This is a genomic window from Armatimonadota bacterium (genome assembly GCA_023511795.1).
Lineage (GTDB): Bacteria > Armatimonadota > UBA5829 > DTJY01 > DTJY01 > JAIMAU01.
Genome location: JAIMAU010000001.1, coordinates 57672 through 288357 on the forward strand (window position 1 = coordinate 57672; position 230686 = coordinate 288357).

Genomic DNA, 230686 nt, shown 5'->3' on the forward strand with positions numbered 1-230686 from the left:
GTAAGAATAGCGGGCGTGTTTAAACAGAAAACCAAGCGTTTGCTATCTGATGGCGACGCAGAAATCATTTTGGCACTTGAGTCGCTGAGAATGGAGATGATGGGCAAAACCTGTGAGCTGCCTTTCAAGCAAATTCCCCCAATATCCATGGTTGTCTCAAAAACCGGCATGGTCAAGGGTTTGGCATCAAATGAATTGCTTGGTAGCTTTATACCTGGCGGGAAACTGATGTGCCCGAGCGGCATGGGCACAAATATGGTACTCCTCCCGCAAGAGGAACTTCGTATTGGTGATACTTGGGCGAGGGATTTCCCGAAAATAGAGGGCTTGAATAACGTTAAGCTAACTGGAAAGCTACTTAGCATCGACTTCAAAGTTGGCAAATACACTACTGCTGTGTTCAAGCAATACTTCGGCAGCGACTTTGATATGACATCACCAATGGCAATGAATGCCCATGGAGGTTCTGTTTTGCCTGTTGGTGGCAATATGAAAGGTTCATTCCTTGGAGATACGACAGTTTGTTTTTCAGCCGAGAAAGGACAACTAATTCGAACTGATGGCCAGTTAAGCATGAATATGACTGCCAGCATGCCAGATACAAATGGGAATCACGCAAATGTGAGCCTCAATGTGGAGATTGCATACCAGATGTTCCTTTTGTCAGCCAGCACACAGAAATAGGTACTTTGGCTATGCTATGGGTGCAATAGTTTAAGGAGGCAATTATTCCACTGCTTGCGTCAAAGCACAAGAGAATTAGATTTTATGCGGCTTTTTGCTCACAGCTTTGAAGTTCGCGCATATATGACCGTGCGAAAGCCTCTACAGTTCGCTCGTCAACTGTGCCTTCAGCATCGTGCTTGAGAATTTCCAGCGCATCGTTTTCATTCAACGGTCTCCGATATCTTTGCGGTGAAGTCAGACGGTCGAATGTATCGGAAATCGCAATGATGCTAGCACCCTCATCGGCTCTGTCAGTAAGTGTTAATAGTCTGACGTGGGGGTTGGCTTTTCTTCTGTTGAAGCTGGTTAGATAAGCTGCTACTTTGCGCGAGATAGCAGACTGAGGCACTAGCGAGCGGTTCATGTGGTGAAGCAAGGCTGCCAATTTGAGGTCTGAAATTTCCTCAGAATTCCAATTCATCTCGGCAGCAGTCATTGCACACAACTTTTCAACACGACGGCAATGCTGACGCTCTTCTGAATCTCTTTCTGCCATGCCAGCAATCAAGTACTCAATTGCTATATCTATAATAGGACTTTTTTCCATTTCATCCCCCATTAGGTTAATTGGCAACAACCAAACTAGATTATCGGTTGCAGTTGGCTTATTCATAAGCCTCTCGTATGCGGGTGAACATAAGTCCTCACAAAGTCGTCTAACACCCGGAACCGTGACCGCATGTACAGGTTTTGCTGCGTAAACCTTGACTTAGCTATATTTCTCTTGTATACTGAACTAACACATTAAAAATGCACAATTGAGGTGACACGCTTGAAACTAAAGATAGGGCTGCCAAAGGGGAGCTTACAAGAGTCAACGTTAAGTTTATTTAGAAAGGCGGGCTGGGAATTCCACATCAATAGCAGGTCTTATATGCCGTCTTGCGATGATAATGAGCTGGATGCTCTTCTTGTGCGGCCGCAAGAAATTCCCAGATATGTGCAGGATGGCATCCTCGATGTGGGGCTTACTGGCTATGATTGGGTTGTTGACAACGGTGCAGATGTCGTGGAGGTAGAAGATCTTTCGTATAACAAAGCAACTTTCCGTCCCCTACGCGTGGTTGTGGCAGTGCAGGAGGAATCAAATTTTCATAGCCCCAAAGATTTGAATGGAAAGCGAATCTCCACCGAATATGTCAACCTCACCAAGCGGTGGCTTGAAACTCATGGAATTTCCGCGCACGTCGAGTTTTCGTGGGGTGCATGCGAGGTTAAAGTTCCTGACCTAGCCGATGCAATAGTTGTAAATACCGAAACTGGCAGTTCTTTGCGTGCACACAATCTGCGCATAATGGAAACAATCCTTGAGTCAACTGCACGGCTAATTGCCAATAAGATTTCTTGGGAAGATCCTTGGAAGCGCACGAAAATTGAAAATCTTGCCATGCTTTTGAAAGGTGCAATCAGTGCGGAACAGCTAGTAGGCTTGAAAATGAACGTGCCTAAGGAAAGATTAGGGGACGTGATTGAAGTTCTTCCGGCGCTTAGACGGCCGACGCTTTCGCCGCTCAGCGACGAGAATTGGTATGCAGTAGAAACGATAATTGATGTGAAAACAGTGCGCGAACTCATACCAACCCTACGGCGTGCAGGTGCTGAGGGATTAGTAGAGTACCCTCTAAACAAAGTAATTCCTTGAGCTAAGATAAACCGAAATTCAAAATAAAATTGTGTTAAAATCTTATACTTCCCGTGGAGAAATATATGATCTGTAAAAATTGCGGGAAAAACAACGAGGATGATAGCAAGTATTGCCGGGAGTGTGGCACCAGGCTGTTTTCGGGAAAACAGCTAACGCCAGATGATCACCTCAAAATTGGCGAGCTAATTTACAGCGCATATAAGCACAGCGAGGCCGGACGGTTGGATGACGCCATACTCGCGTGCCAGGGTGCACTTGCTATAGACGACGACAATGCGTCTGCGCATTCGCTTCTTGGTTCATTATACGAGAAACGTGGCGATATTAGTCTTGCCATTGCAGAGTACGAGCGCGTGGTAGCTCTAAATCCTAACAGTATAGCAGACCAACAGAAGCTTTTAGACCTAAGGAGCGGGAAGGTTAGTAAAGTAGTCCAAGCGAAAAAGAGAGAAGAGTATTTTGAAAAGCTTCGACCATATTTCCCCTCTATTGCAGCAGCTACTGTAACCCTATTCATACTAATCATTGGGTTATGCATGCTTAGAGGTTCGTCCGGAAGCAGTAAAGAAACAAAGCGGCATTACGCACAAAGCCGTCCACCTCAGCAATCTACAGCCTATCCTGGTCAGCCTAGTCAACCATTCATGGGAAGCCCCCAGCCTGGAACCCAGGTGCAGGGCCAGCAGATGAATCCGATGCAAGGCATCCAGCAGGCCACGGGCCAGCAAACAGCCAGTCAATCAACAGCAGAAAGGAAGCCTGAAACTGAACGTCAGCAGGCCGAGGCGCCAAGGATTGCTAAGCAAGGTATTCCTTCAGTGCCGCTTCCTGGTACGGAAAATAAGCAGCAGACTCAGGTGAAGAGCGGAGAATCTGTGCGACAGCCTTCTAATAAAACTACGGCTACTACTTCAAAGGAGCAGCCTGTGATAGTACCTCTAACGGATGGCGTCGAGGCTCAGGCTCAACCATCGCCGCCTGCAGCACCCCCAAAGCCAGCGCCCACTATAATCGTCCATGAGCCAGCGCCGGAACCGCCGATTGACGTTGAAGATAAGGCGGTCCAACTTCAGAGAGCTGGGAAATATAGAGAAGCAATCTCTGCGTATCGGGAATCGCTTAACCAGACAACCGATCCAGGGCGAGTATATCAGCAAATTGCGTTATGTTATCAGAGGCTTGGGGAGTACAGCCAGGCGATAGACAACTATAATAGAGCAATTCGGTCTTTCCGCGAACAGCAAGCTGCAGGTCGAGATGCGGCCGAAGTGCAAAAAAATATTCGTTCCTGTGGAGCCGGCATAGAGGTGTGTCGAAATCACGCTCGATAATAAGATAACTAAAAATGAAGTCTAATGTAATAGCTATTACTTTGGCATTGATTTTAATCATATCAAGTTCCTGTTTTGCTGCTAAAGAACCCAATGCTCCAAATCGCCCTTTGGTATTGATTGTCCCAATCACGCTCACAGTGGATGGGAAAGATTCCCCGAGCGACCCTGACGTTATAGCTGCGGTATCGAAGCTAATGGCGGAAAGTGGTAAAGTTGACACGCTTATATTTGACCCCGATTTGCCAACTGTCACTAGAGCGGTATTCGAGGGAAAGTTGAAATCGGAGGTAATCAGGAAAGTTTCGGATGCATCGAGGGCAATGGAGATTGGGCGTGCGCTTAACGTCGGTTATACTCTTATATGCCGGGGAACAGTTGTAGGAAATCAAGTAGATGTGGCTCTCGAACTGCTTAAAATTCCGTCTGGTGGCAGATGGGTTGCTACCTCTGGTAGTCTTATTGCCGAGGGGATGGGCTCCATAGCTGATATTAATAGAAAGAACGCAATTTTGACGGCGGCAAGCTCTGCTGTATCCCAGATTGCCATTATGGCTTTTGGAGGGGCTGTAGCTCAACCTACCGATAAACCAGCTGAATATGTGCCAGTGGTGGCGGTGCCGAAGATTTCCGAGCCGAAGCCACGCAACATTCAGGTTGAATATGAACAACACGTAAAACAGGCGAATGAATATATTCAGAAGAACGATTTAATTAATGGCATTCATGAATTGCGAGAGGCAATTAACCTTAATCCATCGAATTCGGAGAGTCGCGTCAAGCTTGCGGAACTCTATTGGAAATTTGGAATGGTGGATGAAGCGATTGACGAGTGCCGCCGGGGGTTGCTTTTTAAGAAGGACGATGCATCGCTTATAACTGCGTTAGTTCAGTATTATATGACAACAGGTAATCTTGAGGAAGCCGCCGAGGAATGCCAAAAAATTTTGCAGCTCGAGCCGCAAAATGTTAAAGTCCGCCTTAGTCTTGGGGATATTTATTGGAACCAGGGCAAGATTGACGAGGCGGTAAAGACTTACGAGGAAGCAGCGGAGCTCAATCAAAAAGATGCCGCGCCACATGAAAAGTTGTACAAACTATATGCTGCAAAGCGTATGTATGCGGAGGCGCTGAAACATTTAGTCAAGGCTAAAGAAGTGGCGCTTGGTGATAATCCAACTGCTGCCGAACGCCATGGGGTTCTCGCTCAAATTTTGGAAGAGCGATTCAATGCAGTATTAGAGAAACTAAAAGTTGCATCCGAAGACTATAGCCGGCAGAAGCTCAGCAGGGAAGACTATTACCAAGAATGCAAAGATGCTGATGCAGAGGCAGAGGGGCTTGCGACGTTTATTTCAAGCCAAAATAGCTCTGACAATCTAAAAGAGGTGCTTCCCAGAGCTGTGCTTGCGACAAGTCTTCTAGCTCAAGCAACTGGCAGCCTAGTCTTATATCTTGAAACCGAAAAAAAACAGTATATGGAGCAGGCGTCGATTTTACAGGATGAAGCAAAAGCAGAGTTAGCAGCCTTTCTCAGCGCAATAAGGCAAAGATAACATAAAAGTTTAGTCAAATGTCTTTTATGGAGAGAGGTTTTGTAATGAATGGAGTTGCATCCGCCGGCAAGACAATTATTGCCATAGGGGTGTTGTTGATAGTAATCGGCGGGATTATTCTCCTGCTGTCGAAGGTTTCGGGCGGGCGAGGACATCCGTTGCCCGGTGATATAGCCATTCGGTGGGGAAATGTAAGGATTTATTTCCCAATTGTTACCAGCATAGTGATTAGCATTGTGCTGACACTGCTTTTCATGGTTTTCTCATGGTTGAGCAGAAAATAAATGTAGCAGGACCATGCGGCTAAGCGAGTTTGATTATGATTTGCCGCCTGAGCTTATCGCTCAGGAGCCGCTGCCGGAAAGGGATAAATCAAGGCTGCTCGTATTGTTTCGCAAAACGGGCCGCATCGAACACCGATATTTTTATAATCTTCCTGAGTACCTGAATCCTGGCGACCTTCTGGTGATGAACAACACGAGAGTAACTGCTAAGCGGCTCAGGGGAGTTAAGCCAACAGGCGGCAAAGTCGAGGCTCTTTTGCTACACGAGGTCGGCCCAAATAAGTGGGAGGCATTAGTCAAACCTGGTAGACGAGTTGAGCCTGGCACGGTTATAAACTTTGGCGATAATTTGAGTGCCGAAGTGATTGCCCGGACAAAAGAAGGTGGTCGCATCCTTGATTTTGGCGATGTTCCAGAGGTGAGAGAGGCAATCGAGCGGATCGGAGAAGTACCTCTGCCGCCATATATAAAAAAGGAACTTAGGTTAGCAGAAAGATACCAGACAGTTTACGCGCAGGTTCCAGGTTCAGCAGCAGCGCCAACTGCAGGTCTCCATTTTACGCCGAGGCTTATTTCGAAGATACGCGAAAAGGGGGTCGAAATAGCGTTCGTAACCCTCAACGTTGGCGTTGCAACGTTTCGGCCAGTAAAGACTGAGCTGATTGCCGAACATCCGATGCATCGCGAGATGATTTCTGTCTCTCCAAAAGCTGCAGAGATGGTAAATTCGGCCAAAGGGCGCATAATTGCAGTTGGAACGACTACCGCAAGGGCGCTTGAAAGTGCGGCTGTGGGCAAACGAAAAATCCAACCCATGGAGGGCGAGACAGGGCTTTATATTATTCCTGGTTATGAGTTTAAGGTTATTGATGGGTTGATAACAAACTTTCACATGCCTAGGTCTACACTTTTAATACTTGTCTCAGCTTTTGCAGGGCGAGACAATATAATGCGAGCATATGAGGAAGCAAAAAGGCTGAAGTATAGATTTCTCAGCTTTGGCGACGCAATGCTTATAGTATGACCGGGGGGTTGAGATTATATGCGTAGCCTTGAGGAATGGACAAGGTATCTTGAACGCCAAGAGCAGGCGCTGAAGGAAGCAAAAAGCGAGGGGCTAGAGAATGATAAAAACCATACTGCTCCTACCGCGGAGGGCGTTAAAGCTAAAGTTACTAAGGAGGAATCTACAGAGACAAATGCCTCTGCGCCCATACTGCCCAGAACTAAGATTGCAGCGAAATCAAGACTAAATGCAATGGCAAATCTTACCCTGACTGGCGAAGAAGTGGCACAGCGTTCATACAAGCCTTTCAAAGAAACGCGAGAACAGCTTCTCGAACGTCTGCTAGATCCTGAACTTACGCTTGAGGAAACAGCTCGTTTGCTGAACTGCTGTCCAACGACCGTTCGACGCTATACAAACAAAGGGATCTTAAAGCATATTCGCACAGGAGGCAACCAGCGGCGCTTTAAGCTGTCCGACGTACTAGAGTTTTTGGAGTCGCGCAAGGTCTCTGGAAATGAAGATTAGCGGTGGCAAAGTTTAGGAAATTTGAGCTCTGTTGGTGAACATTTATATGGAATCTCGGCTTGCATAAAATTAAGATTGAAACACTCTGGTCGCTTTATGAAAATTACAAACACACATGGCACCGTAATCGCTGAGAGAGTTGAATCAGCAAAAGACTTTCTTCCACGTTTAATCGGATTGATGGGTCGTAAGTCTCTGGCAAAAAATTCGGGATTGCTAATACATGGATGTTGTCAAGTCCACACTTTTTTCATGCGATTCCCAATCGATGTAATTTACGCTGACCGCGAGCTTCGCGTGTTGAGAGTGGACGTTAACGTACCTCCTTGGCACATCCTACCAAGATGTAACGGCGCTTTCTATGTGATTGAACTTCCTGCATGTGCAGGTAGTGTTTCCATTGGAGACAAGCTCAGGCTGGAGGATGCCTGCGGATGAGGGTTTTCATCTTCAGTGAAAGCTATGAGCCTTTGTTAAATGGAGTCGCCGTCTCTGTTGGAACGCTAGCAAAGGAGCTAAGAGCACGTGGGCATGAGATATATGTTGTGACCTCTTCCTATCGCGGCTATAAGGATTCAGACCCGCATGTTTTTCGTGTTCCTGCAATACGGACCTGGATAGACCCAACCTACCCAGTGCCAATCCCATGGTTTAATCGAATTCCAGAAAAGATTCGTGAGCTTAAGCCAGATATTATTCATACACATACACCCTGGATGCTCGGCCAAGTGGGTCTTAAATTGGCAAAACAGATGGGGATTCCTTGCGTATCAACTTGCCATACGCAATATACGGAATATATACATTATTTTCCGCTTGCTCCTCAGAAGGCAAAGCGATTGTTCATAATAAACTTGATGCGAAGATACTACAATCAGTGCAATGTGGTGATTGTTCCCTCCAAACTAACGATGGAGATGCTTCGAAGCTTTGGTGTGCAGGCCCCGATATATATTATTCCAACAGGCAATGCCCTTGATACAACGATGGATTTCAAAGCAAGGGTGCAAATCCGTCAAAAACTGGGGATTCCTGAGGATGCCCGTGTGCTTATTTATGTTGGAAGACTTGCTAAGGAGAAAAACCTACAGTTGATTTTTGAATCTTTCAATAAGCTTGCTCAGAGGCATAGTAATCTTTACTTGCTGATTGTTGGCGGCGGGCCATATGAGTCCCAAGCCAAGCAAATTGCTGCATCCCTGAAATCATCTGATCGTATTGTATTTGCTGGTGCAATGCCAAGGTGTGAAGTGGCGAAATATTATTCGGCAGGCGATATTTTTGTATTTCCTTCGACGACAGAAACCCAGGGGCTAGTACTATGTGAGGCTCTTGCTGCAGGGCTTCCTTGTGTGGCTGTTCGAGCTGGTGGAATTCCGGAAATGATAAATGACGGAGAAGAGGGCTTGCTTACTGAAGACGATGTGGAAGACTTTGCAGAGAAAATAGAGCTATTACTTATTGATGAGGAGTTGTATAAACATTTTTCTGCCTCGGCAGTCCGGAATTCTGCCCGTTTTACTCCAGCTGAAATGGCAACAAAAGTGTTGGCAGTCTACGAGTCCCTGCTTGCATGAGCTTTTATAAGAGTGGGAAATCGTGGCGTGAGATTGTTTTGTTTGCATTTCGCTGCTTTGTTTGTGTGGAATGTTACAGTAAAATAGGAGCGACTACCTTACTCCGACGAGGTAGAGCCATCCGTCCCCACAGTAGATGAGGATTTGGCGACAGTCATTAGAAGGGATGCAAGTTCGAATAACACCACCAAGGGTAAGCTTTGAGCGAATCTTTCCATCGCTTTGTATATTGTAAAGGCTGGACTTTCCGTCAGATGCAATGACCGATGAGCCTGTTGGCGAAATGGCTACAAGCCTCGGGCTGAAAAATAGGCCGCCCTTTTCCCAGAGAAGGTTTCCCTTTGCACTGTATACCTTAATTTTTCGTTCTAGCATGTGCGAACGTGAGCGGCTCAAATATTTTGCAAAGCTTATTGCAACGTATTGGCTTCGTGGAGACACGCGGGCGAATGGCTCAAAACCCTCAACTTTCTGCCGCCAAAGCAGGCGGCCTTGTGTATTCCATAGGCATACCTCTGTCACAGGTCTATGCTGTGAGCCAGGTTGAACCCCTAAGATAGTGTTTCCATCGGCACTCACTTGAAGGTCGTACTGGCGGTCATTATAATGTCCATATCGCCATAGTAGCTTACTTTTGAGGTCATAGCATGCGATTGCAGATTTTTGCCAAGTTCCCGCAACTATTCGCTGACTATCAGGAGTGAATGTTAGCGAATGAACGATGCCTTCCAGCCGCCATCGCCGCCATCGCGGACGAATTGGGTAGGGTGGGTAAAGGTAAAGGTAACATTTGCCTGTTCCAACAGCCACATAGTCTCCATTAGGAGAGACAGCAGCCGACCATATGCTGCCGGAAACATCATGCCTCCAGTATAAATTGTTATTAAGTCGGAAATAGTGAACGGTTGTACGAGTCGGATCAAGTTTTGTATATACTAATAGGCTACTGCCATTTTGAGCTATAAGGGCATCAGTTGCGCCTTCAATTTTCTTTTGCCATATCAGCCTTGCATTTTTATTGTAGAAGCGAACATTTCCTTCGGTATCCACCGTGCCGAAGTAGTTGCCGCCGGGCGCAATTGTAAGAGAAACTGGCGGCTTTATTGGGCGTTTCCAAATGAGATGTAAATCGTCACCAACTGCTCCATTTATTCCTGCAAAGAGTAAAAGGATAATGGCAGCGATAGCGACGCAGGGGATTCGTTTGGGCAAAGGTATTACTGCTGTGATTCTTGCACCATGCGTATGAAATATTCGTGAATCCTGGTATCGGTGGTCAGCTCGGGATGGAAGGCTGCCCCCAGCAGATTTTTTTGCTTTACAAAAACAATCTTTTCGTTGCATCGCGCAAGTACCTCCACGCCGGGATTTGCTTTCTCGACATATGGGGCGCGAATGAAGATTGCACGGAATGGCGGTTTGCCGAGCGCTTCAATATCCAAATCTACTTCGAAGCTGTCCACCTGTCGCCCAAATGCATTGCGAAGAACTGTTACATCGAGCAGTCCTAACCTGTGTTGATCACTACCGACGATTTCTTTCGCAAGCAGTATCAGACCAGCGCAAGTTCCAAAAATTGGCATACCCCGCCCGGCAGCCTCGATAATCTTCTTGTCGAGATCGTACCGGGCGAGGAGTTTGCCTATGGTGGTGCTTTCGCCGCCGGGGATTATTAGCCCCTGAACGGAGTCGAGCTCTTCATGCGTTCGCACAGGTGTTGCCTGCTTGCCGCATAGTTTAATGGTATCAATATGTTTTTGAAAAGCCCCCTGGAGTGCGAGGACTCCGATTTTTAGCGTTTTACCCAACTCCTACCAACCTCGAACTGAAAGGAGTTCGTTTTCTGGAATCTGCCGAATGTCAAGACCAGGCATTGCGCTGCCTAGGCCCATGGAAAGTTCGGCAAGGATCTCGGGTTTGTCATAATAAGTCGTTGCGTCTACAATTGCCTTTGCACGCTTCACGGGATCCTCCGACTTAAAAATGCCCGAGCCGACAAAAATGGCTTCTGCACCGAGTTGCATCATGAGCGCTGCATCTGCAGGGGTAGCTATACCTCCAGCCGAGAAGTTTGGCACAGGGAGCTTGCCTGTTTCCGCAACCTCAAGCACCAATTCGTATGGTGCATTCATGTTCTTTGAGTATGCCATAATCTCATCACGACGCATGGATTGTAGTCGGCGGATTTCAGACATTACTGACCGCATGTGCCTGACTGCCTCTACAATGTTTCCAGAGCCGGCTTCACCCTTCGTGCGAATCATTGCCGCACCTTCACCAATGCGCCTTAGGGCTTCTGCAAGATCACGGCACCCACAGACAAAAGGCACTTTAAACTGGTGCTTGTCAATATGGTGCATTTCGTCAGCCGGCGTGAGCACTTCGCTCTCGTCAATGTAATCAACACCAAGCGCCTCCAGAATCTGTGCTTCAACGAAGTGGCCAATCCTCACTTTTGCCATTACTGGGATGGTAACAGCATCCATGATTTCTTTAATTTTAACAGGGTCAGCCATTCGCGCCACGCCGCCCTCACGGCGGATGTCGGCTGGGACTCTCTCAAGCGCCATAACTGCAACTGCGCCGGCTTCTTCGGCAATTTTAGCTTGTTCGGCGTTCGTTACATCCATAATAACGCCGCCTTTTAGCATCTCTGCCAGGCCAACTTTTGTCCGCCATGTGGATTTTTGAACATCCGTCATAACCTATCACCCCCTTGATTTTGGCTCACTCGCTTTCAGCCATCTTGAGCAGCCTTTCCCATTGGGTATCAACCTCTTTCTGGATTTCTTCAATAATCCATTGGTTCTCCGGCTTCATAAGATGACGGTATTTTGTCTGCTCTTTTAAGAACTCTGTGATTGGCAGCTTTTCCTTTGGCTTGTAGGTGAGCCTGTATTTTCCATTCTCAACCTCATATAAAGGCCAGTAGCATGAATTTACCGCGTCGCGTGCAATCTGTATTGCCTTTTCTGGCGGGAAAGCCCATCCAAGACGGCATGGAGACAAGACATTAATAAATGTTGGACCATCCGTATTGAGGGCTTTCTGAACTTTAGTGACAAAGTCGTTCCAATGGCTTGGCGAAGCCTGCGCACAGTATGGAATGTTGTGTGCAACCATTATCGCAGTCAAGTCTTTGCTTCTTTGTTTCTTTCCATAGGATGCTTTGCCAACGGGTGATGTGGTTGTTTCTGCACCCAATGGCGTAGCGCTAGATCGCTGAATACCTGTGTTCATGTAAGCCTCGTTGTTGTAGCAGATGTAAAGCATCCTATGTCCGCGTTCCATCGCTCCTGATAGCGATTGTAGCCCAATGTCGTACGTTCCACCGTCGCCGCCGAATGCAATGAAGCGAATTTCTTTGTCAAGCTTCCCTTGTTTCTTTAGTGATCTGTAGGCCGCTTCCACGCCGCTTATTGTTGCCGCCACATTTTCGAAGGCACTGTGAATGAAGGGTACTCTCCAGGCGCTAAATGGGAAAATGGTTGTTGCTACTGACATACATCCCGTTGCCGCGCCAACTACCACTGGGGTATCCGTCGCAGCCAAAGCCTGACGTATTATTGTAGGGAATGTGCATCCGGCGCACGCTCGATGTCCACCAGAGAGCAATTCACCTTTTTTTGCTAGTTCTTTTAGATTTGCCATTTTTTTCTCCTTTACTCACGTACTCCAAGGTAGTTAATTGCCTTGTAGGGGCGCTTGCCATTCTTGGAGATTGCTTCAAGTTCCTCGTAGACAGAGGCTATGTGGCTGAGGTTAATGTCTCGACCACCTAGACCGTAAACGTAGTTCACGGCCGTAGGACGTTTTTCGCAATCATAAAGTGCAGAGCGAATCTCGGCATAAAGTGGGCCGCCGGTTCCAGCCACGGCGTCTGAACGATCGAGGACTGCAACCGCTTTCATTCTGCACAATATTTCGGCTATTTGCTTCTCAGGGAATGGCCGGAACACGCGAAGCTTAAGCATTCCTGCTTTCATGCCTTTCTTGCGCAATTCGTTAATAACGACCTTCGCTGTGCCAGCAGTGGAGCCGAGGACAACAATTGCGAGTTCTGCATCATCTAGGTAATACTCTTCAAATAAGCCATACTTTCTGCCAAACTTCTCTCCAAATTCTGCGCCGATTTTTTCAATGATTGGAAGAGCATGGAACATTGGCTCAATTTGGGAGCGTTTGTGCTCGAAGTAATAGTCAGTGAAGTCTAGCGAGCCTATGGTAATTGGATGCTCCACATCGAGCAATGCATACTTCGGTTTGTATTCGCCGATAAAATCTCTGATGTCTTTGTCGTCGTAAACTTCGACCGGTTCCATGCCGTGGCTGATGATGAAACCATCATAATTGACCATTACTGGAAGTTGGATATCGTCATGCTCGGCAATTCTGACCGCCTGAAATAGGTTGTCATAGACCTCTTGTGCATTTTCTGAGAATATCTGTATCCAACCAGAGTCGCGCGCTCCCATAGAATCGCTATGGTCGCAGTGAATGTTAATAGGAGCGCTTAATGCTCTATTAACCATTGGCATTACAATTGGCAGTCTCAAGCCTGATGCTATATACAGCATCTCCCACATTAATGCTAAGCCTTGCGATGAAGTAGCAGTCATTGTGCGAGTGCCTGCGGCTGCCGCACCAATTGTTGCGCTCATGGCGCTATGTTCGCTCTCCACGGTAATTAGCTCGGTGTTAACCAGTCCATCAGCAACATAGCTGGCGAATATCTGCATGACTTCGGTTTGCGGAGTAATGGGATAAGCAGCAACCACATCGGGGTTAATCTGCTTCATTGCCATTGCCGCTGCTTCGTTGCCCGTAAGGGCGATTCTTTCTTTGGTAGTCGTAGCCAATTTTGTCCTCCTAACCTTCCGTCACTTCGTCATATGCTCGCTGGATTGCTTTGATATTTCCCTCAATAATTTCAGGCCTTGAGCGGAATTTCTTCTCCAGTTTTTTGCGTGTGTCTTTGAGCATTTCTTCAAAGTCTAGTAGGCCTGTAACTTTTACAAGTGCGCCCATCATCGGTGTGTTGGGGATATCCCTACCAATCGTTTCGCGAGCAATTTTTGAAGCATCAACTGTGTAAACTTTTTGTCCATTAAGCTTCAGCATCTCACGAAATTTGGAAGCCGGTAGGCTGCTGTTAATCAGTATTATTCCGTTTTCTGGCAGACCCTGCGTCACATCGATGTTGCCGATAAGAGTTGGGTCGAGCACAACTACGATATCGGGCGACGTAACGTGGCAGTGCAAGGTGATAGGCTGGTCGCTGATTCGGTTGAACGATTGGACGGGCGCCCCCATCCTTTCAGGGCCATACTCGGGGAATGCTTGCATGTATTTTCCTTGTCCGAGCACGGCTTCTCCAAACAGTAGCGCAGCCGTTTTGGCACCTTGCCCACCTCGGCCGTGCCACCGTATCTCGGTTAGCTTTGACATTTTTAGATGCCTCCCTTTTATTTGTAACAAGCGACGGGTGACGGGTAAGGAAGTATTTTCCTCGAATTGTGTGAGGCACTAGCCGATTACTCGTCACTCGTTACTCGTTATCTTACATTTCCCGTCTCCACTCGAGGGCGCGAATAAGCGTTGCTTGGTCTGCATAATCCAAATCACCTCCAACCGGCATGCCGTGGGCGATTCTGGTAACTTTTACACCCATGGGTTTTAGGATGCCAGCCAAGTACATTGCTGTAGTATCACCCTCGATGGTCGGGTTTGTCGCCAAGATAATTTCTTTAACGTTGTTTTCTATGACCCGTTGCTGAAGCTCGCGGATTCGAAGCGTCTCAGGGCCAATGCCGTCCATCGGTGAAATAAGACCTTGAAGGACGTGATAGGTCCCCCGAAATTCGTTCGTCTTCTCCATGGCAATGACGTCGCGCGGTTCAGCAACCACACAAATAGTTGTTTTATCTCTCTTGTCGCTTCGGCATATATCGCAGATATCTTCATCTGCGAAGTTACAGCATATTTTGCACTGGGTAATGCGTTCCTTGACTTCTTTGATAGCTTCTGCTAGGGTGGCGACCTCATCAGGCGGAGCCTGTAGAATGTAAAATGCAAGCCTTTGCGCTGACTTCGGTCCTATGCCCGGCAGTTTTTCAAGAGCACCTACCAGTTTAGCTAGCGGTTTTGCGTAGTACATTATTTACTCAACCAACAAAATTAGAAAACTGAGTATTGCAAACCTAGACTATGGTCTCTTTGTTTTACATAATGCCTGGAATGGGCAAGCCCCCCGTGGCCGCCTCCATCTTTTTCGCTTTTATTTCATTTGCTTTTCTTATCGCCTCTCTGACGGCACTTGTGACGAGATCTTCTAGCATCTCAACGTCGTTGGGGTCTACAACTTTAGGGTCGATCTTTACTTCTACAATTTCGCCCTTTCCAGTTGCAACCACTTTTATCATGCCGCCGCCTGAGGTAGCTTCTACTCTCTCTTCGTTGAGTTCCTCAGCAGCTCTTTCGATATCTTCATATAGTTTTTTTATTTGCTTCATCATGCCGCCTAGGTTTCCAAGTCCCCCTAGGTTGGCGAATGGATTGCTCATCGTATCCTCCTAAAAATTCCAAGAAGCCTGTTAGTCGTCCACAAGCTCTCCTTCGAACATATCGAGCACGCTGCGAAGTGTTTCGTTGTCATCAGTAGCTGCAGCTGGCTCTTGGAATGGGTCCGGCAAGTCTTCCTCTTCCTCTGGCTTTGGGATCGTCCGCCTAGGAGCTGCTTGTTCGGACGCTGTCTCGCAAATTATCGGAATGTTCGGTGTCCCAAAAACTCGTTCAAAAGCCATTTGGAACGCACGCCGTTTTGATGGAGTGTCAGGCTTCTCCTTCTCGTTCATTATTAATACACAGTGCCCTTCGTGTTTGAAGTGCAAGACAAGTGCATTTCCACGTATAGCCGCCGGTTTGCTCTCACTGAAGAGTACGTGCGCCGGCAGACTTATGCTCCGAACGTGTTGGAGAACCTGGTTCCATTTTTCCAATATTGTATCAAATTCTGGTATTTTTTTCTCGTCGGTTGCTTGTTTTGCCGAAGATGCAGGTCTTGCTTGTCGGATTTCAGGCTGAGTCGATGTTGGCTTCTCACGCCTGTCGGGCTGTGAAGTCGTTTGGGATGGTTCGCTCGGCGCAGAGGCAGGAACAGCTATCTTAGCTTGCTGAGGATTGGCGATTCTGATTGCTTTTAGAAATGCCATCTCGGTGATGAGACGGTGTTGGTCGCTTAAGCGGGCCTCACGCTCAGCTTCCAAGAATGTCTCTACAAGGTTTATTAATTCGGCCTTTTTGAATTTTGCTGCTTGCTGAGCCAACCTTTCTGATGCTTCCTTGCTTGTGCCGAGCACATACTGGTCCTTGGTTACTGAAGCGAATAGAAGGTTTCGAAAGTGCTCAGCAAGAGAACGGAGAAGTTGGCGCAGGTCTTTTCCAGATGCCACCGCCTCTGCTGCCATCTCGAATGCCCCGGGCTCGTCTCCTTCGGCGATGACATCGGCCATTCGGAATAGAAAATCCTGGGTAACTGTGCCAAGAACTTTGTAGACGTCATCTACTCGGAGCTCGCCATCCGTATAGGCAAGCACTTGTTCCATTAGGCTTAATCCATCTCGCCACGAACCGTCTGCATTTAGGGCAATGAGGTCAAGTGCTGCATCTTCGGCTTTGATGCCTTCGCTATTTGCCACATAAGCAAGCCTAGCTCGGATATCTGCAATCGACCCACGTCGAAAGTCAAATTGCTGACATCTAGACCTGATGGTAATTGGTATTTTATGGGGCTCGGTAGTTGCAAGGACAAAAATGACATAGGATGGAGGCTCTTCCAACGTTTTAAGGAATGCATCTTTTGCGTCACCTGAAAGCTGGTGTGCCTCATCGATGATAAAAACCTTGTAGCGAAGAGCCATCGGGGGAAATTTTACGTTCTCGCGAATCTTTGCAACATCGTCAACTCCACGGTTGGATGCAGCATCCATCTCGATAATATCGATTGCCGTTCCCTCATTTATGCTTTTGCATGCGGCACATTCGTTGCAGGGATTTGGAGTTGGTCCCTTCTCACAATTGAGAGCCTTGGCAAGCAAGCGAGCTGTTGTGGTTTTCCCAGTGCCCCTTGTCCCGCAAAATAAATATGCGTGTCCAATTTTCCCGAGTTTGATGGCGTTCTGAAGGGTCCTGGTGATGTGCTCCTGCCCCATTACCTCTTCGAAAGTTTGCGACCTGTATTTTCTGTAGAGTGAGACGTATGCCATTTTTCTTAGTTGACACGAAAATAGCAGTATCCTTGTTGGGATACTGCAAAGCAAATTACCGAATAAGTTTGATCGTGCACCTGCTTTCGATAAGGCACCCCAAGTGATACCGCACGTAGCCAACTCCGGCCAGGAAACCCTGCGGCACACGGGCGAACTTACTTACCGCTGCTTCCTTCCGGACCTGACGGGGTTCATAAGCCGGCCGTTGCGCAGGACCCGGCCATCAGCGCCGCTTGCGGCGGCCGAACCTCAAAGTGCCAGACCTCGAGCAGGAATTCGACCCCGCTATAGCGGATTGCGGGTACAGGGCACCGCTAGCTCCCCGTCTAGCACGATCAAACACTTTAATAATTATACCAGGTCGTTCTTAATATTACCAGTCCGCTAGATTATATCTTCGCGCTTTAGGATAATGACTTTCTTTATCTTTCGGAGGCCCTTGACCGAGTTGTCGGGGTAGTTCTTTACAATAATTCCTTCGCCGCTCCAGCCTACTATGTCTTGTATATCGCGTGCGGCGTTGCGTGGATTGAAGAAAATGCTAAGTTTATATTTGCTGGCTCTAAGCGGATATTGCTTTGGGTCTTTGCTTAGGTCATATTCGCGCGAGAATCTTCCGCCACGCACGACTATGCCGTGGATTCCGGTGTCGTAAACAAGGGTTTGGTTTGGATCAACTTGCCAGCTTGCCTCTTCTAGGGTCGGCTCTTTGTAGCCGAAATCGGTTAAAGTAACTTCCACTCGTGCGCCATCCGGGAGGTTCGTGTGCCCGCTTATGAGAAACTGTTTGGGGCCAAGCCGCCGGAATGTCGCCTCAAAGTTTACAGCTAATGGATGGTTGGCTAGCTTGCTGCGCTCCATTTGTTGGATTACTATTCGATCGTAATTCCTCTTTGAGATAGCAAGATCATACGATGCGTCAGGATCGTTTGGATTTTGCTTGAGCCTGCGCTTGGCGTCGGCTATGCAGTGCTTCCATTGAGCAATGCTTTCGTCTATCCTCCCAGCCCTTTCAAGTGCGTGCGCCACACACCTTTGGACGCGCCCGGGTGCCCCGCGTTCCTGCGCCTGCTTGAGCCAATATGCCGCTTCGTCATAGTTGAGAACCTTCAAGAAGTACATCGTAAAGCCCATTTCGAAATAAAGATCCCAGAGCTCGGAATTGTTTTGTATCCCTTCAAGCAAGAACTTCATGCCGGGATAGAGATATCTTCTATCTGCACGCTCTTCAAAATCTACAAAGTTATAAGCCAAGTGCCATGCCCCAACCGAATATACAACAAGCTGGTGAGGATCAAGCCAGGTAATCATTCGGCTAAGTGGAACAATTGCGTCATAATTGCCGGTATGAAAGAAGTCATTCGCACGAACCCAAAGGAGTCCTGCTACGACTTCGCGAAAGCCAATAACCGTTCCAAACACAAATTGGCTTGGAAGAACAACGGGGTTCGACCCAAATTCGGTAACTACGGAAGCAACACCCCGACCAGGTTGGAATTGTGCACGTTGGGGGTCTATGACCATTTGCAGCTTAATGATTACAGGCAGAAGTATGATGACAATGCATATGAGGATGATTTTAGTGCTTGGCTTCACTTGGTCATCACACCTCCCGCCTCTCAAAAAGTAGTATGGCGATTATTAATACAACCGAGGCATATACGATTGCATATAGGATATTTTCAACGTAATATGTCAGTTCGTTTTTAATTACTACCTCTGGGTGGATTAAAGGATTTTGGGTGAAGAAGTTTGCAAAGTTCGGCACTACGTAATGCAGAAAGGCAAAGAACCATCTCACGATTAACGCTTTCTCAGGTAGTCTGCTTAAGGAAAGTGTTACTGAGGAAAGACTGCCAATTATATACATTGCCGATGTTAGGAAAAAGTTTACAACAGGGGTTGTGAAAACGGAAAACAGAATCGCCAACGATGTTAGGAGAAATACCTGGAAGAATATCATTAGAATGCCTTTGAGTAATGCCCATTCTACGTGCCATCCCATCTTCCAGGCGACCATCGCCATAAAGACGATGGTCATCAATGACAAGTTTACCAAAAGCGTCAAAACACCTCCGACGAATTTTCCCAACAAGAACTCATGTCGCTTAACAGGCTTTGACAAAATCGTGTAAATTGTGCGTTTATCTATCTCCGACGGAATCAGATTGATGCCCATGACGACGGCGATGAACATGCCGGCGATGGCGATAACGCCTAGTCCCATGCTCTTTATGATTATCATCTCTTCGCGCTCGGAGAAAAACGCGAATGATACCGAGAAAGCGATTAGGGCAATGGCTACCAGTAAGAATATGTTTAGGATCTTTTTTCTCCACGCCTCTCCAAATGTGGCTTTTGCAATAACCATTATGCTCATTTGCGTTCCTCCCTGATTGTTTCAACGAAAAGATCCTCAAGTGTCCTACGCTGCGGAATCACGGAAACTATCCGACCATTCATTTGCCGAATCATGTCTATGGCATCGTCAACTTTCGGCCCTGCCTCTTCATGCACAACTATCGAACCATTGTTAGCTTGCAAAGTTGGATACGCTTCGCGTAGCTTTGCGAGTGCTTGCTCGCCTAATCCTTGAGCAGTGATTTCTACTTTACCATGGGCTAGAAGGTCTTTAAGATAGCCGATTTTGAGCAACCTGCCTCTGTTGAGTATTGAGATGCGATCACAGACCATCTCAACGTCTGAAAGCTGGTGCGAGCTTAGGAAGACCGTCTTTCCTTGTTCTTTAAGCTTCAAAATCAAGTCTCGAATATCCATATGTGCAATTGGGTCAAGACCTGATGTGGGTTCGTCAAAGAAGAGTAGCTTGGGGTCATTTACAAGTGCTTGGGCTATACCAATTCTTTGTAGCATGCCTTTTGAATATTGGCTTAAGGGTTTGAACCTATCTGCGTAAAGCCCTACTGTTTTGAGGAGTTCTTCAACTCGGCGTTTGCGCGTGTCAGCGTCGAGGCCGAATAACCTGCCATAGAAGTCGAGAACCTCTTGTCCAGTCATGTATTCGTAGAAATAGGGGCTTTCCGGCAGGTAGCTTATTTCTTTTTTTGTCTCAATATCTCCTGCAGGCTTTCCTAGTACGAATGCTTGCCCGGCTGTAGGGTACGTGAGACCGAGAAGCATTTTGATTGTGGTTGTCTTTCCTGCGCCGTTGGGGCCTAGAAAGCCAAATATTTCACCTTCGTAAACCTCTAGGTTTAAGTTTTCAACTGCGTTGACAAGGCGTTTTGGCATATACAGGCGGTAGGTTTTGGTGTAGCCCTCAATCTTGATCGCAACTCCCATGCATTACCTCCGAGTGGTTCCATAAAAACGGCAGCGAATGCTGCCGTGGCTCAGTATACAGAAGAGCTGATATAGTGTCAAGGTAAATGGCGCCCTTGAATATAGCAGCTACCCCTTGGTTTTTCAGTAACGTTAGTTTAAGCTCTAGTATTACTACGGAATTTAATCCCATTAGGTTCCTAAGTGGCGTTTTGGTGCTGTTGATAGACGATGGTTGAAGCTGTTGGATTATTGATGACGCATGGTACCGGAACAAACTTGGCTAGTTAGGGGGTGGCCATGGTTTTTAAAATATATTTCATCGTTTAAAAACGCATCTAAATATTTTAAAACATTCTTGCGCAATCTTACCGTTTATGCTTCCTGCAATTATAGTTGACAAATGAAGCAAAGGTAGGTATAATTTAAACTAGAAAGTCACAAAGGAGCTTTTCGCGTGCAGTTTGGAGTTTACAACCAGACCAATTGCTGTTTAGTAAGAGAAGGTGTGGTTTGCACCAGCGCAATCAGCGGCATTCGAAGCCGCCGATTGAAGCTTCTCGAGGACAATTTGTCGAAATACCGTAAATCAGTCCTTGAGTATGTCTGCACGTGAACCCGCTTGTGCTATGCATTAAGCGGGTTTTTTCGTTTGAAAGTTCACGTTGGCTTTTCAAGCAATTGGATGGAATAGCAGCTATGAGTCACGAGGTATTAGTTCTAAATAATGATTATGAGCCGCTGAATGTTTGTAACCTAAGGCGGGCGATTGTCCTTGTTTACCTTGGGAAAGCTGAGGTTCTTCACACGAACTCGAAGGTTATAACAACTCTCAACGGGTCGTTTGACTCGCCGACCGTGGTCAAGCTGCGCTATCATGTGAAGCGTCCTATCCCTGAGCTCAAATTATCGCGAAGAAGCATTTTCGCTCGTGACAACTATACCTGTCAGTATTGCGGCCAACAGTCCCATGACCTTACGCTCGACCATGTGATTCCAAAACGACTTGGCGGCAAGTCTACGTGGGAGAACCTCGTCTGCTGTTGTCGGAAGTGCAATAGCAAGAAGGGCGACAAAACTCTTAAAGAAGCTAATATGACACTTATCCGACAGCCACGTCGACCAAGATATGTGCCATTTATAAGCATGACAAAATATCTTGAGGGTGCGCGGAACGAGCATTGGCGTATGTATCTGCCAATCTTTGGCGATCTGCCCGAAGCGGCCTCTTAGCAAAAAGTGTGAAATTTCAATATGGCAACGTTGACTGTCCCCTCAATAAATGTTAAAATTCTAATGTGAGGCGGAGTACCTCAGTTGGTTAGAGGAACCGGCTCATACCCGGTGCGTCGGCGGTTCGAGTCCGCCCTCCGCTACCAGATTCGAAAGCCCGCAAAAGCGGGCTTTCTTGCTTTATAGGTTGTCGATGTAAACCTTTTGCGCGGTGGATAGTACCTAGGGTGGCTGGAGTTTCAACGCCAATTTATCCTCAATGTGAAGCTTTAAGGTGCAAGGGATTCTATTTTCCAGGTTGTAGTCAGCGTATGAGTGCCCGCAAGAATATTGCTACCGGGCGCCGCAAGCGTCCAAATAATGGCCACACTGCCGGATGTAGCGTCTGCGTTTCCCTGAAATACTGGGGTGAATGACGATGAGCTTAGAGTGCCAGAAAAACCTGTCCCGTTAACCGCCGAGCTGGTTGTCCAGCTTATTTTTGATGCAGGTATGTATTCACCGCCTTCTGCTGGACGAGCGAAATTCACAGAATTTGCTTGTATACTTATGCGAATTCCACAGCCTGGTGTAAGGATTGCATCACTAAATTCTGCAACAGTTGGATTTGGAGTACCAATTGTAGGAAATTCAGCATTTGTAACCAGAAAACTTATGGAAGTTGGTAGAGTCATGTTGACACTGTCGCCGTTGGCGTTCCCTAGCATGATTATGTTCAGCGCAAGGCTTAGCATAACGGAAATTTGTATTATGGTCAGTTTTTGACAAGAACAAATGCTAATCATTGCAATTTTGTGTGCCATTCTACTGGCATGATGTGCACCAGCTTCCCCCTTTCGTCAAGGGTGAATTCAATATCGGTTATGCATTTATCAGGTTTGAGTTCGATTTCGATGCTATCGTTGCCACGCACGATATATCGTTTTGGCAGAGCTTCTACTGCAATTCGAATGCGATAGCGGCCAGGTTCTAGATTGCAAAAAGTAAATACCCCATCCCGACCCGTAGCGGTTGCCCGGTCGGCAATGCATACTGGTATATCTGGCAAACCTTCATCAAGGTCAAATCTGCCGTTGCCATTTTTATCTAGATACACTCGGCCTGATACACATCCAAGGGGTATAAGATGAAAATCCAATTCTTGCTTTGATTCCCGTGTGACTGCAATATCACGTATGGCGCTAGTGAGTTTATAATCTGCTGGGACGCTTTCTTCAGCAACAGTTGCTTGGTAGGCTCCTGTTGGGACGCATTTGAAAAGATAACGCCCATGTTTGTCAGTTATGGCGGAATATGGACCCAAGCGAACCGTGATGTTCTCGAGCGGTTGTCCTAATTGATCGGTGACTGTTCCCGCAACTTCCCCGCCGCGTGCTGGGACCCACGTAGGCCAAGTCTTTTTGAGCATCACGAGGAAACCTCGCTTACCACGCAGGTTATCTGCAGATTGGTAAGGGCTTAAACGGCCGTAGTCAAGTATTAGAGATAATCCGTTTGAAAGCTGATGGTCTAGACGAACTCTTAGAAGATCAGAATCCGCTAAATTAGGAAATCCGCTTATGGTTTGCAAGGTGGTTTGCTTGGAAAGCCTGAAGCTTGCGATGAGCTGTTGTTGATTAGCTGCACAGCCGCCTATGGATTGCCTAGTTAGTTGATAGTCAATATGGACTCTTTGGTTTAGCAGCATCGAGAGCGAGCTTATTAAGCTACTGCCGGAATTGTGAATTTCCAGATTTCGACCCGTAAGGCTGTCTACCTTGGAGGAGTTTTCTTGGTAGCGCACGAAGAGGTTTGCTTTGTTTGAAAGTGGTATTGTAACTCCGACGCCGTGCCCTGTTGAAGACTGGTTTAAAACTTTATGTTCTGTGCGGTCAAGTGTTAGAGCCCAGCGCTTCAACAAAGGAAACCTTAATCCGAGGGTTCGGAATAAAGACTCTTGGTCGTTGGCATCTGTAGAGGAGCTGTAACCATAAAAAATAGATGTGGTTGGCGTGATTTGAACAGATGCAAATATACCTGATGAATGACCAAATCCAGAAGGCAGGTGGCGTAGGAATGCGTAAACTTCAAATGGATCCCTATCGCATCGAACTGATAAGTATCTCGATTCGTCTGTCGCTATTTCCCCATTAAGCTGCACATATTCGTTTAAACGCACGGCGTCTCTGTATGTTACTATTGCTTCGGGATTCGTTGTCTTTTCTGTTTTCATATAAGCACCAAGGTAGGGCCACCTTCCGCCGGCATCCCAAGTGTAGCGGATTCCTTTCACTAGACCCCATATCTCGCTGTACAAATCGCCTCCCTCAAAGCCACGGCCTCCTTCTTTGTCAAGCCATCTGAAATGGCTATTATGCAACCGCGTACCTTGGTTTCCTTTGGTAACTAGCGCCCATAAGTCTGTCTCACCACCCCAAACCTTGCCATTTGCCGTCAGTTCAAATCCCCAGTCAAAGCCTTGCACGTGCCCAATGCCAACGCCAATATTGAGCTTCTCCTTTGTCGGAGGTAGATTGATGCTGGAGAGTTTATTCTTGGTAAGTTGGGGCATGTTTTTTTGTTGAGCCCTGGGCTTTGGGATAATAAGTGCTCGCCATCCATCGCCGATATCGTTTTGTTCGTTTAGTCCAGGTATAGGCAATATAGGGCGACTGAAGGTGACGCGCTTGTTGGAGGAATCTACTGTAACAGCGAGACCGCTTAGTTTTGCGATGGCATGGGGATCCAAAAATAAGCAAAAACCCTGTCTCATCGCAGGAAGGGCTAGTGGTGTTACTTCATCACGACAGCTCAGTACCCCGGCGCCGTCAGTCCACTGCCACAGTCTGCCATCTACACTTCTAAGTAGCAGACTTTGCCCTTCAACTGAGGTATGAATACCGAGTGGTGGGCCAATGCCTGTGGAGTTTAGAAGTACGCTCCCTGCTACTGGTATGGGAGAGGCTGCTTGAGTTAGGTCAGTTTCTTCGTAAAACACTGCCCATGATGAGCGTTCAGCATGGCTGTCCGCACACGAAAAAAAACATATGATGCCAGTGATGGCGGTAATGCAAAGAAAAGCTCGAATCGTCGGCATTACCTCCCATCGGTGCCTGCCGGTCTGTTGATTTGTAGTTCTTTCTCGGCTCCCATCAGGTAGTCAAGACCAACGTCAACGATTACTCTGACCTTATATGTGCCAGACGGTAGTATGCTAGGATTGGGTAGGGGAGCGCTGAATTCGCATGTATTCAGCGGCTCCGGTAGCAGTGGCTCACCGCCAATTTGCACCGTAGTAACCGGATTCTGTTCGCCAGGTTTGTAAAACTCAAACGTGCCATTTACTTTGAGGGGAATATTGCCATCGTTTTTCAACGTTACGGCAACTTTTTCAGCCGTGATGCGAACACCGGTGATCTTGGCAGAGCGGGTTGCATTAGGTATCTCAATGAAAATACCAACGGATACCGAACCCCTGAAAATCACTGAAACGCCTGATGGTTTAGGTGCAAGCGGATCAGGAATCTCTTCAACTGTCAAAGCAGCCCAGTAGCCGCCAGGTTCAACCTTGTCAGGTACCCGAATGGTCAGCTTTACAGTCATTGTTTCTCCCGGATTGCAGGTAGCCTCGACCGGGTTTACGGTGCACCAAGGGCCGCAAGATCTTTTAACCGTGCCTGGTGTTGCGAAAAATGTATGATTGTTGTCAGCACTGCGCCACCAATCTTCTAGGCGTACGCGAAAATGTGTGACAGGAGAATCTTTGGCAAGCGTCAAAGTGAAGATATGGTTAAGCACTTGTCCGGGTCTAGCCTTGGTGCTTATATTTGCGGGCGAAAAGTGGAATCCAATGGCGTGCACAGGCGCCTGGGCTGCAAGGACCACAGATATTCCAAAAATGCCCAGAGCGACTGCGCTTCCAATATTGCGCGGCCGCATTACGATTCCTCCCCATCTTTTAAGTATTCAACAGCAAATTGTCCCGACGCTTACCTCTAGCGTAACCCACAGGTTGGTGATATTGAAATTAAACCTAAAGGATTACCCCTTCTTAGGGCGTGAAGCTAGAGAACCTCCATGTTGCTTGGAGTGTATGGTCGCCCGCACGGTCTACGGTCGACTTCGCCGCAAGCGTGAAGACCAATGCATTTGTGGATACTTCACTCGCATTAGCTGTGGACATATCTGCTACTTTGGTGTATGTTCCTACAGCGTCGCTCATACTTGCAGCGTTTCCAGTTCCGCCTGTCCACGATGGGGCGTTCCACGATATGTCTGAACTTGCCCATGTTACCGAACCACCAGACGGTGGAGTAAAGTTAGCGGCGTTTGGGGCAATTTCAATTCTTAGCTTTTTCCCATCGCTGAGAACTATAGAGGTGGCGCTTACGGTTTGGTTGGCGGAGTTTGTGCTCGTCGAAACATCGTTCACACTGAAGGTTACAGATGCGGGTACAGTTACATTTGCTTGCTCAGCAACCGTTGCTGTGAAGGTTGTTGTTTGGGATGTGTCCGGTAGTGTTACAACGGCGGCCCACAACCCGCTGTTTGCGAGCATCATGCTCAAGATTACAGCCACTTTCCTCATATTTATCACCCTTCCCTCCTTGGTAGGATTGATTTATGGACCAAGTTTTTGGTCCCTCGGGCTTTCAGGTCGGTTGCATGTTTTCCCTTTGTCTGGTTATTGAACAAAAAAGTGTCCGCAATCCCGACTTGCTTTTGTCGGCTTCGGACACCCCCTAATTCGCCCTAGTACTTCCCCATCCTTGGGTCCGAGCTGACCAATCTTTTGTTCCATTTTTGTGTATCGGCATACTTTGAAGGTTTCTTTAGGGTTTTTATTAAAAACTCTTTGAACGCAGCAATATTGAAGCTCAAATTATAACCAACAAGTCACCTGCCTTTAGGTTAACGCTTTTGGTGAAAGTGAACGATGTTCCATCTTCTGTAGTGTGGCATTCGATTGGTTGGCAGTTAAGTCTTTTTTTGCCCTTTTATTCCTATCTTGTTGACAGCTTTCTTCACTCCTGCTATGTTTTCACTTGGATGAACAAATGAGCTACGAGATTGGATGGAAAGCGATTAATCTTGAGATGCCAGAGCGGGTGGGGCATACGGAGTACTGTTCACATCCCTTGCTTGTGAAGGCAATTACTGGGGTGGATCCCAGAGAAGATGGAGAAGGCTGGCGGAAGTTCTACGACGCCGTGGGTTATGATTTTATCTGGAGTGCGAACGATGGCCCAGAATGGAAAGGCCGCCGAACAAGCATGGGGCACGCGGTTTTTCAGCAAGACGGCACTGATTATGACCCAAATGTTTACTGTTCGTTTGAGACGCCAGAGGATGTTCTTAGCTTTGACCCAGTCAAGGAGTACGGCATTCCCGACATCGATGAGCGCACGGCTTTTTTTGAAAACGCTTGGCAGAGTGCTCAAGCAGCTTATCCCAACCAGGTAGTCCCCGGAGGCTATTACAAGACGCTTTTCTCCGCGTGTATTCATGCCTTTGGCTGGGAGATGTTTCTATCCTCCGCTCCTCTTGATTATGACCGCTTTGATAGGGTGCTCGAGGGCTTCTACGAAATTTCTTTGGCAAATTTCATAGCGTGGTCGAGAACATCCGCGCCAGTGTTTCTCTGTCATGACGATATGGTCTGGACACAAGGTGCGGTTTTTCACCCGGATTGGTATCGAAAATACATTTTCCCTCGATATAAAAAGTTGTGGTCGGTTATAAAAGATGCCGGAAAAATTGTTCTTTTCTGCTCGGACGGTAATTTTACCGAGTTTATAGACGACATTGCCGAAGCAGGAGCTGATGGATTTATATTCGAGCCATTGACCGACCTTGAGGTTGTGGTTCATAAATATGGTCAGACCAAGGTTATCATTGGGAATGTGGATACTAGGATTCTCACGTTTGGCGACAGGGAAGCAATCCGAAGCGAAGTAGAAAGATGTATGAACCTAGGGAAGCCATGCCCAGGGTTTTTCATTGCAGTAGGTAACCACATTCCTCATAACGTCCCTATTGAAAATGCGCTATATTACTTTGAACTTGTTGATAAGCTTGGCAGGCGGTAATATTGCCGCTTGGTTTTACTAGTACACAAACTGCTTGCCTATTTAAAAATTTTAAACGAGTTATTAAAAAGCTTGACATTCTGGCCTGTTGCGTGTTATCATCCTAGTTGAAAGTAGAAAACCGCTAGGGGTGCTGCCGAGCAGCTGAGACTCCGACGTAAGCGGAGGTCCCTTTGAACCTGATCCGGGTAATGCCGGCGTAGGGAAGCGGAGAGATCTCTTCAACCGAAGGCCTCAAAAGCGAGTTTCTCGTTGTCCGCTTAGCATCCCCCTGGCATAAATTTCAATCAAACACCAAGGAGGAAGCAAATGATTGGTAAGGTTTCAGATTTAGATGTTTCACGCCTTATTATTCAAGACTATTACGAGGTGCTGAGAAACTCTCTTGAGTCGGATGTTATAATTGTGGGCGGGGGTCCAAGCGGACTGGTCGCAGGTTATACACTTGCGGAGCAGAACAAAAAGGTGGTAATTATGGAGAAAAGGCTGTCACCTGGCGGCGGCATTTGGGGTGGAGGCAAAGGTTTCAACAAGGTTGTTTTGGAATCTTCGGTTGGGGACATTCTCCGCGAGTTGGACATATCATTTGAAGAAAATGACGGTTATATTGTAGTTTCATCAGTTCTCCTAGCAGCATCCCTTATCAAGAAAACTGTCGAGAGTGGGGCAATTTTGCTCAATCTTTTTTCAATTGAGGATGTTTACTTTAACGAAAACCACGAAATCGCAGGTGTGGTTGTCAATGATACAGCATACAAGATGACGAACCTTCATGTAGATCCTCTCACATTTTGTAGCAAAATTGTTATGGATAGCACCGGCCATGATGCAGTTGTGTGCAATTGTCTTGCACGGCGTGGATTAATTCAATTAAAGGGCGAGCAGCCGATGAATGCACAACTAGGCGAAGAGGGTGTAGTAGAAGGCACAAGGGAGATTTATCCAGGGCTGATAGTGACGGGCATGGCGTCTGCACAGTTCCATGGGACTTGTCGAATGGGACCAATCTTCGGAGGCATGCTTCTATCAGGCAAAAAAGCAGCAAAAATCGCAATTGAGAAACTGGCTAAGGGCTGCTAGGGCATAAGCAGTTGCTGGAATAAAGCCGATGGAATTAAAGTATTAAATAAAGATGGGAGAGCTTAGAAATGCCAGATGAACCAGGAATAGAAACTTTATCGCTACACGCGGGCCATAAGCCAGATTCAGAGACAAATTCGCGCGCAGTCCCAATTTATCAGACTACATCCTATGTCTTTAATTCGGCAGAACATGCCGCGAAGCTTTTTAGCCTGGAGGAGTTCGGCAACATCTACACGCGAATAATGAACCCCACAACCGATGTTCTTGAAAAGCGCCTAGCTGCAATGGATGGTGGGACAGGTGCACTGGCTGTAGCGTCTGGGCAGTCAGCGATTGCACTTGCAGTTCTAAACATCACTCGCTCAGGGCAAAATATAGTCTCTTCGAAATACCTTTATGGCGGTACATATACATTATTCAACTATACATTACGCAAGTTGGGCATTGAGGTCCGCTTTGTGGATTCATCGGATCCAGCCAATGTTGAGGCTGCGATTGATGAGAACACGCGGCTTGTCTACGCTGAGTCAATCGCCAATCCGAAGAACAATATTGACGACTTCCCAGCGGTCGCCGAGATTGCTCACAAGCACGGAATTCCATATATTGTTGATAACACCGTTTCGCCGCCACCTCTTCTGCGCCCGTTTGATTTTGGCGCGGATATAGTTGTTTACTCGCTTACGAAGTTCATAGGAGGTCATGGCACGAGTATCGGCGGTGCGATAGTCGAGTCAGGCAAATTCAATTGGGATAATGGAAAATTTCCAGAGATAACTGAGCCCGACCCGTCCTATCATGGCGTTAACTACTGGGAGTCATTTGGTCAACATAGCAGGGCAAAAGTTCCTGGTATTGCTTATGTTTTTAAAGCACGAGTGCAATTACTCCGAGATCTTGGGCCTGCGTTGTCACCCTTTAACTCGTTCTTGTTCCTGCAGGGATTGGAAACTTTGCCGCTGCGCATCCGCCAGCAATCGGCAAATGCATTGGCTGTTGCAAAGTGGTTGGAGTCGCACCCGGCGGTCAGCTGGGTAAACTATCCTGGGTTGCCAAGCCATCCAAATCATGAGAGAGCAAAGCGATTCCTTAAAGAGGGTTGTGGTGCAATTATTGGCTTTGGAATTAAAGGTGGTATGGAAGCTGGTATAAAGCTGATAGATTCGGTGAAGCTGATTTCTCATCTTGCCAATATTGGCGATTCCAAAAGCCTAATAATCCATCCTGCTTCCACGACTCACCAACAACTTACCCCTGAGGAAAGAATATCGTCAGGCGTGACGGATGATTTTGTTAGGTTTTCGGTGGGTTTGGAGAGCTTGAGCGATATTTTAGCGGATTTGGATCAGGCGCTGAGGAAGTCACAGGAGTAATTGAGGACTGAGTGTTTATCTCAAGCTTGCATGACATTATGAAATTTGCTATCCTTTACCTTCGTTAGTGCAACGGCAGAGTTGGAGCTTGAGAGGTAGCGATTTTTGAATCCTTTTTGGTGGTTATTAGCCTGCTAATAGGTGGATAAATGTCAGAGAATGGTTCAGTAGGCTATGTTGAAACAAAATATTTCACATTCGCTGAGCCGCCGAATGAGATGCAGCTCGAATGTGGGCGGAAGCTGGGTCCTATTACTCTTGCCTATGAAACATACGGCGAGCTAAACAAAGCAAAGGATAACGCAATCCTTGTACTTCATGCACTTTCGGGAAGTGCTCACGTAGCGGGACCAAATCAGGGCGACCAGGATCCCCCTTGGTGGGATACCATGGTAGGCCCCGGCAAGGCATTAGACACAAACAAGTATTTTATAATTTGTTCAAATGTTATCGGTGGTTGCAAGGGTTCTACAGGTCCAAGCTCGATAAATCCCGCAACTGGTAGACCCTATGCACTCTCATTCCCTGTAGTCACAATAAGTGACATGGTAAATGCACAAAAACATTTGATTGACTACCTCGGCATAGAGCGCTTGCTGTGTGTTATAGGCGGTTCAATGGGTGGTATGCAAGCCCTCCAATGGTGTGTAAGCTATCCTGACATGGTAAAGCTCGCTGTGCCAATTGCTACCACAAGCTGTCTATCGGCCCAAGCTATTGGTTTCAATGAAGTAGGCAGGCAAGCAATCATGTCCGACCCAGATTGGATGAATGGCGAATACTACGGCAAAACAGTGCCCCGAAGAGGATTGGCTATCGCAAGGATGATAGGACACATAACCTACTTGTCGGAAGAAGCTATGCACCGAAAATTTGGACGTCAGCTACAAGACAAGGCAGAGTATGGGTACGACTTCGTAACCGATTTCCAGGTTGAAAGCTATTTACGCTATAAGGGCGACCACTTCGTTAAGCGGTTTGATGCGAATTCTTACCTATATATTACGAAGGCTATGGATTACTTTGACCTTACTATGCCGAGTGGCTCGCTCAAAGAGACATTCAAAGTAGTAAAAGCGAAATTTCTCATCATTTCATTTTCATCCGACTGGCTCTTTCCTACACATCAGTCTAAAGAAATTGTGAGTGCATGTAGGTACAATAACCTGGATGTCATTTTTACGGAGATTCAGACAGATTACGGTCATGATGCTTTTCTGCTTGAGTCAAAACAACTTACACACTTGATCTCTAATTTCCTAGAATATGGTTGGAAAAGGACGCAATAGCTATGGCATGCGTTGAGGAAGTTCATACGAAAGACGGCCACATTCTTCATTTGGCGCCCGAGCACAAATTAATTATTGATTTAGTTGAGGAAGGCAGCCGAGTGCTTGACCTTGGATGTGGTGGGGGTGATTTACTGAAAGCATTGAAGGACAAGAAGGGCGTCAGAGCAGAGGGCATTGACTTATCCGAAGAATGCATCCAGGCGTGTGTGGCAAAGGGTCTCTTTAACGTTCATCATGGTGATCTAGACGAGGGTCTTGCTGATTATGCAGACCAATCAGTTGATTACGTTATCCTGACAAACACCATCCAAGTGCTCCACCGACCGCTGTTTCTTATTAAAGAAATGGCAAGAGTCGGTAAAAAGTGCATCATAAGCTTCCCGAATTTCGGCCATTGGTCAATTCGGTTTCAGTTGTTATTCAAAGGCAGGATGCCCAAAAATGCCAGGTTACCATACGAATGGTATGACACGCCAAATATTCACCTCACAACAATCGCGGACTTCTACGATTTTTGCAAGGTTGCTGACCTGCGTGTCCTCAAAGTCATTCCCCTCCGAACTGTGGGGGAAGGTGAGTGTAAAATTGTGCGCCTTCTGCCAAATTTCTTTGCCGATGCGGCAATTTTCGTCGTAGAGCCAGAAAGATAGACACTTTTAGATAAGTTAATTGTCGTTTGCAGAGTCTGCACCTCGAATTTTTGCCTCTTTATGGCAGATAGTGCGATTTCAAGATTACTAGAACTTTTCTTGGCGGCATGTTTCTTGTTCATTGATATCGTGTGTAGAGCTTATGGCGGGGCGAGCGGAAGGGATAGTATTTCTTTGCCGCTTTCGAGCTCAAGAACGCTAACTTTCTCTTTTAAGATCATCCCTACAGTTGGTACAAGAATTCCCGCACGCTGAAGTTTTGGATGGGTTGGACTTCCGGGGTTGATATGAATTGTATTGTCAATTTTTTCGATTACTGGCAAATGCGTGTGTCCTGTAACTAAAATATGTGCGCGGTATTTGGCGGCGACTTTTGACATTTTCTCTTCATCAAGCGTGTGCCCGTGTGTAGCGACGATTCTTGATCTATCAAACTGCACGACTGCATATGGTGAAAGTACGGGTACCTCAAGGAGTTCTTCATATACTTCTGCGTCGCAGTTGCCGCGAGCAATTACTATGGGCACATTTGATGAGTTGATTAGCTGAACAAGAGCTGGAATGTCGTATTCTTGGTTTGGCAACAGACGCGGTGGATGATACAAGACGTCTCCTGCGTGAAGTATCAGGTCAACTTCACCAAAAACATTCATGGCTTTCTGCCATGCAGAAACACTGCCATGAGTATCACTAATGACCCCAATTCTCATTTTTTTTCCTCATTTTGTAATCGCAATTAACAGTAATATTTTGCCAAAAAACCATGATATTATACGACAAAAAGGGCCGGAGCTCCTTCTTTGCCCCGGCCCGTCAATTGCGCGGTATCGTGCTAGCTATTGTATAGTAAGTGTTAGATTGCTGGTGTAGGTATTTATCCAGTAACCATACCAGGGTACCAGATATTCCGAAGCTGGCCAATCCTCAGGTAGCCCAAGAGTTTGCAGTGCCTGTGCTGAATTGTCCCACCACCAGCCAACGGAGTCCAGCCATCCATTTGTTTTAGCGGCTGTGGCGAGACTTACCGTATTGCCATCCTTAGTTACGTTTGTATCTGCCCAGTACTTACCATTTGGGAAAGGACAGCCAATGATTGCCCACCCTGCTGCCGATATTTGGACGTCGCGGGTAGGCGGAAAGCTCGCCCATGCCTGGTAACTAATCGTTTTTGGCCCATCAGCGAATAGCCAATAACCCTCGCCAACTCTGCAGTTGCCGAAAACCGAAGGTGTCCAGGGGTCGTAAGTTATAAAAGACGCTGTAGGATTGTCGTAGCGATATAGTTTGCTATCTATGTCTATGCCATTGAACACAACTGCTGGGTCAGGATTGACCGGGTCAAGCGGCAAACTAATTAAGTTCCAACCTGCACGCACAATACCATTATAGGACGTCTTTTGTGTGTATCCGAGTGCAAAGTTCTCACGCAGATACTGTCCTGCTGCCAACGTTTGATTGTAGTAGGTGTACGGCGGAAGGCCGGTTTTCGAACAGGTGATTGTGTATGTTCCAGGTGGAAGATCTAAGAAGGCGTAGAAGCCTGTTGCGTCGGTCTCAGTGGAACGTGTGACTGGGCCTGTTACGGTTACAGTAGCTTTATACACCCAATTATAGTATATGGGATCGTTCGGGTTTGATGCATTGGTGACCACGCCAAATATGCAGCCCGTTGTCGGATTGCTTTTCCATGGCATGTTTGGGGTGGGCACAGGAAGTGTGTACAGGTTTGACTTGACAGCAGACCAGAAGCTTTCGTTTGGCTGGTAATCTTTGTTCGTCACGGCGTAACTGTAGTTGCATATACCAGCAAGCCCGGCATCTCTGGCAACTTGCATTTGTATGATGCTGTCAGAAATCGAGTTTAAGTAACACGCTTGGCCGTCGACGCTGTGTCTGCCGGTGGTTGCTTGCATAGTAGCAAGCCAGTTAGTCCAGAGTCGGTAGTCTTGCTTCTGGGCGCTATCGTATTCTCGCTTGTAGTTCATTAGGATATTAATATCCACTATATGCTGTTCCATCCAGCCTTTTCCATCTTGGAAGACTTCTTTGTATTGGCGGGTCTGTGTGAAGTCGACATTTGGATCAACGCCCATCCAGCCTACCGTGTCTACAGAGGTTTTTACGTTTGGTTTCTTAGCCCAGATTTGAACATGGCATTTTTTGAGAAGATCTGTTACCTGCCTTCGCCGGAAGTCGCTCCATGTGTTCCAATGAGGATCCGAAGTGGAGGTAGGTGGCCAGTAGCCATATTCGTTGTAGAATCTTTGTTGTGTAATTGAATTGTAGCCCCAGTTGTAGCCAGGATATCTGATGTAATCCCAGTTGAAACCATCGATATCATATTGATTAACGATATCCATAACAACCTTGTAGATGTAATCCTGCACGCCGGGGACTCCTGGGTCAAGATTATAGTACTGGCCGTCAAGGTTGTTCCCTGAACTGTCGGTCATAGCCCATTCTGGGTGAAGCGTCCAAATATGATTGGCTGGCGCTGCTCCCCATCCGCTGTTCCATATTCTGTACGTTACAATCCACGGGTGAACCTCGATGCCCTGAGCATGTGCCTTTTGTATGAGGTCACCAAGCGGATCGAATGGCGGGGCGTCTATTATATTTGAGGCTCTTGGTTCAAATGTTGAGTTATAATACGCATCACCGCACTTTCTGACCTCAGGGATTATAACGTTATAGTTGTAAAGTTTGTGGACATTCACGAGGTTTGTGATTTGCTCAGCGCTAAGAATGCCGTCATGCCACGTATCCACCCAATTTGCCCGATATTCAGGTGTGGGAGCATTTGTAGTAAATGTGTAGTCGCTTGAAACAGCTTCGTTATTGCTCGCGTCTGCAGACTTTACTCTATAATGGTATAGAGTAGTGGGCGAGAGACCCGAAATCAGCACGCTGTGGTTGGTTACGAGATTGGTGTCTTTTGGCGTCTGGTTTCCATAGCTTGTGGTAAGCCCATATTCAACTTGCGATGTCGAGGGCTCATTGGTCGTCCAGGTTATGGTAGCTGTTGTCACCCCAGGCGAGGCCGAAACATTAGAGATTGTGGGGGGCGTCGTGTCTGTGGCTGTGGCAGAGTAGAACCGCATGCCGTCTGCTACGACGTATCTCGTGGTGCTCGACCCTTGGTTTGAAATTCTCGCATAGTTGCCTGAGCCGGCATTCATTGTATACGTGCCGACTAGGAACCATGTTCCTCGATTTGTGGTCTGGTTTACATAAATAACATCATCGCCGGAAGCATGGTGGATGGTGTACTGGGCTGCGGTGGTTTCCGACACTTCTGTGTTGCAGTACCATGTGTACACTTGCCAGTCCGGGGCAGTTTGGGGTATAAAGGGTGTATAAGTTGCCGTACTGCCACCGGCAGTTGCAATCTTACAATACCTGTAATCGCTGCCATACTTATCGGTAGCACTCGTGCCAGTAGTCCACGAGTTCGATCCGTTTACAAAAACGGCACCTGGATTGTCTATTATAATTTCGACTGCTCCATGTAGACAGGTCGAAATTATTAGCAAGACCAGAAAAGTGATTGATAGCCAAAGCCTCCTTTTCATGTCAAACCTCCTTTTTGAAATTTTCTCCAATGCTTATCTATACCTATCTTAGAGTAAGTGTCAAATTGTTATGGTTGGTAGAAATCCAATAGCCGTGCCAAGGTTGAATGTATTCGCTATCAGGCCAGTCTTCTGGGAGACCAAGTGATCTAAGGCTCTGGCTGTTATTGTCCCACCACCAACCCGTTGCATCTAGCCATCCGCGATCTTTTGCTGCAGTGGGCAGAGTAATTGTTTCTCCTGCCTTTGTCACCAGAGTGTCTGCCCATCGTTTCTCGCTTAGGAATGGACAACCAATGAGGTTCCACCCGGCGTTTGGCAAGCTTATGTCTCGAGTTGTAGGTGTACCTCCATATGCTTGGTAGCTTATCGTTGGATTACCGCTCGAATATAGCCAGTAGCCTTCTTCTACTCTGCAGTTACCGAATGTTCCAGGACTCCACTGGTCGTAAGCTATGAAAGACCTTGTCCCAGCGTCGTATCTGAATAGATTGCTATCTATGGCTATCCCACTGAATACCGATGCGGGATCGGGATTTGCAGGGTCTAGTGGCAGGCTGATGAGATTCCAACCGTTCTTAATTGTTCCCGCGGGCGAAGTGCAGGTTGTGTATCCCAAATCGAAGTTTTCTCTGAGAACTTGCCCAGCGGCTATCGTCTGGTTGGTATAAGTCCGGGTTTTTGTGCCTTTAGTTGCCGTTATTGTGTAAGTTCCTGGCGGTAGATCAATGAAGCCATATGTACCAGTGGCGTCTGTCTCGGTGGTCCGAGTCACAGGACCTGTAACGGTTACTGTAGCTTTGTATATCCAATTCCAGTAGATGGGATCGTTCGGTTTTGAAGCGTCGGTAACCGTTCCGAAGATGATGCCTGTTGTAGGATTGCTCTTCCACGGCATATCCGGAACAGGCACTTTCTGCTGGTAAATATTTGTCCTCACTGCGTCTAGGAATGCAGAACGAGGTTGCCCATCCTTGTTGGTTGTGTTGTAATCATAGTTGCATATACCAGCAAGCCCGGCATCTCTGGCAACTTGCATTTGTATGATGCTGTCAGAAATCGAGTTTAAGTAACACGCTTGGCCGTCGACGCTGTGTCTGCCGGTGGTTGCTTGCATAGTAGCAAGCCAGTTAGTCCAGAGTCGGTAGTCTTGCTTCTGGGCGCTATCGTATTCTCGCTTGTAGTTCATTAGAATATTGGTATCTATGATGTGCTGTTCCATCCAGCTCTTTGCATTTTGGAATACATCTTTATATTGGGAAGTACCTTCATAGTTAATGTTGGGGTCCACGCCCATCCATCCAACTGTGTCCACATTGTGGTTCACGTGCGGTTTTATTGCCATTATTTCAAGATAGACTTTCTTAATAAGATCTGTGACTTGCCTTCTTCGAAAGTCACACCACGTACCCCAGTTTGGGCTGGATGATGAGGTAGGCGGCCAGTAGCCATATTCGTTGTAAAATCTTTGCTGTGTAATTGAATTGTAACCCCAGTTGTTGCCAGGATACCTGATGTAGTCCCAGTTTAACCCATCGACGTCATAGCGGCTGACTATGTCAAGAGCAACTTTACATATATAATCCTGGACGGAGGGAATGCCAGGGTCGAGGTTATAGTTGCTTCCGTCATCATATGTGCCGTCGGATTTTTTCATTGCCCAGTCTGCTCCAGGGCCGCCTGGCCTATGAACATACCATATATGGTTCTCTGGGGGCGTGCTAGTGCCCCAGATTCGATAGGTAACTAGCCAAGCGTGAACCTGCATGCCCAAAGCATGGGCTTTATTTATGCAGTCTTGGAGAGGATCGAAGGGCGGTGGGTCTATGATGTTGCTTGCTCTAGGTTCCTGATAATATGCGTTGTCAATTGGAACGTAGATCGGTGAACTATTGTAGTAAGCATCTCCGCGTTTGCGTACTTCTGGAATCAAGACATTGTAATTGGCGCCGTAAGCTTCATTCACCAAGTTCGTTATCTGTGAAGCGCTTAGAAAACCATTATTCCATGTGTTTATCCAAAAAGCGCGGAACTCGCCGTTTTGGCTGGCAGGAGCAGTTGTAAAAGTATAATCCGACGATACTGCCAGGTTGCCTGACCCATCTTTTGACTTCACCCTATAATGGTAAAGGGTTGCTGGCTGTAGTCCAGAAATTATTACACTATGACTTATGACTAATGAAGTATCTTCGGGTGTTTGGTTTCCATAACTTTGAGTAGTGCCATATTCAACCTGCGAGGTTGCCGGTTCGTCAGTGGTCCATGTAATGGTTGCTGACGTTTGACCTGCCGCTGAGGATACATTAGAGATAACTGGCGGTGTGGTATCGTTTCCGCCTGCACTAATTGAGTAGAAGCGCACAGCATCCGCCATTACTACCTTTGTGGTCTCAGTGCCGGCATTTGTGATGCGTACATAATTGCCCGTTCCTGCATTCATTGTATATGTAGCAATATAAACCCATTGCCCGCCGTTCGTTTGTTGGTTGACATATCTGTAGTCATCGCCTGCTGACGTATGTATGATATACTGAGCGGCGGTTGGCCTGTTTGTTCCAGATGGGTACCAGGTATAGACCTGCCAATCGGAGGCAGTTTGTGGAATAGTGGGCGTATATGTCGCCGTATTGCCATTTGAAGTTGATATAAAGCAATAGCAATAATCGCTCCCATACTTGGTTGTTGTCATTGTGCCTGTTATCCATTCGCCAGTAAAATAGGCGTTTGGATTGTCAATGATGATTTCGACTTCTGCAATTGCTACTGATAGCGACAACAGAAGTGTTGTAAGGGTAAGAGCAATTAACACTAATTTAACTTTCATTACAAGCCACCTAAATAAGATTTCCTGGCTTTGAGTTGCGCTAGGCTCAAAGCCAGGTTAGCTAATTAAATACAAAACGAAAGGTTAGCGCAGCGTTAGAGTCACATCGTTTGTGTAAGTCTTTATCCAGTAGCCGTACCAGGGTTGTAGATACTCGGTAGCTGGCCAATCCTCTTCTAATCCTACCGTTCTTAGACTCTGACTGCTGTTGTCCCACCACCAACCTATTGAATCAAGCCAGTTATTTTCTTTGGCGGCGATTCTTAGCGGCACTGTTGTTTCTCCATGCTTTACTTCCGCGTCTTCCCAATGCTTGTCGGTGGTGAATGGGCAACCGATAATATTCCAGCAGTTGTTGCCCAATGTAGTGGTCCTTTGAGTGGGTCCTCCTGCATACGCTTGATAGCTTATCGTTTTCGGGCTATCCGCAAATAGCCAGTAGCCTTCGTCAGTTTTGCATGGACCGAAAATGTCTGGTGTCCAGGAGTCGTATCCTATAAGTGACCAAGTCGTTCTACAGAATCGGAAGAGCTTGCCATCTATATCTATACCATTAAACACCGTGGCGGGATTGGTATTTACGGGGTCGAGTGGCAGACTAATCAAGTTCCAGCCAGCAGTTACTGTACCAGCAGGAGAAGTGCAGGTGGTGTAAGACAATTGGAAGTCTTCTCTCAAAGCCTCACCCGCTTTTAGTGTCTGATTTGTATAAGTTCGTGATACCATTCCTGCTTTCTCGGCAGTGATTGTATAGCCGCTCCTTGGTGGAACATCCATGAAAACGTAGTAACCTGTTTGATCTGTAAATGTCGACATGTAAACTTCGTCGGGTGGCCCGGGGTGGTATAGTGTAACGGTGGCTCGGTATACCCAATCGTGAGTATATGGATCATTTAAACCAGGCTTGGTTACTCTTCCATGAATGATTCCAGTGGTTGGGTTAGATTTCCACGGGAGGTCAGGCACTGTATTATCAATGTTGTAGTATGGTCGGCCGCTTGCTGCCACATATTGGAACCAACCTGGGCTTGTAACTGTTCCATGATAGTAGCTGTACGTTTGACAACCCCACGGGATTCCTGCTCCCTGATTGTAGGTTCGACAATATCCAATTTGAGTACAAGCATTGGCTTGTGTTTGACCGCTTTCGCCTACGCTCATGCCAGAGTATACATAACGCCCATATCGTCTATTTAGATAATCTTGGAGACGAGTGGTAAATGTTGTATTGTTGGATGTATAATTCATTGGGACATTAATGTCTAGCCAGTGGTTAAACATCCACGCGTTCCAGTCTTGAAGGTATGTGCTGTTACCAATGCTGTATTCCGGCCAAGTGTTTGCACCTACAACGATGTGTGGTTTTATCTCCATTATCTGTGCATAAACCCTGGCGACAAAGGCGTTGAGATTATTTTTTCTCCAATTTATGAAAGTTGAATCAGAATAGCTTGGATAGTAGCCTTTTTCTGCCTGGAATCGCGCAATTGCAGTTGGATTGTATCCAGAGTTTAGCTGTGGATATCGTATTCTGTCCCACTGAATGCCGTCTATGTCGTAATTCTTGACTATATCCAAGATTACATTTACCGTATATTCTTCGCCATCAGGATGGCCAGGGTCTAGCCAATAACCCTCGACATACAGCGGCGAGGTGCCCCCCTGTGACCTGGTAAGCCAGTCGGGATGTGAGATGTAGAACCAGTCAGTTGTAGTAGTGGGGCATCTGTGAGTGCAGACCCAGGGGTGAACCTCAATGCCCCTTTCGTGGGCCTTTTGAATCATGTAGGCGAGCGGGTCAAAGTCAGGCGGTTGTACTTGCTCAGGCTTGGGCTCGCCTGTGCCGTTTGGCCCTCCATATGTGGAGTTGTAGAGCGCATCGGCTTTCTTTCGTATTTGTGGAACGATGACGTTATAATGGCCTTGAGTGCAGACATATGATAGCATGGTGTCTATTTCAGATGCCGTCCACATTCCGCTGTGCCATCCGTCAATCCACACAGCTCGATATTCGGTGGCGTTTGCAATAGTTAAACAGCTTGAAAAAAGTATGCAAAGAAAGATAAGCACCACCAATTTTTTCATTTTTAAAACCTCCTCTTTTCAATATGTGCCCAAGTCTTCTAGACAGAGCTAAGGCAAATACTTTTTTGTTTTATAGCCGTCCATTCGGCAGCACTATAACCGTTTGGGGAGCGTAATACCCCACTATTAATCCTGCTGCACAATTAATGCCAGTTTGTCAACATTGCTTCTGAGCCAATATCCATACCATGGATCTATGCTTTCAGATGCCGGAAAATTTTCTGGAAAGCTGACCGTTTTGAGACTTTGGCTGGAGTTCTCCCACCACCAGCCAACGCCATCCACCCATCCTTTGTCTTCAGCGCCAACTTTAATGGGAACAGTTTCTATTCCATTTGTAATAAGCATCTCTGCCCATGGGTGGCTGGTTTGAAAAGGACAGCCTATGATTGTCCAGCCAGCTTTCGGTAAACCGATATAAAAATCTGCGCCAAAGTTCTCGAATCCCTCAAACTCTGGGCGCCCGGGAATAGAAGCATTCAACCAATAGCCTTCACCTCTTAGGATGCTTCCGAAATCCTGTGGCGTCCATGAGTCGTAAGTTCGGAATGATTGTATTTGGGTGTCCCACTTCCATAAACAACCATCGAGAGGTATTGCGCCGAAAACAGCAGGCGGCGATGGATTTCTTGGCGTGCAAGGAATGCTTATAAGATTCCATCCTGGGGTGATAAGGTCTTGTGGAGCAGTAGTAATTGGGCATACTTCATAGACCCAATCCGCTTGATCTCGCAGACGAATCGCTCTATAGATGTTTCCGGATAATTTTACGGTTGAGCTCAAACCCGTTGCCCGAACATAGGAATTTTGCTGTGGCGGAACAATTGTGTTACCATCTGCAAGACAATCGTAAAGCACGCGTACACCCATTGAGCTAAAGCCGTCTTCTATTCCGCTCCCGTCATCTATGTAAAAACAGCTATTTGCAGGGTCAATTGCGGTTATTCTGCCGACGGTTTGCACAAGCAAGCCGATGTTGTTTGTGCCTCTGCCCTCAACAACCCCAGGTGTATATGCGCCTAGTGACTGTCCACCTAAATCACGTTGTGCAATTGCTATTGGTTCAGGCGCACTATTCCCAGTTGATTCGATTATTACCAGTGGATTAGTAATTTGTCGCTCTCCACTCTCGGAAGTGCCCATTTGACCGCAAACCCTTACGATGTCACCAGGATGAACCTTCACGTCACTGTTGGTAGCAAGCTGGACTAATATCCCAGATATTTGTTCAGTATCCTCAATGTAAAACTTCTCTTTTAACTGGTTTGTGCCAGCAGTTACTACCATTGGAGGAAGCACCACGCCAATTCCATCATTTATAAGTTTTGCCGCTGAAATTCCGCTGACTTCATTTCCAGCCAGGGTAAAGTCAATTGTTTGAATTTCGCCTGCTGAGATTGGCACCGTTTTAACTTGTGCTGCATATCCTGATTTTGTTACGCTTATTGTGTATGTGCCAGGTGCAAGATTCAAGTGCGCATAAAAGCCTGTGCCATCTGTGTAGGTTCCAAACCCCACTGGCTCGACCATTACCCAAGCAGCATCTACTCCTTTACCTTGATTTGCATCTAGGATTCTACCTTTCACGTGTCCTACTGTTGGCGAAGTTTTCCAGCTCATTGGCGGCAAAGCCGTCGGTGCTGTATATACTTGGCTTGTTAGCGCGGAGTAGAAACTGGGTTCGTCATCCGCATTAAAATCTGTATCCCCACTATGTGTATAGCAATATCTGTATATCCCCTGGCCTTGCGAACCGCGCGACCGGGCAGAGAGCAATTGTGTCATCGAGTTTGCGACTGTATTCTTATAAGCCCCCTGAAGTATGTATACATGGCGGCCGCCAGAATTCGCCACAGCATCGTCCACTCGGCTGTTGAAAATGCTGTTGCTCGTCGTGTAGACCATAGGGCAATTGGCGTCTAGATATCCACTCATCATCCAAGTTCGCCAATCCTGAAAGCGATAGTTGTACGCATCATTTCGGTCCGAGAACGTTGAAGCGCTAAGGACCATGTTTGGCTTTACGCTTAGCATGTTAGCGTAAAGCTTGCGGACGAAGAACGTCACCTGTTCTCGCCGCCATGCGCTGAAGAGGCTATCATTTGGCGCCGGAATATAGGTAGGCGCTAGTCCATACCGATCTCGGAACCTCTGCAAAGCAATGGGATTATAGCCAGAGTTTTGCTGTGGATATCGAATAAAATCAAGGAACAAGCCATCCAAATCGTAATGCATTATCAAATCCATGCAGACATTGTGGTTCCATTCCATTGCGCCCGGTACACCCGGGTCCACAAAATAGCCTTCGTCAAATAACGTCTGCCCAGCATTCGACATGCAAAGCCACTCAGGATGGCGATTGTAGATGTGGCTCGGGTCGCTAGGCGGAATTGTAGCAATCCTGTTCACGACCACCCATGCATAAACCTTAAGACCTACACTGTGCGCTTGGTCTAGAAGCTCCTGAAGTGGATCATAACCTTCGGGAATATCGACTGCGCGCACATCACAGTTCGGTCTTGTCGGTGTATAGTATGCATCACCAACCTTACGCACCTGCGCCGCAATAACGTTGCAATTGGCGCTTAAGGCTCGAGAAACCAAAGCGCTGACCTCCGCAGGACTCTTTATTCCAGGTCCCCATGCATAAGCCCAAAGCGCTTTGTGTTCGGGATTTTGAGCCCAGGCGGTCCGGCTTACCGCCATCATTATCAGCGAGACGGCCAGCGCGGATACAGCCCTTCTTTGCAATTTCATGCGTGACCTCTCGCGAATTTTTCTTTTTCTGTGCAATCGAATGAGGCCACAGCCTCAATATCGACTAGCTTTGCGTAAGGAAATTAAACCGCCGACTTCGTTCGCTTTTCGGCAAGGTGTTGCGCACCCAGACTACTCGGCCGCACTGCCAGTCGGGAGGTAAACTGGAGTGTACGCTAATCCGCTAGTTTGTTCTTAAAAAGAACTTACTCGATTTGGATTTTAGGGGTGTGCACTACTTCGTAGAGAACTTTGCCTTCCTCACACCTAATTTCACCATTTCCGCAGGGGATTGGCCGACCTTAATCCGTCTGCATGAATGGTCATTTTCTGATATTTTCTTTGACAAAAGTATACTCTACAAAGGCCTTTTTGTCAATAAAACATGGAAAAACCTGGTAATTATACTTGTTTTGGACCACCAGTCATGCTATCTCTTAAACCTTATTGTATCTTAAGCGATAAAAGTGTTGCCGCCATCCAAATTGAAACCCCTAGTAAAATTGCTGGTTTTTCTGACAACCAAAGTTAAAACCCCCCAATGTGTTGTATAATTTAATTAGTTCAACCGTTTTTGTGCTAGACGTTTAAAACTTGGCGATAAGTAAATAATGTTAATAGCTACTGCCCAGCCTTAAAGTTTGAGTTTATTAGCTTGCCGATTATCTGTTCTATTCGGCGGAAAGGAACGGGCTATGAGGTTCCAAAGGGGCACCTTTTTGATTTTTGCGGTACCTCTATTATTTGCGCTGGCTTTAGGTGCTGGCTTTGCAAAAGTTGCTATTTATGAGCCCACAGGTTGGGCGCAAAGTAGCCTTGCGAAAATAAGCTATAGGCTGAACACTACCGTTTTCTACCTCGAGTGCACAATCTATCATGCCGATGCGAATGGCAACCCAATTGGCGATCCAGTGCAGTGCGAGTCCTACTATTCGGAGTCAAAGGGTTATCACGAGCATTTCTTCTATGGATTAGAGCCAGGATCTTATGTGGCTGTGCTTGAAGCTGTCGGGCCGAATGAGCCCCAGTGGCGACCTCTAGTTGGGATTTTTAAATATAATGACCCAACTGTGGAATACTCACCTCCTAATCCGCCAGTTCCTGATATGGAAGGTTGGTATGGCATTGCCATCAATACTAGGCCAAACAGTCCATACTTTGGTTGGACCTATGTGCCCCACAAGAGCTACCAAGATATTTACATTTACCGGGGAGATGGGTCTTGCGTTGGCACAATGAACGATTCAGGCATATATTGGGGTGGAAGTGCTCCATGGGATGCCAGTGTTGCCGATGACGATTATGTCTACGTTGGTGACCGAAGCAATAGATATGTTTATTGCTTCAAGCCCGACGGCTCAGGATGGGTCTCGTGTTCGCCGCCAATTACATACTCTAGAGGAATTTTTGCACGCACCGATAGCTCCGGTGTCACCCATGTTTTTGTGACCGGTGGATTCGGTCAGGTTTACGAGGTTACTGTACAGTCTGATCATGCAACTTGGGGCACACCAGCTGTAATAGCTAACCTTGGCAGTCTCAGCGAGGATAATTTCAAAATTGGTGGCGTATGGGTGAGCGCTGACCTCCAGACAATGTTCGTTTGCTATGATGGCAAGATTTACAAGTTTATAAAAAATGGTTCTGTCTATGAGCAAGCTTCATCTCCGTGGCCGGTAGATATTCCTGGCGTCTGGGATATTGATGCTAGCCCAGATGGCTCAATATTGTGGGCTTCGTGTACTGCCGCATATAATCCGCCAGCCACCTATGCAATTTATAAGGTTAATCCCGTCACTGGCTCGGCAACCCCTGTAGATGGTAACAACATTGTAACGTGGGGCCACATGATAAAGATTGATGCAGTTGGGAATCCCGGAGTAACGTATGGTAAGTTTACAAACACTTGGGGCCAATATTATTGGGCGCTCTTCACCGAACCCGGGACTTCATCGCATACGGTAAAAACAAATGTGTTTCACACCACAAGTGACCATCTTCCAGTTATGACTTTCTACTCAATAATCCCAACCAGCGTACCTGGGGATAATACAACCACCGCAACCCTCACAGCTTGGATTTATGATGGAGCAGGTTGGCAAGACGTCAGCGAAGTGCGGGTAGACCTAGACCCCGTTGGTATTCAGGAAGATGCGGTTAGCACAAGCCTAGTTAGGGATACATCCGACCCAACAGGTAGGACAGTAGTTGCTACCGTTCCGGGCCTAAAGGCAGCCATCGGTGCCAAAGTCGCCACCCACGAGTTGGCAGTTACCATGATCGACAGCACGTCATCGAGCGAAGATACGGTGGCGCTTAAGGTAACAGGTGTTCCAGTTACATTTACAATAAAGCACAGTATTACAAATCACCCAATTGCGGGAGCTTTTGCCCATGCTACAGGTGGCATGAGCGGTTTGCCTGGCTATCCGTTTACTTACAATTCAACCACCACTAATTCTAACGGACAGACGACGGTTCAACTTAGCCAGGGGACGTACCAGGTCAAAGCGGTGAAAACAGGGTACGGGAGTATGGACCCAATAGAGGTCGTAGTTGGTCCTAATCCAATTTCTGTGGATATATATTTGCGTCCTTGTACCGTTGCAGAAGCTAGACAGCTTCCTGACTCAACCCTATGTAATGTTAAAGGCGTTGTTTATGCGCAGACCTGCGGTCCATATACACCTCCCAGCCCGCCTGAGGTATTAGGGCTAGCCGAACGTAAGGATTCTGGAGATTATAACTATCAGTGGTATGTTTGCGATCCAAACGACCCCGGAAACGGCATTCTTATGATGTTTCCTGTCCCCCAGGATGAATACTTTTATCAGATGGACGACCCGGAGGGAACGGACCCCGATGGTAATTCTACATATATAGGGCCTAGGCCGAGGGTTGGAGATACCGTGATGATAACGGGTATGCTTGGCACGCCAAGTGGTCATGAGCGGCGAATTAAGGCAGATATATCACTGCAATATAAGGATGATATCTACTTGAATCTTGGCAATCAAGGTGGCTTGCCAGTTAGTCCCATTGGCCTAAGTATTCCAGAGTTTATGCATGGCAATATTTCTGTTCATCCTTGCTGGGGGAAGTATGCGATTACAACTGGAGCAATTGTGGTAAAAAACGTCCCAAGTGGAGCGCCTTATGATCTTGGCGACCCAATTCCTTACATTGTAATCGCCGATGTTTCAGGAAATATTGCTGAGGTTGCAATAGAAAAACCTTTGACGCTGGGCATTAACACTTGGCCAATACCAGGAGCCACGTACAACTTCCGTGGTCCCATTGGTCGCAGAAATAGATATGGCAATGGTTGCATTCGCCCAAGAGGCCCGTCTGATATAATTTACACGGCACCCGCCCCGCCACCAGGTAATCCTATAGGTTCGGTCCGCGAGCTGCCCAATGGCGAATTTGTAAATGTGCAAGGCATTGTTACCGCTGTCTTTGCAACTTGTTTCTATATCGAATCGGCTGACCGAGCGTCTGGAATTCGAGTAAATGCTTCTGTTGGCTCATATGTAAGTCGGGGGGATGTAGCCCAGGTTATAGGTACTTTGGGAATTACAGATGGAGAGCGCTCGATTAGTCCAAGCCAGGCAGTCATTGTCCATGGCACTACGACCGTGCCAGCGCCAATTGGGGTGAGGAACCGTGACCTTGGTGGAGCAGGAGCGGGAGCGGACAACCCAGGAGTGACTGGTGGCAGAGGCGCACTAAACGTTGGCCTTTTGGTGAAGGTAACTGGTACCGTAACGCATGTAGGTTCTGGCTTCTTCTATATTTGGGATGGCTCAAATAGAACGACTAGTCCGCTTGATGACGGTTCAGGTTTCAACGGAATAAGGATTACTACAAACCGCTCTGCATCTATCGGCGACCGAATGGAGATAGTAGGTATATCAAGCACAGACACTTATAATGTGCCGCCCAACAACATACCAACTATTATGCCTCGAGACAATAATGATTTTGTAATCAACCCGCCTCTTAGCAATATTCAATCCCCGGAGGGCACAGTAGGTGCTGGTTGGAATTTACTAGGTATTCCGGCAATTCCTGGGAATTGGGACCCTCAAGCTGTTTTCGGTTCGATTCCTATTAATGATAATCTTTGCAGATGGGAAGCGGAGGACTCAAGCTTTATCTTTTATGACGAGTGGTCTCCAAGTACGTATGGCGGAATGCTTCTGGGCGACGGCTTCTGGTTATCTGTGGGTTCGCCTACGAACATATCATATCAAGGGCGATATCAGCCCGAGGACCAATGGGTTACACTCCCAAAGAGTGGGTGGACTCTAATAGGCCATACCTTCGACTACGATACATACTGGTCAGATGTGAAGGTACACAACGGGTGTGAATGCATAAGCATGGAGGAAGCATCTCGTGAGCGGGGATGGCTAAACTCCATGGGCTGGTGGTGGGAGAATTCAAGCCAGTCGCTTATGACACTTGGTTTACCCGACGATTGGCCAGAGTCTGAAAAACTCGAAAGGTGGCATGGCTACTGGATCTATAGCAACACAGATAGCCTTTCATTGATAATCCCAGCAAGTCCGAGCGCACCGTAAAGGTTTTTCAGAAACCAGGTACAAACGCACCCTCGATGGATATGCTTATAATGCGCCATTTAGGTATGTGAAAGAAGAAGTAGCGGGTCTGCTGCTCAAGCCTTAACTTTAAGGTTACAGGTGAGCTAAAAACATTTTGTCGCTCTCCAGCTCTGATTGCCGCCACCGAAACGTCGAGGTTCACGACCGCAGAGTTTCCGCTGATATGTATTTTCGGATGCCCTAGAATGACGTCAAAAGCATCTGCACTTCTGAATGCTTGCATTACTTCAATGCGCAGTGTTGGATAAGTAAAACCCACTGAGTCTTTATAATCAGCGGAGACTAGAGACATTGCCTGCCGCACATTTCGGCTTTCGATTGCAGTTTCACCTTTTGCAAGCAAGGCTTGAATTTGCTCCTCATTGCTCAAATGCGGCTCACTACTTAGTTTTAGGTAAAGAGTAGCAATTGCTAGCACAAAAATCATAGAAAATATTATCCACAAGGATTTTCTCATATCAGCACCTTCCAAAAATGTTGTTGAAGCCGAGATTTTCTAGAACCACGGTTCGGTTGCCTGTTTACTCTACATATACCCAAATCCCCTGCTTTGGAAGGAAATGGCATGGATAGCGTTTAACCGATTTTTAGCTGACAGCATGGAGGGTCTCTACGATGCCTCTGCACGTGCCTGAGGAATGGTTGCCCCATATAGAGGAAGTGCTCCAATTGCCAGGCGTTACCATGGTTATTGGTGGCGTTGATGTTGGGAAAACAACTTTCACCACTTTGATTGCCAACCGAGCATTTGAAGCAGGCATCCCAGTCGCCGTGATTGATGGAGATATGGGGCAATCCGAGATTGGTCCTCCCACTACAGTGGGTCTTGGAATGGTCGAATTTCCAATCCAGTCGCTTGGGGAGCTCCATCCGCATGCACTCTTTTTTGTTGGGTCAACTTCCCCAGTTGGACACCTACTAGCCACCGCAACAGGCGTAAAAACTCTTGTCGAACGGGCATTAACCGTTGGAAAGACGCTTATTGTTGTTGATACAACCGGTCTTGTGCGAGGCTCCGTTGCGCGCAAACTAAAAACCCATAAAATAGAGCTTATTCGCCCCAAACATTTGGTGGCGATTCAAAAAGCCACAGAACTTGAACATATCCTTCAGTTTTTTGACTGCTGGGTTGACTGTAAGGTTCATCGCCTCGTTGCTTCTCCTGCTGTGAAGCCGAAAAGCGTGACGTTGCGGGTGCAGAGAAGAGCTGCAAAGTTCAATCAGTATTTCCGCGACGGCCAAACATACGAGCTAAACCTTGAAAACGTAGGCACATTCGGCACATGGTTAAGCGCCGGCCAGGTGCTTGAGCCCAAATACCTAAAATTTGCTTCCGGGGCCCTTGGAGTTAATGTCCTTCATGGGGAAATGGTTGGACGAACAGTTTACCTTGTCACGGAGCGGGATTATAATAAGAAGGGCATTGAAGAAATTCAAGAGGTATTTGCAACAAATAGTGTTGTTATAACTACGGCATCGAAATTTGCTAATCTTATTGTTGGGCTTTCTGATAAACATCTTGAGCTTCTTGGACTTGGCATAGTAACGAGCATTGACTTTAAAAGAGCTATGATGCAAATTTTCACTCCTATACGGTCAGTCTCCCCAATATGCACGGTTCGGTTTGGCGTTATAAAACTGCGTACTGACGGCACAGAAATCGGCCGAATCCGCCCAGGAGAAATATAGGTGAGAATAATCCTTGTTAGACATGGAGAGACGATTTATAACTTGGAACGACGGTACCAAGGACACACCGACGCCGAGCTGACCGAATTAGGGAAAAAGCAGGCTTTGCGTACTGCCGAGCGGCTGAGTAGAGAAGATATCGCAGCCATATACTCAAGCGATTTAATTAGGGCTAGCGAGACAGCAAGTACAATCGCTAAATGTCATAATCTTCCTGTGCAAACCGATATGCGGCTTCGAGAGTGTGCGTTCGGCGATTGGGAAGGCTTGACGGTTGATGAAATAAAAGAGCGATATCCCGAACTTTATGCGAACTACCAGCGAGATTCTGTGCAACACAGAGCTCCAAATGGTGAGCGGCTTGAATCTTTGCTTGAAAGGGTTTCTAGCGTTGTCAACCGAATCGTGAAAAAGCATCCTAATGAAACAGTGGTATTGGTTGGGCACGGCGGCACAATCCATGCATTCATATGCTATGCGCTTGATGCTCCCCTATATGCATTCCGGAAGATAAGGCTTGATAATTGCGGAATAACAATTTTTTCCAGACTGCCAAATGGCAAATGGTTTCTTGAAGTCTTGAACGAGACTTGTCACCTTGAGGGTTTGGTTAAAATTTGACCTATGAAGCCTTATGCGGTAGATTATCGGTCGGCAAGTTTTGCAAGCTAATAATCAAAAATTTTCGGAGATGAACGATGAAATCTTTTCACCCGCCATATCTTGGCGCAGCGTACTATCCGGAAGACTGGCCCATCGAGCAAATTGATGCCGATATTGCTTTGATGAAAGAAGCCGGCATGAATGTCATGCGAATTGGTGAGTTTGCGTGGAGCCGCATGGAGCCCAAAGAAGGGGTTTTCGACTTTGACTGGCTACATCTAGTTGTCGAGAAGCTTGGTGAAGCTGGGATTGCAGTAATCATGGGGACACCTACATGCACACCACCTGCCTGGCTTACGGAACGCTATCCAGAAATACTCTTTGTTCGTGACGACATTGGCGTTGCCATGCATGGTTCGCGAAGGCATGCATGTCCAAATAGTCCCGTTTATCGCGAGCATTGCAGCCGTATTGTTACTCGATTGGCTGAAGAGTTCGGAAAGGATGAGCGGATTATAGGTTGGCAAATTGATAACGAGGTGCATCCATATGGAGGCCGCTCGTGTGTATGTTCGGTTTGTGTAAAAAAGTTTCGAGATACTATGCGCAAAAAGTTCGGCACAATCGAAGCATTGAATGCTGCCTGGGGCACGAACCTTTGGAGCATGACATACCAATCGTTCGACCAGCTTCCGATTCCTCATCGGCATACTTGGCACCATCCGTCATTGCTAACAGCATGGGCTGAGTTTACAAGCGACTCTTATGTAGAGTTTGTAAAGCACCAGGCGGATATTCTTCATGAACTAACCATACACCCAATAGGAACAGATATGATGCCTGTTCCGGGAATTGACTATGGGGATATACATCGCGCGCTTGATGTGGTGCAGTTCAACCACTACCACGGAATGTCGAACCTCTGGCAGGCGGCGTTCTGGTTTGATTTCTGCCGGCCAATTAAGGAGAGGCCTTTTTGGAATACAGAAACTGCTACCTGCTGGAATGGCTCAACCACGGCAAATGGTTATAAGGAGCCCGGATTCTGCCGAGCGAATAGTTGGCTTCCTGTTCTTATGGGCGGTGAGGCAAACCTTTATTGGCTTTGGAGGCAGCACTGGAGTGGTCAGGAATTAATGCATGGCGCAGTCGTTACAAGCTGTGGGAGACCCATGCATATCTTCGACGAGGTAAAGGAAATTTCAGCAGGCTTCCGAGCGGCGGCCGACTTCTTGAATAATACTAAGCCTGTGAACACTGGCCTAGCTCTCCATTTTTCACATAGGGCTGCGTGGATGTTTGAATATCAGCCGATGGTGAATGGTTTTAATTACCAAGTGTTCCTGCTTGAAAAGGTCTATCGTCCTATGATGCAGGCGCAATTTCGGCCTGATGTAATTCTTCCGATGAGTGACCTATCCAAATACAAAATGGTGTTCTCGTCTTTCTTGCCCGCGCTTGATGAGTTTGGTCTTCGTGAGCGGCTGAAAGCATGGATAGAAGCAGGTGGGACATGGATAGTTGGTCCTCTCTCCGATGTTCGGACTATCCATGCAACGAAATTTACACATGCGCCTTATGGGAGCCTGGAGGAATGGATGGGCATTCGATGCCGATATGAGATTCCAGCAGACCCTCATGAATTTGGGCTTCGCTGGTGGGATGGCAGATCATCTGCTGGCTCAGTTTGGTACGATGGTCTGGAGCTTCGAGGAGCGCAGGCTCTTGCTACGTATACCGAATATCCTTTGCAGGGATTGGCGGCCGTTGCTAGGCAAAAAATTGGTAGGGGCCAAATTATCATGCTTGGTACTCTACCGCAACCTGAAGATCTTCAGAAGCTTCTTATTACAATTGGCAATGATGTCGGCGTTCGACCTGTTGCGGAGGCATCTCCTAACCTTGTTGTTGTTCCACATGAAGGCCAGGGCGGCAGCGGATTGGCTGTAGCAGAAGTAGAAAACCAGCCGGCAAAGTTGGCGATTGGCAGTTTAATGATAGACGTGCTGACAGGTAAAAAATATGAGGGCACTGTAGAGATTCCGCCATACGGTGTAATGGTACTGAAATACATATAACCCTACTTGTTTTGTGCTGAGCCCAGAAATGGCCGATTTTAATTAAGTGGATGTGTAAGATAAGCTTCTTGTATGGCAAAAATAAGAGGACAGGCGGTAGACTGATGTGACATCGGGCTATACTTGATTCCGACAACCGGAATCTTCTTAATTCAGCCTGAGGGAGGCTAAAGTCTACCTCCTGCCCCTTGCGCGGTACTTTAATTCTATCACCCACAATCAAGTTATGGAATCCGTATTTGTACCTGTTTTTTGTCTTATTCAGAAAAAAGCAAAGAGGCCTTCGGGCGAAGGCCTCTTGTTGAAAAACTTGGTGAGTTTTGTTGCTAGACTTTTGCAATCACCCCTACGTTGGCGTTATCTTTGGTTTCTTCAATATCGAATTCCCTACATAAGTTTGCCAGCTTACATAGGGCGCTTCTTGCTACTTCCTCATCAACCTTTGCGTAAGTCAGCAACGACATGTCAAGTAAAGCCGCCACCTCCGCATGGGTGAGCGATATGCTTTTCTCCACTCGGCGTCCTCCTCTTTGGCGCTTGCGACAGTAAAACCTGTCTGAAATTTTACTTCCAAGTGGAGTATCGGTTTATTGGATGATAATCCTACCTGTAACAATTCCCTGATTATGCGCCGACTGCATCCATTACTTCGGGGGGCAGACAGTGTTCATCCAGCATCAAGGTTAACTTGCGAAGACACTCTCGGGCGTTGGCTGCGGCATATATCCTCATCCAACCTTCCTCGACTGCGCATGAGAAAGCTTCTTCGTTTAGAATTGCATATTCCCAGTTTGAGTATACCTCGACCGCTAGTACAAGGTCATCGCCTTTCCAAACGCCGTTGTCGTTTCTTAAAGGAGATTGGATTGAGATATGATAATGGCCAGTTGGGTTCTTTGCGCTGTCAAGGAAGGCGGTGACGCTATACCAATCCTCAATGAAGTCAAATCGAAGGGCAGTTGCGTCTTTGTCCAGTATGGCTAAACCGTTGGATACAGTGGATTGAGTAATTAAAAGTCCGGGTAGCTGGGCAACCAAATCGTTTTCAAACTTTTGAACGCCGTTTTTGTATCGCCGGATTTCGAATTTGACTTTTGAAGCGTCAGGACAGGTCAATTATAAACTCCATGCTAAAGAGCTATTTTCATAGAAAGTGCGCCTTGAACAAATCATGAGTCAATTGGCAGGCGGAGGGCTTTTTTGACCTTTACTACTAGTTTCTCCGGGTCAAAAGGTTTGACAACATAATCGGAGACCCAAAGCTGTCTGGCTTGGTCAACTGTGATACTGGTAGTTTTTGCTGTAAGCATAATCACAGGAATTTTTGACGTTAGTCGCCTCGACCTAATCTGCCTTAGCACTTCCATTCCATCCATTAAAGGCATCATGATATCGAGGATTACAAGGTCGGGTTTTTCCTCTTCAGCCATTTTTAGCGCGGTTTGGCCATCACCGCAGGATATTACTTCGAAGCCTTCTTTTTCTAGTCGAAATTGTATCAGGCGAACAACGTCTGCCTCATCATCAACTATGAGAATCTTTGCCATGTGCCATCCCTCCATTTCGGAATCCTAACTGACGGTTTTGAGGCGACTGAGAGCATCGAAGCCAACCCAGCATCACCTAAGCGCTTTCTGCCGGAAGAGCGGATATCGTGAAGCTGAATGTGCTACCCTGACCTTTTTCGCTCTCAACCCAAATTTTTCCTCCATGCATCTCGACTAAATAGCGAGTAATAGCAAGTCCTAGACCTGTGCCGTGTGTGGACTGAACTGCCTGGTCGCTACTCCGATAGAATCGCTGAAAGAGCTTCGCACGCTCTTCTGGAGCTATGCCGATTCCTGAGTCTATGACCTTTACTAGTACATTTTTTCCCAATTGGTTGGCAGTAATCTTTACTTTGGAACGCGGCGGGCTGTATTTGATTGCATTGCTTAGTAGGTTGCTGATTATCTGGCCTAGCCGGTGTGAGTCAGCCTTAACCTTGGTAAGTCCTTCCTCAAAATCGACAATTATTTGGATTTCTTTCTCATCAGCCAGGGCTTTGAGCGTTTCTATCTCATTCTGTACTACTTCGCTCAAGTCCAAAGGCTCCATGACGAGCTCAAGACGGCCTGATTCAATGCGCGAGATGTCTAGTAAGTCATTTACCAGAGCTATTAGCTTCTCGGTATTCCGGCTGACAGTGGTCAAAAATTCACCTTGAAGGGCGTTAAGTTTTCCAGTATGACCTTCGAGGAGGAGTTTCACATAGCCTTGTATTGAAGTAAGCGGTGTGCGAAGCTCATGCGAAACTAAAGAGACGAATTCCGTTTTTAAATGGCTTACCTCTTCCAAAGCTCGTCTAGTGACTTCTTCTCTTAGGAGACGTTCGTCGAGTATCGCTCTTTGAAGCGCAATTGCTGAAGTGCGAGCAGCAGTCTGGAGTAGTTTTTGCTCACCTGGCCGAAAGCGTCGTATTTTTTTGAAATATAGGCTGAGTACCCCGATTGGTTCGTCTGCGGGAATCAAAGGAACGCACACCAATGACTTGTAACCTTCCATGCGAGCGAAATCACGCCAGGCGGCAAATCTGCGATTGCGCGAAATATCTGCTACCGCGCATATTCGCTTTTCTCGAATTGCCACCGCCGCCGGACTCTGGCCGCTAGGTGTAGCTGGGTCAAGGGTCATTTGGACATTTTCATTTGCGACTTTGGTGTATTCGTCTGTGGTTCCATAAATGGCACCAGTAAGCAAAGTAGCTCCTTCCTCATCAAGCAGTCGCAGTGAGCCAAACTTTGCACCGAAGGATTGCGCAAGGTGATTGACGATAAACTGAAGCAATGTTGAGACGTCGGCTGTAGATGCTAGATATTCGGCCATGCGATAGAGAATTCTCAATTCTGAGAGCTGCTTATTTACCTGTTCATATAATCTGGCATTTTCAGTAACGACGGCGGCTTGACTTGCCAAAAGCATAAGCAGACTTTTATCTTCCTCTGTGAAGATTTTCGGCTTACTGCTACCCGTCATCAATACGCCGATGGTTTTGTTTTCAAGGATCATGGGCACGCAGAGAAGGGAAGCCACTCTGCCAATTTCTGCGGCATGTTTTCGTGCCTCCGGGTAGGATGCTACGTCGTTTATAATTATCGGCTTGCCTTCCTTGGCGACCCTCCCCAGTATTCCTTCGCCGACCTTCAGCTTGATGTTTCGCATTGTAGAACGGCTGATGCCCAATGTAGTGCCCACCGTGAGCTCGCGGGTTACTGGGTCAACCAATCGTATAATGCTTCTGTCGGTTCCTAGAAGGCGGTTGGCTTGATTAATGATGGCATCGAGAACTGGTTTAATCCTTGGCGAACGACCTATTGTTTGTATAACATTGAACATTGCATCGAGGGCAATCGACCTTCGCCTCGCTTCGCGAAGAAGGATGGCATTTTCTATTGCAGCGCCAGCTTGGTTTGCTAAAAGGAATATTGGCTCGATACATTCTGAGAGGAATTGCCTTGAGCGATCCCAAAAAACGGTTAGAACTCCAACGAGTGCTTCCTTGTAAGTTATCTTGACAATGGCTGCGGCATCAAGCAAATGACGTTCGGCGGCAATTTTGAGGACTGGGTTGGATTTCAAATCAGTGAAGATAATGGGCTCTAATTCTTTGCCGGTTGCTAAAGGAATCCACTCCTCGGCCCTATCAGCCAAAGTGCTCACTATGTCCTGGTCGAGGTTTTGGCTTGCCGCATACGAGAGATTTCCGGAAGTTCGGTCATGTAAGGCAAACCAGCTAGCTTTTGCATTGCCCAGCGTTATCGCCGAATTCACGATTGTCCTTATTAAGTCATCAAGTTCCGGCGATGCAGAGAGCACGCGGCCTATTTCGTAAAGTGTTGCCAGCTCCCATTGAATGTTTTCCATCGTAAACACCGCTTGGGGGGACGATGATTATGAGAAAATAGATAGGCATTTAGTTACTTGCCACAGATTAAATTATATCACTACTTCCATGCCGTCATAGGCTACTATTATTCCATGAGGTTTGAGAAGTTCTTCGATTTCATCGTGCATCATGCCAATATTATGAGAGAAATGTGTAACAATAAAGGGCCCAGTGGTGTAAGAACTAAATTTCTCCAAACGCTCTTTTAGAGTGAGAACAGTCTCAAAGTTCATATGCCCACCTCCACCTGGAAGTGGGCCGCAAGTGCATTCGGAAATCACACAATCAATCTTTGTGCTTTCTAGGTAATCCCAAGTATCGTCTTCGTATTGGCCTGTATCGCAATTATAGAGTATGGTTTTACTCCCGTCGCTAGCTATGTAGTTTAAGGGTATTTCGCCGCCTTGCATATGGATTGCTCTGAGTGGAGTAAATATCATGTTGCCCGCTTGGATGGGCACAAATGGTTCAATTTTGTGCAGAATAATAGTTTCTCCTTCCAACCGCCCCCAGTGTTCCTTTAGAGTTGAGATTACTTTCTCGTTGCCGTACACGTGGAGAGCCCCTGTTCGGCCATGTCCGAACGGAGGAATCAGATAATGAAGTTGGTGATGATAGAAGTGATCCTCGTGTGAATGGGTGATAAATAAGTGTTCAAGTTTTGATATGTCAACGTTGAGGATTGCTTCATGGTACCAGGCGTCGGGTCCAAAATCAATACGATGCTTTTCGCCAAATTGGATGGCAGCACGACTTCTGATATTCTTGCCGCCGAGTTGTCTAGCTTTTCGGCAAGTCTCGCAACTGCAGAAGAGTGCTGGCCACCCTTCTGCGGCAGCAGTGCCAAGTATTTTAATGCGCAAGTCAACCTCCAGGTGTTATTTTTTATTGAACGCCGAAAGTGGGGTACTAACCTTTTCGGCTTCTATTTTTCTAAATTAAACTCGAGGGTAGCTATTTTCCTCCCGGGAACATCGATAATAACTGAGCCATCGGATTCCATAGTAAGCTCTGTTCCTGGTTCTTCGTTCAGGTTGACAGTTCGAGCTGATATAGCTTTGTCAACCCTAATTTTTACATTGTGGGCATTTTGCTCGCTTATATTGAAGAATCGCACAATCAATGAATCTCGGTCTTCTGCTTTCTTAATTGCTGTTATAACCAACGAGGGTGCGTCAACTTCAATAAAGCTGTGCTCTGCTGGAAGTTTTCCTTTGTGAACGCCTGTTTGAATGGCGAGCATTTTCACATTGAATTGGTATGCTTGGCGCCACACCATAGCATCTTCCCATGTTCCCTTGTGCGGCAGGATTGCATATTCAAACCTATGCTTACCCAAACATTGTGCGCCAGGCGTGGGTATTGCAGTTGGTGTTTCCCCGCTTCCGCTTAGCCGCCCTACGCATCTGAGTAATGTAAGCGCGATGGTTCGCGCCTCATCGTCGTATACTTCATACTCGGGCAACCCCTTATTTATAATTGTCAATCCCTTTTTGCCATCGTTAACATCCACCCACCAGCGTTGAGGATAAAATGGCGCAGCATCATGCCATTCCTTCGGCGGACGAATTGGCCTAGTGATAACGTCGAATTGTCCTTCTGCATGCGAGACGTTGGTTTCAATGCCGCTTGGGAAAAGCACTCGAAGGCGGTGGTCTTTAGCTTGGTTTTCAAACTCAGTAACTACATCTACCCTGGGAGACTTGGCTGACACCGTAATCCAAGTAGTTACTGGGCAATCTACTACCTCTTCAGAGCGCTCCCTTTCATTGGATTGTGCAGATTTTGGCAACTTGAGAGTCATATCCAATCGAAATGTTGCAGATATGGGACTGTTGTCTTCTATTGAAACCTTTGGTGCGGATTGGAGAGTGGTAATTTTGCAATCCTTTGTTGGTTGTCGATAATGGTATTCATCACCTACATCGCCGCCATCCTCAAGAATTCCAAGACCGCTATATGCCAGGCCGCCTTCTGCCTCGCCAACCTCAGCCTGCTTGTCCAAAAGCGTGATGGTTCCTTCGAATATATTCACCGCTATTGTTTCGTTGGATAGAGCACCTTCCCAGTAAAGTTGATTAGTAAGGCAATTTTCGAATTTAGGAATCCTTGGCATAGGATTAATGGAGTAGGTTTTGTAACCACATGCCGGCACGTTTTCTGCGATAAACTCAACTAGAAAACGCCTGACCATGACCGAGCGCGGAAGTTCAATAGGAGATAGCACTTGTTTGGCAGCAATGCTTCGGTCAAGAAGTTTATACGGAATGCGCTTGCCATGAGAATCGAGTATCTCAATTGCCTTGACGTCTTTTGAATAGTCAATAGTTGGCTCCCCCCTAACGGGCTCGCCAAGTGGGAACTCGATGGTTGCTGTTACCCTATCCGTACGTGGCCAACTGAGCGGATTAAAGACAACCAGGCTTTCGTGAAGCGTGTTTATTGCAGAGGCTAGGTATTCTAGACTTCGATTGGTAAGTTCCTGGGCAATTTGTTGGACTTGAGCAAACCTCGTCATCATTTCATCGTGAACTTGGTCGATGCTGCAGCCGCAGATACTGTCGTGAGGATGATTTTGCATTAGCAACTTCCAGGTGTAGAGCAGAAAGTCGGAGGGGTATTCATTGCCAATCATCCAGGCGAATGAAGAGAGGGGCTCTGCATATTTTTCCAACCATATCTCACACTCATTATTTGCCTGTTTTAAATACATGCGGCTGGAGAGAGTGCCAGCGAGTACTGATTCACCTCTGTCCTCACGGAGCTCACCTCTGATTACTTCAAGCTCCAACTTATTTTTCTTAATATCCTTTTGAACAGCTTCGATATATGCGGGCAGCGTACTATGGACGAGTTTATCTTCCTTTAATTGTTCGTTGACCCGCTGAATGATTTTAGAGAGATTCTCTTGCGGCTCAAGATGGTCAACGCCGTTCATTAAAAGAAGTTGCGACGTTGCTGCGTGAGGCGCCATCATATCCCGGATGCGTTTTGTGTATTCGACTGCTTCCTCTGTATCTGAAGGGAATCTTTGCGCGTTGTTGTACCAGAAAGCCATTAGGGAAGCGAGAACCTGTGAACCATCGGGCGATTCCCAGATGAATTCCATTTTTCTGCCGTCAGTGAGTTGAAGCCCTCGTCCGAATATGCAGCTTTTTATCCCAAACTCTTGCAGAATCTGAGGCATCTGAGATATGTTGCCGAACTGGTCTGGGAGATAGCCGACCTTCATTATGTTGCCAAACTTCGATGCAATGCGGTGGCCTATCAGTAGGTTTCGTATCGTGGATTCACCGCTTACCAGGAACTCGTCATTTAGCTGATACCATGGGCCGATTAGTATTCGTCCTTCCTGAATGTATCTTCGGAGCTTTTCCTCGTCCTGTGGTCGAATCTGAAGATAGTCCTCTAAAATTATCGTTTGCCCATCGAGGTTGAAGTGTTTAAAATCTGGGTCGGTGTCGAGGATATGAAGCAAGTGGATGATGAGATCCACGAGCCTAATGCGGAATTTTTGGAACGTTAGATACCACTCGCGGTCCCAATGAGTATGGGAGACCACATGCATGGTATAACTCATCAAATCCCTCCATTTCAAATTCTTTGGGAAAAGGCATGCTTTTGAAGCACGCTTCTCACGTTTATTCGAATTATGCTCTTTTGTGCGTCCACCTTACAGCTAGTATTTTGCTTTATCTATGACCTCAATCTCGCGTCCGAGTAACCGATACACCGTTACTGTGTTCGTCCGAGGATTGGCAACCGCGAACATTGGAGTGTCCGGATACGCAGTGAGCTGGGTAATAGCAGGAGTAATAATTTTTGCCGATGGCAGCAGCCAAGCGCCTAGTACGGCTCCGACGAGCAACGCGATTAGTGAGATAAGCAAGTATCTAGCCCACATAGTTTACCCTCCTGCCAACCGTACCATTCTTGTATACAGCTGGCTTTTCCTTCTTACCCAACATGCTGCTGTTACAATCAAGTTAGCCAACTATTTTTGGTTTGTAAGCGAATTCGCGTGTTTTATGGAAGAATGGGAAATGTAAATAATTATTATGAGGAATGTATGTTCCTTGTTTTTGGCTAAATGGCATGCTAAACTATCGTTGGATAGTAAAGTTACTCAGTGCTCTATAACTGGGGGTGAAACATCCTGCCAATGCTGGGCGTCAGAATTTATGAACACAGTAGGCAAGGGTGGAGCATCTGCACTATGTTGTATCAACGTGCTTTGGTATATGCACTTTCCATAGCGTTATTAATCGGATTTCTTTGCCCTGTCGCCTTTGGACAGGAGCTAGCAGGGCGAACGGCAAATATTAGTTCCTCGGCGAACTACTATGCGGCGAGCTCTGTTAGCGGATTACAGTCTCTCACAGGCGTAGTTGATGTCTTCCTTGGCAAAAACACAAAGGGACCTTACTATTTATCCTGGCGGCCGATTGAGGAAGGTACTGAGAACGTTCAGCTTAATGGTAGACGACTTCAGCGAGGGAAAGATTACACTATTGACTCAGCATCTGGAACGATTGCCTTCTCCGAACCTGCTGACGAAAAAAGCATCGTTCGCGTTGAGTATTCTCGTGACCCGAAAAAAGCCGTGCAGAATACTGCGCCAACAGTACTTCCGATGACATACGATCTTCTCAAAAAGGAGAATTCAAGTCTCCAGTTGCTTGGCTTATATAAGCAAGGTGATCCTAATAAGCAGAATTCAGCAGACCTAACGGTTTTCGGTTTCACCGGCGAGCGAAAATCTAAGGAATCTACCATTTCCTCAATGTTTCTTTACGGGAGCGATGACGGCTCCAGTGGACCCAGTTCAAACAAGTCTTTTCTTGACCAGGCGGCGCTTAAGTTGGGCGGTTCTACTGCCACGGATAATTTCCAGCTAAGAACCTCTTATATGAGAATTGGAGAGCATTTTGCTGGCGCAAAGGAATACAAGCTCCAGCAAGGTTCTGAAGCAATGGACTTGCTTGCAACTTACAGGCCAACGGATATTCTTACCCTAAGTAGTTCATTCACGCGTAGCGAGAACCTCAAGGAGGAAAAGAAGGGCGAGGTTCTTTCTACCAGCGAGCATAAAATAATTGTTGACCCCAAAGATTCGTCCAAGCTGACCCTGTCGCATAAGGAAGTAAACAAAGAAAAACCCGATGTAGCCGAACAAAAGACTATCACCGACAGGTTTCAGCTTGAAGGCAAGCTAGGTGAGAGTACCTCAGCTACAGCAATCCATGAGACGACGAATACTCTGGTAGGAGATGTTGGCAGCAAGGTCACAACAAATGAGCTAATGCTTAATACTGCTGCCGCACCAAATATGGCGGTTAAGAGCAAAATCATGCAGAAAGACTCCAGCGAGACTGGCGAAGAAGTAAGATTAAATTTCGACGTAGACGCAACACCATCAAAATTGGTGGGAATCAATCTCGGTATCAGCCACATAGATGCGGATGCGGCTGGGCGGGACGATTCTCAAACCCTTAAGCTTACGGCAAACCCAAGCTCGCGATTAAGCTTCGAGATGGGTTTTGCACGCAGAGATTCTTCCCAGAAGGGCGACGAAGAAGGTCAAACCTTGAAGCTTACATCTAATTTGACGCAGAAACTTAAGCTGGAAATGGATTACGCAAACCTTGACTCGAACATCGGAGAGTCAAAGGAAGTTGGAAACCTACGTCTCCAAACTTCGCCTATGGAATATATGACAATATTTGCAGCCCTCGGCCAACAAGAGATTGGCGATGTTCGCAGTTTAAGCAGGGAGGCTCGGATGGAGTTGCGTCCATTCAAGCATACTGCCTTGAGCGGCGGCTATAAAGAGGTTGAAAGTAATGGTTCTACAGTTGCCCGGGTTACGGAAATCAGCGCTTCTACAAAACCAGCGGATTTTGTAGAATTCTCGGGTGCGTACAAGCAACGCGAGGCAGACAATCAAGAAGACATTGATTCTCTGAACCTAACTTTGAAACTTGATGCAGGTGGGCCATTCAAATTCTTTGGCACATACGTGTCGAATCCGGAGGAGAAGGGCATCGTCCAGCGAACTCTTAGACAGACGCTTGGACTCACATCTGACCTTGGCAGGCTAAAGTTGCGTGGTGGTTTAACTCTAAAGGACGATTACATGGCTAGCAAACGTAGCGAAATAACCGAAGTCGGCATGGATTACCGTCTGTCTCCAAGGTCTACGATTTCAACCGGATACAAGCTTGATGAATATGTTGGGCAAGGTGTGCTTGACACAACGAGTTACTTCTTGGGCTATACTCGCCGTGTTGGTTCGGATTTCAATCTATATTTGGGCGGAAAGTTGACAACATACGATGGCGACATAGCTTTGATGGAAAACCGCACCGAGTATGAAGCCGAGGCAAGACTAGGAATAAAATTCTAACAACGCCCTATGTTTTGGGAATTCTCGATAAAAAGGAGGATTAAGTGCCACAAACCGAATTAAGACCAATTGCTGGAGCTTGCAGGCATCTCAGAGGCCGATATAAGGTTGAGCAGAGAGGACGCTCGCCAGTTCCCGAGCTTGAACTAATAAGATATGAGTGCGAGCGTAAATATCCTGTTGAGAGCGATGAAGAAGTAGAGAAATGCATGGCAGCAAGACTTGAGTGCTGGCGTGAAGCGGGTGTGTCGAAAAAAAGAGAATCGTCCGCTGAAGAAACTTCTTGATTTGTGATCCGTTAATAATTTATGGACTTACATAAGCAGATAGGGCTTGGTATCAGTTGGCTTTAAATCTATCCAATACCAAGCCCTATCTGCGTTGTTTCAAGGCGAGGAGAAGGAGGCTGCTCTTTGCCGACGTTTGGGCTGTCGTTTTTTCTTCTTCTACGCCGCTAGTGTTTGCATTGAGATTGATTGTTTTGCTACAAGTCTTTTGATATCAAGGCCGGACCAAGTCAAGGCGATTTCCTCCGTTAATCGTGGACTTAGAAGTTCGGAGTTTATTTCTGCCCTCAAAACTGCATCGGACTCATCGTGTACTGCGATTTCGTCGTCCATATGCCGACCTTCTGGCAAATTGAATCCTGGTCCAAGTACCGACCCGAAGACTTTTGCGTTTCTACCAACAGTAGTTTTAGGGCTCAAAATGCTGTGGGTTATATGGGCTCTTTCATCTACCAGGCTAAGATCGCCGATAACTGCAAATCTCCCAAGTGAGGCATTGCGGCGGACAATTGTGCCGTTGCCGACATAGCAAGGTCCCGAAAGCTTTACCGATGGATGAATGTCTGATTTAGCCCCCAACCATATTCCATTGGCAACCTGGTTCGCTGGTAGGTTGAGCTTAACCTTCCCAACCAGCGCATCAAAATGTACGTTTCGGTACTGTGCTAAGTTGCCAACATCACACCAATAGCCCTGCGTTCTGACAGCATAGAATGGTTCTTGATTCTGAAGCAACCTGGGGAATAAGTCTTTGCTAAAATCATAGAAAGCGTCATATGGTATTGAGCTCAATACCTCCGGCTCGAGTACGTATATGCCGGTATTGACGGTATTTGTAAACACTTCTGAGGGACTAGGTTTTTCGATAAAGCGCTTAATCTTACCATCTTTGGCGGTCTCAACTATCCCAAATTGTGTGGGGTTTGTGACCTCATAGAGTAGCATTGTAGCAATGGCTGACTTTTTACGATGAAACTCAATTGCAGCTGTCAGGTCAAGGTCGGTTACTGCGTCGCCCGAGATAACGAGAAAAGTTCCATTAAGTACAGGCTGGATTCTCCTCAATCCGCCGGCTGTTCCTTTCGGCGTATCTTCAAGTGAGTACTGGATGTTTACGCCCCATCTAGAGCCCCCTCCGAAATAATCAATGATTTGTTCTGCCTTGTACGCTAGTGTGATTACTATGTCGCGGATGTCATGTCGTTTTAAAAGCTCAATTGTGTGTTCTAAAACCGGTTTATTAAAGAGGTTGACCATTGGCTTGGGAGTGGTAGAGGTAAGGGGGTGAAGGCGTGTTCCCTTGCCGCCGGCAAGAATCACAGCTTGCATACGGTATACCTCCTTGGGGTGGTGTTAGTTAGTTTGCCCGGCAAAATTACCAGCATCTTTGCGCGCGGCTCGTAAAAAAATTATCGGCTGAAATTGTGCAAAAACTTAGGATATCTGGAGGTTCTTTGCGAACAATATTTTCGAAGGCCTAATCTTAGCCTCTATAAAGTTTAATAAAACCCTAGCTTCTGGGTGTTAAGAAATGCATTTGGACAATAGCTACAAATCCATCAGGAGGTAAAACATGTCTATCGTTACTGGAGTAATAGGCTGTGGAAGCTTTGCTCGCGGTATTCACCTTCCGAATCTAGCCAAACTTCCTCAATTTGAACTTAGAGCCGTTGCGGACCTAAATATCGAGCTTGCGGAAAAGGCGGCAGAAGATTTCGGAGCAAGTTACAGTACTTCCGAGTATGAGCGCCTTCTAAAAGATAGTGATATCGAGCTTATTGTAATTTGCACGCCTCACAACAGCCATGCTTCCCTAGCATTAGAAGCCCTAAAAGCAGGGAAGCATGTTCTTGTAGAAAAGCCCATGGCATTAAAGTTGGAAGAAATTCCTCCGCTCGCACAGGCAGTTAAAGAATCCGGCCTTGTGTTTTCTGTTGGGTTAAACCGAAGATACTCTCCGCTAGTTCAGGAGGCAAAGGATCTTATGCGAGAACGCTCCGGGCCTGCTATGCTTAGCTATCGAATAGTTGACCAGCTTTGGAAGCATCCGTGGGCGCTCGACCCTGAAATTGGCGGCGGGCGAATTCTTTCTGAAACAGTTCATGTTTTTGATGTTTGCTCTTACCTATTGGATTCAGAACCCGTTCGCGTGTTTGCTGAGGGTGGAGCGCTCACTCATCCAGATATGCCCGAAACTCAAGACAATGCGGTCATGGTTCTGCGATTTGACGATGGCTCAATAGCTTCAATTGTTCATGGGGATTTGGGAAACGCTGCCTATCCAAAAGAGCGCATTGAAATGTTCATCGGGGAGCGGACTATTGTAATTGACAATTTTGAGTGTTTTGAAGCCGTTGGATTTGGCGAGCCAATCCAGATAACATTACCCGAGGTTGACAAGGGGTTTTTGCAGGAACTTCAAACACTTGCATGCGCAATCAAAGGAAATGTTTCAAGTGATTTGGTGACAGTCGTTGATGGCGCTCGAACAGTTTTATGTGCGGTTAAGGCAATAGAATCAATCAAGACTGGGTTGCCACAAAAAGTTGACTTGAAATCCATCATCTAAGAGTGGAGGTTTTTTGAATAATGCGCAAAGTTCGCGTAGGCACGGTTTCTTTTCTTGTTGACGAACGACCGCACACGATAGAGCAAAATATTGAGAGGGGTAAGGCATACGTTGATGAAGCAGCTGCACAAGGCTGTGATATTGTGTGCCTGCCAGAACATTTTAGCACAGTAAATGTTCGCTTTGACAGCGATGATGTGCTCAGAGGTGCAGAAAGCATACCTGGTCCTTTATCCGATTGCCTTTCAGCCAAAGCTTCTCAGTACAAGATGTATATTGTGGCGAATTTCCCAGTTATTGACGAAGGAAGGCGATTTAACCAAACAACATTCTATGGGAGAGATGGAAGCATCATAGGCAGATACCGCAAAGTCCAGCCGACGGCGAGCGAATACATGGTGCATAATGTTATCCCAGGGGACGACCTCCCCGTCTTTGAGCTTGATTTTGGAAAGGTTGCATGTATAATCTGCATGGATATTTATTTTCCTGAGATTATGCGGATTTATTCTCTAAAGGGGGCAGAAATTGTATTTTGGCCTACCGTTGCGCACGGACCCAGTGAGTTCAACTTGGAAACACAACTTTGCGCACGAGCAATGGATTATTCTGTCTACATGGTGGAATCGAACCTGTCTATGAAGCCGCCATATGCACCATATTCAGGAAGATTTTATCCTGGCCGAGCAAGGATTGTAGACCATGACGGGCGCATTATTGCCGATACAGGCCATCGCCCTGGTATTGCGGTCGCTGATATTGACCTTGATGAGCCACGGCTTGGGTCACAGATTGTGGGAATACGCGAGCCGGATGTAATGAAAGAAGACCTCGCCCGATTGGTTAGACTTGATCTCTACGCTAGAGAGTTTACTGTTTTAGATAAAGTAAGGAATAGGGTGTATTAGCAGAGAAAGCCGCCCCATGGTGCTTGTCCTCTTACTTTGCCGGGGCGACCCCTCCAGTTTGCTGGTCTAAGCCTTCGAGAGCTTGTCTAGCCAACGAATATGTTGGATCCAATCCTAGTGCTCGCAAGTATTCTTCCTTAGCTCCAGTTAGGTTATTTGCTTTGTGGTACGCTACGCCTAGGTTGTAATGCACTTTTGGCGAAGTTGGTGCAACGTCAACCGCTTTTTCCAGTACTTCGATGGACTTGTCGAGTTGGTCTAGCTTTGCATAGGCATAGCCTAAGTAGAGGTGAATTTCCGGGTCCTTTGGATTTTCCCTCAGGGCTTCTTCAAGGAACTCAATGCTTTCATTATATAGGCCTTCGCGCAGCAGTTGAGTGGCTTTTTCACGAGCTGATGGTTCGGTGGGAGTCATTTTTAAGCGCCTCCTTTGGGGAGTTTGGGTTGCAAAAGCAAATATTGTTTTGCACCTATAATCAATTCGGCGCTTAATACATATTTCCTTCTGTCAAGTCAAAATCTTAAGAAATCAATCGGTGCTTTTCGAAAATAAGGCCGCTTCAAATAGTTTTGATTATATGGGCTTTAATTTGGGTAGACAGTTACAGGTTGTTTGAATTTAGGTGATGCTGATGATAATGAAAATACTTTTGCCGACCGATGGGTCGCCATTTGCGATAAAAGCCGCTGAGTTCGCGGCTGACTTGGCGAAGCGATATGAGGCCGCCGTTACCGTAATTACGGTAGTTGAGATGCCGCTTCGAATTGGGATGTCTATGGATTCACACGAAGATGAGGGCCTGCGAAAACATTTGGAAATGCATGCGAAGGGAATACTCGAGGACACAAGGCGTGTTTTTGAGCAGGCGGGGGTTGAACCGAAAGAAGAGATTGTTTTTGGGTCTGCCGTGTCGTCGATCCTGCGTTATGCTCGTGAAGGCTCATACGACCTGATTGTAATAGGTCGCAGGGGCGCTGGCACGAGCGCAATTGAACAGATTCTCCTTGGAAGTGTTGCTGAGGGTATTCTACACGAAGCTACATGTTCAGTGTTGCTAGTACCTGCAAAGTAAACCGCTTTACTAGAACCGCCATGCGGCTTGCAGGAGATAAGTTACTTCGTTTTCATCTTCAATAAGGATGGTAAAATCTGTCCTTCGCGAAAGAGTATAGCTTATCCCAAGACTAGAGAATAGGCGGTTTGAGACCAACGATCTGCTATAAGTAAGTGATAGCTTCGGGGTCAACGACGTGCTTACATTTAAAATTAATGGTATATCAAACCCCGGTTCAATTGCTATAACAAATGGCCCCGTTTCAAACTCTTCAAAAAGAGTTGGTAGTGCTGCTCCAAGAAGAATTTGTGGAAGCTGCCTTTGCAAAACCTGCCCGAAAGGCTCACCTCTTAGAAACGCCTCAATTTGTGTTGGTTGAAAGACTAAGCCAAGTGCTTGTTCTCTAGTCAAGCCAGGTGGCGAGCTTGTTACATCTATGTCGAGATTGCCGATTAGTCCTGAAATGTCAAAGTTTACAGTATATCGGGTGATTCGACCTGTTGTAGGCGAAACAGTTGTAATTCGTGTATTTGCTACCACGTCGACGCTAATTCTAGACTCTGGCGGTTGGAAGACAAGAGTGGCGGTTCCTCCGGGCGCCAAGTTGAAGGTTCGCCCAGGATAACTCAGAGTACCCTTTTTAATTGCGAAAGTTCCAACAATTGTTGGTTGGCTAAGGTTTCCGCTTACATTGAGTGGCCCCACTATACTGGCAGTAAGTTGCCCGCGGCGAACTTCTACGTTTTCTGCCAGGGTCAAAGAAATGTCAAACCCCGGATTAAACATTTTGTGGGCTGTTGGCGTAAACGATGGCGGCATTTCTGGAGGAGCTTCCATAAGAGCATTGTTTACAACAATCTGCCCTTGGATGAGCGGGGAAGGCAATTCACCCGTCACAATTAGTTGCCCGGTAGCGCTGAGCCGCATATGTTCGTCATATGCACCAGTAATGTTGGAGGTACGAAGGGTCAGGTCATTAAGCACCACGAAGTTTGTGAATACAGCTGAGGATAAATTGGGGAACACTATATTTCCTCCAATGTAGAATGTTCCACCTGACGATGATGTGCCGGTAAAATGTTCGATTAGCAACACCGAGTTTTCAAAGGTTGCGCTCACTCTCAGGTTGGTGAAGTCATTTTCGAATCGGTCTAATCTTACGGCACCATCTTTAACTTCAAGGTTGCCCTTCAATTGTGGGTCTTCAAACGTTCCGGTTACCAAGAGGTTCATATCCAGACTTCCGCTTGCTGCTTTGATTAAGGGAGTCAGGTTTGCAAGTATTGAAAGATCATGCTTTGGAATTTCAACTTTGATTTCAATAGGTTGGTCAGTAGGAATTCCCAATGGTTTGAAGTTAAACGGAATTGAACCTGAAATAACGAGAGGGTTCGAATTGGTTGTGGCTGTAGCGCTTTCCAAAGACAATCGGTTGTTGGCAATTATGAGCCGGTCAGCCGTGACATTGTCAAAAAATAAATTGCGAATAGTGACATTTTTCGCTTCTGTGGACATTTCCACAATTGGGGCGTTTGTAGAGCCTGTTGCATTTAGGGTAAATGTGAGTTTTCCGTCAAGGTCGGGTTGATGGAGAAGCTGCCCTAATATTTTGAGAGGGACATCTTCGCCACTGCCTGTAATGTTAATTGTTTTGTTGGGGCCAATTGAGCCTTGAATGCTAGCCGTGTGGCTGTCCGAATTTAGCTGAAGTTGGTCTATAAGCCAAATGCCTTCTGAAAGGCGAGCGCTGGCATTTATTATTCCAACTTCTTGCCCCCCGATAATAACGTCTAACCCAGTGGCACTTATATTTCCCAAAGGGTGTCCAAAAAGGTTGGTAAACAAAGCGTTGGCTGTTATTAAACCTGATGTTGGTTTGGGAATTGATTGGAGAAACGACCGAAGCTCTTTGCCTTGGTCAGTGTCTATTATTGGTGCATTCTGAAGCACGGCAAGTAGGCGTTCTATGCTAAGCGATGTTGTTGAAGTTAGTAAGTCAAGTGATTTAGGTGTCTTAGTATAGTTTGCTTGAGAAATTTCCACAACGCCTGTTTGAGAGGAGAGAATTGCTTTTGACAGAAGAAGCCGGTTGCGGTTCCATGAGAGATTCGCGGATAATTGCTCAAAAGGTTGGCTATTGATTATGGGGGCGCTTGACTCAATCATGGCGGAAATAGTTGGATTAGTGAGCGTTCCAGTGATCGTTCCGCCAAATGAAACAGGACCGTCAAGCATTAAATATGGTTTGAGGATTGGGTTCAGTAAACTAAGCATTAGGTTTTCACCTTGAAGATTTGCCTCGATTCTGCCAGACGTTCCAATCATTCCGCTTCCAGTTATGAGCATCTCGCCCTTCTTGGCGAAAAACCTGGTAACGGCAGTCTCGCGTCCAACAGTATTTAGCGTCAACCGTGCCTCGTCTATACGGACGTTGGAGACTGTGGTATTGAGAAGTGCGACTTCACCTTCGGCCATCAAATTGGGATAACTTCCTGTAATTGTTAAATCCGCAGAGGCAGTTCCACTGGCTTGCAAAGGTATGTCAAACAAGGTGATCAATTGCGGTAGAGGTAGTTGACGTCCTTTCAGACTTAATTCTGCTCTTGGAGGATATTGTTTTGCAATAATAATCTGTCCGACGGTTGTTATCTCTGCTTCCTTGGCTCTAAGTTTTGGGTTTTCCAGCGTTAGTTCTTGTGGTGTGGCGGCAAGTTTGCCAGTAACAGAATCATATTCGAACCCAAGCAGGGTTCCTTTGTAGAGGTTTATCTGCCCAGCAATTTTTGGATTAGATATCGTGCCAGATAGTGTGCCTCTGAAATCAGCAATGCCAGCAAGCTGTTCATAACCGAATGGTTGTAGGAGAGTTGGCAAGCTGATGTTGCTAGCAGAAACTTGCAGATTAAGGATGCCGTCATTAGTTAAGCTTCCAGTTGCTTTGACTAATCCTCTTAATGTGTTAATCGCTGCATTCCTTATAAATATTGTGCGATTCCGCAGTGAAATGCTCCCTGTTCCTTTTTCGATTAAGATGCCGGGAGCTATGATTTGGCTTATGGTTACTTCAGCCTGTGCTAGTTTTGATCCGGTGAAGACAATATCTGCTCGGCCTTGGCTTGCCAATAAGTTGCCAAGTTTACCATCCCGTACATTAACCGTCACGTTTGCCTTGCGGAGTCTTCTTTGGAAGTCAATTGAAAATTCCGCATCGACAAACCCCGAGATGGGTTTGCGAAATTGAGGCTGAAAGCCAGCAAGACTTATGCCTAATACTTTACCCGACGCCGTAATGCGGTTACTTCGGATAAAAATACGCGAACTCAGTAGAATGTTTCCTTTGTATGCTCTTCCAACTAGTCGGTTAATGGTTATAATGCCGTCACGGTATAATCCTTGCGCAGATAGATTGGTTATATTTCTGTCCAGTATGACTGCGTGAGGAACTGTTATCGCGGCTTTTATCACGGGGCGCTGAGTCGTTCCTGTGATTAAGGCGCTCAGCTTAGCGGGAGATGGCCAGCGTAAATTACGCAATCTTGGAAGCGGCTTTACGGTTTTTTGGATTGTTTCGAGATTGAGCCTTTCCGATGCTATAAGCAAGCGGAGCTGGCTAGGTGTGAAGCCATGTATATCCCCCTGTATTGTCAGTGGCGAATGGTTTAGATGTCCATGACCAGTTATGGTTAAGTTAGTGCCAGCAAATGCAATATCTGCCGTAAATGCACGAATAGGCAATGCTAGATATGGACTGGTAATGCTTGAGTTACGAAGATTAACTTTTCCACGCGTAGTAATCACTTTACCTTTTGGTTGGAATAACACCACCCTAGCATCAAATCTACCTTTGCTAATGCTCCAAGAGCGTATATCTGTGAAGTAGTCAAGCCAATAAGTGGCATTTGCGTTTGAGATTCTCAGGGTTAGATTGGTTGTTGGTGTATTTATTCCCCACTTACCGAAGGCTCTAATGGCTTGGAGTTTTTGGGTCGAACCTTGTCCGGCAAGGTCTATAAGAAACCATCTGGCCGGGCTGAAATCTAAGCTTCCTGATATGCTTTTTAGCGTGTTAGTTTCAGGCAGTTTGGAGAGGCGAGCGGCGTGGTCTACAATGCTGAGCTGGGCGGATTGGATGAAAACCTTCCCTCTAAAGCGCCTTTCTGGCGGGGCTAGCGGAAGGCGAAGAAGATCTTCGAAGTTCCAAACACCATGCTTATTTCTTGCTAATCTTAGGCGGGGATTTATCAAAGTTACAGATTTAGTGTTGCGAGCAAGATTTCCACTGAGGACAAAGCGGATGAAATTTATGCGAATTACCACGCGTTCGGCGGTAAAAAAGGTTCCTTGCTCAAATGATTTGCCGTTGGCAATGCGAAGTCCAGTTATAATTAGGGTCCCGAGATTGCTGATTCTTGTGGACTTTACGCTGACTTGCCTATGGACATTTCTTTCTAACTCAGCTTCGACAGCCCGTGGAAGCAAGTTAAGAAGCCGGTTAATCTGATTTGACATGACAACCAATAGTATGGCCGTAAGAACAACGAGAGCTATGACAGTTATAAAAATAGGCATTTTTGGCCGCATAAGGAACGCTCCCGCGTGAATAGTTATATCTGAAATACCCAGCAGTTGCTTATTCTTATTACTAATCCGCAGAACAGATATGAGCCTCCTTCGAATTTCAAGATACATTCCAACAAATCGGCGCTAACCAAGTTCTATGCCGAGGGATTCAGTTTCGCACTTATTTGTGATGGGTAACTGGTATATGAATAGTATTGGCCAAGGTAATGCTGAGTTTGAGGCAAACTATAGGAAGCGTGAGAAATGGGAGGAGTACCAATGGCTACTGGATACACTGAAGTTTCTGCAGATGAGTTAAGACGCTTTTGTGACCCAAATACCTTAAGATTCGAGACGACCGATGACATACCTGTGCTTGAGGGAACAGTCGGTCAGGACCGGGGTGTTAATGCTCTTAATTTTGGGTTTGATATTAAAACACGCGGTTTCAATCTCTATGTCTCAGGTCCCACAGGCACTGGTCGGAATTCGACAGTTCAGGCATTTCTTGCGGAGCAGGCGAAAACCGAACCTGTGCCAAATGATATTTGCTACGTGAACAACTTTAAGGAACCAGACAAGCCAAACGCCATCTTTCTGCCGCCTGGGATGGGAACTCAGCTTGTTAGAGACATGAACGAACTTGTGGAGGCAGCAAAAAGGGAAATTCCACGAGCATTTGAGGACGAAAATTACGAAAAGCGGAAAAATGAAATCTTAAATGAGGTTCAGCAGCAACGTGGAAAAATGCTTGCCGATTTGCAGAAACAAGCTGAACAGATGGGCTTGGCAATGGAGATAACGCAAATTGGTATAATCACTGTTCCTCTAATGCATGGAAAGCCAATTTCCCGCGAGGAATTCGAGCACTTGCCGGATGAGGTAAAGGAGGAAATTCAGAGACGTAGTGAAAAGCTCCAGGAAATGATTAGGCAGAGTCTAGCCAAGGCAAGAAAATTGGAGAAAGAAGCTAGTGAACGAATTGACCGTCTTGACCGTGAGGTTGCATTGTTCGCAATAGGTCATCTTCTGGATGAGTTGTTCGAAAAGTATAAGGAGCATGAGGAAGTCGTTGAATACCTCGGGCAAGTACGGGATGATATGATGGACCATTTGGAAGATTTCAAGGCACCTGAGAAAGCAAAGGTTTCAATTCCAGGCCTTGAAGAGCTTCAAGCAGGGCCATCTTTCGAGCGATATAGTGTGAATCTTATTGTTGATAACTCGGAACAAAAGGGCGCGCCGATTGTAGTTGAAAACAATCCCACTTATTACAACTTGATTGGTCGCGTAGACTTCAAGGCGCGGTTGGGGGCTTTGGTGACAGATTTTACGCAAATCAAAGCTGGCGCGCTGCACAAGGCAAATGGTGGCTATTTGGTAATGCAGGCCCTTGATGTACTTCTTAGCCCAATGTCGTGGGATGCATTGAAACGCACACTTCGGAGCGGCGAAGTGCGTATAGAAAACATTGCAGAATATTATGGCTTGATTCCTACATCAACTTTAAAACCAGAACCAATCCCGGTAGATGTTAAAGTTATTCTAATCGGCAGTCCGTTGGTTTACCATATACTCTATGCAGTGGATGAGGATTTTCGCAAGCTTTTCAAGGTAAAAGCCGACTTCGATATCGAGATGAAGCGTACAGATGAAAACATTGAAAAATATGCTCAGTTTATCGCAGCCCGAGTGAAAGAATGCAATCTCCGGCCATTCCACAAGAGTGCAGTGGCAAAAGTAGTGGAATATGGTTCGCGCTTAATTTCAGACAAGGAGAAGCTTTCTACTAGGTTTATTGAGATTGCAGACCTTGTTAGCGAGGCGAGCTTCTGGGCTAGCAAAAATGGCAATGCCGTTGTCATGGCAGAAGATGTCCAAAAAGCAATTGAAGAGAAGGTCTACCGTTCGAATTTGATTGAGCAAAAGATTCAAGAGCTAATAGAACAGGGTGTAATAATGATAGATACCGATGGCGCTGTCGTCGGCCAGGTGAATGGTCTTTCCGTTTACCAAATTGGCGACTATACATTCGGTCGGCCTTCAAGAATCACAGCGCGGACATTTATTGGCAAAGCCGGTGTAGTAAACATTGAGCGCGAAGTCAAACTCAGCGGCCCTATTCACAACAAAGGAGTCTTGATTCTTTCAAGTTATCTGGGATCAAAATTTGCGCATAATAAGCCTCTCACTCTTAGCGCAAGTCTCACCTTTGAACAGTTATATGAAGGCGTCGAGGGAGATAGCGCATCAAGCGCAGAGCTTTACGCTTTGCTGTCAAGTCTTTCCGATATCCCAATTAAGCAAGGGATTGCTGTTACCGGTTCCGTCAATCAAAAAGGTGAGATTCAGCCAATTGGTGGAGCGACGGAAAAGATTGAGGGATTCTACGCCGTTTGTAAAGCAAAAGGTCTAACAGGCGAACAAGGAGTAATCATCCCTCATCAAAATGTTCGCCATTTAATGCTGAAGGAAGAAATAGTTGATGCTGTACGGGAAGGTAAGTTTCATATTTGGCCCATTAAAACGATAGAAGAAGGGATAGAGATTCTTACAGGTGTTCCAGCGGGAGAGAGGGATTTAAAGGGAAATTACCCTCCAGATACAGTTCTGGGCCGTGCAGACGCAAAGCTTCTGCAGTTTGCAGAGGTTGTCAAAGAATACGGTCAAGCCCCTGAAGAGGAAAGGCCAGAGGAGGAGGAAGAGGAAGAGCGCATTTCAGCTAGTGGCCCTGAAGAGAGGATATCAAAATAGTAAGATGTGCATGTTACAATGGGGATTGAGGATGAATGATGGCCCAATCCCCATTGTGTTACGCTGCGACTAGGTTTATCTTTTTTCCTTCTAAGAAGCTCATGATATTTTCTTCTGTTGTTTGCATTATGCGAAGAAGAGCTTCTTCGGAATAAAATCCAATGTGAGGTGTGATAACGACGTTGTCACGGTGGAGAAGGGCATAACTTAAAAGTATTTCTCGAAGTTTCTCGCGTGGCAGCTTTTGAACCAGCAAGGCAGTTTCTTCTTTCACTGATTCCTCACCTTCAAAGACGTCGAGTCCTGCACCACTTAGAATGCCTTGGTCGAGTGCCGTTAGTAGAGCTTCTGTCTCGACTATTGCTCCCCTAGCGGTATTTATCAAAATTGCTCCATGCTTGATGAGATTTATATTGCTACTATTTATCATGTGATACGTTGCATTATTGAGAGGAACATGCAAAGTTATAATGTCCGAGCGCTGAAGAAGATCCTCGAATGGGACATAAGTGAATCCCAGAACCTCTGCTAGCAATGGTTCTTGGCGAACGTCGTAAACAAGAACCTCCATTCCAAATCCTTTAGCAATGCGTACCACATGCAGACCAATTCTTCCGGCCCCGACGACGCCAATGGTCTTGCCTTTTAGGTCGAAACCACGCAAGTTCTCAAGCGAAAAGTCAAGCCGCGAAGTGCGCATTGTTGCCTTGTGAATTTTGCGAGAAAGAGAAAGAATCAGTCCGAAGGCATGTTCGGCAACTGTGTTTTCGCCGTAAAACGGAACATTCGCTACGGCAATTCCCCTCCGCTCGCATTCTCGAAGGTCAATGTGGTCGTAACCTGTCGAACGGGTAGCGATCATTCGTAACTTTGGTAACTTGTCAAGCGTTGGTTTCTTGAGATCAGAATATATGAAGACTGATACGATTTCTGCGTCTTCAGCCAGGACTGCTGTATCTTCGGTTAGTCGCTCGCGGTAAAGCCGAGGATTGTATTCTTTTAGGCGGCTTGTTCGAATAAATTCATCTTCCCAATCTTCGGCTTCAAAAAAAACAATGAGGTTATTTTGCTTTGCTTGACCGCCCTCAAGAACTATCAGCTTCTTTTCCATCTGACGCTTAAATCCTCCTTAACACCGCGTATGCCTGGCGTTCCTAACGCCGCTAACTCGGCTTCTTTTTTCTGGTAGAAAAAGTCAACTGTTCCGCTTAGCGTAGCGATTCCATCTTTGACTGTTACACTTATTCCCCGCGGGTCAAGTCTTGGAACCCGTGTGAGCTCGGCTTTAATTAGTTCCTCTAATAGATGATCTGACACTGATTCCGATGGCAATACAGCTATTTTATCTACAACGCTAACTACGCCATATGTGTATTTTGCTATGTCAAGCGCCGCCCACTTCTCCATCGGAGTTACTACTTCGCCGGCTAAGGTCGCAACGCCGTTCTCAACCTTAACACATATATCGTCTAATCGGACGCGAACATCCCTCTTGAGGGCTCGCCGAATATTGTCGGCAATCTCTTCATCGCTGACCGGCTTTTGTGGACGCACAACTATGTTGCTAATCACTTCAGTCACACCTGCAAGGCGGCTTGCATCTTCTTCGGCGGCGCTTTTTTCTGCAAAGCTCTCAACGGTGCCTGAAAGATACACGACGCCGCCCTCCACAGTAACGCGCACCTCGGGATAGTGGACGCGGCTGTCCCAGGCAATTGCCTCCATCACCTGACGGGCAATTTCCTCGTCAGTCAGTTCCTCGTTTGTTACTGCTTCACGAGGCATAGGTTTACCTCCTTTATGTTCTCAACTAAACCAACTATGTCCGAGCCACTAGGACGGGGCAAGGTGCGCTACCAAGCACACGCTCAGCTACACTGCCAATCCCAAGGAATACACGCCTCAGTGTGCCGCTTGTCCCGCGACTTCCCATTGCTATTAGGTCGTAATGCCCAGATTTAGCTTCATCAAGGATAACATCAGCAGCAAACCCTTCAATAATTTTTGAGCGGACCGCGATATCGGCTTCGAGAAATGGCTTTTTCGCTCGTTCGATAATTAGCATTCCTGTCTCATGGATATCTTTGCTTAGTGGTTCACTTAGTGGAAATGCCATCCTAACAAATTCAGTTACACTAGTGGCTTCAGCAGCGTAAATTAGGGTAACCTCAGCTTTATTACATTTTGCAATTTCTGCGGCATATTGGGCTGCTTTCAAAGACGGTTCGGAACCGTCGGTGGCAACCAGTATCTTTTGAATTAGGCGCGAACCAATCATTTTATTTTCTCCACTCTAATCAGAGGAAGTAGTTCTTGAACTTGATCTGGCGTTCCTAATTCGGTCCTTTCGTTCATCACTGTTGCGGTAGCGGCAGCCGTTCCAAGTGCGACGCTGTCGGGCAAGCTCATGTATTCGGCAATGCCAATGACAAGACCGGCCATCATGGAGTCACCAGCACCAATTGTGCTACCCACCTTCACATTTGGAGGTATTGCCTTCCACACACCTTTTTCATCCACAGCTATTGCGCCTCTTTTGCCCATCGAAATTACTACAACTGAGATGCCACGGGAACGTAATTCTTCCGCGGCGGCGATTACATCTTCGTCGGTTGTCAACGTTCGGCCAAGGAGGTCTTGTGCCTCGCGGAGGTTTGGTTTAATAAGATATGGCTGAGCTTTTATTCCCTCTTTTAATGCCTCTCCGCTTGAGTCAAGCGCAGTCCTAATGCCTGATTCGTTCATCCATCGTATAAGTCTCGCATAGGTATCAGGAAGTGCTCCGGGTGGTAAACTGCCACCCATTGCCATTACGTTCATTTCTTGAAGCCATCCTGCTATTTTCGCTTCCACGGCGAGAAGGTCTGTAGGGTCAATTTCAGCTCCCTCCTGATTGAAGTTTGTTTGAATGCCGGAGGACTCATCCAGGATGCTGATGTTGATGCGTGTTGTGCCTCGAATCTCAACAAGGTCGGTTTCGACACCTTCGTGTTCCAATCGGTGGCGGATATAGTGACCAGTTGGTCCGCCTACAAGCGCAATTGTTACTGCAGGTCTGCCGAGACGCTTGACCATTCGTGCAACATTTAGTCCTTTCCCGCCTGGGTCAATATCGGTTGCACGAACTCGATTAGTTTCGCCTAGCCTTACCTCTGGTACTAGTAGTGTCTGGTCAACAGCTGGATTTAACGTAAGTGTGATTATCAAAGCTGTACTCCAGTGAAATTCTGTTGAGTTAATACCCCGTATTACCGCACCAAAAACCTAGAATTGGTTACTTCCAACTCAATCGCTTGACACGTTCCCGCCTTTTGAGTAAGCTGGAGTTGTCCTAGAAGGGATTGCTTTACTCTTTCTTTCTCGTTTTGCTAATGGGCGGAGGACGCTATGAACATAATATTTTTAGCGGCAGCTTTCCTTTTGACAATTGTGGTTTCAGTACAGTCTATTGCAAGCCCCAGCATAAGTCTCAATTATCCTGAAGATGGCGCAAGCATTTCTTCTAAGCGCATTCGAATTGCCGGCAAAGCAACACCTAACTCGAAGGTCATGGTGAATGGTAAGGAGATGTATGTTCACTCATCGGGCACCTTTGCTGGGATTGTGGACCTTGTCCCTGGCGAAAATACTCTAAGGGCGACAGCAACCCTCGATGGACAGACCGCGGAGGTTGTATTGAGGATTACTTGCACGGTTCCATCTCCGCCTGACCCAGCGGGCGTGGAAATCCTAAAGGAATCAATCGAACCTAGTGGCGACTTGGAGTTTCGGCCTGGAGATGAGGTTGTTGTTTCCTTCCGCGGAACACCTGGTCGCACCGCTAGCTTTTCCATTGAAGGACTGAGTGATAATGTGGCTATGGTAGAGGCCGAAGGTTCAAATGGATGGTCGCTTTATAAGGGATCCTATAGAATCACGAATCTCGACAATGCTAAGGGCGCGCAGATAAAGGTTGCGCTCACCGATGGCAAATTGACGGAAACGGCGTTTGCTTCAGGCAAGCTTACTGTTCGCTCCAGCCGTATTCCCGAAATAGCCGAAGTTACTGGACGGCGTGCAATTGTCAGAAGTTCTCCAGACGGCGCATGGGATATGATTTGGCCTTCTGGAATAGTTGCCGAAGTAACAGGCAGGGTAGGGCATATGCTGAGACTATCAATGCCTGGTGGTAAAGAGGGTTGGGTCTATGATGAGGCGGTGAGGATTCTTCCAGCTGGAACTCCAGTTCCACGAGCTGCGATTGGCACTGTTACTGTAATTCCATCGGACTATGGCGTGAAAATAAACCTGGGAGTATCCCAAAAACTCCCTTTTGAAATTACTGAAACCGTAGCTCCTCCAACAATCGAACTTACTATTTACGGTGGGTATTCAGATACTGATTGGATTAGCCGCCAGCTTGATGGGATGATAAAAGAACTTCAGTGGCTTCAACTGGCAAAGGATGTTTACCGGTTGAGGGTTGTCTTAAATCAGAAGCATCTTTGGGGCTACGACGCACATTACGAGGATGGGGCGTTAGTGCTTGAAATCAAGAAGGCACCGAAACTTGCAGCGCCACCGTATTCTCCTTTACGCGACCTTGTGGTTGTTCTTGATGCTGGCCATGGAGGCAGAGATAGCGGCGCAATTGGGCCTGGCGGTCTCATGGAGAAAGAGGTCAACCTTGATATTACCCGTCGTTTGGCAAGAGAGCTGAGGAAGAAGGGCGCACGGGTTGTTCTTACTCGGACCAAAGATGTGACCGTTTCGCTTGACGAACGTCCTCTTATAGCAGCTGCTGCCAGAGCAGATATATTAATCTCCATTCACAATAATTCGGTGCCTAGCTCGGCTGACCCAATCAAAGCGCGAGGTGTAAGTACATACTGGTACCATCCACAGGCAATGGAGCTATCGGAATACATATACAGAAGGGCACTAGAGGTTGGTGTGCCTGGGTTTGGGAATATCTATTCGAACCTTGCAATTATTCGGCCACATCGCATGATAGCTGTACTTATTGAAGGTGCATTTATGTCCAATCCCGATGAGGAAGCTCTTCTTGCAACGCAGGAATTCCGCCAGAAGCTTGCCGACTCGATTCTTAAAGGTCTTGAGGATTGGCTGGAAAAGATAAGAATCGAAGCCACGGAGTGATTAAATAGTGGAACGATGGAGTAATATGGAGTTTAATATTTCCAAATTCCACATCCTTTCAATAAACGCAAACCCGTAAAAATTCTTCTTTCACTCACAGCGCATGGAAAGGGCAGTGGCGCGGCACCGCCATATTCTCCCCATGAACCCTATGTCATAATCCAAACAGTTGCTTGACCAAGAATAGCCAGCCGTTTATACTGACAGAAGAATACACACGGAGAGTCTGCAGATTGTTTGAAGTATTCCCTGAAAATCGGCCGAAAGCATCACAAGGGATGAGCATTCTCACCGTCACAGACCTAACCCGTTGTATCCGAGCGGTAATTGAGGCTGAAGACTTATTTGCGGATGTTTGGGTCCGCGGTGAAGTTAGCAACCTTAAAGAACATACCTCTGGCCATATATATTTCTCTCTTAAGGATGAGAATGCACTGATTAGATGTGTAATCTGGCGGAACTCTACTAGTGATGTTCAGTTCAACCTGACCGATGGCATGAGTGTCATACTCCATGGCAGAGTGACGGTTTATGAGAAGCAGGGACAGTACCAGCTTGTGGTCAGCGAGGTTACTCCTGACGGCATAGGGGCGTTATTTACGGCATACGAGCAGTTAAAAGCGAGGCTTCAGGCAGAGGGTCTTTTCGATAAGAGCAGAAAGAAGCAACTACCCGAATTCCCGCGGCGTATTGCGCTAATTACGTCACCTACAGGTGCCGCCCTGCAAGATATGCTCACTATTGCTGTCAGGCGACTGCCGTGTATCAACATTATCCTTATCCCAACGCTTATGCAGGGAGAAGACTCGCAAGCTAGCGTTGTAGATTCGCTAAAGCTTGCAGAAAGCATACCAGATGTGGACGTCATTATTATTGGTCGCGGAGGTGGCTCGATAGAAGACTTATGGGCATTCAATTCGGAGAGTGTAGTCCGTGCAATATGCGCTTGTCAAAAGCCCGTCGTATCCGCAATCGGACATGAGACAGATTTTACACTTGCCGATTTCGCCGCTGATTTGCGTGCGCCAACTCCCTCGGCTGCTGCTGAACTTGTTGTGCCTGATAGGGACGAAATATTGTCGAGAATCTTGACGCTTAGTGATGCAATGAAATCTGCTATTACCGCTCAAATAATAAATAAAAAAGCTTGCTTGAACATAATAATGAAATCACGGGTTTTCGCACATCCCGAGGTATTAGTTCAGGAGCGCTGGCAAGCTTTGGATACGCTAACAATGCGGCTCGCAAATAGCCTCGACCGGCAAATCAGCAATTGTAGTGCTCGCCTAAGTGAGGTGACGGCAAAACTTCATGCGCTTAGCCCACTTCAGGTGTTATCGAGAGGATATGCGATAGTCAGACATGATGGGCAACTGGTTAAGAAAATATCAGACGTAGAGGTTGGGGATAGCACGGAAACTCTTATTTCGGATGGGCGGTTGGTTTCAGAGATTAAAGAAATTAAGGAAGGATGGGGCGAGGATGGCTGAAGGCAACGAGATAAGCTTCGAGGCCGCTATTAAGCGGCTTGAAGAGATAGTTAAGCAGCTGGAGCAAGGAGAACTTCCACTAAGCGAATCGCTTAAGCTGTTTGAAGAGGGAATCAAGCTTGCTCGCGAATGCTCAAGACAGCTTACGGAAGCCCAGGGACGCATTGAAGCACTGGTGAAGAAATCCGAGGGCACAATGGTTGAAGAGCCCTTCAATGTCTAGAGACAGGAATTTTATTCTTGCCTGATTATTTAAAGGTTTGGTATATTTTAATTGCCTTACGCCACTTTGGTAAGTAGCTAGTCAAAGCTCCTTGTAGTTTTGGAATGGTATATTCATGACAAGCATGCGTTGGTTCTATATAGTCCTAATCTCGGCTGCCGGTGCAGTTACAATACTAAGCCTCCAGAGGTTGTTCAATTGGCCTAGAACAATCTACTTTGAGGCCATTGTAGCTGTTGCCATTGCTACTACTATCATCTCCTTGTTTGGATTTATCTCAAAGCTTCGTGAATAGGGGAGGTTTTGGGCTCTTCTCCCCTTTGGAACTTCAATCTCTCTTCTAAAAAACTGCAAAACGCTTGCAAATCGCTTTGGCGGCAGTTATCATGTATACGATTACAGCTCTTTAGGAGGTTCCCAAATGGCCACACCAAGCGTCTGTATAGAGAAGTTACTAACCGAATTCCCTTTTTTGGAAAGAATAAACCAGGCTGCAAAGCTCGGATATCCCGCAGTAGAGTTTTGGTTTGCTGGGCAGAACAACGATAACAAAGCGGCTGAGGAGAAGGCATTTGGGGATATTGCTAATGCATGTGCAAAGGTTGGCGTTTCGGTTGCAGCTTTCGTAATCAATTCCCCGGATGGAAGCATCGGAGGAAGCCTGATAAACCCTGAAGAACGCGGTGTGTATCTTAAGCGTTTGGAGCGAGTGGTCGAACTTGCAAACATTGTAAATTGCCGAATGATAATCACATGCGCCGGCAATTGCCAGCCAGGAAAATCAAAAGAGGAGCAAGTACAAAGTATTATTGATGCGCTCAAAGAGGCGGCGCCCATTGCTGAGAATGGAGGCATTACTCTTTTACTTGAACCTCTGAACTCATTAGTAAACCATCCCGGATATTTCTTGGACTCGAGCGCCATTGGAGCAGAGATTGTCAAAGCGGTTGGCAGTCCAAATGTGAAGCTCCTCTACGATATCTACCACATGCAAATCATGGAAGGAAACATAATTTCTACAATTCGCAAGTATATTGATATCATTGGTCACTTTCACTCAGCAGGCGTTCCTGGCAGGCACGAGCTTACCTCTGGTGAGCTGAACTATCATGACATAATCGCTGAAATTGATTCGTTGGGATACACAGGCTACTTCGGCCTCGAATATTCGCCTTTGCTAGAATCGGTGCAATCTCTTGGATTACTGCGAGAAAGCCTGATGTTGTGGTAGGAACTTGTTCTACAAAGAGGTGACTGGCATTGAGTGTTAAATGAAAGTATATAGTCGACCATAACTTCCTGGAGGAAAGTTAAAAAGTTTTCAATTCCTTTCAGTAGAGCTATCGCAGAAGGATTATCCATGAGACAAATAGCGGTCTTTTTACTCCTAGTCTTCCTATTTGCCGAAGGCATTCCATCACGTGGAGCAGTAAGTAAAGAAGTTGTTGTTCCACGCATGAAATCTCAAATAAAAATTGATGGACGACTTAGCGAGCCAGCTTGGACACGGGCGGGGCAGATTTCTTCATTTAAGCATTACTTAGGGGAGGGAGATATTAAGAATCAAACCGAGGCCCGACTCCTTTTTGACGATAAAGCGCTTTATATTGCCTTCACGTGCAACGAAACAAGTATGAAAGCATTGAAAGCATTGGTGAAAGAGCACGATGGAGACTTATGGAACGACGATTGCGTTGAGGTGTTCCTTGATATAAAAGGCGACCGGCTGAGTTATTTCCATTTCATTCTCAATGTATGCGGTACCAAATATGATGCGATTGGAAACGATCCGCATATTTGGAATCCCCGTTGGGAGGCCGAGGTTTGTTTATTCGACAAGCAATGGAAAGCTGAGATAAAGATTCCTTTCAGTGAACTAGGATTAAGCATGCCGCCCAAGCCGGGTGCTTTTTGGTATGGAAACTTTTGTCGTGAGGAGCAACCGTCCAAAGAGCTTTCATGTTGGTTGCCCACAATGGGAGCGTTCGATGCTCCAGGGTATTTCGGCAAAATTTTGTTTGGCTCTGTTGTGGCAGATGGCATCGAGTTGGCAAAACAAGAGAAAAGAATCCAATCTAGTAAAACTTGCGAATATCTAGTGTGGGAGACCACCCCGTGGAGGCATTTTTCAGCTAATGAAGACACCTCTAGCGTAGTGAGAGACACTGCTTCAATTGATGTCTTTGTGCTTGCTGGGCAGACTGAGTCAAAGGCTTTGATGGTAAGCAATATTACCGATGAAACATTGGCGGCACGCCTTGTCCTTGAAGGCTTCGAAGGCGTGATGGTGGAGATTCTAATTCCTACCTTTGTTAGAACCGCAGATGGCCGTCCTTTTCCCGATGCCCTTGTACCTCCCGACCCCATTGGACAGATTATCATTCCGCCAGGTGAGACCCGCCAGGTATGGTTGAATATCAAGGGCGTAAAAGATGGGGAATTTGAAGGCAAGCTTATCATTAGTCCATTGACAGCTTCAAAGGCGGATAAACAGGTAAAATTCAACATCTGCGTTGTCTCCCCCCAAATTGAGGTGCCGCATCCACTAGCTTTCACCTGGGATTTTTTGGGCGATGCTGTCCGCCTTGGCCTTGAAAAGGAGTATATCGAGACAATGGTGGACCACGGCATCCGTGTTTTCATGATTTCTGGCCTCCATTATATGCCGAGACCAAAGGCGAGTGATAGCGGAGAATTCCTTGAACCAGTGGATTGGGGGAAGTTCCGGCGACAGGTGGAGCTCGTCTGGAAGCCTGGTAGGAAACTTTATATTAATTTGGATATCTGGGAAAAAGATTCAGAGCGGCTAATGTTCAACGGGCGATTTGGCTCGCCTGGCTGGTGTGTCGCTTTCAAAAAGATAATTAGCGAGATGATTGCGGAGCTTGCAAAACTAGGGCTCTCGTATGATGACTATGTTGTCAATCCATTGGATGAGTCTATTGACAATCGTTTCGTGACAATTGCTCGCTTGGTTAAGGAAGTTGATCCCAAAGTTCAAATTGTCGAAGACACAGCTGGTTCAAATCTGGCAGAGGTTAAAGTGGCAGATAAGTACGTAGATTGGTGGATTCCTCACTTTAAGTCGTTAAACTCGGCCTCAGCCAAAGAACAGATAGGCTATATAAAAGCGACCGGCGAGCCGGTAGGGTTCTATTTTTATAGTGAGGGAGCTAACGAAAAAGCCCAGGATTCATACAGCCATTACCTTTGGAAATTCTGGTGGGCTTACTCGCAGGGGCTAAATGGGATATTCGGCTACTGGACTGCAACTCAGCACTACGGCGATCCGTGGAACCGGCACCAAACTGAAGCTGCCTATGACCCATCGCTCTTCTATTATGGAAATGGTTGCGTAATAACCGGGCGGCGCTGGGAAGCCTGGCGGCGAGGCATCGAAGACTATGCGCTTCTTGAGTTATGTCAAAAAGCTGGGGTGGATAAGACAGTAATCTCTAGCATGGTGAAATCCGTCCTCAATGCTCCAGACGACTCAACTGTTGCTGATCGTGCGAGGCAGAGTTTAGTTAGATTGCTTGCTTCTAAATACTGACCGGACGCGGATGCATTTTTGCTATTAATAATTGCAGGTTCTTAGCTCCATATTCCTTGCCAAAGCAGATTTTGAAAGGCTAAAACTGAGCATTTTTCAATACCAGCGCGTTAAAAAATCATTGACCAATGTAGTAGTGCTCACTTAGAGGCAGCTTAGGTTATGGATTAATAATTACCTTTATCGCCCCAGATTCTTCTTTTTTATCGGCAATCTTGAATGCCTCGTCTGCCCGCCCGATTGGAAAACGATGTGTAATGAGCGGTTTTGTTTGAATGCGTCCACTATAGAGAAGCTCAAGGGCTATTGGCCACTCTTCATATTTGAAGTTTGCAGAAGTCATAATCATCCTTTGGCCCGCGGTGAATAGACGGTTGAAATTCTCATCTCGGTCATGAACGGCCAGCTCTATCATTCGCCCACCACGTGCAAGAATTGGAAGCATCTCATCCAGAGGACGCCCTACTGTATCTATAATTATGCGCACTCCAATCCCTTCGGTGTTGTGCATGACTACATCATGTAAGCCTTGGGTTCGCACATTAATGGCTTCGTCGGCACCGAGCATTTTGCCAAGTTCAAGATGCCGGGCGTCGATATCGGCGCATATGATTTCTGTCGCGCCATAAGCCCTTAGCACCTGAATTGCTAGAAGGCCGATTACTCCTGTGCCCATTACAAGGCAAGTTTCTGCGGCAATTGGTTTTGCAAGTTCAACTGCATGAACGGCAACCCCTAGGGCGTCTGATAAAGTTGCCTCGCTGTTGGAGATGCGGTTTGGTAGGGGGAAGACATGGGTCGCCCAGACAGGAACATATTCCGCCATACCACCGTAGTAGTAGTTCATATCGCCCCAACCAGCGCCATGACCAAGATGCTTTGTGTTGGGGCAAAGCTCACGCTCCCCTCTGCGACACCACCAGCAAGTTTCGCACGCCTTAAAGCACAAAACAGCAACGTTTTTGCCAATTAGGGACCTGTCGGCGTTTTCTCCAACTTCTTCGACAACGCCAGAAACCTCGTGGCCAGGGACGATGTTGGGCGGGTTGGCCCTAATTTCGCCAAGAGTGTGCTGCGACCATGGATTCTCACCGTGGAAGTAGCGGATATCGCTTCCGCATATTCCACAGTCAGTTACTCGCACCAATACCTCATCTCTGCCAGGCACTGGTTTAGGAACGTCCTCAACCACAAGGCGTTCCTTCTCTTTTAGCACAACTGCCTTCATCCAATTATTCCTCCTTAAAATTGCTTGGTGCAGTCTGTGTACCCTACAACCATTTCGCCGGAGATACTTTTATAACCTTTTGTTTTGGAGGAAAGGGAAAATTTGAAGCTTTTTAGGCGAAATAATGGTTTCTGTGATTAAATATTTCCTGAAGTTGACACTTTGAACCATTGCTGAGTATACTTTTAAGGGCGGCAGACCTAGAAACCGTGTGGTGAAGGTGTTGCCGCTCAAACTTATCCATTTTTCCAACGAACCAAGATTGCTTTAGGAGGAACTCTTTATGCCCATTCAAGACTCAGGGTTGGTAGGTAAGAAAGGTGGAACTTGTTGTTCATGTTGTGGAGGCGGCTCACTCGATGAAGCATCGCAGGTGATAGTCGACCTGATTCTCGAGCGAGACCCGCGGGTTAAGCCAATGATGCCAGGTTGGGCGGTAGAAGTCGCTCGCCAAAAACTCCTTTTCTTCACAAAACCATGTGACTTCCCATCTCGACTTGCCTCCATTGCGCTGGCATTGGATGAGGCATTTCCTTGTGGAAACCTTGAAACTCGGGCAAACTCAATTGCTTTTCTTCTTGGAGTTGCTGATTCCCTTAATTCAATTGTTGAGCTACACCACAATCTGCAGAACCCCAACCTGCATGGCACAGAAATACTCCCTGAGTCTACTGTTGCAACTTGTTACAGTGCGTCGGCAAGACTGCTTGAGGATTGGGAACAGGCAGATAGTAACGCAGCAAAAGCGGTGCTTGATTACTTTAAAACCGAGGACTTGGCTGTCAATAAAGGGGACAATCTATTCATAGCGTGGGCCAAGGATTGGGAAAAGCGAACGGGCATAGATCCGTATTCGTCGACAGGAGAGTTTCTCAAATGCTTTAAAGAGTTGTACCAACCTTCGACCTATTATGTCAAACTTTTCTTAGCATGGGAGAACGGCGAAACAAAGACTCAGTTCTTCAACGATTATGGGCTGCATGCCGCACGATGCAGAAAAATCGGAAGCCTTGGTGGAACAACTAACCCGGCGATTGCTGTAATGGGCGAAGATGATCTTGACGGCAAAGGGAACATATGGGGTGAGGAAGCGACAAAGTTTATAACGCGCACCCCAAATAAATGGCGGGAAGTTCGGAAAGTCATAGCCCGCGAGCAAATTGCGAAAAAAGAGGCTGATGACTGGGGCGCAACTGCTTTCACCGAGTGGGTTGTTGTTGATGCAATGCTTGGGCTTAGGTCAATCTTCCTATTGAAGAACCTAGGCCGTGTTGCATTTCAGCTTAGGCCTGATTGGCATTGTGAAGAAAAGAAGCTTGCTTATGCCGGTGGCGAGATATACGCCAGGCTTGGAGAGCGGATGAAAGTATTCGATGATATCCTTTTGGCAGGTGCAGGAGAACCATATGAAAGCATTGTTGCGCCAAGAGTAGGCAAGCCTAACAACCATTTCAAGATATCTTGTACATCGCAAGTGGCGCTAAATATCGTTCGCGCTTTCAATGCCGGATTCCACCCAGAGTATCCAGACGCCATCAAAGAGCGAATGTTTACCAATATGACCCTATCTTATGATGTATCACAGATGGTTGCCTCCAGCTTGGCGGTGGAGGAGGGACTAGCAGAATACGAGCGGAGAACTGGCGAGAAGGTTGATGATGGGCAAGGTGGGTCGGTTGTCACAAGCATGATTGGCCGATTCAACGATGCTATTAGATGTTATCGAGTCGAAAAGTTGCTCGCAGCTCTTCCGAATGATTCGAAGTTTAAAGTGGAGATAAAACCTACAGCTGTTAAAGCCTTGACCGACGCTCCATTGAACACAGAAGAGTTTAAAGCCGAGCTTGCCAAAGCTGGCATTGAGTTTGAGCCCGAGGCCGAAGAGGATGCAATTGATCATGCAGGGACGCTTGCGACAAAGCGTGCAGTCATCCACTTGGAGAACAAGTACGGCTTGAAGCGCACGCGATTATTGACAGCCTCGAAGCGGAAATTTCACCAAAATACTGACCTCTTGGATGTTCCGTTCTCGACCGATTTTGGTAATATCCAGCGGATGTGGCTTGATATTCAGAAGTCAGGAGGCTTAGAGATAACCTCTTGGAAGACGCTTTACGAAGGAATGAATCCAGATGGAACGCCAGCTGCCGGCTCGATTTGGGAGAAGCGGTCGCACGTGCTTGCGAGAATCTGGCCTGACTGGGTTAAGGCGTTTGACCCAGAGGGGGTTGCGCCAGAGGATTACATTAATACTTGCTATGTTCCGCCAACCCTCGAGCAGTTCACAAATTTTTGGTTTGAGAATATAGCCCGAGCAAAAGCTGCGCGAGAGGAAGTTGAGAAGTAATCCAAGAGTGAGCGTCAGGACTCTGAAACCTTTATTTTCAGTGTCTTCAGATGTCTTTCTATATGTTCGGCTACTTCTGAGTAGTGTTTTTCTTCATGCGTAAAAAGCGTTTTGTATATTTCTTCTCGCTTTTGGTCTAATAATGCTCCATAGGAGATATGAAAAAGCTGACGGACGTCTGGCTGCTGCAAAAACGTTCGGATATCATTAGGTAATTCTTTGGGAAAATACTTCAGCTCAACAGAAACTTGATATGCTTTCTTGCTTTCCTCTAGGTTTTCTAAACACAACATATAAAGCTCCCGGAAGAGCGGCAAATTTACCTCAGAGATTACCTTCACCGCTTGTAGCCAGCTGGTTCCAGATGTCTTTATGTGGAAAGCCCCATCTGTGGTTTCGCTGAGGAGTGGATAAACACTAAACTTATCGCTTCCAGAGTGTAGGCTTAGACGGTACCCCCCGAGGGAGCGGCAGAGGGTTGCGTGTATGTGTAGTGAGGTAGCGAGCTCTGCTAGGTCTCCCCCGAAATCCACACCTTTCTGAAAACGCCCTGGAAATTTGGGCGCGAGACTAGTGAACTCGACGCCGCTTAGATGTAAAAATTCAGCCACGAAGTAGTGGTCCTCTGGCGTAGTGTCTCTTGGGCATTCATCAATTGAAATTTCAAGGTCGAAATTTGCGATGTTTTTCTTGATGATTCTATGAAAATGTTTTACAAGGTTAAGAGCATGCTCGTAAATTAAAGCAGAATCTATAAGGCGTTCATTATCAATTTTGTATGCCGTGCAGATGGGCGGTAGATTAAAGGAGTTTGCAACAATCTTTCGACTCAAAGGTGAAAGTTCGGCGGGTGTTCGTCTAGGTGGATAATCTAGCCAATCGCTGATATCCAGTGTATACATGCTGTAACCTGCATCTATTGCTTCTAAAAGCTGTTGTTCGTCTTTTATATGGTCTGCATCTGCTCCCCATTTGCCTGTGTAACCCGATTCCAGCACGCCGAGGACTGCTTTGAGTAAAACATCCTTAAAGTTGCGGCTAGTTTTGGCAAGTTCCCGTGGTGATTGCTGAGCAATAACGGGGAAAACATCATATTTAGAAAGTACGCTCAAGTGGGTGGCTGAAACCATGCCGAGTCGGTCGCCTGTTCCGAAGGATGTTTTCTTTTCACACGGTGTTGGGGCGAGCGGCAACATTGATCTCAATTTCTTGTAATTTTCCCATGAAAGTGGAAGTATTTGAAAGTCATTTCCTTTGGTGATGCCAACTAATTTTTCGTTTTCTCGGCGTGCTACGAAAATTTCATTGCCACTGTCAAGACGTCTGATTGACTTCGGGTAGATAAACAGGCCTTTTGCCCTCAAAAAATCTGCCACTTTTTAGCCTCCTAACTACTTAAGTATAGCACGCTGGTAGCATCGCATGAAAGGATACCATCCGCTAATGTATAATCTACAATTGGAGGTTTGCCAATGCGAGCAACGCTATTATTAACGTTAATCTTTACCATAACTGCATATGCCCAGGAGGCGAAAATGGACTCAGCATTCAAGCCCACGTGCATCGAAGCTAACATAATTCCTAGAGAGGTGCAGCCTGGCGGGCAGGTATCTGTTACACTCAAGTTCCGAAACACAGGTACCGCATCAGCTAGTGCTAATTACCAGGTCTTTTTGCACCTGGAATCGCAAAAGTCTTGTGACGCAATCATATCGCAGTCTGATCATTTCCCGTCAACTTCCACAACCGCATGGAAGCCTGACCGCACGATAACTGATGGCCCTTGTATTTTGAACGTTCCTTCGAATGCCAAGGAAGGTACATACTATGTTCATGCTGGAGTGTATGATTCGGAAGCTTCAAATGGTCAAAGGTTTTGTGATCAGTATGTCGGCGAGATAATTGTTTCAAAGAATGCTTCTGCCAAGAATTACAAGCCTCCTATTATGAGCACCGAAGAGATGCTCCGAAGGCAGAATGCACTTGCGGGCCACGTTGAATATCCATTGACTTTAGAAAATGATAAGCTAGCATTCACAATATCCATGCGGAACGGGGCATGGTTTATTAAGGACAAGGCTACAAAGGAGTCTTGGTATTCGAATCCAGAGAAAGCTTGTTTGGGTGAAGTTGAGTTTAAGAAAGGTAATAATTCGGTTGTTTTTCTTATCGATTCGCTAACTGCAATTGGTGGGAGCGACAGTAAATGTATCCGTCTCCAATATATACCAGACCTCGAAGGCGATCCGCCGGTATTAAATTTTGAATTCCGGTTGACGAAAAGAGGAGGTGTGGAGTTCCGCTATTTCGCCCAAGAGACAAGTTGGAAGGTTGAAAGTGTGAGGTTGCTTGACCGAGGCTTATGGGCAACTGATGCTGAGAAGGGGTATTTAGCAATTTCCCATCGTCTAGGCATCATGTTTCCAGCCGGCGAGGGACTGCCTTCTAGAAATGTCTACACGGCTTACAGCAACTATAAATCTTATTCCATGGCGATGTTTGGTGTCGTCAAGAACGACTCAGCAATCCTCGTTCACTGGGATGATCCTTATGTAATTCTGGAAACAGAACGCACTTGGCCAGATATACCAACGGTGCCTGCGCACGGCATGGTATCGGCATCGCTAACGCTTCGCAAGACAGCAAACTCCTTTACAATTGAAGTCTTAGGCCGTGGCGGCTATGCCGAGATTGCGAAAGCATATAGAAGGGTTGCCAGAGATAGGGGGCTCCTCCGAACGTGGAAAGAAAAAATCACAGCAAATTCTCAGGTTGAGGCAATGTTGGGTGCTGCAGACTTTAAGCCCTTTGTGCTTTCTAGAGTCATGCCAAAAACCAGATGGAATCACACAGATAAGGAAGTGGTCAATGTTCAATATACTTTTGATGAGGCAGCACAGATTGCTGAGCACCTTAAAAATGACCTCGGGATAGACAGGGCGATGTTTGTTCTCGCCGGATGGATTCGGAGGGGTTATGATAACCAGCACCCGGATATATTGCCGGCGGCTCCAGAATGCGGCGGGAACAAAGGTCTGTCTGAGTGTGCGAGAAAAGTTAGAAATCTTGGGTTTCTATTTGGCCTTCACGACAACTATCAGGACATGTACCTAGACTCCCCCTCGTGGGATGAAAGCTATTTGCTTCGCAATCCCGATGGGTCAGTGCGAAAAGGTGGAGTTTGGGCTGGCGGTCAGGCATATATAACATGTTCAAAAAAGGCAATTGAGTTGGCTAAACGCGATCAGAATCTCCCGGCCGTAAAGAAGTTATTTGAGCCAACCATTTATTTCATTGATACGACGTTTGCCGCACCACTGTTGGAATGTTCGGACCCCAGACATCCCTTGACGCTGATAGACGATATGTACTGGAAACGCAAGCTTTCTGAGTATGCACGTGAGATGTTTGGCTTATTTGGAAGCGAAGAGGGCCAGGAGTGGGCGGTTCCATGTGCGGACTATTTCGAAGGTCTTATGAGCCATAAGACGCATAGTAATGAGAGTGAGATTGTAATTCCCTTATTTGAAATGGTTTATGGAGATTGCATAAACCTTTACACCCATCAGGGCGACCGAGCGACTCCCGGTCGTCCAACGTACATCCTAGACCACATTCTTTATGCCGAAATGCCGATATATGATTTTGGCTCACATCTCTATTTTAAATCTGGAATACCAGCCGTCGGCATAGCAAAACCTTTTGTGCATGAATTAAAGCAGATTGGCCCTCGAAAGTTCGAAATTACATATGCTTGGGAAGTAAAGGCTACGCCAAAACGAGATTATAATTGCTTTGTTCATTTTTGTAACTTCGAGGCGGGACAGGCAGAGGGTATTGCTTTCCAAAATGACCATAAACTTCCTGTGCGCCCAACTTCATGGAAACTGGGGGAGACCGTTATTGATGGTCCATATTTAGTAGAAATACCTGTGGGAAAAGAAGGATCGTTTGACATTTTGATTGGCCTTTGGGATGAAACTGGAAGAGTATCGTTGCTCGGTAATGAGAGTGGAAACTTACGCTATAATATCGGCAGGGTAAGTTTGTCTTCGGGCAGAATTACTTTTGAACGAAACCCAAAGGCAAGGATTAATACGCACTGTTTCTCACAACAAAGCGGTTGGGCGGCGCATCTTAATGCAGTAGATAGATTTATCAAAAATACTTACGAGGTGCTTTCGCCATTAAATCGGATAACTGCCCACGTGCCAATGACAAAACATGAGTTTCTTACGCCAGACCGCAAGGTAGAAAAGAGTCAATTTGGAAATGTAACGATTACCGTTAATTACGGTAGCGAACCTTACAGGATTGGAAACACGGTACTTCCCCAATATGGCTTTTTGGTCGAAAGTCCCACATTTGTTGCTTTCCATGCGGAGGAATATGGGGGCGTCAAGTTCTCTACGCATACTATGGTCACCGCGGCAAGCTTGGACGGAGAACCAATCGCAAGGTCTAGCAGGATACGTCTGTACCGCGCGTTTGGTGACAAAAAGGTTCGCGTAGTTGGACGGGATTTCGAAGTCGAAACAGAAGCGATTTATTGATTCTTGGGTTGACTAGTCGTGCAAGAACTTTGGCTGGTGCAATATGCGAAAGAATGTTTGAAACTTTAGGAAGCTAGCGGATAGTGATTGAGTTTAATGAAAGGGGCGGGTAGAAGTTCCCGCCCCTTTGGATTTAGAACTGAGCCGCCCCTGGGCTCTGACTTGGAACGTGCTTATTCTGTGAGTAAGTAGTACAATCGGCGTGATCTTGGTGGAAGTTGACCATTATCCCATTGTCAGCGGTGCAGGTAGAGTTTTCATTCCACATGCAGTCCCTAGCCGTGCATGTCATGACTCTGCCCTCGTTAGGGTTTTCCATGCTCATGGATGCTTCGCCATATGCCATCGTTGTTTCCTCCTTTGTTGGGAAGTTTTGATGTTTTGAATACCCAGTGGCTGGTACAAATAAACGTGGTTAAATGAAAGTAAGGGGTTCTTCAGATAAATAAACTTCTAGTACAGCCCTTCCAAAAGAACGTGCCTGCCAAGAGGAACTACTTCGCAATACTTGCCAAGGCTGTTGAGGAAACAGTTATTTGCGCATAGGCCGCCTGAAACATAGAGTTTTTCCGGACGCTGAGCGAAGTTGTATACGTTGAAGGCGATGCCATGGATGAATTGGGCAAGTGCATCTTCTGGCGACCCACCTCTAATTATGGTATCGAATATTTGCTCGATAGCAAATATGCCACAAGTCACAGGAATCTTCTTGTCACTTGCCGGCAAGGTATTGAAGTCTAAATCATAGTACTTTGCCAAAAGTTCAAGGGTAAAGCCGGTGCTCGCACCACAGGCTTGATTCCAATCCATTTTCCTGAGCTTTCGACCATTGAAGCGCACGAACTTTGTGTCTCTCGAACCAATATCAACAACCGTAAAATTTTCTTCTGGTATAAGCTTAAGGCTACCTTGGGCTAAAGCGATTATTTCGTTTTCATATCTATCAGCACGCTCACGCCCCAGATGTCCTGTGGCAACAGCAAAACGCAGTCGCGGATTCTTCAGTATTTGCGAGGTTGGTTTGATAACGATTTTGCCTTCTTCGAGGTTTTTTATTTTACTCCACGAGCTTCCACAATCAGCTATCAGCGTTGGCATGTTTCTTTCTCAAATGGATTGGGCATTAACTACCATGTCGAGGTGCTTAAGAGAGCTTTATCTCTAATTTAAATAATCTGGTAATTTTATCCTAGTCGAATGAAAGCAGTTATCTGAGCTACCACGCTGTTGGTCATTGGACCGTCACAGTCAATATAGAGTCCGTTGTATTTTTCGGCTAGGTAGCGTGCAAGCATGGTCTTCGCACAAAATGTTTGGGCGAAAAATACAGTAGGAACGCCCGGGTCAACTTGCATTTCTAAGTCGAGATCAGCGGGTACACCGGCTTCTACGCAACGTGTCCACCCGTAGACGTGTGTTGTATTGGGAAATAGGTCCAGCAACCGCATATCATGGGGTGGCACCCCCCAAAAACCATGCGTTGGCTTTACCGGCGAAAAGACCCTGCGATTTGGCTTGCAAACTGAGTCCATGATTCTATTGACTTTCTCACGTAAAGGAAGACCCGATGTGGCAATTGTAATTGGTCTGCGTTCCATGTTTGGGTTTCGCACTTCAAAGATTGTAAAGCCCAAGTCCTTTAGCATTAGCGCTGCGAACCTTCCGCCGTCGCATTTATCTTCACCAACGGCCGCGATAATAAAACGCAGGCGGTCGCGGAGATGGAGTGCGTTGTCTACTATATTGGTAATGATTTGGCAGTATGCGTCCGGCACCAAATGGCTCGGCGGAGCGCCAAGGTCAACGTCGAGATCGATAAATTCATCATATGGATGTTTTCGCGATGCCTGGGCAATGACTTCCCTTGGTGGACATCCCCAATATCCAATTAGCATTGACTTTGCCATTTGACTTTCAATTCAGAATATCATAAACAATCCCTGGTGTCCAGAATCTTACCACCAAGAATGTATACGGCTTGACAAAAGATGGCTGTTCTCCTATGATTGTGAAGATCTTAGTGTCAGGGGGTATGGGTGAAACTAACGGCAATTACAGACGAGATTTCGCAGGATTTTGACCACGCCCTTGCTGTGCTTCAAGAATACGGCGTCCAAAGCGCAGAGCTTCGGGGGCTGTGGGATGTAAATATAGTCGACCTTTCAAAAGACCAAGTCGAGAAAGCGAAAAGGATTCTCGACGACAAAGGCATGTCGGTGTGCTGTATTGCCTCGCCGCTTTTTAAATGCGACCTTTGGGAGACCTCAGCCGAAGCTACGGGACCCACACACTTGGCAAAAGAGCGCTCAATCGCAGATCAAATGGCGCTGCTGAACCACTGCGCGGAGCTTGCGCACTTTTTTGGCACGAAACTAATTCGCGTATTTTCTTTTTGGCGGCGCGGCGAGCTTACCAAAGAAATAGAAGATCAGATAATCCAAGAATTGGGCAACGCCGCAGAGAGCGCGCAAAAGCTTGGAGTAATCCTTGCTTTGGAAAATGAACATTCGTGCTTTTTGGGAACCGGCGAAGAAGTAGCTCGCGTAATCAAAGCTGTGGGGTCACCTGCTCTCCAAGCTGTTTGGGACCCAGGCAATGCATTTTGCGCAGGTGAGATTCCCTATCCCAATGGTTATGAGGCAATTAAGCCTTATATTGTTCACATTCACGTTAAGGATGCCGTTAAACTAAATGGCAAGCCAAAATTTGTTGTGATGGGAACGGGCGAGATTGATTATTATGGGCAATTCAAAGCCTTAAAAGATGATAACTACAAGGGATATATATCCCTCGAGACTCATTATCGTCCTGCCAGCGGTTCAGCCGAGGAGGGCTCCAGGGAATGCTTGGAGTACCTCAAGCGTGTGGTGGCAGATTTTTGTGGAGGAAGCTAATGTCATTAGTTCGCATGCGTAAGAAATTCCATGGCTATTCCAAGTATATAATGTGGGTGATGGCTATAGTCTTTGCAGTCGGATTTGCTGCGATTAGCATACCCGGCGGCAGAGTTCCTGAGAGAACTGATAGCGTACTTTCTGGTGTTGTAGCAACGGTTAATGGGGAGAAACTGGATAGACAGGCATACGAAATGCGAGTAAGGGCACAAATAGACCCAATTCAGGAGACTCGCCCAGTAAGCGCCATCGAGGAATCCCAGATTCGCGGCCAGGTATTTGATACTATGGTAGATGAAATGCTGAAATTGCAGGCTGCGAAAAAAGAGCATATTAAAGTTTCTCGAGGCGAAGTAAACCGGCAAATAGACCAGATTGTAGAACAGCGGTTACAACAAATTAAAAGTTCCTTGCTCAGCGGAAGGAGAACAAAACAAACCGATGAAGCGTTTGAGCAGGAACTTCGAAAACGCGATCCGTCCATGAGCATTAAGAAGCTGAGGGCAGAAATTCGTAAGTCAATCGATCCAAAAACTGTGCGCAATTACCTTTTGATGGACAAACTGTCCAAGAAGATTCGGGAGAAAGTTGATACTAGCGACCGTGCACTGCGCCAAAGCTTTGAGCAAGTGAAACTTAGGCAAATAACGATATCTGCTTCCGGCCGCTCTCAGGTCCAGGCAGAGCAATTGGCTCGAGACTTGGTTGCAAAACTTCGAGCTGGTGGGGACTTTGCGGCGCTTGCCAAGGCGAACTCCCAAGACTATTACAAAACCGCTGGTGGCGACGTCGGATGGGTGTCAAAACAGATGCTTCCTAGGGAAGTAGGCGACGTGGCGTTTAAGTTGGGAGAGGGCGCAGTTTCCGACCCAATAAAAACGGGCGGCGAGTATGTGATAATTAAGGTGGAAGGCAGAAGAAGCAGCATGCCAGCAGATTTAAAGGACCCCAAGAAAATGGCTGAATACCGCCGCATGTTCGTCCAGCAGGAGCAAAACAAAGCGGAGTACTTATACTATGCTGACCTTCGGAAAAAAGCCCAAATCACAATCAACGATCCCGAGCTAAGAGGCTATACGATTGCACAGGCAGTAATGATGTCATTTGGACAGGCCAATCCTGCCGAGCAGAAGAGCAAAATTGAGACTGCGATTAAGGAATACAGAACTGCGGTTGCTTCTGCAGGAGACAGAACGGATATCAAAGCGAGATGTTATGTGCAAATCGCTCAGCTCCTTACCGCGCTTAGGAATTTTACATCCAATCCCGAGGAAATAAAGAAGTATAAAACTCAAACGATTGAAGCACTCGAAGATGCTTTGAATTATACTGAGTCTACCGATATCCGTTTGTCTTTGGGTAAACTATATATTGACGCTGGCCAACCAAACAAAGCTGTCGAACATCTGGAAATTGCATCCGAAAATGCGTATGACGATTACAGTATGCACGAGCAGTTGATTGAGCTTTATAAAAAAATAAAGAGAGCAGATCTCGTTGCTAAAGAACAAAAGTGGCTGAGCGAGAATAAGGAACTGGCACAGCCGCAAGCCGGACAAACGATACCCGTGTCGGGGGGCGAAATTCCGGCTGGAAGGTAACAAGCTGTCTCTTTTAAATAAAAGGGTCTTCAAAGTCGGGGGTCTCCAAAATCGTAATATTCGGCGGCCCCCTTTTAAGTCAAAAGGTGGACAAGCCAAATGGAGCAAAATAGCAAGCAGTCGCCCGGGACACTTTATGTGGTTGCCACTCCAATCGGAAACCTTGCGGACATTACCCTTCGCGCACTCGCTATTCTCAAGGAAGTTGACCTTATAGCAGCAGAAAATACAAGAGTAACCCAAAAGCTCCTCAGTCGTTATGGCATAGATACTCCCACTACTCCCTACCATCAGCATAGCCTCGGGAAAAAAGCAGAAAGATTGACGGAACTTCTTAAGGAAGGCAAGAACATCGCCCTTGTTTCAGATGCAGGAACGCCTGGTATCTCTGACCCAGGTTACGAAATAATCAATCTAGCTATTAAGAACGAAGTTCCAGTGGTTGCTATTCCAGGACCAAATGCAATAATCACTGCCCTTGTAGTTTCCGGACTGCCAACTAGAAGGTTTGCTTTCGATGGTTTCCCTCCCAGGAAGTCAGGCGAACGCCGAACATTTTTTACATCCCTCAAAGATGAACGAAGAACAATGGTCTTCTACGAATCTCCAAACCGGCTGCTACCAACTTTAAAGGAAATGCTTGACGTTTTCGGCGACCGCCGCATCGCGGTTGTCCGCGAAGCAACTAAAAAGTTCGAAGAGGTGCATCGCGGAACAATTAGCTCTGCAATTGCAAGGTTTACTGAGGTAAAAGCAAAAGGCGAAATAACGATTGTTGTCGCCGGTTGCGCCGAGGGACAAACAGGCGAGGCTGGGAAAGTGGAGGAGGAATTAAGACGCCTTCTTGCCGAAGGTATGTCTGAACGTGATGCAGTAAGGGAATTGGCGCTAAAGTTCCCTCTTCCCAAAAAAGAAATATACCGACGGATGATTCAGGTAAAAAAGGAGCTAAATGGTGATCAAAACTAAACTATTTCTATTCGTGGCATTATTAATTGTACTAGCCGCTATACATTGTGCGGCGGTTGAGACGGGTAAGCAAACAGATTTCACGCAGGTGGTAATCAAAAAGGCAATCGAATTTCTGCCGCAGGATATAAGCTCGAAACTCAAACCTATCGAAAAAGATATAATCTCGAATGCTAAGCCGAAATATACCAAGGATGAGCAGTCATCTTCTGAGTTATCGTACTTCGTTTCCAAAAAGGAAGGCTCTGCGCCTGATACATTCGCTGAGACTTTTCGTCAGGCTAGGAAAAGTATAGGCGAGGGGAAACCTATCTCTGCTCAGGTGGCGGTCTTGGGGAAGCTTGCTGAGTGTATTATAGCATTGTCTCAGCCCTATCACTCTGACGAGGTTGCGTTTAAAAGTCCAAAGCACATTGAGTTCGAAAAGAAACTCGATACAATGAGCTCCTCCATCGATGCAAAGTCAGAAGGAAGTCGAAATGTTGATAATCCATCTAGTTTTGCAGTCCAGATTGCGCAAAAAGCAAATGAAGAGCTGAAGAAGCTATCAAAGGCTGAGAATGGGAAATCGGATGCATCGGAGGAGGTAGGTTCTAGAATATTCTCATTGGCTGCAAATAGCTTAGCCTCCACATGGTGTACGCTTTTAGCAAAGCCGAATGAAACAGAGAATTTTGGAAACTATGTTGGAAACAAGCGGAGCCTGAAATTTCATCGACAAGACTGTCGATATCTTCCGGCAGAGAAAAACCGTACGTATTTCAAAACGCGGGAAGAAGCAATAAACGAAGGATATGTGCCTTGTAAGGTGTGCAAACCATGAGCGAAACTGAATTGCCTGCAAGCGAAATCGAAGGTAGAATTGAGGAACGTCCTCCGAGATATGTATTTGAGCCCATAGTAAGGTTAATGTTATATCTGTTCACAGTTGGAGTGGGCTTAGTACTGGTGGGTTTTGCTATTGCCCCTTTTATTTTTGCTTTCAAAATAAGAGTCACGGATACCTTTGATTTTCAGAGCAACTTGCCTCCTGTGACTATCTATTACATCTCAGCGACGTATGCTGTTCTACTTATATCATTTGGCTTTGTCTTATTCGTTGATAAGTTGCCTCCAGAAGCACTTGGCTTCAACTTTAGAGAAAAATGGGCAAGGGAGTTGTTATTGGGTATTTCCATAGGTGCTCTCGCGACCAGCTTTATATTTATTATTTCGTACATCATGGGTTGGGTAAGAGTAACAGGCTTTATTTTCGAAAAGCCTCCTGCCAAAATTTTGTCCACCATTTTGCTCACCATCCTGCTGATGGTTTCAATTGCGATTTTCGAGGAAACAATGGTTCGAGGATATGTGCTTCGAACCCTTAAATGGGGCTATGGCGCGTTTTCAGCTCTTATTATAAGCTCGGTGTTCTTCTCAATGCTTCATTTTCTTAATCCTGGAGCCACTATGCCTGGTTTTTTGGGCACAATGGCGGCAGGTATTGTTCTTGGTTATGGATATTTGGCAACAGGTCGCTTGTGGCTCCCAATAGGATTCCATTTCGGCTGGAATTTTTTCCTAGGCCCTGTGTTCGGCTTCCCAGTTAGTGGGGTTGAGTTCGATAGTTGGATTGAGCAGATAAGAACGGCGAATACCCTGTGGTTAGGCGGAGACTTCGGCCCCGAGGCCGGGCTTCTTTCTTTCATAGCCCTGGTACCCTCGGCTGTTGCCATTCGATGGTTCACCCAGAAATCAGAAAAAGCACGGCCGTAATGTAAATTATGGCATTTGACACCATTCCTCGAGGGTTGCTATAATTGCCCTGGCTTGTGACCAACTCTCAGGGGGTGGCTAGTTATCCATGAAAGGTGTAGTTCTCGCCGGCGGCCTTGGTACGCGCCTTTATCCACTTACATATGCAACTAATAAACATTTGCTGCCTGTCTTTGATAAGCCAATGATTTTTTATCCAATCCAAACGCTTGTCAAAGCGGGCATAACAGAAGTGATGGTAGTCACAGGCGGGCCTCATGCAGGTGACTTCCTTAGCGTGCTACAAAATGGCGAACAGCTTGGATTAAGACACCTTGAATATGCATACCAAGCTAAGGAAGGCGGTATTGCGGAGGCGCTTTCGTTGTGTGAAGATTTTGCCGACGGCGGAAGCATAACTGTAATTCTTGGAGACAATACAACCGATGCAGATATTGGCCCGGCAGTAAGGTCATTTAAACAGGGTGCGCGAATATTCCTAAAGCGAGTACCCGACCCTGAGCGCTTTGGTGTCCCAGTTTTTGGCGAGGGCGGCAGGATTATTGCAATCGAGGAAAAGCCAAAAAAACCAAAGTCCGATTTTGCCGTTACGGGGTTGTACATCTATGACAGTCAGGTCTTTGAATTCATCCGAGAATGTAAGCCCTCGGCCCGCGGCGAGCTTGAAATTACAGATGTAAACAATTTATACATAAAAGCTGGCCAGCTGGATTGGGTTGAGCTTGAAGGTTTTTGGAGCGACGCTGGCACCTTTGAAAGCTTGTATCGCACTAACAAATTCTGGGCAGAAAAAGCACTCAAGGAAAAAGGGAAAACTTAAATTTTGGTGGTATTTTCTGCGCTGTCTGCTGCCAATCATCGGTTCCCCTCTTGACTCTTAACCTATGAGTCTTGTATTCTAAGCCTGCTTAATCGTTTAACCGGCATTTGGAGGTTCTCCCATGAAGTACCTGCGCTGGCATATTGCCGGAATGCTAATGCTTGTAACAACAATCAGCTATTTGGACCGCCAGTCGCTTTCTGTAGCACAAGTTGAACTCGACCGCCATTTCCATATGAGCAACACAGACTATGGGTATATCACTTTTGCCTTCTTGATAGCCTACGGAATTATGCACCCCTTTATGGGCAGAATCATAGACTTGCTCACAACCAGGCGGGGAATGGCAGTTGCGGTTGCGTGGTGGTCCTTGGCAAATATTGCTCATGCATTTGCAGGCAGTGTATCTTCGTTTGCTTTTTTGAGAGCGCTGTTAGGAATAGGAGAAGCAGGCAACTTCCCCGGCGCAGCAAAAGCTGTTGCAGAATGGTTCCCTCCTAAGGAGCGAGCGGTTGCAACAGGCATCTTCAATCTTGGCGCAGGATTAGGCGCGGCAATTGCTCCGCCGCTGATCGGAACACTTATCATTGCTTTCGGCTGGAGAGCCGCATTTATTGCGACAGGTTTAATTGGCTTTGTTTGGCTGTTTTTTTGGCTTCTCCTGTATCAACAGCCTGAAAAGAACCGCTTCCTTACAAAAGAGGAGCTGGCGTATATAAGAAGCGGACAGGCAGAGGAAAAGGTAGAAGACGTCGTGCAGCGCGGAATTTGGAAAGAGGTGCTTTCTCGAAGGGAACTTTGGGCGCTTATCGCGGCTAGGACTCTGACTGACCCCGTGTGGCTCTTTTTTACTATGTGGCTTCCAAAATATTTCAAGGCTGAACGGGGTTTTGACATAAAGCAAATCGCAATGTTTGTCTGGATACCATTTTTTGCCGCGGACGTGGGAAGCATTGTAGGTGGTGGGATCTCGGCTTACTTTATCAAGCGGGGTTGGCCAGTACTCACCGCTCGGAAAGTTGCTCTCCTCCTTAGCGCGGCGCTGATGCCGATGGTAATTCCTGCCGTGTTTGTCGAAAGCTGGAAATGGGCGCTTTTGTTTGTGTCCATACCACCATTTGCGCACCAGAGTTGGGCGGCAAGCGTACTTACTCTGCCTGGCGACCTTTTCCCAAAACGAATGGTGGCATCAGCATACGGCATCTCGGGAACCCTGGGAATTCTTGCTGGCGGAGTTGTTATGATACTTGTTGGCAAAATTGTAGATTTTGGAAGTTACATGCCAATTTTTATCGCCGCCGGCTTTATGCATCTCATTGCCGCAGCTATTATTTTTGCGCTAATTAGGCAGCGCAAAGTTCACCCAATTCCAACATAATTTTGTGCTTACTATAATAACCCCCACCAACTGAACGCTGTCTTAAATGTTTTAAGGCAAATTTAAGTATGGAAAACTTGACTCTATTTTTGTAATGTGTTATTATGCTCAGACAACTACATTTTGCAAATGCGTTGAAGAGGCTAGTAGACAGAATAGGGCCGTTTCAGAGAGTTGCCGGATGGTGCGAGGCAACGCGGGCGTCTGTCGAATCTCACCTCGGAGCATGAGAGCCGAAAACCGTATGGGTCGAATGGAAGAAATGAGTCGAACGTTCTTCCATTTTGCCCGCCGGGCCAAGTAAGTTCTCACGGTTGGCGGCCGTTATCCTGCTAAGAGCGGGCCAAGTAGCTTCACCTTCAATTTTAGAAGCGCTTTGGTCAAACCAGGGTGGTACCGCGTGAGAGTTAGCCTCTCGTCCCTTTGGGCCGAGAGGCGTTTGTGCAAATTTAAACCAAGTTGTATTTCACTTGAGTTTGCCAAGTTTTTAATGACAATCTATATAAAAGCAACAGATAGAAATTTTAAGAGGTGACAAGCGTGAGAAGCGATGCCGTGAAAAAGGGGTTGGAGCGTGCTCCCCACAGAATGCTATTTTATGCCGACGGATTGACAAAGGAGGAAATGGCAAGGCCGCTTATTGGAGTTGTAAACTCAGCAAACGAAATTGTACCTGGCCATATCCATCTGGATAAAATTGCAGAGGCTGTCAAGGCTGGAATCCGAATGGCAGGCGGAACTCCGCTCGAGTTCGGCATGATAGGAATCTGCGACGGGATTGCGATGGGACACGAAGGGATGAAATACTCCCTGGCAAGCAGAGAGCTTATTGCAGACTCGGTAGAATCAATGACAATTGCGCATGGTTTGGATGCACTTGTACTCATTCCAAACTGCGACAAGATTATACCGGGAATGCTAATGGCAGCTGCACGTTTGAATATTCCTGCGATAGTAATAAGTGGCGGACCAATGCTTGCGGGCTTCTATAAGGGAGAGGCGATATCTTTCACAAAGGTTATGGAAGGTGTAGGCGCAGTTGCAAGCGGCAAAATGACGGAGGAGGAGCTGGCACAAATTGAAGAGGTTGCTTGCCCTGGCTGTGGTTCATGTGCTGGAATGTTCACGGCAAACTCAATGAACTGTCTGACAGAAGCTCTTGGGATGGGGCTTCCAGGGAACGGCACGATACCGGCAGTTGCTTCTGCACGCATTCGCTTGGCGAAGCAGGCAGGCATGGCAATTATGAACCTCCTTGAGAAGCAAATCAAGCCTAGGGATATTATGACAAAAGGTGCGTTCGAGAATGCAATTGCAGTTGATATGGCACTTGGTTGTTCGACAAACACCGTGCTCCACGTGCTTGCGATTGCCAATGAGGCCCGCGTTAAACTCGATCTTGATGATTTCAATAAGCTGAGTGCACGAACACCGCACCTCTGTAGTCTCAGCCCTGCAGGGAAGCACCATCTGGAAGACTTGGACCAAGCTGGCGGGATACCTGCGGTTATGAATGAACTCCTTAAAAATGGCTTGCTTCCATCGCCAGATAACATAACGGCGACTGGCAAAACTGTCCGAGAAAATATAAGTAAGCGTGAAATCCTACGGCCTGACGTAATACGTTCTGTCGCAAGTCCATATCACGCAGAAGGAGGTTTAGCCATCCTGCGAGGCAATATTGCCCAGGATGGTGCGGTTGTAAAGCAGTCCGCTGTTGCGCCTGAAGTGCTTAAATTCTCCGGCCCAGCAGTTGTTTTCGATTCAGAGGACGCGGCGACTTCAGCAATTCTTAGTGGCAAGCTCCCTAAAGGCTCCGTTATTGTGGTTCGATATGAAGGGCCGAAAGGTGGACCAGGAATGCGCGAAATGCTTTTCCCAACAGCTGCTGTTGTAGGCATGGGACTTGAGACAGAGATGGCGCTCATAACTGACGGGCGATTCTCTGGTGCATCGAAAGGGTGCTCTATTGGCCACATCTCGCCCGAAGCTGCCGAGGGCGGCAATATCGCGTTGTTAAAGGATGGCGACATCATTGATATAGACATCCCAGCTAAAACAATCAATGTTAGGCTATCCGACGAAGAGCTGGCAAAGAGGCGTGCATCATGGACTGCCCCTGAGCCAAAAGTGAAAGAAGGATATCTCGCTCGATATGCACGATGTGTTACATCTGCCGGCACTGGAGCGATCGTAAAATAGGACGGAGGAATGTAGTTTGAAGATAACAGGAGCACAGGCATTATTGGAATCCTTAAGACGCGAAGGTGTTGAGGTTATATTTGGTTTTCCAGGAGGCGTCATGCTTCCTATATACGACTGCCTGTACGACTGCAAGGATATTCGACATATACTTGTAAGGCACGAGCAGGGCGCAGCCCATGCGGCTGATGGTTATGCTCGTGCGACCGGAAAAGTAGGAGTTTGTTGTGCGACATCTGGCCCAGGAGCAACAAATCTAGTAACAGGAATTGCTACTGCATATATGGATTCGATTCCCATAGTCGCAATCACTGGGCAGGTGAGAACAACGGCGCTTGGTAAGGATTCCTTCCAAGAAGCCGATATCACCGGAATCACCATGCCGATTACTAAGCACAACTTCCTCGTGAAAAATAGCAAAGATGTGCCAGAGATTGTGGCGGAAGCGTTTCATATCGCTCGCACAGGTCGTCCTGGCCCTGTGCTTATAGACATGCCTATGGATGTATCTTTAGGTGTGATTGACTACAAACCTGTAACCAATGTTGACATCCCATCATACAAGCCGAACACTGTGGGTCATCCACTTCAAATTAAAAAGGCGGCAAAGCTAATAGCATCTGCTGAGCGTCCAGTGATATACGCCGGCGGGGGTGTGATTTCCTCAGGTGCCAGTCCTGAACTTTTGGAGCTGAGCGAGCGCACTAGTATTTTGGTGACAACTACACTTCTAGGCAAAGGAGCGTTCCCCGAGACCCATCCAAACTCGCTTGGCATGCTGGGAATGCATGGAACGGCTTATGCGAACTATGCCGTAGCGCATTGTGATTTGCTGATTGCCATCGGCGCTCGGTTTGATGATCGTGTTACAGGCAAACTGGATGCTTTTGCCCAAAAAGCGAAAGTCATCCATATAGACATTGACCCAGCCGAGATTGGCAAAACAGTGCATGTGGATGTGCCAATTGTCGGCGACTGCAAGCTTGTTCTCCAGGACTTGCTTAAATATGTTGAGCCCCGCAAGCCAACTAGTTGGAATGAACAAGTTATGAAGTGGAAGGCTGAATATCCGCTCCATTACAGTGAGAACGGTTTGCTTCCGCAGTATGTGATTGAGAAAATTTGGGAAGTCACAAACGGTGAGGCGGTAGTTGCGACAGGCGTTGGCCAGCATCAGATGTGGGCCGCCCAGTTTTATAAGTGTAAATACCCGCGTCAATTCCTATCATCTGGCGGTCTTGGAACTATGGGTTTTGGTTTCCCAGCAGGAATCGGAGCGAAGGTTGGGCGACCCAATGATATTGTATTTGTAATTGATGGCGACGGCAGCTTCCAAATGACCTTACAAGAGCTAATTGTGGCTGTGGAAAATAAAATTGCCGTGAAGGTGGCTATCTTAAATAACCAGTATCTCGGCATGGTGCGGCAGTGGCAGGAGCTGTTCTGGAACCGTCGCTATGCAGGAGTGGATATCGCTGCTCAGCCGGACTTTGTAAAACTTGCAGAGGCGTATGGTGCGGTTGGCATGCGCATTGAGAAAAAGGAGCAAGTTGTTGATGCTCTTAAAAAATCACTGGAATACGACAATGTGCCTGTGATTATGGACTTCCATATCGAGCGCGAAGAAAACGTCTTTCCAATGATCCCTGCTGGGCAGAGCATCGAGGAAATGATGGTTCGACGACCAAAGTAAGTTCGGAGGGACAATTAGAAATGCAACATACGATAACAGCTTTAGTTGAAAACAAACCTGGTGTTCTAGCTCGGGTTGCGGGGCTATTTGCCCGCAGGGGGTTCAATATCGAGTCACTAGCCGTTAGTATAACCGAGGACCCTTCGGTGTCTCGAATGACAATCGTGGTTGGTGGAGACGATGCAGTGCTCGAACAGATTACAAAACAGCTCAACAAGCTAATTGACGTAATCAAGGTTGTCGATTATAAGGGAATTCCAATTGTGGAACGAGAGCTTGCATTGATTAAAGTCAACGCCGATGCTGGCGTACGCTCGGAGATTATGCAGATTGTAGACATTTTTCGCGCTAAAATTATCGATGTTAGCGAAAAAACGTTCACAGTGGAAGTCACAGGCAGCGTTGATAAGATTAACGCAATTGAAAAGCTTCTTGAGAGCTATGGAATTAAGGAAGTCGTCCGCACTGGCCGCATCGCCATGATGCGCGGTGCCAAAACTCCATAAGCATAGCGAAGATAATAAGTAGCATTCGAGGAAATCTTTTCTCGAAAGGTAGCTTTTTCTTATAAAGTTCTTGGGCTTAGATAAAAAAGCGGGAGGTAAACAATGGCAAAAGTTTATTATGATCAGGATGCTAATCTCGATGTGTTGAAGGGGCGAAAGGTTGCAATCATTGGCTATGGGAGTCAGGGCCATGCCCAGGCGCAAAATCTAAGAGATAGCGGCGTTGATGTAATCGTCAGCGACCTTCCTGGCACGCCAAATTGGGAAAAGGCGATTGAGGATGGTTTCAAACCAGTATCGGCGGCGGAAGCTTCATCGGAAGCAAGCATCATCCAAATCCTTACAGAGGACGAGGTTCAGCCAAAGGTTTACAAGAGCGAAGTTGAGATGAACCTTACTGAGGGTAAAGCCCTATTATTTTCGCATGGTTTTAATATTCATTTTGGGCAGATAGTTCCACCGGCGAACGTTGATGTGATAATGGTTGCGCCCAAAGGCCCAGGTCATCTTGTGCGTCGGCAATATACCGAAGGCGCAGGCGTCCCAGCTCTAATTGCTGTGCAACAAGATGCTTCTGGCAAGGCAAAAGAGATAGCGCTGGCATATGCAAAAGGAATCGGTGCGACGAGGGTAGGCGTCCTAGAGACCACCTTTAAGGAAGAAACTGAAACAGACCTCTTTGGCGAGCAAGCTGTGCTGTGTGGCGGGGCGACATCCCTTGTTATTGCTGGTTTCGAGACGCTAGTTGAGGCAGGTTACCAACCGGAAATTGCGTACTTCGAGTGTTTGCATGAGTTGAAGCTTATCGTAGATCTTATGTACGAAGGCGGTATCAGCTGGATGAGATATTCAATCAGCAATACCGCAGAATATGGCGACTATACTCGCGGGCCGCGGATAATCAATGAAAATACGCGTGCTGAAATGAAGCGCATTCTAGGCGAAATCCAAAGAGGCGAATTCGCAAAGGAATGGATACTTGAAAATGCAGCCAACCGACCAGTTTTCAATGCGGCTCGGAGGATGGCAAAAGAGCATATGATTGAAGAGGTAGGTGCACGCCTTCGCGAAATGATGCCGTATTTGAAAAAGAAGCGGTAAAGCGCAACAAGTAGCAAGCATATTAAAGCCTTTCGTTAATGTCTTTTGTAGCTGCTTGATACTTGTAGCTTGTTTCTTTCGGGGGCATTCTTATGAGCAGGAGAATACTTATATTTGATACCACGCTCAGAGACGGCGAACAATCGCCCGGAGCAAGCATGAATATCGAGGAAAAATTGGAGGTGGCAAAGCAACTTGCCCGCCTGAATGTAGATGTAATTGAGGCGGGGTTCCCCATCTCATCTCCAGGAGATTTTGAGGCAGTCAAGACGATTGCCCAGCAGATTAAAGGCCCAGCAATCGCCGGTTTGTGTCGGGCGAACGATGCCGATATTGACCGTACGTGGGAGGCAGTTCGGTACTCCAATAAGCCCTATATACATACCTTCATTGCAACGTCTGATATTCATCTTGAGAGAAAACTAAAGAAATCCAGAGAAGAGGTTCTCGACCTGGCTGTAAAGGCAGTCAAGCGTGCCAAATCTTACTGCGAAAATGTGGAGTTCTCTGCCGAAGATGCATCGAGGACAGATATTGACTATCTGTGTCAAGTTGTAGAGGCGGTAATAGATGCTGGCGCCACCGTGGTCAACATTCCCGATACAGTCGGCTATGCTGTGCCGCATGAGTTCGCGAATATCATTAGGACGTTGCTAGACAGGGTGCCGAATATCAATAAATGCATACTGAGCGTCCATTGCCATAACGACCTTGGGTTGGCAGTTGCAAATTCATTGGCGGCGGTGCTTGCAGGTGCGGGCCAGGTGGAGTGTACGATAAATGGGATTGGCGAGCGTGCGGGTAATGCCGCACTTGAGGAGGTTGTGATGGCAATTAATACCCGCAAAGACATCTTCGATGTTACAACGGGTGTAAACACAAAAGAGATTTACCGCGCTAGCAGGCTTGTGAGCGACGTCACTGGTTTGCAGGTTCAGGCAAACAAGGCAATTGTTGGAAGCAATGCTTTTGCGCATGAGGCGGGAATCCATCAGCACGGCGTAATCCAGGATAAAAGAACCTATGAGATTATAGACGCAGAGGATATAGGCCTTTCTGAGAGCAAGCTTGTGCTTGGGAAACATTCGGGGCGCCATGCATTTGAAAAGCGGCTTAGCGAGCTTGGTTACGAGCTTACTCGTGAAGAACTTGACAAGGCATTTGCAAGGTTCAAAGAAGTGGCCGACAAAAAGAAGGAAATATTCGATGAGGATTTGGAAGCCTTAGTCGCCGACGAAGTTCATGCTATTCCTGAAACATATCAGCTGACGTACATGACTGTGATGACTAGCCTTGAGGGGATTCCCACTGCTACAATCAAAATCGCTACGCCTAATGGCGAGCTGAGCGACTGTGGAACTGGTGTTGGTTCGGTGGACGCAGTATACAAAACGATTGACAAAATTATCAGAGTTCCACACACTCTAAAAGATTATATCGTAAAAGCAGTAACAGGCGGCACCGATGCTTTGGGTGAAGTTACTGTGAAGTTAGCAGATGATAGGAACGTTTATACAGGCAGAGGTGCTAGCCTCGATATCGTGGAAGCAAGCGCCAAGGCATACATCCAGGCTATTAACAAACTAGTCTATTATCAAGCAAAGCGTGGCAACAGCCGCGCAGGTGAAAAGCCTGTGCTTTAGATTGAGGTACAATATGGGCCAAACAATAACACAAAAGATACTCGCAGCTCATGCTGATAAGGATCAAGTCGAACCAGGCGAACTAGTTACAATAAAGTTGGATTTTATGCTTGGGAACGACATTACTGCTCCAATAGCGATTCGTGAATTCAAGCAGATTGGCGTTGATTGCGTGTTCGACAAAGAGCGTATCGCCCTTGTTCCAGACCATTACACGCCAGCAAAGGATATGAAAGCCGCTCAGCAAGTTAAAGAAATGCGAGAATTCGCCCATGAATATGGCATTACAAACTTTTTTGAAGTTGGTCGCGTTGGCGTCGAACATACACTTCTTCCCGATGAAGGACTTGTAGTACCCGGTGATGCCGTTATCGGGGCTGATTCCCATACATGTACATATGGTGCGCTGGGGCTCTTTTCAACCGGCGTGGGAAGCACAGACCTAGCAGCAGCGATGGCACTAGGTGAAACTTGGGTCCGGGTGCCGGAGACCATCAAGTTCGTTTATTATGGTAAATTAAACAAGTGGGTTGGCGGAAAAGACTTGATACTCTACACAATTGGTAAGATTGGTGTGGACGGGGCGCTCTACTGCTCGATGGAATTCACAGGGGAAACCATTTCTTTTCTGCCAATGGCTGACCGTTTCACGATGTGCAACATGGCAATCGAAGCTGGCGGCAAAAACGGCATAATGCATGTTGACGATACTACACTTGAATATGTAAAGCCGCGTGCAAAACGTCCTTGGAAGGTCTATGCAAGCGATTCTGACGCCTTGTATAAAGAAATAATCGAGATTGACGTCTCTGAAATTGAGCCTCAGGTTGCATTTCCACATCTTCCGGAAAACACAAGGCCCGTAAGTCAAGCAAGCGACATACGGATTGACCAAGCAGTAATTGGCTCTTGTACAAATGGTCGCATCGAAGACCTGCGAATCGCTGCAAGCGTCTTAAAAGGACGCAGGGTCCATCCTGATGTGCGGCTAATCATTATTCCTGCAACTCAGGAAATTTGGCAACAGGCAATGCGTGAAGGGCTTTTTGATATATTTATTGAGGCTGGTGCAGCCGTAAGCACGCCGACGTGTGGCCCCTGTCTTGGAGGGCACATGGGATGCCTTGCAGAGGGTGAGCGGGCAATTGCTACAACCAACCGCAATTTCGTAGGCAGGATGGGCCACGTCAAGTCGGAAGTTTATCTGTCAAATCCTGCAATTGCGGCGGCCTCTGCTGTTTTGGGCAGGATAGGAAGTCCAGAAGAACTCAATTGAGATTGGTGCTGAATTTAGATTTTGAAAAATATTAAAGAGCAAATGGAGATAGTGCAGATTATGATTTTCAGAGGCAAAGTCCATAAATATGGTAGCAACGTAGATACGGATGTCATTATCCCTGCGCGCTACCTCGTCACGTCTGACCCTGCAGAGTTAGCAGCGCACTGCATGGAGGATATAGACCCCGATTTCGTGAAGAGAGTGCAGCCAGGCGATATCATTGTCGCTGAAGAAAATTTTGGTTGTGGTTCGTCTCGAGAACATGCGCCAATAGCAATCAAAGCTTCGGGAATATCCTGTGTAATCGCAAAAACATTCGCTAGAATCTTTTATCGGAACTCATTTAACATTGGGCTACCAATACTCGAATGCCCAGAAGCGGTTGATGGTATTTCTGCTGGCGACGAAGTAGAAGTTGAAACATCAACAGGTAAAATTGTCAACTTGACGACTTGCAAAGCATTTCAGGCAAGGCCTTTCCCCGAATTTATCCAACAGCTAATTTTGGCAGGCGGCCTGATTCCCTATGCGCGTGAAAGGGTCAAAGCTCTAAAAAAGTGCCGCTGATTGCGGCAGAGGTGACTGTATTATGCCAAAAGTCTTAATCTACGATACAACTTTGCGAGATGGTTCCCAGGGCGAAGGAATATCCCTCACTGTGGAGGATATGATTAAAATCGCCCTGCGGCTTGATGAGGCTGGTTTCCACTACATCGAAGGAGGCTGGCCAGGATCAAATCCCAAGCATGAAGAGTTTTTTGAGCGCATGAAATCTGTGCCATTGTCTCAGGCGAAGCTAGCTGCTTTCGGAAGTACCAGACGTGCGAATGTTCGACCTGAGGAGGATGCAAATCTTATTAGCCTCATTAAGAGCGAGACCCCTGTTGTAACAATTTTTGGCAAATCATGGGATCTTCATGTCACCGACGCACTAAAGGTTGGCTTGGACCAAAACATCGAGATGATCCTAGATTCCGTGCAATTTCTAAAAAATCACGGAAAAGAAGTCATCTTTGATGCTGAGCATTTCTTCGATGGATTTAAGGCTAACCCAAGCTATGCTATAGACACGATAAAGGCTGCTGAAGCTGCCAATGCAGATGCCGTAGTGCTCTGTGATACAAATGGCGGTTCGTTGCCCGACGAGATAATAGCCGGTGTTCGAGCTGCTTGCAGTGCTGTGAATATACCAGTTGGTATTCATACCCACAACGATTCAGAAATGGCGGTTGCCAATACAATTGTTGCAGTGCAGAATGGCTCCGTGCAAGTACAAGGCACTGTCAACGGTTTTGGCGAACGATGTGGCAATGCCAACCTTTGCTCAATTATCCCAATACTACAGCTTAAACTAGGAATAGAGTGTATCCCAGAATCGTCATTGGCCGAGCTAACGAGTCTTTCTAACTACGTTTATGAGATTGCAAACGTTGTACCAAACGACCGTCAGCCTTTCGTTGGCCGAAGTGCATTTGCTCACAAAGCCGGTGTTCACGTAGATGCAATAATGAAGAATGTTCGCACGTATGAACATATTGACCCAGAGAGAGTGGGTAATGTGCGAAGGGTGCTCATATCGGAGCTGTCTGGCGCGAGCAATATCGTCCATAAAGCTCAAAGATATGGGGTTGATCTCACGAAGAAATCGCCTGAGACGCGCGAAGTGTTGAAAAAAATTGTTGAGCTGGAGAATGAGGGCTACTCATTTGAAGGTGCAGAAGCATCTTTTGAGTTGCTCCTTCAAAAGACGCTGGGTTCATATAAAAAGCTATTTGATTTAAAGAGTTTCCGTGTAATTGTTGAACAGCGGGGGACAGATCCAGAACCCATAACCGAGGCTACTCTAAGGGTAGCTGTTAATGGCGAGGAATTGCTTACAGTTGCAGAAGGCGATGGTCCGGTTCACGCATTGGACAATGCCCTTCGCAAAGCCCTTGAAAAGTTCTATCCCGAAGAGCTAAAACATATCAAGCTTACAGACTTTAAGGTCCGTGTGCTCGATGCAAAGCGGGCAACGGCGGCAGGAGTTCGTGCCATTGTTGAATCAACCGACGGCACGTCATCATGGAGCACTGTAGGTGTCTCTACAAATATAATAGAAGCAAGCTGGCATGCGTTGGTTGATAGCGTCGAATATGGTTTGCTGAAACTTATGCAAAAAAAATCCAATTAAAGGAAACTCTTTTTGGAATTTCTCGAGTGCCAGCCTTATGATAGGTATTAGGCTGGCACTTAGTTCGTTTAATATATGTAGAGAAATGAAGGTTAAGCTAGCTAATCCAGCAGGTTTTTGCTATGGCGTTCGGCGGGCTATTGACGTGGCGCTTGAGGCTGCTGAAAAGCATGGCACGCCTATGTATACCCTTGGCCCGCTGATTCACAACCCCCAAGTAATATTGAAGTTGGAAGAGCGAGGAATCCATGAAGTGCGCGACATTGCAGATGCCCCGCAAGGAAGTTTTATAATCATGCCATCACATGGCGTTCCTCGTGAAGTAGTGCGTCAGGCCGAGAATCGCGGTCTTCAAGTGATAGATGTTACATGCCCATTTGTTCGGAAAGTCCATGAAATTGCAGAAAACCTAGTTGCAGATGGCTACCAGGTAATAGTTCTGGGAGACCCGGGACATACAGAGGTTCGAGGAATAATGAGCGTGGCTGGGGGAAATGGCTTGGCAGTTTCCAATGTAAAAGATATAGATCCATCAAAGCTATGCAAGCGAGTTGGCATCATTTCGCAGACCACGCAGACAACTGAGCGTTTCGAGCAGCTTGTAGAAGAGGTTGCGCGGTGGGTAAAGGATATTCGGGCTCACAATACAATTTGTCATGCGACCACAAGACTCCAAAAGGCGGCGCTGGACCTTGCAGCGGAGGTGGATGTAATGCTGGTCATCGGCGGCCACAATAGCGCAAATACACGCCGGCTTGCAGAAATATGCGCAGATACAGGCGTCCCAACACACCATATTGAAGTTGCTAGCGAGCTGGAGGATTCTTGGTTTACAGGTGTTCAGACTGTAGGTGTTACTGCTGGTGCATCGACACCAGATTGGATAATCGAAGAAGTAGTTAAAAAGTTGGAAAGTTGGGATTGAAAGACGTTAAGGCAATAGATACATTCTCTGTGAAACTACTTTCCCATGAAAAAGCTAAATTCAAAAATCGCAAAAGTAGCACAAGGCAGTCCAGCAGAAATAGCTGGAATTAGGCCAGGCGATATTCTTGTTTCTCTGAACGCTCATAAGATATGCGATGTACTTGATTACAGGTTTTTTGGAGCTGACGAAGAAGTAGAGGTGGAGGTTCTGAGAAATGGAAGCCGGATTGTGAGTACTATTCGCAAAGAACTTGGTGAAGACCTAGGCATTGAGTTTGTCGAAGAGCTGTTCGACGGGGTCCGCATTTGTCGTAATAATTGTATCTTTTGCTTCCTTAAGCAAATGCCGCCAGGTCTTAGGAAATCGCTTTATTTGCGAGATGATGACTTTCGATTATCTTTCGTCCACGGGAATTATATTACACTTACTAATCTGAACGATGACGATGTTGAGCGCATAGTCTCCCAGAAAATGAGCCCACTATATGTTTCTGTTCACTCAACTGACCCAAAAATTCGCGAATGTATGCTTGGTAATAAAAAGGCAGGGCAGATTATGAAGGAGCTCAAACGTCTTGCCGACGCCGGGATAACATTGCATGCTCAGATTGTACTTTGCCCCGGAATTAATGATGGGGAAAGTCTTGAACGAACGGTTTATGATCTTGGTACGCTCTATCCTTCGGTTGCTTCAGTTGCAATAGTTCCAGTTGGTCTTACTCGGTATCGAGAAGGACTAGTGCCGATTGAACCAGTTGATTCAGTTTTGGCAACAGAAGTATTGGATGCATGTATATCGTGGCAGCAGCGGTTCCGGCGTAGTTTGGGCACGCGTTTTGTTTTTCCTGCAGATGAATTTTATCTCCTGGCTGGCCGCCCATTCCCATCACGACGTACTTATGAGGGCTTTCCTCAACTTGAGGATGGAGTGGGACTCTCACGACTCTTCTTGGACGACCTTAGGAAAGTGGAACGGAGAGCAAATAACACTGTACTGCGCGCAGGGAAGTACGTCTTAGTGACAGGTGTGCTGGCGGCAAATATGGTTCGGGAATTGGCGGAAATTTTGAATCAAATCCCTGGCATTCGGTGTAGAATCTGTATAGTAAAGAATGTGTTTTTTGGAGAAACTGTAACGGTTGCCGGCTTACTGACAGGAAGTGATATTGCATTCTCGTTGGCGGATGTTGCTCCTGATGAAATTGTATTAATACCGTCTGTGGCTCTCAAAGACGGCCTGTTTCTTGACGATATGAGCTTGAATGAACTAAGTCATACGGTCGGTGCAAGAACTGAAGCAGTCGAACCAACCCCGATGGGCGCTTTTAAGCGGTTGTGTGAGGATACCTGAGGTGATTTAATTGTCAAATCCAATGGTTGCTGTCGTCGGTCGGCCAAATGTGGGCAAATCTACGCTTTTCAATAGGCTGGTCGGCAAGAGAATCGCAATTGTAGAAGATGTTCCTGGTGTTACGCGAGATAGGCTTTATGCTGAGGCTGAGTGGCTTGGGCGTAACTTTATGTTGATTGATACCGGCGGTCTAATTTTGAATGAGAAAGACCCACTAACTGTTCAAGTGAGAGCGCAGGCTGAGATTGCTATATCCGAAGCCGATGTAATAGTTTTCTTAGTAGATGTTACTGAGGGAGTCACGCCTGCAGATATGGAGGTCGCGGACGTTTTGCGTCGCACGCGCAAGCCTGTATTGGTAGCAGTAAACAAGGTTGATAACGAGCGCCTGGAACGGGAATCCATTGAGTTTTTCTCTTTAGGTTTAGGCGATATATATCCTATTTCCTCGCTCCACGGCCGTGGGGTGGCTGAGTTGCTGGATAAAATCATTGAAAATTTGCCAGTTCCTACCGCCGAAGAAGTTTATTCCGAAGAAGTTATAAAGATAGCAATTATTGGCCGTCCAAATGTTGGGAAGTCGTCTCTTCTAAATGCAATTATAAAAGAAGAGAGAGCTATTGTAAGCGATATTCCAGGCACAACACGCGACGCAATCGATACGTATTTTGAACACGGTGACCAAAGGTTCGTACTAATTGACACGGCCGGTATTAGGCGTGCAGGAAAAATCCAGCGTTCTATTGAATACTATTCGGTACTTCGAGCTGTTCGTGCCCTTGAACGGGCAGATGTCGCACTTGTAGTGATGGACGCATCGGAGGGAGTAGTGGACGGCGACAAGCGTGTGGCTGGTTATTCCCATGACGCTGGAAAGGCCGCTGTTATTGTAGTCAACAAATGGGATTTGGCTAAGAAGCAGGGGAAGACAATTAATGGATTTACAGAGCTAGTTCGTCGTGAGATGCCTTTTATGAACTATGCGCCCATTGTATTTACATCTGCGATAGAAGGCACGGGAATTTCCGAATTGCTTGGTTGCGCCGCCATCGCATCCCAAAATCATGCGTTGAGGCTTCCAACTGGCGAGCTCAATCGGTTGATTGGCGATATTGTAGATGCAAGGCCGTATTCCGAAAAAGGAAGGGAATTTCGGGTGTATTATGCTACAATGCCATCGGTGCGGCCGCCGACAATTGTGCTCTTTACAAACGACCCAGACCTGCTTCATTTTTCATACCAGCGATACATCGAAAACCAACTTAGGAAGCATTATACATATGAGGGCACACCAATAAGGATTTTTGCAAGGAAAGCTGAACATAGCAGGTCTCATTAGGAAAAGGAAAACCTTTCCAATCAACAAGGAGGTAGTTCAATCTAAAAAGCGATGGGTGAAGCGATAATTTTAATTGCAAGTTACTTATTGGGTGCAGTGCCTTTTGGCTTAATAATTGCAAAAGCATGGCGTGGCATTGACGTTCGCAAGGTGGGCAGTGGGAACATTGGTGCAACTAATGTCTACCGAACACTTGGTTTGGCACCAGGAATCACCGTTTTTATTGCCGATGTACTTAAAGGTTTCATTCCAACTTTAATGGCAATCAGGTTATTCGATCAACCCTGGGTAGCTGTGGCAGCAGGACTTTCAGCAATTATCGGCCATAGCTTGTCGGTGTTTCTTAAGTTCAAGGGTGGCAAGGGAGTTGCAACTAGCCTTGGAGTTGCCATTGGGCTTGCACCGTTGATTGCGTTAATGGCATTTGGAATTTGGATGGCAATTGTACTAGCGACAAGGTATGTTTCCGTTGCTTCAATTGTTGCAGTTTTGAGCGTTCCGCCGCTAATGTGGGCGTTTGGAAAACCTTTGGAGTATAAATTATTTGCACTTCTTGTTGCCGTATTTGTAATAGTGAAACATCGGTCAAACATTCTAAGGCTTATTCAAGGTAAGGAACTACGATTTGTGAAGCACAATGAGAAAACGGAGGAGCAAAATGGTTAAAGGAGTTGAAGGAGACCCATTGGTAGCGCTGGCCAGAGAAGCCATAGAGGAATACGTTCGCTTTGGGAGAGTAAAAGCCGTGCCCAATCCACTTCCGCCTGAAATGGAACCTCGCGCTGGGGTGTTTGTCAGCTTGAAAAAGTTTGGACAATTGCGTGGATGCATAGGGACAATCGAACCTATACGTGCAAACCTAGCAGAAGAAATCATTGAAAATGCAATAAGTGCTTCTACTAGAGACCCTCGGTTCGAACCCGTAGCTGAAGATGAGCTTGACGATCTTTCAATTTCAGTGGATGTGCTGAGCCATCCGGAACCGATTTCTAGCATGGCTGAGCTTGACCCCAAAAAGTACGGAGTCATTGTTGAAAGTGGGTGGAAGCGTGGCTTGTTGCTTCCCGACCTCGACGGGGTTGATACAGTTGAGGACCAAGTTGGTATAGCCATGCGTAAGGCTGGGATTATAGATGGCGAGCCCATCCAACTATACCGTTTTGAAGTTAAGCGACATGGTGGTGGATAGGGACCAACAGCCTAGAATTATCCTTGCGTCGGCTTCTCCTCGAAGGCGGGATCTTCTATCCCTAATTGTATCCAGATTTGAAGTCATTCCGAGCGACTTTGATGAATCTGTTCTTCCTCTATGGCCGCCTGAGAATCATGTTGTGCAATCAGCTCTATCTAAGGCTAATAATGTAGCAGTAAGAATCTCGGATGGAATTGTTATCGGTGCCGACACAATTGTAGTGGTAGGGAACGAAGTTCTTGGGAAGCCGACCGATGCGGAAGATGCACGTCGGATGCTTAAACTTCTTTCCGGGCGCTCGCATTATGTCTATACTGGCGTCTGCGTAGTCCAAAGAGCTAAAAACCATACTTGCCAAACATTTATTGACTATGTGCGGACCGAAGTCAGTTTTTGCGCACTAGACGACGAATTCATAGATGCCTACATTGCGACAGGCGAACCGCTCGACAAAGCCGGTGCATACGGCATTCAAGAGCGAGGTAGCTTGTTGGTTGAGGGCATAATAGGTGATTACTTCAATGTCGTTGGCCTACCAGTGTTTCGACTCAGCCGGATGCTCTATAAGGTTGGAGTTCCCTTCTTTGGTTAAAAGATATTGCTATGGACCTTGAAATTGTCAATTTTCTCCTAAGTCCTGATGGCGAGGAGTTGCTAAATAAGGCTAAAACCCTTGATGGGGATTTCCTCTTGCGCCTTGAAAAACTGCGAAAAGAATATCCAAGCAAGTTTGCCAGCGCTGCACTTGAATTACTTGATTTAAGGGAAAGAGCGCGGAGAAAGTTTGTTCTTGCAGATCAAATGTTTTTCACTCGGGAAGCTCTTGAGCAATCATCGGGCGAGACTATTTCCAAATACCGCGCTGAACGTTTTTATCAGAATGGCAGCGTCTTCGACCTCGGATGTGGAATTGGGGGCGATACTCTTGGATTGGCGACGCAGTGCTTTGTGACGGCGGTAGAAAAGGACCCTGTCAGACTTGCGATGGCAAAACGAAATGTCGAGGTTTATGGCTTTGCAGAACGCGTAGATTTCGTCAATGCCGATGTAACCCAGATACCACTAAAAGCCACCGCCGCCTTTATTGACCCATCTCGACGTGGCAGGGGGCAGCGTGCTAGGAGCCTCGCCGATATAGAGCCTTCCGCCAGTTTTCTTCATCACCTTGCGGATGTTGTTTCAGATGTGGCCATCAAGCTATCGCCAGTGTTCAAAGACGGGGAATTGGAGTCCTTCGATGGGGAGATTGAGTTCATATCCGAAAATGGTGAGTGCAAAGAAGCTGTGGTTTGGCTTGGGGGGCTCAAAACAGCTAGTCGGCGTGCGACAATCCTTCCGTCTCGCGCAACTTTGATAGATGAACCAGTTGAACATGTGCCTGTCAGCGCTCCCGCTGCATATATTTATGAGCCGGATCCGTGTGTTATTCGCGCACATCTTGTCGAACAGCTAGCACATCGGATTGGTGCAGAGAAGATAGACGAGCAAATTGCATATCTTACGTCAGATGAACGGGTATCAACTCCGTTCGCAGACGTTTACCATGTGATTGACCATATGCCTTTCAGTTTGAAGAATATTAAAACCCGCTTGCGAGAGCTAGATGTAGGCAAGGTGATAGTCAAGAAAAGAGGCGTTCCATTTGAGCCGCTCGAAATTGAGCGGCGGCTAAAGCTGCCTGGTAGTAGAGAAGTGTTACTCATTCTTACTCGTGTCGCTGGAAAGCCTTGGGCGTTGATATGCACGCCGGTCACAGAGGGAGCCGAAAGCAAAGCTCCTGCGGCACGTCAGGGGGTTGCTGTTGATTAATAAGCACTTATTAATCATTATTATTTTGGCGTCCTTCGGATCTTGCGCAGGTGCTGGGCCTAGTGTTGAGTGCATAGATTATCGAGGATGGAGCGGTTCCTATCGCATGAGCGCAGGACGATATAGCCTTGTTGTTGTTCCTGCAATAGGTGGGAGGATAATGGAATACTCACTCGATGGACGCAATGTTATTTGGGAGAATGCTGAAGAATTTGGGAAGGTGTATGAAATAACAAACGATTGGAGGAATTATGGCGGTTATAAGACGTGGGTCTCGCCTCAAGATTACTGGCATTGGCCTCCCGACCCCATACTAGACAGAGGGAAAGCAGTTGTCGAAGTCTTTGATAGGGATGGTAGAAAATGGCTTAGAATCATTGGCCAGCCAAGCTTGAAAAGTGGTGTAATGTTCATCAAGGAGCTTACACTTGATGAAAATGGCGAGGTGACACTTATACAAAAGATGCGCGCGGTCGGCAAACCGCCTACAAAGTGGGGCATCCACGACGTCACTCAGGTGAGAACTCCTTGCTTGGTGGTTTTTCCTATTCGGTCAGACACGCGCGTGCCAGGTGGAATCAAATACCTTTTTGGAGATCCTAAGAAGACAGCACAGTTCACAGTACGTGATGGTCTTTGCATTACAAGTTATCATGGCCAAGTTTACCAAATAGGTGCGGAATCTGATGGCCCATGGATGATATGGTTTCAAGATGATATGGCATATGTGAAGCTTTTTCCGCCTATGAAGCGTGACGCTGAATATGGTGATAGAGGTTCGTCAGCTGTTGTGTTTACTAGCAATGGTAAACTTGGGTATTTGGAGATGGAGGTATTAGGTCCGCTGATAGATCTTTCAAAGGGTGAAGAGACCGAATTGATAGAACGATGGCGGCTCTTCCGCCTTGATGAATGTGTAAAAAGCCAGTACTCGATAAAGCGCATAATTAGAGAGATGGAGCGAAAGGGTTTAATCCCATCTAGAGGCTAGGGAAGGAGAGGAAAAATGCCGATATTTGATTACAGATGCTTGGATTGTCGAAAACGATTCAGCTTATTAGTCGGAGTCGTTGCAAAAGGTCCTCAGCTTCGATGCCCAAATTGCGGGAGTGTGAAAATCAAGAAGCTTATTTCCCGGTTCTCAGCCCTCCGCTCGGAAGATGATATCATTGATGATTTAGCAGACCCTTCCAAAATCGGCGACCTCGACAACCCAAAAGAATTGCGCAGTTGGGCAAAGCGCATGAGCCGAGAATGGGGCGAAGATTTTGGTGACGAGATCGACGAAGCTTTTGAGGAAGCAGAGTCAGGCTCTGATATGGAAATTGATTAAATGCTTAGAAGCGAGCGTCCCCAAAATAAATTATTTAGCTGTCTTGAACTCAGCCTTGCCGTTGATTACTACTGCATCATTTTTTATTGCAATGCTAGTCAATGCCACAGGAAACTGCATCTCTCCGAGGTCGAGCACGGGGTTCATTCGATCAAGTACCTTGTTAACCACTAGTGCTGGAATCGGGAGCCTAGCTAATGATGCGCCGTCGGCTACAAAGTTTATTTTATCCTTGCTTGCGATTACTGGCTTGCCTGTAACTTTGAATTCTACTCCAATGCCCAAAACTGAGGGACGTGCGGTTACTGTGAGTTTACCCTCCTGGAGATCCAGGGTCAGTCCTTTAATATCGGGTCTAGCAGCGCAAATATAATCATTTATAGACTTCTCGGCTACCTCGGCTGTAAAGACAGTTGCAGCAACGCTTCGTATCTGACGTGTTTCAGGATCTGCTTCCACTTTGTCCATATCCACAATTAGGCGGTCCACCATCAGGTTTTCGGAGATTTGAACCTCCAAGCCTTCGATGTGCAGGTGCTCGAATTTACCTCGGAGCATGGGCTCGCTGGGCCCTAGTGCCTTAACTGAATACTTCTTTGCAGGACCAATATATTGCGGCAGACTATCCTCAATACCCTCTGCTATCTTTGAGCGAATAACGCCTCCGATGCAACCTGCAACTAGAAATGAAAACGCTAAGAGCGCAGTAATTTTTCTCACGATTCTACAAACCCCTTAGACCAGTTAAATAAATTGAGGCAGGTTCAAAGTGCACCTGCCCTAATATTATACGAAATTTGAAACCCAGCATCTAGTTTATGGGGTTATTCCGGATGGACGCCTGTGGGTTCCTCTTCGCCAATCTCTTCGTAGCTGGCAGCTGCTTCGATTGTGGGTTCTTGATGTGCCATAGCTGCTGACATCCTGAGATCATCCAGTTTACCCGCCGCACGGGCGGCTTCGATGACCCCATACGTAATAATTTCGCCTTCTTTTACTATGATATGTCCGCTGTCATCAAATATCGTAAGGCGTGATGGAGTGCCGATTAACGCTGCTAAGTCTGCCATCTTATAACACCTCCTGTACGCATTTTGAGTAATTACTTTTCTTCTTTAGAATGAATGCCAGGAGCTCCGACGGCCAACACCAGTTCTTGAAGAAGCCCTTTGTCTGCCGCCATGTTTACCAGTTCATCGGTAACTTCTGATCCAGCCTTCGCAATCAAATTGCCCTGCCAATCAAAAACATCGCGTCCTACAATCTTGCCTCTAACAAACGCCTCCATTTGCTCTTCAAGGTTCATGCCCGGTTGAATCTCGGGCGGACCAAGGGCAACTTCTGCGGCAACTGCTGAAAGCATTAGTTCATGTAGCTTGCCTTTCTTTTTGGCTTCTTCAATTATATCATCGGTGATTATTTCTCCTTCGGTAACAATTACATTTCCCTCATCATCAAGGACGTCGTGGCCAGCTAATCTGCCGCGGGAATATTCAATTTCTCTTTGTTCATAAAATTCCTTCATTTTGCATCCCCGCTTCTAGAAATTGAATGGATTTATAATCCTTAGTTGGTTATTTCCCTTGAATCCTTTATTGTAAACTAGGGTTGGTTTGGACGAAGTGGAAATCAAGTTTACATTGATATCGCCCACCTGTGTGAAAAGCTGTTGACAAGCCGCAAGGCGATGTGGTAAAATTAGTCTACCACGCGGGGACGTGGCGGAATGGCAGACGCGCTTGGTTGAGGGCCAAGTGAGCATTAGCTCGTGAGAGTTCAACTCTCTCCGTCCCCACCATTTCAAGGCGCAAGCGAATATTAATATTCATTTGCCAATTTTCATTGGGCGATTGGCTCAGGGGGAGAGCGCTTCCTTCACACGGAAGAGGTCGTTGGTTCAAATCCAACATCGCCCACCACGATGCGGGAGTAGTTCAGTGGTAGAGCACCTGCTTCCCAAGCAGGTTGTCGCGGGTTCGAATCCCGTCTCCCGCTCCAATAAGATGAGGCGACGTACCCAAGGGGTAAGGGAGAGGTCTGCAAAACCTTTATTCGCCGGTTCGAGTCCGGCCGTCGCCTCCATTTTTATACTACCTATACCTCTTTTTCTGACCAATTAGTCCATTTGAAGATTCCAAGTACCGCCAATCCCGAGAAAACTGTTGAAGATGACATTGCTACCCATGCTCCAAATGCGCCAAAATCAAGCGTTATGGCGAGAAGATAGGTCAAAGGAAGTCTTATTATCCAAAGCGTGAGGATTGTTGCCAGCGTTGGGAGGCGAGTTTCGCCTGCTCCTTGGAGTGCGCCCGTGAGTATCATCCCAAGTGCAAGAAAAGGTTCGGAAAGTCCGTTAACCCAAAGATAAGATGCCGCAAGTGGTAGCACGCGTATGTCGTTTGTAAAAAGATCGGCTATCTGGTGTGAGAAGAAAACAAATAGTAAGCCAATCCCACCCATTATCCATATCCCCTGCCATGTAGCCGCCCATGCGCCCTTCTCTGCTCGTTCGGGCTGGCGCGCCCCCAGATTCTGACCGACCATTGATGCGGCGGCGACGCTAAATGCGAAGCCAGGCATGAATGCAAGTGCTTCGGTTCGCAATCCTATGGTCAATGCGGCAAGTGCGTTTTCTCCGTCAATACTTCGCCTCAGTATGCCAAAATATGTCATTGATGCTCCCGTTCTAAGGAGTGCTTGCACCGCAGCTGGATAACCAATGTTGAGAATTCGGGCGAACCAATTCCATGAGGGTTTCCATGAGCCTTTTAGAACATTTGGAATGTGTGTTTTAGGAAGATATGCTAGCAGCATGGCTGTTGATACAGCTCGAGAAGTGACGACTGCAATGGCGGCTCCTGCTATACCGAGCTTTGGGAAAGGCCCAATTCCAAATATTAATATGTAGTCTCCAACAACATTGATTACCGTAGCAACCGTCGTGGCAATAAGTGGGGTACGGACATCCCCAAGACCTCGGTAAACGCCCGTAACAATAACCGTTAGGAAAGAGAATGCATTGCCGGCAAGGAGAATGTCTAAGTAAATAACCCCAAGCCTAACGCCTTCGCCCTTCTCAGCCATCAACTCTATTAAGGAGGGCCCAAAAGCATATAGCAGGATTCCTGAGATTGTCGCTGAAATGATCGCAAGCAGAATAGATTGTTTCGTAACTTCTTCGGCGCTTTGATTATCCTCCGCGCCAACGAACCTCGCCACTAGAGCTGTACTGCCAACTCCAACCGCTGCGCTGAATGCCATGAGCACTAGCAAAACTTGATTTGCAACTCCAAGCCCTGCAAGCGTAGCGGCGCCCAGCCTACCCAAAAATAGTGCGTCAATTAAGCCATATCCTGTTTGGAGTATCATTGTGATGATGGAGGGCCAAGCTAACCACCAGACAGTCGTTGCTATGTGGCCATTTACTATACGCCGGCGTGTCTCATTTTTGCTTTCAGGGGAAATTTGGTCCAATGTTATTATGCCTTCTTTGCTGACTTAATGACGCCGAAGACGAACTTGCCGATGCCGTAAAGCCCAACGGCCGCAAGAGCTGAAAGCTTTGCAATTCGTTTCATTATTCGAGCGCTTGAGCGCTGGACTATGCTCAGGTCATCCTCAATGTCGCGGATAGATAAGCTTGCTTGCGCAAGATAATTGGAACCTTTATCGGCAGGCATCGACCGAATTATCCACCGAACAGTAAACAGAACAATTGCAAGGTCATCAAGCTGTCCGATTACTGGTATGACTCCGGGGATTGCATCAACAGGACTAACTGAATATCCAATCGCCGCCATTAGCGCTGCTCTTTGCCTGCCGGAAATTTCAGGGTCTTTGAGAAGAAGCCATACAAGCTTTGCATACTTCGGTAGGCGTGCAACGACTGCCCCGATTTCACCTGTCGTGCTAGTCTTTCTTACATTTGCAGAGGTCATTCTAATGAAATTCTAAATTGCCAAACTATTGGTGTCAAGAAAAGTGGTATGGGAAAACAATCTCCTTAATCAGCTGTACAATTTCCTGCGTGGCTTCAAAGGTTATGCGGCGACGTTCATCAGTAGTTATCGGAAGTTCCACATCATGAAGGCGATGAATATTGTGGCGGCTAGCAAAGTTTGCAGGTATTACATCGGATATCTCCACTTCAAGCAAGCGAGCGTAGGCGAGAGTCCATAATCTTGCAACAGTAGAGATATTGTAACCTCCTCCACCCAGGGCTACTAATGGCCTTTCAAAACTGATTATTGTCTTTACTAATTCGTCAAAGCCCTTGGACGTTAGTTCCAAATGTGCAAGAGGATCTTGAAAATGTGAATCAACTCCTAGCTGAGCAACTATTACTTGCGGGTCGTAAGCTTTGATTAATGGCGGCACTATTTCTTTGAATGCCCAAACCATCACATCCGATGGTGTGTACGGTTCAAGAGGAATATTTACAGAGTAACCTTTTCCTTTACCTGTTCCAATCTCATTCACAAAGCCAGTGCCTGGGAAGAGATATCTGCCACTTTCATGCATGCTGATGGTGAGTACTGTGTTTGTATCGTAAAAAATGTGTTGAACACCATCACCATGATGAGCATCGATATCGATGTAAGCAATCCGGCTGAACTTTTTCTGGAGTCGTCGTATTGCAATCGCTGGGTCGTTGAATATGCAGAATCCACTTGCTCGATTTGTCATCGCATGGTGTAGCCCGCCAGAGATGTTGAAACATCTCTCAAATTGGCCTTCCATAATTAGTTCTGCGGCTTTGATCGAAGCTCCTGTGTAAAGTAGTGAAGCTTCATACATGCCCAGGAAAGGCTTGTTGTCTCCATAGTCGAAACCATAGCGCCAAGGGTCTGAGATATCCTTTCCTTCACTAAGTTTGCGAACTGCAGCTATATAATCGGGTTTGTGGACTGTCAGAATATCTGCTTCCGTTGCTAATTCGGGTGCAATTAGCTGCCCTTGCGCTATCAGACCATAAGCCGAGATTAGCTCTTTCGTTAAGCGCAGGCGTTCTGGGCGGAGAGGATGATCTACTCCCATGTCGTATTTGGTCATTTCATCGCAATACACAAAGCAAGCTTTCATACCATCGGCACCCATGCGACAAGAAAATTCAAAGGCGTTTCGGAACGTTGTTCTTATGTTTTCTAATCTGAAATTACCCTTATTTTACCGAAAGTCCTTCGAACAGTACTGCCACCAAGCGGCTTGTTATGTTATAATTATGCGTCACGGCAATGCGTGGAGGTTAATTAGTTTTATGGGAAAAGAAGAAATTCTTCAACAGCTTGTCAGTATGTCGAACCGCCTGGGAGAGGAATGGCGTGAGCTCGTTATCTTGGGTGAAGGGAATACATCTGCAAGAATTTGTGACCAAACGTTTTTTGTGAAGGCAAGTGGAACAAATCTTAGAACTATAACAGCTGAAGGATTCGTTGAGGTAAAATTTGAGCCGGTCCTCGAGATGCTTGAGAGCCGAGAGCTCAGCGATGATGAGATTAAAGAGCGGTTGGCAGCGGCAAAAGTCAATCGGAATTATAAGTTAGCGCCATCCGTTGAAACCGTTTTTCATGCATATCTTCTAAGCATACCGGGTGTGAATTTCGTGGGCCACACTCATCCAGTGTCAGTAAATGGGATACTATGTTCGAAAAACTGGCGTGAGGTGCTCCAGGGTCGCCTTTTCCCCGACGAGATTGTTTGTTGTGGCATTGCTCCTGTGTTTATACCATACACCGACCCAGGCGTAGCTCTTGCTAGGAAAATTAGAGAAGTAGTCCAAGAATATGTATCCCGGATAGGCGAGCGGCCCAAAGCAATTCTTATGCAAAACCATGGCCTTATAGCACTCGGGACAACTCCGAAAGAAGTTGAAAGCGTCACGATGATGTGGGATAAGACTGCCAAAATACTGGCGCGAACATATCATTTTGGTGGTCCAAGCTACCTAACGCCTGAGCAAGTAAATCGCCTTGCTACTCGCCCTGATGAAGAGCAGCGGAAACGGCTTATCAAAGGCTTACCTTTAACAACGGAGGAAAATTGATGAAAGATGTTTTGCAGGCGTACCGAAATGTGGACTACAGCCTGCCCGAAACGATTCTGACATGGCATCTGTATGGCGCTGGCTTGGAAAACTTTGGCAAGGACGGCAAGCCTGTTGAGTTGCCCATGCCAAAGTATGGACCTAATGAACTCCTTGTTCGCATTGACGCTGTTGGAATATGCTTTAGCGATGTCAAAGTTATAAACCAAGGGAACAAACATCCGCGCGTGACGGGCCGTGACTTGATCAAAAATCCAGTAACTCTAGGACATGAGGCATCCGTTACGGTAGTTGGTGTCGGCAAGAATCTTAAGGGGAAATTCAATGTCGGACAGAGATTTATCGTCCAGGCGGACGTCTTTTATAAGGGCAAAAGCATGGCGTTTGGTTATGTTCTACCTGGTGCGCAAACCCAGTATCAGGTAATTGGCAAGGAAATACTTGAAGGTGATGAGGGATGTTATCTACTGCCGGTCAAAGATTCTACCGGATATTCTGAAGCTGCTCTCACCGAACCTTGGGCATGTGTTGTGGCGGCGTATCGGATAACTCGCAGGCCGTCTATCAAGCCTGAGGGCAATCTTTGGATTATTGGCGCACCTGGCGACGACGACTATACGCTTGACCTTGATATCAAGTCAAAGCACGTTGTGGCGACTGACCTCGATTGGAGCTTGCTTGATGACTTAGAAATGTGGGCTGGGGCAGGGTGCTTTGAGTTGACCATTACCCCCACTTTTGACGAGCTTGATTTAGAAGAGCTGGCGACGAGATACGGCGGCTTTGACGATATTATCATCCTAGGCGCCGACGCAGGTGTTATCCAACATGCTGCTCCTCTCTTAGCTAAGCATGGGATAATGAACATAGTCGCGTCCGAGCCAATTGGCAGACCAGTTGAGATAGACATCGGCAAAATTCATTATGAATTTCAATCCTACGTGGGTACGGCTAGCACGCGAATTGGTGCAGGTTATGAGATGGTCCGCGTTCCGAGCGAATTGAAAGCCGGGGGAATTGCTTGGTACATTGGAGCAGGTGGTCCAATGGGTCAAATGCACGTCCAGCGTGCGGTTGAAATGAAAAACTGTCCTTCAAAAATACTCGCGACGGATATTGATACGACGCGCCTGAACAGCGTCAAAGACCGTGTCGCCGCCGCAGCAGCCGCCAAGGGAATTGAGTTTCTCGCGGTGAATCCGAATGATTCGGACAAGGAGCTGTTCGACAAGTTGTTATGGGAATTTACATGTGGCAGAGGGTTCGATGATATAATCGTGCTTGCGCCTGTTGTCTCGCTTATCGAGGAAGCCATCCAATATCTTGCAGAAGAAGGGTTGATGAACATCTTTGCCGGATTTCCTGTTGGAACGATTGCTAACATAGACTTGACGGGCGTCTATGAGAAGAAGCTCCGCCTTGTTGGAAGTAGCGGGTCGAGAATACGAGATATGCTTGATACTCTTAGCGAGGCAGAGTCTGGCAGTCTAGCAACGGATAAATCAGTCGCTGCCATTGGTGGAATCGAGGCATCGTGGGACGGAATGCTTGCTACAAAAGAAGGCCGATTCCCAGGCAAGATCATTATTTATCCTCAAATTCGGGGGCTTGGGCTAACTGCTGTGACTGACCTTAAAGATAAGTTGCCGAATGTCTACGCCAAGCTTACCGATGGAATGTTTTGGAATCGAGAAGCCGAAAAGGAGCTTCTGCGGACGATGCTAGAATTATAATCTAGAAATGCTAGCTCTTGCAGTAAGCTTTCTTGCTAGACAAGATTCGATTTAAAAGTATTGGTTTACGTATTGCGAGGAGTGCAAGCGGAGGTATGAATGGAGTAGTATGTAAGCATTTGCCGGGCAAAACGGCGATTGTAACTGGCGCTGCGCAGGGCCTTGGTGAGGCGATTGCCAAGAGGCTTGCCGCGGAAGGCGCAGACGTTGTCGTTTCGGACATTAACTTTGAGAAATTGGAGAAGGTAGCCAGGGCCATTGAGAAGGAATATGGCGTCCGTTCAATACCGGTGTTGGCTGATGTTACAAATGAACAGCAAGTTTTGGAAATGGTTCAAACTGCCGTCCGGGAGTTTGGCAGGCTTGACATCATGGTTGCCAATGCAGGAATTCTAATTGCCGGGTCGGTGGTCGAATTTCCAACCGAGCAGTGGCGTAAGGTTATCGATGTAAACCTCATCGGTTATTTCATATGTGCTCGTGAAGCTGCAAAAGTGATGATGGCACAGAAGAGCGGCGTCATTATCCAAATTAATTCGAAGTCTGGAAAAAAAGGGAGTTTCAGAAACTCTGCTTATGCGGCAAGCAAATTCGGTGGCATTGGTCTAACCCAAAGCTTGGCTCTTGAGATGGCGCCGTACAACGTCCGTGTTAATGCCGTATGCCCAGGGAATATCTTAGAAGGCACCCTCTGGCAGGAAAGCCTTTTTGAACAGTACTCCAAGACTCAGGGGCTAACACCAGAGCAGGTAAGAGAAAAGTACCTAAGCCAGGTCCCGTTAGGTCGGCCATGCACTTATGAAGATGTAGCAAATGTTGTTGTCTTTCTAGCATCCGACCAGTCGTCTTACATGACTGGCCAAGCGATTAATGTTACTGGTGGCCAGGAAATGCGCTAGTTTTCTAGGAGAGATCCGGCTCTTGTACTACGGCTCGAGCGGCTTCGGGGTCAATGGCTTGGGCTTCTTCTGGAAAGGCAGTATGTACTTCTGTGATAATAGCTTGGTTGCGCAAAGGCTCTGGAATCATCTCCCTAGCAGCTTCTTCATTGCTAGCTTCCACAATAATCCAAGCTGCATGGTTTCCTGAGAAACAGCTCCAGTATACCTCATCAAGCAAATCAGTTGCTCTTGGTTCCAGTTTGTCTAGTGCCCTAATGCACTGGTCTGGTGTATGCATGAACTCTATCATGAATTGCGGCATCGTTTTCCACCTCTTGGAAAAACTTTTGTCTGGGCTTCGGCTCTATTTATTAGAATTTTATTTGGTTTTGATTAGAAACCAAATTGCCATTAAGCTACCATCGCATGCAGACGTTCGATGTCGTAAATGTTATACTTTCTTACCTCGGCAATTTGAGCCTCGTTACGTAGCACAATGGGAAGCATATCCCTCGCTTCTTGCTCATTATCTGCATCCACCATAAGCCAACCGGCGTATTCTCCATCCATATTGCCCCAGTAAGTTCTTCCCAACAGCTCGGGAGTTTTTTCTTTCATTTCATCCAACGTGTGCAAGAACATATCCGGCGTGTATGAGATTTTAATTAAAAACTGTGCCATTTTTTTCAGCCTCCATTTTCAAATTTTTCTCCGAAAATGCTCTGCTCCAAAACAATAGTTAGCGAATCTACAGCACGAACTTATATGATGTGCCTATCTATGAGCTCTAAAACACAACTTTTAGTGCAACTTGGCACATGGCATTCATTTGGCATTTCAAGCAGTTCGTTTTTCAGGCGGTACAGACTTTCTGGTTGTCGGACCACATACCAATTAGGCAGAAGGTACCACCGAAGCCCCAAACGGGCTGCATTTTCGATGGCATTTTGTATATTATGCAATGCGGATGATTCTATGCCGCATACATGATTGTGGTTCGAGCATATAGAGCCGATTAGATAACATCCTCCGTCATCCGCCGGGCCTAGTACTATATCTATCTCGCCTGATGCCAAGGCGTCGAACGCTAGCTCAAACGACCGCACAGGGAGTGTTGGGCTGTTAGTCCATGTGAAAATTATCCCTCTTTGTGGTTCGCACAGTCTTTCAAAGCAGTAGTGAATTTTCTGTTCAGTACTTTTGCCCTTTTGCCGCAAATATTGTTTGGAATCTAAGGCTACTTTTGATAGGATTGAGAGTGCGCTAGGCTGGTTGTAATAAATGACTATTTCTGCATCAGGGATGCTCGAAATTCTTTCCAGCGTGTCGCACGTGAAGCTTTCGTGTATTCGAGCAGCAGACTCGGCATCGAGTGGCGGGCAAAGTTTAGTTTGAACTTTGCCAGGGATTGGTGCATCTACTAAGACAGCAATTGTTCGTTTCATTTTTTCAACGCTTTTTCTGAATATTTGAACTAAGTTTGAGCACCTAAAACATTTTTCAGCATACTTGCAAGCTCTTCATTGCTCGTCAAAGGCATGGAACATTCATTTCGACAGCATACATATACAATCGGCTTTTCTTCTGCTTTGTAGGTGATAGGACCAATGGTAAGTAGGTCCTCATTCGGGTCAAGAAGTTGAACGAGCTTTCGAGGATCGTATGCGTGCAAGCTTGTTTCGAGCATCGCCTGAGTTTCCTCTTTTTTTCGATTGCCAACAAGAACGATATGGATTGGAAAGTTTAGGTATAGGTCAAGGGTAACGCCAAAAGCTGCTCCAAGGACGCTTTCCACCATTTGGGGATGTGCAATCGCATGAAATGTTTGCTCCGCAAAGTCGCGGTATGTTTCGAATCCAGTAAGATATGAAAGCTCTACCAACAATTTTGCTGCCATTACATTTTCATCAAAAGGCTTGTGCCTTTCTTTGAGCCTGCCGAAAGCATTTGGGTCATATAACTGGAAATAAAAGCCTCCATCTTCTTGGTCTCGAAGTTCAGATATCATGAATTTGACCAGTGCTTCAGCCTGATTTAAGTATTTTCGCTGGCCAGTAGATTGGAATAAATCAACAAGGCCTTGTGCAAAGTATACTTGGTCGCTAAGTATTCCAGGAAGCTTTGGTTCACCGTCATTATAATGGCACATCTTCCCGTCTATCATATTCTCATCAAGTATTCGGTCAGCCGTCTTTGCGGCAAAGTCGCGAGCTTCTTTGTCACCCATTGCTTGGAAGAGTCGGCAGTAAGCCGAAATCATCATCCCATTCCAGTCGGTAAAAATCGTTGTATCTACGTCGGGCACGCCAATTTCTAAACGCTCTTTTTCGTCCTTTGAATAGTAATTTTCTCCGGGTATGAATTCTTTTGATAAGTCTCTGCTGCCGACATCCGCATCTTGGCTACCATAGAAACCACCCTTTTGCTGGTCAGACAGGAATCTTCTAACATAGTTCTTGATGCCTGCTGCAACTTCGCCATATTTGTTATCTTTAGTCACCTGGTATGCTTCTAGGTAATTGTCCAGAGCGCCAGCTTGGACATAGAGCATTTTCTCATAATGGGGTTGCGTCCAACTGCCATCCTCGGAGTATCTGAAAAACCCACCCCACACAGGGTCATATATCCCCATCATTCCGTCAAGAGTCTTCAAAGCTATTTTTAGTATGTCCTCATCTCCAGTTTTTTTATATTGGAGGAAAGCAAAATGAATGGCGTCTGGATAGGGAAACTTTGGTTCACTTCCAAAACCACCATGCCAAGGGTCGAACTCTCGTTTCAGCGCAGATGAGAGTTTATCAAGGACGGTTTCGTCTAGTTTGGGCATAGGAGCTTCTGGCAGTTCTCCTGCGTGTTCGATCTCCTCTTCCTGCTCAACAATGCGCATTGTGGTTGTTGCGGTGTGTTCATAGTAGGCTATATTTGTTTCGCATAGCATTCGAATCATAGCGTCAGGCGGAAGATATGTAGAACCGTTGAGAATCCTTCCGTCAGGGGTAAGAATTGCAGTTGTTGGCCACCCGCCAAGCAGGTATCGGTCTTGAACATCTGGCCTCTTGTCGCCATCAATCCGGATTGGAACAAAGCGGTCATTGATTATACGAACGACAATGGGGTCGGCATAAGTGGTTCGGTCCATAACATGGCACCAATGACACCAGGTAGCGCTAATATTGAGAATTATTAGCTTATTTTCCTTCTCAGCTTTTATAAATGCTTCTTTGGTCCAATCCATCCAGCGTATGGTGGGAGAATGCTGTTTCATGGTGGGTGAACCTCCCAGGGTTCAAATGCAACACTTGTAGCTGAAATTTCTTTACTGAATCTATGCCCACATATGGCTGGGCGCCAAACGTGGAATGGAAGAGGTTATTTATACTAGCTAATTGTTACAGCTCGATGACAGCCCTTAGGACTCCGTCCCTACGGTCCCGGGCTAACTCTATGGCTTCGACAACTCGTTCCAGTGGGAAACGGTGCGTTACCATTGAGATTGCATTTATCTTCCCATCGCGGACAAGATTTATTGAGCGTTCGAGAGTGTTATTGCTTCTGCGGATAAGCTTTATTGTTAAGCCCTTTCGACGGACAACGGAGGCCGTGAGAGTCATATTGTCTTCGCGAGGGATGCCGCCCACGAGCACAAGCCCGCCGGGGCGAACTATCTCAGTTGCCTGTTGGACGGCTTCATTTTCGCCTGCTGCCTCGAATACTATATCAAGCCCCCGTCCGCCAGTCGCTGAAATAATCTGTTTAACTAGGCCAGGTTCGTTTGCCTGGAAAGTTCGTGTGGCTCCTAACTTTTTTGCGATTTCTAGCCTTTCAGAGATTAAGTCTGTAACGTAAATATCACCGCAACCAGCTGCTCGTGCAGCTTGCATAATTGAGATTCCAATGCCGCCAGCGCCTAGAATGCCAACCGTTTTTCCCTGTATTGGTTCTGCGAGGTCAACCGCATAGACTCCAATTGCGATTGGTTCGAGCATGGCGGCTTCAGCATAGTCCATAAAGTTGGGAACTTTGTACACCAGGTGTGCCGGCCAGGTCAGAAATTCACGGAGTGCCCCTTGAGTTGGCGGAGTGCCGCAGAAAAGTATGTTTCGGCAGAGGTTATAATCGCCGTTGAGGCATAAGTCGCACTTTCGGCAGGCAATTGCAGGTTCGACTGCAACCTTGTCACCCAGTTTGACATTCAAGACTCCTTGGCCAACTTCGGCGATTGCCCCGGCGAACTCGTGCCCTAGAATTATGGGTTCCCTTACCACTACATCGCCGATTCTGCCATCTCGGAAATAATGGATGTCCGATGCACAAATGCCGACTGCTTTGACTTGTACTAGAACTTCTCCTTCACCGGGTACGGGTTTCTCAATTTCTACCAAGCGTAGGTCTCCTGCTCCGTAAAGCATTGCAGTTCGCATTTTAAGCTCCTAATCTATGTCCTTTCCCATTATTCCATCGCAGGTCAGATTGATGTCTGGCCAGCCATCGTTGGCTTTGTTTATCTGGGTAGCCTTTAGGTATTTGCAGTGATAGTCTGCAAATAGATAATTCCTTCCACCTTTCCAACTGTTCCAGCCTACATGCGGCGTTTCATGATTGCTGAGCCATTCAGCAACGAGGACTTTTTTTGACGGATATTTCACTGCGTGTTGCTTCCAAGTTACGCACGGAATCTTCTCTGTCCAGGTTTGCTCAATTCTTGTCAAACTGTTTATTTGTTCGACCGTATGATAAAATGCCATTGAATATGCATAGGATGTTTTATCATAGGCTGTTGGTGCCTTAGTATCACTGGGGCAAAGAAGAATTAGAGCGTTGTTTCGTTTTGATTTCCATTTATCGTTGGGATCTTCTTCCGCATCCGATGCGAGATATGGCATCAGAGGCCAGCGCCATCTCCTGCCCATCCATAGAAACGGGTCGTTGGTGTTAGGGTAGCATCCGTCATAGTCTTGAAGATACAAACTGAATGCTTGACCGATTTGTACTAGATTTGATTGGCAGGCAACCCTTTGCGCCTTTATCTTGGCAGTTGTAAAGACCGGAAGCAAAATTGCCGCCAATATGGCAATTATTACTAGTACAACTAAGACCTCTATTAGAGTAAATCCTTTTTCTTTTTGGCAAAGATGCAACTACTATTTCCTCCGGAAGCGCCGAAGTTCCATTGCAATAATTGCCGAAGGAACCTCGGTCAAAGTAGCGACCTTTTCAAGTACTCTCGCCAAAGATCGCTCAGCAAGTTCATCAGCGGAGTCATCATTCGGCATTAGTTCGTCTATCGTCTCGGAAATTGCGCGGACTGCTTCTTCAATGTATTTAGCTTTTGCCTGCGGAAGCGTGCGCAATGGCGTGTTGGCATATCGGCGGCTCACATATTCTAACAAGCCCTCCCACGACTTTGCGGCAGCTTTCTCTTCTTTCTGCTTTTGATACGCGGCATCGCGAATTGCTGCGATTTGCTGGTCTTTTGCCTTTGCATGAGCCCAGTCTTGAAGAGTGGTGCCCTCGATGATTCTTAGCGTGAGTGACTGGCCAGTGAATTGCCGAATGGCATTCTCAATTGCCATCTTGTGTTCAGATGTTGTCATGTTGCCGCTTAGATGGAACAAGCCGGGAGCAAATCCGACGACGAACTGCCCTTCATCTATTATTATTGGAACGGAATTCTCAAGGGCTTCCCATAGCGTCCGGTGCATTACTTTAAGCTTGACATGATCAACTACCTTGTTCCATACAGTTCGTATATCGATTTGGGTTTGCATGGCCAAACCTCCTTGATTGCGTTGGTAAAGATACGAATATTAGTCGTAATTAGTATGCCCGTACCTGCCAAAGTATATAGAAGCATAGATGGAAAGTCAAGATTTAAATCTTGACCATCTCTCGTTTTGGAAAATACGCAAAAGTTAAAGATGGCAGGTTATGTTGCAAAAGCCTGCCATCCCGAAATGTTTATATGCCATAAAGACAGAGTGTTGCAAGGTCAAAAGAAATTTACAATTCCCACCCTTTTCTATATGGCGTATTGATAAACCTGTCTGCTTTCGGACAGTTAATCGCTCTCATATTCTCTGAATCCCAGTAGATTGGCTCGCGCGTGAGAAGTGCTAAGTTGCCAAGCAAGCATAATTCAGTGAGACCAGCGGCGTAATCGAAATTTGACATAGCTGGCTCTCCACCTTTACATGCCCGAATCCACTCTGCATGGTGTCCTGGCGAACGAGGCAACGTAGGCTCAGGTTTTTGGAAGTTTGCAAACTTCTCAGCTGGAAGCAGTTCACAAGCTCCGCCGCCATCACCTGGTGCGTACATTATTCCGTTATCACCAATTATTGCAACGCCGCTCCCAGGAAGCTCTTCTTGCCCAATAATACTTGGCGAAGGTTTTAGACCACCGTCGTACCATTTCAAACGCAGAGGGGGCATACTACCTCTTGCTGGGAATGTATAGCGGATTATGGACTGCTTTGGGTATGATTCGCTTGTCATCTCTTTTACGACCTCGGCTTCTACAGATATTGGGTTGTCAAGCTTAAGACCCATATAAACCATGTTTAAAGTATGGCAACCCATATCCCCTAGGGCTCCTGTGCCGAAGTCAATCCATCCTCTCCATTTGAATGGATGGTAGCACGGATGGTATGGTCGTTTGGGTGCGGGTCCAAGGAAAAGATCCCAGTGAATCTCTTTTGGAACCGGTGGAGTCTCACTTGGGCGATTTATTCCCTGCGGCCAAATTGGACGGTTCGACCATACATGCACTTCGCGGACAGGGCCAATAGCACCGGCTTGTAGGATCTCGACACCCTCACGGAGTGCGTTGCTTGCTGTGCCTTGGTTGCCCATTTGCGTTGCAACTTTATATTTGCGGGCGGTTTCGCGCATAAGCCTAGCTTCGTAAATCGAATGGGTCAGCGGCTTCTCGCAGTAGACGTGTTTACCCATTCTCATTGCCATGATCGAAGCGTGGGCATGGGTGTGGTCTGGCGTGCTCACAACAACGGCATCAATCTGCTTTTCCATCTCGTCGAGCAATCTGCGGAAATCATAATATACCTTTGCTTTTGGAAAACGATCTGCGGGAATGCGTGTTTCGTCTATGTCGCAAAGTGCAACTATATTTTCGCTGGCGACGTTATTGAGATTATCACCACCTTTGCCGCCGCTCCCAATTATAGCAATGTTTAGCTTCTCATTCTCACTGTAGCCAAATGCCAGCCGACTCTCGCGAAGGAAAAGAAAGCCTGCTCCTGAGGCTGCTGTGCCTTTAAGAAAATCCCTTCTCGTTATTCTATTTTTCATATCTTTGCCTCCATAATGGTCGGAATGTATTTTCTTAAGAATCTATTACATACGTTGCAATCGAATACCTCCCTGCTTTGTTTTAGTGTTCTTTTGTATGGGTAGCTCAAAGTTGGAGGATATTTAACTTTGGGGGTGACGAAAGTGGCTGACGAGAGAATCATCGAAGTTGCGGAAGGGCCAAGCATTTCATCCAAATTAGGTGAGGGAGTTGAACGCCATGCATCTGCCATTCGTCTCCCTGTTAGTTATGGCATCAAGGTGTGGATAGAAAGACCTTATGAACGAGTATTAGCTACAGTGAAAGAAAAGCTTTTACAAGAGGGTCTAGTGATCGCATACGAAGCTGACGTCCGAAAGTTCGTCTATAATCTTAGCGGTGCAAACTTCCCACATTACACAATATTGGGCGTTTGGCATCCAACGTGGGCGAATCAAGCACTGCATATCGACCTCGACTGCGGCCTTCTTCTTCCATTTGGGCTTGTTGTTTATGAGCAAACGAATGGCACGGTTGTTGAAGCTGTCGATCCAATAGTGCTCTTTGCAATCCCTGGTGGAGCTGACCTTCAGGAGCTAGCTCGCTCTGTAAAAATGAAGCTTGAGGACGTAGTTGACCATGTCTTTGCCCTACTTGATTAGCTCTTCTGGTATTATTAGCTTTTTCCGTTTAGATTGGCATTTGTTGTTGACAAGCGGCAGATATTGAGCTACAAAATGGTTGACTTGCCTGTTATGTTGGAAACTTAGCCAGCGCTCAGGTCTTTAATTGACTTGCTTTTCTAGGAGAATATAATGCTTTTTAATAACCACTTACTACGGCTTATCCTTTATTTCCATGTTGTCTGCTTTAGTATTTTCATTTTTGCAAGCGAAATATCTGCCGCTAGAAACATCATCCTAATGATAGGAGATGGTATGGGCTACCAATATGTGAATGCCGCAAGTTACTATCTTACTGGTGCTGCTGGTAATCTTTCATTCGAGCGGTTCTATAAGTGCGGAGTAACCACATATTCCGCTAACAACCCAATTACGGATTCTGCCGCAGCTGCTACTGCTATGGCAACAGGGCATAAGGTTAATAACAACGTTGTCTCGCAAGCGCCAGATGGTTCGCCATATCAAACAATTTTGGAGTATGCAAAGGAAAAAGGTAAGCGCACCGGTCTTGTTACCAATGTTCCTATTACTCATGCGACGCCAGCTGCCTTTGGGGCACACGAACCATCGAGAAATAATTACATAGGTATTGGCAATGACTACTTAAGCTCATCACGTCCGGATATAATTTTTGGCGGCGGTGATCCTGCGCGCGGTGGGTCAAGTTACTTTAGCACATCCCAAGTTGCAATTGCCCAGACACTGGGATATCAGGTGGTCTATAACAATTCTCAAATGTCCGGTCTAAATCCGGCAACTACCAGCCGTGCCATTGGTCTTTTCGCGGGCGGCGATATGACTTATGAATATGACCGTCTTCCTGATAGCTTGGAACCCCATTTAAGTCAGATGACTATTAAAGCTCTGGATGTCATGAACGCCGATCCCGATGGTTTTTTCCTGATGATTGAGGGAGGATTAATAGACCATGCCGCTCATGGAAATTGGATAGAGCGAACTACATGCGAGGTTGTGGAATTCCACAATTCTGTTCAAGCAGTGCTGAATTGGATGCAGGGGCGGTCAGATACTCTGCTTATAGTTGTTGCTGATCACGAGATTGGCGGTTTAACTGTTACTAATCGAGGTGCTGGTGTTTATCCTCTTGCTTCGTGGACCTCGACAGGTCATACAGCAGCAAACGTACCACTCTATACTACTGGTGCTAATTCGTTTCTGATAGATGCTTACATAACTAATGGAGTGGTAGACAATACTGACATATATTTCTTCATGAGGGACTCTTTCGATATTGTGCCTGAGCCTTCGGGTGTCTTTGTTATTGCCGCTGGAATTTGCATATTCTTTCCAATATACCGAAGACTTCGCCAGTAATAGGTCCTAGCATTTTCGAACGATATTGTCTGCAGGACGGGTAAAAGCCACAAAATTGCAGATGAAATTATTATTATCTTAGTCTGGTTACGTACCAAAGGTTGTTGGCAGGACCTGATGGGGCAAAAGGATATTTTTCAGGTTCCATTGTTATCACATGGCCATCACACATAAGGTAATTGTTCATCCTGGCGTGCATCGGCCGATTAGCGCTCTGCCAATATTTGTTCTTTGTCGGCCGATATCCCATAACCCATTCCCAGTTGCCACATCGGTAGACAAAACCTTCTCCAAAAGGGCTTTCCTCATCTGCAGGTATGCCTTCGTACAGTAGGATTGTTCGCTCAGGTTGCATTATTCGACGCTTGGGAATCCCACAAAGGTATTTAATGCACTGCGGATAAGGGATATCTGGTGGCCATCTTAAATACTCATTCATACTGTAGGTGCGAGGCGAGTACTTTGAGCGCCAACGGCCATTATACGCTGGGCAGCAAAGTAGTCCGTGTTCTCCTCTTCCTCTTTCCTTAAGGTAAGGGCGGATTCCACCATTGCCCTCCTGGTCCCAATATGAGAGATCGCCATAGCGACCGCCAGGGCAGGGAAAAACCCCATCCCAATCGTTTGTGTAGAGGTCGAATGCTATCCCAATTTGTTTGAGGTTTGTTGCACATTGAGATTTCCTACATGCCATCCGTGCGGTGATAATCACGGGGAAGAGTAAGCCAGATAGGAGTGCTGAAATAGCTATCACAACAAGCAATTCGATGATTGTAAAGCCTTTTGAAGAAATTCTCATAATATTTTTTCCTGTTTTAAAATATTAACAATTTTTCGGTAGTTTACCAGGTAAGCATACGAATGTAAACTAAGCAAATGTGAAAAGCTAGTGAATTATTATATCAGTAAGCGGAGAGATTCTTTTTGCTACATTGGGTAAGAGTTTAAGACGATGACTTTAGATTTCCAATGCATTAGTTTTTACGTCAAAAAACTTGCAGAACGTTAGCGTTCTTGTGTAGGTTAAGAAGTCTACGGTATTAACTTGTGATGTGAGGATTAAATGGGAAGGATTTCGGGAGACCAAGCAAGTTGCCAAAATATCATCACTTTTGGCCCCATATGGTTAACCATCTCAGCCATTCTCTTTGCGATAGTGGCCGTCTTGGTGCGGCTTGCTGGGTTGCAAGGTATTTCTGGTTCGGAAACAACATTCGTCCGCTTTATGTTTGGATTGGCAAGTGTGGGACTGCTCCATAAATTTGGCATTGCCCAAATGCATTTTTGCCGGAAGTGGCTACTCGCAGCCAGAGGAATTACTGGTGGTGTTGCAATCCTTTTTTATTATCTTAGTCTTGCGTCTGTCAAAGGACCGGGACAGACTCCGTTAACGAATAGTGTTTTTTTGGGCAACTCCTATTTCATATTTACGCCCATTTTTGGAGCACTTCTGATTAAAGAAAGGCTTAGGTTTGGCACAATCCTTGCGGTTGCAGCTGCCCTTACTGGCTTGTACCTTGTTATTCAGCCGAACTTCAGTCACATAAGGACTGGAGATATCTATGGCTTAGCAGCCGGTGTGATTTCAGGATTGGCGATAGTAATAATAAGGGAGCTAAGGAAAACCGAATCAGCTATCTCTATATTTTTCTCGTTTTGCGTATTCGGGGCGCTGGCAGGTTTAATTGGGATGCTTTTTGAGGGAGCAGTTTTACCCAATTTCTATGGTTGGCTGGTTTTATCGGTAATGGGGATAACAAGTACTGTAGGTCAGCTGTCGATGACTTATGCTCTTCGATGGTCACGCGCTGGTGAGGCGGGAATAATCCAAATGACAACCGTTATTTATTCGTCCATAGCAGGTATTCTCTGGCTGGGCGATCCTTTTAATTGGATGATTTTACTCGGCGCAATTATAGTCCTTGGTAGTGCAGGGTATATTTCTTTAGTTCAAAACTTGCAAGTAGCAGAGAAATAGGCGAACCCCAAAAGACTGATTATTGTTTAAGCGATTCGATATACTTCTCCGCCGATACAGCCGCTATTGCACCATCAGCGGCGGCGGTGATCAACTGGCGTAGGGACTTTCTTCGGCAATCGCCAGCCGCGAAGACACCGGGAACGTTAGTCTGCATTTCCTCGTTAGTCAATATGTATCCTTGTTCGTCAGTTACCACAGTCCCATGAACAAACTCCGTGTTCGGGTCCGTGCCGACAAGCACAAATACTCCCTCCACTGGCAGGGTTTCTCGTTTGCCGGTCGCTACATTTTCAATTACTAATCCCTCGACTTTTTCTTTGCCGAGAATTTCGACGGCGATGGTGTTCCATTTGACTGTGATTTTTGGGTTTTTTAAAACGCGTTCCTGAAGAATCTTGCAAGCTCGCAGAGTATCCCTGCGGTGGATGATAGCAATCTTGCTAGCAAATCTGCTAAGGAATACCGCGTCTTGAACTGCGGAATCACCACCACCAACCACCGCAATCTCTTTTCCCTTGAAGAAAATGCCGTCGCATGTGGCGCAATATGAGACTCCTTTGCCAGTAAGCCGATCTTCGTTTGGAATTCCTAGTCGACGTGGTGTTGCACCTGATGCAATAATAATGGTCTTGGTATGGTAATCGCCGGTTGATGAATGGACTACCTTGTCACGTCTCGAAAGGTCTAACAATTGGACCTCGCTTGAGATTATTTCGAGTCCCAGCAAGCGAGCTTGTTCTTCCATTCGTGATGTAATTTCAAGGCCAGAGGTTCCTCCAGGGAAGCCGGGGTAGTTTTCTATGTGGTCGATGAGAACCATTTGTCCGCCTGGTAAGTATTTCTCAAGCAGTACGGTCTTGAGGCGCGACCGCATTGCATAAATACCTGCCGAAAGCCCGGCGGGGCCACCCCCAATTATAACAACGTCGTATAAATCCAAGTTTTTCATCTTTGTTAGCTTATTCTACCATACTATACTATTAGCCTGGTACAGCCAAAGTCAAATACCAAATAAAGAAAAAAACTTCAAACAGGAATAATTGATGTTCGGTTTTCATTCAAGGAAGAGGCAGTTAGCATTTGGATTAAGCTCTCAGGTAACCCTTGAAAAACTGACTCCTTAAGCACATGAATGTTTTATATGAAAATAAGTTAGGAAAAAGTTTTTAGAAGGAATATGTGGGTAAAAACAAAACATATAAAATTAATTAATGCAGCAGGGTGTCAGATAATGGTTTCCGGCGTGTTCCAAGGCAAAATTTGGGATGTTCTAATAATAGGTGCAGGGCCGGCAGGCTTATCAGCGGCAGTAAATGCAAAAGCAAGAAATTTAAAAGGAATTGTGTTTGACTTCCGCGAACCTGCAAGTAAGCCGAAAATCTACCCTGAGGTAACGAATTACTTGGGACTGCCCAAAGTTACTGGCGCTGAATTAGCTTGTCATTTTATGCGGCACTTCTCGAACACAGGTTTCTTATATAAGAAACAACGTGCGCTCAACGTTGTGCAAGATGGTAACCATGATTTCATGGTTACCACTGACAGCGAAGTTTACCGAAGCTGGACGGTTATTATTACCACAGGCGTGGCCCAATCGCGGGTATTGCCGGGTGAGGAACAGTATCTTGGTAAAGGAGTTTCCTACTGCGTTACTTGCGATGGTGCTTTGTTCCGCGGCAAGGACGTGGTTGTTGTGGGTTATATACCAGAGGGAGAGGAGGAAGCGAATTCGCTGGCAGGATTTGCTCGGCGCGTGACGTATGTCGCAACATACGAAAATGTGAAAATGCTCGACAAGTCGGTTGAGATTATTCACTCGAACCCTGTAGCAATAATTGGAGATGCGCGTGCTCGCGCCATAAAAACACAGATTGGCGAAGTACATGCCGATGGTATATTTATCATACGCGAAGCCGTTCCGGTGACAACATTACTTCCGGGACTTGAAGTGGCCGACGGCTTTATAAAGGTAGATAGACAGATGGCGACAAACATCCCTGGTGTCTTCGCAGCTGGTGATTGCACAGGTGGGCCGTTCCAAATTGCAAAAGCTGTTGGTGAAGGACAGGTGGCTGCATTGAGTGCCGCAAGGTATGTGTATAAACTAAGAGAAAAGGAGATGTCTGAAAATGAGGCAATTGATTCCCGAGCAAGATAAAGAGTTTCTCAAGGCAAAGTTTGCAGATGAATTGGAGAATGAGGTAACAGTTGTTGCGTTTACTGAAAAGGCTGAGAATTTGGAGCTACCCGGCCTGGAATGCGAGTTCTGCAAGGAAACAGCTCAGCTAATTGACGAAGTGGCTGAGCTTTCAGATTTAATTAAGGTTGAGCACAGGGAGTACACGCCATCCGATGAAATGGTGGCTAAGCTTGGAATTGACAAGCTTCCGGCGATTATACTAATGGGTGACAATATTAAGGGCATTCGATACTTTGGTATTCCAGGTGGGTTTGAATTCAGCTCATTAATCGAGGACATTGTGGATGTTTCAAAAAACGTCACCGATTTATCAAATGAAGCCAAGGAAAAAGTCCGAGGTATCGACCAGGATGTTCACATACAAGTGTTTGTCACACCAACTTGTCCTTACTGTCCGTCTGCTGTTCGGATTGCTCACCAAATGGCGATTGAGAACCCAGAGCATATAATGGCAGATGCAATCGAGGCAACCGAATTTCCGCATCTAGTCAGCAAGTATGACATCAGCGCAGTACCGACAGTGGTGATTAACGACAAAGTTCAATTTGAAGGTGCATTGCCCGATTACGAGTTCGCAGAGAAAATTGCCGAGGCTCTAAGCGCTTAAAACAGATACGGGATGGGGAGTTAGAACCCCCATCCCGTAAATTTTTCTAGTTCCGTTATATATCACTTAACAAGGTCGCGGATAGCCTGAACAAAAGGTTTTCGGAAAATTTGCTTTGAGATTTCCTCCAAAAGTTTTATTGCCATTTCTCTTCTTGAAATTGCTGGAGTGTACATAAAAGCATCGGTCTTCTTGTTGCCAAACCGTGCCTGGACTAAAAAACCTTTTCGCGCTAGCTTAGACATCGTGAGCATGATAGTTGAATAAGATAGTTCTCGTCTAGGATACATTATTTTAAAAACTTTTGATGCTGTAATTGGTGGTTCCAAGTCCCACACAATGTCGAGAATTTGAGCCTCTAACTCACCCAGTGATTGGCCGTCTAGACCTTTGCGAATGCCCACGTAGTCCTTTATTCCAGTACTGCTGTTCAATTAGTCACTCCTTTCTAAAATTAAAATTATATCTTACAACGTGTTATATGATAGATGGTTATGCTGAATGCTGTCAAGAGGCATGAGGAAGAATTAGAAATTTCTTTTTTGTTGCTGTTTAAATTAACTAGGCAATTGATTTTAGGTGGTTGATAGCTTCTTCAATTGTTTCGGCTCTAATTATAAGTTCATCCAAGCGAAGGAGTTTAAATGCTCGGTCAACGGGTTCAGTTAGGCTAACTAGAACAATATCGCCACCTTTTTCGGTTGCTCTATTTTTCGTATCAAGGAGAATTCTGAATCCTGCGCTGTCAATATAAACCATATTTCTTAAATCGAAAATAATTTTGTTTCGCCCGGTTTCGAGGAGGTTATCGGCGGCCTCCTTTAATTTTTTGCTAGTAATTAAGTCGCATTCACCCTTGGCTTCAATTATGGGAATATCGTCAATATAGTGAATATCTACATCTAGTTTTGAAACATGCCAAGTTTCTGCCACCGTTCTCGCCTCCTCTTTGGAGTATATATACCCATCTTGCAGCAAAATTTCTCAGCAATTGGTAGAAAAGCTGGAAGGTTTCTCAGGGAACAGCCTTGCGTAAGCCCTATAGAAGGAATTAGGATGCATTGATGGTATTCCATAATTGGTAGGGGTTTCATAATGATAATAGGCATTGGTACCGATATAATTGAAGTAAATAGAATCAAGGACTGCCTCGCTCAGCATCCAAAATTTACAGAGCGGGTGTTTACCGATGCCGAGAGGGCTTATTGTTTGTCCCATGCTGACTGGGCAGAGCGGTTGGCTGGGAGATTTGCCGCAAAAGAAGCTATCGCTAAAGCGCTTGGCACACGATTGAGGTGGCGTGACGTCGAGGTGCTTCCTGATGCTACTGGGAAACCGGTTGTGCACCTGCGAAATAAGGCGGCAGAAGCCCTGGGCAAAGGCAAGGTGCTTGTGAGCATATCCCACTGCCGTACTAATGCAGTGGCGTATGCAATCGTTGTGTCGGATTGAGGGGTATAAAGCTTTAGTGTATAATTGCGCTGTAGGTGGTCAGCTTGAAGGTAGCGACAGCCAAACAAATGCATGACTTCGATAGGCGTGCGGCTGAGGAATTCGGCATCCCGAGTATTGTGTTGATGGAGAACGCCGGGCGGCATGTATTCGAGTCAGCTTGCGACATCCTCGGCCGCGTTTTTGGCAAACGAGTAATCGTTGTCGCTGGCAGCGGTAACAATGGCGGTGATGGGTTTGTTGCCGCCCGCCATCTTCGCGATGCCGGCGCCCAGGTTATCGTTCTTCTCCTTGCCCATTCAGAAAAAATTAAGGGTGATGCGAAGACCAACTTTGAAATACTCCGCAATACAGGCGCAGATATTCGGCAAATCTCTGAGGCCTCGGCGGTCGTGTCGCTGTTAGCCCAAGCCGATTTAATTATTGATGCGATATTTGGCACTGGTATCAAGGGAGAGGTTACAGGCGTTACCAAAGAGATAATTAAAGCAATCAACGATTCCGGACGGCCTGTTATAGCAGTGGATATCCCATCCGGGGTCGATGCCGACACTGGGCGAGTATTGGGTATCTGCGCGAAGGCTGATGTTACGGTGACTTTTGCTCTACCTAAACTTGGAATTGTTATTTACCCTGGAGCTGAGTATGCAGGCCGTCTGGTTGTTGGGGACATTGGCATTCCAAAACAACTCTACGATGAGGTATGTATTGAGCTAACCGATGCCCAAGATATTGCCGCAAAACTTCCAGCTAGACCCCCAAATGCGCATAAGGGAACTTTTGGAACAGTCGTTGTTATAGCTGGTTCGGCAGGGTTGACCGGTGCGGCAGCGATGGCTGGTGAATCAGCTCTGCGTGTGGGCGCAGGTCTTGCAGTCGTTGGCGTTCCAAAAAGCTTGCAGGATGTTATGGCTGTTAAACTTACCGAAGTTATGACCAGCGGACTGCCCGAAACCCTTGAGAGGTCAATCAGCACTCAAGCTTTGGATGCGGCGCTTGAGCTTGCAGACAAAGCTACTGCCGTGGTGCTTGGCTGCGGATTAGGTACCCACCCGGAAACTTGCAAATTTGTCCACGCCTTTGTAAAAGCCCTCAAAAAACGCGCGGTGATTGACGCGGATGGGCTAAATGCGCTTTCCAAGAATACCAGCGTTCTTGAGAGCAGCCACGCCGAGTTTATTCTTACCCCACACCCTGGTGAGATGGCGCGACTGCTTGGAACTGATATTGCAAGCATTCAGTCTGACAGGGTAGGAGCGGCGCAAACGGCGGCGCAGCACTTTCAAAGCATAGTTGTTCTTAAAGGTGCTAGAACGGTAATTGCGCATCCCGATGGCAGAGTGCTTATTAATCCCACAGGTACATCCGGACTTGCGACGGGTGGAACAGGAGACGTACTCGCCGGCGCAATCGGGGGGCTACTAGCCCAAGGAATAAGTCCATGGGATGCGGCAGCGTGCGGCGTATATGTTCATGGTAGGGCGGGCGAGATCGCCGAGCGAGATGTTGGGTCACCTGGAATGCTTGCAGGCGATGTTATTCGCGCATTGCCTGCCTCGTTGAGGGAGCTTTATGCTCTCAAGTAAGCAAAGGGGGTGTTGACTTGCGTGCTATCATAATCTTAGTACTAATTTTCTCTGTTTCTGCTGCCTTTGCCGTGACGGCGCCGATAACTGTTCCCTCTGCAGGTGAATACTACTACTGGTTTTCCTATACCGATGCAAAGGGTAATGTAATCCAGACAACGCCGAGAAGCTTTAAAGATAAAAGGGCGACAGCTGAACTGCCGCTTGTAAAGGATGCCGTTCCAAAGTGCAAGCTTTATGTGCTAGATGGCAAGTCTGGCAATGAGGCAGTAATTGAAATCGAGCCTAAAAAAGACGAGCTATTGAAGTTTGACCTCAAACCGGGCGACTTTAACAAGGTGCGGCGTGTCGAAATAAGCGTTTTGGGTGCAGAAACAGGCAGGCCTGCTGCTGCTTGTATCGTAAAGCTGGAGGATAGCGAGAAGAAAATACAAGTTCAGACTCTTGATCCAATGGCCGAAGGGGTAGCCACATTTCTTGATGTTGCCTCAGGCACTGCAAGAGTTACCGTTAAATATGGCGAAGACCGCATGTCAAGCCAGGATATTGATATTCCGTTAGACCGCGAGGAACTCACAGCTCGTATAAGTGTCCCAGTGGTTGGCGACATTGACACCATTCAGTCGGCTGAGCCAACGAAGGAGGCAGAGAATGGCAAAGAAGCAGCAGGGGATGCTCCACAGCGTGTTGGAAACCGATTGGATTGGCTTACCGGATTCATTGGCTTGGTGCTATTTGGAGTGATTGTTTATAGTGCATATGTGCTAATGCGTAATCGAGGTGCACGTTTCCAAGAAATTCTTCGTAAGATGGGTGTGGAAATTCAACCAGACCAGGTCTCGGCAAGCACTAGTCAAACTCAATCGCAGGCATCGCCAGTTGACCCAACGGTGTGTCCGTTTTGCGGTGGAAAGAAGGACCCAACTACTGGAGCATGTGCCTGCACTGTCGGCGCGCCCGGCATAGCGGCAGTGCAAGATGCTGGCTCAGGCCCCAGGTTGATTGCTACTCAAGGTCCATATGTTGGAAGCATTTATCAGATTTTGACCAATGAAGTTACAATCGGGCGTGACGAAGGCAACAGCATTGCTTTTGCGCAGGACCCTACAACCTCACGCAGACATGCAAAAATTACAAGCGAAGGTGATACGTATAAGATTATTGACCTAGGTTCATCGAACGGGACATTTGTGAATGGAATCAAAGTAACCGAGCGTATACTGAGCGCCGGTGATGAGATTCAGATTGGAAGCAATAAGCTAAGATTTGAGACGTAATTTATGTCGCTTAATTCAAAAGTTATATTAAGTTTCCTAGCGTCTACGTTTGGTGCGCTTTTAGCATGGGTTATTGTTGACTTCAACCCATGGTATCGGCTTCAGCCCGGCCCGACCGTTGGCACGTTTATGAAGCAAATTTCCGAACAATGGTTTGTTGGAGCTATTTTTGGAACAATGGTTGGGCTTGCAATAGGCTATGTCAACGGTTTGTGGGCAGGAAGCTGGCCGCAGATGAAAAGGAACCTCGGCTGGGGGGCGGTTGTCGGCTTCTGCGGTGGTATATTAGGCCTTGTTTTTGGACAACTCTTTTTTGGAAGCCTTTATGTAGACCCGCTTTCTGTGCCGCCGCTTTCTGTTATGCGGCCTTTCTATTTCGTTTGGGGTATTATCGTACGTGCGATAGGTTGGGCCTTGATTGGTTTGTTTATCGGAGTTGTTCAGGGGTTGCCTTCTGGTTCGAAACGGGCGGCACGCCACGGTGCAGTCGGAGGCTTGCTTGGTGGTTTTGTCGGTGGCACGCTATTTGAAATTGTTCCATGGATTTTGCCACCCGGAACGAAAAATCCGGGCGTTGTGAGCAGAGCCATCAGCATGACGGTTACCGGCGCATCTATTGGCTTTTTTATAGGACTAGTTGAAACTCTTCTTAAACAAGCGTGGATTCGCGTAGTTCAAGGTAGAAATGAAGGCAAAGAGTTCGTTATTTCAAAACCTCGGACAACTATCGGACGAGACGAGCTTGCGGATATTGCATTGTTCGGCGATAGGAATATTGCTCCTTTGCATGCGGTAATCGATGTCCAGCAGGGAAGGCACATCCTGCATGATGCAGGAAGCTCAATTGGTACGCTAGTCAATGGGCAAAAAGTCACTCAAAGTGTGCTCAAAGATGGGGATATTATTGAAATTGGTTCGATGCGCCTAGAATTTCACGAAAAGGCTACTGCATCTAAGATTCCAAGGCAAGTTGATGTTCCGGAAAGTCCTCCTTCCAGGCCGATTCCGCAGGCGCCAGGCGTATGTCCGTTCTGCGGAGGCAGGAAGGATCCAAACACAGGATTATGCGATTGTTCAATTGGGGCTTCACCTACTTCTCAGACAATTTCAGCTCCAATGGGTACTGTCCCGAGACTGGTTGGAATTAGTGGTCCATATGCTGGGCAGTCGTTCATATTGGCTTTGGATACACCTACAACTATTGGGCGCGAGCCTGGGCGCAGCATTCAACTTCCAATGGACACAACTGTCTCGCGCAAACACGCACGAATAGTAAACGAAAGCGGTACTTTCGTCGTATATGACGAAGGGAGCTCAAATGGCACAGTTGTAAACGGTATGCGAGTTAACCGTCAGGAGTTAGCGCCGGGAGATATGATAGCATTTGGGGCCTCGCAATTCAGGTTTGAGCAATGAGTGAAAAGGAATATGCTGATTACTCAGAAATTGCTGGCTATTTTGACGTCGGCAGGAGGCTTCCCGAAGAGGCAATCGCACAATGGGTAAATTTAATTCGGAGGCGAGGCCGTCTTGAAAAGGATTCATTGTGTTTGGATTTGGGATGCGGCACGGGGCGGTTCGCTATTCCGATTAGAGAGATTACAGGTGCATATGTGATAGGCGCCGACCTTTCAGCCGAAATGCTAAAGCATGCGGCCAGCAAGCCTGGTGCTGAAAAAGTAATGTGGGTTAGGTGTGATGCTGAGCTTACGGCTTTTCGGAATGGAATCTTCCAATGCGTGTTCATGTCGCTTTTACTGCACCACGTTAATGATATGAGACGGGTGCTTTCGGAGTGCCGGCGATTGCTAAAACCCGGCGGAGTCTGTCTTATTCGCACGACTGCCCATGAGCAGATGGATACCATGCCGGTCTATCGTTTCTTTCCGAAGGCATATGAGATTGATCGTAGACGCCTGCCTTCAGTTGACATTATAGAAGAAGAGCTTCGCCGTGTGGGCTTCCAGAAGGTTTGGCATGAGACCGTCACCCAAGAGCTGGTTTCAAGCGTTGAAGCATATCTCGACAAAGTGCGAAATAAAAACATCTCTGCTTTGACGCTTATAAGTGAGAAAGATTTTGCCGAAGGTCTTGCGCGAATGGAAGCGCATTTCAGGGAGGTTGGTCCCGAGATTAGCCTTGCCGAGGTTCGAACAGAGGAGCTGACATTAATAGGGGCTGAATGATTGTAAGGTGGGTTTTTCTAATTCTCCACAACCCATTTTCTGGAGGTAGGTAATCATATGGAACAAACAAGGATTATCCCGCCTGGTGGCGATGACGGACCCGACGTACGAACAAGGGCTCTTGATGCCGCGATGGAAAAAACTGCAATGGCTGGCGTACTTAGGGCGCTTGACATTGAATGTTTTCCCGGCAACCGATATGCCTTAAGTACTGAACCATCAAGGGAGCATGTTCTGATACAGCTAAAGTCAGCGCCTGGCGTGATGGGTCGACGCTTGCCGCTAAACATAGCGCTTGTGATTGATAGGAGTGGCTCTATGGAGGGCGAGCCCCTTGATTATGTAAAGCGGGCTTGTGGATATGTTGTTGACCTCCTTGAGCCAACTGACATACTCTCGATTGTTACCTTTGCTGAGCAGGTTGATGTTATCATGCCTGCTCGCCGAGTTATAAATAAGACGCTTTTAAAGGAGCATATAAATCGCATTGAAGTTGGCAATACTACCAACCTATATGATGGAATCGTTGTCGGGGCTAATCAGGTTATATCGGCATATTCTGAGGGGTACCTGAACCGTGTGTTACTGCTTACCGATGGCGAGCCAACCGCTGGCATAAAGGATTTTGCCTCAATAGTGGGCCAGGTTGCCGAACAGAAGAGTAGGGGTATTACAGTAACTGCTCTAGGTTTTGGCCCCGAATATAACGAAGAGTTGATGGCAGGAATTGCGCGGCAAAGTGGTGGAAACTACTACTACATCTCTCGTCCCGAACTAATTCCAGAAATCTTCCGCCGCGAGTTGGAAAGCTTAATGACAATCACAGCGCGCGATATACGCCTGCGTCTTGGTTTGTCGCGTTGGGTGCAACTTCGCCAAATATATGGCAAACAGCCGTCGTATGGCGAACGCTACGCTGAGGTCAACTTAGTGGACATAGAGCGAGGAAGTGCAATCTCAGTCCTCTGCGAACTTGAGTTTGCGCCGCGACCGGCTGGTATCTACAGGGTTATGAAGGCTGAGGTCTTTTATAATGATGCCGTGAGCAATCGAAATGAGGTCTTGTCTGCTGATATTGAGTTTGAATTTACACCAGAAAAAACGCTGATTCCGACAGGGGTCAACCCTATTGTCAAACAAGAGCTTGAGGTGGCGCTTGCTTCAAGGAACCTGGAAAAGACAGTCATGGGAATGAAAACTCAACAACTCTCAGCGATGGCGGCAACCGCGGAGCTTGAGCGGACAATGAACATTCTGCTTGACCAAGGTCGTGTGCAAGAGGCAGAGGAAGTAAAGAAAGCAATTGACTCTGTTAAGCGCGGCGGACCAGACGCAGAGAAGACCCTAGTTGGCACTATTTATAACCTGGATCAGGGAAAAAAGAAATAGCTCAATACCACCGAATTAATTAATTCGGTAATTAGCCAAGCAAGATTATCTTGAAGGGGAGATTTTCATGGAAATAGACCAGCCACAAACTGAAAAAACAATGGTTGCGCAGCCTGCTCCAGGGGAAGCTACTATAATCGGCACGCCGATAAAATGTCCTGTGTGCGGTATGGAAAACAACCCAAGCGAGAAGTATTGTGGTGACTGTGGGTTTTTGCTTTCGATGGTTCCTGCCGATGCTACGCCAATCAAGGACTTGTCTGCTTTTCCTAAAATTGTAGATAAGGTGAAGGGACGCGAATTTTTCCTCCACTCCGGTGAAAATACCGTCGGACGTGAGGCTGCGGATATTCTTCTCGAAGATCCAACCGTTTCCAGGCGTCATGCCATAATCACATTTGACGAATCAGGTTGTTGGGTGGAGGATATTGGAAGCACAAATGGCACATTCGTGAATGGACGGAAGGCAGAAAAAGGCGAGAAAATTCAAATTGGTGATGGTGCGGAAATTAAATTCGGAGGTTCAGTGCTAATCTTAAATCTCCCTCAAGTTGCCCCAGGAGTTGCGGAAGAAGCTTCTCCCTTGGGGGAGGGAGCGACAGCCGAAGCAGAAACCGAGCAGGTTGAAGAAGCTCAAACTCAGTTGGAAAAGGCTGATGAAATCGCTTCTGAGCAGGAGAAATCTGTGGCGCGTCTTGTCGTTGTTTCCGATCCCACTAAGGTTTTTGAAATAAAGCCTGGCGTAAATGACATTGGCCGCCGATCAAGCGCAGCTGTTCCTGTTACATTTGATGGATATGTATCCAGCATTCATGCGGACCTTATTGCAGAGGGCGAAGGGTTTTTTATAACAGATATGGGCAGTACTAATGGCACGTTTGTGAATGGAGTAAGAATTTCACCTGGCATGCGCAGTGTGCTTTCAAACGGCGATGAAATAACCATAGGAATGACTACATTGCGCTTTGAAATCTTTTCAGCAGAAGGAGAGCCAGCAAGCTCTGATACTCAGCCGAAATTGCCCGAAGGTAATGAATGACGATGGAACAGACGGAGATTACTGCAAGAATTGATACCGGAGATTTAATACAAGGTTGGGCTAATAAGAAAGGTTTAAGACCAGGTGTGATAGTTAGCACACGACTTGGGGCAAAAACCGATCTTGGGTTAGTTCGCGAGAATAACGAAGACAAATTCGAATTCTTCGAACCTGAGGAGCCTGAGCTTCTTGCGGCAAAGGGACTGTTCTATGCGGTGGCGGATGGCATGGGTGGCCATGCATCTGGCCAAATCGCTAGTGAACTTGCCCTTAAGATGATAATCAGGAACTACTATACTGATTTTTCTGAAGATATAGAGCAGAGCTTGGAGGCGGCATTTAAAGCGGCAAATGCATACATCTACGATGTTGGTCAAAGCATTCCTGAGCGGTCTGGGATGGGGACAACATGCACAGCGGCGGTGATTTGTGAAGATAAACTTCACATTGCACATGTTGGCGATAGCCGCGCATACATGATTCGAAGCGGCAAGATTCGCCAGCTTACGCAAGATCATTCTTGGGTTGCGGAGCAAGTACAGCGTGGAGCAATGACAGAAGAAGAAGCGATGATGTCGCCATTTAGAAATGTCATCACTAGATCGCTTGGGGTGACTCCTGATGTCGAGGTAGATTTTTACCAGGAAGAGCTTAAAAGAGGCGATGTCATCCTTATGTGTTCTGATGGTCTTTCCGGGTATGTTTCGGATGCCGAGATATTAGAGATAGTTTCAGAAGCAAGCCCTGCGCTGGCGGCGCTGAAGTTAATAGACCGTGCAAATGGACATGGCGGTGGTGATAACATTACCGCGCTAATTGTAAGCATCAAAAGCATAGACAGATGTGGTAGCAAGCGTAAAATCAGGAGATTATTTGATAGGTAGAGATCTCTGCTTTCGATACCCAAAGAAGAAGGCTATTATGGGAATAAAAAATCTCACAATTCGGTCTTCTGCTAGGGTAAAAGGAAGCATGGATGGTATTCACTTGTGGCTACGAATACACTTGAGCATTACCAAATTGTTCGCGAGATTGGAAGAAGCAATGATATAGTCTACGAGGCGATAGATACGAGAATCAACCGCCGCGTAGCGCTGAAGGAACTTGTCATACCTCCAAACCTCACAGGCCAGCAGAGAAGAGAACGAATAGAGCGGTTTTACCGCGAAGCACGCGCCGCAGGGTCGCTTACACATCCAAATATCGTAACTATCTACGAGGCTGGTGAAGACCAGGGCAGGCATTTTATTGCCATGGAATATCTGGAGGGTCAGTCCCTGCGCAACATCCTCGAAATCGAAGGCCAAATTTCTGTTGACCGCACCGTTGAAATAATCTCTCAGGTTTGTGATGGCCTTGCTTTTGCTCATTCGAAGCGAGTTATCCATCGCGATATAAAACCCGACAATATACATGTTCTTCCTTCCGGCTTGGTCAAAATAACTGACTTCGGAATTGCTCGCCTAATGGAGGAGCCGTCATTAACTGCTAACGGCCAGGTTTTCGGTACGCCTAGCTATATGTCACCTGAGCAGATAGCTGGAAAGCAATTAGACCATCGGACGGATATATTCTCGCTTGGCATAGTGATATACGAAATGCTGACGGGAAAGAAGCCGTTCACTGGGGATTCAGTTGTTACAATTACTTACAACATTATGAACCAGGATGTTCTTATTCCGCCAACGATTCCGCCCTTCATGGCTAATGTAATTAGGCGTTGTCTTGCTAAAGACCCCAATATGCGGTATCAATCTGCTGAAGAAGTAAAGGCTGGCCTCAACTCTTCTGCATATCAACAACCAGTTGCACAGCCAGACCCATCCAGCTCTACGGTTGGAATGCCTAGTGGTTGGTATGGCGGTCCTCAGACTCCCCCAATACCTCCACTGCCAACAGGCGACCAGCTTGGTGGTTCAAAGCCAGACGATATTGTCTTGCCCAAGCTTCCATCGAAGCCGCTTCTCTCGCCCGAAGCGAAATACTTCTTAAAAGTGATGTTCGCAGTCCTTTTCGCATGCGCTGTAGTAGTCGCGTTTATTTGGGCATTTTCCGCCGCTTATCAGGGATATCAAAGACAGTTTCGCCAACAGGAGATTCAAGTGCTCTTGGATGCAGGGAAGAGGTATTTTGATTCCGAGAGTTATCTTGCTGCTATCCAGGAATGGTGCAAGGCGCTGAAATTGACAGGCGACCCAGATGTAGCCAAAGCCATTAGACGAAACATTGCGGTGTGCTATCTACGGCTTGGAAACCAAGCTGAGCAAGGCGGCGACTACTCTCGGGCGATTACGTTTTACCAGCAGGCGCTCGTTTATGATAAAGAGTACACTGATGCCCACCTTTTTCTTGGCAACTTGCTTAGGCGCGTTGGCCGAGAGAACGAAGCACTCTCTGAGTTTGAGACTGTTGTTAAGCTCGAGCCATCAAGTGAGGCGGGCTCAGTTGCAAGGCAACATGCGGCGGTCATATACGTTAGTCATGGCGACGAAGCCTACAAAAATGGCGATGTCGAAAGTGCAGTAGCATGGTGGCGCAAAGCGGTTAAGATCGCTCCTGGTACGGATATTGGGGACCAAGCCCAAGCTAGGATTGACAATGTGGTAAACGGAGGATAAGTGTGAGGAAGGGTAAATCTACCAAAAAGGCTGAAACTCGGAAAAATATTAGCCAAGAGGTACAAACTATCGTTAACCGCATTGGTGAGTTCTCAGAGCAATCTCCTGAAGAACGCATTGCAAAATTGCCAGAAATCGTTCAGGCTGTCCGCTCACTACCCTTGCTTGAAGCTGAAACAGCGCTTGTGGATGCGGCACGTAAGTGGCAAGTAGCCATACTTCCAATATTAGAATCCCTAACAAGTGACATAGAATATGCACCGGTAGCAGCAGAAGCCATGGGATTCATTCGCTCAGAAGCGGTAGTTCCAATCCTGCGGAATCTCGATAGGGCGGAGTTGCCGAAAACAATAGTGAAGTCTGCACGGCGCGCACTACACCGCCTAAAATCCTACGGTATAGCAGTAGAAGAGACACAGGAGGCGCCAAGGCCGACGCTCGCGCTGGCTGGTGGAAGGCGGATTATTAGGTCTGTAATGAGTAATATAGACGGCAGTGGCGGGCAAATCCTCTCTATTTTATTTTCAGCGCCGTTAAGTGGCACCGAGGCCGTGGAGATGGTTGCTGATGACATCGGTGGCATTAGGGATTTAGCAGGTGCTCGAATAACAAAGAGGGCGTATGATGAACATATTGCAAGCGACGCGGACAGGACCTTTGTATTCGTTGATGCTCCTGCCCCTTATATATTATTCAGAGGACGGGAATATGAAGCTATTACTGTAGCGCAAGGGAAACCATTGCCAATCGAGTATCAGTTTTATCGCGACCTATTCCGTACTCCTGGCCGAAATTATGAGCGCTCAATTGTATATGAAGAAGTCAATGCCGAGGAAATTAGTTCCGAACCTTCGCTCGTTAAGCGTGCTGGAGAGTTGTTCGAAACTCCTGCATTCCGCTCCTGGTTGATAGCAGAAGAGGATATTCAGCTACATGCAACCAAGCTCATCGAAGCCGAGGAAAGCCCTCTGATTCTTTCTGAAACGAGCCAAAGAGAAAGAATTGAACGCATTTTTCAGACAGCTATGGATGAAATCTTTACCCCAGAGGTCCGAGCAAGATATAAGCGTCGGATTGAAGAAAATGCATATGTGCTTTTAAAAACAGGATATTCGGACCTTGCGCGGGTTGCAGTTGCGTGTGCTTTAGAACTTGCCTTGGAAGACCTTCCTTCGCACGATGCTCACTTTGCTCGGGCTCTTGTCGAACGAAGCATTGGAGTATATATTGCAGCTCAAGGACGCAAGCCACGAATCTATCGAGTTTAGGGATGCATTGCTTCCTCGCTTGTCAATTCCTATTTATCTGTGCTAAACTGAACCAAATATTGTAGGAGAATACTTATGGCTATAAGTGACCTTGTTGAAGAGAATATACAGCGATTAAAACCCTATTCACCTGGTAAGCCAATTGAAGAAGTAGAACGCGAGTATGGCATCACCGATATTATTAAGCTCGCTTCGAATGAAAACCCACTTGGTCCTTCTCCGAAGGCTGTAGAAGCCATGAAGAAAGCCGTGGAGAATGTTGCATTATACCCCGATGGAAGCTGCTTCAGCCTAAAGAAAGCGCTTGCCAAGCACTGGGGCGTAAGCGAAGATGAGGTGCTTCCAGGAAATGGGTCAGATGAACTAATCCACTATATCGGCATAACGTTTCTTTCGCCGGGTGATGAAGTAATCCAAGCTGACCCGTCATTTGTGCGCTATGAATCTGCAGCAATCCTGAATAATTGCGAATGCATCATGGTACCGCTCAAGAACTTCACACATGACCTTGATGCAATGGGTGACCGAATCACCGAGCGCACGCGGCTCATATTCGTCGCAAACCCAAATAATCCAACAGGGACGGCGGTTACACAAAAAGATGCTGAACGGCTTATATCTCGGCTACCAAAACGCGTTATTGCAGTGTTTGATGAGGCCTATTATGAATATGTTGAGAGCCCAGAGTTCCCAAGGATGTTGGAGTTCGTTAAAGCTGGAGCCAATGTTATCGTGTTGCGAACTTTCTCGAAAATATATGGGCTTGCTGGCCTCAGAGTTGGTTATGCAATCGCAAGGCCAGAGATAATTCAGTGTTTGAATCAAGTTCGTGAACCTTTCAACGTGAACAGTGTTGCCCAAATTGGGGCAATTGCTAGTCTTGGCGATCCAGAACAAGTTGAACGTAGCCGACGGTGCAATTCCGAGGGCAAGCGATACTTATACCGCGAATTTGAGGAAATGGGCCTTCCATATACGCCTACTGAGGCAAACTTCGTTTGGGTAGACCTTAAACGTGATTCTCGCCAGGTGTTTACAGAGCTCCTAAAGAGAGGTGTCATTGTACGAACCGGCGATATATTTGGTTACCCAACTTACATTCGGGTTACCATTGGCACCGAGTCGGAGAATAAAAGGTTTATTGAAACTCTGCGAACAGTTCTGTTCGGTTAAGTTTAAAGTTCGAGTTTAGCTTTCAGGCTTAAGTAACAGGAACAATGATTATCATATTATCTTCTGATGCTACCGACCAAGATATAGAAAAACTAGCCGCGAGCCTCAAGGAGCGCGGTTATGGAATACATCTTTCTCGCGGCGTAGAAAAAACAATCATCGGGGCAATTGGTGCTCCCGAGGAAGATAAGCTTCTTATTATCCAGCAGATTGAAGCGCTTCCATTCGTTGAGCGCGTGGTGCCAATTCTGAAGCCCTACAAAATTGTTAGTCGTGAATTCCATCCCGAGAAGACTGTTATCAATGTTAGGGGCGTTGAGATAGGTGGGGACGAGGTTGTGGTTATGGCTGGCCCATGCTGCGTTGAAAACGAGAAGCAAGTATTGGAAACCGCCCGTGCTTGCTATCGGTCTGGTGCTCGCATTCTTCGTGGAGGTGCTTTTAAACCAAGCACCTCACCATATAGCTTCCATGGGCTTGGTGAAGATGGCTTAAAAATTCTTGACGCAGCGCGTGCTGAAACTGGCATGCCTATTATCACCGAAGTTATGGATACGCGCGATGTTGAGCTGGTAATGAGGTATGCCGATATACTTCAAGTTGGCACGCGAAACATGACCAATTTCGCTCTCTTAAAGGAAATTGGTCAAGCGCGAAAGCCTGTCATGTTGAAGCGTGGCATGTCAGCAACCGTCGAAGAATGGCTTCTGGCAGCAGAATACATTGCCGCACGAGGCAATTATGAAATCATTTTATGCGAGCGGGGTATACGAACATTCGAGACCGTTACTCGAAATACCTTTGACATAAATGCAATTCCAGCGGTTTCTGAGCTTAGCCATTTGCCCATAATTGCCGACCCTAGCCATGGTACGGGACGGTGGCAGTTTGTTGGTCCTGTTGCAAAAGCGGCAATCGCAGCAGGAGCAGATGGTCTAATAATCGAAGTTCATCCCGAACCACAGCATGCGCTAAAAGACGGGCCCCAGTCACTCAAGTTTGATACGTTCGACAAGCTGATGAAGGAATTGGTACATTTAATTCACGCTGTCGGAAGAAAACCAAGTTGGAGCGAAACAATTGAGACTAATTGATAATGTGGCAATAGTTGGTGTTGGGCTAATCGGTGGTTCGTTTGGGATGGCCCTGAAAAAACGAGGCTTGGCTGAGAGCGTCATCGGTATTGGTCGAAACCCAGAGCGGCTTCAAAAAGCTGTAGATCTTGGCGCCATAGATGAATGGATGACCGACATCAAAGCAGGAGTTCGTGATGCTGATTTAGTATACATTTCCACCCCCGTCGGTTTGGAGGTTCATTTTATTCAACAAGCGGTGATGGCGGCCCCAAATGGATGCATTATTACTGACGCCGGCAGTACGAAAGGCGAGATATGCAGGCAGGCAGATAGAATAGTTCGCAAGGATGTCCATTTTGTAGGCGGCCATCCGATGGCTGGCTCCGAAATGACGGGCGTTGAAGCAGCAAATCCCGAACTTTTTGTCAACGCGACGTATGTTCTAACGCCAACAAGCGCAACTAGTCCTGAAGCCATGGCTGTTGTCCAAAAACTAGCAGAGGCAATTGGGTCTAAAGTGATAGTTATGGATCCAGAGGCGCACGATTGGTGTGTGGCAGCAGTTAGCCATCTTCCGCATATTATTGCGGCGGCACTTGTATCCATGGCACATGAATATTCTCTAAAAAACCCTCAGGTTTTCAATCTTGTTGCCGGTAGCTTTCGTGATATGACGCGCGTAGCAAGTAGCTCGCCAGTCCTTTGGCGTGATATTTGCTTGACGAATGTTGAAGAAATTCAGAAAGCGGCTGAGAGCTTTAAACAGCATCTTACCGAAGGCCTGCGGACCTTGGAGTCAAATGACGGCGAAGCATTCATGAAATGGTTTGGTTCTGCAAAGCAGATAAGGGATAGCATATTTTGGCCACCGCAGGAGAATAAAGATTCTAGTTAATATAGGCAAATGTCATTGTGCGATTTGCCCTGCGCCCAAAAATGTTTCGAAATTATAATGTTGATTTGCAATGTTGCAATTATAAGGTAGCCCAGGATGAACAGGAGGATATCCATAGCCATTGACGGTCCGGCGGGTGCCGGAAAGACAACTGTGGCTAAAGAAGTTGCGCGTCGTCTTGGTTTGAGATATATTGATACTGGAGCAATGTACCGTGCAGTCGCCTGGAAGTCGCTCGAGAAAGGCATACCACTTTCCGATGAGGAAGCAATTGTGGATATGGTTGCCAAAGTGAAGATTGACTTTCCAATGGGCGATGGGTCCCGAATATTCGTGGACGGAAAGGATGTTTCTGAAGAAATTCGAAGTCCTGAGGTTACGCGGCTTTCTTCGCCAGTGTCGGCAATCTCGGGCGTACGAAAGCATTTAGTCGCCCAGCAAAGACGGCTAGCAAGCGGTGGCGGGGTAGTAATGGAAGGGCGCGACATAGGTTCGGTCGTCCTCCCCAATGCGGAAGTGAAAATATTCCTCACAGCATCAGTTGAGGAACGGGCAAGACGCCGATATGCAGAAATGAAAGCCGCAGGAATTTCGGTAGACATAGAAACCCTCAAGCGCGAAATTGAAGAGCGGGACCATCGTGACAGCACCAGGGCAGATAGTCCGCTGACAAAGGTCCCTGGAGCTGTCGAGATTAATTCTGATGAACTGACAGTTGACCAGGTTGTCGAGCGCATACTTGAAATTGCAAGCGCTAAATATTAACTTTCTACTTTGATCTCGCTCGGGAGGACGCAAAGTGGAAAAGTTCATTCTACCAATCGAAGTCGCCGAGCTACCAGGCGGCAGGTATGTTGCGACATGCCCACTGATAGAAGGTTGCCACGCAGAGGGTCGGACTGCCAAAGAGGCGATTGACAACATGGAAGATATAGCAAGGGGTTTGATAGAGACAAAATCGCCTTTTGCGGTTCTTGCGCATCCTCATGCCTCGCCCCCAAAAGCTCGGAATCGTTGTCCTATGCCTTGAGCATGAAGAATAACACAGGACCTTATTGGTCTCGATGTTTCTTCCTCGCTTGTTGCTGTCAGTCATTCTCTAGGCATAAGCAATAGGACAAGAGGGGAAATTTGTTGTTTTCGGAAATGCCTGGAGTGTCGTCTTCTAATGCTTAAGAAGACAAGATAAAACTAGCAACCAAAATATGAACCTTGACATTTGACCTTGTATAGAGTAAAATTTAGTTGAGCTCCGGGCCTGTAGCTCAACGGATAGAGCACCAGTCTTCGGAACTGGGTGTTGGGGGTTCGATTCCCTCCAGGCCCGCCAAGAGAGTTGTAACTTCGCTTGACAAAACTTTGCGGAGTGTGTATAATTCGCCTGTGATCTGCCGAGTCCTGCGGGCCTCTTCGGCAGGGCTAGCTGCTGAAATGCAGTTAGTAAGGCGGCAACGCCTTTTGAATTATATTGAAAATCCGGGTCGTTAGCTCAGTTGGTAGAGCAGCTGACTCTTAATCAGCGGGTCACAGGTTCGAATCCTGTACGACCCACCATTTCAGACGGTTGGCACACGGGCGAGTGGTGGAATGGCAGACACGCTAGACTTAGGATCTAGTGCCGAAAGGCGTAGGAGTTCAACTCTCCTCTCGCCCACCAAAAAGTACGAGGTATAGAGATCAAGAGAACAGCGTGTTCGATTCCCTAAAGCGCTGTGCTCGGTACTTGAATACCTTGTACACTAAGAATGCGGGAGTGGTTCAGGGGTAGAACGCCACCTTGCCAAGGTGGATGTCGCGGGTTCGAATCCCGTCTCCCGCTCCAATTTTGGTACAGAGTACAAGGTCTCCGATACTCGGGCATCCGGGCGGTCCCCGCTGTCTTTGTAAAGAGCACTTTGTGCTCTGTACTGTTTTCTTGATGCCTCGTCGCTAGGGCTTGCCCCGACGAGGTATTGTTTTGTTGGTTTTAAAGGAGATTGATTATGCAAGTTACGGTTGAGCACCAGGATGCTTGTACGACCACTTTGAACGTGGAAGTGGATGCTGAACAGGTAGCCAGGACTGTCAAGGAAGTATATAAGGAGCTTGCACAAAAAATTGACGTTCCGGGATTCCGCCGGGGGAAAGCACCTCAAGCAATTCTGGAGCGCTATATCTCGCCTGAATCTGTTCGACAAAGAGCTATCGAGGAACTAATCCCAACCGCATACGCCGAGGCGTTGAAGCAAGCCGACCTACATCCATTTGCAGAGCCTGAACTCGAAGTGGTCAAGTTCGAGATGGACAGCCCTTTCGTTTTCAAAGCCAAGGTGCCGCTTCCACCTAAGGTAGAAGTTGGAGATTACAAAGGAATTGAGGTCGAGCGACCGAAGGTTGAAGTCACGGACAAGGATGTTGAAGCCCAGCTCGAGCACCTTAGGGAGAGTCGAGCAACCTCAAAGCCGGTGGAGGACCGTGGAATCGAGAACGGCGACTTTGTTATAGCGGAAATCACATCCAGGGTCGAAGGAGAGGAGAACAGCCGGTCTACGAGGTCGATATTACATGTTGGAACAAATCTACCCGATTTTGATAAAGCAATCATAGGCATGAAGCCAGGTGAGAAGAGAACCTTCTCGCTCACTTATCCGGCTGATTTTGCCGACCCCGACCTTGCGGGCAAAAAGGCGGATTTCGACGTTACTGTCGACAGCATCCGAATTCGTGTACTGCCAGAGCTCAATGACGAGTTTGCGAAGGAGATATCAAACTTCGAAACGCTTGACCAGCTTCGTGAGGATATCAGAAGGCGCTTGGTTGAATTACGCAACCGAGAAGCCGATAGGGAGGTAGATAGCAAGATTGTTGAGCAGATTGTTTCTCGCTCAAATATCTGCTTCCCGGAGGTAATGGTCGAGCACGAAGTACGTCATGACCTCGAAGACATTGAGGAGCAAGTCAAGCGCCAAAACGCTACCATGGAAGACTATCTGCGCCAAACTGGCCAGACGGAGGAACAGTTACTGGAAAGCCTTAGAGAAGCAGCTTCCAGGCGACTCCGCGCAGGCTTAGTCCTTGGGGAGATAGCAAATAAAGAAGGCATCCAAGTCAGCGATGAAGAAGTAGAAGCTGAAATTGACCGCATCGCAACCGAGGAAAAAACTACGCGCGAGGCAGTGGTCAGTTTTCTAGACACCCAAGGAGGTGCTGAGAGTCTTCGAAATCGCCTGCTCAACCGAAAGATTTTTGAGTTTTTAAGATCAGTATCTAATATAAAAAGTGCAGAAAACAGCGCGGAAAGCACATAATCGGTAATGGGGGTAATTGGCAATTCGCTACGTTAACCCTCAATTGCCTTTCCGCGTTTCAAGTCGGGCTGCACACGCTCGATTAGCTAACCGGAAGGAGAATGAAACAAAAATGGCACTAATACCAATGGTTGTAGAGCAAACCTCTCGGGGGGAGCGGGCTTATGATATTTTCTCCCGCCTGTTGAAGGAGAGGATCATATTCATTGGCACGCCAATTGATGATGACGTATCTAACCTAGTAATCGCACAGCTTCTTTTCCTTGAGAAGGAAGACCCTGATAAGGATATTGAATTCTACATTAACAGCCCGGGCGGCCTCGTCACGGCTGGACTGGCAATATACGATACCATGCAGATTATAAAGCCTGACGTGGCGACTATCTGCGTCGGCCAAGCGGCAAGCATGGCGGCAATACTGCTTGCTGGTGGCGCAAAAGGAAAGCGATATGCTCTTCCAAACGCACGCATGATGATACATCAGGGCAGTGCCGGATTTCAGGGTACGCCTTCGGATATAGATATCCAAGCAAGGGAAATCCTTCGATACAAGGCGCTTTTGAACAGTTTGCTTGCAAAGCACACTGGACAGCCAATTGAAAAAATCGAGCGCGATACCGACCGGGATTTCTACATGTCGGCCGAGGAAGCACTGGCTTATGGCCTGATAGACGAGATTCTGGAAGGTTCAAATAGGTAAAGAGAGTCTTTGATTAAGAAAATAAGTACTGGAGGGCACGTATTTGGCACGGGTTGGATTCGAACGCGGCGAGCAACGGTGCGCTTTGTGCGGCCGGAGCCGCGAGCAAGTGCAAAGACTTATAGTAGGCCCATATGGTGGAATATGTCTGGAATGCTTGGAGCTATGTAACGAAACCATTCGGGCTGAGCTTGGGCGCCGAGAAGAATCGTTTGAGTTCGGAAGCATACCTAAGCCAAAAGACATATACCGGATTCTAAGTCAGTATGTCATAGGGCAGGAGAAGGCAAAGCGCATTCTAAGCGTAGCTGTGTACAACCACTTTAAGCGCATAAATGCACCAGTTTCCGACGTGGAATTGCAAAAGAGCAATATCCTCTTAATCGGACCGACTGGAAGTGGTAAGACACTGCTAGCACAGACGCTCGCCAAAATACTAAACGTGCCCTTTGCCATTGCTGACGCAACTTCGTTGACCGAGGCTGGCTATGTAGGTGAGGATGTTGAGAACATCCTCCTAAAGCTTCTGCAGGCAGCCGACCATGGCGATAGCCTCCAGAACACAATACGGAATGCCCAGCGGGGGATTGTCTATATAGACGAAATAGACAAAATCAGTCGAAAGTCAGACAATCCTTCAATCACACGTGATGTATCTGGAGAGGGTGTTCAGCAAGCACTACTTAAAATCCTGGAAGGAACTGTGGCGAACGTCCCTCCGCAAGGAGGCCGAAAGCATCCACAGCAGGAATACATTCAAATTGACACCACCAACATACTATTTATCTGTGGTGGCGCATTTGAGGGTCTTGACCGCATAATCGAACGCAGGCTGAGCGACCAGGCTTTGGGCTTCCGTGCCAAGGTCGAAAGCAAGAAGGAGCGCAACGTTGGCGAACTTCTCTCTCAAGTGCTTCCTGAAGACCTGCTTAAATATGGGTTTATACCGGAATTTATCGGTAGAGTTCCGGTCATCGCAACCCTTGATGCACTGGATGAACAGACTTTGGTAAGGATACTTGTAGAACCAAAGAATGCACTTGTTAAGCAATACCAAAAGTTCTTCGAGTATGATGGAGTGGAGCTAAGTTTTACGGACGATGCTCTTGCGGCTATTGCTCATGAAGCAATGAAGCGTAGTATTGGCGCACGTGCGCTCCGCGCGATTATAGAAGAAGTCATGCTAAACATTATGTACGAGATTCCGTCTGTTGGGGGCGTAAAGAAGTGTATCATTGATGCAGATGTGATTCTCGGCAAAAAAGAACCAAAGCTAATTACAATTGATGAGATGAGAGCAGCTTCGTAGAGTGCTTGTTTCGAGAGCACGAGTCTGAACCCCAAGTCAAAGGGGCTCCTTTAAAATACAAGGAGCCCCACGAGACTTTCCCTTTTTGGAAGAGGATACACGGATGGCGAAATCCCAAACAAAAGCAGGAAAAAGCAGGAGAGCAAGCAAGGAAGTTTCGCTTGAAGAGCAAACTGTTCCCTCATTGCCTGAAATACTACCAATGCTACCAGTGCGGAATGAAGTTTATTTTCCGCACATGATATTTCCACTCTTTGTCGGGCGTGCAAAGTCAATTCGCGCGCTCGATGAGGCAATGGCTAGCAATCGTTTTATTCTCCTTGTGGCGCAGAAACAAGTGGCGACCGACGACCCAGGGCCGGACGATACCTTCACCGTGGGTTTAATTGCTGAAATAATGCAGATTATGCGGGTGCCCGACGGGACGGTTCGCGTAGTCCTCGAAGGTATCGAACGTGCTAGGATTACCGAATATCTGGAAACGGAGCCATTTTTCCTGGTTAAAGTTGAGCCACTGCCAACGCAAGAGGAGTACGGCCTCGAAATAGAGGCTCTTATGCGGAGCGTAACGGCGTTGTTCGAACAAATTGTCAACGTTGGCCGAAACATTCCGCCAGAGGCGCTCGTCAACGTTGTCAACATTACCGACCCAGGTCGCCTTGCCGATGCTATCACTCCTTATCTGCCACTGCGTGTCGAATCCAAGCAGGAAATCCTAGAAAGTACATCTGTGCGCGACCGACTGGATAAGCTCAATCTCCTTCTTAAGAAGGAAGTTGAAATCCTCGAAATTCAGCGCAACATTCGAAACCGCGTTGAAAAGGAGATGAGCGACACACAGCGTGAGTTCATTCTCCGTGAGCAGATGAAGGCGATTCAGCAAGAGCTCGGCGAACATGACGAGAGATACGGCGAAATTGAGGAGTATAAAAGCAAGATAGAGGAAGCCTGCATGCCAGAAGAGGTTCGGGAGCGTGCAATGAAAGAGTTAGGACGGTTGGAGAAAATGCCGTATGCTGCTCCCGAAGGCGTTGTAATTAGAACATACCTCGATTGGTTAATCTCATTGCCGTGGAGCAAGCGCACGGAAGATAACATTGACATACAGGAAGCTGCCCGCGTCCTTGATGAGGACCACTATGGCTTAATGAAAGCGAAGGAGCGCATCCTTGAGTTTTTGGCTGTCAAGCAGCTCTCAGGAGGTATGAAAGGTCCCATTCTTTGCTTTGTTGGGCCTCCAGGAGTTGGCAAGACATCCATAGGGCGCTCGATAGCCCGGGCTCTGGGACGGAAATTCATCCGAGTCTCACTTGGTGGAATTCGGGACGAAGCCGAGATACGCGGCCATCGGCGCACATATGTCGGCTCAATGCCAGGTCGAATAATTCAAGGCATAAAACAAGCGGGTTCGCGTAATCCAGTTTTTATGCTGGATGAAATTGATAAAGTTGGAGTGGACTTTCGAGGGGATCCTTCAGCAGCGTTGCTCGAAGCGCTTGACCCTGAGCAAAACTTCGCATTCAGCGACCATTACCTTGAGGTTCCTTTTGATCTTTCAGACGTAATGTTCATAACAACCGCAAACTTACTTGATCCTATTCCACCTGCATTGAAGGATAGAATGGAAGTTATTCCATTCTCAGGGTACACCGAAGATGACAAAATAAATATTGCAAAGCAGTTTCTTGTACCCAAACAAATTGCAGAACATGGGCTGAAGCCAAAGCTTCTAAAAATCACTGATGAGGCCCTTTGCAAGATTATCAGAGAATATACTCGCGAAGCTGGCGTTAGAAATCTTGAGCGCGAGATTGCTTCTATCTGCCGCAAGGTAGCGAAAGAAGTAGCGGAAGGAAAGAATACGCAGACTAGAGTTACACCCAACAAAGTCAAGGATTACTTAGGGCAACCGAAATACCGCTATGGCATGGCAGAAGAGCATGATGAGGTTGGTGCGGCGACTGGCTTGGTTTACACCGAGTTCGGCGGAGACACAGTAAGCATCGAAGTAGGCCTTATGCGCGCCCAGGAAGGAAAGCTAATCCTGACTGGACAGCTTGGCGAAGTAATGAAAGAATCGGCGCAGGCGGCACTCTCTTATGTGCGGTCTAGGGCTGCGCAGCTTGACATCCCTGAGGATTTTCCAAATAATATGGATGTTCATATACATGTGCCTGCAGGTGCGATACCAAAGGATGGACCATCTGCTGGCATAACGATGGCAGCAGCTCTCGCATCGGCGCTAACCGGGCGGCCGGTGCGGCGTGATGTCGCAATGACCGGCGAGATTACCCTTCGCGGCAAAGTTCTTCCAATTGGCGGGCTCAAAGAAAAGGTTCTCGCAGCGCATCGCGCGGGTATACGAACTATAATTATTCCTAAGGACAACGTCAAGGACCTCGAGGACATTCCTGATTACGTTAGAGAGGAGCTAACCTTCAAGCCAGTTGAGCATGCAGACGAGGTTCTCGAGATTGCGCTTTTGAATAGCACAAAGAAACAAAAGAAAAGGGCAAAGGCTTAGAAGGGGAGGAGTATGCGGCCGCGGCCTTCAGAGAGGAAAGTGTTTGGTGCGAACTTTCCGGAATCGAGTCGCAGAACGTCGCCCCAGAGCTGTCAGGCTGAGTCTCATCGTCGAATGTTGAGCCTGTCAAAGGCGTGAGGAAGCCGAAGCAGAGCAAAATTGCAAAAGAACTTCATGATTGCTTTCGATGACGGTGGGGTAAGGTTTTAAACCCCTAGGGATTAAGCCTGGCCGGGCAAGCCCGTTATAGCTAAAAACGAGGCCTGTTAATGTTTTACAATGGCAGGCGAATTAAGGTGGTACCACGGAAGAAGCTCCTTTCGTCCTTTAGGATGGAAGGAGCTTTGTGCTTTTAAGACACGGGGAGGAGACTATGAACCGATACGACACATTGCCGAAAACTTATGACCCAAAAGTAGTCGAACCAAAGTGGTATGATTTTTGGATGGAGAAAGGATACTTTGCAGCTGGCAATGCCGAGGATCTTCTTAGAGAAGATCCTGGGAAGGAGAAAATGTACTCCATAACAATTCCACCGCCGAACATTACTGGCTCGCTTCATATGGGCCATGCACTCTGTTATACGATCCATGATGTCCTTGGGCGCTGGAAGCGAATGCAGGGTTTCAATGTCCTAATCCTTCCAGGTACTGACCATGCCGGCATTGCTACTCAGAATGTGGTTGAGAAGCAGTTGGCGATGGAGGGATTGACACGCCACGACCTAGGCCGGGAGAAATTCCTCGAGCGTGTTTGGCAGTGGCGTGAGGAATATGGCGGCACGATAATCCGCCAATTCAAGCGTATGGGATATGCTTTTGATTGGGATCGCCTTCGATTTACGATGGATGAAGGATACGCGGATGCTGTGTTGGAGGAGTTCATCCGTTGGTTTAACGATGGCTTGATATACAGGGGCGTTCGCGTTATCAATTGGTGTCCAAGATGCCAGACAGCGATATCGGATATTGAAGTTGAGTATGAAGAAGTCGCCGGCCACCTTTGGCACATTGACTACCCATTGGAAGATGGGTCAGGTGTCGTAACGGTAGCCACCACGCGCCCAGAAACTATGCTAGGCGATACTGCGGTGGCTGTGCACCCCGAAGACGACAGATATCTCGGCATTATAGGAAAAAATGCTATTCTACCAATAATGGGGCGCTCCATTCCGATTATTGCTGATACTCATGTAGACCCGAATTTCGGTACTGGGGCGGTCAAAGTCACGCCTGCACATGACCCAAACGACTTCGAGATAGGCATGCGCCACAACCTTCAGCAGGTGGTCGTAATTGGCACAGATGGAAGTATGACGGAAGAGGCAGGAAGGTTTGCAGGGATGGACCGGTATGCGGCGCGTGAGGCAATCGTCGAGGAGCTAAGGAGTCAGGGTCTACTTGTTCGTGAAGAGGAATATGTCCATTCAGTTGGAACTTGCGCCAGGTGTGGCACCACCATAGAGCCCCTACTTTCGGAGCAGTGGTTTGTCCGTATGAAGCAAATTGCTCAACCAGCCATTGAAGTAGTTCGCAACGGAAGCGTACGCTTCGTCCCCGACCGTTATGCGAGCGTATACATTGATTGGATGGAAAACATTCGGGATTGGTGTATCTCCCGCCAGCTGTGGTGGGGTCACCGGATACCAATTTGGAAATGCCTAGATTGTGGCGAGTATACAGCATCAAAAACAGAAGTCAGTGCTTGCTCAAAATGTGGCAGTAGGAGTGTTGAACAAGATCCAGACGTTCTCGACACCTGGTTTTCATCTGCCCTTTGGCCTTTCGCTACAATGGGTTGGCCCAAGAAGACATGGGAGCTTGAGTATTTCTATCCAACATCAGTTTTGATAACCGCTCGCGACATAATCTATCTTTGGGTTTCACGGATGATTATGACGAGCCTGTATTTCCTGAATGAGATACCATTTCGGGATGTGTATATCTATGCCACAGTTCTAAATGAAGAGGGTCGCAGGATGAGCAAGTCGCTTGGCACAGGAATCGACCCTCTTGACCTCGTCGAGAAATATGGCGCTGATGCACTCAGATTTGCTTTGATTCAGCAGGTTGGCAAAGTACAGGATATCCGCTTTTCTGAGTCGCGAGTTGCAGCAATCAGGAACTTTTGCAATAAAATTTGGAACATTGCTCGCTTTGTGATGTTGAGTCTCGACGCCGAATCTGGTGAACTTCCTGAGGAGCCTTCACCAGAGGTTTTGCGAAATGAGGATAAATGGATACTAAGCCGCCTTCAGAAAACCATTGAAACTGTCAATGCTGGCTTTGCCAACTATGATATGGATGCTGCCGCCCGAGTGCTTTATGATTTCTTATGGAGCGAGTATGCTGATTGGTATATAGAGCTTGCAAAACCTAGGCTTCAAGGTGAAGAAAAGCCAATTGTTCAATATGTTCTCTGGTATGTGCTTGAGACATCCATGCGTCTTCTTCATCCAATTATGCCGTTTGTTACAGAGCAGATTTGGCAGTCTATTCCTCACGAAGGTGAAAGCATTATGAAAGCTGCATTCCCCGGAGCGGATGCATCTTTAATCAATGAAAAGGCAGAGTGGTGGATGGACCTCATAATGGAAATTACTCGCTCAATTCGCAATCTTAGGGCGGAAATAGGCGTTTTACCTGGCAAAACGGTTGGGTGCATCGTTGTTTCCGAATCTTCTGATGCGAGGGCTGCAATCTCGTCAGGAATAGAAAGCATAATGACCTTGGCTAAGGTAAGCAAGCTCGAAGTTGCCTCTTCCAGACCCTCGACGGAGCATGTGCGCTTTATATCGGCGCATTTGCCCGAGGCGGATATATACATTCCGCTTGCCGGATTAGTGGATATAGATCGAGAGATTGCGCGAGTTACTAATGAACTCTCCGAAGTTGAACGCGAGCTTGCTAGAACCACATCAAAGCTGACTAATGAACAGTTCCTTGCTCGTGCGCCAGCACATGTAATTGAGAAAGAACAGCGAATTGCCCAAGAGCTTGCCGACCGACGTAAAAAGCTTCAAGAGCGGCTCGACATGCTGACGAAAGGAGAGTAGCCTGGCGTTATTGAAAACTAAGTAATTGCTAGTCTAGACAGAGGTAAATATTTCAAATTCGCTTGCTACCATGAATGATATTTTTTCATATGAAGAGGCTGTTGAGTATATCCACAGCCTGGGTGAATCCGTGATTAAACTCGGCTTGGAGCGTTTCCGTGCTCTTTGTGAGAGTCTTGGCAACCCTCAGAACAAGCTGAGAATAATACATATTGCCGGAACAAACGGAAAGGGCTCTACTGCCGCAATGGTATCGGCAATTTTGCGGGCAAATAATTACAAGGTTGGAGCATATTATTCACCTTTTGTCTATGATATCCGGGAGCGTTTCATGCTTAATGGCGAAATGATTCCTCCTGTTGATTTCGTCAGACTGGTGAATACAATCCGGCCACATGCTTTGGCTTTAGAAAAGACACCGCATGGTCACCCTACTGAATTCGAAATGAAGACAGCTATTGCGCTCCTGTATTTTGCCGAGCAAGAGGTTGACTTCGCTGTTTTGGAAGTAGGACTTGGGGGCAGGCTTGACGCCACGAACATTGTAACTCCTCTTGTGAGTGTTATAACGAATGTCGGATTGGATCATATGGAAAGGTTGGGCAATACCATATCAGAGATAGCATTTGAGAAGGCAGGCATCATCAAGGAAGGTATCCCCGTGGTCACAGCTGCCCAGGATAGCGAAGCTCTGAAAGTCATCAGACAGGTGTGCGATGAGCGACATACTAATCTTTTTCATGTCCAGCCTACAAATTATGCTAGATGCTTTAAAGTAGAGCCTCAAAAGGACAGTTCACTTAGGGGGCCGCTTTGTGAGAGTAGCGTTCAGAACTCTTTTTCGCTTGACGGCATTCTGACGAGATATGAGAATGTTGAAGTTGGAATGAAGGGTGAATTTCAGCTGGTAAATGCTGCGACAGCACTTGCAACCATTGAAGTTTTGATAGAACATGGCTTTTGCGTCTCTGAGCAGGCAATCCGCGAGGGGTTAAAGAAAGCTTATGCACCCGGTCGACTTGAAGTGCTACATGAGAAGCCATTTGTAGTTGTGGACGGTGCGCACAATCTAAACGCTGCGCGGGAGCTAGCTCAATCGCTTTGTCGCATTCCCCATAATCGGCTGATACTTGTTATTGGGATGGTATCCGGCCATTCCGTTGAAGACGTAATGTCGGAACTTGCGCCACTTGCACACACGATTATAGCTACTAAGTCCTCAAATATTCGCGCGGCGCCCGCTGAAACAATTGCTAACATAGCTAGACAATTCTGCTCAAACGTGGAGCAAATCACGCCTATTCGGGAAGCTGTACGGCGTGCCCTTGCGCTCTCTTCTTCTAATGATTTGGTGTGTGTAACTGGTTCGTTCTATACAGTTGGCGAAGCTCCCAGAGATATCAAGAGCCTGGTTAATAAGTTTTGAACAGATGTTAGATTGGGTATAAACAAAGTGACCCCCTGGTACTTTGAACTATGTAAATCACCCCACGTTTCCAATCTGCGTGATTTGCGCTGAGGCGGCCGGCACATTTCACAGCACCGACTTTGTGCTTCCTTGGCGGCAGGGAATTTTCGAGTCTAGATTCAAAGGCGCGGTCACCCCCCGACGCAGTCAATGCAATGCAGAGTTTATGGAAGGGGTGGTAAAAATGAGAAAAAGCCAGGGTTTAGTGAGAAGTCTTAACCCTATGCGAAGGCATTCGTGCCAATGCGAGGGAATTAGAATTCCTCGGCTCAAGAGAGTCTCTGCGATTTTCATGCAAAATAATCAGGTAGAGGTGCGCTTCAAAGCGGATATGAAATACCTGGTTCTAGTGCGCTTGATTACCCAAGAAGTAGCTGAGAAGTTAAAGCTGAGTAACAATTCCGTTTATGATCTAAAGCTTGCCGTTGGAGAAGCATGTGCTAATGCAATTGAACACGGCTCGCCTCTGGGTAGCGAAAACGATGTAACTGTAACATTTTCACGGACCGAAAAGGAGCTTAGAATCGAAATTGCAGACCAGGGTGCAGGAAGTTGGATAGAATCTAAGGTTGGATGTGGCAGTGATAGAGGATTTGGCATCCCCATAATGCGGGCACTCATGGACCAGGTGGATTTTGTGGTCGGTCCCGATGGAACCAAGGTGATTCTCACCAAACGGCTTTAGTAGGTAAATTAGAATACGCATCATCTTGTGATTTTTAGACGTGGGTAGAACAATTAAGTATTTTACGAAGGCTTAAACTCGACTCACGTCTAATTTTATATATGGGGAGGGACAAATAAATTGGAGCTTCGAGAGCTTGGACGGACTGGAAAGAAACTCACGCTTTTGAGTCTTGGTTGCATGCGCCTTCCGGATGATGATGAAGAAGGCGCAAAAGTTGTCAGTCGGGCGGTTGACCTTGGTATTAATTACTTTGAGACCTCGGAATGGTATTGCTCCAACCGAAGCGAAATAAAAGTTGGTATGGGCATAAAGGGTCGCAGAGATAAAGTATATATCTCTACAAAGTGCAAAGTTAAACCCGAAACTACTCAAGATGATGTCAAAAGGGCTTTTGAGGGCTCGCTTCAGAGGCTGGAAGTTGATTATGTGGATTTTTATCAGGTGTGGGATTTTAGATGGCCCGAGTACGATGCGGTTTTCAAGAAAGGCGGAGCGCTCGACGCATTAGAGAAGCTTCGTGACGAAGGTCTTATTGGCCACATTGGTATGACAAGTCATGAGTCAAATGAACATGTTATCGAGTGTCTCAATACAGGCTGCATTGAAAGCATCACTCTCGCCTACCATATGCTGAATCGCGAAAAGGAGCCTGTTATTCAGTATGCTTACGAGCATGGCATCGGAGTTGTCATCATGACGCCGCTAGCCGGCGGAATGCTTGCTACTCCATCGGACGTTTTGTCTAGCTTGGCTGGCGGGAAACGAACGTCCACAGCGGCAGTAGCTCTTACTTTTGTTATGTCGAATCCTTATGTGACCACAGTGCCTTCGGGCATGACTTCGGTTAAAGAGGTTGAGGAGAACGTTCGAACTGCTGAGGAATTCGTGCCGCTCACAGTCGAAGAAAGAGATGTACTCATCAAGACACTTGATGAATATAAAGCCCTTGGTGAGAGGTTCTGTACGGGATGCAATTATTGCATGCCATGCCCAAATGAGGTTCGTATTCCAGGTCTATTCCGCATCCGCAATTACTACAAAGTTTTCGGCCTTAAAGAATGGGCTGTGCGCTCGTATGCACGAATGAAAGAACGCCATCCGATAAATTGTACAGAATGCGGTGAATGCGAGAAGAAGTGCCCCAATAACATCCCAATAATTCAGCAGATAAAGGAAGTCCAAGAGCTGTTCGAAGGAGGCGAGAGTTGAGGCTTTGTGCAATTTCCTGCGAGGTTTTTGCCCGTGAATGCGCTCGGGCGACCGCTTATTCGCCGCACGTCGTAGATTTAATTCTTCTACCGTTCGGTCTCCACAATGAGCCCGATGAGCTTCGGCGTCGGATTCAGAAAGAGATTGATATTGCTTCCGACGGCAGATTCGAATATATCGTTTTAGCATACGGGTTGTGCAGCAGGGGTACTGCTGACCTCGAGGCTAGGAGCACGCCAATCGTCGTTCCGCGCGCTCACGATTGTATTACTCTTCTTCTCGGCTCAAGAGAGCGATATAAAGAGGAGTTTCAACAGCATCCTGGGACTTATTACCACAGTCCAGGATGGGTTGAGCGCAAAGAAGGAGAGATTAGGCAAGGTGTGGTGGACTCGATACAGGAGCGTCTTGAAGAGGAGCGTTTTAAGGAGTATGTTCAGAAATACGGCGAGGATAACGCGCAGTTCCTAATTGAGCAAGAGCGCCTTTGGCTCGTAAACTACAATAGGGCAGCTTTTATTAATACGGGGCTGGGCAATATTGAAAGCTACCGCGAATTTACAAAGCGATTGGCCGAAAATAGGGGATGGTCATATGAAGAAATCCCGGGCGACACGCGACTAATAGATAGGCTTCTTTTTGGCGATTGGGATGAAACAGAATTCCTCATCGTTAGGCCCGGATGCCGAACCATCGAGCAGGTAAACAATGAGATCATTTCAGCGGTTTGACATCGAGACACTAACCGCCAATTTGCCCCTTGCTGTATTGCTCTGCTTGTGCTTGAGGATTGGAATTCAACGTAAAATATGTTAAATTTTCCTCGGTGATGTAACTGCAATGCCTGCAAATCTAACCCCACAATATAAGGAAGCTGAAGAACGATACCGCCAGGCGAAAACTTTTGAGGAGAAGCTTGCTGCACTGGAAGAAATGCTTGCGGTCATTCCCAAGCACAAGGGAACCGAGCACATGCAGGGCGATATCAAACGCCGAATTGCTAAGCTAAAGGAGCAGGAAGAGCAGAGGATTGCCAAAGGCAAGCGGTCTTCTAGCTTGTATAACGTCGAGAAGGAGGGCGGCGGACAGGTAGTTCTGGTTGGTCCCGCAAATTCAGGCAAATCAAAACTGCTATCGCGCGTTACGAATGCTCAACCTGAGATTGGAGAGTATCCGTACACAACCCAAAAGCCATTGCCGGGCATGATGGAGTATGAGGATATACAATTCCAAATTGTAGATATGCCGCCAATCACAGAAGAGTTTACGGAACCTTGGATGGCAGCAATCGCAAGAAACGCTGATGGAATCTTGTTTGTTCTTGATGTGAGCAATGGTTCGGTGCTCGAAGAAATCGAAAGCACTCTTCGCATACTAGAAAAGTTCCGTGTGCGACTTTATGGGTGGGATAGGCCAATACCCAAGGACGAACTGGGCATTGTTGTTCCAAAGAAGACGATTCTTGTAGCAAACAAAATGGATTGCCCAGAAAGCGCCGAAAACTTGGAGGTAATCCGCGAACTTTATGGAGACCGATTTCCTATTATCCCAGTATCTTCCGAGACGGGCCAAGGGCTGGAGGATCTCAAGCAGCAAGTTTTCCGCATGCTTGATGTTGTCCGCATTTATACGAAAGTACCAGGAAAGCCAGCCGATATGGATACCCCATATGTCGTCCCGCGCGGCACGACTGTAATCGAGCTAGCTACAATGATCCACAAAGATTTTGCTGAGAAGCTGAGGTATGCTCGAATTTGGGGCGCCTCAAAGTTCGAAGGCCAAATGGTCAGCCGGGATCATGTGCTTGAAGATCGCGACATAATCGAACTCCACGTATAATAACAGCTGGAGCTATATGCGAATTGCCCCTTCCCTAGGATTTTACAACCACAGCTTCCTTTTCAGGATCCTTGAAGAAAAGCAAGAATGCCAGTGCACAAGCAACGGTTAGCGCGCAGGGCACTAGGAAGACCTTTGTCCACATGTGCTGGTCGACTGTGGTCGGAAATACCTTGAGAATGTATCCTGTGAACTGCATCCCCAGCCACGTGCCGATTCCGAGAGTTACTAGCGCGTAAAGGCTTTGTGCCGATGCCCTGATGTCTTTGGTTGCAACCATATCCACAAATATCTGGCTTGCGGCAAAGAAGAATGCATAGCCAAAGCCGTGAAGAGTAAGGGATGCTATTACGAGCGGCCGCATTACCTCAACTGGACCATAGGGAGCAGCAGAGAAAACTATGTAGCGTAGCGGCCAAGCAATCACACCAAGTGCAAGAGTCCTTCGGACACCCCAAATTCGCAGTGCAACAGGCAGGAGAAATGCCATAGCGATGATTTCAGCAGCCTGAGCTACTGACATAGTGGCTGGTATATCAGAAGTGTCTATTCTAAGCGCTCGGTTAAGGAAGTCCGCAGTCGGCAGATAATAAAATTGCAGTTCTGTGGTTACTACAAACGCAATTAGGATAAAGATAAGAAAGTTTGTATCTTTTAATAGAACAAATGCTTTTCGGAACGCAAGTGGGTCGGCTGCTTCGTCCTTAGTGGGCGGAGTGTGGGGTAGCGTTAGACAGAATAAACCCATAATAATGCTTGATATGCCTGCGAGCAGAAGGCAGTCTGCCATGCCAGGCGGTGTGCCGGTTTTTCGCCAAAGAGTTAGCACCAGGCCTGCTACAATCCAGCCAATAGTTCCCCATACTCTTATTTCACCAAAGGCTTTCTCGTCTTTCAGATGATGAAATGCTAGCGAGTTTGTTAGAGCAAGTGTCGGTGCAAAAAGCAGACAATAAAGACCGAACACAAGCATTATGTTTCCAAACCCATGGGTTTTGGCAGCAATCAGGAGAAACACCCCACCAATCAGCTGAGCAAATGCCAGAAACCACTGGGTCGGTACCCATCTGTCTGCAACTTGCCCGCCCGTGAATGGAGCCAAGATGCATGCTAGTGGTAGTAGCCCGAAAAGTAAGGCGGCCTGTTGCGGAGTAAGCCCCAATCCATTTGGTGGAGCACTTACAAGATAGGGCCAAAGAACAGGAGCCCAGGCTCCCCAAATTGCATATTCTAAGAACATCATTAAACTAAGACGGAAGCGTAAACCAAATCCCATAATATCCTCCAGCGAAGAATAAATTCAAAATATCTTTCGATAAAAAAACCATCATTCCTTCATTTTGAGCATTGTAATTGACTTAGCTTAAGCATAAAGATTAAGATTGTGAAGGGTGAAACTGGATGAAATCGCATACAGAATACCTTTGGTTTAATACTTCCAAGAGGCGAGAGTACATTAATATAACTGGTGAATGCGCAAGAATCCTAAAAGAGAGCGGCATCAAAGAGGGATTGATGCTAGTTTCGGCTATGCACATTACTGCCGGTGTATGGGTAAATGATAATGAGCCAGGTATTCTCCAGGATGCCGACGATATGCTTGAGCGACTTGCGCCGTTCAACCCAAATTACCGCCATCATCAGACTGGTGAGGATAACGGTGATGCCCACCTGAAGAACCTACTTACCCATCACCAAGTTATAATTCCCGTCACGAACGGTCAGCTCGATTTGGGTCCATGGCAGACAATTTTTTACTGTGAGTTCGATGGACAGCGAAGAAAGAGAGTTGTGGCTAAGGTAATAGGAGAATAGGATTTTGTAAGCTGATTATTAATGTTGGACTGCGTTTGGTATTCAATGGCTATTAGCAATTTTGGGGAGGTTGACAATGATTTGGCAGGAATACTCACAAAGGTTGAAAAATGTCCTTGAGCTAAGGGGTAGCCCTGTAGCAGTTACATATTCGATGGAACCGGCGAAGAACGCCGAGCCCGGGAAACACTCGGCTTGCAAGGCGATTTTAGATGCACGAGACGGCAAAGTTATTAATCTTACAAAGGATAGTTCCTCATGTCCCGGCGGAATTTGGCATCTTGGTCTCGGCCCGCGACCCAGCGGAGACCAGGATAAAGCACTAAAGAAGTTCCTCGTTAATGGCGAGAAACTCTTTTGCTCGATTGCCGTTTTCCAGAGGGTGATGATGTTGGGTACCCCTCCGCCAAAAGGTGCAGCGGAGAATGTAATTTTAGCGCCCATGGAGAAGGCAGGACTAATGCCGGATGTCGTGCTATTCCTCGTAAATGCCGAGCAGGCGTGTAGATTGATACAGCTTGCGGCTTATTGGGATGGCATTAATCCAAGAACTGAGCTCATTGGTTCCGGATGCCACATGGCAATTGCTTATCCAATAGTATCTGGCGAGATTAATGTTACATTTCTCGACTGGACAGCTAGAAGAACGCGTCCGTATAAGCCTGACGAGCTAATCATCAGCATCCCATATCACAAGCTGCCAAATATTGTGGAAGCAATTGATAAGTGTACCGCAGGCACGGCCAAGCTTGAGATACCGCCAGAATTTCAAGCGCATGAGGAATAATAATTAAGTTTATGGCTTGGCTCGATTATTAACTTATTATCCAAGAGATAGAACACTTGCAACTTAATAAACAGCGACCACGTGGATTCTCGCAGGCAAGTTGGCCGCTTTAAGCCTGATTATCCCTTTTTCTGCATCAAAGTTTTCATGAGGTTTTCCATCTACGGTTACCAGACGAATCTGTTTCTTCGTCGGATGGCGCAAGTGAACCTCAAGCGTATCAGGCGGGTTTCGCTTTGGAGGCTTGATTGTTGCTTCGATAGTATTGGCCATTGAGTTTATCGAAAAGCTCAATTGCCCAAAGTAACTAGGCAAGTTTTCGCAGTTGATTTTCTTGCCATTTTCAAACCAGGCTCTGGGCGCACCTGGAGCAATCATGAGTGTATTTCCATCTTCCATCACCAGCATGTGCCTAAGCCATGTGACGAAAGCACTTTCGTCTGGCGATTTGAAAAACGGTCCCGCGCCGCGCCCGTAGCTTTCAACAGGATGCTCGCAAAAGACGCGCACGTCCTGGTATAGGTTCGCCGCCATGCTGTTGTAGAATGCCCGAATAGCATGCTCGGGCTGTCCTCGTTTGAGATATACAAGTGGATTTGGCAGGAGGTTCGACTGGATGGTAATTCCGCCCTGACTAAACCAGTATTTCTCAAAGTCGTCTATCTTCCGGCCGTAAAGTGGGCTTATAAACACATTGTCCTCTGTGTCTTTTAGTATCCATGTCGCCTCATCGCTCTTTGGCTCATATATACCACAGTCAATCAGGTGCACGGGGCCATACAGTGCATCTCTGATCCAACCCCAATCTCTCCCTCTAAGAAGGCAACGGGTGGGTTGGAATGGCACAGATGTGCCATCTCTGAGGCGAACTACTGGGGCACGTGTCATTGACTCACGCACTGCTTGGCGAACGTCGCTCATGAATGCTTTTGCATCTCTCTCGATTCTTTGCGCCTCAGGATGCTTAATCTCTTTGAGCACTTCCGCTGCCTCAATCATCCCGCGTGCCGCATAAACATTCACGGCGTACCAGTAGTGGAACTCTGGTGGGTCTTCGAGATGGCCAGGCGGAAGTAGCCCATATTCCCATACCTTGGTTCCATGAGAGTCTGTGCGCATAGTAGCCTTGCGCTCGCGAGTAATAAAATCGCATGCGGCAATTAGGTTAGGGGCAATCCTTTCAGCCCATTTTCTATCTCGTGTGATTTTGTAGTGTTCGCAGAGCGTCCAAAGGACGAAACCATGGTCGAGGTTATAGTTGAAAGTCTGGTAGTCGGTATCCTCGCTCACACGCAAGCCATGGAGCGCCCCGGCAGGGTTCTTGAAACGCCCGTGGAGGTTGCGCGTGCCCTGAAGTTTGAGAAACGGCTCGAGATACTTTTCTGCGCGTTTGTGGTGTCCTCTGAGGTCTAGCGATCTAACTTGATGCATTGCTTCATTAGCGCAGACACCATACGCGTGTGTAGCAGCAGGAACCATTGTCAGGCCAGTGAGTGGATCTTTGTCAGCCGTTATGGCAATATGGGTAACCTGGAAGCGAATGAAATCATTGAGGAGAGGCTCAGGAGTTTCAATTTGTGCTCCCGAGTTGATGATAGATTTCCAGTAATCAGTCGTTTCTCTAAGTTTGTTTGCGTAATCAGGGCTTGCTATTTGCGACCGCCCCTCCATACCTGTGAAAGTGATGAACGGCACGCGAAGTTCGACCTCGTGGGATTGTTTCGGGCTAAGTGCAACCGAATACCGAACCACGCTTGGCAATTCGGCTGTGGATGTTATGTCAAGTTGGCCTTTGCCTTTTGTGTTGAAGAATAAACGTAATCGAGGCAGGTCATATACAATGTCAGGCTTTCCGTTGTGAGGTTTAAGGTCAGCTGTTGCCATCACACAACTATCTATTAATTCGAGCCTTTCTGGGTGCTCCATTGCAATCCACAAAAGTGCAGTTGCCGGCTTGTCAAGGGTGTTTGTGATTGAAATTTTATTGAACAGCACTGTTGTTTCGTCGCTGCGTTGCTTTGTTTCCTCCGCCTGTCCACCTTCCAACAATGCAGCAAAGCTTTCTTGGCGATACGAAATTCCCTCGGTTTCCCATTCCGAAATTAGCACAGGGAGGTAACCGTCGAGGATAGATTGTTTGGTGTCGTTCTCACCTTCGCGCTTTTCCATCGCCCTTCCTGTCATAATACGATATCGAAGCAAGTCCTCGCCTTCGGGCCAGAGAAGCAGCTCGCGTTCGGTTGGCTTTGATTTCAGCGCACTCCTGTCTATTAATATGTCGCCATTGTAGAGAACTGCGATTTCTTGCCGATTGCCATCACATCCAAGTGGCACGTACCTCGGCAGAGGAGTCTGAAGTGTTTTCTGAAGCTGTGGGATTTCTCTGCTTGCGCGCTCATAAGATTGTTCAGGTTCATCTGTAACTCGATCGTAGACGCATTTTTCGGTTTGTGTGTGGCTTCTAGACCATTCATCAAAACTTACTCCACTCGAGATGAATACGCCAAAGTCCTTGATAAAAATTGGTTCACAGACTGCTTCCAATGGCAGGAATGAAAAGCTGAAGTGGTCAGTATGCAAAGTGCAAATCGTTCGGTCGGGCGAATTGAGTGTTACCTCGGCGGCAAGAACAGACATATCCAATACTTTGCCCTTGATGTTCAGTTTGATTCCTTCCCCTGGTTTGGTATATTGTTCGCCGTGCATTCCGTAGCCGTTGTGTACTTCCAGTAGTCCTGATTGCGGTATCCGCTTGTTTATGCATCCGAATTCAATCTTGATGGGTAACTCAATCCATTTGTAATCGCCTTCAACCCTTATAGATAATATTTCAGGTGTTTGTCCTTTTGGGAATAGGAGGCGAACACGGAGAGTTGGTCGGTATGTCACAGGTTCAATGCTGTTCCTGTCAAGCTCTTCACGGTCAAGAGGGAGAACAGAAAATATGGTTTCTCCATTTTTGCAGAAGTGGCTTGTTTTCGCAGTGACCCACTGGCCATTGTAAAGGTCATCAATCGCATTCCACCCGCTTAAACCGTGCTGAGGCCAACTTTGGTGCCAGTATTGGACTTTAATTAGTGACGGGTCCGGTGCTTTGTCGGGATGTAGCCATTTGACGACAACTTTGCTGAATCGCCTAGGTTCTTCCCACTCAAAGCCGATATGTGGTCCACCTTGTTCGGGTATGTCTTCCGGTCGCCACCATCTTGTGCCGTCGATGTTTGCCCGTGGCTGAAGTACATGGCTTTCGATGGTCTCGGGCGTTGTGCCTGTCCAGTAAGCTACCATAGCAAACGGAGCAACGTCTGCAAATTGGCCAGGTTGCGGCAAAATGAACATAAGAGTTTCCCCCTCTATGTTTTCCTTGTAAATTATAAACTCTTTAATTGGAGAATTGACGGATACCTTTACAAGTTTTTGCTGCTTAGGCGAGATTATTGGGATTACCAGTTAGCTGGGTAGACGTTCAAATTCGTTAGGCAACCTAGGAGCGTATAGAATCCGCCTTGGAGAATGTCGCCGGCAATCATGCCGAGAAAGAATGGCAGGGCGCGACGATAAAGCCTTAAGCCTCCTGCTCTTATGAGTACAACCTTTGCCAGCCATGCAATAAAAAACGGTCCCCAGGTGTAGTTCATTGTCCAAGTATTTGCCATTGCATAGCCGACTGGGTGAAATGGCCACCATATGTATCTGCCTCTTAGAAATGCGAGGATTGCCGTTACCATCATGCCAGCGCCGACACCCTTGAGGCCGGCCCAATCCGTGGGTCTAGGAGTGCGGATGAATTGCGCTAATACTGTGAACGAATTCATGCCGGAGTAGCTTCTCCAATAATTTGTTTTTGCAAGTGCGCCATAGTTCGTCCAAAGTGTCAGTGCAATTATGAAGGAAATCATAACGCCAAAACTGACGGAGATAAGTATAGGTAGGACCAGGCGGCGGAAATCTACCTTTGCAGAGTCTGCCATCTTAAGAGCGTCGAGCTCATGTGGCATACATGTTCCACGAAAATCTTGGCCAGCAGTTGCGGCACGGATATATGTTAGAGATGTTAGGTCGGCGGTTGTGAAGAAATTCGAGCCGAAAATCGTTTGCATTAGGCGGTAGCCGTCAATATCGGGTCCAACTGGCCAAACGTTACCAGTTTCAGCACGAATTCGTGTTGCTGCAATTAGATAAATTAACACTAGTGTAATCATCATGAGCGCTATGGGGAGCCTTGCGCCAGCGATAACCGTGAAAGCGACTAGAATTGCAAAGCACACAGCTAGTCCAATGAATGCAAACTGGTGGGCTTTGACATGTGGGTCCCCCGATTCTTTTCCTATGAAGGCTTCTCGGAAGATTTTTGCAAGATGCCGCCTAGCGAGCCATAAGGTCGATGCTGAAATCCCCAAAAACGCTCCTGCACCTTGAAACGATAGACAAGGGAACACGCTTTGCGCGCTGAAGCCTGCACTTTCTGTCGCGCGCACAGCTGATGCGAAGATGAGCTCAGCCTTGGTTACGATGAAGAAAAACCAGCAACTGAATACCACTTCAGTTGATAGGAGAAAGCCTATGCCTATTGCGAACGGGAAGAAAGTAATCGGTGTAGGTCCCATCGCGTTCCAGGGAGGGTTTGGGAAATAGGTACTCAACTCGGTTGCGCGAACTTGAATCATTGGCATGTTTGGTATGTTTTCGTGGAGTGTATTTAGAGTACCTAGTAGGAACGTGGCGATTGCACCACCCCAGAAAAGCTTTTCTTTAAATAATGGCACTCCTTCTCGCGTGAGCTCAATGGGCAAGGTGACTGTTGGGAAGGGGAGCTTCTCATTTTCGATCCATTGTTTGCGTAGTAGGATTACAATGCAGAAGGTTGCCGAGGCGAATACAAACAGGAAGCCCACCCAAACGCAAATTTGAGTCGCCCACTCGTTCCAAATAAAAGGCGAATTTCCTTTGTAGAAATGATCAAGTGCTGTCTTATCGGTTTGAGCAAGCCACTTTGGGATATAAGGGTGAAATAGTGCCGCCCATCCATTCGCTTCGGAGGCAAAGTAATGAGCGGCAGTGAGCGTCGGTATTAGGAAATGCAGTCCACCTGAGGAAGAAAGTACTGTTCCGACAGTAGACATAGCATAAATGATAATAAGTTCGCCTTGCTTTAATGCAATTCCAGGAAGAAACTTAGTGAATATTAAGTTTATCGCTACAATTGCCAAGAGTGCGTTGAATGCGCCGAACGGAATGGAAGTATTTGCTAGTGCTGTGTGGCCACGAAAGCCACCCAGTACCAATTCGGCATAGTGAAGCCAGAGGTTTACCAAAATAGTGACTACAAGACCTATCGTCACTGCCCGAAGGGTCAGTGCTTTTGAAGGAGAGTTCTTTTTCAAGTGTGAAATCCTGCCAGCCAACCGCTACTATAACTTATATTATTTCACGGAAGAAGTCTGCATCTCGTTTGAGAACTGATTGCCACTCCTCGCGGGGCCAACGGCCAAGGGACTCGTCCTCGAGGCACAAATCGCGTTCATATCCAGCTTTTTTGAGTATGGCAACAACCCGCCTGTGGTCTATGTCGCCATCTCGTAGCGGAGAAACGTATTCTCCATACTTGTAACCCATTTCGCGCTCAACTTCACGAATATCAGGCGGATAATTTATGTTCTTTGCGTGTGTATGCTTGCAGTACGGCGCAAAGTGTTCAATAATTTCGTAAACCCGACTAAGAGGATGCCCTCGCCAGTAGAAATTTCCAGTGTCAATTGTAATCCCAACTCGCGGAGAGCCCACTCGTTCGAGCAGTTGGTCGAGAAACTCTGGCATGTTTCCTTGGTAACCGTGATTTTCTACACCCAGGTCGACTCTTGCGTCAGGCGTGGCATCAAGTATTCGTTTCATGCAGTCCGCAAAAAGTGTAACATTGTGTTCAAGTGGCTGGTCTTTTTCGCCATGCATGATAGCATCTATCCTGACTGCTTGAATGCCTAGCATATCGGCGGCTTTCACTGCGTTTATTGTCCACTTAATCTCATTTTCCAAGTCATTGCTGCCAAAATTGTTTGACATAAGGAAAGCGGAAACTCGAACTTTGTTTTCATCAAGATGCTTGCGAAACTCTTCGATTGCATTGGGTGTGTCGAGTTTGAATCGCTCTTTGCCTGGTGAAGGGCGAATTGCAAAGACTGAATTATCTCTTGCAAACTCAAGTTCGACTGCGTCAAAACCAAGGCCATCAAGGCCTTCTTTCAGCGATGGCCAGGCACAAAGAGCGATATGGTCGCGAACTGATAAATACATGCACTACCTCCAAATCAACATTCTGCGCAGTCACCCTAAGCTCCACATGGTTTACCTTCATATTGAGTATACCTACCGGAGTTTGCAGAGTCAAGGAAAAGCAGACATTAGGGTTTATGGTGTGTAGGTTACCGACTGGATGGTTTGCTTTAGTCTCCTTAGTTTTAAAAGGCCAAAGCATCAGCGGCGCGTATGCTGTTGACATAGCCAGATTATCCCTGTAAACTCTGAGCACTGCTCTTTAGTGGAGGAGAAAAATGCGTTCTAAATGCAGGTTATTATTAATTATGATAGCGGTTTTTCTTACAGCAAGTTGTTTTGCCGCTACTGACTCAATCCAAAACGTAAAGGATTATGGAGCGGTTGGAGATGGGAAGGCTGATGATACTGCCGCCATTAGGAAGGCTATCGAGGACGCAGGTCTTGGCGGCACTGTGAGTTTCCCCATGGGCGTCTACAAAATTTCTGGAACACTAGACCTTGAAGGAGTCCATTTGGTTGGGAACATCTCTGGCGGCTTCCCTTCGGATGCAGATGTTCTTCCGGGAATACTCGTTTCTCATAGCAATGGGCCAGCGGTTAGATGTGGTGATTTTTCCAGTGTTCATGGTTTAGCGTTTCGATATGCTGGGGTTGACTTTGAGAAGCCGACCAAGTATCCGCCCACAATCCTTCTTGCTGGCAATGGAATATCAATAAGTAATGTGAAAATTTGGGGGGCGTATGATGCTATCGCCGCTGATGGCAAAAGTAACATTGGGCGTGTGAATCTTGAAAACATCTTTCTCCCGGAAGTCATTAATACTGGTGTGTATCTCACAGAAGCTTTTGACATTCCGACCATGCGCAATGTCGAAGTTTTTTGCACAAATAAGTATTTTCTAGAGCATGGGGTAGGTTTTAAGCTTGGGCGTTTAGATGAATTTCATGCATCAAATTGCTTTGTAATTGGTGCACATACCGGCTTCCTTTTCGTAGAAGATAAAACTGAAAATGGGGGAAATACTTACGGCGGTTTATTCAACTGCTCCACTGATGCTTGCGTTTTTGGATATGTAATTGAATCAGGAGCAAGGTTACGAGTAACAAACGGAAGTTATTTGAATCACTTTATAGCTTTTAAAGTTGCAAACCGAAATGCTACAGTTATAGTTCACGGTGCAGTTATCCAGGCAAATGGCGATCACGCCTTGCAAATCACAAACTGCGGTAACGCAATGTTTAGTGCATGTCGTTTCCAAAAGGCATTTGAGAATCCAAAAGCATATGCCGCTTATGTCATCGGCGGAAAGAACATAATACTTAACGGTTGCACTTTCGATGCATTTGGCCCAGGAGTATATCTCGGCGGAGATGTGGATAAAGTGACAGTGGCAAATTGTATATTCGAAGGCAGCAAATTTGCACACATAGTGAACGAATTACCCAAATCAGCAAAATGTGCAATTTCAAACAATCAATGACTTGATGGGGGAATGAACTCAAGAAGCGTCACGGCATTATTTTCAAGTGTGAAAGTGTGTGTAAAGTCGCCGCCTTTAGATATTTCAATTGCTTCTACGCATTCAAGTTCATATTTTTCGCGATTGTGAAAGATATTGCTGTGGTCTTTGTCGACGAGATAACGTTTGCACCTCCCGCCAATTAGCTTTTGGGGGAGGTTAGTAAGATTGAGTTCGATTTCCCTGGGGACTCCATATCTCTCTGCAAAGTTGACGATTAGTACTGTAATTCTGCCAGTCTTTGAGTCCCTAGCGGCGAACCCTGTGATTTCATCATCTGTGCCTACGTATTGTATTTTTTCTGGGGCCATCATATTAAACATTCGGCAGACATTGCCCACTGGTTTAATCTTGTTCTCCCTCGTGAACATTCCCCAACTTCCTACAAGGTTCGCATCCCAGTCCTTAGCTAAAAAGAAACAAGGTTTGTTTACCTTGCCGGGAATCATGGCTCGTAGCATCGATGTTGCACACCATGCCGCTCCGATTTCGTTGTCATGTGGACGATCGTGCCACCAGGCGTAATTCCATTCAGTAATCATGAACTCTCTTACTTGCTTTTTTACTTTTGGGTAGTCTTCTAAGTATCGCCATGTAGTGAGCGCCTCGTCAAGGATGGTAGTCCAGGGGTGGAAATACTCGTGCCACGTAATGAAATCGAGCGGTGTGCCTGTTTCTTCGCAGTGTTTCATTAAACCGCGCATGAAGTCCTCTCCCCTAATGAAGGCGCTTCCCTTGTCGCTATTCCATGGGCCAGCAGCATTACATGGGCCGCCAACGAGGGCGTTTGGATCGGCGCGCTTTACTCCCCGAGCCGAGGCGTCATAGAGTTTTAGGTACGTCTCCAGAAGGTCTTCGCCGGGCAAAGTGGCAATCCATCCGGCATTGCTTTCATTCCATACTTCCCAGTACTTTACGTATGCCTTGCGCTCGATGTTGCACCGTCGGACGGCAGCGTACACTAGGTCTTCCCATTCCTTCCAGTCTCTAGGACGGCTATGTCGGTCGGGATTGTCGACGATGTCGAAAGGCTGGGGCATATATGAAAGGCAGAGAATTGGCTCTGCATCAATGCTTTTTATGAAGTCAACTCTGCGGTCAAAATCTTCCCAATCATAATAAATAGTTCCATCTTCGCGTTTTTTTACTACGTTGGTTAGAACGTTATCCATGCGAAACCACTTTATGCCGATTTCTTTAAACTTGTTTGCTGTCTCAGGTTCATAGTCGGGGAGGCCCCCTCCTTGTGAAAGTCCTGCAAATGGCCTGGGGAGCCTGCCAAGTGGTTTTGCTGCATCTGCTTTTACCTTAAATGGCTCTGAAACTCGCTCGGCATCTAGGATTACAAAGTCGCATTCGGAAAATTCACCTTCGCCTTCTGAGTCATCCCTTGGTCCCATGAAGACCCGAACGGCGACCGGAATCTGCTCGCCGGGCCTGGTGGACTTCGTTAGGAGAATTAAGCCGGGGTGATCATTATCGTACCGTGACTGGAGACGCCCATAGACATATATCTCGCCACCATTGCCCGCATTCCATTTAATGCCAATTGGTCGGCGGTTGGTGGCTTTACCATCAATTGAACCAGGAATTGTGATGTTAGCACGCAGCCAGGCGAATCCTCGGCACTTCCATTTATGCCCGCACGTTACCGATTCCCAGCTGGAATCGTCGAAGTCAGGTTGTCTGGCTTCGGGAACATCTTGGTCTTTGAACTGCCAGAAGATTGCTGGCCCAGGATTAACCCCAGCTAGGCAAATCACTGCAAATATTAAGTTGAAAGCCATTGTGAAAATAAGTCTAACAGCTACTTTTGTCATTCGAACTTGCTTCTAACAGTTAGACCTTAGCCAGCTGAGAGTGCTGGCGCCGTTTCATATATTGCTTGGCTTGGTGCATGAACGCTTCAATACGCGTTTCGCTTGTGGACTGTTCTACACCGTCATATACCATATTGAGGAATGGGAATTCACCTAATTCTTCGCGAATACGTTTAAGCAACGCGTTCGAAATTGTTCCTGGCATGCATGTGAACGGCATCACGGCTACAATTCCTGAGAGTCCTTTCGTAATAAAGTCAATTGCCTTGCCTACCGTCATAATTGCTTCCCCCTCGAAGCTCCGATGGACATAAGGAGAAGCTTTGATGAGCACTTCGTTGCTGGAAGGCTCCTCAAGATTGCGCAGGAAACCATGGAATACATTTGTCAGCTCACGCTCATCACGCTTCATAAACCAGTCGGTGATGTTATTCTTTAACCATAATTTATAGTTGCAGTCAAGCCATGCCCTCATGCTCCTACGAACATTGCGATATAAGAACCACTCTAGAATCGGCGCTGCCCATACTTCGCCACCGAGTGCCTCAATTTTACGGACAATATCTTGGTTACTAAATGCATTGGCGCGAACGTAAAACTCACCAACATAGCCGATGATTGGTTTTTCTACGCTTCGGTCGACTGGGACAGCTTCAAATAGTTTTCGACATTTCTTAAGGGCCTCAACAAGGTTGGTTTCGTTTTTCAGCGCTTCATAAACAATTTGCACTGACTCGTTGAATGCTTCGTCAGCAGCGCCTTTTACCGTTTCGTATGGCCTCGTCTCTCGAACACACTTCTCTAGGAGGTCTATCGCGATTATCCCACGCCAGCCAATCTCAAGGAGTTTTCGCCCGACAATTCCAATGTCGTTGTAGAAGCTTGCTGCCTGGTTTGGCGCGTAAATAGGCACATCTGGATAGCCGAGCTGGTCGAGCACCATTCGTTGAAGAGCATTATACTGGCCAAATCGGCATGGCCCACCGGAACCACCCATGAAAAACGCATATTTATTTCTGTCGAAGTCCGGTCGTTTAGTAAACTTTACCATATCGCCGGTTGTAACTATGCACGGGAAGCATTCTTTGCCAGTTGTAAACTGCCGCCCCCACTCGAGGGTTTCTTCGTCTGGTTCGGGAAGAACCTCGGCTTTCATCCCACAAGCTTCAAAGGCTGCAGCTAAAGCGTAGGCATGGGCACTCATATTTGGAATAAGTACCGTTCGGTGAGTACCCTTTTCTATATTTACAGGGCGGAATATTCGTTCCCCAATGGCTCGGCCATTTGTATTTTGGATGCTGTCCATGAATGCTTCACAGCGGGTAATCATGCCTGCGTCGGCGCTGTGCTCGTCTACCTCAATCACAAGGCAAGGTTTGCGTCCTAAACGCTCGCGGAAAAACTTGTGCATAAACGAATCTGGACCGCATCCGAAGTTTGTAAGATAGAGCGGGTAAAGCCTTGGATCATCGGCTATTATCTCCGCTGCCGAAAGTATCTTTTGCCCATAGCGCCAGTACATGTTTTTCCAGTCATCAGGCAGTCTTACAGAGTCAAGGGGTAGGAAGTCCATCGGTATGCACCGTACGCCAATTTTATTTAGCTTCTTCGGGATTTCCAAGTTTGCTCCGGGATCGCACCCGTTATACGCTCGGCTTACGATAACAATCGCTTTTTCGTTTGATTCAATCTCAGCTAGAACTTCCCGCCCACGTGCTTCAAGCTTGCGTTGGAAGCGCTCGAGGTTTTCCTGGGCGGCAATAACTGCATTGGCTACTTGTCTTCGCGACTTGCCCAATTGCCTTCCCACGTCTTCTAATGCCTTAATTCGATGTCGGGTGGGAAGCTGCAGGTATATTACTGGCTCGAGCGTCTTAACGCCAGCTGCTGTGAAATTTACCGCCGATTTGACTGTATATACAAAGCTCTGTACATACGGACAAACAAAGCTATCAGTCATTCGTCGGTCGGGCAAAGGCAGATTAATTACGCTAGGCAGGAATATGTAGTCTATCTCTTTATTTAGGAGATTTAATACGTGCCCCAATGCTACTTTCATTGGGAAGCATGTTTCTGCAACAGAGCTTTCAGCTCCATCATGGATTATCTTCTTGGTCGTTGGGTCGGAGATAACAACTTCACAGCCCAATTCTTTGAAGAACGCCTGCCAGAATGGATAAAGCTCGTAGAAAAGGAGGCACCGGGGAATGCCAATTCTAGGTGCATCGGCCGTTATCGGTTCCTTTGGCACATAGGGTTCGAGAAGCATCTCCGCACGTTCGGCAAAGTGGTCAGGATATTTGCTAACAACTTGTGTCCGCCGGTCAACGTCATATTTTTCACACCGACTGCCGTAGAAAAGCGGCCTCTCGCCCTCAACCACGACACGGTTTATTTCACACTGGTTTGCACATTCCTTGCATTCAAAGGACGTAATTTCATATGACCGTTGGCTAAGGTCAAAGCCTTTAAATTTGCTACCTTGCCCCTTGTCTTCGTCCATGGCTATACAGGCGCAACCGATTGCCCCTGTGACCTCATGGTGCTTGGGCACGATAATCGGCTGACCGGTTACCATCTCGAAAGCGGCTATGACTCCCTTATTTGCGGCGACTCCGCCTTGGAAGAAAATGCGCTTGCCAATGGGCTTCGTTCCAACTACTCGGTTGAGGTAGTTGCGCACTATCGAGTAGCTTAACCCGGCTACTAGGTCTTCAGTGCTTGCGCCTGCTTGTTGATTGCGTACGAGCTCGGTTTCCATGAAAACTGTACATCTCTCACCAAGGTTAATTGGCGACTTCGATGACAGGGCAAGATTGCCGAACTCTTCTTTGATGCTTATCCCTAGCTTCTCCGCCTGCTCTTCGAGGAATGACCCAGTGCCTGCTGCACAAACTTTATTCATCTCAAAGTCGACGATTGCACCATTTTGTAAGCTTATATATTTTGAGTCTTGGCCCCCTATTTCGAATATAGTGTCTACCTCGGGGTCTATTTCTGCAGCGGCCCTGGCTTGGGCGGTAATCTCATTTTTAACTACGTCAGCACCAATAAAGTCTGCAATTAGGTATCTTCCCGATCCGGTAGTACATGCACCTCGAATCTCGACAAGATCGCCAATTTCCTCGCCGATTTCTTTTAGCCCTTGTCTTACCGCTTCGATTGGACGGCCAGCTGTCATTAAATACCGCTTAGCTAACACGCGTTTGTTGGCATCAAGAACCACTACATTAGTGCTAATCGAGCCAACGTCTACGCCTAGATATGCCGGAATTTTTCCTTCAGTTTTTGCAGGAGGCGAAACAGTGTTGTCTGTCGGAAGGATAGATTTTTCTAGTTTTAGTGGTTTATCACGACTGCGCTCTTCAGAGGCTAGGTCGCAGTGCTCCTTTAGCTGCGAAAGTTTCGAGAAATCTGGTTCCGGGCCGCCCTCATGAATTGCAATTAGCGCCGCGCCTATCGCTCCTGTGCACCCAAATTCCTTGGGGATAATAAGATCATCGTCGTTTAGATTAAGTACACTTTTTAATGAGCGAACTATACCTGGGTTTGCTGCTACGCCGCCATGAAATGCTATCGGCGGTTGTAGATCTTTGGCGGCGCCAACTGTGCTTTTAAAGTTGCGTGCAAGTGCTAAGCATAGTCCGGCAACAATATCTTCAACAGGTGTTGCTTTCTGCTGCAGATGAATCATGTCACTTTTGGCAAAGACGCTACATCTACCGGCAACTCTTGGAGGGTTTTTTGATTTAAGTGCCATTTGTCCAAATTCTTCGATTGTGAGGCCCATTCGGCTTGCCTGTTGGTCGAGGAATGATCCAGTGCCAGCGGCGCAAACTGTGTTCATTTCGAAGTCGGCAACTGCGGCCATGCCGTTTCGTTCCTCAGGCCGCAGGAAGATAAGCTTTGAATCCTCGCCGCCTATCTCAATAATAGTCCGAACCTGAGGATGAAGATGCGTAGCAGCGGCGGCTTGCGCGATGACCTCGTTTACGAACTTTCCTTTGAGGACATCGGCAATTAGCCGTCCGCCTGTGCCAGTGGTCGCAAGTCGAGATATTTTATCGAATCTAGAAACGGTGTCTTCGATTAGTTGTGCTGCGACCTGCATGGGCCGGCCCTTGTGCCGGATGTATTGCGTTTCAAGAATTTCGCCATTCCTGCTGAGAACGGCGGTGTCTACGCTCACCGATCCGACATCTATTCCCAAAACTAGGTCTCTATTCGACATCGTTTTCGCGATTTCTCCTTTTAATTCAATTTTAAGCCTTATTATATTTCTACCCGACAGCCTTGACTCCTCCTGTATGCCGGTTTTCCGGACAACCGTTAAATTCATATTTTGCTTTTAAGCTGTGGGCAGCTTGGCTAAGTCTTGACAAAATCTATTAATTATCAGAAACTTCGTCTTGGTGTAAGTTTTTCCTGCAAAGTCGGTTGGAGAGTTTCTTAAATATAAGCGAAATTCTGCAGGTGTCTTTTTGCCTGCAATATTAAGGAGAAACCAAAGTGTCGTACTTTCCAAAGCTTGATCAAGAATACCAAACTTTTAAGGCTTGGCTTGAATTGCGAAAGGAACAGGGCGCAGATGTCTCTGCAGTTGAAAAAGAAGCCCGCGGCTTTTTGGCTGACTTATCGCGGATACTCCAAAGGGTTAATCCCCCGTTTACAACTAAATATCACGAGCCGATAGATCTAGAGTATATAAGGCTGGCTCGACCCAAAGGGCCACGCACGCTGCCATATAGCCTTACAGATGATAAGCTTTACGACAAAATGCTCGGCGCATTGCTCGGGAGGTGCGCGGGCTGTATTTTAGGCATTCCTGTGGAGGGATGGAGTCGAAAGAAGATAAAGTATTTTGCACTCAAACTTGGACAGCCTTATCCGCTTGCTGAGTATTGGAAGTTTACACACCGTTCAGGCATCCACTACTCCGAGCCGATAGATAACTTTTTCAGGGATAATATTGACCACGTTGGACCAGACGACGACCTTGCGTATACAGTGCTTGGTTTGCTTATTCTAGAGGAGGCTGGGGTTGATTTCACGACCGAAGACGTAGGGCGATTATGGCTCAAGTACTTGCCGATGGCGTGCACGGCGGAGCATGTGGCACTCGAAAACCTTAAGAAAGGGATTAAACCACCAAAAACGGCGCTAAAGGGCAATCCATACATGGAGTGGATTGGCGCAGACATACGCTCAGATCCTTGGGGATATGCGGCTCCCGGCTTGCCTGAAATTGCAGCTGAGTTTGCATATCGCGACGCCTCGGTAAGCCATGTGATGAATGGAACCTATGGCGAGATGTTTTTCTCGGCTGTGATTGCGGCGGCGTTTGTTATCGATGATCCAATAAAATGCTTGCAGATCGGTCTTGCTGAGATTCCGGCAAAATGCCGTTTGGCTGAAACTGTAAAGCAAACACTTCGTTGGTGCAAAGCCGACGGCGATTGGGAAACTACCTTAGGCCGAATTGAGGAAAAATACGCTGGCATGAACAACGCACACACTCTAAACAATGCTGCAATTACGGTTGCAGGCCTTTTCTATGGTGACGGTGACTTTGAAAAGACAATTTCGCATACTGTTATGGGCGGCGTAGATACTGACTGCACTGGTGCCACCGCGGGCTCGATTATGGGTGCCATCCTCGGAGCAGAAAAGCTCCCCGCGAAGTGGGTGTCACCTTTCAATGACAAGCTTACAACTTATTTGATAGGTCAGGAGGTTCACTCCATCTCCGACCTTGCCCGGAGATTTTGCGTAATTGCAAGGAAGGTCCGTGAAAAATATGCTCAATAGGCTTGCCATTGAGTGGAGAATATGTTGTTTAGGTGGCTGGCATTAAAAGCTCTAGAAATTTTTTAAATAAAGGCATATTTTGCATGCCTGACCGCTTCCCGGGAGGTTTTTCAATCTTAGTGGTTGGCTCTCGACTTCTATCTGTGCAGAAGACCTTTTGCCAGATTCTATTAATTATTGCCTCCATTTCTTACGCAGCTCCCGGACAGGTGTTAGACGATATTCTTAATTATGCAATCGTTGACCAGGTGTCCGGCGGTAAAGAACTTCGGCTCGAGGTGACCTCTGACTCCCCTATAGGATATAGTTTTACCACAGGTGATAACGTCCACGAAATATTCCGCATAACTGTATGCCTTGATCAATCGCCTGAGCAATGGCAGTCTGGAGAAGCCGTGACCCTAACCTTGTGGGACTCGCAAGCAAAGTCCAGGAAGCTTGCTGAATATACCCTAAATGATGTAACCGTTAAGAACATATTGGGTGAAAATCCTTTCTATGTTCGTTCCCCAGCAGAGCCGAACAAAAACTACTATTTTGAGCTAACCCATAACGGCAAAGGCGATGGCAGAGCTGGGGTATATGCCGATGCGAATGGTAATCTATTTTTTAAAGTGTTAGTCAAGCGCAGGGCTGACCATGAAACTTTGATGCGTGAGCTTTTCTCTGATTTTGACCTTGATGCGCCCGGCATGGAAAAGGTTAAATTAGCTGTCAAGGCGGAAGATTGGGAGCGAGCAATCAAAGAGACGGTTGCTCATTTTGATTCTCGGCCGCTTTCTCAGTGGCATGATTCTAAGATAATGCCAAAGAAGAATCCACAGGCAAATTTCACCCCTGCCGAGAAAGCTCTAAGGCATGTGGTCGAGCACCAAGGCTTGGATTTCTATCTTGGTGAGCGCATAAACTGGTGGGCGAATCCTGTTCCTGGCAGAGGAGGTCTTGCCGAGTATCTTTGCAATTGGGGGCTTCCTAGAATCTTGGGCTACGCATATATAAACAGCGGCGATGAAAAGTATGCAAAGAAGGCAAACGAGTTTTATGTTGCTTGGATGCTTGATAATCCACCGCCAACAAAACCAGGAGTTGACTGGGATAATGCTGCTTATTCAGGCCTTCAAATTGCGCGCAAGTTTGGCGGTAATGCTTGGTATTATTACGGAGAGTTGATGAAATCACCGAATCTTGAAACTGACACGCGCATGGCATTTATCCACTTCCAAATTCAATTTGGTAAACTCCTATACAGCGGTGTTACCAATGGCGGCCAGGGGTGGGGCGGCAATTGGGGATTTCAGGTATACGATGCGCTTCTAAACAATGCGCTAGACAATCCCGAATACAAACATTGGCGCGAATGGGCGGATTTTGCTGTTAAGAAGCTTGTGGAGCTTTCGCATGAATCCTTATGCGCCGATGGCGTACTTAACGAAGCGGCGCCGAACTACCACGGTATTTGTGCACGCCGCCTAAAGTCGCTTCTCATCCGAGCAACTGAAAAGGGAATCCCCATTCCTTCGGATATGCGGGACATCTTGGGCAAAATGTATACCTTTTTAGGATACTTGACCCAGCCAAACGGAATGACGCCAATGTTTGGAGATTCCGACAGCGAGCACTATGCAGAGGAACTGTCTGAGGTGGCGAAGATTCTAGGCCGCCAAGATCTGGAGTGCTTTGCTACTCAAGGAAAGAAGGGGAAGCAGCCGTTCCCTATCTCTAATTGTTTTCCTTGCAGCGGCTATTATTTTATGCGCGGTAATTTTGAAGATTCAACCTACCTTGCCGTCCACAATGGCAATTGGGTTGGCACGCATGGGCACTTCGACCTCACCGCTCCCGTAGTTTATGCGTTCGGTAGACCTCTGTTAGTCGATCCTGGCAGGTATAATTACTCAGCTGACCATGACTGGTTTTGGATTGCAAAAGCCCACAATGTTGTCTTGATAGACGGACGGAATTATGAGAATTATGGGCGCACGACAGAGTATTCTCACTGGGCTTCAACGAAGTTTATGGATTATTTCGATGGCCGCAATCGCTTTTATCAGCATACTGTAAGCGACCGGGAGATTATTTTCGTAAAGCCTGACTACTGGCTCGTGAGCGACCAGCTCTACTTTGATGGAAATCACAAGCTGGAACAGTATTGGCACTTCGCCCCCGGCGAGGTAAAGCTAAACTCACGCTTGGTCGCCGAAACTACATACCCTAGCGGCGGCAACATTGCTGTTGTCCCCATACTCCGCGAAGGCCTAACTGCGCGGAAGAAGGACGGCTATGTTGCCTTCAAAGCCGGTGTGAAGGAAAACGCCCCAGTTGTTGTGTACGAAAAGCTTGCAAATGGCGAAACATCGCTGGCAACTCTTCTCTATCCCTGGAGGGTCGGGGAGGGCTGCAAAAGTGTTGCTGTCAAAAGTCTTATTCCGTTGGATGTTCCTGGTATTTATGCGTTTTCGGTTAAGACAGTTTGGGGCAAAGATTACATTGGATTGTGCCGCCCGTTGGAACCGAGTATCCGCAAAATATCATCGAGCGAATTTTCTGCAGTTGCTCGGGCATCGCTTGTCCGCATCCTAAGAGACGGCAGAGTTAAGGCATTCTCGTGGGTTGAGGGGTCGGAGCTTTGGTTGGGAAACACTCTTCTCGCGAAGTCTGATAGGCAGATTGGCACATTGGATGTGGAGTACGATAATGGAACACTTCGCATCTGGTGCCGGGAAGAGGAGCCGTCCCTAAGAATAAATGGCGTAAAATGTTCGTTTGTCTCGATAAACGGTGGCCCACCGCGAAAGTTTTTTGGGGAGGTATGTTATCCATTTGCCGATAAGCCGAAAGCAGTTGTCGTGGATGACGCCGACCTTGGGTTTTCACGCATGGAAAGTCGGGAGTGGGGACCAATGCCGGATGGCGAGCCGATTGGCATTTCATATCTTCAGCATGAAACCGACGTTGGGCGCAATGAATGGGCTGAGTGGAGGGTAATCTTACCTGAGACCGGCAAGTATGAAGTACAGGTTCACATCCCACGTTCGCTTCTGCCGCTCAGCCGTGAAGTAGAATATATTGTGAATAGCAGGTCGTCGCAGATTATAGACCAGCAAAAGAATGTTGGAAAATGGGTCGCGTTAGGCGTGTTTGATTTCAACGCAGGTGGTAATACTATTAAGGGCGTTAATCGTTCCAAAGAGGATGGTAAATACTTTGTAGCTGATGCCGTTAGATTTGTGAAGCAACGCTAAAATAGGCTTTTTGTGACAAGAATGTTCGGGGAGTAATCCTAAAAATTGCATCTGGTATTTCTAAGCCGCATAGCTTGCAAGAGCAAAGAGCTTAGGATGGATTAAAGAGGATGAAGACAGCCGAATTAGTTCTTCTCGTAGTGCTTATTATTGCGCTTTATGTAGTTTCGAGCAGATGGCGTCCGGATGAGCCTGTATTACTTGGAGCACGCGTTTCTTTCTGGCTTGGATTGGCAGCCGCCCTATTGGCTATAATACTAATTGCGCTAAGCAAGTCGAGGCAATTTTGAAGAGCACAGCGGTTAGATACTCACTATTCCCGCCGGTAACGGCCGTTGGGGTGTTTGAGTTGCGATTCGCTAGGCCTTAAACGCAGATAGACTTGTGAACGCTAAGGGCGAAGGAGTCCCATACGCCAGCAGTTGAATTCTATTCCAGCCCGTATTTCTCCCGTATGTATTTGTCTATGCCCCTTGCCGCAATCTTGCCCGCGCCCATTGCCGAGATGACAGTTGCCTCGCCGGTAACCGCATCGCCCCCTGCGAAAACGCCTGGAATTGAGGTCATCCCAGTCTCAGGGTCAATAATTATGCCTCCCCAACTCTCCGTCTCTAACCCTTCCGTCGTCTGGCGAATCAGTGGGTTTGGGTTCTGCCCAAGAGCAACAATCACCATGTCGCATTCAATCTCGAACTCCGACCCTTCGACGGCGATGGGACGCCGTCTGCATGATTCGTCCGGCTCGCCAAGCTCCATGCGAAGGCATTCCATCGCCCTCACGGCGCCGTTGTCGTCGCTTATAAAGCGCTTTGGGTTTGTTAAAAGCTGGAAAACAACGCCCTCCTGCTCGGCATTTTCGACCTCTTCCGCACGAGCAGGCATCTCAGCGCGGCTTCTTCGATAGACAATCATTACTTTCTCGGCGCCAACCCGCAGAGCTGTTCTAGCACAGTCCATTGCTGTGTTTCCCGCACCCACAACGCAAACCTTCTTCGGTTTCTTAAGTGGAGTGGCGTAGTCATCTCTATGCGCCCTCATTAGATTGATTCTAGTGAGCCATTCATTGCCGGAGTAGATGCCAGAAAGATTCTCCCCAGGTATACCCAAAAGTTTCGGAGCGCCTGCACCTGTCCCGATGAATACTGCATCATAGCCCTGCTCTAATAGAGCATTCAGCCGAAACGTGCGGCCGATGATTACGTTTGTTAGGAAGGTGACGCCAAGCGATTTAACGTAGTCTATCTCGCGGTCCAACACTGCGCGGGGGAGTCTAAACTCCGGGATGCCATATCTTAGGACTCCGCCCAGCTTGTGAAGCGCCTCGAATATCGTGACAGAATAGCCCATCTTTGCAAGGTCGCCGGCAACCGTGAGTCCCGCAGGGCCGCTCCCTATTACAGCAACGTGGTACTTCGATAGTTCGGGGTTCGATGGCTTTGGGACGTCGAAAGGATTAGCACAAGCCGCTTCATAATCGGCGGCAAATCGTTCCAACCGACCAATTGCGACGGGCTCATATTTCCTAGCAAGAACGCAGACCTTCTCGCATTGTTCCTCCTGCGGGCAAACTCTTCCGCATATCGCAGGAAGAGAGTTCGTCTTTTTTATCTCGCGCGCCGCTCCAATGTAATCTTTGTTCTTGATTAGCTCAATGAACTTCGGGATGTCAATATTCACGGGGCAACCGGCGACGCAAGGTTTCTTGGGGCAATTCAAACATCGCGCAGCTTCCGCCAAAGCTAGCTCCTCAGTGTAACCAAGAGCGACCTCGTCGAAGTTTTTAATCCTAACCGCGGGATCTTGTTGCGGCATCGGGTTTCGGGGTTTTGTCTCTGCCATTTACTTCCTAGCTCCATCAACAAGTGCGTTAGCGTTGGCTTTGTTTTCTTCGTCAAAGTAGTATGCTTTTCGCGCCCTGAGTTCATCCCAGTCCACTTGATGGGCATCGAAATCAGGGCCGTCTACACATGTGAACATCGTCTTTCCGCCGACTGTTACCCGACAGCCGCCGCACATCCCCGTGCCGTCAATCATAATCGGGTCGAGGCTTACGATTGTCTTAACGCCGTAAGGTTGCGTCGTCATTGCAACAGCTTTCATCATCGGAAGTGGGCCAGCGGCGAATACCATGTCAACTTTTTGAGATTCAAGGAGTTCGCTGAGCGCATCCGTTACTAATCCCTTGCGCCCATATGAGCCGTCATCGGTGGTGATGATGAGCTCGTCGGCGATTTTTCGCATCTCGTCCTCAAGCAAAATTAGCGATTTCTCGCGTGCGCCAACGACGACGATTAGTTTATTATTCGCCTTCTTTAGTGATTTAGCAATTGGGTACGCAATGGCAGTCCCAACGCCCCCTCCAACAACAACGGCGGTGCCGAAGTTGTCAATCTCCGTCGGCTTTCCAAGCGGTCCGGCAATGCTTGCAATGTCTTCACCTTCTTCAAGCTGTCCGAGCTCCTTTGTGCTGAAGCCGACCTCTTGGAAGATAATCGTAATTGTGCCCTTGTCAACGTCCCAATCGCATATTGTGAGAGGCACGCGCTCACTCTTTTCGCCAACCCAAACCATAACAAACTGCCCAGCTCTTGCCGCACGTGCGATTAGCGGGGCTCTTATCTCCATGCGGGTTAATGTGGGCGAGAGCTTCTCCTTCTGAACTATCGTGTTCCTAAGTTCATCTGGCGTCAAACCAGCAAGCTTGCATGCCGCCGGATATTCTTTCTCGTTCATGAACTCCTCCTGCGCTGAAAACCGCGTCAGCAGAAAATTCTACAACTCACTTGCATTTTTTGCAATCCCCCTCGCATGGAAAGACGCAGATAGATTCGTTTTGGCGTGGAATAATTCGAGGTTAGAGAGGCGGGCAAACTATATGGCGGTTTGTTGTTCTGAATTCAAATACTAGCAAAATTGGCGCAGTTTGCGGCGGCTTTTGTACGGCTTTCGGCGAACTTCGATTAGCCGAGGTTCATACAATTTCGGGCAGAATCTAAGCCTTTAGTATTTGCGAATCCTTATGTGGGGCGCTGCTCGGCGGCATTAAGTCGGCTTGCTGTCCCTGTTCGATGCCTAGTTTTTTCAGCCAGTTTATAATCCTACGCCGATATGCCGTGTTTAGTGCAATTGCAGCAAACCGCAGTTTTAGTGCAGGACCAAGTCTGCGGAGTATGGAGCTGGTAGAATATACTTGGCGGTAGGCATTTCGCAGTCCCTCGAGTAGCGCTTCTGGTTTCAGACGCGCCGGCTTGTATACGACGTGGGCACCATCGTAATGACTCCAGTTCTTATCTATTATCCTGCCTTCCGATTCAAATTCGCGAAAAATCCGCGTCCCTGGGAACGGAGTCAAAATTGAAAATTGCGCCGCATCAATCTTTGCGCGGTTTACAAATTCAACGGTTCTTTCGAATACACTTTGATCGTCTTCGTCAAATCCGAAAATAAAGGCGGCAAGAACGGCAATTCCCACATCATGAAGCCGAGCAACTACTTCCTTATAGTTTGTCTTGGTGTTGATAGTTTTTCCTATGTTTTTCAAAGTGTCGTCGGAAAGCGTCTCCATCCCAATGAAAAGTCCCATACATCCACTTTCGGCGGCTAATGACATTAGCTCCGGGTGCTTAAGCATACTAAGCGAAGCCTGTCCAAACCATTGCTTTTTCAACGGTTTTAGGGCTTCGAATAATTTCTTTGCATAGGCAGGATGTCCCATTATGTTGTCGTCCACAATTAGAATAAGGTTTCCCGGAAGCGATTGGATTTCTTCCACAACGCCTTGCACAGGCCTCATACGATATGTGCGGCCAAAGAAAGAGGTTACTGAGCAGAATGAACAGTTGAAGGGACATCCGCGAGTAGTTTGCACTGTGTATGCAAAAAGGTAGTATTTTGCATCAACTAGGTCGCGCCTGGGTGAAGGGATGCATTCCGGGTTTGGACGGTCGTCGCTTGCATAGAATTTGCGCAGTTCGCCCCGGCGAAAGTCTTCGATTACTGCCTCCCATTTTCCCTCTGCTTCACCAATTACTACGGCGTCTGCATGATTCGCTGCTTCCTCGGGCAGTGCTGTGGCGTGGACTCCCCCAATGACTACGCACTTTCCGCGTTCTCGAAAGCGGTCGGCTATTTCGTATGCTCTATTTGCCGCCGCTGTTGTGGCTGTTATGCCAACTAAATCGGCGTCTGTATCAAAATCTACGGGCTCTACCGATTCGTCAATGAGTTCGACCTCAACGTCTTCGGGGGTCAGCGATGCCACTGTCATAAGCGATAACGGAGGAAAAAGAGGTTTCGGATCTTCTTCGTAGGATTTCTCTTCCTCCATTCGGGGCGCTATTAATGTTGCTTTCATTTTTGTTCATCTCCTTTCGCCCAATCATAGCCTTGTTCCCAAGGTATGCTGGCGATTGCCTGGTATGCCTTTGCGTAGTTGTCAAGCTCAGGAGCAAGGGTGGTGAGAAGTGCTTCGCCGCCATCAGTTGCAAACGCGTTGTACTTGCATACAACTTCTCTCAAGATGTGTGGATTGTCTATTATCATGCAGGGCGTAAGGTGGTTCTCGTTGAAAGGCTGTTTCTTCCGAATTGCACGGAAGAACTCCGAGTCTAGGGCTTCTTTCAAAGACTTACTGCGTATGTTGTCAACCGCAAAGTGTGAGAACACGCAGGGTTCCACGTCGCCCCTGTGGTTAATGTGGGCGTAGAGCCTGCCTCCAGCCATGCAGCCCCTGGTGAGAGGCCCGTCGTTCCAAAAGTCGCCGACGAATATCGGCCGTGTGCGTCTTATCTCCAGCGTGCGAGCGCGAAGGCGGTCGCGTTGCTCCGGGGTCGGCATAAGGTCAATCGATGGGTTCTTTCCTATGGGAATGTATGTGAAGAACCAGCCGAAGTAAGCCCCCTGTTCGATGTAGTAGTCGATGAATCTTTCGTCGGTCAAGATGTCTACATTGCGGCTGGTCGCTGTTGCAGAGAATCCGTAAATGCATCCATTGGCTTTGAGGGCTTCCATTGCCGCGATTATCTTCTTGTGAGCGCCTTTCCCCCGCCGCTCATCTGTTTCCTGCTCGAATCCTTCGACGCTTATGGCGGGAACGACGTTGCCAAGCTCGCCCAGCACTTTTGCGGTCTCTTCGTCTATTAGTGTGCCATTTGTGTAGATTTGGAACGCAACGTCATTGTGCTTTTTGTATATCTCTAGTAGGTCTTTGCGGATAAATGGCTCCCCGCCAGATATAGTGATGAAGTGGATGCCCATTTCTTTTGCTTCGGTTACTATTCTGTCTACCTCTTCCGTGGTCAGTTCTTCTTTTTGGTCATACGCTCCAGCGTAGCATCCCCAGCATCTAAGATTGCATCTCATCGTTGGACTGATGACAAGAAGGAAGGGCGGATAGTAGCCATGGAGGGCTTCGAATTGCTTCCGCTTTTCTGCGCCTTCCCAGGCTCCTCGAACAAAAAGGTTCATTATTACACCCTCGCGGACCTTGGGACTGATGTCGCGCAAGACCCTGCGAGCAAGTTCAATGGACGGATGACCTTGCTCGAAGAGGTCCCTAATCCATGCAATCTGCTTCTTGTGTTCGGGATGCCGTGCAACAATTTCTGCTGCACGTGTTATCTTGATAATGCTGTCGTCGGAGAACTTGCTCAAAAGTGCGAGCATTTGCTTTAAGGCGAATGAACGACTCTTTGTCGCAAGAGCTGGTCTGTTCATGCTTTATTGCCCCCTTTTGTCCCTTGGTTGTAGGTTAAGCAACTAATTTCTAGTTCCATGGATAGCCTAGGATATCCTTTTCTAAGCGCTAACTGCCGCGTCCAAAGAACCTCCTCCCGATATTTGCAGATTCCGGGCTGGGTTTGGCTTTGGTTGTTTGTCTGACGCATGTCTTCTTACTTTGTTTGTTATTTACCCCAAACATGCATTATTTATGAGTAGAAAAACCTAATTCCCATAATTTGTCAAGCACCATTGGTGAAAGCCAGCGGTTGATTCAGCAAAAACAGTCATAAGGAGTATACCCAATAAATCTGTGCTGACAACCATATAGCGCCGCCCAAGTATTTATGCCGACTTCGCTATTTGGCTGTTGCTCCTCGCTGCGCAGCGAATTGGGATTTGCACGAAGGACTGGACGCTGTGCATGTCGAGATATTGGAAAGGTGCCGCCGACTGCAGTTTTGGGCTTGCGGCTTTCACCTATTCTTGTTCGCCGTTCGAATAGTGACGAAAACTGCAAACAAAGCAATTGTAAATGCGGTTGGCGCGTTCAAAAAAGTTCATTAAGCGCTAAACAGCGTGCGCTTCGCCTTTGTCTAATTAGGAAGAGTTTGAGATTTTGTTGGATTAGGTGCTCTTTTTCTACCCACTTTCTTGCTTTTTTTACTCTTTTATTGCATGCTTGTTGCCATTTTTGCAGAGGTTTATCAGCCGATTGCAAACTTTGATGTGAGGTGGTACAAAAGTTTTGTACGTTTGTACAAAACTTTTGTACAGTCGTACAACACTTTTGTACTTCGATACAACACTTTTGTACCGCGGTACAACATTTTTGTACCGCGGTCTAAAAATGTTGCACAGTTGTACAACATTTTTGCACAACGGCGCAAAGTCGTTGTTTCAGCGGCTAACTTAATCGAAAATGCGCTGATTTAAGATGGTGTGCTTGTAGTTTTTGTGCTAGATGAGTCTAATTTATTTGGGCATTTGCCTTTTCTTTTTTGCAAAAGATATGGTTTGGTTTGGCTAATTGATTTTGGTTTGGTTGGGCGGAAGGCGTGTTTGGGAGGGCATTGCGAAGAATCCCCCCGCTTGGCGGTATTGGTTGGAGGGCTTAGCTTGGTTTTGCCTGCCTTTGAGCAGGGGGATTCGCTTTGGCTTATTTTGGTTGTGAGCGGCTTCCGCCTAGTTGTTTGGTTTTCTGTGAACCTGCGACGGTGCTTGCCGCCCGATGCTGGACCCTGCGTTTGCCTTCGGGGATTGCTCTTTTACTTTGATGGCTTTTTCTTCAGCAAATGTTTGTCGAAGAATGCGTCTATCTTTTCGTCAACATCGGGTCGCGAGGGCCACCCGTGTTTTCCACCTTTCACTATGTAAATGTGAGAGTCGACTCCCGCTTTTCTCAGCACGTCGTGGAGCAATTGGCTTTGGCTGTGCGGAGTTAGGGGGTCGTTGTCTCCGTGGAAGATGTAGAACGGCGGGTCGTCTTTTGATGCGTATGTCGTTGGGCTGGCTTTCCGACAGAGTTCTGGGTTCTCCCAGAAGGGTCCACCGAGGAGCCCCGAGGCTGAATCTTTCCCGTCGTGAATCATAAAGCGCTCGGTTGCTTTGCCTTGCTTCACCAACTCTTCTATCGCTAGGAAGTCCGTCATTCCATAGAAGTCTACAACGGCTTGAACGCGGCTGGAATATTCTTGCCAGCCTCCGTTGCCTTCGAATTCCTCTATTCCGCCGGTTGTACCAAGCATGGACACGAGGTAACCGCCTGCGGAAGCGCCCCAAACGCCTATCCTTTCGGGGTCTAGGTTGTACTTTTTTGAATGTGCGCGGAGGAACCGAATTGCACACTTGCAGTCGTGGATTTGCGCTGGGAATATCTTTTCGGTACTGAATCTGTAGTCGATTGTAACGCCCAAGTATCCGCGTCTAACGAAGCGGATGAGGCGCGGATAGCCGGATGTCTTGCTTCCACCGCGGAACCCTCCGCCGTGTATCCAGACTATTACGGGCATAGGGTCTTTTGACGGCTTCTTTAGGCGGAGAATGTCCAATCTGTGCTTCTCGTTTCCGTCGAGGCTGTAGGGGATGTCTTTTATTAGCTCGATGTCGTCGGGTATTTGGAACTCGGACTTTGTTGGCGCGGTTTGCTTTTCGGTTGCAGGAACGACCGCGGCAATTGCTATTGAGATTAAGGCGAAGATTAGGGCGAACGAGGTTGTTGTGTACATTTTACTTCTTCCTTTCCTTTAGGTGCTTGTCGAAGAAATCCATAACCAATTTATCGGGTTCAGGGCTTTTGAAGCCGTGCCCTGCACCTTTCACGATGTGGAGCGTGCATTCAATTCCGTTTTTCTTGAGAGCTTCGTAGAATGCCTTGCTTTGGCTGAGGGGGACGAGGTCGTCATTTTCGCCATGCGCGATAAAGAACGGCGGATCTTTTTTATCGATGTAGGTAGTGGGGCTGGCTTTCTTCGCAACGTCAATTTTCTTGGAGAAAGGTCCGCCAAGGAGTTTGGAGATTGCTCCATTTGCGCGCTTTCGCTCTAGCTCTTCGATGTTAAATCCTTTTTTCTTCGCCTCTTCTGCCCAATATAGGAAGTCAGTGGGACCGAAGTAATCGGCGACAGCTTGGACTTTGCTAGAGAACTTTTCCCATCCGCCGTTCCCTTCAAGTTCTTTCACGCCGCCTGATGTACCTAAGAGGGCGACGAGGTGGCCGCCGGCGGAGGAGCCCCAAGCGCCGATGTGATTGGAATCAACGTTGTAATCTTTGGCGTGGGCGCGGAGCCACCGAACAGCACATTTGCAGTCCTCGATTTGAGCGGGGAACGGGGCCTTATCGGTGAGGCGGTAATTAATTGTAACGCAGAAGTACCCGTTTTGGGCGAGTGGGATGATTTTTCGAATGCCTGCCTCTTTGCTTCCACTTTGCCATCCCCCGCCGTGAACAAAGATAACGGCTGGCATTGGTTTGATGGACGGGCGTTTTGGGCGGACAATGTCGAGTGTGAGAGGTTCGTCCCCGCCTTTACCATATTCCACGTTGCGTATGATTTCGATGTCGGCTGGGATGGCTAGTCTAGGGGCAAGCGCCTGAAGGCACAAAGCTGGGTTATTGGAGTTCAGACAAGCGGCACAGGCGAGCAAGAAAACGAGAATGGCGAGCGTCCACCTTACATATGGGCTGTAGCTTGTTCGATTAGTCATTTTGGCATCGCGCTCCCTTGTTGGTGCTGTTTGCTTTTTGTGTTGTTTGGGCCTATGGAATGTTCAGTTGGGCTGAACAGCTTGGTTGCGGTTGCTTATGTTTAGCGTATGATAACCCCAAGAGTAGGGAATTGTCTAGTCATTTGTCATCCTGCGTTTCAATTCGTTGATGCTTTCTTCGAATCCGAGTAGGGGGGTGCGAAGCTGTTTGACAGTATTTGAAACGTCGAGCACAAGTATTTTGGAGCGGTTGGCAATTCCTGGAGAGGAGTCCATATACATTGGTTCGATTAGCGATTTAGGGAGATTGAAGACCTCTGCAATTTTCAGTGCCCACTCGAGGCGTGAGACGACGTTGGGGCACTCGACGTGGAAGATGCCGGTGAGTCGGCGTTCGACAATCTCGAGGCAAGCGTCGGCAAGATTCCATGCAGGGATTGGGCACCGATATTGGTCTGCGTAAGCTTTGATTCTATTGCCTGCCTTAAGAGCGTCGATTATTTTGTCGGAGAAGGATTCTTGGAAGGGGAACTTACGCGGGCCGAAGATAATTGATGTGCGAACGATAGCCCAGCCGGCGTTTGAGGTAGCAACGGCCGCTTCCGCCGCGGCTTTGGTTAGACCGTAGTAGTTGGGTGGGGAAAGCGTGTCGTTTTCCTTATAAGGGTTTTTCTCGCCGTTGAAGACGGTGTCGGTGGATATGTGAACGAGGTGGGCGCCAATTTTCTCTGCGGCGCGGACAATGTTAAAAGTTCCGATGACGTTGGATTCGAAAGCCGTGAGTTTATTTTGCTCGCAGAAGTCGGGTTTTGCTTGTGCGGCGGTGTGGATAATTGCGTTGGGCGAGGCGCTGGCGATTACCTCTAGCACTCGTTCGGCGTCCGAGAGCTCTAGTTGAACCGTTCGGCAGCCTGGCAGTTCGATGGCGTTTCGTCTATACGAGGCCGTGACGTCCCAACCTTTTTCCGCCGCTTGAACGGCCGCATAGCTCCCGAGCATGCCGCTTCCGCCTGTGATGAAAAGCTTTTTCATAGGCTGTCAAAAAGGGCCTCGGCATCCCACCAAGGCCCTGTTTAATCCTCTAATCTTTTTGCAAAGGTTTTAATAAATTGCCGCCTCGGTTTCGGGATCGAAGAGATGGCTTTTTTCCATGTCAAAGACGATTTCCATTTCGCTTGCTTCTTTTGCCTTTGTGTCGGCGTCAATTGTAGCGACTAGGTTGTGGTTTCCAGTCGTGAGGTACATTGTGCAAACGGGGCCCATGGGCTCTATAACATCTACCAGGGCTTTGATAGTATTTTCCTCGGTGGGTTTCACTAGGGGGCTGAGGGCTTTATCGAAGATGTCTTCTGGGCGAATGCCGAAGATAACCTTCCTACCGACGTATGATTCGAATTTACCATTTTTCGATTCGGGAATTACCACTTTGAAGCTTCCGGCATCAACGACGTATCTGTCGCTAGCTTTCAGGAGCGTTGCTTCGATGAAGTTCATAGCCGGCGTACCGATGAAGCCAGCGACGAACATGTTTGCGGGGTTGTTGTATAAGCCGAGAGGTGTGTCTACTTGCTGAACAACCCCGTCGCGCATGACGGCAATTCGGTCACCCATTGTCATTGCTTCGACTTGGTCGTGGGTTACATAGATAGTAGTTATTCCGAGCCGTCGGTGCAATTTGATGAGCTCGGCGCGGGTTTGGACGCGGAGCTTTGCATCAAGGTTGGATAGGGGTTCGTCCATGAGGAAGACTTTTGGTTCGCGGACAATAGCACGGCCAAGTGCCACTCTCTGCCTTTGACCGCCGGAAAGCTGCTTTGGCTTGCGGTCGAGCAGGTCGGTAAGGCCGAGCATTTGTGCGACTTCGGCGACGCGCTTCTTGATTTCTTGCTTGGGGACTTTGCGAAGTTTCAGCCCAAATGCCATATTGTCGTAGACGCTCATATGTGGATAGAGCGCATAGTTTTGGAAGACCATGGCAATATCTCGGTCTTTGGGCGAAACGTCGTTTACGAGGCGGTCTCCGATGTATATCTCGCCCTCGGTGACTTCTTCGAGTCCCGCAATCATTCTAAGCGCTGTCGTCTTTCCACAACCGGAAGGGCCAACGAGGACAAGGAATTCCTTATCCTTTATTTCAAGATTCATATTTTTGACCGCGACGACAGTCTTAAAAGTCTTGGTTAGGTTCTTTAGTATGACGCCGGCCATATTATGGCGTACCTCCTCATGCTGTTTCAGGAAAATTTGCGATAATCAATTATAGTTAAGGCCCTCACTTCTTGTCAACGGATGCAGGTTAATAAGGGAATTGGAAATTGGGATAGCGGAAACCATGACTGTGAGTTAAATGTGCGGCTGTATTTTTTCAACAATCTGATTTTTTGGCACTGCGCCCACAATTGTTTCAATGACATTCCCGCTTTTGAAGAGCATTAAGGTAGGGATGCTCATTATTCTGAATTGCGCGGCGACCAATGGGGACTGGTCTACATTAACCTTGGCAACCTTGAGCTTTTCCTCGTAATTTTGTGCTACTTCTTCTACGATGGGTGCAATCATTCGACAAGGTCCACACCATGGTGCCCAAAAGTCAACAAGGACTGGGGTGGTGGATTGCAGAACTTCCTGCTCGAAGTCTTCATCGGTAACCTCTTTTACGTTGCTCATTTTCTTTGTTATTTCTCCTTGCAGAATTGGTTGATGGAGGGGTGGCTAGGCTCACAGCTTGCGCTATTCTATTGCAACTGTGTGAGGTTGTCAAGAAATAAGATAGGTTTGTTTGCGAAAAATTTTGTCTTGGGTCAAAAAAGAAGAAAAAGCACATGCATCTTTTTGGCTTGGGAAAGAAGCTTTTGAGGTTGGCGGAGTGGCGAGTATGCTTTTGGTAAAAACATTTGCGGTTATTTTGGCATTGTTTTGGAGGGCGGCAGAGGCGGCAAAGGGCTGCTTACCACCGGTACTGGCGCTGGTTGGATTCTTGGCGCATTTTTACTTAGAAGCAAAGGGAAGAAGCTATGGCTTTAGAGTTGCTCTTATTTGAACTTTGATTATCACCAAAGCGGGATCGGTAATTGACAGTCCGGAATCTGTTGCATAATCAAGCAGTTTGGCTTCTATCTCCATTCCAGTGATGGATTTCCTCCAGGTTTGTCCCTTCTTAGCATTTCTTGCAGTAATGCGGAAAATTGGTTCAATAGGTTTTGCTCTATCTCGAGCCACAAGATGTATTTCAGCGTCCGACCCTGCTTCGCCTGAGATGGTCATCGTCATAAAGCTAATGCCCTGCGTTCCCTCATTGGTCTCACGCTCTTTGAAATTGAGGCTGAACATTCGCGGAATGCGATAGGTTATAACAACTGGTGAGCCGTCAGTTGGCAGGTCGGGCCTGGGCCCTTCGATAAATCTAGGGTCTTCACTGTCAATATAGATCGCCCCAGGCGCTGGCTTTGGTGTGGGTTCTTGATGTGTCTTGGTTGGCTTTGGTTGAGGCTTTTCCTGAGATTTGGCTTTCAACGGCGTGCTTGGTTTTACTTGGGACTTTGCTTGAGGCTTTTGTTTTGGATTGGCATCGGCTTTGGCCTGTTTGGATTTAGGCGAGGTGGGAGCCTTGGGTGTTTCCTTTTGTGTTGATGAAGTGGGCTTTGCAACCTCTTTGGGCTGTTCTTTGGCTTGAGCCATGCCGATGTTTTCTGGAGTTGTTTTTGTTGATTCTTGGCGGCCACAGCCCGATGTGAATAATGTCAGAAGCGAAAAAAGAGCTATTATGGACAAAATTGCAGCAATTCTTACCGAACGCACTATAAGTACCTCCTTACCATCGGCGAGAACCTGACTTTGGTATAGCACTTGGGGGGAGGTTTTGTCAAGGTACTCCTTTTAAGAATCATCCAGTGTTTGCCTATTTCCTACATTGGTGATATGGTTCTAAGTCTGTTAATAATATCAGGCAAAGCATTGATAACTGTATCCACGTCTTCCTCTGTATTCTCGCGGCCGAGGCTAAGCCTGAGAGAGGCATGGGCGAGCTCATGGGGCAAGCCGAGGGCGAGAAGTACATGGGAGGCTTCGAGCGTTCCGGAGGTGCAAGCGGAACCGCTTGACGAACAGATGCCCAACATATCGAGAGAGATAATCATCGATTCGCCTTCGACTCCCTTGATGCTGACGTTTACAATATTGGGCAGGCGTTTTGTAGGATGCCCATTCAGTCGACTGTCGGGGATTCTTGTGAGAATTCCCTGGGTGAGCTTATCTCTTAGCCGAGTTAGGTATTCTGCTTCCTCCGCCATGGTTTCCTTTGCGAGCTCCGCGGCTTTCCCAAGGCCAACGATGCCAGGCACATTGTGGGTGCCTGCACGCTTGCCGTTTTCTTGGCCACCGCCGTGCATGAAGTTTTCAATCCTAACGCCTTTCCGGATATAGAGCGCTCCCACTCCTTTGGGTCCGTAAAACTTATGCGCCGATAGCGAAAGCATATCTACTTTCAATTCGTTAACATTGATTGGAACCTTGCCAACAGATTGTGTGGCGTCTGTGTGGAAAAGAACACCTTTCTCGCGAGCAATTTCTCCAATTTCGGCTATCGGTTCGATTACACCAATTTCATTATTTGAGTGCATTATTGAAATTAAAATTGTTCGTTCTGTAATTGCGTTCCTTACATCTTCGGGGTCTACTAAGCCATCCGAATCTACCGGCAGGAAAGTTATATCAAAACCTTGCTTTTTGAGAAATTCGCAAGGTTCAATGACGGCATGATGTTCGATTGCACTGGTAATAATGTGGTTTCCTTTAGATTTAAGTGCAAAAGCAGTGCCTTTTATTGCCCAGTTATCCGATTCAGTTGCGCCGCTGGTGAAGTATATCTCCTTTGTGTTTGCGCCAATTAGTGAAGCGACTTGCGCGCGAGCATCTTCGACTGCTTGCCGAGGTTTGCCTGCAAATGAATAAAGTGTCGAAGGATTTGCATATTCCTCGGTTAAGTAGGGTATCATCGCATTAAGTACTTCTGGGTGCATCGGAGTTGTTGCAGCATTGTCCATATATATAAGTTTTTTCATGGATTCCTCCTTGAGCGAAGGGAAGAATTAGGGATTGATTTCCACCAATTGTCCCCACATTGAAACTATATTCCCCAATTCGCCAGTTCTCCCTTCCTTTTGCATTGACTATACTTTTTTCAAAGGGTACAATTGCAATGCTATGATACTAGACGACGTGCCACGAATCAAGCTTGCACATCTTCCGACGGCGCTTGAAGATGCGCCTCGTTTGGCAGGGGAAATTGGCATTAGCCGGCTACTTGTCAAGCGTGATGATGCCACAGGGTTTGCGCTGGGAGGAAACAAAGCTCGGAAGCTGGAGTACTTAATGGCTGAAGCCAAAAAGCTTGGCGCTGATGTTGTCCTAACATGTGGGGGACGGCAATCGAACCACGCCCGAATGACTGCGGCGGCTGCTCGAAAACTTGGAATGGATGCAATTCTTTTTCTGAACGACCCAAAGCCTGACGAATTTCAGGGCAACCTTCTTCTTGACACCATCTTCGGTGCCGAAATTCGTTTCCTTCCAGGCGTAGGCGGTGTTCAACTTGAAGACGTTATGGCTGGAGAGGTGGAACGATTGAAATCTCAGGGCAAGAAGCCATACGTAATCCCTGTTGGCGGGTCTACTCCTGTTGGGGCGTTAGGTTATGTGAAAGCCGTTCAGGAACTTGCGTCTCAGTTGGATGATTTGGGTATTGTGAACCCCGACATAGTTTTAGCAGTTGGGTCGTGCGGAACAATTTCAGGGGTAGTTGCCGGATGCCACCTTTTCCTGCCAGAAGCTCGCGTAATAGGAATTTCGGTAAGTCGTTCAGCCGCTCATATCCGAGAACAAATGAGGAAGATTACTGCTGGTATTTGGGATCTTCTGGGGGCAGATGCTGAGCTAACATTTGATGCATTTGAGATCTACGATGGGTATATTGGGGAAGCATATGGCGTTCCAACAGAAAGTGGCAAGCATGCGATACTGTTGGCTGCGAGGACGGAGGGTTTGATACTCGACCCTGTTTACACCGGGAAAGCGATGGCTGGTTTGATTGGTCTTGCGAGGGAAGGCAAGATTGGTAGCGAACGCCCAGTTCTCTTTTGGCATACTGGCGGTGCAGGGGGCCTTTTTGCGTATAAAGATATATTCTACGATGAGGCAGTTACCCTTAGTCAGTGAATAAGCAGGTTTTCGCTTGGCAGTAGGAGTTCCTTGCGGAGGCTAAATATGCTATTGCGCGATATTATACCAATACTTGAAGATATTGCTCCACCCGAGCGGATGTTGCCAGATGACCGAATTGGATTAATGATTGGAGACCCAGGCCAGGATGTTCGGTCGATAGTCGTGACAGTTGATGTTACCCTTCCGTTATTGAAATCTAGGTCAGCTGATTTGATTATCGCACACCACCCGCTAATATACAGTCCATTACGTTCAATTCGGCTAGATCAATACCCCCAGAAAATAGTCTATGCGTTAGTGAATGCAGGCGTGAGTCTCTATGTTATGCATACGAACTACGATTGTGCAGATGGCGGCATCAATGATGTTCTGGCAGACCGGCTGGGAATTGTAGAACCCCAGATTCTCAAGGTTACTGGCGGCGAGAAGCTTTTCAAGCTTGCGGTATTTGTGCCAAATGAAGCTGTGGATGACGTTCTTAATGCTGTTTGCGAAGCCGGTGCGGGATGGATTGGAAATTATTCTCATTGCACTTTTCGCTCTCCAGGTACTGGAACTTTTAAACCGCTGGAGGGTGCAACACCGTATATTGGCCGTGTAGGTGAATTGGAGCAGACAGCGGAGTTTAAACTTGAGACAATTGTTCCTGAAAAGCACTTGCATGATGTCTTGCGTGCTATGTTGGCGGTTCATCCTTACGAAGAAGTCGCGTATGATGTTTACCCCCTTTGGAACAAAGGCAAGGAGTGGGGGTTGGGCAGGTATGGAAAATTGCGGGAGCCAACCACCTTTGGGGAATTTTGCTGTCTAGTTCGAGATGTGCTTAATAACGAGGTACTTCGCGTGTCTGGTGATTCCGCTGCGCCGGTCGAGACTGTAGCAGTCGTTGGAGGAGGCGGCAGCGGAGAGGTTGAAGGGGCGTATTCAAAAGGGGTGGATGTATTCGTAACTGGCGATTTAAGGCATGACCGGTTTGTGGAGGCCCGAACGCTTGGGTTGATGGTTATTGACGCTGGGCATTTTGAAACTGAACGGCCAGGAATGATTGTCCTTGCTCCTAGACTCCATGATATACTTTCGCCGCATGGGGTGACTGTAGAATATGTGGACGAGTTGATACTTGGCGCTGATTGAAACTTTAATAGAAGGTTATTGTGCCTGATTCAGGCACACGAATTACTCGAATAATCTGCGAACCTGAAATTTCTGCACCACTAATGCCAACTACAATTGCAAACTTTCCAATTTCTAACCCAGCAGGAGGCGGCGCAAGTACTTTCACGCCGATGTTGCCATATTGGTCGGTGAGGTGTGCCCCGTCGTCAATGTAAAAATGGCTGTTAGGAACTGCCGCTGTTACTTCCCCCCAGACTCTGACCTTTAGTCCAATATTATAGGGGCCATTGGCTTCAGACACGCTCGGTGTCGGCGGACCTGGGCTTATTCCTCCAAGGTTGCGATTGCAAATTCCAAGAGGACTTGGTATCTGTCCTGAGCTGCCTGATTTGTGTACTTTAACCGCTTCAATTTGCCGCTCAGCATTTGACGTAGAAAGCATTCCAGAGACAGTGACGACATCTCCTTCGGCAGGCATTGGGCCATTCCAATGTACTCTGATGCCTGAGCAACGGCTGGGTTCTTGGATGTAAAAATGATCGCTAAATTTCGCGGAGACGATTTTATTTGAGAGGCTTACCCATGAATTGTCTAGCTTGGTAAACAGGTCGCTAATATAATTTATTTCTTCTATTGTCTCTCCACCGGTCATTGTCTTTAAGATGGTTCCCATTGCTCCGACTGCCCATCCTATACGAGAATTTACAAAACAAACCGAACTAAGCGGGTTACTTGTTGGAGAGGTAAGTTTCAGCCAGCTGTCGCCTCCGTTTTGCGTTCGGGTAATCGCGCCCAAATCACCAACACCCCAGCCATAATTGTTGTCAATAAAATCAAGTGCGTAAAGGGTGTTTGTTCCTACACCTGCGGGTATAGAAGACCAACTTGCTCCGCCACTGGTGGTTCTTAGTATCTGTGTTATTAGATCATCATCGAACAAGTTGCCAGCAATCCAAGCATGCGTTGAGCTCCAGCAGTCAACAGAGGTTAGCATCGAAGTTATACCGGTTGGCAATATAATCCAGCTTTCACCACCATCAATTGTTTTAAGTACAACGCCACTGTTTCCAACAATCCAGCCATTTAGCGCATCTGCGAATCTGATGGAATTAAGAGTAGAAGTCGTTCCTGATGTTACGGATTGCCAGGTGTTGCCACCATTTGTTGTTTTTAATATTGTGCCGCTCTGGCCCACCACAAATCCCTTGTTCTCATCTAGGAAATAAACGCCTTTGAGCGTTAATGTTTTCCCTGATGATTGGGGAAACCAAGTTTCACCGCCATCTGTAGTGGCAAGTATGGTGCCGCCTCTCCCTACTGCCCAGCATTTCAACTTGCTAATGGCATGAACACCAAATAAGATTTGCCCAGTGTTTGAATTCTGCATCGACCAAGTGGTTCCACCAGTAGTTGTGTGAAGTATGACCCCAGCATCTCCTACCGCCCAACCATTTTCCATGTCAACAAACCATACCGCATTCAACTTACCTATGCTCGAACCGGCTTGTAAGTTCCATGTTAGTCCCGAATCTGTCGTTAAGAGAATTTTGCCTCCCGCGCCTACTACCCAACCGGTGCTGGAGTTTATAAAGAATAATCCGTTTAGTGAACTGTTGACGCCTGGCATGTTTCGCGGCTGCCAGTTGGCGCCACCATCGTCGGTATATAATATTTCGCCGCCTTGTCCAACTGCATAGCCTATGCTGTCGGATAAAAATTGCACAGAATTTAACATATTTGTGGTGCCAGACGTTTGGGGTACCCAAGTAGCTCCACCGTTTGATGTAGTTATAATTGTTCCATTGGCACCAACAGCCCAGCCATGTGTTGGGCTTACAAAGTATACAGAGATAAGCTCATAGTCTACGTTAGACGTTTGCTTTTCCCAATCCTGACCACCATTGGTAGTGTGGCGAATTGTTCCTTGTCCAGTTTCAGGGTCTATTGCCCCGACTGCCCATCCTTCCTGAGAGTTGATGAAATAGATGGAATTTAGAAACGGAGTGTTTGTGCTTGATAGCTGAACGGTCCAAGTTGCGCCAGAGTTGGTGGTCTTGAGTATTCCATCTCCTGCAACCCACCCAATGTTCTTGTCAATGAAGTATATAGAACTTGCTGCAATTGGGGATGACGGACTTGAATCGTTCCAACTAGAACCCGCATTTGTTGTTTTAAAAATCAAGCCTTCTTGAGAGCAAATCCAACCGCTGACATTGTCAACAAAATGCACGCTTGTCAGATTGTTAACGGTTGGTGAGGACGTAACATTCCATGTAATGCCTCCATCAGTGGTTTTTAGGATTGTGCCGACATCGCCAACGGCCCAGCCGATGGAAGCGCTTACGAAGTGTACGTCGGCCAAGTTATTCCCCTGAGGCAGTGGGTTTTGCCAAAACCATCCGGACAAAGCCGCGAATGCTGGCAAGGGGAAAACTGTCCCGATAACCCAAACTAATATGCACAGGGCTGTTCTGATATTCATCATTTCTAATCGTTTTAACGATGGATTTGCAATAAGTAATGAGATTAAGATCTTGGAGTAAAGCGATATTGTGTACACCAAAGAAGAAATATGTGATAGGATAATTCGGCTGGCGAAAACTATCCGTGGTATCTTTGAATTAAAGCGGAAAAATCACAAGGGATTTTATTACCCATCTATACGAAAAGCACCAGCTTGTTTATTATAACTTGTTATGGCTACCTAGTCAACTACTACTGCAAAAAACTGGTATTTCTACGGGGTTGTTTGTTCTTGCTGATTGTTCAATCGCTTGGATAATTTGAGTTACTATGAGGCCGTCTTCGCCTGTTACCCTAGGTTCCCGGTCATGTAGGACGCAATCGATGAAGTGGCGAATGCTTTCTGCGGCAAAACCCATCTGCGCGCCGTATATCTGAGGCATAACTAGAACATCGGGGTAGGAAGCCTCGGTTTCTGTATACTTTTCCAAAATTCGTGCATGACTTGTATCAAGGTACAGCGCGCCTTTGCTGCCAATAATTTCGCATTTGAGGTCAATGATATTTGGTGTTGTCTTTGGGAGAATCCAGGAGTTTTCGACATGTGCTGTTGCTCCTGAATCGAATTCCAGAGTAACTTGATAAAAGTCTGGGGTATTGATGCCCATTTTTGTTAGAACACGCGATCTTGAGACAGCGTATACTCGTCGAACTTCATCTTGGAGCAACCAGCGGATGGTGTCTATTGAGTGGGTGCCTATGAACCATTCCACCGTAGACTTTTCTGCCCAGGTAAGCATCGTTGTTGGTACGTAGATTGTGTCGTTAAGGCGGTAGTAAACATGCTGCGGCTCACCGATATCACCTCGGCGGATTGCTTCCCATGCTTTGTAGAATGGTGGGCTCCAGCGATTGTGAAAATCAACCATTAATTTTACATTTGAGCGTTTGGCAGCATCAATGATTGCTTGACATTCTTCGACTGTCATAGCTAGGGGTTTTTCGACGAGAATATGTTTGCCTGCTTCCGCTGCCGCAAGAGCAATTTCCGCGTGCGCGAAGTCAGGCGTGACGATGGAGACTGCGCTAATAGCTTCATCTGCAAGAAGCTCAGTGTAATCTTTATAGTGCACCGCACCATACGCTTGCGCAATTGACTCGGCACGATGCTCAATTAAATCACACACGCCGGCGAGAATTACGTGGGGCGAGGAGGCATACACCCTTGCATGTAGCTCTCCCCATTGTCCAGCACCAATGATTCCGAAACCGACTTTTTCCATTTCTTGTTCCTCCAGGGGATATCAAGAAGCAAGTAATCGAGTTGCTTAATTCTAAACTTCTACCTTTTCAAGCGGCGCAAACGAAAGCATTAGCTTTTTTATGCCAATTTCTTCGAAAGCAACCGTGATTTGTACGTCTTTATCGTCCGATTTAATATCAATCACTATTCCCAAGCCAAAAACGCTATGTCTTACATAGTCCCCAATTTTGAATGCTATCGTCGGTCCTCTTTGTTTTTCAGAGCTCACCCAAAGCTGTGAAGTTGGCATATCAGATCGTGTCATCGGCTTATGGGTAATGAACATTTCGGGCGGAATTTCCCTAATAAACCGAGATGGAACCATGCGCCTGTGCTCGCCGAAAAGAGTTCGAGTATGTGCATAACTTAAGCAAAGTTCGTCTTTAGCTCGCGTCATTCCGACATAACACAGCCTGCGTTCCTCCTCAAGCTCTTCCCTACTTTGCATAGAGCGGCTGTGAGGGAATATGCCTTCTTCCATGCCAACCATGAAAACTACAGGAAATTCTAGTCCCTTTGCTGAGTGAAGGGTCATAAGCACAACCGCATTTTCGTTTTCTTCATAGCTGTCAATATCCGACATTAGTGCCATTTCTTCGAGGAACTTGGCTAGCGTTGGATTCTCGCTTGTTTCCTCGAACTCTTTTATTACTGAGAAAAGCTCCTTGACGTTTTCTACCCTTGCTTCTGCTTCGTGAGTCCCCTGTTTTTGAAGCTCTGTTATGTAATTGGTGTTCTCCACAATCTCGATTAGTAGTTTACCCACAGAGTATTCCTCTTGTTTAGAATGGAGAAACTCGATTAGCTTGGCAAGTGCGTTCAACTCACGTCGTGCACGAGGTACTTCTATTTCTTCTAGGCGGTGCAATGCCTCGAAGAGGCTTATGCCCTCTTTTTCAGCGAAGTCTCGTATACGCTCGATGGTGATGGGCCCGACTCCGCGTGGAGGAACGTTAATAATACGCAGTAGGCTTACGGTGTCTGAGGGATTGTAAGCAAGGCGGAGGTAGGCCAGCAAATCTTTGATTTCTTTGCGCTCGTAGAATCTGAAGCCTCCAATAATCTTGTATGGCACGCGATAGTTGCGGAGAACGTCTTCAAACACACGTGACTGAGCGTTTGTTCGGTATAGCACCACAAAATCGGAATAATCCCTTTCACCTGCCAAAACCTTGTCACGCATCCGGTTAACTACTTGCGATGCCTCGTCGTGCTCGTCCGAAGCCTCAATTTTGTCGAGGGGCACTCCTTCCCCGCGTTCCGTCCAAAGCTTTTTCTCAGCGCGTGTAGAGTTTTTTGAGATAACGTGATAGGCTGCGTCGAGAATATTCCGAGTTGAGCGGTAATTTTGCTCAAGCTTCACAACTTTTGCATCTGGAAAGTGCTTTGTGAATCCTAGTATAATTCCCACATCTGCGCCACGCCATGAATAAATGCTTTGGTCGTCGTCTCCAACCACGCAAATATTCCGATGTTCTTCGGCAAGTAGTTTCACAAATTGAAATTGAGACTGATTAATGTCTTGATATTCATCTACTAGAATATGCTTGAACTTTTGTTGGTAATGTTGGCGAACGTCTGGGCATTCTCGGAGCAACAACACGGTATATAAAATTAAGTCGTCAAAGTCAAGTGCTCGATTTTCAAGAAGCTTCTTCTGATAGAGTGGGTAAACCTTTCCGATTTGATTCTCCAGAGCACCTTTGTAGACATTGACATATTCTTCTGGCATAATCATTTGTTCTTTAGCATGACTGATATGCCATTGTATTTGCCTTGCAGGGTAAACCCTTTCGTCAATGTTTAGTTGCTCCAGGCATTCGCGGATAAGCGTGAGTTGATCTTGTTCATCGAATATGACAAAGTTCCTATCCAAACCAATTCGATCGCCTCGTTCTCGAAGCACTCGGGCGCAGACGGAGTGGAAAGTGCCAACCCACATCTGCTCGAGCATTCGGCTTCCAACTAAACCTTTTATGCGCTCTTTCATTTCCCGTGCGGCTTTATTGGTAAAGGTAACTGCAAGGATATTGGAAGGCCTTACACCCTTTGCACCAATCAAATAAGCCATTCGGTAAGTAAGAGCACGAGTCTTGCCGCTTCCTGCTCCTGCAAAAATCAGGAGAGGACCTTCTGAGTGGCATACGGCTTCCCTTTGGGCGGGATTCAAGTCTTTGAGGATATGTTCCATGGGCGTCTATGACATTATAGCCCATCGTCTACCTTTCTGGGAAGGTACAGTGTTTGCACTTTGAGTTTAATTATCCCCGCAAACCGTATTTAGCAAAAAAATCTTGGATTGTAAGGCGTTTGAGGTCGCTGTTTAGAAGGACAATAAAGCGGCGTAATTCTGGTCGAGACATACGCTTAGGTGCCATATAGATCTTGTGGCCAAGCCTGCGGTCTGTGAGAAAAACTGCATCTCCGCCTAGTACTTCGACCTTGAACCTTTCGATGGCAGGTTTGGCAAGTTCGGATTCCGCAAGGTCCATAGTGTTGTGCCCCGACCCTGTTTAGGAAACGCAAAAATAGGCGCCGTTAAGCGCTGTGGTTACTGCGGGATTCCATTTGTGCCTCCTAAAATGGGAAAATGGTTGCCCCGCGGTAATCAGCTAACTTCGGCAGCCTGGCAGTCATGTCTCCTAATCGTTGGGAGAGTTAGACCCAGCGGCTTTGCGTCCCCGCCTTTCGACGAGTTTGCCTTTTTCGGTTGCTCGTTACCAATATAATTATTGGTACAAGAATATGAGCTTTTACCCCGTAAAATTACTGGCATTTCTCTTCAGGCAAGGTAATAAGAGTTAGATAGTCCATTTTGCGTTTCCCAGCGGCGGTAAGGTCAACCACTATGCCTTTATCCGCCAAAGGCTGGACGCTGCCAAAACTCGGAGACCGCAAGCTAATTATGGTGTTTACAAAGCGTGCAGTTCCCACTCGCTCTGTTGCTCTAACGATAGGAATTATTTCGAAATCCTTATTGGGGTATCCGTCTTCGTCTGTTGAATATGGGGCGAACGTATGTATAATTCCTTGAATGCGCTTCTTGAACCCCGAGAGGTCGTGTGATGGCCTTTCGATTCCAAATGTGTCTATAAGCCAGACAGGCGAATTTATCTTCGATGAGTCCCATCTCCTGAGGAGCGAATCTAGCAAATTATCGCATGCTGTTCTGTACAGCAGTTCCCATTGACCTTGGAGCTCAGTGCATGCGGAGACTATCTGTTGGAGTGGAAGCCAATCTAGATTGCGAATTGGAGCTTCGGGTATGTCAATGGAATCCACTCCAAACTCAATGAAAAACTCCCGCCGCATAACATCGTTATGGCCAGGGTTCCCAGTTGGATTTGGCAGGGTACTACCATATCTCATACTTCCTCTTGGCGTCGGGATAAGCATTGACGTATAGTCGAGAGCTAGTCCATCAACCTCATAAGTAGAAAGCTCGTCAAGCAGGGTACGAAGCCTAGCGCGGACTTCAAGATTTGCTGGGTTGACTGCATCACCTGTGGTTCCTTCGCCGTAGTAGAATTCCGAATCGGCTAAATCGGCGTCGCTAATCTTTGTCGCGCCAAGGCTTTCGGACCTTGTTCGGCCAAAAATATCGAAATCAAGCAACCCAGTTTCTTTTCTGACCCAGTTCTTATTCGTCCCATCTGGCCAGCGAAGAACGTCAAGCACAACGAAAACTTTAATTCCTTGATTGTGCGCTGCGGCGATTGTCCTTTTAAAATAATCTTGGTCTAAACCTTGCATCATCGGAAAGGTCCTACTCGGAAACGCAGTATATCCAGAGGTAAAAACTCGAAGGAATAGGTTGTTAAACCCATGCTCCTTAAGCGATTTGGCTATAAATTCGGGTGATTCACCTGCGGTGGGCTTCCAAATGCAGGCGCGCATTGGCGAATTTAAAACTACACGAGTGCCTGGCTCAGCATCTTTAAAAGATGCAATCCGGTCGTAGGAGGTATTCCTGATAGGGAATATTTCAACTCCCGCGACTCCGCCGGGTGCTTCCCATGACAGCTCAACTGGCCCGAGATTTTGGAAGTTGAAGGTAAGTTTAACAACGATGTTTGGGATGACAGATACCAACTTTCGGTCAGCCGGCAGTGAGCCTCGACCTTCTGCAGTAATCAGCTCTTTCTCGATGAAGGCTTTCTGAGTTGGTTTGATTGAGTCCCAAGTAAGCCCTCCAGTGGCATCGTTCAGAACCAAAGATTCTAGTTGTTGATTGTCTAATTTAAAACGTCCTGTTAGATCAAGAGGCAGCATTGTCAAAATATTGTGCCGCTTGATTGAATCATAGGTTTTGTTATCAGTGTTTTGTTGGTCAGCCGTGAGTTTATTTTGAAGTTCACGATATCTGGCAGCTATTTGGCCGATGCCCATTAGGTCAACTGAGAATATGTATCCATCCTCAAAGCGGCGCCATGTTCCCGTCGTTGCCAAGGCAACCGCTTTTAATAGCTGGCCTGCAGGGAAACCTCGACTTTGGACATAAAGCGGAATATTGTTTGAGCCTGGGCTTGCATAAAGCTTGATACCTGTGCTATTGGAAATTACCGACGAAAGTTCACTAATGGTTGTTGTACCTGATAGTTGAATTGGTTTGTTGAGGGCTTCAAGAGAGAAATTCAGGTCGGATTCTTTTACACAGTTGTCTATTTGCTTTGGCTCCCACGGTGGAGGCGTCCGTCTTAGTCTATATCCACCTTCATCTCTGATGCGTAAGTCGGCAAGAATCCATCCCGCCTTGCTCCTTGGTTGGGTGCAATTTATGTTGAAGTATGAACCAAACGGATAGCGCCGGTCTTCAGACTGTGGACCTTGGATGGTTAAGTAATCTACCGAAAGGCGCGCAGTCAGGTAGCAATTCTTAATATCCAGCTTTTCGGCCGGTTTTGCCTTGGAAAGGTTTGCATTTTGCCCAGGTTCCACTAGAACAACAGCTCTTGGTCTTGAGAAAATTTCAGCCATAATTTTTTGCTGGTCGGTTGTAAGCTCAGAAAATGGTAGTCCATTTTGCGAGCCAAGTAGACGAAGTTGATGATTGGTCATACCGAAAACTAATTGGTTTATAAGCATTGATAGTGGCTTTATCGGTTTTGCTCGCCCTTTCGCCAAGTCCGTCAAATCAGGTCTTTTCGCAGGGGCAAGAACGAAAATGCCGTCCTGCTGAAAGAGCCTCAGGCAATACAATGATGCAAGTTTTTCTAGAGGAAGCGATTTGGCGTCTTTATGAGCCTCCTGGTATTGTTTCTCGCTGGGAGTAGTTCCTTCGGCCGATACAATCGGCTCCGAACTTTGGCCATAATTATCCTTCAAATATTGGAAAAGCGAGGGTACGGTGCTCCATTCATCCTGCGCGAAGGTACATCTTGCGAGCAATAGTAGCATGACAAGACTGAAAATATTTTTGCTAGCCCTGGACAAACCAAACCTCATTTACTTGCCTCCTATGCTGTCGAATTCTTATTCAGTAATAGGACGCGACTTGATATGCAAATGTTGAAGATGTGTTCACTCTATGATAAACATAATGTCATTTCAAAGTTGTTTGTATTAGTTACCGCGAGTTGAGCAAGCTGATATCAGAAGGAATGCTGTTTTGATTTTATTAACTTCTCGACGATTAATATTACAACACTGTTGATACAAAATCTTGCTTTTTAAGTTTTCACTCTCATGTATACGAAGCAAATCGCCGAGTATTACCATTGGGGGAGGACGACTTGCCTGAGCGGAGGAGGTGAAATTTGCGCAGATTAAAATATGTTTTTGCGCTCAGCCTTGTCTGTATATGCCTGGGGAATAGCTATTGCTCACCAACAGGTCTCAATATAATCCCGACTGCTGACGTCCTTGAAAAGGATGTCTTTATGTTGGAGACCCCATACTCTGGGGGGATGCGCTTTGGCCCCGACGGGGATTCTTATGTGCTCCTCCAGATTGGAGCGGGTAGCGGTGTAGAGGTCGGGATAGACCAGAGAGTAGAAGATGGACACCTTGATGCTTGGATGAACGCCAAATGGAGATGCTTGGAGGAGGATGGCGGTCGTCCAGCAGTTGCTATAGGCGTCCAAAACTTCTCCCATAATACGGAGAAACAGCCTTACCTGGTAATGAGCAAAAGCTTCAAGCCTGCTCGACTGCATGTCGGGGTGATTAAAATGGAGGGTGTTTCCAGCGTGATGCTTGGATTTGACAAGACCTTCAGCCCGAAGTTTGCAGTCCAAGCGGATTATATCTCAGGCGAAGAGAATGGATTAACAGCTGGATTTAGGTTGCAAATAGGGAAAACGGCCACCTTGTGGGCGGCGCACAGCTTTCCAAATAGTTCTGCAACAAAACCAGACTACTTCGTCAGACTTGGCTGGAACGCAACCTTCTAAACGAAGCCTACCAGGCAGTCTTTACCCCGTGCCCTCCTTCATTGGCCAATGTTAGATGAAGGAGGGCATTTTTTAACGCACAAGGTTTGCTCTCTCGAGCTTTACGGACTAAAACCCTGTTTGCTTTTCTAGCTTCCCTGGTTATGAAGCTCGAGGATAGGCTATTTCAACTTCATAGTGTACCTAATTGATTGAAAAAAGGAGCGAAATCCTACCTTTTCGTACGCAGCACGGGCGGCGGCATAGGCCTCGTCAAGACCAGTTTCAACCTCGACGTATCGACAGCCTTTTTCGCGCATTAAGTTGAGCACATGTTTGTAAAGTGCCTTTCCTATGCCTTGCCCTTGAAATGCTGGGTCTACTGCGTTATTCCCAATCTCTCCAAGCTCATCGCCATGCAGGATATATGTAACGAATCCAACAATCTTGCCATTGAATTCGGCAACCCACACGCAATCAGGACGGCTTCTGAGCGTATTTCGAATTTCTTCTGCCTTTTGCTGTTGCCACGTGATGCCGCCTAAGATGCCATATAACTTTTCTCTTCTTGCATGAATAGTTGATTCGCCGAAAGCAGCCACTATAATCTCGGCTAGCCTCTCCTCATCTTCAAGCCGTGCGGGGCGAATTGCCAAATTGTCCATTTTTAATACCCCTATTTCGGGCGCCAACTAGCAGAAATTATCCGTTCGGCATCGAGATCTAGTTGAATGCCAACTAGTTCTGCGCTACCTTGGCAAACATCAAACCCCAATGCCCTAAGATATTCCTGGGTTTCTGTGGGAGCGCACTCGATGAATACTTTGCCGCGTGTCTCAAAGTGAATCCTAGGAGAAAGAAATGCTTCTCTTACGTTAAATCCCCTAGCAATGTGAACAAGCGCGCTGTGCATATTGCCAATGATTTTTCTGCCGCCCGTTGCTCCAATTGTAATAAATGGTTCTCCATCTTTTAGTATAATCGTTGGCGACATGTTGTTGAGCGGTCGCTTCTTTGGGGCAGGGGAATTCGCTTTGCCTGGGGCGGGGTCGAACAAGAACATGCCGCCGCTCATAACCATTCCGGTGCCAGGAATCACAACTGCCGAGCCCAATCCAAGGCCATGGGTTAGCGTGAGAGATACAAGATTACAATCCTTGTCAACTGCAGAAATATGAACCGTGCCTCCTTGGCCGGCTTGGCTTTCTGGCCCCAGGTTCGTTGGTTTCTGGTTTAGTACATGCTTGACTCTGAAAGCTAGTTCCCCAACATAGCCGTTTTCAATTAGGCTAAGATAAGGGAATGATACAAAAGTTGGGTCGCCAAGGTGGTCGAAGCGGTCCCACCAAACCAGGCGCAAGACTTCTAAACGTGCACGAATTTCCTCCGGACTGTTTGGTTCGAGGTCAATCATTTTGCTAAGTTGGTCAGAAACTAAGGTTGCCTGCAGCGGGCTTATCCCGCCCGCCGGGGGAGGCGCCGTCATAATCGTCAGATGACCGACTGTGGCTTCGATTGCCTGAGGAGTTCGAGGGCGATAGGCAGCCATGTCTTCAAAGGTAAGTATTCCACCGTGTTGTTGAACATGTTTTGCAATATGATGCGCAATTTCTCCCTTATAGAAAGCATCTGGCCCATTTTTGGCTATTGCTTTGAGGACCTCCGCGGATTCGAGGTTTGGTACTATTGTGCCCTCTGGAAGTGGTTCTCCATTTGGGTAGAACATGGCTTTTGTGCCAGGATATTGCATAAACGTCTGCGCTTGGTTTTTGAGGAGTCCGGCTAAGTAAGCGTCTATATCAAAGCCCTCATAACAAGCTTGGATAGCGGGTTGGATAAGGTCTGAAGGGCTCATTGTGCCAAATTTCTCAGCGGCATGCGAAAGTCCGGCAACTGTACCGGGCACCGATATACATAGATATCCTCGTTGGTTTGCCTTGTTTGCATCTACATAGCGGTAAAGTGCATTGGGGTCTTCTACAAGCGAATACATATTCTCATGTGCTGCGGCCGGGGCTTCAGTATCGAAATCTATGCAATGCGTTTGCTTTTCATTGGCAAAGTGAATAACAATAGCACCACCGTATCCACATATTCCGTTTTGGTCTGGTCGCACAACCGCTGAGACCCATGCGGCTGCCACTGCGGCATCAACTGCGTTTCCGCCTTCCGCGAGCACGCGTTTTCCAGCTTCTACCGCCCTAGGATGTGGTCCGATAACTTCTCCAGTTTTTATGCTTTTGCATTCGTTATCCATAGGATTTGCAAGCCTCCCCGCGATTGTCTTTCTTAACCAGTTTTCGTCTAGGAACTATAAAATTCCTATTGTTGCTATGTTAAATATAGGTTACCGGCGAATGCTGTTGTGATTGGCATTAGGCATAGAAAGAAGTGTTTTCTTAATGGCGGATTATTTAATTAACCTTCGATATGTACCACAAAAAATACACGAGATAGGGGTGTTTGTTATTGGCGCTTAAGTAATATCTCAACTGGCGACCAGCGGTCGCTTAGGATTGGTCCCGTTGGGGCGAAAGTCATCTGTTCTGCAAGACAGCTGACTATGTGTCGCATGTCTATACCGGTATTGGGCGGTAGTTTGATTTTTTTTGCCGCTTTGGCCGCTTCCTTTGCAGTAAAAGATTTGCTCCGGCCATTTTGGGCGACAAGGATTATGTTGCCACTGCGATGTCCAATAAAGGAAGTTGCATTCCCGAAAATTGCATGAAGCGTGCGTGCTTCACAACCATAAAGGTCATCTGTAACAGCAAGGTTAGATGCTACCACGCCGTTAGGAGCTAGCGCACGTTTTACTATATTGAAGAATTCAACAGTGGTGAGATGAAACGGCACATAATCGTCGCTGTAAGCATCGAGTATTATCCAATCGTATTTCGGTTTCTTATTTGTAATGCAACAACTCAAAAACCAACGGCCATCTCCGATATATATGCGAGTGTTCTTGCTTGGTCGCCAATAAAAGTACTTCTGTGCTAGTTGTACAATTGTGGGGTCTATTTCTACTGCATCTATCTTCACGCCGGGAACACACAACTCTAATGCTCGAGGGATAACTGCTCCTCCTATTCCGATAATGCAAACCCGTTTGGGCTTGGGTTGGTAAAGCATTGCGGCAAATGATAGCATTGTATACTCAGAAGAAATGGTATCGGAGATCTCGCATATCAATGACACTCTGTGGCGAGCGGAATTGGGCTTTTCCAAATACCAGCTTACGTATAGGTCCTTCTTGATAGATGTGGATGTGGTGATAAGGTGTTTCTCGCTCAAAGATTGTAGTCGCGGGCATTTGCATAAACTTTTCTGCTTCCTTGCGTGCCTCTGCTTGCGCTTTATCTAAAATTGGGCGCATTTCCGAAGGAGGAGTATTGCTAAGGAGATAGTTATGTAGTGGATACTGGTATGCCTTAAGTGCGTGCCAAGATGAATCGTTATGGCGACATCCTAATATTACCGCAACCACAGCCAATGTCGCAGTTAGCCCAATAACCAGGAGAATTCTCTTTAATATAACAAGAGCAACAATTAGAGCGATTGCAGCCAGTGTTACACCGGCAAACACCGTAATTGCTGTTAATGGGAGCATTGGTATTAGGTAAAAGGCAGTAACCAGGCTTCCGCCGAAGCTCCCAACTGTGGAGATGGCATATAGCAAGCCTGCATGGTGGCCAGCTTCAGTGTGCACCTTGGTTGCTAATTGAATGCAGTATGGAGATACGCTTCCAAGTAGAACCATGGGTGGTCCATACAAAATTGCAGACGCTAATAGCGCTCCCCATTTTAGCTCAAGCCCCGTTTTGCAAAGCCATCCGGAAAGCAAATCTTGATAAAGTGGTGTGCAGGCGACATACAAACCTGCTACTGCGGCCGAGGTTATGGGAACGAAAGCCGAAATTGATTTTCTAGTTAGCCGACCTCCAAAAGCATAGCCAATTGCAAGCGTGACTAAGAAAATAGCAATAACACTACCCCATACGTAAATGCTGTTGCCAAAATAGGGAGCTAGGACGCGTGCGGCTACCAATTCTGTAAGCATTACGAACCAGCCAGTTGCAAATACCAGGAGCCATATTGATATACTATATAGATTGCCTGCAAATATCATTAATGCTCTCCTTTTTATTTGCTGGCTCTTCTTCTTAGCCTTTCTTTTATTAGCATAAGCGGTTATTGAACAATTCAAACACTTATCCAGTATATTGTCAATCCTTGGTTTTAAACAGTTTTTCGTTTGTTTTGGCCTGTAAAATTTACCTAAAGATGGCTAAGCAAACTGCCGAAAATCGAATTGAAGAAGTAGGCTTTTTTATGAAATGAAAAGCATTTTTGTCGGATATTTGCAAATTAAGTGTGGGAGGGATTTGAATTGCGCAGACGAACGGTATGCGCCACATTGGCTCTAGCGTTTGCGCTCCAGATGGTTGTCGTAGTCAGTTTGCCTGTCTATGGGGGCACAACGGGTATAATTTCCGGGGTGGTGGCTGATTCGGCAACCGGCGAGAAGCTGGCTGGAGTCAATATCATTGTTGAAGGCACGAATTTAACGACGGTAACAGATTCCAATGGTTACTATGTCATAACAAACGTGCCTCCTGGGGATTATAAGGTAACGGCTAGCCTAGTAGGCTATTCCGACGCGCGGGCAGAAAAGGTGTCGGTGCTTATGGATGTTACTGCTACCGTCAATTTCTCGATGGAGCAGGCTGTGGCTGAAGAGGAAGAAGTTGTCGTTACCGAGTCAAGGCCGATGATTCAAAAAGATATGGTTCCCACAATGTATGTGGTTGACCAACACCAGGAGAAGATGGTCAGAAGTCAACCCCAATTTCTTTATCAAGCCCCAGGACTAGTGGCAACCCAGCCAGGAGTAGTATCTGATGCCGAGGGTTATCCCCACATTCGAGGTGGGCGCGTGAACCAGGTGAATTGGATGATCGATGGCATTCCAATTACCGAACCGCTTACAAACTCCTTTGGTACAAACGCTGTAACTGTTGGCATGGATAAGATGGAAATCTACACAGGTGGATATAGACCTGAGTATGGGAACGCAATCTCCGGCGTATTCAACCAGGTGGTAAAAAGCGGTCGCAACTTCCCTGGCGTGTCCCTTGAGGTAATCGGCGGGTCGAATGCTTTCAAGGCTGTTTATCCTGAGATCGGTGGAGCAACTCCAAATGGACTTGACTACTATGTCGGTGCATATCTTTGGCATTCGGAGTTTGAACGACTGCAATACAACGAAGCCGACTGTGCCGATATGATTGGCAAGTTTACCTACCCAATGAACAATAGGAATAAGCTTACACTGCTAGTGGCAAACGGTTCGGCTAAATATCAGTTTCCTTCTGTTCATACTTATACATATGGCACAAGCGGACTTGTTGAGATTCCGCCTGAGCGTGACCACCAACACCAGTCTTATTCACTTACAGCGCTTACCTTTAACCATACTATTAACTCGAAATCATTTTTTACTCTCAGGCCCTATCTATTGACCAATAAGTGGCAGGTTGATGCAATTTCCGATGACATCGGATATTGGTGGGATGCCAAGTCGGAGACGTTCGGCCTACAGTTTGATTACACTAATCAGCTCTCACCAAAGCATCTGCTTAAGGCAGGTGCGATTCGCATGGCGAGCGACAACAACTACTGGGCGACTGTGCCGGCTTATGGCGATTATGAGTATACCGCCAATACCGATACAGTGCAAACGGGCCTTTATCTTCAAGACCAAATGACACTTAACGACCGGTGGTCTGCCGAAGTCGGCTTGAGGTATGACCGCATGAAGTATGACAAGGTCGTCAACCCTGATACTTCTGAATCACAGCTCAGCCCGAGATTGGGACTTGCCTACGTTGTTGACCCAAAGACGCGACTACGATGCTCTTGGGGTAAGATGATTCAGTTTGTTTACACGCAAGCTATCGAGCGCAACTATACGAATCCTGTTTGGAATGAGTGGTATGGGCTTGGAAACGCTGACCTGAAACCAGAGCGCAGTTCACAGTTCGACATTGGTTGGGAACGCGAGGTTGCAAAGGATTGCTTGCTTCAGGTAACGCCATTCTACAGGAAGTTCGTTGACCTTCTTCAAGTGCGGTCTATCAACCCTGAAGACCCAACCGCACCTCCATTCGTGTATGATAATCTCGGCGAGGGAACTAGCAAGGGAGTCGAAATTATGTTCAAAAAGCGCCCGAGCAATAATTGGTCGGGTTGGCTAGCATACACCTGGTCTGTATCTAAAGCCCAGGCTAGCAATGATAGAGAAACCGTCACGCCTGGTGTAATGCAGTATGTGGATTGGGACCAGAGACACACTGCCGTGCTAGTGCTAAATTACATGAATAAGGGTTGGAGCTACAGTCTCATGGGAGAGTACGGTAGTGGACTTCCCTATAACCTTGCCGACGAGCCAGTGAATTCTCGCCGTGTTTCGCCCCATTTGGTTTTCAATTTAAGCATAATGCGCGAGATTACCGGCGGATGGCTACCCCAGGGACAGATGTACTTGCATATCGGAAACCTATTCAATGTTGGGGGAGCCCTGGATAAGGGCGAAGACGGCGAACCGACAGCATGGATTTCGCCAAGGTTTGTAAGCATGGGATATGTAAGAAAGTTCTAAGATATATTGCCAAGTTTTTATAAGCTGAAAAGGCGGGGCTAGACGCGGCCCCGCCTTTATTTTTCTAATGCCAGCACAAATGTTGCAAAAGTTTTTGGTGGAAGGCTTTTTGTTCTTTTGCAAATTTCGCTCGCAAAAGTTCACTCATTAGAAGGAATAGTGCTTTGGTTGCGGAAATGAGAATTTGGTGATTATACTTCAATCGCCAGTTTTGCCCTTAGCTATTCGTCTTTTTAGCTTATAAGTTTTCGGAGGTACTACGGTGATTAAGGAGTTGCAAGTAGCTTTAATCGGTTTAGATACCAGCCATACAATTGAGTTTGCAAGAAGGATGCAGTCACCAGATTGTGCACCAGAGCAAAGGGTTGTTGGAATGAAGGCTGTCACTTGTCTCAGGTTCGAAACGCCCTTCCAAGACGAGGAAGGCTTGAATAAGAGACAGGAACAGTTGGAGCAGTGGGGAGTAAAGGTTACAACC

188 protein-coding genes, 9 tRNA genes, 1 other RNA gene, 2 riboswitches and 2 other annotated features (2 of these 202 only partly in view) are annotated in these 230686 nt (G+C 47.0%); of the genes, 111 read left to right on the top strand and 87 right to left on the bottom strand.

Annotation, left to right across the window (positions count from 1 at the left end):
• Positions 1-684 carry the 3' portion of a hypothetical protein gene (locus K6T99_00245; protein MCL6518243.1) on the top strand. It extends 198 nt beyond the left edge of the window, so 684 of the gene's 882 nt are visible here — the last part of the coding sequence; its start codon lies off the left edge, out of view; its stop codon occupies positions 682-684.
• Positions 685-766: 82 nt separating this feature from the next.
• On the opposite strand, the gene K6T99_00250 is transcribed toward K6T99_00245, so the two are convergent.
• Positions 767-1339 (bottom strand): hypothetical protein, encoded by a 573-nt coding sequence (locus K6T99_00250; protein MCL6518244.1) that lies wholly within the window; start codon positions 1337-1339, stop codon positions 767-769.
• 144 nt (positions 1340-1483) lie between these two features.
• On the opposite strand from K6T99_00250, the gene hisG reads away from it, so the two are divergent.
• The 8 genes from hisG (at position 1484) to K6T99_00290 (ending at position 8653) form a co-directional block, all read left to right on the top strand.
• Entirely contained in the window at positions 1484-2368 is an 885-nt protein-coding gene (gene hisG, locus K6T99_00255) for an ATP phosphoribosyltransferase (GenBank protein MCL6518245.1), read from the top strand.
• Positions 2369-2433: 65 nt separating this feature from the next.
• The gene (locus K6T99_00260) at positions 2434-3702 is read left to right on the top strand and encodes a tetratricopeptide repeat protein (protein MCL6518246.1); all 1269 of its coding nucleotides are present in this window, start codon (positions 2434-2436) and stop codon (positions 3700-3702) included.
• A 14-nt stretch (positions 3703-3716) separates the two neighbouring features.
• Positions 3717-5258 carry a tetratricopeptide repeat protein gene (locus K6T99_00265; GenBank protein MCL6518247.1) on the top strand — a complete coding sequence of 514 codons (1542 nt, stop codon included), beginning with the start codon at positions 3717-3719 and terminating at the stop codon, positions 5256-5258.
• Positions 5259-5302: 44 nt separating this feature from the next.
• Positions 5303-5542, top strand: a complete 240-nt coding sequence (locus tag K6T99_00270; GenBank protein ID MCL6518248.1) for a DUF2905 domain-containing protein — start codon at positions 5303-5305, stop codon at positions 5540-5542.
• A gap of 13 nt (positions 5543-5555) precedes the next feature.
• Positions 5556-6566, top strand: coding sequence for a tRNA preQ1(34) S-adenosylmethionine ribosyltransferase-isomerase QueA (gene queA, locus K6T99_00275; GenBank protein MCL6518249.1), 1011 nt, complete (start codon positions 5556-5558; stop codon positions 6564-6566).
• A gap of 18 nt (positions 6567-6584) precedes the next feature.
• On the top strand, positions 6585-7076 hold the full coding sequence (locus tag K6T99_00280; protein ID MCL6518250.1) for a helix-turn-helix domain-containing protein: 492 nt from the start codon (positions 6585-6587) through the stop codon (positions 7074-7076).
• Positions 7077-7172: 96 nt separating this feature from the next.
• Positions 7173-7514 (top strand): DUF192 domain-containing protein, encoded by a 342-nt coding sequence (locus K6T99_00285; protein MCL6518251.1) that lies wholly within the window; start codon positions 7173-7175, stop codon positions 7512-7514.
• Positions 7511-8653, top strand: coding sequence for a glycosyltransferase family 4 protein (locus tag K6T99_00290; GenBank protein ID MCL6518252.1), 1143 nt, complete (start codon positions 7511-7513; stop codon positions 8651-8653). The genes K6T99_00285 and K6T99_00290 overlap by 4 nt, the downstream gene beginning before the upstream one ends.
• A 93-nt stretch (positions 8654-8746) precedes the next feature.
• Here K6T99_00290 and K6T99_00295 read toward each other — a convergent pair whose 3' ends face one another.
• The 13 genes from K6T99_00295 to K6T99_00355 all read right to left on the bottom strand — a co-directional run bounded on the left by K6T99_00295 (position 8747) and on the right by K6T99_00355 (position 20172).
• Positions 8747-9865, bottom strand: coding sequence for a WD40 repeat domain-containing protein (locus K6T99_00295; protein MCL6518253.1), 1119 nt, complete (start codon positions 9863-9865; stop codon positions 8747-8749).
• Between the two features lie 5 nt (positions 9866-9870).
• Positions 9871-10461, bottom strand: a complete 591-nt coding sequence (gene pdxT, locus K6T99_00300) for a pyridoxal 5'-phosphate synthase glutaminase subunit PdxT (GenBank protein ID MCL6518254.1) — start codon at positions 10459-10461, stop codon at positions 9871-9873.
• 3 nt (positions 10462-10464) lie between these two features.
• Positions 10465-11355 carry a pyridoxal 5'-phosphate synthase lyase subunit PdxS gene (gene pdxS, locus K6T99_00305; GenBank protein ID MCL6518255.1) on the bottom strand — a complete coding sequence of 297 codons (891 nt, stop codon included), beginning with the start codon at positions 11353-11355 and terminating at the stop codon, positions 10465-10467.
• Positions 11356-11380: 25 nt separating this feature from the next.
• Complete coding sequence (locus K6T99_00310) at positions 11381-12304, bottom strand: pyruvate ferredoxin oxidoreductase (protein MCL6518256.1); 924 nt, start codon at positions 12302-12304, stop codon at positions 11381-11383.
• Between the two features lie 11 nt (positions 12305-12315).
• Positions 12316-13458 (bottom strand): pyruvate ferredoxin oxidoreductase, encoded by a 1143-nt coding sequence (gene porA / locus K6T99_00315; GenBank protein ID MCL6518257.1) that lies wholly within the window; start codon positions 13456-13458, stop codon positions 12316-12318.
• A 64-nt stretch (positions 13459-13522) separates the two neighbouring features.
• The gene (locus K6T99_00320; GenBank protein ID MCL6518258.1) at positions 13523-14101 is read right to left on the bottom strand and encodes a 2-oxoacid:acceptor oxidoreductase family protein; all 579 of its coding nucleotides are present in this window, start codon (positions 14099-14101) and stop codon (positions 13523-13525) included.
• A gap of 112 nt (positions 14102-14213) precedes the next feature.
• Positions 14214-14810 carry a recombination mediator RecR gene (gene recR, locus K6T99_00325; GenBank protein MCL6518259.1) on the bottom strand — a complete coding sequence of 199 codons (597 nt, stop codon included), beginning with the start codon at positions 14808-14810 and terminating at the stop codon, positions 14214-14216.
• 64 nt (positions 14811-14874) lie between these two features.
• Positions 14875-15216: a YbaB/EbfC family nucleoid-associated protein gene (locus K6T99_00330; protein ID MCL6518260.1), complete on the bottom strand. Its 342-nt coding sequence runs from the start codon at positions 15214-15216 to the stop codon at positions 14875-14877.
• Between the two features lie 30 nt (positions 15217-15246).
• Positions 15247-16917, bottom strand: coding sequence for a DNA polymerase III subunit gamma/tau (dnaX, locus tag K6T99_00335; protein ID MCL6518261.1), 1671 nt, complete (start codon positions 16915-16917; stop codon positions 15247-15249).
• 72 nt (positions 16918-16989) lie between these two features.
• Positions 16990-17255: signal recognition particle sRNA large type (gene ffs, locus K6T99_00340), an RNA gene on the bottom strand.
• 49 nt (positions 17256-17304) lie between these two features.
• Positions 17305-18516: a hypothetical protein gene (locus tag K6T99_00345; protein ID MCL6518262.1), complete on the bottom strand. Its 1212-nt coding sequence runs from the start codon at positions 18514-18516 to the stop codon at positions 17305-17307.
• A 7-nt stretch (positions 18517-18523) separates the two neighbouring features.
• Positions 18524-19300 carry an ABC transporter permease gene (locus K6T99_00350; GenBank protein MCL6518263.1) on the bottom strand — a complete coding sequence of 259 codons (777 nt, stop codon included), beginning with the start codon at positions 19298-19300 and terminating at the stop codon, positions 18524-18526.
• The gene (locus tag K6T99_00355) at positions 19297-20172 is read right to left on the bottom strand and encodes an ABC transporter ATP-binding protein (GenBank protein ID MCL6518264.1); all 876 of its coding nucleotides are present in this window, start codon (positions 20170-20172) and stop codon (positions 19297-19299) included. Before K6T99_00355 ends, K6T99_00350 begins: the two co-directional genes overlap by 4 nt.
• A 487-nt stretch (positions 20173-20659) precedes the next feature.
• Between K6T99_00355 and K6T99_00360 the strand changes: the two genes are divergently transcribed.
• The 3 genes from K6T99_00360 (at position 20660) to K6T99_00370 (ending at position 21581) form a co-directional block, all read left to right on the top strand.
• The gene (locus K6T99_00360; GenBank protein ID MCL6518265.1) at positions 20660-20818 is read left to right on the top strand and encodes a hypothetical protein; all 159 of its coding nucleotides are present in this window, start codon (positions 20660-20662) and stop codon (positions 20816-20818) included.
• Between the two features lie 83 nt (positions 20819-20901).
• A complete protein-coding gene (locus K6T99_00365; GenBank protein ID MCL6518266.1) occupies positions 20902-21435 on the top strand; it encodes an HNH endonuclease in 534 nt (177 codons plus the stop codon).
• 69 nt (positions 21436-21504) lie between these two features.
• Positions 21505-21581, top strand: a tRNA-Met gene (locus tag K6T99_00370).
• A 123-nt stretch (positions 21582-21704) separates the two neighbouring features.
• On the opposite strand, the gene K6T99_00375 is transcribed toward K6T99_00370, so the two are convergent.
• The 4 genes from K6T99_00375 to K6T99_00390 all read right to left on the bottom strand — a co-directional run bounded on the left by K6T99_00375 (position 21705) and on the right by K6T99_00390 (position 26002).
• A complete protein-coding gene (locus K6T99_00375) occupies positions 21705-22238 on the bottom strand; it encodes a hypothetical protein (protein MCL6518267.1) in 534 nt (177 codons plus the stop codon).
• Complete coding sequence (locus K6T99_00380) at positions 22217-24511, bottom strand: carboxypeptidase regulatory-like domain-containing protein (GenBank protein MCL6518268.1); 2295 nt, start codon at positions 24509-24511, stop codon at positions 22217-22219. Before K6T99_00380 ends, K6T99_00375 begins: the two co-directional genes overlap by 22 nt.
• A complete protein-coding gene (locus K6T99_00385; GenBank protein MCL6518269.1) occupies positions 24511-25353 on the bottom strand; it encodes a hypothetical protein in 843 nt (280 codons plus the stop codon). Before K6T99_00385 ends, K6T99_00380 begins: the two co-directional genes overlap by 1 nt.
• A 112-nt stretch (positions 25354-25465) precedes the next feature.
• On the bottom strand, positions 25466-26002 hold the full coding sequence (locus K6T99_00390; protein MCL6518270.1) for a hypothetical protein: 537 nt from the start codon (positions 26000-26002) through the stop codon (positions 25466-25468).
• 469 nt (positions 26003-26471) lie between these two features.
• Here K6T99_00390 and K6T99_00395 point away from each other — a divergent pair, with 469 nt between their 5' ends.
• The 5 genes from K6T99_00395 to metW all read left to right on the top strand — a co-directional run bounded on the left by K6T99_00395 (position 26472) and on the right by metW (position 31901).
• Positions 26472-27503, top strand: a complete 1032-nt coding sequence (locus tag K6T99_00395) for a hypothetical protein (protein MCL6518271.1) — start codon at positions 26472-26474, stop codon at positions 27501-27503.
• Positions 27504-27619: 116 nt separating this feature from the next.
• A riboswitch (TPP riboswitch) is annotated at positions 27620-27726 on the top strand.
• A gap of 86 nt (positions 27727-27812) precedes the next feature.
• A complete protein-coding gene (locus K6T99_00400) occupies positions 27813-28583 on the top strand; it encodes a sulfide-dependent adenosine diphosphate thiazole synthase (GenBank protein MCL6518272.1) in 771 nt (256 codons plus the stop codon).
• Positions 28584-28651: 68 nt separating this feature from the next.
• Complete coding sequence (locus tag K6T99_00405; GenBank protein ID MCL6518273.1) at positions 28652-29959, top strand: O-acetylhomoserine aminocarboxypropyltransferase/cysteine synthase; 1308 nt, start codon at positions 28652-28654, stop codon at positions 29957-29959.
• A gap of 149 nt (positions 29960-30108) precedes the next feature.
• Positions 30109-31248 (top strand): homoserine O-acetyltransferase, encoded by a 1140-nt coding sequence (locus K6T99_00410; GenBank protein ID MCL6518274.1) that lies wholly within the window; start codon positions 30109-30111, stop codon positions 31246-31248.
• Positions 31249-31250: 2 nt separating this feature from the next.
• A complete protein-coding gene (gene metW / locus K6T99_00415) occupies positions 31251-31901 on the top strand; it encodes a methionine biosynthesis protein MetW (protein MCL6518275.1) in 651 nt (216 codons plus the stop codon).
• 140 nt (positions 31902-32041) lie between these two features.
• On the opposite strand, the gene yfcE is transcribed toward metW, so the two are convergent.
• The 5 genes from yfcE to K6T99_00440 form a co-directional block, all read right to left on the bottom strand.
• On the bottom strand, positions 32042-32611 hold the full coding sequence (yfcE, locus tag K6T99_00420) for a phosphodiesterase (protein MCL6518276.1): 570 nt from the start codon (positions 32609-32611) through the stop codon (positions 32042-32044).
• A gap of 126 nt (positions 32612-32737) precedes the next feature.
• Positions 32738-35473, bottom strand: a complete 2736-nt coding sequence (locus tag K6T99_00425; GenBank protein MCL6518277.1) for a family 10 glycosylhydrolase — start codon at positions 35471-35473, stop codon at positions 32738-32740.
• A gap of 43 nt (positions 35474-35516) precedes the next feature.
• A complete protein-coding gene (locus K6T99_00430) occupies positions 35517-38297 on the bottom strand; it encodes a family 10 glycosylhydrolase (protein ID MCL6518278.1) in 2781 nt (926 codons plus the stop codon).
• An 84-nt stretch (positions 38298-38381) separates the two neighbouring features.
• Complete coding sequence (locus K6T99_00435) at positions 38382-40382, bottom strand: family 10 glycosylhydrolase (GenBank protein MCL6518279.1); 2001 nt, start codon at positions 40380-40382, stop codon at positions 38382-38384.
• A 126-nt stretch (positions 40383-40508) separates the two neighbouring features.
• Entirely contained in the window at positions 40509-43139 is a 2631-nt protein-coding gene (locus K6T99_00440; protein ID MCL6518280.1) for a family 10 glycosylhydrolase, read from the bottom strand.
• 695 nt (positions 43140-43834) lie between these two features.
• Between K6T99_00440 and K6T99_00445 the strand changes: the two genes are divergently transcribed.
• Positions 43835-47725 carry a hypothetical protein gene (locus tag K6T99_00445; GenBank protein MCL6518281.1) on the top strand — a complete coding sequence of 1297 codons (3891 nt, stop codon included), beginning with the start codon at positions 43835-43837 and terminating at the stop codon, positions 47723-47725.
• A 7-nt stretch (positions 47726-47732) separates the two neighbouring features.
• Here K6T99_00445 and K6T99_00450 read toward each other — a convergent pair whose 3' ends face one another.
• The gene (locus tag K6T99_00450; GenBank protein MCL6518282.1) at positions 47733-48224 is read right to left on the bottom strand and encodes a hypothetical protein; all 492 of its coding nucleotides are present in this window, start codon (positions 48222-48224) and stop codon (positions 47733-47735) included.
• A 158-nt stretch (positions 48225-48382) separates the two neighbouring features.
• On the opposite strand from K6T99_00450, the gene K6T99_00455 reads away from it, so the two are divergent.
• The 3 genes from K6T99_00455 (at position 48383) to K6T99_00465 (ending at position 52137) form a co-directional block, all read left to right on the top strand.
• The gene (locus K6T99_00455) at positions 48383-49456 is read left to right on the top strand and encodes a hypothetical protein (protein MCL6518283.1); all 1074 of its coding nucleotides are present in this window, start codon (positions 48383-48385) and stop codon (positions 49454-49456) included.
• Positions 49457-50077 carry an alpha-ribazole phosphatase gene (gene cobC, locus K6T99_00460; GenBank protein MCL6518284.1) on the top strand — a complete coding sequence of 207 codons (621 nt, stop codon included), beginning with the start codon at positions 49457-49459 and terminating at the stop codon, positions 50075-50077.
• A 77-nt stretch (positions 50078-50154) separates the two neighbouring features.
• Positions 50155-52137, top strand: a complete 1983-nt coding sequence (locus K6T99_00465; GenBank protein MCL6518285.1) for a beta-galactosidase — start codon at positions 50155-50157, stop codon at positions 52135-52137.
• Between the two features lie 326 nt (positions 52138-52463).
• On the opposite strand, the gene K6T99_00470 is transcribed toward K6T99_00465, so the two are convergent.
• From K6T99_00470 to K6T99_00500, 7 genes are all read right to left on the bottom strand, one after another.
• Entirely contained in the window at positions 52464-52652 is a 189-nt protein-coding gene (locus tag K6T99_00470) for a hypothetical protein (protein MCL6518286.1), read from the bottom strand.
• Positions 52653-52761: 109 nt separating this feature from the next.
• The gene (locus K6T99_00475) at positions 52762-53253 is read right to left on the bottom strand and encodes a hypothetical protein (GenBank protein MCL6518287.1); all 492 of its coding nucleotides are present in this window, start codon (positions 53251-53253) and stop codon (positions 52762-52764) included.
• Positions 53254-53306: 53 nt separating this feature from the next.
• A complete protein-coding gene (locus K6T99_00480; GenBank protein MCL6518288.1) occupies positions 53307-53684 on the bottom strand; it encodes a response regulator in 378 nt (125 codons plus the stop codon).
• Between the two features lie 76 nt (positions 53685-53760).
• A complete protein-coding gene (locus K6T99_00485; GenBank protein ID MCL6518289.1) occupies positions 53761-56040 on the bottom strand; it encodes a GAF domain-containing protein in 2280 nt (759 codons plus the stop codon).
• Between the two features lie 72 nt (positions 56041-56112).
• Positions 56113-56925, bottom strand: a complete 813-nt coding sequence (locus tag K6T99_00490) for a carbon-phosphorus lyase (protein MCL6518290.1) — start codon at positions 56923-56925, stop codon at positions 56113-56115.
• 62 nt (positions 56926-56987) lie between these two features.
• Positions 56988-59642: an alpha-mannosidase gene (locus tag K6T99_00495; GenBank protein MCL6518291.1), complete on the bottom strand. Its 2655-nt coding sequence runs from the start codon at positions 59640-59642 to the stop codon at positions 56988-56990.
• Positions 59643-59741: 99 nt separating this feature from the next.
• Positions 59742-59966, bottom strand: coding sequence for a hypothetical protein (locus tag K6T99_00500; GenBank protein MCL6518292.1), 225 nt, complete (start codon positions 59964-59966; stop codon positions 59742-59744).
• 312 nt (positions 59967-60278) lie between these two features.
• Here K6T99_00500 and K6T99_00505 point away from each other — a divergent pair, with 312 nt between their 5' ends.
• Both K6T99_00505 and K6T99_00510 read left to right on the top strand, forming a co-directional pair.
• Positions 60279-62468, top strand: a complete 2190-nt coding sequence (locus K6T99_00505; protein MCL6518293.1) for a hypothetical protein — start codon at positions 60279-60281, stop codon at positions 62466-62468.
• A 44-nt stretch (positions 62469-62512) separates the two neighbouring features.
• Positions 62513-62755 carry a hypothetical protein gene (locus K6T99_00510; GenBank protein ID MCL6518294.1) on the top strand — a complete coding sequence of 81 codons (243 nt, stop codon included), beginning with the start codon at positions 62513-62515 and terminating at the stop codon, positions 62753-62755.
• A 159-nt stretch (positions 62756-62914) separates the two neighbouring features.
• On the opposite strand, the gene K6T99_00515 is transcribed toward K6T99_00510, so the two are convergent.
• On the bottom strand, positions 62915-64084 hold the full coding sequence (locus K6T99_00515) for an NDP-sugar synthase (GenBank protein MCL6518295.1): 1170 nt from the start codon (positions 64082-64084) through the stop codon (positions 62915-62917).
• 244 nt (positions 64085-64328) lie between these two features.
• Here K6T99_00515 and K6T99_00520 point away from each other — a divergent pair, with 244 nt between their 5' ends.
• Complete coding sequence (locus K6T99_00520) at positions 64329-65324, top strand: Gfo/Idh/MocA family oxidoreductase (GenBank protein ID MCL6518296.1); 996 nt, start codon at positions 64329-64331, stop codon at positions 65322-65324.
• A 20-nt stretch (positions 65325-65344) separates the two neighbouring features.
• Positions 65345-66232 carry a carbon-nitrogen hydrolase family protein gene (locus tag K6T99_00525; protein ID MCL6518297.1) on the top strand — a complete coding sequence of 296 codons (888 nt, stop codon included), beginning with the start codon at positions 65345-65347 and terminating at the stop codon, positions 66230-66232.
• Positions 66233-66263: 31 nt separating this feature from the next.
• On the opposite strand, the gene K6T99_00530 is transcribed toward K6T99_00525, so the two are convergent.
• Entirely contained in the window at positions 66264-66647 is a 384-nt protein-coding gene (locus K6T99_00530) for a tetratricopeptide repeat protein (GenBank protein ID MCL6518298.1), read from the bottom strand.
• 223 nt (positions 66648-66870) lie between these two features.
• On the opposite strand from K6T99_00530, the gene K6T99_00535 reads away from it, so the two are divergent.
• The gene (locus K6T99_00535) at positions 66871-67305 is read left to right on the top strand and encodes a universal stress protein (protein MCL6518299.1); all 435 of its coding nucleotides are present in this window, start codon (positions 66871-66873) and stop codon (positions 67303-67305) included.
• Positions 67306-67314: 9 nt separating this feature from the next.
• Here the strand turns inward: K6T99_00535 and K6T99_00540 are convergent, their stop codons facing one another.
• Positions 67315-71868: a translocation/assembly module TamB gene (locus K6T99_00540; protein ID MCL6518300.1), complete on the bottom strand. Its 4554-nt coding sequence runs from the start codon at positions 71866-71868 to the stop codon at positions 67315-67317.
• Positions 71869-72126: 258 nt separating this feature from the next.
• Between K6T99_00540 and K6T99_00545 the strand changes: the two genes are divergently transcribed.
• Positions 72127-74601: an AAA family ATPase gene (locus K6T99_00545; GenBank protein ID MCL6518301.1), complete on the top strand. Its 2475-nt coding sequence runs from the start codon at positions 72127-72129 to the stop codon at positions 74599-74601.
• Positions 74602-74659: 58 nt separating this feature from the next.
• Here K6T99_00545 and K6T99_00550 read toward each other — a convergent pair whose 3' ends face one another.
• The 4 genes from K6T99_00550 to pfkB are packed head-to-tail and all read right to left on the bottom strand — an operon-like array spanning position 74660 to position 77808.
• A complete protein-coding gene (locus tag K6T99_00550) occupies positions 74660-75712 on the bottom strand; it encodes a hydroxyacid dehydrogenase (GenBank protein ID MCL6518302.1) in 1053 nt (350 codons plus the stop codon).
• The gene (locus K6T99_00555) at positions 75697-76386 is read right to left on the bottom strand and encodes a BON domain-containing protein (GenBank protein ID MCL6518303.1); all 690 of its coding nucleotides are present in this window, start codon (positions 76384-76386) and stop codon (positions 75697-75699) included. The genes K6T99_00550 and K6T99_00555 overlap by 16 nt, the downstream gene beginning before the upstream one ends.
• A gap of 34 nt (positions 76387-76420) precedes the next feature.
• Positions 76421-76879 carry a universal stress protein gene (locus tag K6T99_00560; protein MCL6518304.1) on the bottom strand — a complete coding sequence of 153 codons (459 nt, stop codon included), beginning with the start codon at positions 76877-76879 and terminating at the stop codon, positions 76421-76423.
• The gene (pfkB, locus tag K6T99_00565) at positions 76876-77808 is read right to left on the bottom strand and encodes a 1-phosphofructokinase (protein ID MCL6518305.1); all 933 of its coding nucleotides are present in this window, start codon (positions 77806-77808) and stop codon (positions 76876-76878) included. Before pfkB ends, K6T99_00560 begins: the two co-directional genes overlap by 4 nt.
• 180 nt (positions 77809-77988) lie before the next feature.
• Here pfkB and K6T99_00570 point away from each other — a divergent pair, with 180 nt between their 5' ends.
• From K6T99_00570 to K6T99_00595, 6 genes are all read left to right on the top strand, one after another.
• Positions 77989-79740: an N-acetylmuramoyl-L-alanine amidase gene (locus K6T99_00570; GenBank protein ID MCL6518306.1), complete on the top strand. Its 1752-nt coding sequence runs from the start codon at positions 77989-77991 to the stop codon at positions 79738-79740.
• Positions 79741-80018: 278 nt separating this feature from the next.
• Positions 80019-81230, top strand: coding sequence for an exodeoxyribonuclease VII large subunit (gene xseA / locus K6T99_00575; GenBank protein MCL6518307.1), 1212 nt, complete (start codon positions 80019-80021; stop codon positions 81228-81230).
• Positions 81223-81453 carry an exodeoxyribonuclease VII small subunit gene (locus K6T99_00580; GenBank protein MCL6518308.1) on the top strand — a complete coding sequence of 77 codons (231 nt, stop codon included), beginning with the start codon at positions 81223-81225 and terminating at the stop codon, positions 81451-81453. The genes xseA and K6T99_00580 overlap by 8 nt, the downstream gene beginning before the upstream one ends.
• A 115-nt stretch (positions 81454-81568) precedes the next feature.
• Positions 81569-81748, top strand: coding sequence for a hypothetical protein (locus tag K6T99_00585; protein ID MCL6518309.1), 180 nt, complete (start codon positions 81569-81571; stop codon positions 81746-81748).
• A 126-nt stretch (positions 81749-81874) separates the two neighbouring features.
• Positions 81875-82684: a TIM barrel protein gene (locus K6T99_00590; protein MCL6518310.1), complete on the top strand. Its 810-nt coding sequence runs from the start codon at positions 81875-81877 to the stop codon at positions 82682-82684.
• A gap of 129 nt (positions 82685-82813) precedes the next feature.
• A complete protein-coding gene (locus K6T99_00595; GenBank protein MCL6518311.1) occupies positions 82814-85006 on the top strand; it encodes a carbohydrate-binding family 9-like protein in 2193 nt (730 codons plus the stop codon).
• A gap of 160 nt (positions 85007-85166) precedes the next feature.
• On the opposite strand, the gene K6T99_00600 is transcribed toward K6T99_00595, so the two are convergent.
• Positions 85167-86234, bottom strand: a complete 1068-nt coding sequence (locus tag K6T99_00600; GenBank protein MCL6518312.1) for an alcohol dehydrogenase catalytic domain-containing protein — start codon at positions 86232-86234, stop codon at positions 85167-85169.
• Positions 86235-86517: 283 nt separating this feature from the next.
• Between K6T99_00600 and K6T99_00605 the strand changes: the two genes are divergently transcribed.
• Positions 86518-88581 carry a hypothetical protein gene (locus K6T99_00605; protein MCL6518313.1) on the top strand — a complete coding sequence of 688 codons (2064 nt, stop codon included), beginning with the start codon at positions 86518-86520 and terminating at the stop codon, positions 88579-88581.
• Positions 88582-88595: 14 nt separating this feature from the next.
• Here the strand turns inward: K6T99_00605 and K6T99_00610 are convergent, their stop codons facing one another.
• The gene (locus K6T99_00610; GenBank protein ID MCL6518314.1) at positions 88596-89957 is read right to left on the bottom strand and encodes a tagaturonate epimerase family protein; all 1362 of its coding nucleotides are present in this window, start codon (positions 89955-89957) and stop codon (positions 88596-88598) included.
• A gap of 159 nt (positions 89958-90116) precedes the next feature.
• On the opposite strand from K6T99_00610, the gene K6T99_00615 reads away from it, so the two are divergent.
• A complete protein-coding gene (locus K6T99_00615) occupies positions 90117-93134 on the top strand; it encodes a DUF6259 domain-containing protein (protein ID MCL6518315.1) in 3018 nt (1005 codons plus the stop codon).
• 133 nt (positions 93135-93267) lie between these two features.
• On the opposite strand, the gene K6T99_00620 is transcribed toward K6T99_00615, so the two are convergent.
• The 3 genes from K6T99_00620 to K6T99_00630 form a co-directional block, all read right to left on the bottom strand.
• Positions 93268-93480 (bottom strand): hypothetical protein, encoded by a 213-nt coding sequence (locus K6T99_00620; protein ID MCL6518316.1) that lies wholly within the window; start codon positions 93478-93480, stop codon positions 93268-93270.
• A 107-nt stretch (positions 93481-93587) separates the two neighbouring features.
• Positions 93588-94232, bottom strand: a complete 645-nt coding sequence (locus K6T99_00625; GenBank protein MCL6518317.1) for an ATPase — start codon at positions 94230-94232, stop codon at positions 93588-93590.
• A gap of 86 nt (positions 94233-94318) precedes the next feature.
• A complete protein-coding gene (locus K6T99_00630) occupies positions 94319-95041 on the bottom strand; it encodes a hypothetical protein (GenBank protein MCL6518318.1) in 723 nt (240 codons plus the stop codon).
• Between the two features lie 129 nt (positions 95042-95170).
• Between K6T99_00630 and K6T99_00635 the strand changes: the two genes are divergently transcribed.
• From K6T99_00635 to K6T99_00750, 24 genes are all read left to right on the top strand, one after another.
• Entirely contained in the window at positions 95171-96028 is an 858-nt protein-coding gene (locus tag K6T99_00635; protein ID MCL6518319.1) for a sugar phosphate isomerase/epimerase, read from the top strand.
• Positions 96028-97629 carry a peptidylprolyl isomerase gene (locus K6T99_00640; GenBank protein ID MCL6518320.1) on the top strand — a complete coding sequence of 534 codons (1602 nt, stop codon included), beginning with the start codon at positions 96028-96030 and terminating at the stop codon, positions 97627-97629. Before K6T99_00635 ends, K6T99_00640 begins: the two co-directional genes overlap by 1 nt.
• A gap of 99 nt (positions 97630-97728) precedes the next feature.
• The gene (rsmI, locus tag K6T99_00645; GenBank protein ID MCL6518321.1) at positions 97729-98598 is read left to right on the top strand and encodes a 16S rRNA (cytidine(1402)-2'-O)-methyltransferase; all 870 of its coding nucleotides are present in this window, start codon (positions 97729-97731) and stop codon (positions 98596-98598) included.
• On the top strand, positions 98582-99421 hold the full coding sequence (locus tag K6T99_00650) for a hypothetical protein (GenBank protein ID MCL6518322.1): 840 nt from the start codon (positions 98582-98584) through the stop codon (positions 99419-99421). Before rsmI ends, K6T99_00650 begins: the two co-directional genes overlap by 17 nt.
• Positions 99418-100353: a CPBP family intramembrane metalloprotease gene (locus tag K6T99_00655; GenBank protein MCL6518323.1), complete on the top strand. Its 936-nt coding sequence runs from the start codon at positions 99418-99420 to the stop codon at positions 100351-100353. Before K6T99_00650 ends, K6T99_00655 begins: the two co-directional genes overlap by 4 nt.
• An 88-nt stretch (positions 100354-100441) precedes the next feature.
• Complete coding sequence (locus K6T99_00660; protein MCL6518324.1) at positions 100442-101173, top strand: NTP transferase domain-containing protein; 732 nt, start codon at positions 100442-100444, stop codon at positions 101171-101173.
• 121 nt (positions 101174-101294) lie between these two features.
• Positions 101295-102551: an MFS transporter gene (locus K6T99_00665; GenBank protein ID MCL6518325.1), complete on the top strand. Its 1257-nt coding sequence runs from the start codon at positions 101295-101297 to the stop codon at positions 102549-102551.
• 125 nt (positions 102552-102676) lie between these two features.
• Positions 102677-102977: a binding site (T-box leader), on the top strand.
• Between the two features lie 114 nt (positions 102978-103091).
• Complete coding sequence (ilvD, locus tag K6T99_00670; GenBank protein ID MCL6518326.1) at positions 103092-104753, top strand: dihydroxy-acid dehydratase; 1662 nt, start codon at positions 103092-103094, stop codon at positions 104751-104753.
• A gap of 16 nt (positions 104754-104769) precedes the next feature.
• Positions 104770-106446, top strand: a complete 1677-nt coding sequence (ilvB, locus tag K6T99_00675; protein ID MCL6518327.1) for a biosynthetic-type acetolactate synthase large subunit — start codon at positions 104770-104772, stop codon at positions 106444-106446.
• A gap of 20 nt (positions 106447-106466) precedes the next feature.
• Positions 106467-106952, top strand: coding sequence for an acetolactate synthase small subunit (ilvN, locus tag K6T99_00680; GenBank protein ID MCL6518328.1), 486 nt, complete (start codon positions 106467-106469; stop codon positions 106950-106952).
• Between the two features lie 102 nt (positions 106953-107054).
• Positions 107055-108053, top strand: a complete 999-nt coding sequence (gene ilvC, locus K6T99_00685) for a ketol-acid reductoisomerase (protein MCL6518329.1) — start codon at positions 107055-107057, stop codon at positions 108051-108053.
• Positions 108054-108145: 92 nt separating this feature from the next.
• Entirely contained in the window at positions 108146-109696 is a 1551-nt protein-coding gene (locus K6T99_00690) for a 2-isopropylmalate synthase (protein ID MCL6518330.1), read from the top strand.
• 13 nt (positions 109697-109709) lie between these two features.
• A complete protein-coding gene (gene leuC / locus K6T99_00695; protein MCL6518331.1) occupies positions 109710-110972 on the top strand; it encodes a 3-isopropylmalate dehydratase large subunit in 1263 nt (420 codons plus the stop codon).
• Positions 110973-111032: 60 nt separating this feature from the next.
• Positions 111033-111542, top strand: coding sequence for a 3-isopropylmalate dehydratase small subunit (gene leuD, locus K6T99_00700; GenBank protein MCL6518332.1), 510 nt, complete (start codon positions 111033-111035; stop codon positions 111540-111542).
• A gap of 22 nt (positions 111543-111564) precedes the next feature.
• Positions 111565-113148: a citramalate synthase gene (cimA, locus tag K6T99_00705; GenBank protein ID MCL6518333.1), complete on the top strand. Its 1584-nt coding sequence runs from the start codon at positions 111565-111567 to the stop codon at positions 113146-113148.
• 85 nt (positions 113149-113233) lie between these two features.
• Positions 113234-114073, top strand: coding sequence for a 4-hydroxy-3-methylbut-2-enyl diphosphate reductase (ispH, locus tag K6T99_00710; protein ID MCL6518334.1), 840 nt, complete (start codon positions 113234-113236; stop codon positions 114071-114073).
• Positions 114074-114118: 45 nt separating this feature from the next.
• Positions 114119-115426 (top strand): DUF512 domain-containing protein, encoded by a 1308-nt coding sequence (locus K6T99_00715; protein ID MCL6518335.1) that lies wholly within the window; start codon positions 114119-114121, stop codon positions 115424-115426.
• A 10-nt stretch (positions 115427-115436) separates the two neighbouring features.
• Positions 115437-116765, top strand: coding sequence for a ribosome biogenesis GTPase Der (der, locus tag K6T99_00720; protein ID MCL6518336.1), 1329 nt, complete (start codon positions 115437-115439; stop codon positions 116763-116765).
• Positions 116766-116816: 51 nt separating this feature from the next.
• On the top strand, positions 116817-117431 hold the full coding sequence (plsY, locus tag K6T99_00725) for a glycerol-3-phosphate 1-O-acyltransferase PlsY (protein MCL6518337.1): 615 nt from the start codon (positions 116817-116819) through the stop codon (positions 117429-117431).
• Positions 117403-117954, top strand: coding sequence for an AmmeMemoRadiSam system protein A (gene amrA, locus K6T99_00730; protein MCL6518338.1), 552 nt, complete (start codon positions 117403-117405; stop codon positions 117952-117954). The genes plsY and amrA overlap by 29 nt, the downstream gene beginning before the upstream one ends.
• Complete coding sequence (locus K6T99_00735; protein ID MCL6518339.1) at positions 117941-118549, top strand: Maf family protein; 609 nt, start codon at positions 117941-117943, stop codon at positions 118547-118549. Before amrA ends, K6T99_00735 begins: the two co-directional genes overlap by 14 nt.
• A gap of 11 nt (positions 118550-118560) precedes the next feature.
• Positions 118561-119766, top strand: coding sequence for a methyltransferase domain-containing protein (locus tag K6T99_00740; protein MCL6518340.1), 1206 nt, complete (start codon positions 118561-118563; stop codon positions 119764-119766).
• Positions 119759-120757, top strand: a complete 999-nt coding sequence (locus tag K6T99_00745; GenBank protein MCL6518341.1) for a DUF4380 domain-containing protein — start codon at positions 119759-119761, stop codon at positions 120755-120757. Before K6T99_00740 ends, K6T99_00745 begins: the two co-directional genes overlap by 8 nt.
• Positions 120758-120772: 15 nt before the next feature.
• On the top strand, positions 120773-121099 hold the full coding sequence (locus tag K6T99_00750) for a zinc ribbon domain-containing protein (GenBank protein MCL6518342.1): 327 nt from the start codon (positions 120773-120775) through the stop codon (positions 121097-121099).
• Between the two features lie 30 nt (positions 121100-121129).
• Here K6T99_00750 and K6T99_00755 read toward each other — a convergent pair whose 3' ends face one another.
• From K6T99_00755 to K6T99_00765, 3 genes are all read right to left on the bottom strand, one after another.
• Entirely contained in the window at positions 121130-121819 is a 690-nt protein-coding gene (locus K6T99_00755) for an LmeA family phospholipid-binding protein (GenBank protein ID MCL6518343.1), read from the bottom strand.
• Between the two features lie 104 nt (positions 121820-121923).
• Positions 121924-122169, bottom strand: coding sequence for a hypothetical protein (locus K6T99_00760; protein MCL6518344.1), 246 nt, complete (start codon positions 122167-122169; stop codon positions 121924-121926).
• Between the two features lie 32 nt (positions 122170-122201).
• Positions 122202-122624 (bottom strand): hypothetical protein, encoded by a 423-nt coding sequence (locus tag K6T99_00765; GenBank protein MCL6518345.1) that lies wholly within the window; start codon positions 122622-122624, stop codon positions 122202-122204.
• A gap of 187 nt (positions 122625-122811) precedes the next feature.
• Between K6T99_00765 and K6T99_00770 the strand changes: the two genes are divergently transcribed.
• From K6T99_00770 to K6T99_00785, 4 genes are all read left to right on the top strand, one after another.
• Positions 122812-122897: transfer RNA gene (locus K6T99_00770), tRNA-Leu, on the top strand.
• Between the two features lie 46 nt (positions 122898-122943).
• Positions 122944-123018 (top strand) — tRNA-Val (locus tag K6T99_00775).
• A gap of 4 nt (positions 123019-123022) precedes the next feature.
• A tRNA-Gly gene (locus tag K6T99_00780) sits at positions 123023-123097 on the top strand.
• 9 nt (positions 123098-123106) lie between these two features.
• Positions 123107-123181, top strand: a tRNA-Cys gene (locus K6T99_00785).
• 12 nt (positions 123182-123193) lie between these two features.
• Here K6T99_00785 and K6T99_00790 read toward each other — a convergent pair.
• From K6T99_00790 to K6T99_00800, 3 genes are read right to left on the bottom strand one after another with little or no spacing between them, the layout of a single operon-like run.
• A complete protein-coding gene (locus K6T99_00790) occupies positions 123194-124573 on the bottom strand; it encodes an MATE family efflux transporter (GenBank protein ID MCL6518346.1) in 1380 nt (459 codons plus the stop codon).
• Between the two features lie 5 nt (positions 124574-124578).
• On the bottom strand, positions 124579-125037 hold the full coding sequence (locus K6T99_00795; protein ID MCL6518347.1) for a DUF1232 domain-containing protein: 459 nt from the start codon (positions 125035-125037) through the stop codon (positions 124579-124581).
• 34 nt (positions 125038-125071) lie between these two features.
• Positions 125072-126181, bottom strand: a complete 1110-nt coding sequence (locus K6T99_00800; GenBank protein ID MCL6518348.1) for an acetoin utilization protein AcuC — start codon at positions 126179-126181, stop codon at positions 125072-125074.
• 175 nt (positions 126182-126356) lie between these two features.
• Here K6T99_00800 and K6T99_00805 point away from each other — a divergent pair, with 175 nt between their 5' ends.
• The 3 genes from K6T99_00805 (at position 126357) to srlD (ending at position 129774) form a co-directional block, all read left to right on the top strand.
• Positions 126357-127142 carry a class II aldolase/adducin family protein gene (locus K6T99_00805; protein MCL6518349.1) on the top strand — a complete coding sequence of 262 codons (786 nt, stop codon included), beginning with the start codon at positions 126357-126359 and terminating at the stop codon, positions 127140-127142.
• Complete coding sequence (locus tag K6T99_00810) at positions 127142-128875, top strand: alcohol dehydrogenase catalytic domain-containing protein (protein MCL6518350.1); 1734 nt, start codon at positions 127142-127144, stop codon at positions 128873-128875. Before K6T99_00805 ends, K6T99_00810 begins: the two co-directional genes overlap by 1 nt.
• A gap of 95 nt (positions 128876-128970) precedes the next feature.
• Positions 128971-129774 carry a sorbitol-6-phosphate dehydrogenase gene (srlD, locus tag K6T99_00815; protein MCL6518351.1) on the top strand — a complete coding sequence of 268 codons (804 nt, stop codon included), beginning with the start codon at positions 128971-128973 and terminating at the stop codon, positions 129772-129774.
• 4 nt (positions 129775-129778) lie between these two features.
• Here srlD and K6T99_00820 read toward each other — a convergent pair whose 3' ends face one another.
• The 8 genes from K6T99_00820 to K6T99_00855 form a co-directional block, all read right to left on the bottom strand.
• A complete protein-coding gene (locus tag K6T99_00820; GenBank protein ID MCL6518352.1) occupies positions 129779-130078 on the bottom strand; it encodes a hypothetical protein in 300 nt (99 codons plus the stop codon).
• Between the two features lie 89 nt (positions 130079-130167).
• On the bottom strand, positions 130168-130437 hold the full coding sequence (locus tag K6T99_00825; protein MCL6518353.1) for a hypothetical protein: 270 nt from the start codon (positions 130435-130437) through the stop codon (positions 130168-130170).
• Between the two features lie 80 nt (positions 130438-130517).
• A complete protein-coding gene (locus K6T99_00830; protein MCL6518354.1) occupies positions 130518-131201 on the bottom strand; it encodes a DUF2064 domain-containing protein in 684 nt (227 codons plus the stop codon).
• A gap of 29 nt (positions 131202-131230) precedes the next feature.
• Positions 131231-133021 (bottom strand): DUF255 domain-containing protein, encoded by a 1791-nt coding sequence (locus K6T99_00835; protein MCL6518355.1) that lies wholly within the window; start codon positions 133019-133021, stop codon positions 131231-131233.
• 124 nt (positions 133022-133145) lie between these two features.
• The gene (locus tag K6T99_00840) at positions 133146-134177 is read right to left on the bottom strand and encodes an NAD(P)-dependent alcohol dehydrogenase (GenBank protein ID MCL6518356.1); all 1032 of its coding nucleotides are present in this window, start codon (positions 134175-134177) and stop codon (positions 133146-133148) included.
• A 9-nt stretch (positions 134178-134186) separates the two neighbouring features.
• Positions 134187-134894, bottom strand: coding sequence for a DUF1559 domain-containing protein (locus K6T99_00845; protein MCL6518357.1), 708 nt, complete (start codon positions 134892-134894; stop codon positions 134187-134189).
• A 3-nt stretch (positions 134895-134897) separates the two neighbouring features.
• Positions 134898-135524: a hypothetical protein gene (locus K6T99_00850; protein MCL6518358.1), complete on the bottom strand. Its 627-nt coding sequence runs from the start codon at positions 135522-135524 to the stop codon at positions 134898-134900.
• Between the two features lie 232 nt (positions 135525-135756).
• The gene (locus K6T99_00855) at positions 135757-137064 is read right to left on the bottom strand and encodes a Gfo/Idh/MocA family oxidoreductase (protein ID MCL6518359.1); all 1308 of its coding nucleotides are present in this window, start codon (positions 137062-137064) and stop codon (positions 135757-135759) included.
• A gap of 144 nt (positions 137065-137208) precedes the next feature.
• Between K6T99_00855 and K6T99_00860 the strand changes: the two genes are divergently transcribed.
• Both K6T99_00860 and K6T99_00865 read left to right on the top strand, forming a co-directional pair.
• On the top strand, positions 137209-137706 hold the full coding sequence (locus K6T99_00860; GenBank protein MCL6518360.1) for a DUF302 domain-containing protein: 498 nt from the start codon (positions 137209-137211) through the stop codon (positions 137704-137706).
• A gap of 153 nt (positions 137707-137859) precedes the next feature.
• The gene (locus K6T99_00865; protein MCL6518361.1) at positions 137860-139062 is read left to right on the top strand and encodes an alkaline phosphatase; all 1203 of its coding nucleotides are present in this window, start codon (positions 137860-137862) and stop codon (positions 139060-139062) included.
• A 73-nt stretch (positions 139063-139135) separates the two neighbouring features.
• Here the strand turns inward: K6T99_00865 and K6T99_00870 are convergent, their stop codons facing one another.
• A complete protein-coding gene (locus tag K6T99_00870) occupies positions 139136-139861 on the bottom strand; it encodes a type II secretion system GspH family protein (GenBank protein ID MCL6518362.1) in 726 nt (241 codons plus the stop codon).
• 264 nt (positions 139862-140125) lie between these two features.
• Here K6T99_00870 and K6T99_00875 point away from each other — a divergent pair, with 264 nt between their 5' ends.
• Positions 140126-141040 carry a DMT family transporter gene (locus K6T99_00875; GenBank protein MCL6518363.1) on the top strand — a complete coding sequence of 305 codons (915 nt, stop codon included), beginning with the start codon at positions 140126-140128 and terminating at the stop codon, positions 141038-141040.
• A 19-nt stretch (positions 141041-141059) separates the two neighbouring features.
• Here K6T99_00875 and trxB read toward each other — a convergent pair whose 3' ends face one another.
• Positions 141060-141992, bottom strand: coding sequence for a thioredoxin-disulfide reductase (gene trxB, locus K6T99_00880; GenBank protein MCL6518364.1), 933 nt, complete (start codon positions 141990-141992; stop codon positions 141060-141062).
• A 282-nt stretch (positions 141993-142274) separates the two neighbouring features.
• Between trxB and K6T99_00885 the strand changes: the two genes are divergently transcribed.
• Both K6T99_00885 and K6T99_00890 read left to right on the top strand, forming a co-directional pair.
• Entirely contained in the window at positions 142275-143201 is a 927-nt protein-coding gene (locus K6T99_00885; GenBank protein MCL6518365.1) for an NAD(P)/FAD-dependent oxidoreductase, read from the top strand.
• A complete protein-coding gene (locus K6T99_00890; GenBank protein MCL6518366.1) occupies positions 143173-143850 on the top strand; it encodes a thioredoxin family protein in 678 nt (225 codons plus the stop codon). Before K6T99_00885 ends, K6T99_00890 begins: the two co-directional genes overlap by 29 nt.
• 62 nt (positions 143851-143912) lie before the next feature.
• Here the strand turns inward: K6T99_00890 and K6T99_00895 are convergent, their stop codons facing one another.
• Together K6T99_00895 and K6T99_00900 are read right to left on the bottom strand one after the other, a co-directional pair.
• Positions 143913-144284, bottom strand: a complete 372-nt coding sequence (locus tag K6T99_00895; protein MCL6518367.1) for a BlaI/MecI/CopY family transcriptional regulator — start codon at positions 144282-144284, stop codon at positions 143913-143915.
• A gap of 127 nt (positions 144285-144411) precedes the next feature.
• Entirely contained in the window at positions 144412-144783 is a 372-nt protein-coding gene (locus K6T99_00900; GenBank protein MCL6518368.1) for an STAS domain-containing protein, read from the bottom strand.
• A gap of 162 nt (positions 144784-144945) precedes the next feature.
• On the opposite strand from K6T99_00900, the gene acpS reads away from it, so the two are divergent.
• The 29 genes from acpS (at position 144946) to K6T99_01045 (ending at position 175888) form a co-directional block, all read left to right on the top strand.
• Positions 144946-145302: a holo-ACP synthase gene (acpS, locus tag K6T99_00905; protein ID MCL6518369.1), complete on the top strand. Its 357-nt coding sequence runs from the start codon at positions 144946-144948 to the stop codon at positions 145300-145302.
• Positions 145303-145346: 44 nt separating this feature from the next.
• On the top strand, positions 145347-146888 hold the full coding sequence (locus K6T99_00910) for an NAD(P)H-hydrate dehydratase (protein ID MCL6518370.1): 1542 nt from the start codon (positions 145347-145349) through the stop codon (positions 146886-146888).
• Positions 146889-146905: 17 nt separating this feature from the next.
• On the top strand, positions 146906-148165 hold the full coding sequence (locus K6T99_00915; protein ID MCL6518371.1) for an FHA domain-containing protein: 1260 nt from the start codon (positions 146906-146908) through the stop codon (positions 148163-148165).
• Between the two features lie 3 nt (positions 148166-148168).
• Positions 148169-149581: an FHA domain-containing protein gene (locus K6T99_00920; protein MCL6518372.1), complete on the top strand. Its 1413-nt coding sequence runs from the start codon at positions 148169-148171 to the stop codon at positions 149579-149581.
• Positions 149578-150351: a class I SAM-dependent methyltransferase gene (locus tag K6T99_00925; protein MCL6518373.1), complete on the top strand. Its 774-nt coding sequence runs from the start codon at positions 149578-149580 to the stop codon at positions 150349-150351. Before K6T99_00920 ends, K6T99_00925 begins: the two co-directional genes overlap by 4 nt.
• A gap of 57 nt (positions 150352-150408) precedes the next feature.
• Positions 150409-151740, top strand: a complete 1332-nt coding sequence (locus tag K6T99_00930) for a VWA domain-containing protein (GenBank protein ID MCL6518374.1) — start codon at positions 150409-150411, stop codon at positions 151738-151740.
• Between the two features lie 67 nt (positions 151741-151807).
• Positions 151808-152779 carry an FHA domain-containing protein gene (locus K6T99_00935; GenBank protein MCL6518375.1) on the top strand — a complete coding sequence of 324 codons (972 nt, stop codon included), beginning with the start codon at positions 151808-151810 and terminating at the stop codon, positions 152777-152779.
• Positions 152776-153663 carry a Stp1/IreP family PP2C-type Ser/Thr phosphatase gene (locus K6T99_00940; protein ID MCL6518376.1) on the top strand — a complete coding sequence of 296 codons (888 nt, stop codon included), beginning with the start codon at positions 152776-152778 and terminating at the stop codon, positions 153661-153663. Before K6T99_00935 ends, K6T99_00940 begins: the two co-directional genes overlap by 4 nt.
• 105 nt (positions 153664-153768) lie before the next feature.
• Positions 153769-155397 (top strand): protein kinase, encoded by a 1629-nt coding sequence (locus K6T99_00945; GenBank protein MCL6518377.1) that lies wholly within the window; start codon positions 153769-153771, stop codon positions 155395-155397.
• Between the two features lie 2 nt (positions 155398-155399).
• Entirely contained in the window at positions 155400-156665 is a 1266-nt protein-coding gene (locus tag K6T99_00950) for a hypothetical protein (protein MCL6518378.1), read from the top strand.
• A 75-nt stretch (positions 156666-156740) separates the two neighbouring features.
• Positions 156741-157838, top strand: a complete 1098-nt coding sequence (hisC, locus tag K6T99_00955; protein ID MCL6518379.1) for a histidinol-phosphate transaminase — start codon at positions 156741-156743, stop codon at positions 157836-157838.
• A 44-nt stretch (positions 157839-157882) separates the two neighbouring features.
• Positions 157883-158932 carry a 3-deoxy-7-phosphoheptulonate synthase gene (gene aroF, locus K6T99_00960; protein MCL6518380.1) on the top strand — a complete coding sequence of 350 codons (1050 nt, stop codon included), beginning with the start codon at positions 157883-157885 and terminating at the stop codon, positions 158930-158932.
• Positions 158919-159809, top strand: a complete 891-nt coding sequence (locus tag K6T99_00965) for a prephenate dehydrogenase (protein ID MCL6518381.1) — start codon at positions 158919-158921, stop codon at positions 159807-159809. The genes aroF and K6T99_00965 overlap by 14 nt, the downstream gene beginning before the upstream one ends.
• Before the next feature lie 96 nt (positions 159810-159905).
• Positions 159906-160574, top strand: a complete 669-nt coding sequence (gene cmk / locus K6T99_00970; protein MCL6518382.1) for a (d)CMP kinase — start codon at positions 159906-159908, stop codon at positions 160572-160574.
• Positions 160575-160608: 34 nt separating this feature from the next.
• Positions 160609-160839 (top strand): type II toxin-antitoxin system HicB family antitoxin, encoded by a 231-nt coding sequence (locus tag K6T99_00975; protein MCL6518383.1) that lies wholly within the window; start codon positions 160609-160611, stop codon positions 160837-160839.
• Between the two features lie 224 nt (positions 160840-161063).
• A tRNA-Arg gene (locus tag K6T99_00980) sits at positions 161064-161139 on the top strand.
• A gap of 148 nt (positions 161140-161287) precedes the next feature.
• Positions 161288-161363: transfer RNA gene (locus K6T99_00985), tRNA-Lys, on the top strand.
• 19 nt (positions 161364-161382) lie between these two features.
• Positions 161383-161466: transfer RNA gene (locus K6T99_00990), tRNA-Leu, on the top strand.
• 90 nt (positions 161467-161556) lie between these two features.
• Positions 161557-161631, top strand: a tRNA-Gly gene (locus K6T99_00995).
• Between the two features lie 160 nt (positions 161632-161791).
• On the top strand, positions 161792-163096 hold the full coding sequence (gene tig / locus K6T99_01000; protein MCL6518384.1) for a trigger factor: 1305 nt from the start codon (positions 161792-161794) through the stop codon (positions 163094-163096).
• Positions 163097-163208: 112 nt separating this feature from the next.
• Positions 163209-163796, top strand: a complete 588-nt coding sequence (gene clpP, locus K6T99_01005) for an ATP-dependent Clp endopeptidase proteolytic subunit ClpP (GenBank protein MCL6518385.1) — start codon at positions 163209-163211, stop codon at positions 163794-163796.
• A 43-nt stretch (positions 163797-163839) separates the two neighbouring features.
• Entirely contained in the window at positions 163840-165105 is a 1266-nt protein-coding gene (gene clpX, locus K6T99_01010) for an ATP-dependent Clp protease ATP-binding subunit ClpX (protein ID MCL6518386.1), read from the top strand.
• Positions 165106-165208: 103 nt separating this feature from the next.
• Positions 165209-167629 carry an endopeptidase La gene (gene lon, locus K6T99_01015; protein MCL6518387.1) on the top strand — a complete coding sequence of 807 codons (2421 nt, stop codon included), beginning with the start codon at positions 165209-165211 and terminating at the stop codon, positions 167627-167629.
• Positions 167618-167960, top strand: a binding site (T-box leader). Its footprint overlaps the gene before it by 12 nt.
• A 42-nt stretch (positions 167961-168002) precedes the next feature.
• Positions 168003-170684 (top strand): valine--tRNA ligase, encoded by a 2682-nt coding sequence (locus K6T99_01020; GenBank protein MCL6518388.1) that lies wholly within the window; start codon positions 168003-168005, stop codon positions 170682-170684.
• Positions 170685-170754: 70 nt separating this feature from the next.
• Entirely contained in the window at positions 170755-172110 is a 1356-nt protein-coding gene (locus K6T99_01025; GenBank protein ID MCL6518389.1) for a bifunctional folylpolyglutamate synthase/dihydrofolate synthase, read from the top strand.
• A 226-nt stretch (positions 172111-172336) separates the two neighbouring features.
• Positions 172337-172837 (top strand): ATP-binding protein, encoded by a 501-nt coding sequence (locus K6T99_01030; protein MCL6518390.1) that lies wholly within the window; start codon positions 172337-172339, stop codon positions 172835-172837.
• Between the two features lie 120 nt (positions 172838-172957).
• A complete protein-coding gene (locus K6T99_01035; protein MCL6518391.1) occupies positions 172958-174049 on the top strand; it encodes an aldo/keto reductase in 1092 nt (363 codons plus the stop codon).
• Complete coding sequence (locus K6T99_01040) at positions 174046-174780, top strand: DUF1638 domain-containing protein (GenBank protein MCL6518392.1); 735 nt, start codon at positions 174046-174048, stop codon at positions 174778-174780. Before K6T99_01035 ends, K6T99_01040 begins: the two co-directional genes overlap by 4 nt.
• A gap of 109 nt (positions 174781-174889) precedes the next feature.
• Complete coding sequence (locus K6T99_01045; GenBank protein ID MCL6518393.1) at positions 174890-175888, top strand: TGS domain-containing protein; 999 nt, start codon at positions 174890-174892, stop codon at positions 175886-175888.
• A gap of 34 nt (positions 175889-175922) precedes the next feature.
• Here K6T99_01045 and K6T99_01050 read toward each other — a convergent pair whose 3' ends face one another.
• Positions 175923-177164 carry an MFS transporter gene (locus K6T99_01050; GenBank protein ID MCL6518394.1) on the bottom strand — a complete coding sequence of 414 codons (1242 nt, stop codon included), beginning with the start codon at positions 177162-177164 and terminating at the stop codon, positions 175923-175925.
• A 125-nt stretch (positions 177165-177289) separates the two neighbouring features.
• On the opposite strand from K6T99_01050, the gene K6T99_01055 reads away from it, so the two are divergent.
• The gene (locus K6T99_01055; protein ID MCL6518395.1) at positions 177290-177703 is read left to right on the top strand and encodes a secondary thiamine-phosphate synthase enzyme YjbQ; all 414 of its coding nucleotides are present in this window, start codon (positions 177290-177292) and stop codon (positions 177701-177703) included.
• Positions 177704-177779: 76 nt separating this feature from the next.
• On the top strand, positions 177780-178490 hold the full coding sequence (locus tag K6T99_01060) for a DUF169 domain-containing protein (GenBank protein MCL6518396.1): 711 nt from the start codon (positions 177780-177782) through the stop codon (positions 178488-178490).
• A gap of 63 nt (positions 178491-178553) precedes the next feature.
• On the opposite strand, the gene K6T99_01065 is transcribed toward K6T99_01060, so the two are convergent.
• From K6T99_01065 to K6T99_01075, 3 genes are all read right to left on the bottom strand, one after another.
• Positions 178554-181829 (bottom strand): hypothetical protein, encoded by a 3276-nt coding sequence (locus tag K6T99_01065; protein ID MCL6518397.1) that lies wholly within the window; start codon positions 181827-181829, stop codon positions 178554-178556.
• 104 nt (positions 181830-181933) lie between these two features.
• Positions 181934-183874 (bottom strand): hypothetical protein, encoded by a 1941-nt coding sequence (locus K6T99_01070; GenBank protein MCL6518398.1) that lies wholly within the window; start codon positions 183872-183874, stop codon positions 181934-181936.
• 34 nt (positions 183875-183908) lie between these two features.
• A complete protein-coding gene (locus tag K6T99_01075) occupies positions 183909-184781 on the bottom strand; it encodes a sugar phosphate isomerase/epimerase (GenBank protein ID MCL6518399.1) in 873 nt (290 codons plus the stop codon).
• A 257-nt stretch (positions 184782-185038) separates the two neighbouring features.
• On the opposite strand from K6T99_01075, the gene K6T99_01080 reads away from it, so the two are divergent.
• Complete coding sequence (locus tag K6T99_01080; protein MCL6518400.1) at positions 185039-186244, top strand: right-handed parallel beta-helix repeat-containing protein; 1206 nt, start codon at positions 185039-185041, stop codon at positions 186242-186244.
• Here K6T99_01080 and K6T99_01085 read toward each other — a convergent pair.
• Entirely contained in the window at positions 186238-188103 is a 1866-nt protein-coding gene (locus tag K6T99_01085) for a hypothetical protein (GenBank protein MCL6518401.1), read from the bottom strand. The two genes, K6T99_01080 and K6T99_01085, sit on opposite strands and share 7 nt — an antisense overlap.
• 19 nt (positions 188104-188122) lie before the next feature.
• Positions 188123-192334, bottom strand: coding sequence for an acyl-CoA dehydratase activase (locus tag K6T99_01090; GenBank protein ID MCL6518402.1), 4212 nt, complete (start codon positions 192332-192334; stop codon positions 188123-188125).
• A gap of 278 nt (positions 192335-192612) precedes the next feature.
• Here K6T99_01090 and K6T99_01095 point away from each other — a divergent pair, with 278 nt between their 5' ends.
• From K6T99_01095 to K6T99_01105, 3 genes are all read left to right on the top strand, one after another.
• Entirely contained in the window at positions 192613-193911 is a 1299-nt protein-coding gene (locus K6T99_01095) for an ADP-ribosylglycohydrolase family protein (protein MCL6518403.1), read from the top strand.
• A 209-nt stretch (positions 193912-194120) separates the two neighbouring features.
• Positions 194121-197153: a heparinase II/III family protein gene (locus K6T99_01100; protein ID MCL6518404.1), complete on the top strand. Its 3033-nt coding sequence runs from the start codon at positions 194121-194123 to the stop codon at positions 197151-197153.
• Positions 197154-197263: 110 nt separating this feature from the next.
• Positions 197264-197443 carry a hypothetical protein gene (locus tag K6T99_01105; GenBank protein ID MCL6518405.1) on the top strand — a complete coding sequence of 60 codons (180 nt, stop codon included), beginning with the start codon at positions 197264-197266 and terminating at the stop codon, positions 197441-197443.
• Positions 197444-197582: 139 nt separating this feature from the next.
• Here K6T99_01105 and gltA read toward each other — a convergent pair whose 3' ends face one another.
• The 11 genes from gltA to nifS all read right to left on the bottom strand — a co-directional run bounded on the left by gltA (position 197583) and on the right by nifS (position 211138).
• Positions 197583-198992 (bottom strand): NADPH-dependent glutamate synthase, encoded by a 1410-nt coding sequence (gene gltA / locus K6T99_01110; GenBank protein MCL6518406.1) that lies wholly within the window; start codon positions 198990-198992, stop codon positions 197583-197585.
• Positions 198993-199886 carry a sulfide/dihydroorotate dehydrogenase-like FAD/NAD-binding protein gene (locus tag K6T99_01115; GenBank protein ID MCL6518407.1) on the bottom strand — a complete coding sequence of 298 codons (894 nt, stop codon included), beginning with the start codon at positions 199884-199886 and terminating at the stop codon, positions 198993-198995.
• Between the two features lie 259 nt (positions 199887-200145).
• Positions 200146-201507, bottom strand: coding sequence for a B12-binding domain-containing radical SAM protein (locus K6T99_01120; protein ID MCL6518408.1), 1362 nt, complete (start codon positions 201505-201507; stop codon positions 200146-200148).
• Complete coding sequence (locus tag K6T99_01125) at positions 201504-202868, bottom strand: radical SAM protein (GenBank protein MCL6518409.1); 1365 nt, start codon at positions 202866-202868, stop codon at positions 201504-201506. Before K6T99_01125 ends, K6T99_01120 begins: the two co-directional genes overlap by 4 nt.
• A 1271-nt stretch (positions 202869-204139) precedes the next feature.
• Positions 204140-205099: an alpha/beta hydrolase gene (locus K6T99_01130; GenBank protein MCL6518410.1), complete on the bottom strand. Its 960-nt coding sequence runs from the start codon at positions 205097-205099 to the stop codon at positions 204140-204142.
• A gap of 1 nt (position 205100) precedes the next feature.
• A complete protein-coding gene (locus tag K6T99_01135) occupies positions 205101-206078 on the bottom strand; it encodes an alpha/beta hydrolase (protein ID MCL6518411.1) in 978 nt (325 codons plus the stop codon).
• Positions 206079-206213: 135 nt separating this feature from the next.
• Positions 206214-207110 (bottom strand): SDR family oxidoreductase, encoded by an 897-nt coding sequence (locus tag K6T99_01140; protein MCL6518412.1) that lies wholly within the window; start codon positions 207108-207110, stop codon positions 206214-206216.
• 69 nt (positions 207111-207179) lie between these two features.
• Positions 207180-208286: a sn-glycerol-3-phosphate ABC transporter ATP-binding protein UgpC gene (ugpC, locus tag K6T99_01145; protein ID MCL6518413.1), complete on the bottom strand. Its 1107-nt coding sequence runs from the start codon at positions 208284-208286 to the stop codon at positions 207180-207182.
• Positions 208287-208421: 135 nt separating this feature from the next.
• Positions 208422-208745 carry a thioredoxin gene (gene trxA, locus K6T99_01150; protein MCL6518414.1) on the bottom strand — a complete coding sequence of 108 codons (324 nt, stop codon included), beginning with the start codon at positions 208743-208745 and terminating at the stop codon, positions 208422-208424.
• Between the two features lie 345 nt (positions 208746-209090).
• A complete protein-coding gene (locus tag K6T99_01155; GenBank protein ID MCL6518415.1) occupies positions 209091-209876 on the bottom strand; it encodes a hypothetical protein in 786 nt (261 codons plus the stop codon).
• A 107-nt stretch (positions 209877-209983) separates the two neighbouring features.
• Positions 209984-211138, bottom strand: coding sequence for a cysteine desulfurase NifS (gene nifS, locus K6T99_01160; protein MCL6518416.1), 1155 nt, complete (start codon positions 211136-211138; stop codon positions 209984-209986).
• A 142-nt stretch (positions 211139-211280) separates the two neighbouring features.
• On the opposite strand from nifS, the gene K6T99_01165 reads away from it, so the two are divergent.
• On the top strand, positions 211281-212291 hold the full coding sequence (locus K6T99_01165) for a D-cysteine desulfhydrase family protein (GenBank protein ID MCL6518417.1): 1011 nt from the start codon (positions 211281-211283) through the stop codon (positions 212289-212291).
• 48 nt (positions 212292-212339) lie between these two features.
• On the top strand, positions 212340-213431 hold the full coding sequence (locus K6T99_01170) for a Nif3-like dinuclear metal center hexameric protein (GenBank protein ID MCL6518418.1): 1092 nt from the start codon (positions 212340-212342) through the stop codon (positions 213429-213431).
• 4 nt (positions 213432-213435) lie between these two features.
• On the opposite strand, the gene K6T99_01175 is transcribed toward K6T99_01170, so the two are convergent.
• From K6T99_01175 to K6T99_01195, 5 genes are all read right to left on the bottom strand, one after another.
• Positions 213436-215775 carry a hypothetical protein gene (locus K6T99_01175; GenBank protein ID MCL6518419.1) on the bottom strand — a complete coding sequence of 780 codons (2340 nt, stop codon included), beginning with the start codon at positions 215773-215775 and terminating at the stop codon, positions 213436-213438.
• A 346-nt stretch (positions 215776-216121) separates the two neighbouring features.
• On the bottom strand, positions 216122-217159 hold the full coding sequence (locus K6T99_01180; GenBank protein MCL6518420.1) for a Gfo/Idh/MocA family oxidoreductase: 1038 nt from the start codon (positions 217157-217159) through the stop codon (positions 216122-216124).
• A 51-nt stretch (positions 217160-217210) separates the two neighbouring features.
• A complete protein-coding gene (gene pcrA, locus K6T99_01185) occupies positions 217211-219370 on the bottom strand; it encodes a DNA helicase PcrA (protein MCL6518421.1) in 2160 nt (719 codons plus the stop codon).
• 70 nt (positions 219371-219440) lie between these two features.
• The gene (locus tag K6T99_01190; GenBank protein MCL6518422.1) at positions 219441-219671 is read right to left on the bottom strand and encodes a hypothetical protein; all 231 of its coding nucleotides are present in this window, start codon (positions 219669-219671) and stop codon (positions 219441-219443) included.
• 125 nt (positions 219672-219796) lie between these two features.
• A riboswitch (cyclic di-GMP riboswitch) is annotated at positions 219797-219891 on the bottom strand.
• A gap of 54 nt (positions 219892-219945) precedes the next feature.
• Complete coding sequence (locus K6T99_01195; protein MCL6518423.1) at positions 219946-222624, bottom strand: hypothetical protein; 2679 nt, start codon at positions 222622-222624, stop codon at positions 219946-219948.
• 311 nt (positions 222625-222935) lie between these two features.
• Between K6T99_01195 and K6T99_01200 the strand changes: the two genes are divergently transcribed.
• Positions 222936-223571 carry a YjbH domain-containing protein gene (locus tag K6T99_01200; GenBank protein MCL6518424.1) on the top strand — a complete coding sequence of 212 codons (636 nt, stop codon included), beginning with the start codon at positions 222936-222938 and terminating at the stop codon, positions 223569-223571.
• 161 nt (positions 223572-223732) lie between these two features.
• Here K6T99_01200 and K6T99_01205 read toward each other — a convergent pair whose 3' ends face one another.
• From K6T99_01205 to K6T99_01220, 4 genes are all read right to left on the bottom strand, one after another.
• The gene (locus K6T99_01205; protein MCL6518425.1) at positions 223733-224215 is read right to left on the bottom strand and encodes a GNAT family N-acetyltransferase; all 483 of its coding nucleotides are present in this window, start codon (positions 224213-224215) and stop codon (positions 223733-223735) included.
• Between the two features lie 11 nt (positions 224216-224226).
• On the bottom strand, positions 224227-225807 hold the full coding sequence (locus K6T99_01210) for a gamma-glutamyltransferase (protein ID MCL6518426.1): 1581 nt from the start codon (positions 225805-225807) through the stop codon (positions 224227-224229).
• Between the two features lie 209 nt (positions 225808-226016).
• Positions 226017-226697 (bottom strand): fused MFS/spermidine synthase, encoded by a 681-nt coding sequence (locus K6T99_01215; GenBank protein MCL6518427.1) that lies wholly within the window; start codon positions 226695-226697, stop codon positions 226017-226019.
• A 7-nt stretch (positions 226698-226704) separates the two neighbouring features.
• Positions 226705-227676 carry a fused MFS/spermidine synthase gene (locus K6T99_01220; GenBank protein ID MCL6518428.1) on the bottom strand — a complete coding sequence of 324 codons (972 nt, stop codon included), beginning with the start codon at positions 227674-227676 and terminating at the stop codon, positions 226705-226707.
• A 261-nt stretch (positions 227677-227937) separates the two neighbouring features.
• On the opposite strand from K6T99_01220, the gene K6T99_01225 reads away from it, so the two are divergent.
• Positions 227938-230208, top strand: coding sequence for a TonB-dependent receptor (locus K6T99_01225; protein ID MCL6518429.1), 2271 nt, complete (start codon positions 227938-227940; stop codon positions 230206-230208).
• A 262-nt stretch (positions 230209-230470) separates the two neighbouring features.
• Positions 230471-230686 carry the start of a Gfo/Idh/MocA family oxidoreductase gene (locus tag K6T99_01230; protein MCL6518430.1) on the top strand. It continues 672 nt past the right edge of the window, so 216 of the gene's 888 nt are visible here — the first part of the coding sequence; the start codon lies at positions 230471-230473; the stop codon falls past the right edge of the window.

Excerpts from the sequence above, each read along its gene's own strand:
- K6T99_00250 (MCL6518244.1), bottom strand. The coding sequence starts at position 1,339 with ATGAATAAGCCAACTGCAACCGATAATCTAGTTTGGTTGTTGCCAATT.
- K6T99_00260 (MCL6518246.1), top strand. The coding sequence starts at position 2,434 with ATGATCTGTAAAAATTGCGGGAAAAACAACGAGGATGATAGCAAGTAT.
- K6T99_00265 (MCL6518247.1), top strand. The coding sequence starts at position 3,717 with ATGAAGTCTAATGTAATAGCTATTACTTTGGCATTGATTTTAATCATA.
- K6T99_00270 (MCL6518248.1), top strand. The coding sequence starts at position 5,303 with ATGAATGGAGTTGCATCCGCCGGCAAGACAATTATTGCCATAGGGGTG.
- queA (MCL6518249.1), top strand. The coding sequence starts at position 5,556 with ATGCGGCTAAGCGAGTTTGATTATGATTTGCCGCCTGAGCTTATCGCT.
- K6T99_00280 (MCL6518250.1), top strand. The coding sequence starts at position 6,585 with ATGCGTAGCCTTGAGGAATGGACAAGGTATCTTGAACGCCAAGAGCAG.
- K6T99_00285 (MCL6518251.1), top strand. The coding sequence starts at position 7,173 with ATGAAAATTACAAACACACATGGCACCGTAATCGCTGAGAGAGTTGAA.
- K6T99_00290 (MCL6518252.1), top strand. The coding sequence starts at position 7,511 with ATGAGGGTTTTCATCTTCAGTGAAAGCTATGAGCCTTTGTTAAATGGA.
- pdxS (MCL6518255.1), bottom strand. The coding sequence starts at position 11,355 with ATGACGGATGTTCAAAAATCCACATGGCGGACAAAAGTTGGCCTGGCA.
- K6T99_00310 (MCL6518256.1), bottom strand. The coding sequence starts at position 12,304 with ATGGCAAATCTAAAAGAACTAGCAAAAAAAGGTGAATTGCTCTCTGGT.
- porA (MCL6518257.1), bottom strand. The coding sequence starts at position 13,458 with ATGGCAATGAAGCAGATTAACCCCGATGTGGTTGCTGCTTATCCCATT.
- K6T99_00320 (MCL6518258.1), bottom strand. The coding sequence starts at position 14,101 with ATGTCAAAGCTAACCGAGATACGGTGGCACGGCCGAGGTGGGCAAGGT.
- recR (MCL6518259.1), bottom strand. The coding sequence starts at position 14,810 with ATGTACTACGCAAAACCGCTAGCTAAACTGGTAGGTGCTCTTGAAAAA.
- K6T99_00330 (MCL6518260.1), bottom strand. The coding sequence starts at position 15,216 with ATGAGCAATCCATTCGCCAACCTAGGGGGACTTGGAAACCTAGGCGGC.
- dnaX (MCL6518261.1), bottom strand. The coding sequence starts at position 16,917 with ATGGCATACGTCTCACTCTACAGAAAATACAGGTCGCAAACTTTCGAA.
- K6T99_00350 (MCL6518263.1), bottom strand. The coding sequence starts at position 19,300 with ATGAGCATAATGGTTATTGCAAAAGCCACATTTGGAGAGGCGTGGAGA.
- K6T99_00355 (MCL6518264.1), bottom strand. The coding sequence starts at position 20,172 with ATGCCAAAACGCCTTGTCAACGCAGTTGAAAACTTAAACCTAGAGGTT.
- K6T99_00365 (MCL6518266.1), top strand. The coding sequence starts at position 20,902 with ATGAGTCACGAGGTATTAGTTCTAAATAATGATTATGAGCCGCTGAAT.
- K6T99_00375 (MCL6518267.1), bottom strand. The coding sequence starts at position 22,238 with ATGGCACACAAAATTGCAATGATTAGCATTTGTTCTTGTCAAAAACTG.
- K6T99_00380 (MCL6518268.1), bottom strand. The coding sequence starts at position 24,511 with ATGCCGACGATTCGAGCTTTTCTTTGCATTACCGCCATCACTGGCATC.
- K6T99_00385 (MCL6518269.1), bottom strand. The coding sequence starts at position 25,353 with ATGCGGCCGCGCAATATTGGAAGCGCAGTCGCTCTGGGCATTTTTGGA.
- K6T99_00390 (MCL6518270.1), bottom strand. The coding sequence starts at position 26,002 with ATGAGGAAAGTGGCTGTAATCTTGAGCATGATGCTCGCAAACAGCGGG.
- K6T99_00395 (MCL6518271.1), top strand. The coding sequence starts at position 26,472 with ATGAGCTACGAGATTGGATGGAAAGCGATTAATCTTGAGATGCCAGAG.
- K6T99_00400 (MCL6518272.1), top strand. The coding sequence starts at position 27,813 with ATGATTGGTAAGGTTTCAGATTTAGATGTTTCACGCCTTATTATTCAA.
- K6T99_00405 (MCL6518273.1), top strand. The coding sequence starts at position 28,652 with ATGCCAGATGAACCAGGAATAGAAACTTTATCGCTACACGCGGGCCAT.
- K6T99_00410 (MCL6518274.1), top strand. The coding sequence starts at position 30,109 with ATGTCAGAGAATGGTTCAGTAGGCTATGTTGAAACAAAATATTTCACA.
- metW (MCL6518275.1), top strand. The coding sequence starts at position 31,251 with ATGGCATGCGTTGAGGAAGTTCATACGAAAGACGGCCACATTCTTCAT.
- yfcE (MCL6518276.1), bottom strand. The coding sequence starts at position 32,611 with ATGAGAATTGGGGTCATTAGTGATACTCATGGCAGTGTTTCTGCATGG.
- K6T99_00425 (MCL6518277.1), bottom strand. The coding sequence starts at position 35,473 with ATGAAAAGGAGGCTTTGGCTATCAATCACTTTTCTGGTCTTGCTAATA.
- K6T99_00430 (MCL6518278.1), bottom strand. The coding sequence starts at position 38,297 with ATGAAAGTTAAATTAGTGTTAATTGCTCTTACCCTTACAACACTTCTG.
- K6T99_00435 (MCL6518279.1), bottom strand. The coding sequence starts at position 40,382 with ATGAAAAAATTGGTGGTGCTTATCTTTCTTTGCATACTTTTTTCAAGC.
- K6T99_00440 (MCL6518280.1), bottom strand. The coding sequence starts at position 43,139 with ATGAAATTGCAAAGAAGGGCTGTATCCGCGCTGGCCGTCTCGCTGATA.
- K6T99_00445 (MCL6518281.1), top strand. The coding sequence starts at position 43,835 with ATGAGGTTCCAAAGGGGCACCTTTTTGATTTTTGCGGTACCTCTATTA.
- K6T99_00450 (MCL6518282.1), bottom strand. The coding sequence starts at position 48,224 with ATGAGAAAATCCTTGTGGATAATATTTTCTATGATTTTTGTGCTAGCA.
- K6T99_00455 (MCL6518283.1), top strand. The coding sequence starts at position 48,383 with ATGCCTCTGCACGTGCCTGAGGAATGGTTGCCCCATATAGAGGAAGTG.
- K6T99_00465 (MCL6518285.1), top strand. The coding sequence starts at position 50,155 with ATGAAATCTTTTCACCCGCCATATCTTGGCGCAGCGTACTATCCGGAA.
- K6T99_00480 (MCL6518288.1), bottom strand. The coding sequence starts at position 53,684 with ATGGCAAAGATTCTCATAGTTGATGATGAGGCAGACGTTGTTCGCCTG.
- K6T99_00485 (MCL6518289.1), bottom strand. The coding sequence starts at position 56,040 with ATGGAAAACATTCAATGGGAGCTGGCAACACTTTACGAAATAGGCCGC.
- K6T99_00495 (MCL6518291.1), bottom strand. The coding sequence starts at position 59,642 with ATGAGTTATACCATGCATGTGGTCTCCCATACTCATTGGGACCGCGAG.
- K6T99_00500 (MCL6518292.1), bottom strand. The coding sequence starts at position 59,966 with ATGTGGGCTAGATACTTGCTTATCTCACTAATCGCGTTGCTCGTCGGA.
- K6T99_00505 (MCL6518293.1), top strand. The coding sequence starts at position 60,279 with ATGTTGTATCAACGTGCTTTGGTATATGCACTTTCCATAGCGTTATTA.
- K6T99_00515 (MCL6518295.1), bottom strand. The coding sequence starts at position 64,084 with ATGCAAGCTGTGATTCTTGCCGGCGGCAAGGGAACACGCCTTCACCCC.
- K6T99_00520 (MCL6518296.1), top strand. The coding sequence starts at position 64,329 with ATGTCTATCGTTACTGGAGTAATAGGCTGTGGAAGCTTTGCTCGCGGT.
- K6T99_00525 (MCL6518297.1), top strand. The coding sequence starts at position 65,345 with ATGCGCAAAGTTCGCGTAGGCACGGTTTCTTTTCTTGTTGACGAACGA.
- K6T99_00530 (MCL6518298.1), bottom strand. The coding sequence starts at position 66,647 with ATGACTCCCACCGAACCATCAGCTCGTGAAAAAGCCACTCAACTGCTG.
- K6T99_00535 (MCL6518299.1), top strand. The coding sequence starts at position 66,871 with ATGAAAATACTTTTGCCGACCGATGGGTCGCCATTTGCGATAAAAGCC.
- K6T99_00540 (MCL6518300.1), bottom strand. The coding sequence starts at position 71,868 with ATGCGGCCAAAAATGCCTATTTTTATAACTGTCATAGCTCTCGTTGTT.
- K6T99_00545 (MCL6518301.1), top strand. The coding sequence starts at position 72,127 with ATGGCTACTGGATACACTGAAGTTTCTGCAGATGAGTTAAGACGCTTT.
- K6T99_00550 (MCL6518302.1), bottom strand. The coding sequence starts at position 75,712 with ATGGAAAAGAAGCTGATAGTTCTTGAGGGCGGTCAAGCAAAGCAAAAT.
- K6T99_00555 (MCL6518303.1), bottom strand. The coding sequence starts at position 76,386 with ATGCCTCGTGAAGCAGTAACAAACGAGGAACTGACTGACGAGGAAATT.
- K6T99_00560 (MCL6518304.1), bottom strand. The coding sequence starts at position 76,879 with ATGATTGGTTCGCGCCTAATTCAAAAGATACTGGTTGCCACCGACGGT.
- K6T99_00570 (MCL6518306.1), top strand. The coding sequence starts at position 77,989 with ATGAACATAATATTTTTAGCGGCAGCTTTCCTTTTGACAATTGTGGTT.
- xseA (MCL6518307.1), top strand. The coding sequence starts at position 80,019 with ATGAGCATTCTCACCGTCACAGACCTAACCCGTTGTATCCGAGCGGTA.
- K6T99_00580 (MCL6518308.1), top strand. The coding sequence starts at position 81,223 with ATGGCTGAAGGCAACGAGATAAGCTTCGAGGCCGCTATTAAGCGGCTT.
- K6T99_00585 (MCL6518309.1), top strand. The coding sequence starts at position 81,569 with ATGACAAGCATGCGTTGGTTCTATATAGTCCTAATCTCGGCTGCCGGT.
- K6T99_00590 (MCL6518310.1), top strand. The coding sequence starts at position 81,875 with ATGGCCACACCAAGCGTCTGTATAGAGAAGTTACTAACCGAATTCCCT.
- K6T99_00595 (MCL6518311.1), top strand. The coding sequence starts at position 82,814 with ATGAGACAAATAGCGGTCTTTTTACTCCTAGTCTTCCTATTTGCCGAA.
- K6T99_00600 (MCL6518312.1), bottom strand. The coding sequence starts at position 86,234 with ATGAAGGCAGTTGTGCTAAAAGAGAAGGAACGCCTTGTGGTTGAGGAC.
- K6T99_00605 (MCL6518313.1), top strand. The coding sequence starts at position 86,518 with ATGCCCATTCAAGACTCAGGGTTGGTAGGTAAGAAAGGTGGAACTTGT.
- K6T99_00615 (MCL6518315.1), top strand. The coding sequence starts at position 90,117 with ATGGACTCAGCATTCAAGCCCACGTGCATCGAAGCTAACATAATTCCT.
- K6T99_00620 (MCL6518316.1), bottom strand. The coding sequence starts at position 93,480 with ATGGCATATGGCGAAGCATCCATGAGCATGGAAAACCCTAACGAGGGC.
- K6T99_00625 (MCL6518317.1), bottom strand. The coding sequence starts at position 94,232 with ATGCCAACGCTGATAGCTGATTGTGGAAGCTCGTGGAGTAAAATAAAA.
- K6T99_00630 (MCL6518318.1), bottom strand. The coding sequence starts at position 95,041 with ATGGCAAAGTCAATGCTAATTGGATATTGGGGATGTCCACCAAGGGAA.
- K6T99_00640 (MCL6518320.1), top strand. The coding sequence starts at position 96,028 with ATGTCATTAGTTCGCATGCGTAAGAAATTCCATGGCTATTCCAAGTAT.
- rsmI (MCL6518321.1), top strand. The coding sequence starts at position 97,729 with ATGGAGCAAAATAGCAAGCAGTCGCCCGGGACACTTTATGTGGTTGCC.
- K6T99_00650 (MCL6518322.1), top strand. The coding sequence starts at position 98,582 with ATGGTGATCAAAACTAAACTATTTCTATTCGTGGCATTATTAATTGTA.
- K6T99_00655 (MCL6518323.1), top strand. The coding sequence starts at position 99,418 with ATGAGCGAAACTGAATTGCCTGCAAGCGAAATCGAAGGTAGAATTGAG.
- K6T99_00660 (MCL6518324.1), top strand. The coding sequence starts at position 100,442 with ATGAAAGGTGTAGTTCTCGCCGGCGGCCTTGGTACGCGCCTTTATCCA.
- K6T99_00665 (MCL6518325.1), top strand. The coding sequence starts at position 101,295 with ATGAAGTACCTGCGCTGGCATATTGCCGGAATGCTAATGCTTGTAACA.
- ilvN (MCL6518328.1), top strand. The coding sequence starts at position 106,467 with ATGCAACATACGATAACAGCTTTAGTTGAAAACAAACCTGGTGTTCTA.
- ilvC (MCL6518329.1), top strand. The coding sequence starts at position 107,055 with ATGGCAAAAGTTTATTATGATCAGGATGCTAATCTCGATGTGTTGAAG.
- K6T99_00690 (MCL6518330.1), top strand. The coding sequence starts at position 108,146 with ATGAGCAGGAGAATACTTATATTTGATACCACGCTCAGAGACGGCGAA.
- leuC (MCL6518331.1), top strand. The coding sequence starts at position 109,710 with ATGGGCCAAACAATAACACAAAAGATACTCGCAGCTCATGCTGATAAG.
- leuD (MCL6518332.1), top strand. The coding sequence starts at position 111,033 with ATGATTTTCAGAGGCAAAGTCCATAAATATGGTAGCAACGTAGATACG.
- cimA (MCL6518333.1), top strand. The coding sequence starts at position 111,565 with ATGCCAAAAGTCTTAATCTACGATACAACTTTGCGAGATGGTTCCCAG.
- ispH (MCL6518334.1), top strand. The coding sequence starts at position 113,234 with ATGAAGGTTAAGCTAGCTAATCCAGCAGGTTTTTGCTATGGCGTTCGG.
- K6T99_00715 (MCL6518335.1), top strand. The coding sequence starts at position 114,119 with ATGAAAAAGCTAAATTCAAAAATCGCAAAAGTAGCACAAGGCAGTCCA.
- plsY (MCL6518337.1), top strand. The coding sequence starts at position 116,817 with ATGGGTGAAGCGATAATTTTAATTGCAAGTTACTTATTGGGTGCAGTG.
- amrA (MCL6518338.1), top strand. The coding sequence starts at position 117,403 with ATGAGAAAACGGAGGAGCAAAATGGTTAAAGGAGTTGAAGGAGACCCA.
- K6T99_00735 (MCL6518339.1), top strand. The coding sequence starts at position 117,941 with ATGGTGGTGGATAGGGACCAACAGCCTAGAATTATCCTTGCGTCGGCT.
- K6T99_00740 (MCL6518340.1), top strand. The coding sequence starts at position 118,561 with ATGGACCTTGAAATTGTCAATTTTCTCCTAAGTCCTGATGGCGAGGAG.
- K6T99_00750 (MCL6518342.1), top strand. The coding sequence starts at position 120,773 with ATGCCGATATTTGATTACAGATGCTTGGATTGTCGAAAACGATTCAGC.
- K6T99_00760 (MCL6518344.1), bottom strand. The coding sequence starts at position 122,169 with ATGGCAGACTTAGCAGCGTTAATCGGCACTCCATCACGCCTTACGATA.
- K6T99_00765 (MCL6518345.1), bottom strand. The coding sequence starts at position 122,624 with ATGAAGGAATTTTATGAACAAAGAGAAATTGAATATTCCCGCGGCAGA.
- K6T99_00795 (MCL6518347.1), bottom strand. The coding sequence starts at position 125,037 with ATGACCTCTGCAAATGTAAGAAAGACTAGCACGACAGGTGAAATCGGG.
- K6T99_00800 (MCL6518348.1), bottom strand. The coding sequence starts at position 126,181 with ATGAAAGCTTGCTTTGTGTATTGCGATGAAATGACCAAATACGACATG.
- K6T99_00805 (MCL6518349.1), top strand. The coding sequence starts at position 126,357 with ATGGGAAAAGAAGAAATTCTTCAACAGCTTGTCAGTATGTCGAACCGC.
- K6T99_00810 (MCL6518350.1), top strand. The coding sequence starts at position 127,142 with ATGAAAGATGTTTTGCAGGCGTACCGAAATGTGGACTACAGCCTGCCC.
- srlD (MCL6518351.1), top strand. The coding sequence starts at position 128,971 with ATGAATGGAGTAGTATGTAAGCATTTGCCGGGCAAAACGGCGATTGTA.
- K6T99_00820 (MCL6518352.1), bottom strand. The coding sequence starts at position 130,078 with ATGCCGCAATTCATGATAGAGTTCATGCATACACCAGACCAGTGCATT.
- K6T99_00825 (MCL6518353.1), bottom strand. The coding sequence starts at position 130,437 with ATGGCACAGTTTTTAATTAAAATCTCATACACGCCGGATATGTTCTTG.
- K6T99_00830 (MCL6518354.1), bottom strand. The coding sequence starts at position 131,201 with ATGAAACGAACAATTGCTGTCTTAGTAGATGCACCAATCCCTGGCAAA.
- K6T99_00835 (MCL6518355.1), bottom strand. The coding sequence starts at position 133,021 with ATGAAACAGCATTCTCCCACCATACGCTGGATGGATTGGACCAAAGAA.
- K6T99_00840 (MCL6518356.1), bottom strand. The coding sequence starts at position 134,177 with ATGCGAACTGCAATGCTTTACGGAGCAGGAGACCTACGCTTGGTAGAA.
- K6T99_00850 (MCL6518358.1), bottom strand. The coding sequence starts at position 135,524 with ATGCAAACCCAAATCGATATACGAACTGTATGGAACAAGGTAGTTGAT.
- K6T99_00855 (MCL6518359.1), bottom strand. The coding sequence starts at position 137,064 with ATGAAAAATAGAATAACGAGAAGGGATTTTCTTAAAGGCACAGCAGCC.
- K6T99_00865 (MCL6518361.1), top strand. The coding sequence starts at position 137,860 with ATGCTTTTTAATAACCACTTACTACGGCTTATCCTTTATTTCCATGTT.
- K6T99_00870 (MCL6518362.1), bottom strand. The coding sequence starts at position 139,861 with ATGAGAATTTCTTCAAAAGGCTTTACAATCATCGAATTGCTTGTTGTG.
- K6T99_00875 (MCL6518363.1), top strand. The coding sequence starts at position 140,126 with ATGGGAAGGATTTCGGGAGACCAAGCAAGTTGCCAAAATATCATCACT.
- trxB (MCL6518364.1), bottom strand. The coding sequence starts at position 141,992 with ATGAAAAACTTGGATTTATACGACGTTGTTATAATTGGGGGTGGCCCC.
- K6T99_00885 (MCL6518365.1), top strand. The coding sequence starts at position 142,275 with ATGGTTTCCGGCGTGTTCCAAGGCAAAATTTGGGATGTTCTAATAATA.
- K6T99_00890 (MCL6518366.1), top strand. The coding sequence starts at position 143,173 with ATGAGGCAATTGATTCCCGAGCAAGATAAAGAGTTTCTCAAGGCAAAG.
- acpS (MCL6518369.1), top strand. The coding sequence starts at position 144,946 with ATGATAATAGGCATTGGTACCGATATAATTGAAGTAAATAGAATCAAG.
- K6T99_00920 (MCL6518372.1), top strand. The coding sequence starts at position 148,169 with ATGTCGCTTAATTCAAAAGTTATATTAAGTTTCCTAGCGTCTACGTTT.
- K6T99_00925 (MCL6518373.1), top strand. The coding sequence starts at position 149,578 with ATGAGTGAAAAGGAATATGCTGATTACTCAGAAATTGCTGGCTATTTT.
- K6T99_00930 (MCL6518374.1), top strand. The coding sequence starts at position 150,409 with ATGGAACAAACAAGGATTATCCCGCCTGGTGGCGATGACGGACCCGAC.
- K6T99_00935 (MCL6518375.1), top strand. The coding sequence starts at position 151,808 with ATGGAAATAGACCAGCCACAAACTGAAAAAACAATGGTTGCGCAGCCT.
- K6T99_00940 (MCL6518376.1), top strand. The coding sequence starts at position 152,776 with ATGACGATGGAACAGACGGAGATTACTGCAAGAATTGATACCGGAGAT.
- hisC (MCL6518379.1), top strand. The coding sequence starts at position 156,741 with ATGGCTATAAGTGACCTTGTTGAAGAGAATATACAGCGATTAAAACCC.
- aroF (MCL6518380.1), top strand. The coding sequence starts at position 157,883 with ATGATTATCATATTATCTTCTGATGCTACCGACCAAGATATAGAAAAA.
- cmk (MCL6518382.1), top strand. The coding sequence starts at position 159,906 with ATGAACAGGAGGATATCCATAGCCATTGACGGTCCGGCGGGTGCCGGA.
- tig (MCL6518384.1), top strand. The coding sequence starts at position 161,792 with ATGCAAGTTACGGTTGAGCACCAGGATGCTTGTACGACCACTTTGAAC.
- clpP (MCL6518385.1), top strand. The coding sequence starts at position 163,209 with ATGGCACTAATACCAATGGTTGTAGAGCAAACCTCTCGGGGGGAGCGG.
- lon (MCL6518387.1), top strand. The coding sequence starts at position 165,209 with ATGGCGAAATCCCAAACAAAAGCAGGAAAAAGCAGGAGAGCAAGCAAG.
- K6T99_01020 (MCL6518388.1), top strand. The coding sequence starts at position 168,003 with ATGAACCGATACGACACATTGCCGAAAACTTATGACCCAAAAGTAGTC.
- K6T99_01025 (MCL6518389.1), top strand. The coding sequence starts at position 170,755 with ATGAATGATATTTTTTCATATGAAGAGGCTGTTGAGTATATCCACAGC.
- K6T99_01030 (MCL6518390.1), top strand. The coding sequence starts at position 172,337 with ATGAGAAAAAGCCAGGGTTTAGTGAGAAGTCTTAACCCTATGCGAAGG.
- K6T99_01045 (MCL6518393.1), top strand. The coding sequence starts at position 174,890 with ATGCCTGCAAATCTAACCCCACAATATAAGGAAGCTGAAGAACGATAC.
- K6T99_01050 (MCL6518394.1), bottom strand. The coding sequence starts at position 177,164 with ATGGGATTTGGTTTACGCTTCCGTCTTAGTTTAATGATGTTCTTAGAA.
- K6T99_01055 (MCL6518395.1), top strand. The coding sequence starts at position 177,290 with ATGAAATCGCATACAGAATACCTTTGGTTTAATACTTCCAAGAGGCGA.
- K6T99_01060 (MCL6518396.1), top strand. The coding sequence starts at position 177,780 with ATGATTTGGCAGGAATACTCACAAAGGTTGAAAAATGTCCTTGAGCTA.
- K6T99_01065 (MCL6518397.1), bottom strand. The coding sequence starts at position 181,829 with ATGTTCATTTTGCCGCAACCTGGCCAATTTGCAGACGTTGCTCCGTTT.
- K6T99_01075 (MCL6518399.1), bottom strand. The coding sequence starts at position 184,781 with ATGTATTTATCAGTTCGCGACCATATCGCTCTTTGTGCCTGGCCATCG.
- K6T99_01080 (MCL6518400.1), top strand. The coding sequence starts at position 185,039 with ATGCGTTCTAAATGCAGGTTATTATTAATTATGATAGCGGTTTTTCTT.
- K6T99_01085 (MCL6518401.1), bottom strand. The coding sequence starts at position 188,103 with ATGACAAAAGTAGCTGTTAGACTTATTTTCACAATGGCTTTCAACTTA.
- K6T99_01090 (MCL6518402.1), bottom strand. The coding sequence starts at position 192,334 with ATGTCGAATAGAGACCTAGTTTTGGGAATAGATGTCGGATCGGTGAGC.
- K6T99_01105 (MCL6518405.1), top strand. The coding sequence starts at position 197,264 with ATGAAGACAGCCGAATTAGTTCTTCTCGTAGTGCTTATTATTGCGCTT.
- gltA (MCL6518406.1), bottom strand. The coding sequence starts at position 198,992 with ATGGCAGAGACAAAACCCCGAAACCCGATGCCGCAACAAGATCCCGCG.
- K6T99_01115 (MCL6518407.1), bottom strand. The coding sequence starts at position 199,886 with ATGAACGAGAAAGAATATCCGGCGGCATGCAAGCTTGCTGGTTTGACG.
- K6T99_01120 (MCL6518408.1), bottom strand. The coding sequence starts at position 201,507 with ATGAAAGCAACATTAATAGCGCCCCGAATGGAGGAAGAGAAATCCTAC.
- K6T99_01125 (MCL6518409.1), bottom strand. The coding sequence starts at position 202,868 with ATGAACAGACCAGCTCTTGCGACAAAGAGTCGTTCATTCGCCTTAAAG.
- K6T99_01130 (MCL6518410.1), bottom strand. The coding sequence starts at position 205,099 with ATGTACACAACAACCTCGTTCGCCCTAATCTTCGCCTTAATCTCAATA.
- K6T99_01135 (MCL6518411.1), bottom strand. The coding sequence starts at position 206,078 with ATGACTAATCGAACAAGCTACAGCCCATATGTAAGGTGGACGCTCGCC.
- K6T99_01140 (MCL6518412.1), bottom strand. The coding sequence starts at position 207,110 with ATGAAAAAGCTTTTCATCACAGGCGGAAGCGGCATGCTCGGGAGCTAT.
- ugpC (MCL6518413.1), bottom strand. The coding sequence starts at position 208,286 with ATGGCCGGCGTCATACTAAAGAACCTAACCAAGACTTTTAAGACTGTC.
- trxA (MCL6518414.1), bottom strand. The coding sequence starts at position 208,745 with ATGAGCAACGTAAAAGAGGTTACCGATGAAGACTTCGAGCAGGAAGTT.
- nifS (MCL6518416.1), bottom strand. The coding sequence starts at position 211,138 with ATGAAAAAACTTATATATATGGACAATGCTGCAACAACTCCGATGCAC.
- K6T99_01165 (MCL6518417.1), top strand. The coding sequence starts at position 211,281 with ATGATACTAGACGACGTGCCACGAATCAAGCTTGCACATCTTCCGACG.
- K6T99_01170 (MCL6518418.1), top strand. The coding sequence starts at position 212,340 with ATGCTATTGCGCGATATTATACCAATACTTGAAGATATTGCTCCACCC.
- K6T99_01180 (MCL6518420.1), bottom strand. The coding sequence starts at position 217,159 with ATGGAAAAAGTCGGTTTCGGAATCATTGGTGCTGGACAATGGGGAGAG.
- pcrA (MCL6518421.1), bottom strand. The coding sequence starts at position 219,370 with ATGGAACATATCCTCAAAGACTTGAATCCCGCCCAAAGGGAAGCCGTA.
- K6T99_01190 (MCL6518422.1), bottom strand. The coding sequence starts at position 219,671 with ATGGACCTTGCGGAATCCGAACTTGCCAAACCTGCCATCGAAAGGTTC.
- K6T99_01195 (MCL6518423.1), bottom strand. The coding sequence starts at position 222,624 with ATGAGGTTTGGTTTGTCCAGGGCTAGCAAAAATATTTTCAGTCTTGTC.
- K6T99_01205 (MCL6518425.1), bottom strand. The coding sequence starts at position 224,215 with ATGGACAATTTGGCAATTCGCCCCGCACGGCTTGAAGATGAGGAGAGG.
- K6T99_01210 (MCL6518426.1), bottom strand. The coding sequence starts at position 225,807 with ATGGATAACGAATGCAAAAGCATAAAAACTGGAGAAGTTATCGGACCA.
- K6T99_01215 (MCL6518427.1), bottom strand. The coding sequence starts at position 226,697 with ATGCTATCATTTGCCGCAATGCTTTACCAACCCAAGCCCAAACGGGTT.
- K6T99_01220 (MCL6518428.1), bottom strand. The coding sequence starts at position 227,676 with ATGATATTTGCAGGCAATCTATATAGTATATCAATATGGCTCCTGGTA.